At 63.4% G+C, this 228,716-nt stretch carries 207 protein-coding genes, 1 tRNA gene, 1 other RNA gene and 1 riboswitch (2 of these 210 only partly in view); of the genes, 91 read left to right on the forward strand and 118 right to left on the reverse strand.

Features of this window, described 5'->3' with window-relative positions; all coding sequences use genetic code 11:
- A protein-coding gene (proS, locus tag ACWNZ3_RS12975; RefSeq protein ID WP_496900196.1) for a proline--tRNA ligase crosses the window boundary here: on the reverse strand, nt 1–20 show its 5' portion. It extends 1,321 nt beyond the left edge of the window; the window shows 20 of its 1,341 coding nt (coding positions 1–20); its start codon is at nt 18–20; the stop codon falls past the left edge of the window.
- A 196-nt stretch (nt 21–216) separates the two neighbouring features.
- On the reverse strand, nt 217–1,452 hold the full coding sequence (gene pepT / locus ACWNZ3_RS12980; RefSeq protein WP_496900197.1) for a peptidase T: 1,236 nt from the start codon (nt 1,450–1,452) through the stop codon (nt 217–219).
- 180 nt (nt 1,453–1,632) lie between these two features.
- Between pepT and ACWNZ3_RS12985 the strand changes: the two genes are divergently transcribed.
- The 4 genes from ACWNZ3_RS12985 (at nt 1,633) to ACWNZ3_RS13000 (ending at nt 7,287) form a co-directional block, all read left to right on the forward strand.
- The gene (locus ACWNZ3_RS12985; protein WP_269364799.1) at nt 1,633–2,703 is read left to right on the forward strand and encodes an AI-2E family transporter; all 1,071 of its coding nucleotides are present in this window, start codon (nt 1,633–1,635) and stop codon (nt 2,701–2,703) included.
- Nucleotide 2,704: 1 nt separating this feature from the next.
- The gene (locus tag ACWNZ3_RS12990) at nt 2,705–3,385 is read left to right on the forward strand and encodes an HdaA/DnaA family protein (RefSeq protein WP_496900198.1); all 681 of its coding nucleotides are present in this window, start codon (nt 2,705–2,707) and stop codon (nt 3,383–3,385) included.
- Nucleotides 3,386–3,436: 51 nt separating this feature from the next.
- Nucleotides 3,437–5,611: an RNA degradosome polyphosphate kinase gene (locus ACWNZ3_RS12995; RefSeq protein ID WP_496900199.1), complete on the forward strand. Its 2,175-nt coding sequence runs from the start codon at nt 3,437–3,439 to the stop codon at nt 5,609–5,611.
- Nucleotides 5,612–5,718: 107 nt separating this feature from the next.
- The gene (locus tag ACWNZ3_RS13000; protein WP_496900200.1) at nt 5,719–7,287 is read left to right on the forward strand and encodes a Ppx/GppA family phosphatase; all 1,569 of its coding nucleotides are present in this window, start codon (nt 5,719–5,721) and stop codon (nt 7,285–7,287) included.
- Nucleotides 7,288–7,796: 509 nt separating this feature from the next.
- Here the strand turns inward: ACWNZ3_RS13000 and ACWNZ3_RS13005 are convergent.
- The 5 genes from ACWNZ3_RS13005 to ACWNZ3_RS13025 are packed head-to-tail and all read right to left on the reverse strand — an operon-like array spanning nt 7,797 to nt 11,049.
- Nucleotides 7,797–8,168: a hypothetical protein gene (locus ACWNZ3_RS13005; RefSeq protein ID WP_274576962.1), complete on the reverse strand. Its 372-nt coding sequence runs from the start codon at nt 8,166–8,168 to the stop codon at nt 7,797–7,799.
- A gap of 29 nt (nt 8,169–8,197) precedes the next feature.
- Nucleotides 8,198–9,241 carry an endonuclease/exonuclease/phosphatase family protein gene (locus ACWNZ3_RS13010; RefSeq protein ID WP_496900201.1) on the reverse strand — a complete coding sequence of 348 codons (1,044 nt, stop codon included), beginning with the start codon at nt 9,239–9,241 and terminating at the stop codon, nt 8,198–8,200.
- A complete protein-coding gene (locus ACWNZ3_RS13015) occupies nt 9,241–9,921 on the reverse strand; it encodes a molecular chaperone DjiA (RefSeq protein WP_274576960.1) in 681 nt (226 codons plus the stop codon). Before ACWNZ3_RS13015 ends, ACWNZ3_RS13010 begins: the two co-directional genes overlap by 1 nt.
- 31 nt (nt 9,922–9,952) lie before the next feature.
- Nucleotides 9,953–10,441 (reverse strand): GNAT family N-acetyltransferase, encoded by a 489-nt coding sequence (locus tag ACWNZ3_RS13020; RefSeq protein ID WP_496900202.1) that lies wholly within the window; start codon nt 10,439–10,441, stop codon nt 9,953–9,955.
- Complete coding sequence (locus ACWNZ3_RS13025; RefSeq protein WP_496900203.1) at nt 10,438–11,049, reverse strand: VOC family protein; 612 nt, start codon at nt 11,047–11,049, stop codon at nt 10,438–10,440. The genes ACWNZ3_RS13020 and ACWNZ3_RS13025 overlap by 4 nt, the downstream gene beginning before the upstream one ends.
- Nucleotides 11,050–11,322: 273 nt before the next feature.
- On the opposite strand from ACWNZ3_RS13025, the gene ACWNZ3_RS13030 reads away from it, so the two are divergent.
- Nucleotides 11,323–11,847, forward strand: a complete 525-nt coding sequence (locus ACWNZ3_RS13030) for a phage tail protein (RefSeq protein ID WP_496900204.1) — start codon at nt 11,323–11,325, stop codon at nt 11,845–11,847.
- Nucleotides 11,848–11,906: 59 nt separating this feature from the next.
- Here the strand turns inward: ACWNZ3_RS13030 and scpA are convergent, their stop codons facing one another.
- Nucleotides 11,907–14,036, reverse strand: coding sequence for a methylmalonyl-CoA mutase (gene scpA, locus ACWNZ3_RS13035; protein ID WP_274576955.1), 2,130 nt, complete (start codon nt 14,034–14,036; stop codon nt 11,907–11,909).
- A complete protein-coding gene (locus tag ACWNZ3_RS13040) occupies nt 13,999–14,991 on the reverse strand; it encodes a hypothetical protein (RefSeq protein ID WP_496900205.1) in 993 nt (330 codons plus the stop codon). The genes scpA and ACWNZ3_RS13040 overlap by 38 nt, the downstream gene beginning before the upstream one ends.
- Before the next feature lie 99 nt (nt 14,992–15,090).
- On the opposite strand from ACWNZ3_RS13040, the gene ACWNZ3_RS13045 reads away from it, so the two are divergent.
- The gene (locus ACWNZ3_RS13045) at nt 15,091–15,552 is read left to right on the forward strand and encodes a DUF4174 domain-containing protein (RefSeq protein WP_496900206.1); all 462 of its coding nucleotides are present in this window, start codon (nt 15,091–15,093) and stop codon (nt 15,550–15,552) included.
- A gap of 85 nt (nt 15,553–15,637) precedes the next feature.
- Here ACWNZ3_RS13045 and ACWNZ3_RS13050 read toward each other — a convergent pair whose 3' ends face one another.
- From ACWNZ3_RS13050 to ACWNZ3_RS13080, 7 genes are all read right to left on the reverse strand, one after another.
- Nucleotides 15,638–16,414 (reverse strand): hypothetical protein, encoded by a 777-nt coding sequence (locus tag ACWNZ3_RS13050; protein ID WP_496900207.1) that lies wholly within the window; start codon nt 16,412–16,414, stop codon nt 15,638–15,640.
- Between the two features lie 6 nt (nt 16,415–16,420).
- Nucleotides 16,421–18,421: an acetyl-CoA carboxylase biotin carboxylase subunit gene (locus ACWNZ3_RS13055; RefSeq protein WP_496900208.1), complete on the reverse strand. Its 2,001-nt coding sequence runs from the start codon at nt 18,419–18,421 to the stop codon at nt 16,421–16,423.
- 111 nt (nt 18,422–18,532) lie between these two features.
- On the reverse strand, nt 18,533–18,772 hold the full coding sequence (locus tag ACWNZ3_RS13060) for a hypothetical protein (RefSeq protein WP_443069608.1): 240 nt from the start codon (nt 18,770–18,772) through the stop codon (nt 18,533–18,535).
- Nucleotides 18,773–19,100: 328 nt separating this feature from the next.
- Nucleotides 19,101–19,448 carry a hypothetical protein gene (locus ACWNZ3_RS13065; protein WP_269364952.1) on the reverse strand — a complete coding sequence of 116 codons (348 nt, stop codon included), beginning with the start codon at nt 19,446–19,448 and terminating at the stop codon, nt 19,101–19,103.
- Between the two features lie 78 nt (nt 19,449–19,526).
- Nucleotides 19,527–19,673, reverse strand: coding sequence for a hypothetical protein (locus tag ACWNZ3_RS13070; RefSeq protein WP_162841705.1), 147 nt, complete (start codon nt 19,671–19,673; stop codon nt 19,527–19,529).
- Nucleotides 19,674–19,887: 214 nt separating this feature from the next.
- On the reverse strand, nt 19,888–20,268 hold the full coding sequence (locus tag ACWNZ3_RS13075) for a DUF6497 family protein (RefSeq protein WP_274576947.1): 381 nt from the start codon (nt 20,266–20,268) through the stop codon (nt 19,888–19,890).
- Between the two features lie 539 nt (nt 20,269–20,807).
- The gene (locus tag ACWNZ3_RS13080) at nt 20,808–22,340 is read right to left on the reverse strand and encodes an acyl-CoA carboxylase subunit beta (protein ID WP_114275844.1); all 1,533 of its coding nucleotides are present in this window, start codon (nt 22,338–22,340) and stop codon (nt 20,808–20,810) included.
- Between the two features lie 171 nt (nt 22,341–22,511).
- Here ACWNZ3_RS13080 and ACWNZ3_RS13085 point away from each other — a divergent pair, with 171 nt between their 5' ends.
- The 12 genes from ACWNZ3_RS13085 (at nt 22,512) to ACWNZ3_RS13140 (ending at nt 37,341) form a co-directional block, all read left to right on the forward strand.
- The gene (locus ACWNZ3_RS13085) at nt 22,512–23,747 is read left to right on the forward strand and encodes a multidrug effflux MFS transporter (protein WP_496900209.1); all 1,236 of its coding nucleotides are present in this window, start codon (nt 22,512–22,514) and stop codon (nt 23,745–23,747) included.
- A 328-nt stretch (nt 23,748–24,075) separates the two neighbouring features.
- Nucleotides 24,076–25,092: a substrate-binding domain-containing protein gene (locus ACWNZ3_RS13090; protein ID WP_269364759.1), complete on the forward strand. Its 1,017-nt coding sequence runs from the start codon at nt 24,076–24,078 to the stop codon at nt 25,090–25,092.
- Between the two features lie 91 nt (nt 25,093–25,183).
- Complete coding sequence (locus ACWNZ3_RS13095; protein WP_496900210.1) at nt 25,184–26,704, forward strand: sugar ABC transporter ATP-binding protein; 1,521 nt, start codon at nt 25,184–25,186, stop codon at nt 26,702–26,704.
- Nucleotides 26,705–26,730: 26 nt separating this feature from the next.
- Entirely contained in the window at nt 26,731–27,720 is a 990-nt protein-coding gene (locus ACWNZ3_RS13100; RefSeq protein ID WP_496900211.1) for an ABC transporter permease, read from the forward strand.
- A 3-nt stretch (nt 27,721–27,723) separates the two neighbouring features.
- The gene (locus ACWNZ3_RS13105; RefSeq protein WP_269364753.1) at nt 27,724–28,704 is read left to right on the forward strand and encodes a sugar-binding transcriptional regulator; all 981 of its coding nucleotides are present in this window, start codon (nt 27,724–27,726) and stop codon (nt 28,702–28,704) included.
- Nucleotides 28,694–29,689 carry an aldo/keto reductase gene (locus ACWNZ3_RS13110; protein ID WP_496900212.1) on the forward strand — a complete coding sequence of 332 codons (996 nt, stop codon included), beginning with the start codon at nt 28,694–28,696 and terminating at the stop codon, nt 29,687–29,689. The genes ACWNZ3_RS13105 and ACWNZ3_RS13110 overlap by 11 nt, the downstream gene beginning before the upstream one ends.
- Nucleotides 29,690–29,751: 62 nt before the next feature.
- Nucleotides 29,752–31,464: a glycerol-3-phosphate dehydrogenase/oxidase gene (locus tag ACWNZ3_RS13115; protein ID WP_496900213.1), complete on the forward strand. Its 1,713-nt coding sequence runs from the start codon at nt 29,752–29,754 to the stop codon at nt 31,462–31,464.
- Nucleotides 31,464–32,306: a class I fructose-bisphosphate aldolase gene (locus ACWNZ3_RS13120; protein ID WP_269364747.1), complete on the forward strand. Its 843-nt coding sequence runs from the start codon at nt 31,464–31,466 to the stop codon at nt 32,304–32,306. Before ACWNZ3_RS13115 ends, ACWNZ3_RS13120 begins: the two co-directional genes overlap by 1 nt.
- Entirely contained in the window at nt 32,299–33,816 is a 1,518-nt protein-coding gene (locus ACWNZ3_RS13125) for an FGGY-family carbohydrate kinase (protein WP_496900214.1), read from the forward strand. The genes ACWNZ3_RS13120 and ACWNZ3_RS13125 overlap by 8 nt, the downstream gene beginning before the upstream one ends.
- Nucleotides 33,817–33,932: 116 nt before the next feature.
- Entirely contained in the window at nt 33,933–35,552 is a 1,620-nt protein-coding gene (locus ACWNZ3_RS13130) for a GMC family oxidoreductase (protein WP_496900215.1), read from the forward strand.
- Nucleotides 35,549–35,842: a putative quinol monooxygenase gene (locus tag ACWNZ3_RS13135; protein WP_496900216.1), complete on the forward strand. Its 294-nt coding sequence runs from the start codon at nt 35,549–35,551 to the stop codon at nt 35,840–35,842. The genes ACWNZ3_RS13130 and ACWNZ3_RS13135 overlap by 4 nt, the downstream gene beginning before the upstream one ends.
- A 98-nt stretch (nt 35,843–35,940) precedes the next feature.
- Nucleotides 35,941–37,341, forward strand: coding sequence for a helix-turn-helix domain-containing protein (locus ACWNZ3_RS13140; protein WP_496900217.1), 1,401 nt, complete (start codon nt 35,941–35,943; stop codon nt 37,339–37,341).
- Here ACWNZ3_RS13140 and ACWNZ3_RS13145 read toward each other — a convergent pair whose 3' ends face one another.
- The 7 genes from ACWNZ3_RS13145 to ACWNZ3_RS13175 all read right to left on the reverse strand — a co-directional run bounded on the left by ACWNZ3_RS13145 (nt 37,342) and on the right by ACWNZ3_RS13175 (nt 45,221).
- Nucleotides 37,342–37,968, reverse strand: a complete 627-nt coding sequence (locus ACWNZ3_RS13145) for a thermonuclease family protein (RefSeq protein WP_496900218.1) — start codon at nt 37,966–37,968, stop codon at nt 37,342–37,344.
- A gap of 87 nt (nt 37,969–38,055) precedes the next feature.
- Nucleotides 38,056–39,714, reverse strand: coding sequence for a choline dehydrogenase (betA, locus tag ACWNZ3_RS13150; protein ID WP_496900219.1), 1,659 nt, complete (start codon nt 39,712–39,714; stop codon nt 38,056–38,058).
- 284 nt (nt 39,715–39,998) lie between these two features.
- Nucleotides 39,999–41,456, reverse strand: a complete 1,458-nt coding sequence (gene betB / locus ACWNZ3_RS13155) for a betaine-aldehyde dehydrogenase (protein ID WP_496900220.1) — start codon at nt 41,454–41,456, stop codon at nt 39,999–40,001.
- Between the two features lie 59 nt (nt 41,457–41,515).
- Nucleotides 41,516–43,024, reverse strand: coding sequence for a choline-sulfatase (gene betC, locus ACWNZ3_RS13160; protein ID WP_496900221.1), 1,509 nt, complete (start codon nt 43,022–43,024; stop codon nt 41,516–41,518).
- Nucleotides 43,024–43,596 carry a choline-binding transcriptional repressor BetI gene (gene betI, locus ACWNZ3_RS13165; protein WP_269364728.1) on the reverse strand — a complete coding sequence of 191 codons (573 nt, stop codon included), beginning with the start codon at nt 43,594–43,596 and terminating at the stop codon, nt 43,024–43,026. The genes betC and betI overlap by 1 nt, the downstream gene beginning before the upstream one ends.
- An 85-nt stretch (nt 43,597–43,681) precedes the next feature.
- Nucleotides 43,682–44,584, reverse strand: a complete 903-nt coding sequence (locus ACWNZ3_RS13170) for a DMT family transporter (RefSeq protein ID WP_269364726.1) — start codon at nt 44,582–44,584, stop codon at nt 43,682–43,684.
- Between the two features lie 37 nt (nt 44,585–44,621).
- Nucleotides 44,622–45,221: a LysE/ArgO family amino acid transporter gene (locus ACWNZ3_RS13175; RefSeq protein ID WP_496900222.1), complete on the reverse strand. Its 600-nt coding sequence runs from the start codon at nt 45,219–45,221 to the stop codon at nt 44,622–44,624.
- Nucleotides 45,222–45,310: 89 nt separating this feature from the next.
- Between ACWNZ3_RS13175 and ACWNZ3_RS13180 the strand changes: the two genes are divergently transcribed.
- Together ACWNZ3_RS13180 and ACWNZ3_RS13185 are read left to right on the forward strand one after the other, a co-directional pair.
- Entirely contained in the window at nt 45,311–46,195 is an 885-nt protein-coding gene (locus tag ACWNZ3_RS13180; protein ID WP_496900223.1) for a LysR family transcriptional regulator ArgP, read from the forward strand.
- A gap of 103 nt (nt 46,196–46,298) precedes the next feature.
- Nucleotides 46,299–46,541, forward strand: coding sequence for a hypothetical protein (locus ACWNZ3_RS13185; RefSeq protein ID WP_269364720.1), 243 nt, complete (start codon nt 46,299–46,301; stop codon nt 46,539–46,541).
- A gap of 87 nt (nt 46,542–46,628) precedes the next feature.
- Here the strand turns inward: ACWNZ3_RS13185 and ACWNZ3_RS13190 are convergent, their stop codons facing one another.
- Nucleotides 46,629–47,375, reverse strand: a complete 747-nt coding sequence (locus ACWNZ3_RS13190) for a YebC/PmpR family DNA-binding transcriptional regulator (protein WP_496900224.1) — start codon at nt 47,373–47,375, stop codon at nt 46,629–46,631.
- A 252-nt stretch (nt 47,376–47,627) separates the two neighbouring features.
- Here ACWNZ3_RS13190 and ACWNZ3_RS13195 point away from each other — a divergent pair, with 252 nt between their 5' ends.
- Nucleotides 47,628–49,400 (forward strand): SLC13 family permease, encoded by a 1,773-nt coding sequence (locus ACWNZ3_RS13195; protein ID WP_496900225.1) that lies wholly within the window; start codon nt 47,628–47,630, stop codon nt 49,398–49,400.
- Nucleotides 49,401–49,504: 104 nt separating this feature from the next.
- Here the strand turns inward: ACWNZ3_RS13195 and ACWNZ3_RS13200 are convergent, their stop codons facing one another.
- Nucleotides 49,505–51,127, reverse strand: coding sequence for a hypothetical protein (locus ACWNZ3_RS13200; protein WP_496900226.1), 1,623 nt, complete (start codon nt 51,125–51,127; stop codon nt 49,505–49,507).
- 334 nt (nt 51,128–51,461) lie between these two features.
- Here ACWNZ3_RS13200 and ACWNZ3_RS13205 point away from each other — a divergent pair, with 334 nt between their 5' ends.
- Nucleotides 51,462–52,496, forward strand: a complete 1,035-nt coding sequence (locus ACWNZ3_RS13205) for a phosphotransferase family protein (protein ID WP_496900227.1) — start codon at nt 51,462–51,464, stop codon at nt 52,494–52,496.
- 24 nt (nt 52,497–52,520) lie between these two features.
- Here the strand turns inward: ACWNZ3_RS13205 and ACWNZ3_RS13210 are convergent, their stop codons facing one another.
- From ACWNZ3_RS13210 to mgtE, 6 genes are all read right to left on the reverse strand, one after another.
- Complete coding sequence (locus ACWNZ3_RS13210) at nt 52,521–54,293, reverse strand: SLC13 family permease (protein ID WP_496901907.1); 1,773 nt, start codon at nt 54,291–54,293, stop codon at nt 52,521–52,523.
- A gap of 120 nt (nt 54,294–54,413) precedes the next feature.
- Nucleotides 54,414–55,226 (reverse strand): TIGR00282 family metallophosphoesterase, encoded by an 813-nt coding sequence (locus ACWNZ3_RS13215; protein WP_274576904.1) that lies wholly within the window; start codon nt 55,224–55,226, stop codon nt 54,414–54,416.
- Between the two features lie 58 nt (nt 55,227–55,284).
- On the reverse strand, nt 55,285–56,475 hold the full coding sequence (locus ACWNZ3_RS13220) for an Aq_097 family APC-type transporter (RefSeq protein ID WP_496900228.1): 1,191 nt from the start codon (nt 56,473–56,475) through the stop codon (nt 55,285–55,287).
- 187 nt (nt 56,476–56,662) lie between these two features.
- Nucleotides 56,663–57,151: a DUF2127 domain-containing protein gene (locus ACWNZ3_RS13225; RefSeq protein WP_496900229.1), complete on the reverse strand. Its 489-nt coding sequence runs from the start codon at nt 57,149–57,151 to the stop codon at nt 56,663–56,665.
- Nucleotides 57,141–57,704 carry a 5-formyltetrahydrofolate cyclo-ligase gene (locus ACWNZ3_RS13230; protein WP_269366646.1) on the reverse strand — a complete coding sequence of 188 codons (564 nt, stop codon included), beginning with the start codon at nt 57,702–57,704 and terminating at the stop codon, nt 57,141–57,143. The genes ACWNZ3_RS13225 and ACWNZ3_RS13230 overlap by 11 nt, the downstream gene beginning before the upstream one ends.
- A complete protein-coding gene (gene mgtE / locus ACWNZ3_RS13235) occupies nt 57,701–59,104 on the reverse strand; it encodes a magnesium transporter (protein WP_496900230.1) in 1,404 nt (467 codons plus the stop codon). Before mgtE ends, ACWNZ3_RS13230 begins: the two co-directional genes overlap by 4 nt.
- Nucleotides 59,105–59,304: 200 nt before the next feature.
- On the opposite strand from mgtE, the gene guaD reads away from it, so the two are divergent.
- A complete protein-coding gene (gene guaD / locus ACWNZ3_RS13240; RefSeq protein ID WP_496900231.1) occupies nt 59,305–60,609 on the forward strand; it encodes a guanine deaminase in 1,305 nt (434 codons plus the stop codon).
- Nucleotides 60,610–61,197: 588 nt separating this feature from the next.
- On the opposite strand, the gene ACWNZ3_RS13245 is transcribed toward guaD, so the two are convergent.
- The 4 genes from ACWNZ3_RS13245 to ACWNZ3_RS13260 form a co-directional block, all read right to left on the reverse strand.
- Entirely contained in the window at nt 61,198–62,538 is a 1,341-nt protein-coding gene (locus ACWNZ3_RS13245) for an 8-oxoguanine deaminase (protein WP_496900232.1), read from the reverse strand.
- Nucleotides 62,539–62,652: 114 nt separating this feature from the next.
- Nucleotides 62,653–63,453, reverse strand: a complete 801-nt coding sequence (hisN, locus tag ACWNZ3_RS13250) for a histidinol-phosphatase (RefSeq protein ID WP_496900233.1) — start codon at nt 63,451–63,453, stop codon at nt 62,653–62,655.
- A gap of 62 nt (nt 63,454–63,515) precedes the next feature.
- Entirely contained in the window at nt 63,516–63,890 is a 375-nt protein-coding gene (locus tag ACWNZ3_RS13255; protein WP_274576888.1) for a helix-turn-helix domain-containing protein, read from the reverse strand.
- Nucleotides 63,891–64,179: 289 nt separating this feature from the next.
- Nucleotides 64,180–65,055: a LysR family transcriptional regulator gene (locus ACWNZ3_RS13260; protein WP_269366655.1), complete on the reverse strand. Its 876-nt coding sequence runs from the start codon at nt 65,053–65,055 to the stop codon at nt 64,180–64,182.
- 123 nt (nt 65,056–65,178) lie between these two features.
- Between ACWNZ3_RS13260 and ACWNZ3_RS13265 the strand changes: the two genes are divergently transcribed.
- From ACWNZ3_RS13265 to ACWNZ3_RS13275, 3 genes are all read left to right on the forward strand, one after another.
- A complete protein-coding gene (locus ACWNZ3_RS13265; protein WP_496900234.1) occupies nt 65,179–65,409 on the forward strand; it encodes a DUF1127 domain-containing protein in 231 nt (76 codons plus the stop codon).
- 139 nt (nt 65,410–65,548) lie between these two features.
- On the forward strand, nt 65,549–66,325 hold the full coding sequence (locus tag ACWNZ3_RS13270) for a Bax inhibitor-1/YccA family protein (RefSeq protein ID WP_114275877.1): 777 nt from the start codon (nt 65,549–65,551) through the stop codon (nt 66,323–66,325).
- A gap of 68 nt (nt 66,326–66,393) precedes the next feature.
- Entirely contained in the window at nt 66,394–66,702 is a 309-nt protein-coding gene (locus ACWNZ3_RS13275; RefSeq protein WP_496900235.1) for a DUF1272 domain-containing protein, read from the forward strand.
- Nucleotides 66,703–66,709: 7 nt separating this feature from the next.
- On the opposite strand, the gene ACWNZ3_RS13280 is transcribed toward ACWNZ3_RS13275, so the two are convergent.
- From ACWNZ3_RS13280 to gatC, 8 genes are all read right to left on the reverse strand, one after another.
- Nucleotides 66,710–66,856 carry a hypothetical protein gene (locus tag ACWNZ3_RS13280; protein ID WP_162792969.1) on the reverse strand — a complete coding sequence of 49 codons (147 nt, stop codon included), beginning with the start codon at nt 66,854–66,856 and terminating at the stop codon, nt 66,710–66,712.
- A 106-nt stretch (nt 66,857–66,962) separates the two neighbouring features.
- Complete coding sequence (locus ACWNZ3_RS13285; protein ID WP_496900236.1) at nt 66,963–68,072, reverse strand: Hint domain-containing protein; 1,110 nt, start codon at nt 68,070–68,072, stop codon at nt 66,963–66,965.
- Nucleotides 68,073–68,351: 279 nt separating this feature from the next.
- Nucleotides 68,352–68,519: a 50S ribosomal protein L33 gene (gene rpmG / locus ACWNZ3_RS13290; RefSeq protein WP_067289923.1), complete on the reverse strand. Its 168-nt coding sequence runs from the start codon at nt 68,517–68,519 to the stop codon at nt 68,352–68,354.
- Nucleotides 68,520–68,709: 190 nt separating this feature from the next.
- An RNA gene (gene rnpB, locus ACWNZ3_RS13295) (RNase P RNA component class A) lies at nt 68,710–69,131 on the reverse strand.
- A gap of 94 nt (nt 69,132–69,225) precedes the next feature.
- A complete protein-coding gene (locus tag ACWNZ3_RS13300; RefSeq protein WP_274576868.1) occupies nt 69,226–69,867 on the reverse strand; it encodes an N-acetylmuramoyl-L-alanine amidase in 642 nt (213 codons plus the stop codon).
- Between the two features lie 12 nt (nt 69,868–69,879).
- Nucleotides 69,880–70,638: a hypothetical protein gene (locus ACWNZ3_RS13305; RefSeq protein WP_269366670.1), complete on the reverse strand. Its 759-nt coding sequence runs from the start codon at nt 70,636–70,638 to the stop codon at nt 69,880–69,882.
- Between the two features lie 38 nt (nt 70,639–70,676).
- On the reverse strand, nt 70,677–72,164 hold the full coding sequence (gene gatA / locus ACWNZ3_RS13310; protein WP_274576866.1) for an Asp-tRNA(Asn)/Glu-tRNA(Gln) amidotransferase subunit GatA: 1,488 nt from the start codon (nt 72,162–72,164) through the stop codon (nt 70,677–70,679).
- A gap of 78 nt (nt 72,165–72,242) precedes the next feature.
- Nucleotides 72,243–72,530, reverse strand: a complete 288-nt coding sequence (gatC, locus tag ACWNZ3_RS13315; RefSeq protein ID WP_114275882.1) for an Asp-tRNA(Asn)/Glu-tRNA(Gln) amidotransferase subunit GatC — start codon at nt 72,528–72,530, stop codon at nt 72,243–72,245.
- A 161-nt stretch (nt 72,531–72,691) separates the two neighbouring features.
- Here gatC and ACWNZ3_RS13320 point away from each other — a divergent pair, with 161 nt between their 5' ends.
- Nucleotides 72,692–73,384, forward strand: coding sequence for a metal-dependent hydrolase (locus ACWNZ3_RS13320; RefSeq protein ID WP_496900237.1), 693 nt, complete (start codon nt 72,692–72,694; stop codon nt 73,382–73,384).
- On the opposite strand, the gene ACWNZ3_RS13325 is transcribed toward ACWNZ3_RS13320, so the two are convergent.
- The 3 genes from ACWNZ3_RS13325 to ACWNZ3_RS13335 are packed head-to-tail and all read right to left on the reverse strand — an operon-like array spanning nt 73,374 to nt 74,896.
- On the reverse strand, nt 73,374–73,820 hold the full coding sequence (locus ACWNZ3_RS13325; RefSeq protein ID WP_496900238.1) for a hypothetical protein: 447 nt from the start codon (nt 73,818–73,820) through the stop codon (nt 73,374–73,376). The genes ACWNZ3_RS13320 and ACWNZ3_RS13325 overlap by 11 nt on opposite strands.
- Complete coding sequence (locus tag ACWNZ3_RS13330) at nt 73,817–74,437, reverse strand: DUF5671 domain-containing protein (protein ID WP_114275885.1); 621 nt, start codon at nt 74,435–74,437, stop codon at nt 73,817–73,819. The genes ACWNZ3_RS13325 and ACWNZ3_RS13330 overlap by 4 nt, the downstream gene beginning before the upstream one ends.
- Nucleotides 74,438–74,896 carry a nucleoside deaminase gene (locus ACWNZ3_RS13335; RefSeq protein ID WP_496900239.1) on the reverse strand — a complete coding sequence of 153 codons (459 nt, stop codon included), beginning with the start codon at nt 74,894–74,896 and terminating at the stop codon, nt 74,438–74,440. It abuts the gene before it with no gap.
- Nucleotides 74,897–74,958: 62 nt separating this feature from the next.
- Here ACWNZ3_RS13335 and ACWNZ3_RS13340 point away from each other — a divergent pair, with 62 nt between their 5' ends.
- The 6 genes from ACWNZ3_RS13340 (at nt 74,959) to ACWNZ3_RS13365 (ending at nt 80,124) form a co-directional block, all read left to right on the forward strand.
- Nucleotides 74,959–75,789 carry a pseudouridine synthase gene (locus ACWNZ3_RS13340; protein ID WP_496900240.1) on the forward strand — a complete coding sequence of 277 codons (831 nt, stop codon included), beginning with the start codon at nt 74,959–74,961 and terminating at the stop codon, nt 75,787–75,789.
- Between the two features lie 145 nt (nt 75,790–75,934).
- Nucleotides 75,935–76,753, forward strand: coding sequence for a TerC family protein (locus ACWNZ3_RS13345; protein ID WP_496900241.1), 819 nt, complete (start codon nt 75,935–75,937; stop codon nt 76,751–76,753).
- A gap of 44 nt (nt 76,754–76,797) precedes the next feature.
- Nucleotides 76,798–77,028 (forward strand): hypothetical protein, encoded by a 231-nt coding sequence (locus ACWNZ3_RS13350; RefSeq protein WP_274576857.1) that lies wholly within the window; start codon nt 76,798–76,800, stop codon nt 77,026–77,028.
- Nucleotides 77,029–77,030: 2 nt separating this feature from the next.
- On the forward strand, nt 77,031–77,921 hold the full coding sequence (locus ACWNZ3_RS13355; protein ID WP_496900242.1) for a 5-bromo-4-chloroindolyl phosphate hydrolysis family protein: 891 nt from the start codon (nt 77,031–77,033) through the stop codon (nt 77,919–77,921).
- 39 nt (nt 77,922–77,960) lie between these two features.
- Nucleotides 77,961–79,157, forward strand: coding sequence for a toxic anion resistance protein (locus ACWNZ3_RS13360; RefSeq protein ID WP_269366688.1), 1,197 nt, complete (start codon nt 77,961–77,963; stop codon nt 79,155–79,157).
- Between the two features lie 25 nt (nt 79,158–79,182).
- Nucleotides 79,183–80,124, forward strand: a complete 942-nt coding sequence (locus ACWNZ3_RS13365; RefSeq protein WP_496900243.1) for a DUF2927 domain-containing protein — start codon at nt 79,183–79,185, stop codon at nt 80,122–80,124.
- Nucleotides 80,125–80,234: 110 nt separating this feature from the next.
- On the opposite strand, the gene ACWNZ3_RS13370 is transcribed toward ACWNZ3_RS13365, so the two are convergent.
- Nucleotides 80,235–80,861 carry a CGNR zinc finger domain-containing protein gene (locus ACWNZ3_RS13370; RefSeq protein ID WP_496900244.1) on the reverse strand — a complete coding sequence of 209 codons (627 nt, stop codon included), beginning with the start codon at nt 80,859–80,861 and terminating at the stop codon, nt 80,235–80,237.
- 76 nt (nt 80,862–80,937) lie between these two features.
- Between ACWNZ3_RS13370 and ACWNZ3_RS13375 the strand changes: the two genes are divergently transcribed.
- Entirely contained in the window at nt 80,938–81,756 is an 819-nt protein-coding gene (locus tag ACWNZ3_RS13375; RefSeq protein WP_496900245.1) for an alpha/beta fold hydrolase, read from the forward strand.
- 27 nt (nt 81,757–81,783) lie between these two features.
- On the opposite strand, the gene ACWNZ3_RS13380 is transcribed toward ACWNZ3_RS13375, so the two are convergent.
- Nucleotides 81,784–82,497 (reverse strand): SDR family oxidoreductase, encoded by a 714-nt coding sequence (locus ACWNZ3_RS13380; protein ID WP_496900246.1) that lies wholly within the window; start codon nt 82,495–82,497, stop codon nt 81,784–81,786.
- Between the two features lie 425 nt (nt 82,498–82,922).
- Between ACWNZ3_RS13380 and ACWNZ3_RS13385 the strand changes: the two genes are divergently transcribed.
- From ACWNZ3_RS13385 to dtd, 4 genes are all read left to right on the forward strand, one after another.
- Nucleotides 82,923–84,044 (forward strand): SPFH domain-containing protein, encoded by a 1,122-nt coding sequence (locus tag ACWNZ3_RS13385; protein WP_496900247.1) that lies wholly within the window; start codon nt 82,923–82,925, stop codon nt 84,042–84,044.
- Between the two features lie 74 nt (nt 84,045–84,118).
- The gene (locus tag ACWNZ3_RS13390) at nt 84,119–85,225 is read left to right on the forward strand and encodes a TFIIB-type zinc finger domain-containing protein (protein ID WP_496900248.1); all 1,107 of its coding nucleotides are present in this window, start codon (nt 84,119–84,121) and stop codon (nt 85,223–85,225) included.
- Nucleotides 85,222–85,896: a nitroreductase gene (locus ACWNZ3_RS13395; RefSeq protein WP_269366706.1), complete on the forward strand. Its 675-nt coding sequence runs from the start codon at nt 85,222–85,224 to the stop codon at nt 85,894–85,896. The genes ACWNZ3_RS13390 and ACWNZ3_RS13395 overlap by 4 nt, the downstream gene beginning before the upstream one ends.
- Nucleotides 85,896–86,342: a D-aminoacyl-tRNA deacylase gene (gene dtd / locus ACWNZ3_RS13400; RefSeq protein ID WP_496900249.1), complete on the forward strand. Its 447-nt coding sequence runs from the start codon at nt 85,896–85,898 to the stop codon at nt 86,340–86,342. Before ACWNZ3_RS13395 ends, dtd begins: the two co-directional genes overlap by 1 nt.
- Before the next feature lie 253 nt (nt 86,343–86,595).
- Here the strand turns inward: dtd and ACWNZ3_RS13405 are convergent, their stop codons facing one another.
- The 4 genes from ACWNZ3_RS13405 to ACWNZ3_RS13420 all read right to left on the reverse strand — a co-directional run bounded on the left by ACWNZ3_RS13405 (nt 86,596) and on the right by ACWNZ3_RS13420 (nt 95,216).
- Nucleotides 86,596–87,786: an HlyD family type I secretion periplasmic adaptor subunit gene (locus ACWNZ3_RS13405; protein WP_496900250.1), complete on the reverse strand. Its 1,191-nt coding sequence runs from the start codon at nt 87,784–87,786 to the stop codon at nt 86,596–86,598.
- Nucleotides 87,783–90,014 carry an ATP-binding cassette domain-containing protein gene (locus tag ACWNZ3_RS13410; protein ID WP_496900251.1) on the reverse strand — a complete coding sequence of 744 codons (2,232 nt, stop codon included), beginning with the start codon at nt 90,012–90,014 and terminating at the stop codon, nt 87,783–87,785. Before ACWNZ3_RS13410 ends, ACWNZ3_RS13405 begins: the two co-directional genes overlap by 4 nt.
- Nucleotides 90,011–91,333 carry a TolC family protein gene (locus tag ACWNZ3_RS13415; RefSeq protein WP_496900252.1) on the reverse strand — a complete coding sequence of 441 codons (1,323 nt, stop codon included), beginning with the start codon at nt 91,331–91,333 and terminating at the stop codon, nt 90,011–90,013. The genes ACWNZ3_RS13410 and ACWNZ3_RS13415 overlap by 4 nt, the downstream gene beginning before the upstream one ends.
- Nucleotides 91,334–91,409: 76 nt before the next feature.
- Nucleotides 91,410–95,216, reverse strand: a complete 3,807-nt coding sequence (locus ACWNZ3_RS13420; protein WP_496900253.1) for an Ig-like domain-containing protein — start codon at nt 95,214–95,216, stop codon at nt 91,410–91,412.
- Nucleotides 95,217–95,523: 307 nt separating this feature from the next.
- Here ACWNZ3_RS13420 and ACWNZ3_RS13425 point away from each other — a divergent pair, with 307 nt between their 5' ends.
- The 5 genes from ACWNZ3_RS13425 to ACWNZ3_RS13445 all read left to right on the forward strand — a co-directional run bounded on the left by ACWNZ3_RS13425 (nt 95,524) and on the right by ACWNZ3_RS13445 (nt 102,713).
- Complete coding sequence (locus ACWNZ3_RS13425) at nt 95,524–97,518, forward strand: CocE/NonD family hydrolase (protein WP_496900254.1); 1,995 nt, start codon at nt 95,524–95,526, stop codon at nt 97,516–97,518.
- 121 nt (nt 97,519–97,639) lie between these two features.
- Nucleotides 97,640–99,238, forward strand: a complete 1,599-nt coding sequence (locus ACWNZ3_RS13430; RefSeq protein ID WP_269366721.1) for an ABC transporter substrate-binding protein — start codon at nt 97,640–97,642, stop codon at nt 99,236–99,238.
- Nucleotides 99,239–99,254: 16 nt separating this feature from the next.
- Complete coding sequence (locus tag ACWNZ3_RS13435; protein ID WP_496900255.1) at nt 99,255–100,211, forward strand: ABC transporter permease; 957 nt, start codon at nt 99,255–99,257, stop codon at nt 100,209–100,211.
- Nucleotides 100,212–100,263: 52 nt separating this feature from the next.
- Nucleotides 100,264–101,079 (forward strand): ABC transporter permease, encoded by an 816-nt coding sequence (locus ACWNZ3_RS13440; RefSeq protein ID WP_269366725.1) that lies wholly within the window; start codon nt 100,264–100,266, stop codon nt 101,077–101,079.
- Nucleotides 101,076–102,713 carry an ABC transporter ATP-binding protein gene (locus ACWNZ3_RS13445; protein ID WP_496900256.1) on the forward strand — a complete coding sequence of 546 codons (1,638 nt, stop codon included), beginning with the start codon at nt 101,076–101,078 and terminating at the stop codon, nt 102,711–102,713. Before ACWNZ3_RS13440 ends, ACWNZ3_RS13445 begins: the two co-directional genes overlap by 4 nt.
- A gap of 781 nt (nt 102,714–103,494) precedes the next feature.
- Here ACWNZ3_RS13445 and ACWNZ3_RS13450 read toward each other — a convergent pair.
- Both ACWNZ3_RS13450 and ACWNZ3_RS13455 read right to left on the reverse strand, forming a co-directional pair.
- On the reverse strand, nt 103,495–104,328 hold the full coding sequence (locus tag ACWNZ3_RS13450) for a hypothetical protein (protein ID WP_496900257.1): 834 nt from the start codon (nt 104,326–104,328) through the stop codon (nt 103,495–103,497).
- Between the two features lie 6 nt (nt 104,329–104,334).
- Nucleotides 104,335–104,526 carry a hypothetical protein gene (locus tag ACWNZ3_RS13455; protein WP_114275911.1) on the reverse strand — a complete coding sequence of 64 codons (192 nt, stop codon included), beginning with the start codon at nt 104,524–104,526 and terminating at the stop codon, nt 104,335–104,337.
- A gap of 193 nt (nt 104,527–104,719) precedes the next feature.
- Between ACWNZ3_RS13455 and ACWNZ3_RS13460 the strand changes: the two genes are divergently transcribed.
- Entirely contained in the window at nt 104,720–105,556 is an 837-nt protein-coding gene (locus tag ACWNZ3_RS13460) for an alkaline phosphatase family protein (RefSeq protein WP_269366731.1), read from the forward strand.
- A gap of 147 nt (nt 105,557–105,703) precedes the next feature.
- Here ACWNZ3_RS13460 and ACWNZ3_RS13465 read toward each other — a convergent pair whose 3' ends face one another.
- From ACWNZ3_RS13465 to ACWNZ3_RS13535, 15 genes are all read right to left on the reverse strand, one after another.
- On the reverse strand, nt 105,704–106,654 hold the full coding sequence (locus ACWNZ3_RS13465; protein WP_496900258.1) for an alpha/beta hydrolase: 951 nt from the start codon (nt 106,652–106,654) through the stop codon (nt 105,704–105,706).
- Nucleotides 106,651–108,516, reverse strand: a complete 1,866-nt coding sequence (locus ACWNZ3_RS13470) for an acyl-CoA synthetase (protein WP_496900259.1) — start codon at nt 108,514–108,516, stop codon at nt 106,651–106,653. Before ACWNZ3_RS13470 ends, ACWNZ3_RS13465 begins: the two co-directional genes overlap by 4 nt.
- Before the next feature lie 146 nt (nt 108,517–108,662).
- Nucleotides 108,663–110,465, reverse strand: a complete 1,803-nt coding sequence (locus ACWNZ3_RS13475) for an ABC transporter transmembrane domain-containing protein (RefSeq protein WP_496900260.1) — start codon at nt 110,463–110,465, stop codon at nt 108,663–108,665.
- An 89-nt stretch (nt 110,466–110,554) separates the two neighbouring features.
- Nucleotides 110,555–110,628, reverse strand: a tRNA-Gly gene (locus ACWNZ3_RS13480).
- Between the two features lie 105 nt (nt 110,629–110,733).
- Nucleotides 110,734–111,768 carry a pyridoxal-phosphate dependent enzyme gene (locus ACWNZ3_RS13485; protein ID WP_496900261.1) on the reverse strand — a complete coding sequence of 345 codons (1,035 nt, stop codon included), beginning with the start codon at nt 111,766–111,768 and terminating at the stop codon, nt 110,734–110,736.
- A gap of 160 nt (nt 111,769–111,928) precedes the next feature.
- Nucleotides 111,929–112,495 (reverse strand): hypothetical protein, encoded by a 567-nt coding sequence (locus ACWNZ3_RS13490; protein WP_496900262.1) that lies wholly within the window; start codon nt 112,493–112,495, stop codon nt 111,929–111,931.
- The gene (locus ACWNZ3_RS13495; protein WP_496900263.1) at nt 112,495–114,735 is read right to left on the reverse strand and encodes a xanthine dehydrogenase family protein molybdopterin-binding subunit; all 2,241 of its coding nucleotides are present in this window, start codon (nt 114,733–114,735) and stop codon (nt 112,495–112,497) included. The genes ACWNZ3_RS13490 and ACWNZ3_RS13495 overlap by 1 nt, the downstream gene beginning before the upstream one ends.
- A 2-nt stretch (nt 114,736–114,737) precedes the next feature.
- Nucleotides 114,738–115,196: a (2Fe-2S)-binding protein gene (locus ACWNZ3_RS13500; RefSeq protein WP_114275919.1), complete on the reverse strand. Its 459-nt coding sequence runs from the start codon at nt 115,194–115,196 to the stop codon at nt 114,738–114,740.
- A gap of 118 nt (nt 115,197–115,314) precedes the next feature.
- Nucleotides 115,315–116,595, reverse strand: coding sequence for a hypothetical protein (locus ACWNZ3_RS13505; RefSeq protein WP_496900264.1), 1,281 nt, complete (start codon nt 116,593–116,595; stop codon nt 115,315–115,317).
- A gap of 144 nt (nt 116,596–116,739) precedes the next feature.
- Nucleotides 116,740–117,966 (reverse strand): hypothetical protein, encoded by a 1,227-nt coding sequence (locus ACWNZ3_RS13510; protein ID WP_496900265.1) that lies wholly within the window; start codon nt 117,964–117,966, stop codon nt 116,740–116,742.
- 196 nt (nt 117,967–118,162) lie between these two features.
- On the reverse strand, nt 118,163–119,380 hold the full coding sequence (locus ACWNZ3_RS13515) for a hypothetical protein (RefSeq protein ID WP_274577279.1): 1,218 nt from the start codon (nt 119,378–119,380) through the stop codon (nt 118,163–118,165).
- A gap of 140 nt (nt 119,381–119,520) precedes the next feature.
- On the reverse strand, nt 119,521–120,774 hold the full coding sequence (locus ACWNZ3_RS13520) for a hypothetical protein (RefSeq protein WP_496900266.1): 1,254 nt from the start codon (nt 120,772–120,774) through the stop codon (nt 119,521–119,523).
- A gap of 544 nt (nt 120,775–121,318) precedes the next feature.
- Nucleotides 121,319–122,527, reverse strand: coding sequence for a hypothetical protein (locus ACWNZ3_RS13525; protein ID WP_496900267.1), 1,209 nt, complete (start codon nt 122,525–122,527; stop codon nt 121,319–121,321).
- A 400-nt stretch (nt 122,528–122,927) separates the two neighbouring features.
- Nucleotides 122,928–124,040: an S-(hydroxymethyl)glutathione dehydrogenase/class III alcohol dehydrogenase gene (locus ACWNZ3_RS13530; RefSeq protein ID WP_114275969.1), complete on the reverse strand. Its 1,113-nt coding sequence runs from the start codon at nt 124,038–124,040 to the stop codon at nt 122,928–122,930.
- A 106-nt stretch (nt 124,041–124,146) separates the two neighbouring features.
- Nucleotides 124,147–124,599, reverse strand: coding sequence for an Lrp/AsnC family transcriptional regulator (locus tag ACWNZ3_RS13535; RefSeq protein WP_496900268.1), 453 nt, complete (start codon nt 124,597–124,599; stop codon nt 124,147–124,149).
- Between the two features lie 136 nt (nt 124,600–124,735).
- Between ACWNZ3_RS13535 and ACWNZ3_RS13540 the strand changes: the two genes are divergently transcribed.
- A complete protein-coding gene (locus tag ACWNZ3_RS13540) occupies nt 124,736–128,134 on the forward strand; it encodes an indolepyruvate ferredoxin oxidoreductase family protein (protein WP_496900269.1) in 3,399 nt (1,132 codons plus the stop codon).
- 235 nt (nt 128,135–128,369) lie between these two features.
- Here ACWNZ3_RS13540 and xylB read toward each other — a convergent pair whose 3' ends face one another.
- The 4 genes from xylB to xylF all read right to left on the reverse strand — a co-directional run bounded on the left by xylB (nt 128,370) and on the right by xylF (nt 133,028).
- Nucleotides 128,370–129,806: a xylulokinase gene (gene xylB / locus ACWNZ3_RS13545; protein ID WP_496900270.1), complete on the reverse strand. Its 1,437-nt coding sequence runs from the start codon at nt 129,804–129,806 to the stop codon at nt 128,370–128,372.
- Nucleotides 129,806–130,555 (reverse strand): ATP-binding cassette domain-containing protein, encoded by a 750-nt coding sequence (locus ACWNZ3_RS13550; protein WP_496900271.1) that lies wholly within the window; start codon nt 130,553–130,555, stop codon nt 129,806–129,808. The genes xylB and ACWNZ3_RS13550 overlap by 1 nt, the downstream gene beginning before the upstream one ends.
- Complete coding sequence (locus tag ACWNZ3_RS13555; protein ID WP_496900272.1) at nt 130,556–131,857, reverse strand: sugar ABC transporter permease; 1,302 nt, start codon at nt 131,855–131,857, stop codon at nt 130,556–130,558.
- Between the two features lie 139 nt (nt 131,858–131,996).
- A complete protein-coding gene (gene xylF / locus ACWNZ3_RS13560) occupies nt 131,997–133,028 on the reverse strand; it encodes a D-xylose ABC transporter substrate-binding protein (protein WP_114275931.1) in 1,032 nt (343 codons plus the stop codon).
- 208 nt (nt 133,029–133,236) lie between these two features.
- Between xylF and ACWNZ3_RS13565 the strand changes: the two genes are divergently transcribed.
- Nucleotides 133,237–134,502: an ROK family protein gene (locus tag ACWNZ3_RS13565; RefSeq protein WP_496900273.1), complete on the forward strand. Its 1,266-nt coding sequence runs from the start codon at nt 133,237–133,239 to the stop codon at nt 134,500–134,502.
- Nucleotides 134,499–135,983 (forward strand): CRTAC1 family protein, encoded by a 1,485-nt coding sequence (locus ACWNZ3_RS13570; RefSeq protein ID WP_496900274.1) that lies wholly within the window; start codon nt 134,499–134,501, stop codon nt 135,981–135,983. The genes ACWNZ3_RS13565 and ACWNZ3_RS13570 overlap by 4 nt, the downstream gene beginning before the upstream one ends.
- Nucleotides 135,984–136,098: 115 nt before the next feature.
- On the opposite strand, the gene ACWNZ3_RS13575 is transcribed toward ACWNZ3_RS13570, so the two are convergent.
- The 4 genes from ACWNZ3_RS13575 to ACWNZ3_RS13590 form a co-directional block, all read right to left on the reverse strand.
- Nucleotides 136,099–137,418: a cytochrome-c peroxidase gene (locus tag ACWNZ3_RS13575; RefSeq protein ID WP_496900275.1), complete on the reverse strand. Its 1,320-nt coding sequence runs from the start codon at nt 137,416–137,418 to the stop codon at nt 136,099–136,101.
- Between the two features lie 393 nt (nt 137,419–137,811).
- The gene (ggpS, locus tag ACWNZ3_RS13580; protein ID WP_496900276.1) at nt 137,812–139,299 is read right to left on the reverse strand and encodes a glucosylglycerol-phosphate synthase; all 1,488 of its coding nucleotides are present in this window, start codon (nt 139,297–139,299) and stop codon (nt 137,812–137,814) included.
- Entirely contained in the window at nt 139,289–140,053 is a 765-nt protein-coding gene (locus ACWNZ3_RS13585) for an HAD-IIB family hydrolase (RefSeq protein WP_496900277.1), read from the reverse strand. The genes ggpS and ACWNZ3_RS13585 overlap by 11 nt, the downstream gene beginning before the upstream one ends.
- Nucleotides 140,053–141,183 (reverse strand): NAD(P)H-dependent glycerol-3-phosphate dehydrogenase, encoded by a 1,131-nt coding sequence (locus ACWNZ3_RS13590; protein ID WP_269366774.1) that lies wholly within the window; start codon nt 141,181–141,183, stop codon nt 140,053–140,055. The genes ACWNZ3_RS13585 and ACWNZ3_RS13590 overlap by 1 nt, the downstream gene beginning before the upstream one ends.
- Before the next feature lie 419 nt (nt 141,184–141,602).
- Here ACWNZ3_RS13590 and ACWNZ3_RS13595 point away from each other — a divergent pair, with 419 nt between their 5' ends.
- Together ACWNZ3_RS13595 and ACWNZ3_RS13600 are read left to right on the forward strand one after the other, a co-directional pair.
- Nucleotides 141,603–142,496 carry a UTP--glucose-1-phosphate uridylyltransferase gene (locus tag ACWNZ3_RS13595; protein ID WP_496900278.1) on the forward strand — a complete coding sequence of 298 codons (894 nt, stop codon included), beginning with the start codon at nt 141,603–141,605 and terminating at the stop codon, nt 142,494–142,496.
- Nucleotides 142,497–142,530: 34 nt separating this feature from the next.
- On the forward strand, nt 142,531–144,189 hold the full coding sequence (locus ACWNZ3_RS13600) for an alpha-amylase family glycosyl hydrolase (RefSeq protein ID WP_269366780.1): 1,659 nt from the start codon (nt 142,531–142,533) through the stop codon (nt 144,187–144,189).
- Between the two features lie 54 nt (nt 144,190–144,243).
- Here ACWNZ3_RS13600 and ACWNZ3_RS13605 read toward each other — a convergent pair whose 3' ends face one another.
- The 15 genes from ACWNZ3_RS13605 to ACWNZ3_RS13675 all read right to left on the reverse strand — a co-directional run bounded on the left by ACWNZ3_RS13605 (nt 144,244) and on the right by ACWNZ3_RS13675 (nt 158,978).
- Nucleotides 144,244–146,001, reverse strand: a complete 1,758-nt coding sequence (locus tag ACWNZ3_RS13605; RefSeq protein ID WP_496900279.1) for a TRAP transporter permease — start codon at nt 145,999–146,001, stop codon at nt 144,244–144,246.
- Between the two features lie 58 nt (nt 146,002–146,059).
- On the reverse strand, nt 146,060–147,010 hold the full coding sequence (locus ACWNZ3_RS13610; protein WP_269366783.1) for a TAXI family TRAP transporter solute-binding subunit: 951 nt from the start codon (nt 147,008–147,010) through the stop codon (nt 146,060–146,062).
- 80 nt (nt 147,011–147,090) lie between these two features.
- Nucleotides 147,091–147,930: a sulfotransferase gene (locus ACWNZ3_RS13615; RefSeq protein WP_496900280.1), complete on the reverse strand. Its 840-nt coding sequence runs from the start codon at nt 147,928–147,930 to the stop codon at nt 147,091–147,093.
- Nucleotides 147,931–148,087: 157 nt separating this feature from the next.
- The gene (locus tag ACWNZ3_RS13620) at nt 148,088–148,468 is read right to left on the reverse strand and encodes a rhodanese-like domain-containing protein (RefSeq protein WP_496900281.1); all 381 of its coding nucleotides are present in this window, start codon (nt 148,466–148,468) and stop codon (nt 148,088–148,090) included.
- Between the two features lie 472 nt (nt 148,469–148,940).
- The gene (locus tag ACWNZ3_RS13625) at nt 148,941–149,510 is read right to left on the reverse strand and encodes a hypothetical protein (protein ID WP_496900282.1); all 570 of its coding nucleotides are present in this window, start codon (nt 149,508–149,510) and stop codon (nt 148,941–148,943) included.
- Nucleotides 149,511–149,591: 81 nt separating this feature from the next.
- A complete protein-coding gene (locus ACWNZ3_RS13630) occupies nt 149,592–150,218 on the reverse strand; it encodes a (d)CMP kinase (RefSeq protein WP_269361066.1) in 627 nt (208 codons plus the stop codon).
- Nucleotides 150,215–151,567, reverse strand: a complete 1,353-nt coding sequence (gene aroA / locus ACWNZ3_RS13635; RefSeq protein ID WP_496900283.1) for a 3-phosphoshikimate 1-carboxyvinyltransferase — start codon at nt 151,565–151,567, stop codon at nt 150,215–150,217. Before aroA ends, ACWNZ3_RS13630 begins: the two co-directional genes overlap by 4 nt.
- 171 nt (nt 151,568–151,738) lie before the next feature.
- Nucleotides 151,739–152,440 (reverse strand): tRNA (guanosine(46)-N7)-methyltransferase TrmB, encoded by a 702-nt coding sequence (gene trmB, locus ACWNZ3_RS13640; RefSeq protein ID WP_496900284.1) that lies wholly within the window; start codon nt 152,438–152,440, stop codon nt 151,739–151,741.
- A gap of 176 nt (nt 152,441–152,616) precedes the next feature.
- Nucleotides 152,617–153,798 (reverse strand): methionine adenosyltransferase, encoded by a 1,182-nt coding sequence (gene metK, locus ACWNZ3_RS13645; RefSeq protein WP_496900285.1) that lies wholly within the window; start codon nt 153,796–153,798, stop codon nt 152,617–152,619.
- A 4-nt stretch (nt 153,799–153,802) separates the two neighbouring features.
- Nucleotides 153,803–153,853, reverse strand: a riboswitch (SAM-SAH riboswitch).
- 90 nt (nt 153,854–153,943) lie between these two features.
- Nucleotides 153,944–155,446, reverse strand: coding sequence for an apolipoprotein N-acyltransferase (lnt, locus tag ACWNZ3_RS13650; RefSeq protein ID WP_496900286.1), 1,503 nt, complete (start codon nt 155,444–155,446; stop codon nt 153,944–153,946).
- A complete protein-coding gene (locus tag ACWNZ3_RS13655) occupies nt 155,443–156,342 on the reverse strand; it encodes a hemolysin family protein (protein ID WP_274573785.1) in 900 nt (299 codons plus the stop codon). The genes lnt and ACWNZ3_RS13655 overlap by 4 nt, the downstream gene beginning before the upstream one ends.
- 34 nt (nt 156,343–156,376) lie before the next feature.
- Nucleotides 156,377–156,880, reverse strand: coding sequence for an rRNA maturation RNase YbeY (gene ybeY / locus ACWNZ3_RS13660; RefSeq protein ID WP_496900287.1), 504 nt, complete (start codon nt 156,878–156,880; stop codon nt 156,377–156,379).
- Nucleotides 156,881–156,937: 57 nt separating this feature from the next.
- Nucleotides 156,938–157,948 carry a PhoH family protein gene (locus ACWNZ3_RS13665; RefSeq protein ID WP_114275349.1) on the reverse strand — a complete coding sequence of 337 codons (1,011 nt, stop codon included), beginning with the start codon at nt 157,946–157,948 and terminating at the stop codon, nt 156,938–156,940.
- Nucleotides 157,949–158,066: 118 nt separating this feature from the next.
- A complete protein-coding gene (locus tag ACWNZ3_RS13670; protein WP_274573788.1) occupies nt 158,067–158,390 on the reverse strand; it encodes a hypothetical protein in 324 nt (107 codons plus the stop codon).
- Nucleotides 158,391–158,402: 12 nt separating this feature from the next.
- On the reverse strand, nt 158,403–158,978 hold the full coding sequence (locus tag ACWNZ3_RS13675; protein WP_496900288.1) for an OmpA family protein: 576 nt from the start codon (nt 158,976–158,978) through the stop codon (nt 158,403–158,405).
- Between the two features lie 632 nt (nt 158,979–159,610).
- Here ACWNZ3_RS13675 and ACWNZ3_RS13680 point away from each other — a divergent pair.
- Complete coding sequence (locus ACWNZ3_RS13680; protein ID WP_114275351.1) at nt 159,611–159,961, forward strand: hypothetical protein; 351 nt, start codon at nt 159,611–159,613, stop codon at nt 159,959–159,961.
- 43 nt (nt 159,962–160,004) lie between these two features.
- On the opposite strand, the gene miaB is transcribed toward ACWNZ3_RS13680, so the two are convergent.
- Nucleotides 160,005–161,303, reverse strand: coding sequence for a tRNA (N6-isopentenyl adenosine(37)-C2)-methylthiotransferase MiaB (gene miaB / locus ACWNZ3_RS13685; protein WP_269361079.1), 1,299 nt, complete (start codon nt 161,301–161,303; stop codon nt 160,005–160,007).
- Between the two features lie 109 nt (nt 161,304–161,412).
- Between miaB and ACWNZ3_RS13690 the strand changes: the two genes are divergently transcribed.
- On the forward strand, nt 161,413–162,282 hold the full coding sequence (locus tag ACWNZ3_RS13690) for a hypothetical protein (RefSeq protein WP_274573790.1): 870 nt from the start codon (nt 161,413–161,415) through the stop codon (nt 162,280–162,282).
- Nucleotides 162,283–162,694: 412 nt separating this feature from the next.
- On the opposite strand, the gene ACWNZ3_RS13695 is transcribed toward ACWNZ3_RS13690, so the two are convergent.
- Together ACWNZ3_RS13695 and irrA are read right to left on the reverse strand one after the other, a co-directional pair.
- Nucleotides 162,695–163,489 carry a phytanoyl-CoA dioxygenase family protein gene (locus ACWNZ3_RS13695; protein ID WP_269361083.1) on the reverse strand — a complete coding sequence of 265 codons (795 nt, stop codon included), beginning with the start codon at nt 163,487–163,489 and terminating at the stop codon, nt 162,695–162,697.
- A gap of 22 nt (nt 163,490–163,511) precedes the next feature.
- A complete protein-coding gene (gene irrA, locus ACWNZ3_RS13700) occupies nt 163,512–163,931 on the reverse strand; it encodes an iron response transcriptional regulator IrrA (RefSeq protein ID WP_269361085.1) in 420 nt (139 codons plus the stop codon).
- 161 nt (nt 163,932–164,092) lie between these two features.
- On the opposite strand from irrA, the gene fabA reads away from it, so the two are divergent.
- From fabA to ACWNZ3_RS13715, 3 genes are all read left to right on the forward strand, one after another.
- Entirely contained in the window at nt 164,093–164,602 is a 510-nt protein-coding gene (gene fabA, locus ACWNZ3_RS13705; RefSeq protein ID WP_067287173.1) for a bifunctional 3-hydroxydecanoyl-ACP dehydratase/trans-2-decenoyl-ACP isomerase, read from the forward strand.
- Between the two features lie 184 nt (nt 164,603–164,786).
- A complete protein-coding gene (gene fabB / locus ACWNZ3_RS13710; RefSeq protein ID WP_496900289.1) occupies nt 164,787–166,016 on the forward strand; it encodes a beta-ketoacyl-ACP synthase I in 1,230 nt (409 codons plus the stop codon).
- Nucleotides 166,017–166,025: 9 nt separating this feature from the next.
- On the forward strand, nt 166,026–166,817 hold the full coding sequence (locus ACWNZ3_RS13715) for an enoyl-ACP reductase FabI (RefSeq protein WP_274573793.1): 792 nt from the start codon (nt 166,026–166,028) through the stop codon (nt 166,815–166,817).
- Between the two features lie 271 nt (nt 166,818–167,088).
- Here the strand turns inward: ACWNZ3_RS13715 and ACWNZ3_RS13720 are convergent, their stop codons facing one another.
- Nucleotides 167,089–168,204, reverse strand: a complete 1,116-nt coding sequence (locus tag ACWNZ3_RS13720) for a THUMP domain-containing class I SAM-dependent RNA methyltransferase (RefSeq protein WP_496900290.1) — start codon at nt 168,202–168,204, stop codon at nt 167,089–167,091.
- A gap of 146 nt (nt 168,205–168,350) precedes the next feature.
- Between ACWNZ3_RS13720 and ACWNZ3_RS13725 the strand changes: the two genes are divergently transcribed.
- The gene (locus ACWNZ3_RS13725; protein ID WP_496900291.1) at nt 168,351–168,746 is read left to right on the forward strand and encodes a hypothetical protein; all 396 of its coding nucleotides are present in this window, start codon (nt 168,351–168,353) and stop codon (nt 168,744–168,746) included.
- 35 nt (nt 168,747–168,781) lie between these two features.
- On the opposite strand, the gene ACWNZ3_RS13730 is transcribed toward ACWNZ3_RS13725, so the two are convergent.
- Entirely contained in the window at nt 168,782–169,210 is a 429-nt protein-coding gene (locus ACWNZ3_RS13730) for an FKBP-type peptidyl-prolyl cis-trans isomerase (RefSeq protein WP_114275354.1), read from the reverse strand.
- A 189-nt stretch (nt 169,211–169,399) separates the two neighbouring features.
- Between ACWNZ3_RS13730 and ACWNZ3_RS13735 the strand changes: the two genes are divergently transcribed.
- The 9 genes from ACWNZ3_RS13735 (at nt 169,400) to ACWNZ3_RS13775 (ending at nt 178,908) form a co-directional block, all read left to right on the forward strand.
- A complete protein-coding gene (locus ACWNZ3_RS13735; protein WP_496900292.1) occupies nt 169,400–170,086 on the forward strand; it encodes a haloacid dehalogenase type II in 687 nt (228 codons plus the stop codon).
- A complete protein-coding gene (locus ACWNZ3_RS13740; RefSeq protein WP_496900293.1) occupies nt 170,086–170,910 on the forward strand; it encodes an alpha/beta fold hydrolase in 825 nt (274 codons plus the stop codon). Before ACWNZ3_RS13735 ends, ACWNZ3_RS13740 begins: the two co-directional genes overlap by 1 nt.
- On the forward strand, nt 170,907–171,875 hold the full coding sequence (locus ACWNZ3_RS13745; protein WP_496900294.1) for a threonine ammonia-lyase: 969 nt from the start codon (nt 170,907–170,909) through the stop codon (nt 171,873–171,875). The genes ACWNZ3_RS13740 and ACWNZ3_RS13745 overlap by 4 nt, the downstream gene beginning before the upstream one ends.
- A complete protein-coding gene (locus ACWNZ3_RS13750) occupies nt 171,872–173,068 on the forward strand; it encodes an endonuclease/exonuclease/phosphatase family protein (protein WP_496900295.1) in 1,197 nt (398 codons plus the stop codon). Before ACWNZ3_RS13745 ends, ACWNZ3_RS13750 begins: the two co-directional genes overlap by 4 nt.
- Nucleotides 173,068–173,856, forward strand: a complete 789-nt coding sequence (pcaD, locus tag ACWNZ3_RS13755) for a 3-oxoadipate enol-lactonase (protein WP_496900296.1) — start codon at nt 173,068–173,070, stop codon at nt 173,854–173,856. Before ACWNZ3_RS13750 ends, pcaD begins: the two co-directional genes overlap by 1 nt.
- Nucleotides 173,857–173,886: 30 nt before the next feature.
- Entirely contained in the window at nt 173,887–175,212 is a 1,326-nt protein-coding gene (locus ACWNZ3_RS13760; protein ID WP_269361103.1) for a lyase family protein, read from the forward strand.
- Nucleotides 175,213–175,217: 5 nt separating this feature from the next.
- Nucleotides 175,218–176,423, forward strand: a complete 1,206-nt coding sequence (locus ACWNZ3_RS13765; RefSeq protein ID WP_496900297.1) for a TCR/Tet family MFS transporter — start codon at nt 175,218–175,220, stop codon at nt 176,421–176,423.
- A 100-nt stretch (nt 176,424–176,523) separates the two neighbouring features.
- Nucleotides 176,524–177,612, forward strand: a complete 1,089-nt coding sequence (locus ACWNZ3_RS13770) for a zinc-binding dehydrogenase (protein ID WP_269361107.1) — start codon at nt 176,524–176,526, stop codon at nt 177,610–177,612.
- Between the two features lie 54 nt (nt 177,613–177,666).
- Entirely contained in the window at nt 177,667–178,908 is a 1,242-nt protein-coding gene (locus ACWNZ3_RS13775; protein WP_496900298.1) for a mandelate racemase/muconate lactonizing enzyme family protein, read from the forward strand.
- A gap of 96 nt (nt 178,909–179,004) precedes the next feature.
- Here the strand turns inward: ACWNZ3_RS13775 and ACWNZ3_RS13780 are convergent, their stop codons facing one another.
- Nucleotides 179,005–179,550 carry a hypothetical protein gene (locus tag ACWNZ3_RS13780; RefSeq protein ID WP_269361109.1) on the reverse strand — a complete coding sequence of 182 codons (546 nt, stop codon included), beginning with the start codon at nt 179,548–179,550 and terminating at the stop codon, nt 179,005–179,007.
- A gap of 481 nt (nt 179,551–180,031) precedes the next feature.
- Nucleotides 180,032–181,255 carry an acyl-CoA dehydrogenase gene (locus ACWNZ3_RS13785; protein WP_496900299.1) on the reverse strand — a complete coding sequence of 408 codons (1,224 nt, stop codon included), beginning with the start codon at nt 181,253–181,255 and terminating at the stop codon, nt 180,032–180,034.
- Between the two features lie 101 nt (nt 181,256–181,356).
- On the opposite strand from ACWNZ3_RS13785, the gene ACWNZ3_RS13790 reads away from it, so the two are divergent.
- Nucleotides 181,357–182,253 (forward strand): LysR substrate-binding domain-containing protein, encoded by an 897-nt coding sequence (locus ACWNZ3_RS13790; RefSeq protein ID WP_496900300.1) that lies wholly within the window; start codon nt 181,357–181,359, stop codon nt 182,251–182,253.
- Between the two features lie 542 nt (nt 182,254–182,795).
- Nucleotides 182,796–183,143 (forward strand): cupredoxin domain-containing protein, encoded by a 348-nt coding sequence (locus ACWNZ3_RS13795; RefSeq protein WP_269361112.1) that lies wholly within the window; start codon nt 182,796–182,798, stop codon nt 183,141–183,143.
- 56 nt (nt 183,144–183,199) lie between these two features.
- On the opposite strand, the gene ACWNZ3_RS13800 is transcribed toward ACWNZ3_RS13795, so the two are convergent.
- Nucleotides 183,200–183,865 (reverse strand): SOS response-associated peptidase, encoded by a 666-nt coding sequence (locus tag ACWNZ3_RS13800; RefSeq protein WP_269361597.1) that lies wholly within the window; start codon nt 183,863–183,865, stop codon nt 183,200–183,202.
- 152 nt (nt 183,866–184,017) lie between these two features.
- Here ACWNZ3_RS13800 and ACWNZ3_RS13805 point away from each other — a divergent pair, with 152 nt between their 5' ends.
- Complete coding sequence (locus ACWNZ3_RS13805; RefSeq protein ID WP_496900301.1) at nt 184,018–185,271, forward strand: MFS transporter; 1,254 nt, start codon at nt 184,018–184,020, stop codon at nt 185,269–185,271.
- A gap of 131 nt (nt 185,272–185,402) precedes the next feature.
- On the opposite strand, the gene ACWNZ3_RS13810 is transcribed toward ACWNZ3_RS13805, so the two are convergent.
- Nucleotides 185,403–186,959, reverse strand: a complete 1,557-nt coding sequence (locus ACWNZ3_RS13810; RefSeq protein WP_269361115.1) for a bifunctional metallophosphatase/5'-nucleotidase — start codon at nt 186,957–186,959, stop codon at nt 185,403–185,405.
- Between the two features lie 291 nt (nt 186,960–187,250).
- On the opposite strand from ACWNZ3_RS13810, the gene ACWNZ3_RS13815 reads away from it, so the two are divergent.
- From ACWNZ3_RS13815 to arsC, 4 genes are read left to right on the forward strand one after another with little or no spacing between them, the layout of a single operon-like run.
- Nucleotides 187,251–187,601: a DUF952 domain-containing protein gene (locus ACWNZ3_RS13815; RefSeq protein WP_496900302.1), complete on the forward strand. Its 351-nt coding sequence runs from the start codon at nt 187,251–187,253 to the stop codon at nt 187,599–187,601.
- Nucleotides 187,598–188,029, forward strand: coding sequence for a DUF1330 domain-containing protein (locus tag ACWNZ3_RS13820; RefSeq protein WP_496900303.1), 432 nt, complete (start codon nt 187,598–187,600; stop codon nt 188,027–188,029). Before ACWNZ3_RS13815 ends, ACWNZ3_RS13820 begins: the two co-directional genes overlap by 4 nt.
- Nucleotides 188,029–189,069, forward strand: coding sequence for a quinone-dependent dihydroorotate dehydrogenase (locus tag ACWNZ3_RS13825; RefSeq protein ID WP_269361598.1), 1,041 nt, complete (start codon nt 188,029–188,031; stop codon nt 189,067–189,069). The genes ACWNZ3_RS13820 and ACWNZ3_RS13825 overlap by 1 nt, the downstream gene beginning before the upstream one ends.
- Nucleotides 189,066–189,410: an arsenate reductase (glutaredoxin) gene (gene arsC, locus ACWNZ3_RS13830; RefSeq protein ID WP_496900304.1), complete on the forward strand. Its 345-nt coding sequence runs from the start codon at nt 189,066–189,068 to the stop codon at nt 189,408–189,410. The genes ACWNZ3_RS13825 and arsC overlap by 4 nt, the downstream gene beginning before the upstream one ends.
- A gap of 154 nt (nt 189,411–189,564) precedes the next feature.
- On the opposite strand, the gene ACWNZ3_RS13835 is transcribed toward arsC, so the two are convergent.
- The 3 genes from ACWNZ3_RS13835 to ACWNZ3_RS13845 are packed head-to-tail and all read right to left on the reverse strand — an operon-like array spanning nt 189,565 to nt 191,862.
- On the reverse strand, nt 189,565–190,929 hold the full coding sequence (locus tag ACWNZ3_RS13835) for an MATE family efflux transporter (RefSeq protein ID WP_496900305.1): 1,365 nt from the start codon (nt 190,927–190,929) through the stop codon (nt 189,565–189,567).
- 1 nt (nt 190,930) lies between these two features.
- Nucleotides 190,931–191,443, reverse strand: coding sequence for a PaaI family thioesterase (locus ACWNZ3_RS13840; RefSeq protein WP_274573811.1), 513 nt, complete (start codon nt 191,441–191,443; stop codon nt 190,931–190,933).
- The gene (locus ACWNZ3_RS13845) at nt 191,440–191,862 is read right to left on the reverse strand and encodes a PaaI family thioesterase (RefSeq protein ID WP_496900306.1); all 423 of its coding nucleotides are present in this window, start codon (nt 191,860–191,862) and stop codon (nt 191,440–191,442) included. The genes ACWNZ3_RS13840 and ACWNZ3_RS13845 overlap by 4 nt, the downstream gene beginning before the upstream one ends.
- A 106-nt stretch (nt 191,863–191,968) precedes the next feature.
- On the opposite strand from ACWNZ3_RS13845, the gene ACWNZ3_RS13850 reads away from it, so the two are divergent.
- Nucleotides 191,969–192,349 carry a MerR family transcriptional regulator gene (locus ACWNZ3_RS13850; protein WP_114275099.1) on the forward strand — a complete coding sequence of 127 codons (381 nt, stop codon included), beginning with the start codon at nt 191,969–191,971 and terminating at the stop codon, nt 192,347–192,349.
- A gap of 61 nt (nt 192,350–192,410) precedes the next feature.
- Here ACWNZ3_RS13850 and ACWNZ3_RS13855 read toward each other — a convergent pair whose 3' ends face one another.
- Both ACWNZ3_RS13855 and ACWNZ3_RS13860 read right to left on the reverse strand, forming a co-directional pair.
- A complete protein-coding gene (locus tag ACWNZ3_RS13855; protein ID WP_269361127.1) occupies nt 192,411–192,623 on the reverse strand; it encodes a hypothetical protein in 213 nt (70 codons plus the stop codon).
- 96 nt (nt 192,624–192,719) lie between these two features.
- The gene (locus tag ACWNZ3_RS13860) at nt 192,720–193,352 is read right to left on the reverse strand and encodes a helix-turn-helix transcriptional regulator (protein WP_496900307.1); all 633 of its coding nucleotides are present in this window, start codon (nt 193,350–193,352) and stop codon (nt 192,720–192,722) included.
- Between the two features lie 351 nt (nt 193,353–193,703).
- Here ACWNZ3_RS13860 and ACWNZ3_RS13865 point away from each other — a divergent pair, with 351 nt between their 5' ends.
- The 13 genes from ACWNZ3_RS13865 to ACWNZ3_RS13925 all read left to right on the forward strand — a co-directional run bounded on the left by ACWNZ3_RS13865 (nt 193,704) and on the right by ACWNZ3_RS13925 (nt 208,265).
- Nucleotides 193,704–194,105: a MerR family transcriptional regulator gene (locus tag ACWNZ3_RS13865; RefSeq protein ID WP_114275358.1), complete on the forward strand. Its 402-nt coding sequence runs from the start codon at nt 193,704–193,706 to the stop codon at nt 194,103–194,105.
- Between the two features lie 39 nt (nt 194,106–194,144).
- Nucleotides 194,145–195,926: an acyl-CoA dehydrogenase C-terminal domain-containing protein gene (locus ACWNZ3_RS13870; RefSeq protein WP_269361131.1), complete on the forward strand. Its 1,782-nt coding sequence runs from the start codon at nt 194,145–194,147 to the stop codon at nt 195,924–195,926.
- 45 nt (nt 195,927–195,971) lie between these two features.
- A complete protein-coding gene (locus tag ACWNZ3_RS13875) occupies nt 195,972–196,184 on the forward strand; it encodes a hypothetical protein (RefSeq protein ID WP_274573814.1) in 213 nt (70 codons plus the stop codon).
- 37 nt (nt 196,185–196,221) lie between these two features.
- Nucleotides 196,222–197,370, forward strand: a complete 1,149-nt coding sequence (locus ACWNZ3_RS13880; RefSeq protein WP_274574042.1) for an acyl-CoA dehydrogenase family protein — start codon at nt 196,222–196,224, stop codon at nt 197,368–197,370.
- 96 nt (nt 197,371–197,466) lie between these two features.
- Nucleotides 197,467–198,105, forward strand: coding sequence for a glutathione S-transferase family protein (locus tag ACWNZ3_RS13885; RefSeq protein WP_496900308.1), 639 nt, complete (start codon nt 197,467–197,469; stop codon nt 198,103–198,105).
- A 17-nt stretch (nt 198,106–198,122) separates the two neighbouring features.
- Nucleotides 198,123–199,334: an acetyl-CoA C-acetyltransferase gene (locus tag ACWNZ3_RS13890; protein ID WP_496900309.1), complete on the forward strand. Its 1,212-nt coding sequence runs from the start codon at nt 198,123–198,125 to the stop codon at nt 199,332–199,334.
- Between the two features lies 1 nt (nt 199,335).
- Nucleotides 199,336–199,803, forward strand: coding sequence for a cupin domain-containing protein (locus tag ACWNZ3_RS13895; protein ID WP_496900310.1), 468 nt, complete (start codon nt 199,336–199,338; stop codon nt 199,801–199,803).
- Nucleotides 199,800–202,004, forward strand: coding sequence for a 3-hydroxyacyl-CoA dehydrogenase NAD-binding domain-containing protein (locus tag ACWNZ3_RS13900; RefSeq protein ID WP_496900311.1), 2,205 nt, complete (start codon nt 199,800–199,802; stop codon nt 202,002–202,004). Before ACWNZ3_RS13895 ends, ACWNZ3_RS13900 begins: the two co-directional genes overlap by 4 nt.
- Nucleotides 202,005–202,228: 224 nt before the next feature.
- A complete protein-coding gene (locus tag ACWNZ3_RS13905) occupies nt 202,229–203,491 on the forward strand; it encodes an imelysin family protein (RefSeq protein WP_496900312.1) in 1,263 nt (420 codons plus the stop codon).
- Between the two features lie 61 nt (nt 203,492–203,552).
- Complete coding sequence (locus ACWNZ3_RS13910) at nt 203,553–204,560, forward strand: hypothetical protein (RefSeq protein WP_496900313.1); 1,008 nt, start codon at nt 203,553–203,555, stop codon at nt 204,558–204,560.
- 120 nt (nt 204,561–204,680) lie between these two features.
- Nucleotides 204,681–206,168 carry a di-heme oxidoreductase family protein gene (locus ACWNZ3_RS13915; protein WP_496901908.1) on the forward strand — a complete coding sequence of 496 codons (1,488 nt, stop codon included), beginning with the start codon at nt 204,681–204,683 and terminating at the stop codon, nt 206,166–206,168.
- Nucleotides 206,165–207,181, forward strand: a complete 1,017-nt coding sequence (locus ACWNZ3_RS13920; RefSeq protein ID WP_496900314.1) for an imelysin family protein — start codon at nt 206,165–206,167, stop codon at nt 207,179–207,181. Before ACWNZ3_RS13915 ends, ACWNZ3_RS13920 begins: the two co-directional genes overlap by 4 nt.
- 1 nt (nt 207,182) lies before the next feature.
- A complete protein-coding gene (locus ACWNZ3_RS13925) occupies nt 207,183–208,265 on the forward strand; it encodes a DUF1513 domain-containing protein (protein WP_496900315.1) in 1,083 nt (360 codons plus the stop codon).
- A gap of 465 nt (nt 208,266–208,730) precedes the next feature.
- Here ACWNZ3_RS13925 and ACWNZ3_RS13930 read toward each other — a convergent pair whose 3' ends face one another.
- The 3 genes from ACWNZ3_RS13930 to ACWNZ3_RS13940 form a co-directional block, all read right to left on the reverse strand.
- Entirely contained in the window at nt 208,731–209,375 is a 645-nt protein-coding gene (locus ACWNZ3_RS13930) for a Hint domain-containing protein (RefSeq protein ID WP_496900316.1), read from the reverse strand.
- A 233-nt stretch (nt 209,376–209,608) separates the two neighbouring features.
- On the reverse strand, nt 209,609–210,256 hold the full coding sequence (locus ACWNZ3_RS13935; protein WP_496900317.1) for a sulfotransferase family protein: 648 nt from the start codon (nt 210,254–210,256) through the stop codon (nt 209,609–209,611).
- Complete coding sequence (locus tag ACWNZ3_RS13940; protein WP_496900318.1) at nt 210,253–211,194, reverse strand: DMT family transporter; 942 nt, start codon at nt 211,192–211,194, stop codon at nt 210,253–210,255. Before ACWNZ3_RS13940 ends, ACWNZ3_RS13935 begins: the two co-directional genes overlap by 4 nt.
- Before the next feature lie 86 nt (nt 211,195–211,280).
- Here ACWNZ3_RS13940 and ACWNZ3_RS13945 point away from each other — a divergent pair, with 86 nt between their 5' ends.
- Both ACWNZ3_RS13945 and ACWNZ3_RS13950 read left to right on the forward strand, forming a co-directional pair.
- Nucleotides 211,281–212,906 carry an AMP-binding protein gene (locus ACWNZ3_RS13945; RefSeq protein ID WP_496900319.1) on the forward strand — a complete coding sequence of 542 codons (1,626 nt, stop codon included), beginning with the start codon at nt 211,281–211,283 and terminating at the stop codon, nt 212,904–212,906.
- Between the two features lie 139 nt (nt 212,907–213,045).
- Nucleotides 213,046–214,059 carry a hypothetical protein gene (locus tag ACWNZ3_RS13950; protein ID WP_496900320.1) on the forward strand — a complete coding sequence of 338 codons (1,014 nt, stop codon included), beginning with the start codon at nt 213,046–213,048 and terminating at the stop codon, nt 214,057–214,059.
- A 138-nt stretch (nt 214,060–214,197) separates the two neighbouring features.
- On the opposite strand, the gene ACWNZ3_RS13955 is transcribed toward ACWNZ3_RS13950, so the two are convergent.
- From ACWNZ3_RS13955 to ACWNZ3_RS13975, 5 genes are all read right to left on the reverse strand, one after another.
- Complete coding sequence (locus tag ACWNZ3_RS13955; protein ID WP_496900321.1) at nt 214,198–215,553, reverse strand: SPOR domain-containing protein; 1,356 nt, start codon at nt 215,551–215,553, stop codon at nt 214,198–214,200.
- A 111-nt stretch (nt 215,554–215,664) separates the two neighbouring features.
- On the reverse strand, nt 215,665–216,309 hold the full coding sequence (upp, locus tag ACWNZ3_RS13960; RefSeq protein ID WP_496900322.1) for a uracil phosphoribosyltransferase: 645 nt from the start codon (nt 216,307–216,309) through the stop codon (nt 215,665–215,667).
- A gap of 132 nt (nt 216,310–216,441) precedes the next feature.
- Complete coding sequence (locus tag ACWNZ3_RS13965; RefSeq protein ID WP_496900323.1) at nt 216,442–217,629, reverse strand: phosphopentomutase; 1,188 nt, start codon at nt 217,627–217,629, stop codon at nt 216,442–216,444.
- The gene (locus ACWNZ3_RS13970; RefSeq protein ID WP_496900324.1) at nt 217,629–218,933 is read right to left on the reverse strand and encodes a thymidine phosphorylase; all 1,305 of its coding nucleotides are present in this window, start codon (nt 218,931–218,933) and stop codon (nt 217,629–217,631) included. Before ACWNZ3_RS13970 ends, ACWNZ3_RS13965 begins: the two co-directional genes overlap by 1 nt.
- Complete coding sequence (locus tag ACWNZ3_RS13975; RefSeq protein WP_274573832.1) at nt 218,930–219,331, reverse strand: cytidine deaminase; 402 nt, start codon at nt 219,329–219,331, stop codon at nt 218,930–218,932. The genes ACWNZ3_RS13970 and ACWNZ3_RS13975 overlap by 4 nt, the downstream gene beginning before the upstream one ends.
- A 212-nt stretch (nt 219,332–219,543) precedes the next feature.
- Here ACWNZ3_RS13975 and ACWNZ3_RS13980 point away from each other — a divergent pair, with 212 nt between their 5' ends.
- Nucleotides 219,544–221,817 (forward strand): NADP-dependent malic enzyme, encoded by a 2,274-nt coding sequence (locus ACWNZ3_RS13980; RefSeq protein ID WP_274573833.1) that lies wholly within the window; start codon nt 219,544–219,546, stop codon nt 221,815–221,817.
- A gap of 46 nt (nt 221,818–221,863) precedes the next feature.
- Here ACWNZ3_RS13980 and ACWNZ3_RS13985 read toward each other — a convergent pair whose 3' ends face one another.
- Both ACWNZ3_RS13985 and ACWNZ3_RS13990 read right to left on the reverse strand, forming a co-directional pair.
- A complete protein-coding gene (locus ACWNZ3_RS13985; protein WP_114275121.1) occupies nt 221,864–221,974 on the reverse strand; it encodes a malic enzyme in 111 nt (36 codons plus the stop codon).
- A gap of 131 nt (nt 221,975–222,105) precedes the next feature.
- Nucleotides 222,106–222,873: a MipA/OmpV family protein gene (locus ACWNZ3_RS13990; RefSeq protein ID WP_496900325.1), complete on the reverse strand. Its 768-nt coding sequence runs from the start codon at nt 222,871–222,873 to the stop codon at nt 222,106–222,108.
- A 221-nt stretch (nt 222,874–223,094) separates the two neighbouring features.
- On the opposite strand from ACWNZ3_RS13990, the gene ACWNZ3_RS13995 reads away from it, so the two are divergent.
- Nucleotides 223,095–224,987 (forward strand): propionyl-CoA synthetase, encoded by a 1,893-nt coding sequence (locus ACWNZ3_RS13995; RefSeq protein ID WP_496900326.1) that lies wholly within the window; start codon nt 223,095–223,097, stop codon nt 224,985–224,987.
- Between the two features lie 20 nt (nt 224,988–225,007).
- Nucleotides 225,008–226,246, forward strand: coding sequence for an adenylate/guanylate cyclase domain-containing protein (locus ACWNZ3_RS14000; RefSeq protein WP_496900327.1), 1,239 nt, complete (start codon nt 225,008–225,010; stop codon nt 226,244–226,246).
- A 194-nt stretch (nt 226,247–226,440) separates the two neighbouring features.
- On the opposite strand, the gene ACWNZ3_RS14005 is transcribed toward ACWNZ3_RS14000, so the two are convergent.
- The gene (locus ACWNZ3_RS14005; protein ID WP_269361169.1) at nt 226,441–226,638 is read right to left on the reverse strand and encodes a CsbD family protein; all 198 of its coding nucleotides are present in this window, start codon (nt 226,636–226,638) and stop codon (nt 226,441–226,443) included.
- A gap of 197 nt (nt 226,639–226,835) precedes the next feature.
- On the reverse strand, nt 226,836–227,597 hold the full coding sequence (locus ACWNZ3_RS14010; protein WP_205388209.1) for an NAD kinase: 762 nt from the start codon (nt 227,595–227,597) through the stop codon (nt 226,836–226,838).
- A gap of 189 nt (nt 227,598–227,786) precedes the next feature.
- Between ACWNZ3_RS14010 and glyA the strand changes: the two genes are divergently transcribed.
- A protein-coding gene (gene glyA / locus ACWNZ3_RS14015; protein ID WP_114275125.1) for a serine hydroxymethyltransferase crosses the window boundary here: on the forward strand, nt 227,787–228,716 show its 5' portion. Its footprint extends 348 nt past the window's final position; only the first 930 of its 1,278 coding nucleotides appear in the window; the start codon lies at nt 227,787–227,789; the stop codon falls past the right edge of the window.

Below are 228,716 nucleotides of genomic sequence, written 5' to 3' on the forward strand. Positions count from 1 at the left end.
AAATATCGGCTCAGACGCATGGCGGGCTCCTCTTTGGGCGATTGCTGCGGCCTGACTAAGCCATGTCCGCGCCGCCCGCAATCGCGATGCGCGCCTCAGACCCGCCCCGCCGCATTCATTGTTCCCAAAATATACCAGAGCGCGAGACAGCGTCTCGCAAACCGATTTGGCAGCGCCAAATCAATAGAATCGCATGTGGGCCGTGGGCCCACCCCTTCAGGTCACGGCCCGCCGCGCCAGGGCGATGGCCACCTGGGTCGCCAGCGCCATGTCCTGCACCGAAATCCACTCCAGCGGGCCATGAATCTCCTGCATCCCGGTAAAGATGTTCGGGCAAGGCACCCCCATCTCGGTCAGCCGCGACCCGTCGGTGCCGCCCCGGATCGGCACCGATACCGGCGTCAGCCCCACATCGGCCACCGCGGCGCGCACCAGTTCCACCGGCGTCATGTCCTTTTCCAGCCAATAGCGCATGTTGCGGTATTGCGGCGTGATCTCGCAGCTGATCTGCGCGCGCGGCTCCCCCCTGCCCACCACCTCGCAGACCTGGCGCAGCAGCGCGCCCTTTTCCGCCAGACCTTCCAGTTCGAAATCACGGATGATCAGGGTAATCTCCGCCTCCGAAGACCCCCCCTTCACCTCGCTGACATGAATGAACCCTTCGGGGCCCTCGGTGGTATCCGGGGTCATGCGCTGCTGCGGCAGGCACTGGATGATCCGCGCAACCAGATGCAGCGCATTGACCATCTTGCCCTTGGCAAATCCGGGATGGGCAGAGACCCCCACCACCTTCACCACCGCGCCATCCGCCGAAAAGGTCTCGAATTCGATCTCGCCCGGTTTGCCGCCGTCGAAGGTATAGGCGAAATCAGCGCCCAGATCGGCGGGCAGCCGGGGGTCGACGCCGCGCCCGATTTCCTCGTCCGGGGTAAAGGCCAGGCGGATCGGCCCATGCGGAATGTCAGGGTTTTCAAGCAGATGTCTTGCGGCGGTCATGGCAATCGCCACCCCCGCCTTGTCATCCCCGCCCAGCAAGGTGGTGCCGGAGGCGGTCACGATGTCCTCGCCCTGCTTGCCCGCGAGATGCGGCGAAACTTCCGGGTTCAGCTTCAGCTCAGGGGCATCGGCAAAGGTGATGTCGCCACCGTTATAGCCGCGATGGACCACCGGTTTCACCCCGGTGGCATTGAACTGCGGCGCGGTGTCCACATGGGCGCACCAGCCCATTGTGGGGCCCGGGGCGGTGCCCGGCACTGTTGCCAGCACCACGCCGTAATCGGTCAATGTGACATCCTGCGCGCCGATCTGCTGCAGTTCGCTCACCAGCAGGCGCGACATTTCCAGCTGGATCGCCGTGCTGGGCTGACTGGGCGAAGCCGCATCGCTCTGGCTGTCGATGGCCGCATAGCGGACCAGCCGCTGTTCCAGTTCCGCGTCGAATTCGGTCCGCATATGGCCTCCTGCCGGTCTGTTCATGCCTGTTGCGCCAACCCTATGTCCGGCGCGCGGGGGGCTCAACACCCCGCGTGCCGGTCAGGCGGCGCGGATCAAATCGCGCCGTCATCCCCCCGTGACCCTTGAAATAACCGCCTGCATGGGCGAAGTGATAGTCTGTCCTTTGCGGAGAACCCCATGGCCCTTCCGATCCGAGATCAACTGAAATACTGGGGCATCGCCGCCGTGGTCTTCATGGTGGCCCTGTGGTTCCTGGGTCAGGTGCTGGTGCCCTTCCTGCTTGGCGGGGCCATCGCCTATTTCCTTGATCCTGTCGCCGACCGGCTGGAACGTATGGGGCTGAGCCGGGCCCTGTCCACGGCGCTGATCACCTTTGTCGCCATCCTCATCTTTGTGGTGATGGCCCTGCTGGTGGTCCCGACCCTGGTCAGCCAGGCCGCATCGCTGATCGAGACCGCGCCGAGGCTGACGCAGGATTTCACCAATTTCGTCACCACACGCTTCCCCTCGCTGCTGGATGCGGATTCGACGCTGCGCAACTCGCTGACCTCGATCGGCGCAACGATACAGGAGCGCGGCGGTCAATTGCTGGAGACGGCGCTGGCCTCCTTTGCCTCCATCATCAACGTGATCCTGCTGTTCGTGATCGTGCCGGTCGTGTCGGTCTATCTGCTGCTGGACTGGGACCGCATGGTTGCCGCCATCGACCGGCTGCTGCCGCGCGACCATGCGCCGGTGATCCGGCAGCTGGCCCGCGACGTGGACAAAACGCTTGCCTCTTTCATCCGGGGCATGGGCACCGTCTGTCTGATCCTTGGCACCTATTATGCCTTTGCGCTGATGCTGGTGGGCCTGCAATTCGGGCTGGTCGTGGGCTTCATCGCCGGTCTGGTCACCTTCATCCCCTATCTGGGCGCCCTGCTGGGCGGGGCGCTGGCCATCGGGCTGGCGCTGTTCCAGTTCTGGGGCGACTGGGTGTCCATCGGTCTGGTTGCGGGCATCTTTGCCATCGGCCAGGTGATCGAGGGCAATGTACTGACACCCAAGCTGGTGGGCAATTCCGTGGGGCTGCATCCGGTCTGGCTGCTTCTGGCGCTGTCGGTTTTCGGCACGCTCTTCGGCTTTGTCGGGATGCTGGTCGCCGTGCCGCTGGCTGCCGCGCTGGGGGTGCTGGCGCGCTTTGCCATCGACCGCTACAAGCACAGCCTGCTCTATCTCGGCACCGACCCAACGACGATGGACGACTGACATGGCCCGACAATTGGGGTTCGACCTGCCCAGCCGCACCGCACTGGGGCGTGACGCCTTTTTCGCGGCACCGTCCAATGCCATGGCCCTTTCGATGATCGACCAATGGCCCGGCTGGCCCGGCGGCAAGCTGGCTCTCACCGGTCCGGAAGGGGCAGGCAAGACCCATCTGGCCCATGTCTGGGCCGATCAGGCGCAGGCCCGGATCATCCCGGCGCGCAGCCTTGTGGATATGGAGGTGCCTGCGCTGGCCACAGGGCCGCTTGCCGTAGAGGATGTGCCGGATATCGCCGGGAACGGCGCGGCCCAGACAGCGCTGTTCCACCTGCACAACCTGATCCTGGCCGAGGGCCATACGCTGCTGCTGACCGGCACGCCCCCGGTTGCGCAATGGGGGCTGACCCTGCCCGACCTCGTCAGCCGGATGCGCGGTGCCACGGCCGTGGCGCTGGAGGCGCCGGACGACATGCTGCTGACCGCCGTGCTGGTCAAGCTGCTGGCCGACCGGCAATTGACCCCCAAGCCCGATCTGGTCCCCTACCTGCTGTCCCGCATGGACCGGTCCTTTGCCGCCGCAATCGCCCTGGTGCAGCGCCTTGATGCCGCCAGCCTGGCGCAAAAACGCCCGCTTACCCGGCAGTTGGCGGCGCAGGTGCTGGACAAGCCCCCCGCAGCGGGCTGATACTGCCCGCATTGTCGCAACATCGTTACACACCAGCGCCATAAGGCCGCCATGACTCACGCAGATTTCCTAGAAGGGCCTTTCGCGCCCGCCATCGAACTGGCCGACCTCGACATCACGGGGCCGGACCGTTTTTTCAACCGCGAACTCAGCTGGCTGGGGTTCAACTGGCGTGTGCTGGAAGAGGCGGAAAACCCGCGTGTGCCGCTGTTGGAGCGACTGCGGTTCCTGTCGATATCCGCGGGCAACCTCGATGAATTCTATACCGTGCGCGTGGCGGGCCTGCGCGAGCTGGCCCAGGCCGGCAATACGACGCCTGCCGCCGACGGTCTGTCCCCCGCCGAACAACTGGTCCTGATCAACGAGGACGCGCGCAACCTGATGATGAACCAGCAGCGGGTGCTGGTTGAACTGATGGCGGAAATGGATGCGCAGAACATCTTTCTGGAACATCAGTCGGACCTGACCGCGGCCGATCACGAATACCTCAAGGAGATGTTCCTGACGCAGGTCTTTGCGGTGCTGTCGCCGCTGGCCATCGACCCTGCGCATCCCTTTCCCTTCATCCCCAACACCGGCTATGCGCTGGCGCTGCAGCTGGAACGGACCCGCGACAAGCGCCCGCTGCAGGCGCTGCTGCCGATCCCGGCGCAGATCGACCGCTTTGTGCCGCTGCCCGCCCCGGAGGGCACCCTGCGTTACCTGCCGCTTGAGGACCTTCTTGTGCTCAAGATCCCCGACCTGTTTCCGGGCTACAAGCTGAAAAGCCACTTTGAATTCAGGGTCCTGCGGGACAGCGACCTGGAAGTCGAGGACGAGGCCGAGGACCTGGTGCGCGAATTCGAGGTGGCGCTGAAACGCCGCCGCCGGGGTGAGGTTGTCCGCCTGACCCATTCGGTCGGCGCGCCGGAAAAGCTGAAAGCCGTGGTGATGGCCGAGCTTGGCGTTCATGAGCGTGACGTGATCGAGATCGACGGCATGATCGGGCTCGATGACCTGAGCAAGCTGGTCACCGACGCAAGGCCCGACCTGCTCTGGCCCTCCTTTACCCCGCGGGTGCCGGAACGGGTCAGCGACCATGACGGCGACATGTTCGAGGCGATCCGCCAGAAGGACATGCTGCTGCACCACCCCTATGAGACCTTCGACATGGTGATCCGTTTCCTCGCGCAGGCGGCGCGCGATCCGAATGTCGTGGCGATCAAGCAGACGCTCTACCGGACCTCGCGCGACAGCCCGATTGTCGAGGCGCTTTGCGAGGCGGCGGAAGACGGGAAATCCGTGACCGCGCTGGTCGAACTGAAGGCGCGGTTCGACGAGGCCGCCAACATCCGCCAGTCCCGGCGGCTGGAGCGCGCGGGCGCGCATGTGGTCTATGGCTTCCTTGACCTCAAGACACATGCGAAGATTTCCACCGTGGTGCGGCGCGAGGGCAACCAGCTGGTGACCTATACCCATTACGGCACCGGCAATTATCACCCCATCACCGCGCGCATCTATACCGATCTGTCGCTGTTCACCTGCGACCAGAAACTTGGCCGCGACGCCACCAAGGTTTTCAACTTCCTGTCGGGCTACGCACAACCGGAGAAGCTGGACAATCTGGCGATCTCTCCCACCACGCTGAAGCCCCGTCTGCTGGAACTGATTGCGGCGGAGGCGGCCCATGCCGAGGCGGGCAAGCCTGCAGCGATCTGGGCCAAGATGAACTCCATCATTGATGCGGAAGTGATTGACGCGCTTTATGCCGCCAGCCAGGCCGGGGTGAAGATCAGCCTGGTGATCAGGGGCATTTGCGGATTGCGCCCGGGGATCAAGGGGCTGTCCGAGAACATCCGCGTCAAATCCATCGTCGGACGGTTCCTGGAGCATTCGCGCATCGTCTGCTTTGGCAATGGTCACGGCCTGCCCCACAAGAGGGCGCGGGTCTTTATCTCCTCCGCCGACTGGATGGGGCGCAACCTGAACCGCCGGGTCGAAACCTTGGTGGAGATCGAGAACCCGACGGTCAAGGCGCAGATCACCAGCCAGATCCTGGCCGCGAACCTGGCCGATGTGGCGCAAAGCTGGGTGATGGCACCCGATGGCAAATTTACCCGCCCGCCGATTGTGGAGGGGCAGTTCAGCTTCAACTGCCACCGGTTCTTCATGGAAAATCCCTCGCTCTCGGGGCGCGGCTCTGCGGGGGCTTCGGACGTGCCAAAACTGACACATACGGAAGACTGAGGGCGGATGCCGGTCCGCCCGCCCCGATGTTCGGCGGGATCGGACATTGACCCCCGGTGCCACCTGCACCATCTTACGGACAGTTGAGCCGACCGCCAGGAGACCTCATGGCTAACCTTACGGAGACCAACACGCCGGTGCCGGAAACCGGCGTTGCTGATCTGGGCCTGTTTGCAAAACCACTGTTCGAAGACCCCAGCGCGCGCAAACTGTCGCGGGTGGGGGTTGTCGATGTGGGGTCAAACTCCGTCCGGCTGGTGGTTTTTGACGGCGCGGCGCGATCGCCCGCCTATTTCTACAACGAAAAGATCATGTGCGCCCTGGGCGCAGGCATGGCCGAGACCGGGCATCTGTCGCCGGAGGGCCGGGTGCGCGCCCTCTCGGCCATGCGCCGCTTTCGCAAGCTGGCAGACAGCATGGGCCTGAGCGAGTTGACGGTAGTGGCCACGGCAGCGGTGCGCGACGCCAGCGACGGCGCGGCATTCTGCGAAGAAGTGCTGCGCGACACCGGCTTGCGGATCTGGGTCATCGACGGCGAAGAAGAAGCGCGGCTTTCGGCGCAGGGGGTTCTGCTGGGCTGGCCCGGTGCCTATGGCCTGGTCTGTGACATCGGCGGTTCCTCCATGGAACTGGCCGAGATTTCCGGGGGCCGCGTGGGCCGGCGTGTCTCCTCGCAACTGGGACCGCTGAAACTGCGCGACATCAAGGGCGGCGCAAAGGCGCGGAATGCACAGATCAAGGAGGTGATGGAGGGCCTGCAGGAGCGTATGGGCGTCCAGCGGGACCGGTTGTTCCTGGTGGGCGGATCCTGGCGGGCCATCGCGCGCATCGACATGGTGCGCCGGGGCTATCCGCTGCATGTGCTGCACGAATACCGGATGACGCCCCGCGCGGTCAGCGCCACGGTCAAATTCATCAAGCAATCAAACCTGGAGGAGCTGCGCAACGAGGCGGGCGTATCATCGACCCGGATGGCACTGGTGCCCTATGCGGCAGAGGTGCTGAGCCGCCTGGTCAAGACCTTCAAGCCCAAGGATATCGCGATTTCCAGCTATGGGATCCGCGAGGGGATGCTCTATGAACAGATGCCGCAGCGCCTGCGCGACCGGGATCCGCTGATCGAGGCCTGCCGCTTTGCCGAGGCCAAGGATGCCCGCACACCGGGTTTCGGCAAGGTCCTCTTCAACTTCATTCTGCCGCTCTACAAATCCAGTTCGCCGCAGCGCAGGCGCCTGGTCAAGGCCGCCTGCCTGCTGCATGACGTCAGCTGGCGCGCGCATCCCGATTACCGGGCCGAGGTCTGTTTTGACAATGCGACGCGGGCCAACCTGGGGGGGCTGAAGCATTCCGAACGGGTGTTTCTGGGCCTTGCCCTGCTGCACCGCTATTCCAACAAGCGCGAGAACACCCGTTTTGAAGATCTCTACCAGATGATCGACGAGCGGGCCCGCAAGGAGGCCGAGATCCTGGGCAAGGCCATGCGATTCGGGGCGATGCTGTGGATGAACAAGGATGAAGATCGCGGCGAACTGCGTTGGTTTCCCAAGAAAAAGCTGCTGCAGCTCTGGATCACCGAAGACATGATGCCGCTGTTCGGCGAAGTGGCCGAAGCGCGTTTGAATTCGCTCGCCGGATCGTTGGAGGCCTCGGTGGAGTTGAAGACGGCGAAGGGTTAGCACGGGTCGCCCCGGCTTGCCGCCGCGCCCTGCATCCGGTTGTCGCGCCTGTCCAGGCTTTGCGTTTTACGCTGTCGGCATTTGCCGCCTGCACCCTGCACACTGCACCGGCAGACATGTCATGTATGACATGTCATTTTAGACAGGTCTTGTATGACATATCCTGTGTGATCTGCTGCCTCGACCGGTCGGGCGCGCATCCCGCGAATCCCACTGGGCGAAGGGGCGGCACCTCCCCATGTCCCAAGCTGTCGCGAAAGAGGGCAGCCTATAGCGCTTCGGGATATACCTGAATCACTTGTTCGCTGCCTCTCCCTGCGGTCGAACGCGAAAAGTGATGTTGTATGTTTCAAGTTAATCCCGAAACGCTGTAAATCAAGACATGTCATTTTTGACATGTCATGCATGACATGTCGTCCTTTATGGAATGTCGCGCTGAAATCGTCAGGCATCGTTCGGGTTTGCACCCGCCTGACCAGGCGAATTGCCATGGCAGCGAAAGCCCCGCCTCAAAGATCAATCTGCGGTGCAGGCTCCTTCGGCGCCTCCGGCTCTTCCAGCGGCGGCTCGGGCTTGCGCCGGATGATGATATCCCCGTTCGGCAGGATCTCCGGCGCCTCATAGACGCTCCAGTCCTCAACCTCGTCCAGAATCTCGCCCAGTTTCGGCCCCATCTCCTTTGCGAAGCTGCGCAAGGCGGGTCCCATCTGGTCGGCAAGGTCTTCCAGCCCGTCGATTGCGGGGGCCATTTCCTTCATGATGCCTTCCATGAACATCTGCGCGCCCCGTTCCATCAGGGACAGGCCACGCTCCTCTTCCTCCTGCGCCTGAGCGGACAGGGGAAGGCAGATCAACAGGGCAAGACCGGCAAGATGTTTCATGACAGATAATTTAGCACGAATGCGCGCCATTACACCCCCTGCGGCCCATCCTCGAAATCCAGCGTCACGGGAAAATGATCGGAGGCGGTCACAAGGGCGTCGCGCAGCGCGTGATCGCGCCAGCATTCCGGGTCGTCCAGCGGATGCCAGATGCGCCAGCTTGCCCCCCGCGCCCGAAACTCCGGCGTGACCATCACGTAATCCAGCAGGGCCTGCAGGAACCGCTTTTCCTGCCTGATCCAGAACCGCGCCGTGGTCGGGGCCACGCCAAGCTTGCGCAGCAGCGCCTGCCGGGCATGCGGATCAAAGAGCGCACCTGCCGCCCCTTCCTCCCCCATCAGGATTTCGACCGAGGATCTGCCAAAGAGGTTTTCGAAGGAATCCAGCCCCGGTCCGTCGTTGAGATCGCCCAGCAGCATCAGCGGCGTCCCTTCGGCCAGATGCATGTCGATCCGCCGCCGCAGCCAGACCGCCTGCGCCAGTTGCTTGCGCCGGTTGGCCACGCCAAGGCTCAGCACCTGCTGTTCGGTCTTTGCCCCATGCGGCGCTTTCGATTTCAGATGGGCCCCGATCATCTGGAAGGAGAAACCGCCCCGCGTCTCGATCGCCAGTTCCAGCGGCGGCTTGGAAAAGACCACCAGGTCCTCATGCGCATCGATATCCAGGTCGATCCGCAGGGCGGTGTCAAACCGCGGCGCCCCGCCCGCCCCTTCCGGCCCGGCGAATTCGCCCCTGGGATCGTGCCGGGGCGTCAGCATCTCAGGGTCGTAAAGCAGCGCGATTTCCTGTTGGGTGTCGTTGGAGAACCCCATGATCGCATCGGTCGTGCGCAAACCGAACCGGTCGGCAAAATGCTCCAGCGCGGCAATGGTCGAATGCGATTTGCCCTGATCGGGTGCTTCGATGACCATGACCGCATCCGCATCCATCGCGCGGAACACCCGGCCCAGCGCCGCCGTCTGGCTGGCGCGGGTGACGTCATGGCGCGCGGACCAGCCCTCATCGTCGTAAAGCCGGTCTGATGGATCAAAAAGCGCCGAAAACCATTCGACGTTATAGGTCGCGATCCGCATCAGGCAGCGCGGCGCGACAGGGTTTCCCAGGCGCGATTGATGTCGATCAGCCGCTTCTCGGCCATGCGCACCGCCTCTTCGGGCAGGCCCCGTGCGACCAGCGCATCGGGGTGATTCTCGCGCACCAGCCTGCGCCAGGCCGCCCGGGCCTCTTCCTGCGTGGCATTGGGCGAAATGCCCAGCACCGTATGCGGCAGCGGCGATGTATCGGGCACAAACCGCGCCTTCAGCGCCGCGAAATCGTCCTCCGACAGGCCAAAGATCCGGGCCACCTCGTCCAGGAAGGCATCCTCGTTGGGGTGATAGGTGCCATCCGCCATGGCAATGTGAAACAACCCCTCCATGAGGTCGCGCAGCATGTCCGGCTGGTCGCTGAACATGTCGGCGATGCGCCGGGCGTAATCGTCAAATCCCGCCACGTCCTGCCGCGCCAGGTTAAAGACCCTGGCCGCGCCCGCGGTATCCCCTTCGGCAATCTGGAAGACCTCGCGAAAGGCCATGACCTCTTCGCGCGTCACCAGCCCGTCGGCCTTGGCCATCTTGGCCCCCAGCGCGATCACCGCGATGGTAAAGGCCACAGAGCGCTCGGGCGGGCTGCGCAGGCGGTCGAATACCGCCGCCAGCCCCTCGCCGGAGGTCAGGGCAGATAATGCTTCGGTGATGCGGGTCCAGATCGACATGGCCCCATCATAGGGCTGCCAAAGGGGGAAGTCAGGATGCGGAAACGGATTTCTGCATCAAAATGAGGTCAAGCCATTGCCCGGCCTTGAAGCCCACCTGCGGCATGTGGCCGGTCTGGCGGAACCCCCGCCGCGCATGAAAGGCGATTGCGCGCGGATTGGCACCGCTGATCGCGGCCACCATCACGCGATGGCCCAGTGCTGCGGCCCCGGCTTCTGCCCTGTCCATCAGCCTGTCGGCAACACCCCTGCCCTGGGCAGAGGCCCGCAGGATCACGCTGTGCTCGACCGTCATCGCATAGCCCGGCCCGGGCCGGAACGGGCCGAAGGTCACCACCCCTGCGAGCCCCTGCGCATCCTCGGCCAGCCAGAAAGCGCCCTGACGCTGCGCGATCCGCGCGGCCATGGCGGCTTCGGTCCATTCCTCCGTGGTGAAAGTGGCCAGCGTATCGCGGATCATGCCGTTCCACAGCTCTGCCACCTGTGCCGCATCCGTCTCAACCGCCGCCCGGATGATCACGCCAGTATTCTCGCGCCCGAAGCGGTATCAAAGGCGGCCGTCAATCCGGCAGGACCGGCGGCAAAGACAAGGCGCGCGTCGGTCAGCACGGGCGCCAGCATGTCGGCCAGGGCGGTGGCGTCGGGATGGGTGACGGTCAGCCTTTCCAACCGGCAGCCAGAGGGGGCCAGGCGCGCCGCCGGATGGTTGCCCCCCTCCCATTGCATGAGCGCGGGCGCGCAATTGTCGAAGGGCAGGATGCCGGAGGCCGGAACCGCCATGCGCCAGCGCAGATCGCCCCGCTGCAGGCTGACGGGCGCGCCAAACCCCGCTGGCAGCGCGGCAAGGGTCGCCTCCAGATCCTCGCAACGGCAAATCCAGTTGGTCAGCCTGGGCTGCCCGGCAAAGCGGTCAAGATCGAACCAGCGCGGCCGGTCCGGCACCGGGGCGTCGGGATTGACCGCAATCGCCTCAAGGTAAAGCCCGTCCTCAAGGCCGAGAAGCGTGTTATGCGTATGGAAAACAGCATGTTCACCCCCCGGCTGCGGGGTCTGGCCCAGGCTGCGGGCGACATGGTCTGTCGCCTGTTGCAACAATGCACCGGCAACCGCGATGTGATCCAGTTCCATGCGATGCCCGCCTGCTGAAGCCAATGTTAAATACGTATGATCGTTAATTGAATTTGACGTAAGACGCAGCACAGGTCAAACTGAGGCCGCGAGAATTATCATTTTAGAACGTTCATTATTCAAGCTCGCTGATTAAACCCCATTAGGAGGATCCTAGACATGTTCACTTTCAAACGTATGATTTCGGCGCTGGCACCTGTTGCCCTTGCTGCCGGTATAAGCGCCCCGGCTTTGCCCGCTGCGGCACAGGAATTCTGGATCGGCCAGATCGTCATGGGCGGCTGGAACTTTTGCCCGCGGACCACAACCGAGGCAGATGGCCAACTGCTACCGATCTCTCCGAACGCGGCCCTTTTTTCACTTTTCGGCACTATGTATGGCGGCGACGGGCGCACGACATTCGCCCTGCCTGACCTGCGTGGTCGGGTGCCGATGCACACCGGGAACGGCCCTGGCCTGACCCCGCGCTCGCAAGGGCAGAAATTCGGTACGGAAACGGTGACCCTGACCGAGGCACAGATGCCGTCGCACAATCATTTGATGCGTGTCAGCAATCTGACCGGGAACAAGCAACGCCCCGCAAATGACTACATTTCTTTCCCGAATTTTGGCGGTATGACGCCATCCGGAGAACCCCTCAAGATTTTTGCGGATGAGCTTTTGGATAGCACACCCAAGACGCTTGAGACCGACGCGATCACAAACGCGGGCGGGAACCAGGCCCATCCGAACATTCAGCCGGTGCAGGTCATCCGCTATTGTGTCGTGCTTCAGGGCCTCTTTCCGTCCCGGAACTGATCTGACCGCAATTCAGGGTTTTATGGGGCCGTCCGCATCCGCGGGCGGCCCTTTGCGTTTCAGCCGCGCGCTGCCTGGATGAGCTTCAGGATGTCCTGCGCCGCTGCGGGGATATTGGTGCCGGGTCCAAAGATTGCCTTGACCCCCGCGTCATAAAGGAACTGATAATCCTGCTGCGGGATCACGCCGCCGCAGATCACCAGAATATCCTCCGCCCCGGCCTCCTTCAGCGCCTTGACCAGCTGCGGGGCCAATGTCTTGTGACCGGCAGCCTGGCTGCTGATGCCGATCACATGCACGTCGTTGTCCACGGCATCCTGCGCCGCCTCTGCCGGGGTCTGGAACAAGGGGCCCACATCCACGTCGAAACCGATGTCCGCAAAGGCCGTGGCAATCACCTTGGCCCCCCGGTCGTGGCCGTCCTGGCCCATCTTGACCACCAGCATGCGCGGGCGGCGGCCTTCGGCCTGGGCGAAATCCTCGACCGATTTCTGGATGGCGGCAAAGCCTTCGTCGCCCTCATAGGCGGCACCGTAGACACCGGCCAGGGTCTTGACCTCGGCGCGGTGCCGGCCGAATTGTTTTTCCATCGCCATGCTGATTTCCCCCACCGTGGCACGTGCGCGCGCGGCCTCGACCGCGCCCTCCAACAGATTGCCGCCCTCTGCCGCGCGGCGGCTCAATTCATCCAGTGCGGCAGTGCAGGCGGCCTCGTCACGGCTGGCCCGGATGCTTTCCAGACGCCTGATCTGACTGTCCCGCACGGCGACATTGTCCACATCCAGAATGTCGATCGGATCTTCCTTGTCGCGGCGGTACTTGTTGACGCCGACGATCACCTCGTCGCCCCGGTCGATATTGGCCTGCCGCCGGGCTGCGGCCTCCTCGATCCTGAGCTTGGGCATGCCGGAGGCGACAGCCTTGGTCATGCCGCCCATTTCCTCGACCTCTTCGATCAGCTTCCAGGCGGCCTCCGCCAGATCGGCGGTCAGTTTTTCGACGTAGTAGGAGCCCGCCAGCGGGTCCACGACATTGGTCACCCCGGTTTCTTCCTGCAGGATCAGCTGCGTGTTGCGCGCAATGCGGGCGGAATGGTCGGTGGGCAGGCCGATGGCCTCGTCCAGCGAGTTGGTGTGCAGCGACTGGGTGCCGCCCAGCACCGCCGACATCGCCTCATAGGCGGTGCGCACCACGTTGTTGTAGGGGTCCTGTTCGGCCAGGCTGACACCGCTGGTCTGGCAATGGGTGCGCAGCATGGAGGATTTGGCATCCCTGGGCGAGAATTCCGCCATGATCCGGCTCCACAACAGCCGCGCCGCGCGCAGTTTGGCGGCCTCCATGAAGAAGTTCATGCCGATGGCAAAGAAGAACGACAGGCGCGGCGCAAAACGGTCCACGTCCATACCGGCGGCGATGGCGGTGCGCACATATTCGCGCCCGTCGGCGAGGGTAAAGGCCAGCTCCTGCACCAGGTTCGCGCCCGCTTCCTGCATGTGGTAGCCGGAAATCGAGATGGAGTTGAATTTCGGCATCTCGTTGGCGGTGTATTCGATGATATCCGCGATGATCCGCATCGAGGGTTCAGGCGGGTAGATATAGGTGTTGCGGACCATGAACTCCTTGAGGATGTCGTTCTGGATGGTCCCGGACAGTGCCGCGCGGTCCACGCCCTGTTCCTCGCCCGCGACAATGAAACTGGCCAGGATCGGGATCACCGCACCGTTCATCGTCATGCTGACGCTGACCTTGTCCAGCGGGATGCCGTCAAACAGGATCTTCATGTCCTCGACGCTGTCGATGGCCACACCGGCCTTGCCCACATCGCCCTCAACACGGGGATGGTCGCTGTCATAGCCCCGGTGCGTCGCCAGATCGAAGGCCACGGAGACACCCTGCTGCCCCGCTGCCAGGTTGCGCCGGTAGAAGGCGTTGGATTCCTCCGCGGTGGAGAACCCGGCGTATTGGCGGATCGTCCAGGGACGGCCCGCATACATCGTGGCCTTCACCCCGCGCGTGAATGGCGCTTCACCGGGGACGGACCCCAGGTGATCAAGCCCCTTGGTGTCTTCCGCCGTGTAAAGCGGCTCAACGTCGATCCCTTCCAGCGTGCGCCATGTCAGGTCTTCCAGGCTGCGCCCACGCAGTTCCTTTTCAGCTAAAGCGCGCCACTTGTCTTTGCTCATGTTCATGTCCTTTTGTCTCTTGTGCCGGCGGCAGGCTTGGGCCCGCTCTTTTCCGGATTTCATCCTCTGTCAGTGTCGCCAGACCATCCGCACCGGCGGTCAGCCAGTGCAGATCGTCCGAATAATGTTCGCGCAGGACCGCTGCCTGCGCCGTTGTGAAGGGCTGCCAGCGCCCCTGCCCGCGCGGCAGAAGCGTGGGATCACTGCCCTGATCGGCCAGCACGCCGCGCAGATCGTTCAGCGGCAGCGACCGGTTCAGCCAGAGCATCTGCGGCTTGCCGGGCAGGCGCAGATCGACCGCTTCCTGCAGCATCCGTTCCGGGCGGCCCGCGAAATTCTCGAACGGCATGATCCGGATATCCGCCCCCGGCACCGCGCGGGCCAGATCGGTGATCACGTCGCGCCAGCTGCGGGTGCTTTGCGCGATCCGGGCATATTTCGCCGCATCGTGGATCTTGTGCCCCCGCGCCGCCGTCAGAGCCGAGGCGGAGGCCCACCACAGGTCCTGCGCGCGGATCGACAGAACCACCCGCGACACCCGCCCGCCAAAGGCCGCGGCAATCCGCGCCATCCGCTCTCCGACAGCAGGGTAAAGCGTGGCATGGCGAAATCCGTAGGTGCAGGTGCCCAGCATGTTCTCATCGCTGACCAGCAGCTTGGCGATGCCCCGCGCCTCAGCCTTGGCGGTCAGCAGGCGGACCCTGCCATCGGCCCGCTGCGGTGCGCGGGGCGGAATGTTGTGGAACATGCCCGGAAACACCGATTTCCGGGTCCGTCCCGGCCCCCAGAAGCCGATGCCGTTCTCTTCCAGCGTGCGGGCGTGTCCGCGCACGAAATGCTGGAAAGTGGTGGTGCCGGTACGGTGCGCGCCGAGGTGCAGGATGACATCCATGATGCTCTGGCCTATCTTTTGCAAAAAGGCCGCCCGGTCCGGCCACATCACGGGTATACACCCGGTCATGACCTCAAAACCCTTGCAGTGTGCTTAATGCGCGCAGTCCCAAGAATGTGCATCGCATTTGCCCGCCCAATCCCTATATACAGGGTCAGGGGAGAACTTATGAAACGCCTGTTGACGCTTGTTTTTGCTGGAATTTTCGCAACCTCAGCCATCGCGCAATCGCCTGCTGCCGATGAGGACAGCCTGTTGTTTGCACCCGCCGACATGGCGGATTTAAGTGAATTTAGATGGAAAAAGCGCCCCGTGGTGGTCTTTGCCGACAGTGCGGACGACCCTGCTTTCATCGAACAGATGGAATTGCTGCGCGCCCAGCCCGAAGAACTGGCGGTGCGCGACGTCATGGTTCTGACCGACACCGACCCGGAGGCGCGCGCGCCTTTGCGGCTGAAAATGCGGCCACGCGGCTTCATGCTGGTGCTGGTGGGCAAGGATGGCGGGATCAAGCTGCGCAAACCCTTTCCCTGGGACGTGCGCGAGATCACCCGCAGCATCGACAAGATGCCGATGCGCCAGCGCGAAATCCGCGAGCACAAGGAATCCGAGGGCCTCATCCTGCGGTGAACCTTGTGGGATGCGCCCCTCTGCCCTATATTGAGGGGGCAAGAGGAAGGGAGCACGTTTATGGAAAAAGACCCAGACATCCCGTTCACACCGATCCCCGTGACTTGGCGGACCGGCCCGCGTCCGGGCTATTGATCACACGATCGGCGGCAGCACTGCCGCCCTCCGAATAGGCCAGTATCAGTTTGAGGGCATATTTGCCGAAAACGAAGGCCTGTTTCCGCATGCCCACATAATCCGAATAGATCGCGATCCGCCGTTCCGCATCCAGCGTGCGGAAGGTATCGCCGCGCATGTCCTCGGCCAGACCCGAGAGCGATTTGATCAGGCTGTAATAGGCCACGATGGCGTCGATGGTCTGGCGCGGCAGCACGTCGATTTCCGCGATAACGGCGTCATAGACATGGTCATGCTGCTCGCGCGGCAGGAAGGGGATATACCCCTCGTCCTTGCGCATCCGGTCGATCAGCGCGGTCACATATTGCTCTGAACTGTCGGCCTCCCAGAGCGATTCCAGCGTATTGCCGATCTCTGCATAAAGCGCCTTGTGATAGTCGCGCGTCTTTTCGGCCCGCGCGCGGGCCTTGCCGCCCTCTGCAAAGATCGCGGTGGTCAGCCAGCCGGTGGCGATCACCAGACCGGCAATCATCGCCTGCCCCACACGCGGGTCGATCTGCCCCATCAGCGGCAGGGCCAGCCAGATCAGCGCCCCCAGGATCAGCACCACCGGCAGGCCGATGGTCAGAAAGAACTGTGCAATGATCCGCCCGGCCACCCGCGCCTCCTTCCACACCGCCAGCAACACCGCGCAAAGCGCGACACCGGCAAGCAGGATCAGGGGAAGGGTCGGGGCAGCCAGCATGGGGAGTTATTCGAACTCCATGATCACGTCATCCACGGCGAGGCTGTCGCCTTCGCCCGCATTGACCTTGGACACGGTGCCCTTGCGTTCGGCACGCAGGATGTTCTCCATCTTCATCGCCTCGATGGTGCACAGCGCCTGGCCTTCCTGCACCTCGTCTCCCACGGCCACGGACAGTTTGACCACCAGACCGGGCATCGGGCACAGCAGCAGCTTCGAGGTATCGGCGGCCACCTTCTCCGGCATCAGGCGGGCCAGTTCGGCCTGGCGCGGGCTGCGCACATGCACCTTCAGGTCGGCCCCGCGCGTGCGGATGCGGAAGCCGCCCGAAATCTTGCCGACCTTCAGCACCAGCGGCGTGTCACCAACCTTCATCTTGGCCAGTTGATCGCCCGGCGTCCAATTGCCGCTGACACGCAGCTCCTGGCCATCCTCGAAGCGCACCGTCGATCCGGCCTGATCGGCCTGGACCGTGAGGTCAAAGGATTGCCCCTGCACCGCCACGTTCCAGTCGCTGCCCACCTTGCGTTCGTGGTTGTCCATGCGGCCCGACACCCTTGCGCGCCGGATCTCGGCCACCCGGTGCATCGCGGCGGTTGCCGCCGCAATCCGCCTCAGATCGGCCTCGGGCAGGTCCACCCCCTCGAAGCCATCGGGATATTCCTCGGCGATGAAAGCGGTGGTCATGTCGCCCGACACGAATTTGGGATGGTCCATCACGGCGGAGAGGAACGGCAGGTTATGCCCGATCCCCTCGACCTCGAAACTGTCCAGCGCCACGCGCATCCGCTCGATCGCCTCTGCCCGGGTCGGTGCCCAGGTGCAGAGTTTGGCGATCATCGGGTCATAATACATGCTGATCTCGCCACCTTCGTAAACGCCGGTGTCATTGCGCACGATATGGTCGCCCTCGACCACCTCCGCCGGGGGGCGGTAGCGGGTCAGCCGCCCGATGGAGGGCAGGAAGCCGCGATAGGGATCCTCGGCGTAAAGCCGGTTCTCGATGGCCCAGCCGTTGATCTTCACATCGTCCTGCGACATCTCAAGTTTCTGGCCATCTGCCACGCGGATCATCTGTTCCACCAGATCGACCCCGGTGATCAGCTCGGTCACCGGGTGTTCCACCTGCAGGCGGGTGTTCATTTCGAGGAAATAGAAGTTCTTGTCGCCGTCCACGATGAATTCCACCGTGCCGGCGCTGGTATAGCCCACGGCCTGCGCCAGGGCGACGGCCTGTTCGCCCATCGCCTTGCGGGTCACCTCGTCCAGAAACGGGCTCGGGGCCTCTTCGACCACTTTCTGGTTACGGCGCTGGATCGAACATTCACGCTCCGCCAGGTAGATGCCATTGCCATGGGCGTCGCAGAGCACCTGGATTTCGATGTGCCGCGGCTGGGTCACGAATTTCTCGATAAAGATACGGTCATCGCCAAAGGAACTGGCCGCCTCGTTCTTGGAAGACTGGAAGCCCTCGCGCGCCTCTTCATCGTTCCAGGCGATGCGCATCCCCTTGCCGCCGCCCCCGGCAGAGGCCTTGAGCATCACCGGATAGCCGATCTCGTTCGAGATCTTCACCGCCTCATCCGCATCCGCAATCAGGCCCATATAGCCCGGCACCGTGCTGACCCCGGCTTCCTGCGCGATCTTCTTTGAGGTGATCTTGTCCCCCATCTTTTCGATGGCCCCCACCGGCGGGCCGACAAAGGCGACACCGGCAGCACTCAGCGCCTCGGCGAACTTGCTGTTCTCGGACAGGAATCCATAGCCGGGATGCACCGCCTCCGCACCGCTGGACTTCACCGCCGCCATCACCTTGTCGATCACGATATAGGACTGGTTCGCCGGCGCCGGACCGATATGCACCGCCTCATCGGCCATCTGCACATGCAGCGCGTTCGCATCGGCATCGGAATAGATGGCAACGGTGGTGATACCCATCCGGCGCGCGGTCTTGATGACGCGGCAGGCGATCTCGCCCCGGTTGGCGATCAGGATTTTCTTGAACATGCACTGTCCTTCTTGGTCTTGGTGAAAACGCGGAAACCCCGCTGCAGCGGGTGCTGCGCGGGGTCGGTTAAGCGGGGTTCAGCGCCGCAAGGGCGCTGATGGCGTGTCAGATCAGTAGGATTTGCACTTGCCGGGGTTGAGCTGGCAATAGGCCAGGTTCGCGCCTGCGCCGATGGCAGCGCCCTGCAACAGGCTGCCGCTGGTGATGGCTGCGGCACCGGCACCAACTGCACCGCCTGCAAGCGCCTGCTCGCCGATGTTGTCGCCGCAGGCCGCAAGCGCACCGCAGGCGGCAAACGCCAGCACGACCTTGCGGGCCGATTTTGATGTAATGTGAATTTGCTCGAACACTTGCCCGTTCCTTCTTTTCTTGTTTCCGAAGCGTCAACGCGGCGATTGCCTGCCGGTTCCCGCCGGGCTTCGATTATTTTCGCCCCCTGCCCCCCGTCTGGTAGAAACCCGTCTTTGGAAAAAACGGGCAGCAGGGATGTGACCCGCTGCTGCCCAGAGGGGGAAGGGGTATGGTCTAGATGCGAGGCGGGGCAGCTGGTTTGATCTGCGCCATCCTCAGGCCGGACGTTGGCCCAAGCGCGCGGCGCCGAAAAGCCCATACCGCCTGTTGCCGCAACATCGGCCAAGCCCCGCTGAAATTCGCATACCACTGGCAAATTCACGCCGATCACCCGTCGAAGGCTTCGGGAAAGGACGCACGGGCGATTCTCTCGTCAATGACCAGCATCGCTTCGTAATCCGCCGGATCGAAAGGGTCGGTGGCGGGCAGCACCTCGCGCCCGAAGAGCCAGGAAAGCCGCCCCGCATCCAGATTGCCCCGCTCGAAGGGCTCCGGGCCGAAACACTCCCACAGCGCTTTCATGAAAGCGGCATCGGCGCGCCGGTCGGGCGCCTTGCGGTCCGGCCGCCGTTCCCGGCGGGTCAGCGGTGTGACCCCCTTCGGATTTGGGCGGCGGATGGTGAACTGGAAATCGGTGCCGGGCAAACGGCCCGGAAACCCGCGATGTTTCAACATATATGCGGGCATTACACATCCCTCCCGATGACGAGGGTTGTGTTCAGGGCAGGCGCTAACGCCCGCCCTGAGGAAGGCTTACTTGTATTTGCCTGTGTATGTCGGCTCAACCGAGATGGGCTCGGGATCGACGACAACGTATTCTTCGTCGGTCTGGCCGCTTGTGCAGGCAGAAATTGCGGCGATGAAGCCGAAGGCTGCGATGAGTTTGATGCTCTTGGACATCTAAGTCTCCTGTCATTGTTGATGGGGCGCGGCACTGCTACATGCCTCGCACGCCCCGGTTCAGAGGTAAGGGATACCTGGGTATTCCTTGGCCGCAGATTACGGCAAAGGAATGTCCAATGATACGGGGGTCGCGTCAATCGGCAGGTATGTGACTCCAAAGCATCAGAATGCGGCAAGCGCCCGCCCTGAGCCGCTAGATATGGTGGCTGCATCACAAACTCTCCCAAATGCAGAGGTCGTTCTCTATGTGAAATGCCTCGAAAAACTGGGTCACTTCGGGGTCGGCAACGCCGAATTCAGTCTCGCGGTCGGCCAGTGAGATGACGATGACATCGCCGGTCAGATCGTGTTCGCCGATGTAGGGCAGCGCCAGTTCCTGGCACAGGTGCATCATGTCCCGGGCGGCAGTCTGATAGTCGATTTCACCGGTTTCACGGGCAATCGCAGGCGCGATCAGGCGAAAGCGCAGCCAGGTCTGCGGCCCGACCGAATCGACCAGCACCTCCTGCAGGCTCACCGGCTGGCCCGAGGGCACGTCGAGCGCCAGCGCAGGCGTGGCGGCCAGCAACAGGGCCAGAGCAGCGGTCCTCATGGTGCCGTCTCCTCCGCCGTGCCGAAATCGGCGGGCGCAATGATTTCGATCAGTTCCATGTCGCAGGAAACAGCGCGGGTGATGGTGAAGGACTGGTTTTTCCACAGTGTCATAGCGCACGGCCTTCAGCCCAATGTACCGCGCGCCCTGCCCATCGACTGCCCAGGGGAGGCGATTCGACGTTAGTTTCCTGGCAGTTTATGGTTGCCGCGGTAACGCAACGGCTATGTTTCGGGCGAACATCGACCAATCGCCTGCCCAAGGGGTGGGCAGACGATGGGCACGGCGGCCGCAAGCGGCCTTGTTCCGTGCCCCGGGCGCAAAAATCAAGCCACTCAAAAATTGCGGCTACGACTAGGGCGATGGTGAAGAAGGGGTTTTTGAAGGGGGTGGTCATCTTTCACCTGAAATCGAAACGAAATAGTCACTTCCGAGCGAAGCGGGCGCAATTGCGTAGACGTCGAAAACATCAACTGCAGAAATTTCCACGCAGTCCGGCGAAAACCCTGTGTCTGTTTCATCCTTCACCGGATTGCCCCTCACAACGGAATGTTGTCGTGCTTCTTCCAGGGCGTCACGACCTTCTTGTTGCGAAGGCTCGCAAAGGCGCGTGCCACCCGTTTGCGGGTGGAATGGGGCATGATCACCTCGTCGATGAAGCCCCGTTCGGCAGCGACAAAGGGATTGGCAAAGCGGTCTTCGTAATCCTTCGTGTGCTGGGCGATCTTCTCGGGGTCTTTCAGGTCGGCGCGGTGGATGATCTCGGTGGCGCCTTTCGCCCCCATCACCGCAACCTCGGCCGTGGGCCAGGCATAGTTGAAATCGGACCGCAGGTGTTTCGACGCCATCACGTCATAGGCCCCGCCATAGGCCTTGCGGGTGATCACGGTCACCATCGGCACCGTGGCCTGCCCATAGGCAAAGAGCAGCTTGGCCCCGTGTTTGATCACCCCGCCGAATTCCTGCGAAGTGCCGGGCAGGAAACCGGGCACATCCACCAGCGTCAGGATCGGAATTTCGAAGCAATCGCAGAACCGCACAAAACGCGCGGCCTTGCGCGAACTGTCGATGTCCAGACACCCCGCCAGCACCATCGGCTGGTTGGCGACAACGCCCACCGTGCGCCCCTCGATGCGCATGAATCCGGTGATGATGTTCTTGGCGAAATCTTCCTGAATCTCATAGAAATCGCCCTCGTCCCCCAGCTTGTGGATCAATTCCTTCATGTCATAGGGGGTGTTGGCATTGGCTGGCACCAGCGTGTCAAGCGATGCCTCGATCCGGTTCGGATCGTCAAAGAACGGGCGGACGGGGGGTTTTTCGCGGTTGTTGGCGGGCAGGAAATCCACCAGGCGGCGCACCTCTGCCAGCGCCTCCACATCATTGTCGAATGCCGCATCGGCGACGGAGGATTTGCGCGTATGGGTCACGGCACCGCCCAGTTCCTCTGCCGTGACCTGTTCGTTGGTCACCGTCTTCACCACGTCGGGACCGGTCACGAACATATAGGAGGTGTCCTTGACCATGAAGATGAAGTCGGTCATCGCCGGGGAATAGACCGCCCCGCCCGCGCAGGGGCCCATGATGACGCTGATCTGCGGGATCACGCCCGAGGCCTCGATGTTGCGCTGGAACACTTCGGCATAACCGGCAAGGCTGGCGACACCTTCCTGGATCCGCGCGCCGCCGGAATCGTTGATGCCGATGACCGGCGCGCCGTTCTGCACCGCCATGTCCATGATCTTGCAGATCTTCTGCGCATGGGTCTCGGACAGCGAGCCGCCGAAGACGGTGAAATCCTGACTGAAGACATAGACCAGCCGGCCGTTGATCGTGCCCCAGCCGGTGACCACGCCGTCGCCTGCCGGGCGCTGTTTCTCCATCCCGAAATCGGTGCAGCGGTGCGCGACAAACATGTCGAATTCCTCGAAAGACCCCTCGTCCAGAAGCAGATCAATCCGTTCGCGCGCGGTCAGCTTGCCGCGTCCGTGCTGGGCGTCGATCCGGGCCTGACCGCCACCCAGACGGGCATCGGCGCGGCGCTCTTCGAGCTGTTCGAGAATATCTTTCATGGAAGGTCTCCCAATGCTGGTTTGCGCCATAGTATTCTTGTGGCAGGGGAAGAGGAAAGCATCTTTCTGAATATTTGCAAAGTCTATGCATTACCCTGATTGCAAATTGCAAATCAGCAAACCAACGATGAGGCATGGACAATTTACCGCACCCGGACTAATTGCATTTGCATGAAAGACGCTCAGCCCGCTACACCCACGATCCGATTTCTGGACCGTAGCACACCACCAAATGTCCTGACCCTGATCGTGCTGTCCGGCCTGTCCGCGCTGGCCATGAATATTTTCCTGCCCAGCCTGCCCCAGATGGCCGAGCATTTCGGCACCACCTATGCGGTGATGCAGCTTTCGGTGCCGCTCTACCTGCTGTTTTCGGCGGTCTTGCAACTGTTCATCGGCCCGATTTCGGACAACCTGGGCCGCAGACGGGTGATGATCTGGGGCCTGGTGCTGTTCATGCTGGCCACCCTTGGCTGCATTTTCGCCCCCAACGCCATGATTTTCCTGCTATTTCGCATCGCACAGGCGGTGATCGCAACAGCCATGGTCCTGAGCCGGGCGGTGATCCGAGACCTTTACACACAGGATCAATCGGCGTCGATGATCGGCTATGTGACCATGGGCATGGCGCTGGTCCCGATGGTTGCCCCCGCCGTCGGCGGCGCGATCCAGCAGTATTTCGACTGGCATATGACCTTCTGGGTGATGTTCGCCATCGGCGGCGCGGCGCTTGCACTGGTGATTGCCGACATGGGCGAAACCGTGCAGGCCTCCGGCAAATCCATGCTGGCACAGTTCCGCGAATACCCCGAATTGCTCCGCTCTCCCCGCTTCTGGGGCTATGCGCTGGCGGCCGGCTTCTGTTCGGGCGCCTTCTTTGCCTACCTTGGCGGCGCGCCCTTTGTCGGCTCCACCGTCTTCGGGCTGGACCCGTTCTGGCTGGGGATCTATTTCGGCTCTCCGGCTGTCGGCTATTTCCTGGGCAACTTCCTGACCGGCCTTTTCGCCACCCGCTTCGGGGTGAATGCCATGGTGCTCTGGGGATGTATGGCCAATGCCATCGGCGGCTCCGTCTCGCTTCTGATCTTCCTGTCCGGCAATGGCAGCGCGCTGACCTTTTTCGGGATGATGACCCTGGTCGGCCTTGGCAACGGGCTGTGCATCCCCAATGCCACCGCCGGCATGCTGTCGGTCCGGCCCCATCTGGCCGGCACCGCATCGGGCCTGGGCGGCGCGATCATGATTGGCGGCGGATCGGCGCTTGCGGTGCTGGCGGGTGTCTTGCTGACACCCGAAACCGGCGCCTACCCGCTGCTGCTGCTGATGCTGGGAACGGCCATCGCGGGCCTGTTGGCGATCATGGTCGTCATCCGCCGCGAAAAGGCCCTGGGCATTAAACCACGCTGACCAACGCACCCGACTGAAAAGACCGCCACGGATCGCGGAGCGGTTCGGGCCTTGCCATGCCGCGTTCCTCGCGGAAATCGGCACATTTCCCCTTTGATCTTCAGACTTGCGGGCACACCTGCCACGGCGGCCTGCGCGCCGAAATGATCGCCCTCATGGGATTTATTTCAGTAGGTGGGAAAAATTTGATACCATGTTGACCGGCGGCAGATTCGCCCTGATGTTCGGAGGCGCACAAAAAACCATTGCGTGAAATTTCTGTCAGTCCGGCTGTGATCATGGAGGATAGCAGCCGGAGGGCCACGCGATAGAGCTAGGGAGGATGCTCATGAAAATTACGACTCTAAGAGGGTTTATCGCCTCAACCGTGATGGCGACCAGCATTGCGGGCGCGACCACGGCCACCGCCGAAGGGATCATGTGTGAGCCCGGGGAAACATACATCATGAATGTCATGGTATCGGGCCACCCTTACTGGGTGCCAGTCTATCAGGGCTTCAAACAAGCGGCTGCGGCCTTTGGATGTGACACCGTGTTTTCGGGCACGCCCGATTACGACATCACCAAGCAGATCGCCTCGTTTGAACAGGACCTGATCAAATCGCCTGCCGGTATCCTGCTGCACCCGATGCAGTCCGATCCCTTCATCGAGCCGATCAACCGGGCGATCGCCGATGGCACCGAGGTCGTGACCTTTGCCGCGGATTCGCCGAATTCGAACCGCACGGCCTACATCACCTCGGACAACCTGGCCGAAGCCAAATTTGCCGCCGAAGAGATCGTGGCACAGGTCGGTGACAGCGCCGAATATGCCGTGCTGGAAAATCCGGGGCAGTCCAACCACGACCTGCGCGTCACCGCGCTGATCGACTATATGGAGGCCAATTATCCCAACATGAAGCTGGTCGGGCGTCAGGCCACCAACCAGGACAGCAACGCGGCCTATCGTGCAACGGCCTCGATCATCCAGGCAAATCCGAACATCGCGGCGATCTGGATACCTGAGGCCGGATCGGCGGAAGGGGCTGTTGCGGCGAAACTGGAAGCCAAATCGGACATCCTGATCATGCATGCGGATGTGACACCGACAACGCTGGAACACATCCGTGCCGGCAACATCCATATGGCGCTGAACCCGAACCAGGGTGTGCAGGGTTTCATGGGTTTCATGGCAGTGCATCTGGCCAACCGGGCGGAGCTTTTTGATCCGTTCAACGACTGGAAGACCTCGGGCTTCAACCCGGTGCAAATCCCCTTCATGGACAATGGCTTTGCCGTGATCACGCAGGAGAACGCCGACAGCTTTGATCTGAACGTCTATATGGAAGGGCGCGACCCTTCCTGATCTGGCCGGACCAGGCGCCAATGCGCAGCCCGGCATCAAGGTCAGCCGGGCTGCGCAGTTTCAAACACCTTTCGGTCAACCGAGAACTGCCATGCAAGACGATGTGATCCTCAAAATCTCGAACCTCAGCAAGTCCTTTGGCGCTGTCAAAGCCCTGCGTGGCGTCGATTTTGATCTCCGCAAGGGCGAGATCCATGCGGTGGCGGGTGAAAACGGTGCCGGAAAATCCACCTTGATGAACGTGATTGACGGGATCTTGCAACCTGACAGCGGCGAAATCCTTTTGGATGGTGTGCCGGTCACCATTGCGTCCCCGACCGAAGCGCAACGGCTGGGCATCGGTTTTGTCCATCAGGAAATCGCGCTCTGCCCCGATGTCTCCGTGGCAGAGAACATCTTCATGTCGCGGACCAATGTCAGCAGATCCTGGTTGATGAATTATGAAAAGCTGGAGCATGAGGCCGCCGAAGTGTTCCGTCAGCTCAGCGATATCGACGCATCGGTGCTGCTGCGCGACTTGTCGATCTCGAACCAGCAATTGGTGGAGATCGCCAAGGCCCTGACGCTGGAGTGCCGCATTCTGATCCTTGACGAACCCACAGCCGCCCTGACCGAAAACGAGGCGCAGACGCTGTTCCGGATCATGCGGCAACTGGCGGATCAGGGGATTTCGATCATCTATATCTCGCACCGCATGGTCGAGATTTTCGACAATTGCGACCGCGTGACAGTGTTTCGGGACGGCAAGCATATCGTGACCAACGATGTGGCCGACATCACGCCGGGCGATGTGGTCAATGCCATGGTGGGGCGGGTTGTCGACAAGCTCTACCCGGAAAAACAATCCGCCGGGGAAATGTCGGACGAGATCATTCTGGAGGTGAAGAACCTCAATGATGCCCCCCGGATCCGCGATGTCTCCTTTGCCCTGAAACGCGGAGAAATCCTTGGCATCGCCGGGCTGATCGGGGCCGGACGCAGCGAAATCGCCAGGGGCATCTGCCGCCTCGAAGGGGCGGCGACCGGGGAGGTCCGGCTGCTGGGTGAAACACTCGCATTGCGCAATTATCAGGACAGCATCGCCAAGGGCATGGTCTATCTGTCCGAAGACAGAAAGGGCGATGGTGTCTTCCTCGAACTGCCCATCTCCGAAAACATCTCGGCGCTGAACCTCGATCAGGTCGCCAACCGCATTGGCCTGATCAAGGCGTCATCCGAAATCAGGCAGGCCGACGATCTGGGGCGCAAGCTGAACCTGAAATGCGGCTCCCTCACCGATCCGGTCTCGTCGCTCTCCGGCGGCAACCAGCAAAAGGTGGCGCTGGCAAAGATGCTGTCGGTCAATCCGCGCCTGATCTTTCTGGATGAGCCGACCCGCGGGGTCGACGTGGGCGCAAAATCGGAAATTCACCGCATCCTGCGCGATCTGGCGCGCAACGGTGTCGGGATCATCGTGATCTCGTCGGAACTGCCCGAACTGATCGGCCTGTGTGACCGCGTCATGGTCGTGCGCGAAGGCCGGATCAGCGGCGAGGTCGCGGGCCATGAAATGACAGAAGAAAACATCATGCGCCTGGCTTCGGTCATGGATGCACAGGCGGCAGCGTTTTGACAGGTGAGAATGAAATGGAAAGTGCCGTGACCTTGGCTGAACCGAATATGAACAATCCGCAGGGGGTGCCGGTCTGGCGCAAACTGTTGAAGATGCGCGAGACCGGGTTGATCGTGATCATCCTTGGCCTTTTTGTCGTCATGTCATTTGCATCGCCCTACTTTTTGAGCTGGGCCAATATGCGGGCCATGTCGATGGCCTTTGCGGTTGATGGCATTCTGGTCATCGGCATGACCATTCTGCTGATCTCCGGCGGTATCGACCTGTCGGTCGGCTCCGTGACCGCCTTTGCCATGGTGATCGCGGGGTGGTTGTTCCTGAACGGCGTCAACCCCTGGCTCGCCTCGGGGATCGCCATCGCCCTCTGTGCCGGGATCGGTGCCTTTCAGGGCTTTTTCGTCACCAAGGTCGGGCTGCATCATTTCATCGTGTCACTTGCGGTCATGGTGATTGCACGCGGGGCCTGCCTGCTGTTCACCGGCGGGCGTCCCATCGGGCTGTTCACCCTGCCACCGGAGTTCAAGTTCATCGGTCAGGGTTCCATCGGCCCGATCCCCATCGTGATCATCATCTTCCTGGTGTTTGTGATCGCCTTCGATTTCCTGCTGCGGCGCACGACGATGTTCAGGAAGGTCTTTTATACCGGCAGCAACGAAAAGGCGGCAGCCTATTCCGGCATCCGCACCAAGAAGGTCATCTTTCTGACGACAACCCTGTGTTCGACCCTCTGCGGGGTTGCCGGGATCATCTACATGGCGCGGTTCGGGTCGGCGCAACCCACCTTCGGGATCGGCCTTGAACTGACGGTCATCGCCGCGGCGGTGATCGGCGGGGCCAGCCTGAACGGCGGCTCGGGGTCGATCCTGGGGGCCATTCTGGGGGTTATCCTCTTGTCGCTGGTGTCCAGTTCCCTGGCCCTGCTCGATGTGTCGGTCTACTGGCAGGACATCATCCGCGGCTCGATCCTGCTCAGCGCGGTGACGATTGACCATTATCTCAACAAGCGCCGGAGGTAGGTCATGACGGACAAATCAAATGACTTTGAACATGTGCGACAGATTCACACGGTCCTGACCCTGCATTTCCTCGAAGGGCAGAAACAGGCCGAGATCGCGGCGGCGCTCAACCTGTCCACCTCCAAGGTGAACCGGCTGATCACCCAGGGCCGCCAGATGGGGATGGTCAAGATCGACATCGAAAGCCCGTTTCAGGCGCTCATGGATATCGAACGCGCGCTGACCGATGCCACCAGCCTGGATGACGCCATGGTCGCCCCCTTCGTGCAGGGCAGCCCGAAGGCCACGTTGCAGCAGGTTGGCCGCGCCGCCGCCAGCCAGGTGCTCGAAACGCTGCGCGACGGCGATGTCATCGCAATTACCGGCGGCAAGGCGGTCAGCGCGGTTGTCGAAAACCTCGCCCCCGATCACCGGGTCGATGTCACCGTGGTGCCGCTGACGGGCGGCGTGCAGGGCAAGTATTACACCGATGTGAACCATCTCGCGACACGCATGGCCGAACGTCTGGGCGGCAAGACGATGCTGTTGCATGCGCCGCTGTTCGCCGAAAGCCGGGAACAGCGGGACATGCTGATGGAGGTCGCGTCGATCCGCGAGGTCTTTGACCTCGCCCGCCGGGCCAATGTGGCGCTTGTCGGCGTGGGCTCGATCCAGGCGGAAGGGTCAAGCTATTACGACCTCCACCCGGTGCCGGATGCGGACCGCAAGATGCTGGTCGGCATGGGGGTCGTGGGCGAGTTTCTGGCCCATCTCATCCACAGCGACGGGGCGGTGTCGAACTATGCGCTGAACTCGCGTCTCGTCGCACTTGCACCCAGGGAACTGCCCAAATGCGCCCGCGTCATCGGGGTGGCCTCCGGCCATGAAAAGGCCCAGCCGATCACAGCCGCGCTGAACGGCAATTTTTTGAACTCACTGATCCTTGACGAAGAAACCGCCGGATCGGTCCTGAAGGAACTTGAAGGGAAACAGAATGTCGCATGAGATGCTAACGCGGGAGATAGGAGCCTCCGGAATTTCGGCATCCGCCGTTGGACTGGGGACCTGGGCGATTGGCGGCTGGATGTGGGGCGGCACCGACGTTGACCGCTCCATCGCGGCAATTCACGCCTCAATCGACGCAGGCATTTCGCTGATCGACACCGCCCCGGCCTATGGGCAGGGCGTGGCCGAAGAGATTGTCGGCAAGGCGCTGAAAGGCCGCCGGGACAAGGTGGTGCTGGCCACCAAATGCGGCCTTGTCTGGCACAGTCAGCAGGGCAACCATTTCTTCGATTACGAGGGGAAACCGGTTCACCGCTACCTTGGCAAAGACGCGATTATCTACGAGGTCGAGCAAAGCCTGAAACGCCTGCAGGTGGATTGCATTGATCACTACATCACCCATTGGCAGGATCCGACCACCCCCATCGAAGAGACGATGGAGGCGCTGGAGGCGCTCAAGACCCAGGGCAAGATCCGCTCGATCGGGGCCAGCAATACCTCGGTCGCGGATGTCGAGGCCTATATCGCCGCAGGTCAGCTGGATGCGATCCAGGAGGAATATTCGATGGTCAGGCGCGACATCGAAAACCCCCTCTTGCCTGTTTGCCAGAAGGCTGGCGTGGCGGCGCTCAGCTATTCCTCGCTGGCGCTTGGGCTGCTTTCGGGAAAAATGACGCCGGAGCGGGTTTTCTCCGGCGATGACCAGCGCAAGGACAACCCCCGCTTTTCCATGGCCAACCGCAAGAAGGTCGCCGCCTTGATGGAAACCATCAGGCCTATCGGTGCGGCGCATGGGGCGACACCGGCGCAGATCGTGATCGCCTGGACCCTGCAACAACCCGGGATCACCTTTTCGCTGTGCGGCGCGCGTGATGCGCAACAGGCGTCAGAGAATGCCAAAGCCGGTCGCATTCGGCTCTCGGCAGAGGAGGTATCCCTGATTGATCGAAACGCAAAAACCCACCTGAGCGGTCTGGACGCATAGGCCGGCCTTCAAACCAGAACCACTGCACCGCAGGAACGTCGATTTCGGCGAACGGAGAAATAATGTCCGAGCAACGGAAGCAAAACCTGGCACAGCTGACGCGCAAAGCGGCCTTTGACGCGGTTGTCGTCGGCGGCGGTGTGAACGGGATTGGCGTCTACCGGGATCTGTCCTTGCAGGGGCTGCGGGTTCTGCTGATCGAACGGAACGATTTTTGCTCTGGCTGCAGCGCGGCACCGTCCCGGATGATCCACGGCGGCCTGAGGTATCTGGAGAACGGCGAATTCGACCTTGTGCGGGAGTCGCTTTTTGAGCGCGATGCCCTGCTGCGCAACGCGCCGCATATGGTGCGCCCCCTGCCCACGGTCATTCCCATCGCCTCGTGGTTTTCGGGGACGTTGAACGCGGCCGCCCAGTTCCTGGGCCGTGGCGGAAAACCGGCGGCGCGCGGGGCGGTGCCGATCAAACTGGGTCTGGCGCTTTATGACTGGGTCACGCGCAAACGGCGGGTGCTGCCGAAACACAGGTTCCATTCCGGCGCGCAGACACGGCGGTTGTGGCCTGCGCTGACGGATAAATCGCGACGCTCCGCCGTCTATTACGATGCCTGGATCAGCCATCCCGAACGTCTTTGCGTCGAGTTGTTGCGCGACGTCGCAGAGGCCGCCCCCGCTTCGGTTGCCCTGAATTATGCCGAGATCGAACTGAACGGGAATATCTTTCGCCTGCGCGACAGCCTGAGCGGCGCAACCTTCGAGATTTCGCCCAAAGTGGTGGTCAATGCCACCGGTGCCTGGCTGGATGACACCATCGCCGCACTTGTGCAGGGCAAGACCGAACGCCTGGTATCAGGCACCAAGGGTTCTCATCTGATCATCGACAATGCCAGACTTTACGACGCCCTGAACGGCCACATGGCCTATTTCGAAAACACCGATGGCCGTGTCTGCATCGTGTTCCCCTATCAGGGCAAGGTTCTGGCCGGATCGACGGACATCCGGGTGGAGAAAGCCCGGCGCGTGCGCTGCGAAGATGATGAACGCGACTATATCCTCGGTGCGCTGCGGCTGGTGTTTCCGAAGGTGGCGATATCGGCGGATGAGGTGGTGTTCAGCTACAGCGGCATTCGTCCCCTGCCCCACAGCGATCAGGATTTCACCGGACGGATTTCGCGCGGGCATGACATCCGGCGGCTGCCCGGGGCGGTGCCGCAATTCTGCATGGTGGGCGGCAAGTGGACAACCTTCCGGGCTTTCGCCGAGCAGACCGCCGATGCCGTCCTGTCGTCTCTTGTCCGCAACAGGCGCGTCTCCACGCGTGACATGGCCATCGGCGGCGGCAGGCAGTTCCCGGATGATCCCTCCGATCTGTGCAGGCAGTTGCAGGCGCAATATGCCCTGCCCCCAAACCGGGCCGAACAATTGATCGACCGCTACGGGACCCGGGCCGCAGAACTGGCCGGGTTCTGCCAGGCAGAGCAGGACAGGCCGCTTGTCGCCGGATGCACCTATGGCACGGCAGAGATCCTCTGGATCTGCCGCAACGAATTTGTCGAAACCCTGTCAGACATCGTGCTGCGGCGGACGGCACTGGCCATCACCGGGCAGGTTTCGATGGAGATCATTGCAGCGCTTGCCGCGCTTTTCGGGCGCGAGCGGGTGCTGCCGGAGCGTGAAATAAATCGGCAAAGCGACGCGCTGATCGCCGAGCTGGACAGCTATCACGGCGTGACCAGCGCCACGTTGGTTGCAAGAAATGAAAGCAGGAGAATGTAATGCGCATAAGCACCAAAGCCCGAATGAACCGGATGTTTACCAATGGGGGATGTCTGGATGTCGCCGTCGATCACGGTGTGTGTAACGAGCCGAGCTTCCTCGATGGTCTGGAAGATATGGCAAGCGTGATGAACACGCTGATCGCGGCGCGGCCCGATGCGATCCAATGCGCCTATGGTCAGGCCGACCTGCTGCAGTCGCGCCCCGAAAAGGACAAGCCGGCGCTGGTGATGCGGATCGACATGGGAAACCCCTATAACGATCAGCGCCACCGCGTGATGTGGTCGATCCTGCAAAATGCCGATGAGCCGATCCTCGGCGCGCTGGAAATGGATGCAGCGGCGGTTGTCGTGAACCTGTTCATGTTGCCGGACGAGCCGGAACTCTTCCGCCAATGCGTCGCCAATATCGCCCGGGTGCGCGATGCCTGCCAGCGCTACGGCATGCCCCTGATGATCGAACCGCTGGTGATGCTGCCCAACGATCTGCGCGGTGGCTATCAGGTCGACGGCGATGCGGAAAAGATCGTGACGCTGGTGCGGCTGGCCTCGGAAATGGGGGCCGATATCATCAAGGCGGACCCGACCGCCAACCCGCAGGATTTCCATCGGGTGATCGAAGCGGCGCGCGTCCCCGTGCTGGTGCGTGGCGGTGGCAAGGAAGACCTCAAGACCGTCCTGACAAAATCAGCCGCCTTGATGGCGCAGGGCGCGCAGGGCATGGTCTATGGGCGCAACATCTATCAGCATGACAATCCAAAAGCCGTGGTGTCGGCGCTGATGGCGATGATCCACAACAAGGCCGGCGGCGAAGAAGCTTGGGATATCTACAACCGTGGCTGATACCGAAAGATATCTTCTGGGTCTGGATGCGGGCAATACGGTGATCAAGGCCGTGTTGTTCGACCTTGACGGGCGGCAGGTGGCGCGCTGTGCATTGGATGGCAGATCCGCAACCCCGGAACCGGGGCATGTCGAACGAGACCTGACCGAGCTTTGGGCAAACGCGCGGCAGGCGATTGCAGGCTGCCTGCAAAAGGCAGGTGTCGATGCGCGCCAGGTGCTGGCCGTCGGCTGTGCCGGGCATGGCAACGGGCTTTACATGCTTGACCGCGCGGGTGCGCCGCTTGTCGGCATCCAGTCGCTGGATACGCGCGCCGCCGGGCTGGCCGCCGAACTGGATGCAGAAAACGGCGATGCGCTGCACGCGATTTGCCTGCAAAAGCCATGGCCGTCACAGACCCCCACCCTGCTGGCCTGGATCAAACGCCACCGCCCGGCGCTTTACGATGCATGCGATACGGTGCTTCTGTGCAAGGATTTCATCACCTACAAACTGACAGGTGAGCGGGTCAGCGAGGTGTCGGACATGTCCGGATGCGGCCTGACCGCCATGCCGGGGTGCACCTATGATGACAGGCTGTTGCAGCTTTACGGACTGGCAGATGCCCGCGCGAAACTGCCCCGGTTGATCGACCCGGCGGAGATCGCGGGGCACATCACCCCCGAGGCCGCCGCGGCCACCGGGCTTGCGCCCGGCACCCCGGTCATCGGGGGCTATTTCGACGTGATCTCCAGCGCCATGGGATCGGGTGTTGTGGGCGCCGGGCAAGCCTCGATCATCGCCGGAACATGGGGCATCAACCAGGTTTTCTCTGACACACCGGTCAAGGACCCGAAGGTCTTCATGGTCTCGGGCTTTGGCAAGGGGCGCTTTGCCAATATCGAATCCAGTGCCACCTCGGCGGCCAACCTGGAATGGTACGTGCGCGAATTCGTCGAGCGCGGCAAACACCACGACGATCCGTTCGGCTTTTGCAATGACCGGATAAGCCAGGTGCAGCCCCGCGCCGATGACCCGTTTTTCCACCCGTTTCTTTATGGTTCCGCGCAGGGCGCCACCTGCCGCGCCGGGTTCTACGGGCTGGCCGGGTGGCATGGCGAGGGGCACATGTTGCGCGCCCTGTTCGAGGGGATCATGTTCGAACATCGCCGACACATATCGGTGTTGAAGATGGCCGGGGTCTCCTTCGACAGTGCCGTCCTCTCCGGCGGCGGGTCGCGCAGCCCGCATTGGCCGCAGATGTTCGCCGACTGCCTGGGCGTGCCGATCACGGTGGCGGAAACCCAGGAGACCGGCGCGCTGGGAGCGGCGATCGGGGCGGCCCTCGCCCTGGGCGAAGTAGATTCCTACGAAGAGGGTCTGGCCCGCATGGTACGCGCCCGGACCACCTTTGAGCCGGATGCGGATATGCATGATCACTACGGCCAGAGATATGCGCGCTACCTGTCTTTGATCGACGCGATGCGCGGCTTCTGGGAGAGCGTGCCATTTGGCAAACCTCAAGTATAAGCTGACAGCAACCGGCGGTTTTTCGACGCGAATGCCCCGGGCACCCGCCTGACATTGCGACGGGCTGAACGATCAACACGCCAGGAACCGAACTCAGACAGGAAAGGTCCACCCCCATGCGCAAATCCGAAACCCTCGATGGTGACTATGACTATATCATTGTCGGTGCAGGCACGGCGGGTTGTGTGCTGGCCAACCGCCTGAGCGCGAACCCGAAGGTAAGGGTGCTCTTGCTGGAAGCGGGGGGATCGGACCGGTATCATTGGGTGCAGATACCGGTTGGATACCTCTATTGCATCGGCAACCCGCGCACCGACTGGATGATGAAGACAGCCCCCGAACCGGGCCTGAACGGTCGCGCGCTGGTCTATCCGCGCGGCAAGGTCCTGGGCGGCTGCACCTCGATCAACGGCATGATCTACATGCGGGGCCAGGCGGCCGATTATGATCACTGGCGGCAGTTGGGCAATACCGGCTGGGGCTGGGACGATGTCCTGCCTTATTTCCTGAAATCCGAGGACCATCATGGCGGCAAGACAGCCCTGCATGGCGCGGGCGGCGAATGGAAGGTCTCACGCCAGCGGCTGAAATGGGACATCCTGAAGGCCGTGCAGACCGGCGCGCAGGAATTCGGGATCATGCCCCGCGATGATTTCAACGACGGCAACAACGAGGGCAGCGGTTTCTTCGAGGTGAACCAGAAAAACGGGCGGCGCTGGAACACCGCGCGCGGTTTTCTGCGCCCGGCGATGAAACGCCCCAATCTGCGGGTGTTGACGCAGGCAGAAACCGAACGGCTGATCCTGGACGGAAAACAGGTTGCCGGCGTGCGGTTCCGCCACAAGGGCGCGGTTTTCGAGGCAAATGCCAGGGCCGAAGTCCTGTTGACCGCGGGCGCCATCAATTCGCCGAAGATCCTTGAATTGTCGGGGATCGGGCGCGGCGCGCTGCTGGCGGACCTCGGCATCGAGGTGCGGCATGAAAGCAAGGGGGTGGGTGAAAACCTGCAGGACCACCTTCAGATCCGGACAGTCTTTGGCGTCGAGAATGCCAGTACCCTCAACACGATGGCAAACAATGTGTTTGGCAAGATCAGGATGGCGGCGCAATATGCCGCACTTCGGTCCGGCCCGATGTCGATGGCGCCCAGCCAGTTCGGCATGTTCACCAAATCGGACCCGTCGCTCGAAACCCCGGACCTGGAATATCATGTCCAGCCCCTGTCCACCGACAGGCTGGGTGACCCGCTGCATCCGTTTCCGGCCATCACCGTATCGGTGTGCAACCTGCGCCCGGAAAGCACGGGCTCCTGTCATGTCACGGCCGGCGGCGCGGGCGTGCAGCCGGACATCCGGCTCAACTATCTGTCCGCCGAGAAGGACCGGCAGATCGCGGTAAAATCCGTGAAACAGGTGCGCCAGCTGATGAGCGCCAAGGCATTGGCCCCCTTTCACCCCATGGAGATCCTGCCCGGCCCCGGCGTCCGGTCCGACGACGATCTGATCAAGGGCGCGGGCGATATTGCGACCACCATCTTCCACCCCGTCGGCACCTGTAAGATGGGATCAGATGACAGGGCTGTCGTGGATTGCGAGCTGAAGGTTCGTGGCCTGAGCGGGCTGCGTGTGGTGGATGCGTCGATCATGCCGAAAATCACCTCGGGCAACACCGCATCACCGGTCGTCATGATCGCGGAGAAAGCCGCCGACATGATACAAATGGAGGCCAGGCGATGACCGCGATTGTCGTCATTGCCCGTATCCTGCCGCGACACGGTCAGTTCGACCACGTCCTTGCCGCGGTCGAAAAGCTGGCCGAAGAGAGCCGCCGCGAAACAGGGTGCGACCGGTACGAAGTCTACCTGTCCGCCGCCTCGGGGCAGGATATTCTGATCCATGAAATCTGGCGGTCCGCGGCCGATCTGAAGGCCCATGGGCAGACGCCGCATGTGGCGCTGTTCAAATCTGCGATCAGCAGCTGCGCCGAGGTCGAAGTTGATAAGTTCCCTCAGGCTCAGCGCCTCTGAGACCCCCTTGGGGTGCGATGACGCTCAACTACCGTTCTTGCGAAATTAAGTTTGCAAAGCTACCCTGGACAGAATTGCAAATTTGCAAAGGGCGGATGATGGCAGTCAAGAAACTCTATGCCGGGGCCAAGCTGCGCGAGCTGCGCACCAAGATGGGCCTGACGCAAAAGGATTTTTCCGCGCGGCTGGGCATTTCGCTGCCCTATCTCAACCAGATGGAAAACAACAACCGCCCGCTGAGCACGACGGTTGTCCTGGCTTTGGCGGCGGAATTCGGGCTGGATGTGACCGAACTCAGCGCTGGCGATGGCGAGCGGCTGGTCACCGACATGCGCGAGGCGCTGAGCGATCCTGTCTTTGGCGGCAACACGCCACCGGTGGCCGACCTTCGGCTGACCGCCTCGAACGCCCCGGCCCTGGCGCGCGCCTTTCTGGAACTGCACCAGCATTACCGTCAGGCCCATGAAAGGCTCGCCTCGCTCGACGAGGCACTGGGCCGCGAAGACGCCCGCGCCGCCCCCTCGCCCTGGGAGGAAGTGCGCGATTTCTTTCACTACTGCGACAATTACATCGACGCGGTGGACCGTGCCGCCGAACATTTCGCATCGCAGCCCGGCGGGCCGCGCAACACCCGCGTCGCAGCGGTCTCTGCCCTGTCCAACGCAGGCGTCAGCGTCATCTTTGCCGACACCGACGCGCTGCGCCACTTTGACCCGGCGGAACGGGTGCTGACCCTGTCTGACCGCAGTGCGCCCGAAACCCAGACCTTTCAACTGCTGCTGCAGGTCGCCCTGACCCGTCAGAACAAGCTGCTGGAAGCCACCCTTGATCTCGCCCGGTTCCAGCCCGGCGCCGCCCGAGACATCGCCAAGATCGGGCTGGCCAATTATTTTGCCGGTGCGGTGCTGATGCCCTACAACGCCTTTCTGACCAAGGCGCAGGAATGCCGTCACGATCTGGAAGTCCTGGCCAGCCATTTCGGGGCCTCCATCGAACAGGTCGCCCACCGGCTGTCCACGCTGCAGCGGCCGGGCGCCAAGGGCATTCCCTTTTTCTTTGTCCGTGTCGATCAGGCCGGCACGATCACCAAACGCCACTCCGCCACGCGGTTGCAATTTGCGCGGTTCGGCGGGGCCTGCCCGCTGTGGAATGTGCATCGCGCCTTTGAAACCCCGGGCCGCTTCCTGCGGCAACTGGCCGAGACCCCCGATGGCGTGCGCTATATCTCCCTTGCGCGGGACATCTCGAAACCGGCGGGCCGCTTTGGCGCGCCGGTGCGGCGCTATGCCATCGCGCTGGGGTGCGAGGTGCGCCATGCGGATGCACTGGTTTATGCCGACGGGCTGGATGTCACCCGGCATTCCGCCTTTGAGCCGATCGGCATTTCCTGCCGCATCTGCGAGCGCAAGAATTGCCACCAGCGCGCCGTGCCCCCGCTGGAACGGCATCTGGTGGTGGACCCTGACCGGCGCGACCTGCTGCCCTACCGGATCGAATGATCAGCGCCGCGCGGGCCGCCAGCCCGAGGCGCGCGCCTGCGCTTCGGAACAGAACCAGCGCTCGCCCTGCTCCGGCCTGATCCCGGTTCGGTCGTAGAATGCCTGCCCCGGCATATGATAGATCCTGTCGCCCGCCGCATTGATGTTGCCCTTGATGCGGCAGTCCGGATCGCTGGCCACCCGCCCCCTGATCCGGGTCAGCCGGTAGCGCGCGGGCGAATCCAGGGCAAAGCCGTGAATCCCCCGCTCCGCGACAAAGGCCGCCTTCTCGTCCAGATCGTAATCGTATGAATATCTGCGATAGGCATAGGCCAACCCGACGCTGACCAGGGTTTTTCCCATATCCTCACCTGCCACGAAACAGCGCGCCACGATGCGGCCATAGCGGTCCCGGTCCAGCGGCGTGCAGCGCGCCGCCTGGCCCTCGAAAAGGTCGCGCACCTGCTGCGTGACCCAATCGCCGCAGCCCCAGTTCTGGCCCGACAATGTGGTGCAGGGTTGATCACGCTCCGGCGCATCAATGCCGAAGATCCGGATGCGCGTGCCCCCCACATCAACCGTATCGCCATCAATGACGCGCAGTGTTCCGCTGACCTCTGCCGCCAGCACAGCTGTCGCCAGGCCCATCGCCAGCACAAACCATGAACAAAGTCTTAACATCTGGTTAACGTGGCAGGATTTCCCCGCCCCGGCAACGGCTGTTGTTAAGAATGATTAACGCTGCGCAGTTTGCCAGTCCGGATGGATCCAAGGCACATCATTCGCCCGCGCCAGCGGCTCCCGGCCCAGCAACAGATCAGAGACCTTTTCCCCCACCATGATCGACGGCCCGTTGAGATTGCCATTGGTGATCCGCGGAAACACCGAACTGTCCGCCACGCGCAGCCCCTCCACCCCGATCACCCGGGCTTCCGGGTCCACCACAGCCAGCGGATCATCGGCGCTTCCCATCCGGCAGGTGCCGCAGGGGTGGTAGGCGCTCTCCGCATGGTCGCGGATGAACCCGTCCAGTTCCGCATCCGATTGCAGCGCAGCGCCGGGCTGGATCTCGTGCTTGACGTAAGGCCTGAAGGCCTCCTGCGCAAATATTTCCCGCGTAAGCCGGATGCAGGTCCGGAAATCCTCCCAGTCCTCGGGATGGGACATGTAGTTGAAGCGGATCACCGGATCAGCCGCCGGATCGGCCGACCGCAGGCTGACCGAGCCGCGCGATTTCGACCGCATCGGGCCGGTATGGGCCTGAAAACCATGCCCTTCCGCCGCCGCCTGACCGTCATAGCGCACCGCAATGGGCAGGAAATGATACTGGATGTCCGGATAGGGCACACCTGCGCGGGACCGCACAAAAGCCGCGCTTTCAAACTGGTTCGACGCGCCCATGCCGGTCTTGGTAAACAGCCACTGCGCCCCGATCAGCCCCTTGGAAACCAGATTCCAGTGCTTGTACAAGGTGATCGGCTGGCTCGACGCCATCTGGATGTAAAGCTCCAGGTGATCCTGCAGGTTCTGCCCCACGCCGGGGCGGTCGGCGACCACCGCGATCCCATGCCCGGCCAGATGCGCGGCAGGACCGATCCCCGACAGCATCAACAGCTTGGGCGAATTCAGCGAGGAAGCGGCCAGCACCACCTCGCGTTCGGCCCCGATCACCTCCACCCGGCCCCGGCGCACAACCTCGACCCCCGTGGCGCGCCCGTCCTCGATCACCACGCGCTGCGCCAGGGCACGGATCAGCTGCACATTCCCGGTCTTCTGCGCGGGCCGCAGATAGGCATTCGCCGCCGACCAGCGCCGCCCGCCCCAGACGGTCTGTTCCATCGGGCCAAAGCCTTCCTGCTTTTCCCCGTTGTAATCGTCGGTCACCTCGTAACCGGCCTGCTCGCCCGCCCGCACAAAGGCTTCGAACAGCGGGTTCTTGCGCGGGCCGCGGCTGACATGCAGCGGCCCGTCGGTGCCGCGCCAGGCGGGGTCGCCGCCATGACCATTGTCATGCCAGCTTTCCATGCGCTTGTAGTAGGGCAGCACATCCGCATAGGACCAGCCGCGCGCACCTGCCTCTTCCCAATGGTCGAAATCCATCGCATGCCCGCGCACATAGACCATGCCGTTGATCGACGACGACCCGCCGATCACCTTGCCCCGCGGGCAGGCCAGCCGCCGTCCGCCCAGATGCGGCTCCGGCTCGGAGGTATAGCCCCAGTCATAGGTCTTCATGTTCATCGGATAGCTCAGCGCCGCAGGCATCTGGATGAACGGCCCCGCGTCCGAACCGCCATGTTCGATCACGATCACCTTGCGCCCGGCCTCCGCCAGGCGATAGGCCATCGCGCATCCCGCCGACCCGGCCCCCACAATCACAAATTCAGCCCGCATTTGTCCCACCTTTCGTGATTCCGCGCAGGGTCAAGGATCGCGGCACGCGACCGGGCTTGCCCGGCTTGTCCTTGACGCTGCGGGGAATCGCATCGTCAAAATTGTGCAGGTGACTTGAGGATCAGATTGATCCCTCAAGCACCTCTCAGCAGATTTCAAATCCCTCCCGGCACACGCCGCGGCTGATCCAATGGGCTCAGCCCGCAACAGGCACCAGGAATGTCATGCGCGTCAGCGCATCCCACAATGTCATGCGCGTCAGCGCGCAATTGGATCACGCCCCTTCAGAAGGGCGCTTCCACATCGTCCATGCGCACAAAGACCGACTTGAGCTGACTGTAATATTCAATCGCCGCCCTGGAGTTCTCGCGCCCCACACCGGAATTCTTCGACCCGCCAAAGGGCGCTTCCACCGGCGCATCGTTATAGCTGTTGATGAAACAGGTGCCCGCCTGGAACCCGGCGGCCACCCGGTGCGCACGCGCCAGGTCGCGGGTAAAGACACCGGCGGCCAGGCCGAACTCCGTGTCATTGGCCCGCGCCATCACGTCGTCCTCATCCTCGAAATCCAGCACCGCCATGACCGGGCCGAAAATCTCCTCGCGGGCAATGGCCATATCGTCACGCACATCGGCAAAGACCGTGGGCTGCAGATAGAACCCTTCCCGGTCGATCCGCTTGCCGCCGGTGACAAGGCGCGCGCCCTCGGCCTGACCTTTCTCGATATAGCCCAGCACGATGTTCATCTGCCGCTCCGACACCATCGGGCCAAAGCTGGTCGCAGGGTCCATCGGATCGCCGATCACCGCATTGCCCAGCCGCTCGGACAGGCGGGCCAGGAATTTCTCCTTGATGGCGCGGTGCACAAAGACCCTTGTGCCGTTGGAGCAGACCTGGCCGGAGCTGTAGAAATTGCCCAGGATGGCCCCGCCCACGGCGTTCTCGATATCCGCATCCTCGAAGATGATCAGCGGCGACTTGCCGCCCAGCTCCATGGTGACATGTTTGATCCCCGCCGCCGCAGCCGCATAAACCTTGCGCCCCGTGGGCACCGATCCGGTCAGCGACACCTTGTCCACGCGCGGGTCGGTCACCAGCGCGCCGCCGACCTCGCCCATGCCCTGCACCACGTTGTAAAGACCTGCGGGCAGGCCGGCCTCATGCAGGATCTCGGCCACCTTCAGCGCGCAGAGCGGTGTTGTCTCGGAGGGTTTGAAGATCATCGCATTGCCGCAGGCCAGCGCCGGCGCCCCCTTCCAGCAGGCGATCTGCGTGGGATAGTTCCAGGCGCCGATCCCGACGCAGAGCCCGAGCGGCTCGCGCCGGGTATAGGCCCAGTTCCCGCCCAGCTGGATATGCTCGCCGGTCAGGGTTGCGGCCATGCCGCCGAAATATTCCAGCGCATCCGCGCCCGAGGTCGCATCGGCGACCGATGTTTCCTGATAGGGTTTGCCGGTGTCCCAGGTTTCCAGAACGCTCAGATCGTGGTTCCGCGCGCGCATCATGTCGGCGGCGCGGCGCAGGATGCGGCCCCGTTCCGTGCCCGTCATCGCGGCCCAGCCGACCTGTGCTGCGCGCGCGGCCCCGATCGCCTGTTCGATGATCGCCGGCGTTGCCGCATGGACCGTCGCGATCTTTTTGCCGGTGGCGGGATAGATCACGTCGATGATCGTGCCCGCGGTGTCTTCGACATAGGCGCCATTGATGAAATGGCTGGCGGGAGGTTGCGTATCATAGGGCATGGCGCGTCTTTCGGAAACGGAGTGCAGGTGTATTTGAGGAACAATGAAACCATTGGCGGTCATTCGCCGCGCGGGAACCGTTTGCTTTCCTCAAGGATGTTCAGGTCCATATGGTTGCGCATGTATTGCTCGGAGGCATTGCGCAGCGGCTGATAGTCCCAGGGGTAATAGCCGCCCTCGCGCAGCGCCTCATAAACCACCCAGCGGCGGGCCTGGCTCTTGCGGACATCGGCGTCAAAGGCTTCGAGATCCCAGCGGCCCGCAGCCTCGATGCGGAAATTCTCCAGCGTTTCGGCATGGGCGGGGTCTTCGGTGAGGTTGGCAAGCTCATGCGGGTCGGCATCCAGATCGAACAGCTGCTCGGGGTCGATGGCGCAATTGGTGTATTTCCAGCGCCCCTGCCGCAGGGCCACCATGGGCGATTGCGTCGCCTCGGCAGCATATTCCATCGCGACCGGGTCGGTGCGTGCGACCCCCTGCCCCATCGGCACCAGCGAGGTGCCGGTGGTCCAGGGCATGACCTCTTCCATGCTGACGCCGGCAAGGTCGCAGAGCGTCGGGCAGATGTCGATGTTGCTGACCGGTGTGGTCTGCAGGCCGGGCGCCATCTGCGGTGCCGCGATCATCAGGGGCACCCGCGACGAGCCTTCGAAGAAGGACATCTTGAACCACAATCCGCGTTCGCCCAGCATGTCGCCGTGGTCGGAGACGAAGACCACGATGGCCTCTTGCCGGGTGTCTTCCAGCGTTTGCAGGATCTCGCCGATCTTGTCGTCGAGATAGCTGATATTGGCGAAATAGGCGCGGCGCGAGCGGCGGATGTCCTCTTCGGTGATGTCGAATTCGCGCCAGTTATTGGCATCGAAAATGCGCTGCGAATGCGGGTCGTGGTGTGCGTAATCCATCGCCGGGACCTGCGGTTGCAGATGTTCGCAATCCTCATAGAGGTCCCAGTATTTGCGCCGCGCCACATAGGGGTCATGCGGGTGGGTGAAACTCGCCGTCAGGCACCAGGGACGGTCATCACCGCCGCGCGCGTATTCATAGATCTGGCGCACGGCGTTATAGGCGACCTCGTCGTCGTATTCCATCTGGTTGGAGGTTTCCGCCACCCCTGCCCCGGTGACCGATCCCATGTTGTGATACCACCAGTCGATCCGCTCGCCGGGTTTGCGATAATCCGGTGTCCAGCCGAAATCGGCGGGGTAGATGTCGGTGGTCAGGCGCCGCTCGAACCCGTGCAGCTGGTCGGGCCCGACAAAGTGCATCTTGCCCGACAGGCAGGTCTGGTAGCCCGCGCGGCGCAGGTGGTGCGCATAGGTCGGGATCGAGGAGGCGAATTCGGCGGCATTGTCATAGATGCCCGTGGCGCTTGGCAATTGCCCCGACATGAAGGCTGCCCGCCCCGGCGCACAGAGCGGTGACGCGGTATAGGCATTGCGGAACCGGGTGGCGCGCGCCGCGAGCCGCTTGAGGTTGGGCGCATGGAGCCAGTCGGCCGGACCATCGGGAAACAGCGTACCGTTCAGCTGGTCGACCATCAGGATGAGGATATTCGGTCTGGTCATCATTGCGCCCCCAAAAGCAGTTCAAGTGTGGAAAGTGCACTGTTGCGTGCAATGTCGGGGTGCCCGCGCCGGGACAGGGCGGCGCGCAGGTAGAGCCCGTCGATCAGCGCCGCGATGGTGTCGGCATCTGCCTGCGGCTGCGCGCTGATCCCGCGCAGCGCATGGCTCAGGTTCGAGCGCAACCGCCGCTGATAGATGCGCAGCAGGCGCCGGGTTTCGGGATGGGTGCGCGATGCGGCGTAAAGGGTCATCCAGGCAGAGACCGTATCGGGGGCAAAGCAGGTCTCGTCGAAGCTGGCCTCGATGATGGCCACAGCGCGGTCCTTGCCGCTTTGGGCCCTGGACAGCCGCTTGTGCACCTCTGACTTATATTCCGTCAGGATATGGCGCATTGCCGCGAGGAAAATCTGGTCCTTGCCGCCAAAATAGTGATGCGCCAGCGCCGTGGACATGCCTGCGCGGCGGGCGATCTGGCCCACGGTGACATCCAGCGAATGCGCGGCACCGATCTCGGCGATGGTGGCCTCGACCAGGGCAGAGCGGCGGATGGGCTCCATTCCGACTTTGGGCATGCGGATTCGACCTTTCGGTTGCTACTGCTCCTTCCTAATGAAATGTTTATTGATCCGTCAATCAATAACCTGCGGCAGGCGGCGATCAGACCTTGGTCTGGAAGTTGGCCGGGGTGACCGGGCGGTTCAGCATCGCTTCGCGCCAGGTGATGAACGTGACGGATGCAAGGATGACGAAACCGCCCAGCACGACCCAGATGTCCACCGGCTCGGCAAAAGCCACGGCACCAAGTGCCGTGGCCCAGACCAGTTGCAGGAAGGTGACCGGCTGCGTGACCATGACCGGGGCCGCGGCAAAGGCCAGTGTCATCGTGTAATGCCCCGCGGTTGCAAAAACCGCGACAGTGGCCAGCAGCATCAGCTCCTTGCCCGTGGGTGCGATCCAGACAGGCAGGGCAAAGGGGGCCAGACCGATGGTCACGAAGATCGACATCATTCCGACCACAACCGCCGGACGCACCTCGTCCGCCAGCACCTTGGCCAGAAGATAGGACCCGGCAAAGACCACCGCCGCCGCCAGCATGGCCAGATGGCCGGGGCTGACCTCGCGAAAGCCGGGGCGCAGGATGATGGCCGCGCCTGCAAGGCCCATCATGACCGCGATGATTCGTCTCGCGGCCAGCTTTTCCCCCAGGAAGATGGCCGCGCCGACGGTCACATAGATCGGTGCGAGATAGTTGAGCGCCGTCAGTTCGGCGATGGAGATCCGGGGCATCGCAAAGAACCACAGGATCACCCCCAGCGCGTGGCACAGGCCACGCAGGCCGAACAAGGACCACTGCCGTCTGGTCAGGCGCGCACGCTGCAGCGCCCCGATGGCGGGCAGCAGGAACACCAGCCCGAAGCCATAGCGGATGAAGGCCGCCTCTGCCGAGGGCAGGCGCGGCCCCATGTATTTGACCAGCGCCGTCACGGCGAGAAAACAGAAGCCGGTGACAAGCATCCAGAAGATGCCGACCAGCGGGCGATGGGAGGAAGGATCTGTCATGGCGCGACCATGACCGCGCCGCCAGGCAAGGGCAAGATCACATCAGCAGCAACTTTGCGGCAATCGCCCACATCGTCACGGCAATCACCGCATCCAGAACCTGCCAGCTGTAGGGGCTGGCAAAAAGCGGGCTCAGCAGACGCGCGCCATAGCCCAGGCTGAAGAAGAAACAGAAGCTGGCAACCACTGCGCCGCTGCCAAAGGCCAGCCGGTCGGGATATTGCGCCGAGATCGAGCCAAGCAGGACCACGGTATCAAGATAGACATGCGGGTTCAGCCAGGTCAGCGCCAGCAGCGTCAGCAGCGTGTTGCGCAGGCTTGCCTGCGCGCCGCCCGCGACCGCCAGCGCGGCCCCGCCCCGCCAGGCCGACACTGCGTTGCGCGCGCCGTACCAGATCAGAAAGGCAGCACCACCATAGCGCATCAGCGGTTCGAACCATGGCACCTGTTCCGCCAATGCGCCAAAGCCCGCGACTCCGGCGGCGATCAGCGCCGCATCGGACAGCGCACAGGTCAGGCAGACCCAGAACACATGGGCACGCCGCAACCCCTGCCGCAGGACAAAGGCATTCTGCGCCCCGATTGCCAGAATCAGCGTCAGGCTCAGGGCAAAGCCGGGCAGGAAGGAGGTGAGCATCGGAACTCCAGCACTTGTTGCGCCGCTTGACTATGGGACGGGTGGTGATTACGCAAATTAATCCGGATCCGATGAATTAAGGACAGCTAATGTCACTCGATACGCACCAGCTTGCCGCGCTTGCCGCCGTGCTGCGGCTGGGCAGTTTCGACGCGGCGGCCGCGGCACTGCGGGTCACCCCCTCCGCGGTGTCGCAACGGATCAAGGCGCTGGAGGAACGTATCGGAACCACCCTTGTCCACCGCGCCCAGCCCTGCACGGGCACGCCTTTGGGCAAACGGCTGGCCAAACATGCCGAAGACGTGGCCCTGCTTGAGGCGAATGCATTGGCGGGGCTGACGGATCGGAGGGCCGCCGCGCCCCGGGTATCGCTTGCGGTGCCTGCGGACAGCCTGGCGACCTGGCTGATCCCGGCGCTGGCGCAGGTTGGGGACATGTGTTTCGACCTGGTTCTGGATGATCAGGACACATCTGACGACTGGCTGCGCCGGGGGGAAGTCAGCGCCGCCGTCACCGGGCATGCCCGCGCGGCACCGGGATGCGATGTTCACGCCCTGGGTCATCTGCGCTATGTCGCGACCGCCAGCCCGGCCTTTATGGAGCGCCATTTTGACGGGATCTTCTCCCTGCCTGCTCTGGCGCAGGCACCGATGCTGGTGTTCAACCCCAAGGACCGGCTGCAACACCGCTGGGCCGAAGCGCGAGGGGCCGCGCGGTTTCATCCGCCGATCCATCACCTGCCCTCCAGCCACGGATTTGTCGATGCGGCGCTTTGCGGCCTGGGCTGGGGCATGAATCCGCTCAGCCTGGTGCAGGAGCATCTGCGGGGCGGCACGCTTGTCACATTGGTGCCGGATGCGCCGCTGGATGTCCCTCTCTACTGGCAGGTCACGCGGGCGCTGGCGCCGGCGCTGAGGCGGCTGACCACAGCGGTCCGAAAAACTGCACAAGACCGCTTGAACCTTCGGGCCTAAAAGCCCATGTCATAAAAAGTACACAAGTGAGTGATCCGGCTATGAAACTTCTGGCGCATCCCACCCGTGCCTCTAGATAACACGCAGCACCAAAGGACACGCCATGCTGGATAACCAACAAAAAATAGCAGTCAGCGCCGAGCAACTTGAAGTGATCGAATCCGCGCTGCACACGCAATCCAAAATCCTGAACGTACAGGCCGAAGCAGGTGGCAGCGCCGCCCGGCAACGCTTGAACGAGGTCAAAAGGCTGCTGGCACTTCTGTCTCAGCAAAAGCCTACCGACGCGCCAAAACGCTGCACGCGCGGTGCGCTCGGCTGGCTGAGGACGCGCAGCCTCGGGTAAACTGCGCCCTGATCGCATGAAAAAACCGCCCCCGGCCGGGGGCGGTTTTTTGTTGGCGGCAAGAGGTGTCAGCGCTGCGAAAGCCGCTCAGCCGTTCAGCGCTTCCATGACCTCGTCGGAGGCCTCGAAATTCGTGGTGACCCGCTGCACGTCGTCATCGTCCTCCAGCGCGTCCACAAGCTTCATCAGCTTTTCCATGTTCTCCAGATCCATCTCGGTGGTGGTGATCGGCCGCCAGACCAGTTTGGTCGATTCAGATTCGCCCAGTTCCGCCTCAAGCGCGGTGGCCACCTCGTTCAGGTCCGTATCCGCGCACCAGATGGTGTGGCCCTCCTCCGAGCTTTCCACATCTTCCGCCCCGGCCTCGATCGCGGCCATCATGACAGTATCCGCATCGCCCACGGACGCAGGGTAAGTCACCGCGCCCTTGCGGTCGAACATGAAGCCGACCGATCCGGTCTCGCCCAGGTTGCCGCCGTTCTTGGTGAAGGTTGAACGCACGTTGGAAGCTGTCCGGTTGCGGTTGTCGGTCATCGCCTCGACAATTACCGCCACACCATTGGGGCCATAGCCCTCATAGCGGATCTCTTCGTAATCCTCGCCATCCTGCACCGTGGATTTCTTGATCGCGCGGTCGATCACATCCTTGGGCACGGAAACCGCCTTGGCCTCCTTGACCGCCAGACGCAGGCGCGGGTTCTTGTCGGGGTCCGGGTCGCCCATCTTGGCCGCGACCGTGATTTCCTTGGACATCTTGGAAAACACCTTGGCGCGCACCGAGTCCTGCCGGTTCTTGCGGTGCTGAATGTTTGCCCATTTGGAATGGCCTGCCATGGAAACCTCTTGTTCAGTGATAGCTGGTGTTGCGCCTCTATAAATGAGCGCTTGGGACCAAACAAGCCACAGCGCCGCTTGAGGCTGCCTTTCGCGGCGGGCGCCTTTGCGCGGTGGCGGCGCCCGCAGCACGCGGTGCTGCGCGGCAGCGACAAAAGGCAATCATATCAAGCGCCTCTGCACATCCGTGGGCCAGCCGGAGCGGCACAATGTAAGCTTCCCCCCCTGATCCATCCAAGCTACACCTGTGTCATGAGCACAGATCAGATCATTCTCTTCACCCTTTTCGGCGTGGTTTTCGGGCTGCTGCTGTGGGGACGGTTCCGCTATGACCTCGTGGCCTTTGCCGCCCTGATGGCGGGGGTCGTGCTGGGGGTGGTGCCCAGCGAAAACGCCTTTGACGGCTTTGGCCACCCCGCCACGCTGGTGGTGGCATTGGTGCTGGTGGTCTCTGCGGGGCTGGTGCGGTCGGGTGCAGTTTTTCTGATCACCCGCACGCTGGTGGATGCCTCGCGCAGCCTGGGTGCACATATCACGCTGATGGGGGCCATCGGCGGCGTGCTGTCGGCCTTCATGAACAATGTCGCGGCCCTGGCCCTGCTGATGCCGGTGGACATCCAGACCGCGCGCAAGGCGGGCCGGCAGCCGGGGCTCAGCCTGATGCCGCTGAGTTTCGCCACCATCCTGGGCGGCATGGCCACGCTGATCGGCACACCGCCCAACATCATCATCGCCAGCATCCGGCAGGAATCGCTGGGTGCCCCGTTCAAGATGTTCGACTTTGCCCCGGTCGGCGGGATCGCGGCCATTGCCGGGCTGATCTTTGTCGCGCTGATCGGCTGGCGGCTGATCCCCACCCGCGAGGATGCGACGCTGGATGCCGAAGACATCTCGCAATACATCGCCGAACTGACCATCCCCGAGAACAACAAGCAGATCGGCAAGCGGCTGTCCGAACTCTTCGAGACGGCAGAGAAATCCGATGTTGCCATCCTCGGCCTCATCCGCGACGGCAAGCGCCGCTATGGCCAGTCGCGCAATGTCGCGCTGATGGCGGGGGATGCGCTGGTGCTGGAGGCTGCGCCGGATGCGCTGGACGAATTCCGCACCACCCTTGACCTCGCCCTGGCCGACGAAAGCCGCGAAGAACGGCTGAAAGCGGGCGGCGAAGGGGTCGAGGTGATCGAGGTCGTGGTGCCGGAAAACTCCCGCCTGACCGGGCGCACCGCACAGGCGGTGGGTCTGGCCTGGCGGCAGCGCACGATCCTGCTGGGCATATCGCGCAAGGGACGCAAGATTACCTCGTCACTGCGCACCACGGAGATCCAGCCCGGCGACATCCTGTTGCTGCTGGTCCCGCGTGAGACGGCAGCCCATGTCACCGACTGGCTGGGGGTCCTGCCGCTGGCGGACCGGGGTCTGACCGTCACCGACAACGCCAAGGTCTGGCTGGCCATCGGCTTGTTCGGCGGGGCGGTGGCGGCGGCCAGCGTCGGGCTGATCTATCTGCCCATCGCGCTGGGGATCGTGGTGGTCGCCTATGTGCTGACCCGGATCGTGCCCCTGGCAGAGCTCTATACCCATATCGAATGGCCCGTGGTCGTGCTGCTGGGGTCGATGATCCCGCTCGGCGCGGCGCTGGAAACCTCCGGCGGGACAGAGCTGATCGCGAATGCGCTGGTCAGCCTGACCGAAGGCCTGGCCCCCTGGATCGTGCTGACCGTTCTGATGGTGGTCACGATGTCGCTGTCGGACGTGCTGAACAACACCGCCACCACCATTGTGGCGGCCCCGGTGGGCATCCAGATGGCGCAATCGCTGAATGTCTCGCCCGATCCTTTCCTGATGGCGGTGGCCGTCGCGGCATCGTCCGCATTCCTGACCCCGATCGGCCACAAGAACAACACGCTGATCCTTGGTCCCGGCGGCTATTCCTTTGGCGACTACTGGCGCATGGGGCTGCCGCTGGAGATCATCGTGGTTGCCGTGTCAATCCCCGCGATCCTGTTTTTCTGGCCGCTCTGAGCGCCGGGACCACCCGGCACCCCGCGCCACATTCAACCTGATTGCCACAACACAAAAGGCGCGCGGTTTCCCGCGCGCCTCTGGTTCAGAAGGGTGATGGAGGATCAGACCTCCATCAGATCCTCTTCTTCCTCGATCTCTTCGATCTCTTCCTCGTCGTCCAGCTCGACCGTCATCAGGCCCATCACATCCGCAACCGTGATTTCGCTGTCATCGGCCCCGTCTGCGGGATCAAAGTCAGGATCGTCGCTGGCGCTGACACCCAGGACTTCGCCATCGCCGGTATCGGAGTTGACCACCAGACGCATGCCCGACAGGTCGATGTCATCGAAGGTGACGGGACCGTCATCCGACCACAGGGTAAAGTTGGTCTGAGTGACGACACCCTGCGTGCTGTCCGCAACCTGGCCGAACTGCAGACCCACATCATAGGGCTGCTCCACACCGGCACCGTTCGGCAGGGTGGTGACGCTGTCCGCTTCGGCCTGAACATCGGTCAGTTCGTAGCCTGGCGCGTTCTCGTCCGGGAAGAAGTTCAGCGAGTCGAGTTCGCTGTCGTCGGTCAGGTTGAAGAACAGACCGTCGATGTCCAGCGGCTCGCCGTCATAATTGGCCTGGCTGATTTTGACGAACAACTGGCCTTGCAGGTCCTGCGTGACCTCGATGTCGATCTCGCCCTCATCGCCCATAGTGTAGTGATGGGTGATCTTGCCGTCATCCGGCTCTTCCGTACCCTTGGTGCCACAGGACCCTTTGCCGGTGCCGTCAGAACCTTTGCCGGTTCCATCGGAACCCTTACCGGTACCGTCAGAGCCTTTGCCCGTTCCATCGGAACCCTTACCGGTGCCATCGGAACCTTTGCCCGTTCCATTGGAACCCTTGCCGGTTCCATCGGAACCCTTGCCGGTACCGTCAGAGCCTTTGCCGGTGCCATCGGAACCCCAGGGCCAGCCTTTGCCGGAACCGTCAGACCCTTTGCCAGTGCCGTCAGAGCCCTTGCCGCTGCCATCGGAACATTTGCCGGTGCCGTCAGAGCCCCAGGACCACCACTTGCCAGAACCATCCGAGCCCTTGCCGGTGCCATCCGACCCCTTGCCGGTGCCGTCGGAACCCTTGCCGGTGCCGTCGTGATGATCGAACCATTTGCCGAACTTGCCGCCAAAATGCGATTTGTCGAAATGGTCGGACAGGTGGTTGTCGTACCATTGGGCGAATTTCGAACCCTCGATGCCGCCATTGTGGTAGGAATGGCCACCGCAGGCCTCGCCGCCGGAGCCTTTGCCGGTGCCATCCGACCCCTTGCCGGTGCCTTTGCCGGTGCCGTCTGAGCCTTTGCCGCTGCCTTTGCCGGTGCCGTCTGAGCCTTTGCCGCTGCCTTTGCCGGTGCCGTCTGAGCCTTTGCCGCTGCCGTCTGAGCCTTTGCCGCTGCCTTTGCCGGTGCCGTCGGAGCCTTTGCCGCTGCCGTCGGAGCCTTTGCCGGTGCCGTCCGACCCCTTGCCGGTGCCTTTGCCGGTGCCGTCGGAGCCTTTGCCGCTGCCGTTGAACCAGTCGAAACCTTTGCCGGAGCCGTCAGAGCCCTTGCCGGTCCCATCGGAGCCTTTTCCGGTCCCGTCGGACCCATGGCCCCAGGTATGGCCAAAGAACTTGTTGGTATGGCTATGCGTGTTCCACGACGCCTTTACCGGCGTTTTCCCCCACGAGCCAAAGCTCGAAAATCTGAATGTCATATCTACTTCCCTCTTAAGAACAACTGGTCAACGCTCAAGGGCGTGCCAGAAGGGTCTGGCGCGCGGATGGAGTCCTGATCGTCAAGCGATGGTCTTGGTTACCTCAGGGCACTTGAATCGAACAAACATTTTGACGAATTTTGCCTTATTTATATGGTTTTGCCGCCTCAATCAGAAACAGTTCAGACGCATCTCCCAACATTGTTTTGCGAACCCGGCCAATGGGATTCATCCTTCCGCGAATCATCTGCATCCCCGGCCCGGGAAAGGCCATATTGTCGCCATGAAGCTGGTCTAACCGCTGTGACAAAGCGCAGATGCACAGGAAGACCCGATGACCGAAGACGCCAAGACCACCACGCGCGAGCATATTGTCAGCACCGCCGAGACCTTCTTTGGCCGCCCGGTCGAGGATGTGACGGCACCGGGCGGTGAAAGCCGGTCCAGCTTCCGTTTGCGGATCGGCGGGCGCAGCGTGATTGCCACATTACGCCCCAACTTCCGCCGCACCCACCTTGAGGCTCATGTCCTGCAATCGCTGAACGCACATTGCGACGACCTGCCGGTCTGCCTTGGGGTCGTGGGCGAGGTGATGTTCCAGTCCGACGTGGGCGCGCGCCGGCTGAACACCCTGATCCCGACGCTTGACAGCACCCGCCAGCTCGACCTTGCCGCAGAGGCGGTCGCGGCCCTGTTCCGCATCCACGCCGCGGCCCGCAAGACCGACCTGCACGAGATCATGCCGCATCTGGGCGCGACGGATGCCTGGGTCGAGAACTTCATCGGCGGGATCGACCAGTTGCAAGAGCTGACCGGCGGCATCCCCGACAGCTTTGACCGCAATGCTGCCTGCGCGGCGGTTGCCATCACCGGCCATCAGTTCGTCAAATGGGACTGCCGGTCCGGCAATGCGGCCTTGGGCGATGACGACCGCCTGCGCTGGTTCGATTTCGAATATGCCGGGATGCGCCACGGCGCCGAGGATTTCGCCTGGCTGATCGGAGACGAAGCCTGGCCCATCGCGCCGGACCAGATGGTCGATGTGATGATCGACAGCTTCGACGCCTCCTGTGGCATCCCGCTGGAAGACTACATGCATTACCTGGCGATCTACACGACGTTCCATGCCATCCAGCGGCTGAACCTTGTCACGCGCGAGGCCGGCAGGCGCGGCTGGGCCAGCAAGCATCACATCCGCAAATATGACGACGCAGGCCGCAACCCCGCCTTTGCCGTGCATATCGCCGAGGTCGGGGCCTATTTCTCGGATCAGACCACCCTGACCGCGCCGCTGACGCAGAATTTCATCACCGCGCGCGACGGCTTTGCCGAAATCCTGGCCGAGCGGTTGGAAAAGCGCAGCGCCTGACCCCAGGACGTCCGGCGCGCCCGGTCAGAAAAAGACCGGGATCGCCAGGCTCGCCATGACCGACATCAGCAGGTTGAGCGGGACACCGATGCGCAGGAAGTCGGTAAAGCGATAGCCGCCGGGACCATAGACCAGCGTGTTGGTCTGATACCCGATGGGCGTGGCAAAGGCACAGGATGCCGCGATCATCACCGCGACCACCAATGGGCGCGGGTCCATCCCCAGTGCCGTTGCCAGCGAAATCGCAATCGGTGTCATGATCACCGCCACCGCATTGTTCGAGACCACCTCGGTCAGGATGGTGGTCAGCAGGAAAACGGCAAAGAGCACGGCGCCGGGCGGCAGGGTTCCCAGCGTCGGCGCAATGGCATCCACCAGCAGGGCGATGGCACCGGAGTTCTGCAACCCGGCACCCACCGCAAGCATGGCGAAGATCAGCGCCAGCAGCCGCCCGTCGATAAAGGAAAACGCCTCTTCCGCGTCGATGCAGCCGGTGACAAGCACCAGCGCCACGGCGATTACCGCCAGCAACAGAATGGGGGCGACGTTCAGCGCCGCCAACACCACGATCCCGACCAGCGCGCCGATGGCAATCGGCGCATGGCCGCGCCGGAACGCCCGGGCAGAGGGATGGCTGACGTCGACCATCTCCATGTCGGCGGCCAGACGCTGGATGTCCGCAGGCGCGCCTTCCAGCAGCAGGGTATCGCCCACCTTGACGATCAGATCGTCCAGCTGCCGTCCGATGTTCTGGTTCCGTCGGTGCACGGCCAGCGGATAGACCCCGTAGCGGCGGCGCAGACGCATGGAGCCCAGCGAGCGCCCCACCATCCGGCAGCCCGGCGTGATCAGCACTTCCACCGTGCGCGTCTCCACCGCCGAGAGCTGATCGACGCGCTTGAGTTCCTTGTTGTTCTGCAGGCTCAGCAGTTCCGTCATCTCGGTGCGCAGCACCACCCGGTCACCGACCTGCAGTTCAACCCCCTGCAACGCGCGGCGCAGCGACTGGTCGCCCCGGATCACGTCGATCAGGCGCACACCTTCGCGTTTGAACAGGTTCACGTCCAGAACCTCGCGGCCGATCAGGTTGCTTTCGGGCGGGATCACGGCCTCGGTGAAGAACTTCATCCTGGACCGGTCACTCAGCATGGTGGCCATGCTGTCGCGCTCCGGCAGCAGCCTGCGCCCCAGCAGGCCCATGTAGACCAGCCCGGTGAAACAGACCACCAGCCCGATCGGCAGGATCTCGAAGATGCCGAAGGGTTCAAGCCCCTGCGACCGCGCCACACCATCCACCAGCAGGTTGGTCGATGTCCCGATCAGGGTCAGCGACCCGCCCATGATCGCCGCATAGCTGAGCGGGATCAGCAGCTTTGATGCCTTGGTGCCCAGGGTCTTGCTGAGCTGCACCACAACCGGGATCATCACCACCACCACGGGCGTGTTGTTCATGATCGCCGAGGCCCCCATCACCGACAGGATCACCCCGATCACCGCCGTCTTGGGATGGCTCCGGGCATAGCGTTCGGCAGTCTGCGTCAGCACGTCCAGCGCCCCGGTGCGCACCAGCGCGCCCATCACGATGAACATCCCGGCAATGGTCCAGGGCGCGGCGTTGGACAGCACGGCCTGCGCCTCTTCGTAGGGCAGGACGCCGATGGCCAGCAGGGTTGCGGCACCGGCAATGGCCACCACCTCTGTCGGGAGGGATTCGCGCAGGAACAGCACGAACATGATGGCAACGACGACAAGCGTCAGAACCGCGCTTTCGGTCTGGGAAAAACTCAGGAAGTTCAGCAAGGTGTTTCAACTTCTTCTTAGGTCAGCGCACACATTGATCCATCCGGCCGCGCCCTGCAAGCGGCACGGGTGCCGCAGGCCGCCGCCGGGGCGGCAAAAACAGCATGTCGCCTGATGTCAGGGCGTGTTCTCCTGCAACACGCCGCCCGTGCGCACCGGAACGATACGGGTCGCCCGGCCGCTGCGGTCGTCGGTCTCCAGATAGACGCCGGAGAGGCTGGCCTCGCCATTCGCCGGGGTGAAACGCTCCTTCGGCATGCCGGTGATAAAACGGCGCAGGGGTTCGGCCTTTTCCATGCCGATCACGGAATGATAATCGCCGCACATGCCCGCATCGGTCAGATAACCCGTGCCCCCCGGCAGGATCATCGCATCCGAGGTCGGCACATGGGTATGGGTGCCCACCACCAGCGATGCCCGCCCGTCGCACCAATGGCCCATCGCCATCTTCTCGCTGGTCGCCTCGCAATGCATGTCCACGATGATCGCCTGTGCCAGCCCGCCCAGCGGATGGGTCTTCAGCACCGGCTCCAGCGCCGAGAACGGATCGTCATAGGGACGTTTCATAAAGACCTGGCCCAGCGCCTGCGTCACCAGAACCTTCTTGCCGTTCTGCGCCGTGAACAGCCGCGCGCCCTTGCCCGGCGCGGATTTGGAAAAGTTCAGCGGCCGGATGATGCGCGGCTCCTGCTCGATAAAGCTGAGCATGTCCTTCTGGTCAAAGGCATGATCGCCCAGCGTCAGGCAATCCGCCCCCGCCTCCAGCAGGGTTTTGGCATGCGGGGCGGACAACCCCATGCCGGAGGTGGCGTTTTCGCCATTCACCACGATGAAATCGAGCTTCCATTCGCGCCGCAGACGGGCAAGGTTTTCAGTGATGGCACGGCGCCCCGCGCGGCCCATCACATCGCCGAGAAAGAGTATTTTCATATGCTCAGCGATAGGCCCCCGCGCGGATGAGGGCAAGAGGGGCCTTGCGGCGCGGTGCCTAAACCTCGACCGCCTGCCCAAAGACGGCAACAGCAAATGCCAGCAGCGCCAGGGCGGCAAACCAGATCGCCCTGCCCCGCGCGCCCTGCCGCTGCGCTGCCAGGGCCGCAATGGCCGCCTGAAGCGCGTAATAGACGGCAAAGGCGCGCGAGGCATAGCTGATGATCTGGAACACATCCGTCACCCAAGTCAGCCCCAGCCCCACCACGGTCAGGATCACATATCCCACCCGCGGCCGGATGCGATGGCCCGACAGTTCCGCCATCAGCCCCCCTGACCCGCTGGTATCGGCCACCGCTGCGCTGAACTGCGCGGCCAGTGCCGCGGCAACCAGCAACAATGGCAAAACCGGCGTGATGACCCCCATCATCTCCACAATCGCGGTCTCGCTGAACTGCAAGTCATCGCGTGCGAAAGTGTAGGTGATCAGGACAATATAGGTCATGTAGATCGCCGCCGAGAGCCATTGCGCCCATTTCATCGACCGCACCCGCGTGTCGGTATCATAGGTCGCCCCCAGATAGCGCGAAGTCTCGAACCCCTGCACAGTCACGATCAGCCCGAAGCCCAGCGTCAGCGCCGCCCAGCCGGAGATCTGCGGATCAAGAAACACCAGCGCGCCCTGCCCGGACTTTTCGGCAAAGAAGAACCCCAGCCCAACCAGCAACCCCGCGATGATGGCCAGTTTGACGCTGACAGAAAGGTATTCCATCGCCTCAAGCGATTTGAACCCGCGCGCCCATCCCACCCCGGCAATGACAAGGTAGATGGCGCTGGTCACGATCCGGGCAAAGATCACGTCATCAAAAGGCGTCAGGCTGACCGCAAAGGCCCCGAAAAGGTTGAGGTAATAGGCCACCGACACGATATAGGCAAAGCTGAGCGCCCAGGACGCCAATGTCTCGACCCCCTGGGGCCAGGATACCGCACCGGCCTCGATCGCGCGCATGTTATACCGGATCGCACCGCCCAGAAGGTAACTGCCAAGGCAAAGCGCCAGCATCACCGCAGGGGCAAGGGCTCCGTATTGATTGTCCAGAATCGGGCCAAGGACAAGAAAACCGCTGCCGATGATGGAGGCCAGCGGCGTGGTCATCGCCCGCCAGGTGGCAGAAGCCCGCAGGCCGGGCCACCACAGGACAACCCCGAAGATCGCGACGGCGGCAAGGATGGCAAGGTTCAGGATCATGTCGCGGGGCCATTCATCAAGGAAAGCCGCAGCCTTGGCGGGCGAGGCTGCCGGTTTGGCCTAGAACGATGGCCAGGGTGTTGCAAGCCTGCACGGAACGTCCGTCTAACGCAGAAGGCTGCCGTCACGACGCGGCGCGCCCTGACCCCGAAACGCCCCCGCCCTGCCTGTGCCGCAGGGCACAGCGTCAACCCGCCTGACGGGCCCGCCATTCCCGCAGGGTCAGATAAATCACCACCACGTCGATCAGCGTGAGCACCGGCAGCACGATGCCGCCCACGTGAACCCATTCGGCGCCCTGATACAGGATGAACCCGACCAGCGTGGCAATCGCCGCCGGATAGGCCCAGATCACCCCGGCCAGAAGCGCCACCACGACACTCAGGTGCAGCGCCCCATGCATCAGGAAATAGATCGCATAGAACGTCATCTCGTCGGGCGGAAAAACATGCGCCAGCGCAATCACATGCCGCGCCAGCCAGTCGTTGGGGTCCGCCGCCAGTTCGGCCCCCACAAGCCATTGCGCAACCTCCGGCAAGTGGCGCGCCAAACCCAGGACAATGGCGATGCCTGCCGCGATCTGGACCGCACCCAGCACGCCCTTGCCCAACAGGGTGATCACAAAAATCACATGTCCGACCCGGTCCGCGCCGGTCCGTTCCACTTCAGTCAGCAACCTCGATCACCCCGGCCTCTGTCACAATCAGGTCCAGCGGCTGGTCCGTCGGCTCCAGCGGCAGGTCATCCACCTCCTGCCCCGCAAAGGCAAAGCCGATGGCCAGCGTCGGACGCTTGCCGCGCAGCATTTCAAGCGTACGGTCATAGAAACCACCGCCATAGCCCAGACGCCCGCCCCTGCGGTTGAAGGCCAGAAGCGGCACGATCAGCAGTTCCGGTTCGAAAAACTCCGGCTCTGCCGGGATCAGCGCACCAAAGACCCCCGGCACCATCTCCGCCCCCGGCTGCCAGCGCGCGAATTGCAACGGTGTTCCCGCCGCCCTGATCACCGGCACGCCGACCGGCCCATGTGCGGCCGCTTCCGCCATCGCCGGAGTCGGATCAATCTCGGTGCGGATCGGCATGAACCCCGACACCGGCACACCGCGATAGCCCGCCAGCACTTCGCTGAGGTATCCCGCCTGCGCGGCAGTCGCCGCGTCGAACAGCGGCTTGCGCCGGGCAAAGGCCGCCTTGCGCGCTGCCGTCTTGATTTCAGCCAGATCGCTCATAGCAATACCGCCGCCGCCAGCCCCAGAAAGGCAAAGAAACCCACCACATCCGTCACTGTCGTCACAAAGGCCCCCGATGCCAGCGCCGGGTCCACCCCGACCTTTTCAAGCAGGATCGGAATGCCCGTGCCCGCCAGCCCCGCAATCACCATATTGATCACCATCGCCGCGGCAATCACATAGCCCAGCGCGGGCGAGCCGAACCAGACAATGCCCACCACGCCCATGACAGCGGCAAAGATCACGCCGTTGACCAGCCCCACCAGACACTCGCGCCGGATCACCCGCCAGACGTTCGACCCGGTCAAATCCTTGGTCGCGATGGCCCGCACCGCCACCGTCAGGCTTTGGGTGCCCGCGTTGCCCCCCATGGAGGCGACAATGGGCATCAGCACCGCCAGCGCCACGATCTGGGCAATCGCCGCCTCGAACTGCGAAATTACCATGGAGGCCGCAATCGCCGTCACCAGGTTGACCGCCAGCCAGGGCAGCCGCTGCTTTGTGGTCTCCACAACCCTGTCGCTCAGCGACCCCTCGCCGACACCGGCCAGGCGCAGGATGTCCTCCTCGTGCTCCTCGTCCAGCACCGCCATCGCATCGTCGATGGTGATCACCCCGATCAGCCGCCCCTCGTCATCCACCACCGGGGCCGAAATCAGGTGATACTGGTTGAAGGCATAGGCCACATCGCCTTCGTCGCGCATCGCCGGGATCACCTGAAAGGTCTCTTCCAGCAGGTCGGTCAGCGGCGTGACCCGCTTCGACCGCATCAGCTTGCCCAACGTGATATTGCCCACCGGGTGCAGGCGCGGGTCCACCATGATGATGTGATAGAACTGGTCCGGCAGGTCTTCCTCCGGCGTGTTGCGCAAATGGTCGATCGCCTCGCCCACGGTCCAGTGCTCGGGCGCCATCACGACCTCGCGCTGCATCAACCGGCCCGCGGAATATTCCGGATAGCTCAGCGATTGCTGGACCGCCGCACGCTCCGTATCCTCCAGCGCGCCCAGGATCGCCTCCTGCTGCGCATCCTCCAGGTCTTCGATCAGGTCGACCACATCGTCGCTGTCCAGATCGCGCACCGCCTGCGTCAGGACCTGTGGCGTCAGCACCGCAATCACATCCTCGCGGATGCTCTCGTCCAGCTCCGACAGGATATCCCCGTCGAATTCCATCCCGTACAGCCGGATCAGCCGGCTCCGGTCAAAGGCGTTGATCTGCTCCAGAAGGTCGGCAATATCCGCCGCGTGCAGCGGCTCCATCAGCTCGATCAGCTTCTCGCGGTCGTCGATGTCCACCGCATAAAGAACCGCGGCAACCGTCTTGGGCTCCAGCGCGTAATCCGAGCGTTCCGCCTCCTCTTCGGGGGCGTCTTCTTCCAATTCGACCTGATCAGACATCGCTGTGACTCCCCTTGTCTCGGGCGACCATATGCAAGCCGCACATGGGACACAATGCTTGGCCGTCGTGCCGCGCGCACCACGCGCCTGGCGTTTCGGAAGATAGCTGAATCACGTGTTCGTGGCCGCTCCCTTCGGTCGAAGGCGAAAAGTGATAGGGGATGTTTCAAACCTGTCCCGAAACGCTGTAATGTGCCGACATGACAAGCAAAACGCTCCTGACCGGTCCCCTGCTGCGCTATGCCGGCGACCCCTTCCGCGCGCCCTGGCAAGAGGTGATCGGGATCGACACCGATGGCGCTGTCCTGCTGCAGGACGGCCATATCGCATCGCTCGGCACCCGTGCTGCGCTGATCGCCGCCCACCCGCAGGCGAAACACGTCCGCTACAGCGACAATCACCTGATCTGCCCCGGCTTTGTCGATGCCCATGTCCATTACCCGCAGACCGCGATCATCGCATCCTGGGGCAAACGGCTGATCGACTGGCTGAACGATTACACCTTCCCCGAGGAAATGCGCCTTTCCGATCCCGCCTATGCCGCCCGGATCGCGGCCCGTTACCTCGATCTGACCCTGGCCCATGGCACCACCACCCTGGCCAGCTATTGCACCATCCACCCCCACAGCGTCGACGCCCTGTTCGACGCCGCCGCCACGCGGGGGCAGCGCATTGTCGCGGGCAAGACCTGCATGGACCGCAACGCCCCCGAAGGGCTGCGCGACACCGCGCAATCGGCCTATGACGACAGCAAGGCCCTGATCGACCGCTGGCACGGCCGGGGCCGCGCGACCTATGCCATCACGCCCCGGTTTTCCCCGACCTCGACGCCGGAACAGCTCGCCGCCCTGGGCGCGCTCTGGCGCGCCTACCCCGATTGCCTGATGCAGACCCACCTCAGCGAACAGACCGACGAAATCGCCTGGGTCGAAGACCTGCACCCCCAGGCCCGCGACTACCTGGATACCTATGAAACCCAGGGGCTGATCGGCGAACGCGCGGTCTTTGGCCATGCCATCCACCTCAAACCGCGCGAAATCGACCGGATCGCGGAATCCGGTGCCGCGCTGGTCCATTGCCCCACGTCGAACACCTTCATCGGATCGGGGCTCTTCGACATGGCGGGGCTCACCCGCCAGGCCATCCCGGTGGGGCTGGCCACCGATACCGGCGGCGGCTCCTCCTTCTCGATGCTGCGCACCATGGCGGCCGCCTATGAGATCGGCCAGCTGCGCGGCACGCCGCTGCACGCGGCCCAGCTGATCTGGCTTGCCACCGCAGGTTCCGCCCGCAGCCTGCATCTGCAGGACCGGATCGGCAGCCTCCAGCCTGGAAACGAGGCCGACCTCACCGTGCTCGACCTGGCCTCGACCCCGGCCATCGCCCAGCGCGCGGCCATGGCCGGGGACATCTGGGAAAGCCTCTTTGCCACGATCATGATGGGCGACGACCGCGCCATTGCCGATGTCTGGGTGGCGGGCCGGCAATGGCGCAAACCCGACTGAGCTTCATTGTTCCCTAGGTCGTGTTGACATTCATTGTCGCCCACCCGCGCGAGACGGATTTTGCCGCTGGCGCCCTGATGTGAGCGCAGCAATGTGATCATTGGAAGCGAACATCCGGGATGTCAGAGGCAAAATCCGCCGCGCCCCGCAGGGGTTTCGCCAAAATTGCCCATTTCTGCGTTACAGCGTCCCGCCTTTACTATAAGGCAAATCACTTCGCCAATGTCCCGAGAGCGCGTAGCGCGGCAGGGTATTGGCGCTTCAATTTCAAGGCGGGGCGCGCAAAGAGAGCTTGAAATAGCTGGCTATTCCGCGCTCTCTTGCCTGGAACTGAGCAATTTTGGACTGAAACGGGTGGGCGACAATGAATGTCAACACGACCTAGAGCGCCCGACCTTAGACCTGAGACATGAATACCCTGCCGCGCCTGCGGCGCTCTCGGGACATTCATGTCGCTGGATGCTTCAGGTTAAAGGTCGGACACTTTAAATACACACCAAAGCCCAAAGCCCGCGCGGCGGCTGAAATAGCGGGCTCAGGCCCGCAACAGGCACCCATAATCGCATGCGGCGCAGGCGCGCCGCCGGATCACATCTCCGCCTGCAACCCGCGCGCCAATGCGTTCTGCCGGGCAATCGCTTCCGCCAGGTCAAACCGCACCATCTGCCCGTCCCGCACCACTGGCTGACCCTCCACCAACAGGTCCCGCACGGTTGTCGGCCCCGCCAGCAGCAGCGCCGCCGGGTCCCAGCTGCCCGCCGCTTCTATCCCGCTGACGTCCCAGATCGCCACATCGGCGCGTTTGCCCACCGCCAGCCGCCCGCATTCCGGGCGGCCCAGCACATCGGCCCCGCCTCGCGTCGCAATCTCCAGCGCCTCGCGCGCCGACATGGCATCGGCCCCCGAGACCACCCGTTGCAACAACATGCATTGGCGCGCCTCGGCCACCAGATTGCCCGCATCATTGCTGGCCGATCCATCCACACCCAGCCCCACGCGCAGACCGCCATCGCGCATCGCGCGCACCGGCGCCACACCCGATCCCAACCGGCAGTTGGAGCAGGGGCAATGGGCCACACCGGTCCCGGTCCCGGCAAAAAGCGCAATCTCCGCCGCGTCGAGCTTCACGCAATGCGCATGCCAGACATCGGGCCCGACCCAGCCCAGATCCTGCGCATATTGTCCCGGACGGCAGCCGAACATCTCCTGCGAATAGGCAATGTCTTCTTCGTTTTCCGCCAGATGCGTGTGCAGCATCACCCCCTTGTCGCGCGCCAGAAATGCGGTCTGCCGCATCAGGTCCCGGCTGACCGAGAAGGGAGAACAGGGGGCAAGCCCCACCCGGCACATCGACGCCTCGGAGGCATCATGGAAGGCATCGACCACCCGGATGCAATCCTCCAGGATCGCCACCTCCCGCTCGACCAGCATATCCGGCGGCAGGCCGCCCGCGCTTTCGCCAATGCTCATCGACCCCCGGGTCGGCTGAAACCGCAGGCCCACGACGCGCGCGGCTTCAATGGTGTCTTCCAGCCGCGCGCCGTTGGGGTAAAGATAGAGGTGATCGGCGCTCAGCGTGCAGCCCGACAGCGCCAGTTCCGCCAGCCCCACCTGCGCCGAGGTGAACATGTGATCCGGCGTGAACCGCGCCCAGATCGGGTAGAGTGTCTTCAGCCAGCCGAACAGCAACGCATCCTGCGCCCCCGGCACGGCCCGCGTCAGGCTCTGGAACAGATGGTGATGCGTATTCACCAGCCCCGGGGTTACAACACATCCCGCAGCCTCGATCACCTCGCCAGCACTCTGCAGGCCGCTGCCGATTTCCACAATCGCACCATCCCGCAGGCGCAGGTCGGCCCCCGACAGCTCGCGGCGGCTGTCATCCATCGTCAGAATATGGTCGGCATTGCGGATCAGGATTTCGGGCATGGTCTGTGTTTCTCCACGCCCGTCTCAGAATGCATTCACCTGTCGGTGGAAAACGGGCCCAGAACCGACAGGCTCCCGTTAGCAGGTGCCGGCACGGGCGGTCAAGAATGCCGCTCAATACCCCTGCAGGATCGCCAGCGCCTGGGCATGGATCCGGGCATTCGCCGCCGCAACCGCGCGCCCCCCCTCGTGGACAGGCCCGCCGCGCCAGTCGGTGACGATGCCGCCTGCGGCCTGCACAACGGCAATCGGCGCCTGGATGTCATAGGCGGCAAGCCCCGCCTCGATCACCAGATCGACCTGACCCGCCGCCAGCAAGGCATAGGCATAGCAATCCATCCCGTAGCGGGTCAGCATCGCCCCGGAGGCCACCGCATGAAACCCCGCGCGGTCAATCTCCTCGCCCACTTCGGGAAAGGTCGTGAAAACGATCGCCTGCGACAGGTCCCGCGCCGCCCGGGTGGCCAGCACTTGCCGCCCCCGCGGCCCCGTCATCGCGGCCCCATCCGGCGCGCCCTCGAACCGCTCGCCGATATAGGGCTGGTCGATGATGCCATAGAACGGGCCCTGCCCGTCGCTGACCGCAATCAGCACCCCCCATGTCGGGGTGCCGCTGATAAAGCCGCGTGTGCCGTCGATCGGATCCAGCACCCAGGTCAGGCCGGACCGCCCCTGTTGCACCCCGTATTCCTCGCCCAGGATACCGTCATCGGGCCGTTCCCGCGCCAGGATCTCACGCATGGCGCGTTCGGCAGCCTTGTCCGCCACCGTCACCGGGTCATACCCGGCATCAAGCTTGTTTTCCGCAACCAGGGCCATGCCCCGGAAATGGGGCAGGATCACATCACGCGCCGCATCTGCAAGCAGATGCGCAACGCGCCGCACATCGGGATCGAATGAAATCTTCGTAGTCATACCGCGTCAGTGCCAGCTTGTGCCCGCCCGCGCAAGCCTGCGGTCGCGGCAAGGCTGGCCCTTCAGGCGACGTCGCTCAGGACACGGGCAAGATCGAAAAGGCGGCGCCGCTGGTTTGCCGGAATGGCATAGTAGGATCGGATCAGGTCCATCGCCTCCTTGTCGCCCAGCAGATCATATGGCACGTCACCTATCGGAGCGGACCCGGAGGTTTCCGGTTGTTCGAGACCCTCGAAGAAAAAGGCCACCTGAACCTCCAGCGCATCGGCAATTTCCCACAATCGGGATGCGCTGACGCGGTTCGCGCCGGTCTCGTACTTTTGAATTTGCTGAAACTTGATCCCAACCATAGCTGCCAGCTTCTGTTGGGTCATCCCCGTCAGCCAGCGTCGCTGACGAATTCGTTTGCCGACGTGCACGTCTACTCTATGTGCCATGCAGATTAGATCCTAACTTACACACTTAACAACACTGAAATACGCGCTTGCGGCTACGGCGCCGGCCGCGCGTTACCTGGGCGTTCCGACAGCGGTCCACCCCAAGCACTTTACGAAATCTTCTCTTCACAGCAAAGATATTCACCACATTATTGACAGCTTGGCAGCTAACATCATGAATTCAACAAAGAAAAGATAACATAAATGTGGTGTTTCTGACACATTTTCGGTCTTCACAAGGCTTACGCCACGTAAAGCAGGCGGGAAATGCCCCCCCGCCGCCCCGCAGTCAGGCCGCGATTGACCGCTTGTTCTGCCCCTGGCTGAAGGCGCTGCGCAACAGCGCGACCAATGTCTGATGCGACTCGGACCTGTTCTGCTCCGCCCCGTAGAGGTTGATGTGCTGTGTCGGCAATTTCGGCAGCACCCCGCCATGATCCAACACCTCCAGGTGGGGCGGCTTGGTGCCGTCGATCATGGCATGAATGGCCAGATCGGCACTGACCGCCGCCTCGACCGCGCGATCGCTTTCCGTGTCCACGGCCATCTCCCAGGGAATCTGCGCCGCATCCAGCGCGCTCAGCACACTGGGACGGAAGGTGCAGTACCGGCAGAAGGCCAGCCGCAAGGGCCGTTGCCGCCATGCCGCCCCGCCCGCAGCGCCGATCCACTCCAGGCTCTTGGTCACCAGGGTCTCGCCGCCCCTGTCGATTTCGGTCTCGGTGGTCAGGATCAGATCGCATTCGCCCTTGGCAAACTGGGCCTTGAGCGTTCTGGTGTGGGAGGCTTCAAGCTGCACGCGCACCCTTGGGAAATCGGCGTGAAACTGCTTCAGCACCTGGGGCACCATCGGGTACACGATGTCATGCGGCACGCCCAGCGTGATCTCTCCCTCGAAAGCCTGATCCGTCAGCCGTTCGATGACCTCGTCGTTCAGGGCCACCATGCGGCGCGCATAGACCAGCAGCTGCTCACCAGAGGCTGTCAGGGCAATGGTCCGCCCGCTCCGGTCCAGCAGGGACAGGCCCAGCATTTCCTCCAGCCGCTTGAGCTGCATTGAGACGGCCGATTGCGTCAGATGCAGAAAACCCGCCGCGCGGGTCACTCCGCCACTGTCAGCCACCGCCATGAACGACCGCAGGGTCGTGATGTCCAGATTTCTCATATATCACCAATCTTGATGCATTGCCTAACAAACAATCGTTTTCATCATACGTCATGCCACCCTAGATATCAAGCATCCCGATGAAACCCGGAGTTTCATCACAAATTTCGAAGGATAAATGAAATGGCACAGCTTTTCGACAGCGCCTCGGGCCGGGGCCGCGCACTCAAGACCCGGCGGATTTCACTCTGGGGCCGGTTCCAGCACCTCAGGGCCATTGCCCGCAGCAGACAGAGCCTGCGTCAGCTTGACAGCCACCAGCTGCAGGACATCGGCCTGAATGCCACCGAGGCCGAAAGGGAGGCGCGGCGGTTGCCCTGGGACGCGCCGGGACATTGGATGTCCGGTCGCTAAGAGCCGCCGATCACATGAAAAAGACCGCCCCGGCGCGCGCTATTACCTCTTGAAAAACAAAGGCGCAGTCCCGATATTCACCGGGATACCGTCCGCATCCCGCGTGGTAAGCAACACTTAGCCAATTGGAGGTCCATTCATGGCCGACGTGAATACAATCCGGACAGCTGCCGGAACCCGCGCCGCCGCAATCGACGAGGGGCTGCGCGCCCATATGAACAAGGTCTACGGCACAATGTCCGTGGGCATGCTGATCACCTTTGCCGCCGCATGGGCGATTTCGGGCCTGGCGGTCACCACCGACCCCTCGGGTGCGGCCGCGCAGATCGGGACGGATAAATACCTGACCGACATCGGCTATGCGCTTTATGCCTCGCCGCTGAAATGGGTTGTGATGTTCGCACCCCTGGCCTTTGTCTTTGGCTTCAGCGCGATGATCAACAAGATGTCCGCCGCCACGGCGCAGACGGTTTTCTATGCTTTCGCGGCCGTGATGGGCATCTCGATCAGCTCGATCTTCCTGGTCTTCACCGGCTATTCCATCGCGCAGGTGTTCCTGATCACCGCCATCGCCTTTGCCGGGCTGTCGCTCTGGGGCTACACCACCAAGAAGGACATCTCCGGTTGGGGCAGCTTCCTGATCATGGGTGTGATCGGCCTGATCGTGGCCTCCATCGTGAACATCTTCCTCGCCTCCTCGGCGCTGATGTTCGCCATCTCTGCGATCGGCGTCCTGATCTTTGCAGGCCTGACCGCCTATGACACCCAGAAGATCAAGACCGAGTATCTGGCACATGCGCATCACGGTGACACCGAATGGCTGGGCAAGGCCGCCATCATGGGCGCGCTGAGCCTCTACCTCGACTTCATCAACATGTTCATGATGCTGCTGCAATTGTTCGGCAACCGCGAATAAGCCGTGCATCCTTGATGTGACATGGGCCAATCCTGAAAGGGATTGGCCCTTTTTCGTTGGAGCGACCCTTGCTTGAAATCAGACCCAATTGCGAGATGTGCGACCGCGACCTGCCCCCGGATGCGGCAGAGGCGCGGATCTGCAGCTATGAATGCACCTTCTGCGCAGATTGCGTCGAGACCGTGCTGGGCAATATCTGCCCGAATTGTACGGGCGGTTTTGTGCCACGCCCGATCCGGCCCCGACAGGCGCGGCGACCGGGTGTCAGCCTGACCCACCAGCCGCCCGGCACGGAGCGGCGCAGCCTGAAGTACGGGCTGGATGACATCGCCGCCATTGTCGCCGCGACGCGGGGCATTCCGCCCGAAGACAGGTAAGGCGCGCTCAGAAAGGCTCGTAGCCGACGCTGGTAAAGCCCACACTGTCGGAATAGGTGCCACCAAAGACCGGCGCAGGCGGCGGGCCGCCAAGTTTGCCGGTACAGGCAGAGAGCAGACCCACGAGGGTCAGGGCAGCAATCATCTTGGACATGTCGTGTTCCTTGGCAGCTTGGGACCTGCCGACTATTGCCGCTTGGCCGATCCGGCGCAAGGGCGGCCTGCCCTGCCCCTGTTCCGCGCGCCACCCGCCTCCCGAATCAAAGACAGGGCCGCACCGCATCCCGATCTGCCTGCCGTTGCCCCGCATCAAGCGGGATCTCCCCCGTCAGCGGCATGTTGTTCTTCCTGTGCCGGTAGGCCAGCCTGCGCGCGCGCCGCCCGGGCGCCATGGGACGGCAGGCGGGAAGATCGCTTTGCTGTAGGATGACTTCCGGCAGGATCGCGGACAGTTCCGCCCTTTCCGCCTCCGACATCGACCGCAGCGCCTGCGGCCCGGCATAAAGGCTCTCGCAGGGGGCTCCGTTGGCCATGAGGATATCATGCCGGTCCAGCAGCACATGATAATAGGTCACAGCGCCCGGCGCCACGGCCGGGGCGACGCCATTCAGGCCAACCAGCTGCTTGGCCGCAACCAGGACTTCCGGCGCGCCGAACATGCGCGCCGCGATCTTCGAGCGCACAAGGATGCTGTGCTGGGGCGATACCAGCAGGTCCCGCTGCGGGCAGCCGGGCCCCAATGTGCCGGCGGCAATCTGAACGGGCCGGAGCCTGGGACAAGCCCTGAGCAGCTGCGCGGGCAGCCGTCTGGCACCGATCCAGCGGATTTCCTGTACGCCGCAATCCAGCGCGCGAACCCGGTCGCCCACCTGCAACTCCTCCACCGGGATCTGCCGGCCATCCTCGGCCTCGATCAGCGTCCCGGCGGTGAAACATACCACCTCGATGTCGTTATCCACGGTGGAAATGACCGCCGCATCATGGCCCGCCACCGATTGTATCACCCCGGTGGTGATGGCCTGGACGTTCATGTCGCCATAGCTGTCGTTCGGGATCGCGAAGTAACGGACATCGGGGCCGTTCGACAGGGTCAGGAAAACGAAGCTGAGGTTGCTTTCGCTGCCCGGCCCGAAACTCTCGGATGATCCGTCACCCAGCAGGACCGACCCCGCGCTGTCCGGCTCTTCGATCAGGTCGATGGTGTAGGCGACCCCGCCAATGGTGACCAGATCACCGACGTCGAACTCCCCATCGTCAAGATCGGTCGATGTCATGTTGTCCACGACGCCAAGCAGATTGCCGTTTTCAAGAGAATATGTCGTGCCCGACGCGATGCCGGTCACTTCGAGAAGATCGTGAATTGTCGCCATCGCTGCCCTCCCCCGTCCCGCACCTGACGGGCGGGCCATCCCAGATGCGGACCGGCCCGTTGCCCCTATGCTGGCTTGCCTCAGCCATAGGGCGGCAATCTTTCGATGAGATTAACGGGGCCTGTGTCATCCGGAAGGTATCATCCAGCAGGCGTCAGCCGCCGCAATGCGCAGGCTGGCAGCGCCGCCCCGGGGGGAAGGCCGGGCACGGAAAACCGCGCCCTGAAACGCAAAAAGCCGCGCGAAACGCGCGGCCTTGCAAAGTCAGTCAGCCCGATCTTACTTGATCTTGCCTTCTTTGTAATCGACGTGCTTGCGCGCAACGGGGTCGTACTTCTTGATGACCATCTTTTCGGTCATGGTACGCGCGTTCTTCTTGGTGACATAGAAGTGGCCTGTGCCCGCGGACGAGTTCAGACGGATCTTGATCGTGGTTGGCTTCGCCATCTTGCTTCTCCTGCTGCCGACCGCACCGGGGGTCTGGCGTGAATTCTGAACCCCGGCTTTTACCCGGATGCGCCTCCGAGTCAACAGCAAAAGACGCAAGAATTTCAATCCGGGGGCCGCGTTTTCAAGCGGCCGGAAAATTGCAATTTTCCGGTCCGGATTTTTCCAAAAATCCGGACAGCAGAGGAAAACGCGCGGAAGGCCTGTAAGCCGGATTTTGTCACGGGGGGTTATCCCCCGTGGATGACCATTCCTCTGACCCTGCGATTGCCCGCAGGGCTACAGCTGCCAACCCGGACCTGCTGGGGCAAAAGCGGCCCCGCCCCGGCCCGAAGGCCGGTGGCGCGCGGTCCCTATTTGGCATTGCTCCCGGTGGGGCTTGCCATGCCGCCCCTGTTGCCAGCGGCGCGGTGGGCCCTTACCCCACCTTTTCACCCTTACCCCGCCGTGGTTTCGGTTTCCCGACCTGTGGCGTGGCGGTATCATTTCTGTGGCGCTTTCCGTCGGGTTGCCCCGCCCGGGTGTTACCCGGCACCGTCTCTTTTTGGAGTCCGGACTTTCCTCCCCGTGGATCCGGCAAGCGGATCACGAAGCGGCCATCCAGCCTTCCGCGCGAGCTTTGGCATAGGCGCTGAACGCGGACCGCGTCAATGGGCAGACCGGCGCGCGGAAGCATTTCCGGCATAAAGACGTGCGGCCTGAAGGGTCAGAGCGGCGGCAGCGCCAGATCGGCAGGGCAAAGCGGCCCGCGCCGCCAGGGTCCGTGGCGCAGGCGGGTTGCAGCCAGAAGGGTCTCAAACGGCACATCCGCGGTAAAGCCCGCCGCCCGCGCCGCGGCACGGAACCCGGATTCGGTCACGGTTTGTGCCGCAGTCGCCGGTGTGGCCAGCGCCAGCCCCTGCCGTGCCAGCCGCGCCCAGTCGAAATGCGGGCCGGGGTCAGACTTGCGCCCCGGCGCAATGTCGGAATGCCCCAGAACTCCGGCGGCGGGGATGTCCCAACGGGCCATGAGCCTTTTCAGCAGGGTCTCAAGCGCTCCCATCTGCGGCTCTGAAAACGGATGGCATCCGCGATTGTCCAGCTCGATCCCGATGGAGCGCGAGTTGATGTCGGCCTGCCCGGCCCATTCCCCCGCCCCGGCATGCCAGGCGCGCATCTCGTCGGCCACCAATTGCAGGGTCCGGCCGTGGTTCGAAATCAGGTAATGGGCGGAAACTTCGGCCTGCGGGTCGCAGAGGCGCGTCAATGCCGCCTCGGCATTTTCCATCGCGGTATAGTGGATCACGATCAGCCGGGGCGTCAGCCCGTTGCGGCGCGGGCCGAAGTTCGGTGAGGACAGGCTGTCCACCCGGCTGCAGCCCTAGCCGGCCTTTGCGGCCCGGCGGAACGGGGTCGGGTCCCAGTCACAGGCAAAGCCGTCGCCATCGGGGTCCATGCCCTTGCGGTCCTTTTCCGGCCCTCCCGCCTCAAGAAAGGCGATCTGCGCCCGGTCGGGATGCGAATACTCGCCACAGGCGCGGGCGTATTTGGCGGCCTTGTTCAGGCCGATGCGGCGATAGACCTGGGTGCCGCGCTCGTGGTCCGACTGCAGCGCATAGGCCACGATGTTCGGCCCGGATTCGGCCCGGTCCGGCAGCGCTTCGGGCTGGACGACCTGGTATTGCGCGCGGTTCGCAGCGATGCGCGCGGCGTCGTCACCGATGCTGCGCTGGCCGGAAACCGCGTCGAAATTGTTCTCGTTCGAGATGCCTGCGCTGTTGATGACAGCGGGCGCCGGGTTGGACGGGCTGGCATTCACGGGTTCCACGCCGGAATTGGTCGCGGCATCATTGCCCAGACCGTTGCTGGCACCGGGGCGGGTTGCCGCCAGCACGCGGGAGGTTTCGGCCGCCGTCGCTTCGGCGGAACCTTCGGCAGGGGCTGACAGCGGGGCCTCGGTCACCGAGGCGGGGGCCGGCACGGCGGAGGTGCTTTCGGCGGCAAGTGCCGCGTCGCGGGCCTGCCTCTGGGCGCGGGCACTGTCATCAAAGCCGACACCGCGACCGGAATCAGGGACCGCCGGCTGACATGCAGCCAGCATCACGCCAGCGGCGAGAGTGATAAAAGATCTTGAAATCATGGGTCCTGCTTTGTCTTTCAGACTTGTTGGCAAGGCTTCTACCACCATTTGTCCGGCTTGGCCACAAACCCGGCGCTGCGCTCAAGCGCATAGGCGGAAGACAGCAAATCGGCCTCTTCCCAGGGCCGCCCGATCAGCTGCAGGCCCAGCGGCAGACCCTTGCGGTCCTGCCCCGTGGGCACCGCGATCCCCGGCAGACCGGCCAGGTTCACCGTCACCGTGAAGACGTCGTTGAGGTACATCGCCACCGGATCCGCATCCGTCATCTCGCCCAGACCGAAGGCGGCGGAAGGCGTCGCAGGTGTCAGGATACAGTCGATGCCATCCGCAAAGACCTGTTCGAAGTCGCGCTTGATCAGGGTGCGCACCTTGCGGGCACGGTTGTAATAGGCGTCATAGAATCCGGCCGATAGCACATAGGTGCCGATCATCACCCGGCGCTGCACTTCCGGCCCGAAGCCTTCGGCGCGGGTCTTTTCATACATCTCGGTGATGCCGTCGCCCTGGTCCAGCCCGGCGCGGTGTCCATAGCGGACACCATCGTAACGCGCGAGGTTGCTGGAGGCTTCGGCGGGTGCAATCACGTAATAGGCAGGCAGCGCATATTTCGTATGCGGCAGCGAGATGTCAACGATCTCGGCACCTGCGTCCTTCATCATCGCAATGCCGTCGGACCAGAGGTTTTCGATCTCTTCGGGCATGCCATCCATGCGGTATTCCCGCGGGATGCCGATCTTCTTGCCGCGGATGTCGCCGGTCAGCGCCGCCTCGAAATCGGGCACCGGCAGATCGGCAGAGGTGGAATCCTTGGGATCATGGCCACACATCGCCTCAAGCATGATCGCCGCGTCGCGCACGGATTTCGTCATCGGACCAGCCTGATCGAGGCTGGAGGCAAAGGCCACGATGCCCCAGCGCGAACAGCGCCCGTAGGTCGGCTTGATCCCCACCGTGCCGGTAAAGGCCGCAGGCTGGCGGATCGACCCGCCGGTGTCGGTGCCGGTGGCCGCAAGGCAGAGGTCCGCCGCAACAGCCGCCGCCGACCCGCCGGAGGAGCCGCCCGGCGTCAGTGCCGTATCGTCATTGCCGCGCCGCCAGGGGTTGACCGCATTGCCGTAGACAGAGGTCTCATTGGACGAGCCCATGGCGAATTCATCCATGTTGAGCTTGCCCAGCATGACGGCGCCCGCGTCAAACAGGTTCTGGCTGACCGTGCTTTCGTATTGCGGCAGGAACCCCTGCAGGATGCGCGAGCCCGCCTGCGACGGCACGCCCTTGGTGCAGAACAGATCCTTGATCCCGATGGGCAGGCCACACATGGCGGGGGCATCGCCCGCTTTCAGGCGCGCATCCGCAGCTTCGGCCTGCGCCATGGCAATCTCGGGCGTGTGATGGACAAAGGCATTCAGCGCCCCCGCCCCTTCAATCGCCGTCAGACAGGCCTCTGTCAGGGCCTTCGACGTGGTTTCACCCGCGCGCAGGGCATCGCGTGCCCCGGCCAGTCCCAGTTTGTTCAGATTACTCATATGTCTGTCCTGATCTCAAAAATGGGCTCCGCCCGTTCGTGGCTGAAACGCTCCCCCGGAGCGTTTCCCGGACGCCGCTCACTCCACCACCTTCGGCACGGCAAAGAACCCTTCGCGCGCATCGGGCGCGTTTTTCAGCACGTCGTCCTGCAGATCGCCGTCCGTGACCACATCGGCGCGCCGTGTCAGGCGCTGCGGGGTGACCGAGGTCATCGGCTCGACCCCTTCCACATCAACTTCGCTCAATTGTTCGATAAAGCCGAGGATGCCGTTGAAGTCCTGCGCCAGCGCGGGCAGCGCTTCGGGATCGACCTTGATCCGGGCCAGTTTCGCCACGCGTGCGGCGGTGCTCTCGTCAATTGACATGAACGCTCTCCATCTCTTTGCGGCTCATGTACCCTTGCTGCCCTTCCCTCGCAAGGGCGCGGCCCGCCCATCTGCGGCATCGGGTCAAAAATACCTCCCCAAATCCATTTGGCGCGCTAGTCTTGCTGACAAAGCAGACATGAAGACAAAAGGAGAATTGCATGAACATCCTATGGTTGGGCCACGGGTCCTTTCGCATCGAGATCGAAGATCAGGTGATCCTGATCGACCCCTGGCTGACCGGCAATCCCATGATCGAAGAAGCGCAGTATGACGCGGCGCTTGCCGGTGTGACCCAGATCCTGGTGACCCACGGGCACGGCGACCATACCGGCGACCTCGACATGGTGAGCAAGCGGACACAGGCGCCGATGGCCGGGATTTACGAGCTGATGGGCTGGTTCGCGGAAAAAGGCATCGAAAACACCACCGGCTTCGGCAAGGGCGGAACCATCAGCTGCGGCAAGGTTGCCGTCAGCATGGTGCCTGCATCCCATTCATCCTCGGTCGCGACCGACAGCGGGCCGGTCTACATGGGGTCCGAAACCGGCTTCATCCTCAAGGGCGAAGGCCATGTCATCTATTTCTCGGGCGATACCGGCATCATGGCGGACATGGACTGGATCGGGGATTACTACAAACCCGACATCGGCATCCTGTCGGCGGGGGGCCATTTCACCATGGGCATGGCCGAAACCGCCTATGCCGCCAAACGCTACTTCGATTTCAAGACGGTCATCCCCTGCCACTACCGCACCTTCCCCCTGCTGGAGCAGGATGCAGCGGCGCTGGCCAAAGGCCTGCCCGGTGTCGATGTGATCGAGCCGCAGGTGATGCAGGCGATTACTCTGTAGTCCACTTCAGCGTGGCATCCGGCGCTTCGGCGCCGGTGCCCTGCCCATAGATGACACAGCCCTCGTCCCCCTCAAACACCAATTGGGAATAGCGCCGGTCGGATGCCTCCCGCAGGGCCTCCGTCTGGAAGGTCGCGCAGACCTTGAACGCCTGCGGCCCAAGGCGGGTAAAGCGGTAGGGCGCGCCGCTGGCCGGGTCGGTCAGTTCGGGTGCCTGCTCAAAGCCCGAGCAATAGCGCGGCGCGTTGCTGCCCTCGCTGTCCTCTTCCCGTTCCAGCAGACAGCGATGATAATCCCCCAGCGTCCGCAGGTCGGCGGCGCGTTCGTTGTCATAACGCTCCATCCGGGCATATCCCGGACCGCCGGCTACCATGAACCCCGCGATCAGCCCGCCACCGACCATCGCCAGCAGGACAACAAGCAACAGCCGGTTCACGCCGCATCCCCTTTGCGGATGTCAGCAAGGTAGAACAGAAAGATCAGCCCGGCGATGACAGCGACAACCAGCGCCTTGAGGAAGAACTGCAAGGTGAAATCACCGCTGAGAAAGGCATAGATCACCGCCACGCCATCACCCAGCAGGGCCGCCGCCGACAAGAGCAGCGTCAGATACATCAGCCAACGCCGGATCGCGGAACGGTAAAGCGCCGGATCATCGGCCAGCTTGCCCCGCTCGCGCAGCGTCAGCCAAAGATAGACCGGTGTTGTCACGATCAGCACCGCCATCGACCAGCGAATGCGACCGGGCCAGCGGTAGCTGTCGGTATCAAGCCAGAGGTCGATCAGCGCATGGAACAATTGCACAAGATAGACCGCGCCAAAGATCATCACCCCGAAGGTCAGCGCATAGATGAAGAAATCGCGCGCCGAGACCGTCGCCTGCGGGCGCGGCACCGGCGGGGAAAACCGGGTCTCGGCCCAGGCATCCAGCGCATCCGCCACTTCCGAAGGGCTCCACCCGCTGTCGGTCAGCGCCTGCGAAATCTCCGCCCGGGTCTTGCCCGATGACAGCGCATCGCGCACGAAACGCGACAATTGCTTGTTCACGGCCATTCAGTTCCCTTCCCTTTTTTGCGCGAAAAACGCCTTGAGCAATGCTTCGGCGGCAGTGGCATCAATGCCGTCATAGACCTCCGGCACATGATGGCACTGCGCATGGGCAAAGACCCGCGCGCCCTGCGCGACACCGCCCGACTTGGGGTCGGATGCACCATAGTACAACCGCGCAATCCGTGCCGATGCAAGGGCCGCGGCACACATCGCGCAGGGTTCCAGCGTGACATAGAGGTCATGACCCACCAGCCGCTCCGACCCGAGCTGCGCACAGGCCGCACGGATTGCCAGAACCTCGGCATGGGCGGTCGGATCATGCAATTCGCGGGTGCGGTTGCCGGCCTGCGCCACGACCTGCCCCGCCCGATCCACGACCACGGCACCCACAGGCACCTCGCCCCGCGCAGCGGCGGCGCGCGCCTCCGTCAATGCCAGATCCATGAAAGAGCGAAACGTCATGACCCACCTTGGCTGCAAAAGCCGCTCTTTCGCAAGCGACGCAAACCCGCTAAGCGGAAGCGATGAACACGTCAACGCCATCCGAACCGCCCAAGGGCGACCGCATCGCCAAGGTGCTTGCCCGCGCAGGCGTCGCCTCGCGCCGTGAAGCCGAACGCATGATCGAGGCCGGCCGGGTCAGCGTGAACGGCGCGCAGATCATGTCCCCCGCCCTGAACGTCACCGCCAGCGACCAGATCACGGTGGATGGCAAGGATGTCTCGGCCCCCGAACCGCCGCGCATGTGGCTCTATCACAAGCCCGTCGGGCTGGTCAGCACCGACCGGGACGAGAAAGACCGCCAGACCATCTATGACGCCCTGCCCGAGGACATGCCGCGGGTGATGTCGGTGGGCCGGCTCGACATCAACTCCGAAGGGCTGCTGCTGTTGACCAATGACGGCGGCATCAAGCGCAAGCTGGAGCTGCCCAGCACCGGCTGGCTGCGCAAGTACCGGGTCCGGGTGAACGGACGCCCGGAAGACAAGACGCTGGAACCGCTGCGCCGCGGGCTGACCATCGACGGCGAACGCTTTCAACCGATGACGGTGACCATTGACCGCCAGCAGGGCGCCAATGCCTGGCTGACCGTGGGCCTGCGCGAAGGCAGGAACCGCGAAATCCGCCGCGCGATGGAGGCAGTGGGCCTGGCCGTGAACCGCCTGATCCGGGTCAGCTATGGCCCGTTTCAGCTGGGCGAGCTGAAAGCCGGAGAGGTCGAGGAGATCCGCCGCAAGATCGTGCGCGATCAACTGGGGCTGGAACTGGCGGATGACAGCGGCACGGCGGCGAAAAAGCCAAGAACCCTGCAGCGCCCGCAGCGGAAGAAACCGAACCGTCCACCGAAGCGCTGACCGATTTTTTTGAAAAAATCGGACCAGACTTTTTGAAAAGTCTGCCCGCGTCCTGCAACCCGACGGCGAAAATTCCCCGTCACAGGCAATTCACATCCCGCCGCTAAATCCCTAAGACAGCATCGAAACCAAAGCGGGGGACGCCATGACCGACCTTTTGACCATCGAGAACCTGGGCAATCTGCTGGTGCTGTGCTTCCTGCAGGCCGTTCTTGGCTTTGACAACCTTCTCTACATCTCCATCGAAAGCCAGCGCGCCCCCGTCGCCCAGCAGGCGGCCGTCCGCAAATGGGGCATCGTGATCGCCGTGGCCCTGCGCATCGTGCTGCTCTTTGCTATGATACGCCTGATCGACGCCATGGCCGAACCCTTCTTCGTGCTGAACTGGGAGGGCGTGCTGACCGGCGGGGTCAATTTTGCCACGCTGGTCTTTGTCATCGGCGGTGTCTTCATCATCTATACTGCCGTCAAGGAAATCAGCCATATGCTGGCGATCGAACATCTGGGCACGGACCTGGATGCGAAATCCGGCAAATCGGCGGTGCAGGTCGTGATGCTGATCGTCTTCATGAACCTGATTTTCTCTTTTGATTCCGTGCTTTCGGCACTGGCGATCACCGATGTCTTCATCGTTCTGGCCACCGCGATCATCCTGTCCGGCCTGGCAATGCTGCTGCTGGCGGACCGGGTCACCGCCTTTCTGGAAACCAACCGCATGTACGAGGTCCTGGGCCTGTTCATCCTGCTGATCGTGGGCATTGTCCTGCTGGGTGAATCCGGCCAGGCCGCCGCCCATGCCATGCATGACCCCGACCTCGCCCTGCGCTTCTTCGGATATGAGGTCGTGCCGATGTCGAAAACGACCTTCTATTTCTCGGTCATGGTCCTGGTGGCGGTCGAAGTGATCCAGTCCGGCTATACCCGCAAGCTCAACGCCGAACGCCGCACCGCGGCGCGGCACTAGCAAGGTCCGGGGAAACAGCCTATGTTCGTCGCAGTGAGGTCGGTATGGGCAGATTGTTTCTTTTCGCGCTCGCTGTGGGCGTTATCATTGCCATTGTTGTCATTCTGGCATCAATCTGGAGCAATACAGTGGATCAGGGCCGCCGCGCCCTCCGGCCTTTCTTTGGCCCGACAGAGGATGGTATGATGGCCCCCAACGGTTTGCAGAAAGTCGCCTATGTCGCGCTGATCGCCCTGCTGCTCGGCACCGCCTCCGGCCTGCTGGGGGGGCTCTGACCATGGCAAAACGCTTTGGCGGCAAATACAGCCCCGACGATGCGCCGGGCAATGCCGCGGCCCCGACACCGCGTGCAAGGGTCACCGTCGATCCCGTGGGCGGGCGTGCCAACATCCTGTTCGTGCCTCCTGTGGTGCTGCTGGCCACAAGCTTTGGCGGCGGGGCAAGTGGCCTGACCCTGGGCATGATCGGCGCGGGCGTACTGGCGCTGGGGGCCTGGCTGCTGCGCGAAGGGCTGCGCGCCGAGGCCGCCTTTGCCGAACGCAAGGTCGCGCGCCGTCCGGCCCTGCCGCGCAAGATCTTTGCCGCGGCCGCCGCCGGCCTGGGCACCGCGCTGGCCGTTGCCGCGCACCAAAGCGGCCTGTCGGACATTCTGGCGCCCTTGCTCTTTGGCCTTTGCGCCACCGCGCTGCACCTGGCCGCCTTTGGCATCGACCCGCTGAAATCCAAGGGGATGGAAGGCATCGACACCTTCCAGCAGGACCGCGTGGCCCGGGTGGTGGACGAGGCCGAAAAGACGCTGGCACAGATGACCGACGCCATCGCCCGCGCCGGCGACCGCCGGGCAGAAGCGCAGCTGACCCAGTTTCAGGACGCCGCGCGCACCCTGATCCGCACCGTCGAGGAAGACCCGCGCGACCTGACCGCGGCGCGCAAGTACCTCAGCGTCTATCTGCACGGTGCCCGGGATGCGACCGTGAAATTCGCCGATATCTACGCCCGGACCCGGGACAGCCAGGCACGCGACGACTACCTCGCGCTGCTCACCGACCTGGAACAGAACTTCGCCGCCCGGACCGAGAAATCGCTGCTCGACGACCGCAGCGACCTGACTGTCGAAATTGATGTGCTGCGTGAGCGGCTGTCGCGTGAAGGGGTCCGGCTCAAATGACCTGCGCCCTTCATCCAACCCTTCAAGGAAGCCCTGTATATGTCTGATTCTGTTCGTGAAAAAGCAACTCAATCCCGCAGCATGGTCGAAGAGGTAACCGCCCTCGTCCTGCCCGAACCCGCCGATGCCAACGCGGTAGTCTCGCTGGAAAAGGCAGACAAGCCCCTGGGCGACGAGATCAGATCCCGCATGGCGGAAATCGACATGAGCGACACCCAGTCGATCGTCTCCTTCGGCTCCGCCGCGCAGGCGGAACTGCAAGAGATCAGCCAGGCGATGCTGGCCGATGTGCGCAACAAGGACGTGGGCCCCGCAGGCGACAGCCTGCGCAGCATCGTCAGCACGATCCGGGGCTTTTCGGTCTCTGAACTGGATGTGCGCCGCGACCGCAGCTGGTGGGAAAAACTGCTGGGCCGCGCCGCCCCCTTTGCCAAGTTCACCGCCCAGTTCGAAAAGGTGCAGAGCCAGATCGACCGCATCACCGACAATCTGCTGAGCCATGAGCACACCCTGCTCAAGGACATCAAATCGCTGGACATGCTTTATGAAAAGACGCTCCAGTTCTATGACGAACTGGCGCTTTACATCGCCGCGGGCGAGGCAAAGCTGGCCGAGCTCGACAGCACCGTGATCCCGGCCAAGGAAGCGGAGGTGAAAGCCGCCGCCGAGGACGATCAGGTGATGGTCGCCCAGGAGCTGCGCGACATGCGCGCCGCCCGCGACGACCTTGAGCGCCGGGTCCACGACCTGAAACTGACCCGCCAGGTGACCATGCAGTCGCTGCCCTCCATCCGGCTGGTGCAGGAGAACGACAAAAGCCTGGTGACCAAGATCAACTCGACCCTCGTCAACACCGTGCCGCTGTGGGAAACCCAGCTGGCACAGGCGGTGACCATCCAGCGCTCTGCCGAGGCCGCGGAAGCGGTCCGCGAGGCCAATGACCTGACCAATGAACTGCTGACCTCCAACGCCAGGAACCTGCGCGAATCCAACAAGGTCATCCGCGAGGAAATGGAACGCGGCGTCTTCGACATCGAAGCGGTCAAACAGGCCAACGCCGACCTGATCGGCACCATCGAGGAATCGCTGCAGATCGCCGACGAGGGCAAGGCCCGCCGCGCCGCCGCAGAGGTGGAGCTCAAGGAAATGGAAGCCCGGCTGCGCGACACGCTGGCCTCTGCCAAGGCGACCAAGACCGGCCTCGGCGACAGCGCCTCCACCAGCGTGCCGGGATAGAACCACGGTGCGGCGGCGAACCGAAATGCTGAAATGGGGTCTGGCGGGCGCATTGTCCGCCAGCCTGTTGGCTTGCGATGTCGCCGCCCCGGTCGAACCCTCGCTGAAACCACAGTCGCGCCCCGCGCAGGCTGCCGCCGCCGTCCCGCCCCAGGTCGCGCAGCCGACCTCACAGAAAAGTGCGGCGCTGCGCAGCTATCTCAACCAGGTGCAGGTGGCACAGCTCAGCCAGGGATTGCTGCGCCAGGATGGCGGCGGCCTCGACACGCCCTATACCGCCTCCGTGCTGGCGCGGAACTTTGAACAGATCGCGTTTTTCAACGAATATGACGGCGCCTTTACCGGCCGTGGCGGGGCCAGCCCCCTGCGCCGCTGGGCGGGCCCCGTGCGGATGGAAGTGATCTTTGGCGACAGCGTGCCACCCTCCCAGCGCAAGACCGACACGGAAGATGTCCGCAGCTACGCCCGGCGTCTGGCGCAGGTCACCGGCCATCCGGTCTCCACCGGCGGGCGGCCCAACTTTCTGGTTGTCATCGCGTCGGAAGACGACCGCGCCGCGACCCTGGCCTCGATCTCCAGGCTTTTGCCCGGCATTTCGGCCAACAGCCTGCGCGCCCTGCGCGACATGCGCCGCGACACCTATTGCGCTGTCGCCGCCTATGCCGCAGGCCCCTCGGCCAATACCTATACGGCGGCGGTCGCGGTGATCCGCTCGGAAAACCCCGATCTGTTGCGGCTCAGCTGCATTCACGAGGAACTGGCCCAGGGCATGGGGCTGGCCAACGACAGCCCCGCCGCGCGCCCGTCGATCTTCAACGATGACGATGAATTTGCCCTGCTGACCCGTCATGACGAGCTGCTGCTGAAGATGCTCTACGATCCGCGCCTGCAGATCGGCATGAACGCGGCAGAGGCCCAACCCATCGTGCGCGAAATCGCCGAGGAACTGGCAGGCGGGCCGGTCTAGGGACATTCCGGCCAGGGACACTGCCCTTCCCTTGATGCGGGCCCGCGCCCAAAACACCCCGCCCGTCGCACCAAAGGCGCGCCACAGAAAATCTGGCGCGCCAATGACAGCTAGGCGTGGCGCGCTTTCTGCCGCTTGTAGTATCGCGCCGACTTCGCGCGGCTCCCGCATGCTGCCATGCTGCACCACCGGCGCGCGCGTCCACGTCCGCGATCAATGAACAGCCAGGAACACCGATCACAGCTTCTCATCCGGGGCAGATCATCGCTTCGCAGCAGATCCTCGGTTGCAAGGGCGATCCGTTTCAACGGAAGCGCCATGTCGGTCTCGATGACGGGCGCACGCCAGGCATAGCTCTGGGTTCCCTTTTCGAGCCGCGCGTCAAGCAGCGCGTCGCGAAGGACCTGCATCACCTGGCGGCGCTCTGGTTCCGGCCATATCTCCCCCGCCTGTTCCGCCATCAGGCAGGCATGCAGGGCTTCACGAAACGCCACCACCGCCGCCAAGGCCGCACCGGCCTCTGCCGGATCATTCAGACCGAGGTTCCGCAAACCTGCCGCCTCGCCCGGGAAAAGCACTTCCGCAGCAACCGCCCAGTTCAGATACGCGCCATAATCCGTCAGCCGCTCGACACTGCGTTCCTTGCTTCGGCCAGCCACCGTGTTGACGAAATCAAGAACCGGATGACCTCCGACCAAATCGTCCTTTGTCCACGCGTTCTGATCCCATTCGCTCATTCCTCACCATAAAATATAAACTTGACGGTGTGAATAGCTTTGCTATCTCACCTACAAATCATATTAAAAGGTAAGAGTGGGGGGCGCGATAGCTGGCTGGCATCTGGATGAACGTTACGAAACCTCGGCCGGTACGGTCGCAGCGGGCCAGGCAGGCGACGGACCGGACCTGGTTCTTGCCCACGGCTGGCCCTGGTCCTCCTTTGCCTGGCATCGTGTGATCCCGGCGCTGGCACAGGACTTTCGCCTGCATTGGTATGACATGCCGGGCTATGGGAAAAGCGCGGATCAGCGGACATCGCTCGACGTGCAGGGCGAGGTCTTTGTCGAAATGATGGATCATTGGGGGCTGTCCCGCCCCCGCGTGGTCGCACATGATTTCGGCGGTGCGACAACGCTGCGGGCGCATCTGCTGCAGGGATGCGACTTTGAACGCTACATGCTGATGAACGTCGTTGCGATGCGCCCCTGGGGATCGGCGTTTTTCGATCACATGGGCCAACATGCCGATGCCTTCCAGGGATTGCCCGCCCATATCCATCGCGCAATCGTGCAGGCCTATATCGAGGGCGCCCTTGTCACCGGGATTGCCGCAGAAGACCTTGAGAATCTTGTTGCCCCCTGGTTGACCGAAGACGGGTCATCCAGCTTTTATCGCCAGTTCGCCCAGGCCGATGAAAAATACACCGCAGAGGTCGAACCGCATTTCGGCAAGCTCCGATGCCCGGCAAAGATCATTTGGGGTGACGCAGACCCCTGGATTCCCCTGGCGCGCGGCAAGGCCCTGCACAGGCTGATGCCCGGGGCGGCATTTGCCACGATGCCGGGCATTGGCCATCTGCCACAACTCGAAGCGCCGGAAGCGGTTGTCGATCAAATCAGAAAGTTCTTCTGACCAATGCCGCTCAGACGCGATGCCGGGTTATTGGATCACCAATGAACTTATGGCGACCTTGCGCGGCTGGTTCAGTATGAAGAGGATCGCCTTGACGACCTCGCGACTGCATAGGGTGTGGTCCGGTGCCAATGCGTCCCAATCCGGGTCCAGGGGCGACTTGTCGTCAAAATCTCCCGGAAAGACCGACGTCACCCGGACGTTCGTATGCTCAAGCTCCTGCGCCAGACCGTGAACAAACCCTGCCTGCGCTGATTTTGCAGCCGCAAAAGGAACCGATGCCCCGTCAAGCGGCCGATTGGGCAGGCCATTGGTCGACACCACGGTATGGATATCTGCATGTTCTCTTGCCCTCAGCAGCGGCAACAGGTGACACGTCAGGATCAGCGCCCCGATCGCGGCCGAGGCGATGCAGGCCTGAATGTCGATGTCCGAGACCTCCCCCATCGGCCCCGACAGCCACATGGCACCATTGTGAATGAGCCCGTCCAGATCCTTGTGCTCTGCCGCCAGTCGCGCCCCGGCCTCTGTCGCGCTGTCGCTGCTTGCCAGGTCACACCCCATCGTGACGACCTGTTGGCCTGTCTCCTCAAGGATGGCGCTGGCAACATCCTGAAGGGCCGCGCTGCTGCGCGCCAGCAGGACAAGCCGCGCACCGGACCGGGCCATTTCAATTGCCAATGCAGCACCCAGCCCGCGACTTGCACCGGTGATGGCAAATTTCCGATTTGAGAGGTTCATGTTCTTCACCTTGTTCACGCATCTGCGGGTTCGATTGATGTCACCCTAAAAGTTCAAGCTAACTTGAGGGCAAGCATTAATATGCCCGGCAACTATTTCCGCCTTGCCAACGCGCCTGCGGGCGACGGTCCACCATCCCTGACAGCCCCGTCCATTTTCCTTGTCCAAGGGGATCGTTTTGCGGTGGGACGGAACACTTTCTTAACGCAACAGGCCGCCCGGCGCATTCACATCTGCACGCAACAGGCGATTGCGCATCTGCCCGTGCACGCATCCTGTACACCCCGTGCAGGGGGTACACCCCGATTCGCCCAACAAAACAGGGCTGTTGACCATTCTGCCAGGGGGCGGGACCGCCGCGCACCTTGATAACCCCTGCCCCGCGCCATATCCTTGTGCTGACATCCACTCCAAGGGCTGACATCATGGGCATTCTCGACTTCCTCTCAGGGCAATTCATCGACGTCATCCACTGGACCGACGACACCCGCGACACCATGGTCTGGCGGTTCGAGCGGGAGGGCCATGAGATCAAGTATGGCGCCAAGCTGACAGTCCGCGAGGGACAGGCAGCCGTCTTTGTCCACGAGGGCCAGCTGGCCGATGTGTTCACCCCCGGTCTCTATATGCTCGAAACCAACAACATGCCGATCATGACCAGCCTTCAGCACTGGGATCACGGCTTCAAAAGCCCATTCAAATCAGAGATTTACTTTGTAAACACCACCCGTTTCAACGACCTGAAATGGGGCACCAAGAACCCGATCATCCTGCGCGATCCCGAATTCGGCCCGGTCCGCCTGCGCGCCTTCGGCACCTATTCGGTGCGGGTCAGCGACCCGGCCAGGTTCCTGACCGAGATTGTCGGCACCGATGGTGAGTTCACCATGGACGAGATCAGCTTCCAGATCCGCAACATCATCGTGCAGGAATTCTCCCGCACCATCGCCCAGTCCAAGATTCCCGTGCTGGACATGGCCGCCAATACCCGCGAGCTGGGCAAGCTGGTCAGCACCGAAATCTCGGCCACCGTCGCCGAATACGGGCTGACCATCCCCGAGCTCTACATCGAAAACATCTCCCTCCCCCCCGCCGTGGAAGAGGTCATGGACAAGCGCTCCTCCATGGGCGTGATCGGCGATCTGAACCGCTATACGCAGTTCCAGGCGGCCGAGGCATTGGGCCGCGAGGGCGGCGCAAGCGATGCAATGCAGGCGGGTCTGGGCGCGGGTCTGGGCATGCAGATCGGCCAGCAGGCCGCAGCCAGCGCAGGACCATGGGGCACCCGCCCCGCCGGCACAGCGGCACCGGCAGGCATGGCCCCGCCCCCGCCGCCACCGGTGGAACATGTCTGGCACATCGCCGAAGGCGGCGAGACCAGCGGCCCCTACTCCAAGGCGCGCCTGGGGCGCATGGTGACCGAAGGCAAGCTGACCCGCGAAACACATGTCTGGACCCCCGGTCAGGACGGCTGGCGGCGGGCCGAGGATGTGACCGAACTGGCGCAATTGTTCACGGTTCTGCCGCCACCCCCGCCCGCGCCCTGAACCGCACCGAAGCCTGAGGAAGGCGGGAAATTCTCCGTCCCTCTTACCCACGATCACACCGCGCCGGAGCCCGCATGGAAGACGACCCGATATCAGCCCCCGAGGCCGAACACCGCTTTCCCTGTGACAGCTGCGGGTCCGACCTGCGCTATGACCCCGGCGCCGGACAGCTGATCTGCGATCACTGCGGCAACGAACAGCCCCTGGGCGGGGGCGGCGCAAAGGTCAGGCCGATTGCCGAACTGGACCTCGAAGCCGGATTTGCCGCGGCGCTGGGTGCGGGCGAGATGCAGGAAACCCGCGTCACCAATTGCTCGAACTGTGCCGCACAGGTCGAATTCGAAGGGCCGGACCACGCCACCGAATGCCCCTTCTGCGCCACCCCCGTGGTGGTGGACACCGGCGTCACCCGCCAGATCAAGCCCCGCGGCGTGCTGCCCTTTGCGCTGGACGAGGCAACGGCCCGCGACGCCATGTCGGCCTGGCTGGGCCGGCTGTGGTTTGCCCCTGGCGGATTGCAGGAATACGCCCGCAAGGGCCGCCGGATGCAGGGCATCTATGTGCCCTACTGGACCTATGACGCCGATACGAAATCCTCCTACAAGGGTGAGCGCGGCACGGTCTATTACGAGACACACACCGTCATGCGCGATGGCAAAAGGGTGCAGGAACAGGTCGCCAAGGTGCGTTGGCAGCCTGCCTCGGGCCGGGTGAAACGGTTCTTCGACGATGTGCTGGTGCTGGCCTCCACCTCGCTTCCCAAGCGCTATACCGATGCGCTGGAGCCCTGGGATCTGGCCGCGCTGGAGCCCTATGCGCCGGAATACCTGGCCGGCTTCCGGGCCGAAGCCTATGCGGTATCGCTGCAGGACGGTTTCGTGCAGGCGCGTGACCATATGGACCGGGTGATCGAACGCGATGTGCGCTTTGACATCGGCGGTGACAGGCAGCGCATCCACGGGATCGAGACCCAGCTTGGCAACCTGACCTTCAAGCACATCCTGCTGCCGGTCTGGCTGGCGGCCTACAAGTACCGGGGCAAGACCTATCGCTTCGTGGTGAACGGCCGCACCGGCCGGGTGCAGGGCGAACGGCCCTATTCGGCGATCAAGATCGCGATTGCGGTTGTTCTTGGCCTGATCGCCGCGGCAATCATCGGATATCTGGCAGCACAGCAATGACCCAATATGACACTTTGACCGCCATCCTGCGGGCCCGCTATTCCTGCCGCGCCTTCCGCCCCGATCCGGTGCCGGATGAGACCATCGAACAGATCGTCACCGCTGCGCGGCACGTGCCGTCCTGGTGCAATGCCCAGCCCTGGCAGGTCAGCGTGACGCGCGGTGCGGCGACCGACCGCTTTCGCGACGCGCTGAGCAGGGCGGCAGCCGAAGGTACACCACCCGCGCCCGATCTTGACTGGCCCAAGGGCTATTCCGGCGCCTATGCCGAACGCCGCCGCACCTGCGGGTTCCAACTTTATGACGCGCTGGGAATCGAGAAATCGGACCGCAAGGCGCGGATGGCACAGATGCTGCGCAACTATGCGCTGTTCGATGCGCCCCATGTGGCGATCATCCATTCCCCGGATGAACTGGGGGCCTATGGGGCGATGGACACCGGCGGCTTTGTCACCGCCTTTACCCTGGCGGCAACGGCGCTGGGTGTGGCCACCATCCCGCAGGCCGCCATCGCGGCCTATGCGCCCTTGGTCAAGGAGCTGCTGGGGATCGGTGCCGACCGTCTGGTGCTCTGCGCGATTTCCTTCGGCTATGCGGATGAGGATGCGCCCGCGAACCGGTTCCGCACCGAACGGGCCACGCCCGCCGATATCATCGACTGGCAGGACTGATGCGCGCGCTGTTGCAACGGGTGAGCCAGGCCTCCGTTTCCGTGGGTGGCGCGACAGTCGGTGAGATCGAGGCGGGTCTGCTGATCCTGGTCTGCGCCATGCCGGAGGATACCGAAGCCAGCGCCGAAGCGCTGGCGCTGAAAATCTCCAAGCTGCGGCTGTTCAAGGACGCGGCGGGCAAGATGAACCTCAGCCTGCTCCAGACCGGCGGGGCGGCACTGGTGGTCAGCCAGTTCACCCTTGCCGCGGATACCTCGCGGGGGACGCGGCCCGGATTTTCCTATGCTGCCAAACCTGATCAGGCCCGCGCGCTATATGAGCATTTCGTGGGCTGCTTTCAGGGTCTGGGCATCACGACGCAGACCGGCGCATTCGGGGCGGATATGTCGGTGGCACTGGTGAATGACGGGCCGGTGACGATCTGGCTGGACACGCAGGCGCCTTGATCGGGCGGGGCCTGGAAGCTCTGCGGATATTGAGATGAGGATACTTCATCGGCTCTCGGCGTGATGCCAGCGGGCCGCCGTTCTGTGCCGGGCAGAGGGGCTGTAGCTGTAGGATGACATCACCCATTTGCAAAAGAAGACATGTCAAAAATGACATGTCATCATTTGTTGGCTGTGTCGAAACGGCAAAGCGAGGTGTCCCGTAATCCGCTGTCGCAGCACAGATCGTCTGCCGTACAGATGCGGCCCAATCCTACGGCTCGCGGAAAGCCTCGCGCGACTTGTACAAAGGTTTCAGCAGATATTGCAGCACGGTCTTTTCGCCGGTATGCAATTCCACGCTGGCCTGCATCCCCGGCCTGATCTGCAAGGACGCCTGCCGTTCCGTCAGATGCGCGGTATCGACCTCGACCGTGACCTTGTAATGCGGGTTACCGTCGGGATCGCGGGAGCGTTCATCCTTGAAGGTATCGGCCGAAATCAGCTTCACCCGCCCCTTCAGCGTGCCGTAAATCGTGTAGTCATAGGCGCTCAGCTTGACCGTCGCCTCCTGCCCCGGACGCACGCCAGCGATGTTCTCTGGCTTCACCCGCGCCTCGACAAACAATTCCTCATCCAGCGGGATGATCTGCAGTATCTCCTCGCCGGGGCGCACCACGCCGCCGATGGTGGTCACGCTGAGGTTGTTGACGATCCCGCGCATCGGGCTGACCAGAATGGTGCGGTTCAACTGGTCCGTGCTGGCCTTGAGGTTCTGGCGCAGGGTGCTGAGTTCCTTGAGCACATCGGAATATTCCTGCGCCCGGTCCAGCTCCGATTGGGTCACGATCTCATCATATTTGATGCGGGCGTCCGCATGGACCTTGCGGGCACGGGTGGCCTCGATCATCGACACGATCTTGCGCTCCAGCAGATCATCCATCAATTGCCGTTCCTTGGTGGCTTCGGCCAGAACCCGCTTTGCCCCCTCGGTCCGGGAAACAAAGTCGGATTGCCGCGCCTGCAAGAGCGCGCGTTCAGAGGCCACGATATCGGGCGTGCGCGCGGCCAGTGCCTCCGGCACGGTGAAATCGAACTGGCCCGCCAGTTCCGCCTCCAGCCGCAGGCGGCGGATCTCGAAGGCCGAGATCTGGTCGCGCAGATCATCGACGGAGGATTTGAACTGTGTCCCATGCAGGCGCGCCAGCACATCGCCCTTTTCCACCACGTCCCCCTCACCCACTGCCAGTTCGGCCAGGATGCCGCCCTCAAGGTTCTGGATGATCTGGGGGCGCGAAGAAGAAATCATCGACCCTTCCGCGCGCACGATCTCATCGACCCAGGCAAAGGCCGCCCAGATCACGAACACCAGCACCGCCGCACCACACAGCCAGATCACCGCAGAAGGTCCGCGCATCTCGCGGCCCAGCTGCGCCTCAAGCTGGGTGGGGTTCACCAAGGTCATGCGGCATGCCCCTTACTCTTGCTGGCGATATGGTGCAGCACCTTGTCCTTGGGGCCGTCGATGGTCATTCGCCCCGCCTGAAGCACCATGGTGCGGTTGGTCAGCGCCAGGATCGGCGCGCGGTGTGTCGCGATGATGGCCGTGCGACCCGCCATCCAGCCCTGCAACCGGGCCACCAGCGTGGCCTCAAGGGTCTGGTCCAGGGCCGCGGTCGGCTCGTCCAGCAGGCATATTTTCGGATCCTGCAGCCACAGCCGCGCCCATCCGATGGACTGGCGCTGCCCGATGCTCAGCCCTGCGCCATTGTCCTTGATTTCAAGGTCCAGCCCCTTGGGATGCGCCTGCACGAAGGGGCCAAGCCCCGCAAATTCCAGCGCCTTCATCAGGCGGGTATCGTCGCGCTCCAGCATGGTCAGGTTCAGGTTGTCGCGCAGGCTGCCTGCGAACAGCCGCACATCCTGCCCCAGATAGCCGATCAGTCGCCGCAGATCGCGCGGTTCGATCTGGCTCATTTCCGTGCCGTCGATCATCACCCGGCCGGTTGCCGGCGCATAAAGCCCGCTCATCAGTTTCAGCAAGGAGGACTTGCCGGAGCCATTGGCCCCCAGCACGGCCACCTTCTGCCCTGGCAGGATCGCCAGACCTTTTATGTCCACGATCGGCGCGCCGTCGTCCTCGTAGCGGAAGGTCACATCGCGAAATTCGAAATGCCCTTTCAGCGTCTCACGCCGCAGATAGCTGCGGGTCTCATCGGCATCCTGCGGCGCCTGGGCCACCGCCTCCAGCCCGTCGAGGGCGGATTTCACATTGCCCCAGCGCGCCATCGTCCCGGCAAGCTGGGTCAGCGGCGCCAGCGTGCGCCCGGTGAGGATGCCCACGGCAATGATCGAACCCACGGTGAATTCACCGGCAAAGACCAGATAGGTCCCCATGATCACCGCCGTGACATAGGTGGCCTGCTGCACCCCCTGGCTCCAGAAGGTCAGCATCGAGGCCAGCTTGCGCTGCTCGGAGGATTTCATCGCCGACAGCGTGTTCAGCTCGGACCACAGCCGCATCACGCGATCCTCGCCGCGCTGGGTCTTGAGCGTATCCAGCTCGAATATCGTCTCATGCAGCAGGCGCGAGGATTTCGCCGATGCGCCCTGGGTTTCCTGGGTCAGCCGGATCATCCGCTTTTGCAGGAAGAACCCCGGCACCACCATCAGGATGCCCCCCAGCACCAGCACCCAGACAACATTGCCCGCGATGCTGGCCACGAGGAACAGGAACACAAAGATGAACGGCAGATCCGCCAGCGTGCCTACGGTCGAGGCGGTGAAGAATTCCCGCACCGATCCGAATTCCCGCATGGCCGAGAAGACCTGGTTCGGGGCCTGCCCCCGGTTGTCCGACCGCATGCCCAGGATGCGCCCCATCAGGATCTGCAGCACCCCCAGTTCGATCTGGCGTCCCGCCCCGTCCATCAGCCGGGCGCGGGCGATCTTGATGAAAGCCTCCATCAGCAGGGCAAGGCCCGCCCCTGCGGCCAGCACCCAGAGCGTCGCTTCGGATTGATGCGGGATCACCCGGTCATAGACCTGCAGGGAAAACAGGGCCACCGCCACCGCGAGCAGGTTCGCCACGAAGGAACCCACCGCGACCTCCGCCATCTGGCGGCGAAAGCGTTCGAACTGGCCCCAGAACCAATGGGCGGGTTTTGCATCCGTCCTGTGGGTCTCCGCCACTTTTTTCAGCGGCGCTTCGGCGCGCACGATCATGCCCGCAAAGAAGGGCTGGAATTCGGCAATGGGCACCTGCGCGCGGTTGTCCGTGCAGGTCTGGTCAAAGACGATCAGATCGCCACGCGACTGCCCCAGCACCAGCAGAACCTGTCCCGATGTCATATAGGCCAGCGCGGGCCAGAGTGCGGGCGTGACGCTTTCCACCTTGGCGACCTGTGCCAGCAGGCCCAGAGATTTCAACCCATGGCTGATCGCCGCGGCCTCTGCCGATGGCCCCGCGCCTTCGCGTGTCACGCTGCCGATGCTCTCGAAGAGGTCCCGCGCAACGGCGTCGACCCCCAGCAATCCGGCATAGGTCGTGGCCAGCCGCGCACGGGCCGCGATACGGTCCTCGAACCGGTTGGCATTCTGGGCGCGGGCCACGGGAGCAACGGGATTTGTAGGGGCAATGCGACCCTGGTTGCCATTGGTGATGGTCAGGGTAAAGGCGCGCTTGTCGGTCAAATCTGATCCCCGTCTGCCAGCACGCCCAGAAGTCTGGCCATATCCAGCCGCAGCCGCACCACCTCGTATTTCAGGCTGACCTCGGCCTGCTGCTGGCGGGCGAATGTCTCGTATACGCCGACCACATCCATGACCTGCCGCTGGCCCGCATCATATTGCTGTTGAAAGAGATCAAGGTTCCCCCTGGCCTGCGCCGTGAGGCGGGCAGCCTCCGTGGCCTGGCGCGATTTCGCTGCAATCTGGCTTTCCAGTTTTCGCAAGCTGCGGGCGGAATCCTCCTGCGCCTGGGCGACCCGTCGGGCGGCGGTTTCCTTGGCGGCCTCGATGGCCCTGAGCGTGGCCCCGGTGCCAAAACCGATCAGGCTGTCGGTGGTCACCCGCAGACCGGCATTGGTGCTGTCCCCGACGGTGCCCCCGGCAGAAAGCCCCGGCAGCTGGCCCGCGCGTTCCACCTTGGCCCTTGCGATGCTGCGGGTTTTCTCCGCCTCGGCCAGCACCACAGGCAGCGGCTGGGCCGTACCGGCACTGACTGCAAGCTCCGGGACACCGCGCAGGTCGGAAACCGGCTGGATCGCCATTGCGTTCAATTCCGCCAGGGATGTCCGCGCAAGTTCCGCATTGGCGGTCTGGGTGGCGCGGATCTCGGCCAGTTTCTGGCGCAGGATATTGAGGTCGGACATGTCCGATACGCCGCCGCGCACCCGCTCGCCCATCACATATTCGAAATGCCCCATATCGCGCAGCGCGGCCTCTGACAGCACCGCTTTCTCGCGCGCTTCGGCGGCGGTGACATAAAGCGTCAGCCCGGTGTGAACGCGGTCGTTGGTATCCACCGCAAGAGTCACGGCCGCGACCTCGACATCGGCAATGGCGAATTCGCGCTCGCCCTTCTTGCGGCCATTGTCGAACAGGACCTGATCCACCACCAGGTTGGCCACCACCGACCCCAGCGAGGTCAAGCTGATGTCGGGCCCGATGCGCGGCAGCCAGTTCTTGCTTGCCGCCTCGGAGCGCAGGCGGGCGGCGCGCAGCTCCGCCTCCGCCGTGCGGGAATTGGCGGCCAGAACCGCCTTTGCCACCTGGTCGAAACTGCTGCCCGGCGGCAGGGCAGAGCGGCGCGCGGCCAAGCCCTGGATAATCTGGCTTTCGGCGTTCACTACCTCGCTGTGGGTCTTCCGGCCCGGTGCCAGCGGATCGGCGAACCTGGTGCGCGAAACGATGTTGTCCGCCACCCAGCCATTTCCCATGTCGGAAAGACAGCCCGACAGGGTGGCTGCAATCGCGCAGGCCCCGAAAGCCCCTTTTACACCGTATGTCATGCCCTGCCCTCAATAGCCGGTTCGTTCCGGGGGCGCGGGTCATTTGCCGCCCGCGCCTCCCTGGTCGTGTGTCGGCTCAGATCACCACTGTCACATCGTCGTCGATGTAAAGCGTGCCCTCCTCGCCCAAGGTATAGATGTCATAGCTCTGACCGTCGCGGATGGTGGACCCGGTACGCACCGCACCGGTGACCGTCACCGTATCATCGGCACCGCCGTCGATCTGCAATTCGTTGGTGTTGGAGGACAGGTCCAGCAGCGTCGCCTCGTTGATCGTCAGATTGCCTTCCTCGGCAAAGCTCAGATCAATGGTTTCGATGTTGTAATCGCCCAGCACATCCGAATTCAGCGCAACCTCGGAGTTCACGGATTCGTCGTCCAGCACCACGTAGGTGCCGGATGTATTGCCCGCATCATCGGTGGCGGTGATCACCAGATGCGACCCGTCCGGGACCTGGGTGCCGAACTGGAAGTTGGTCTCGTTGATCTGCGGGATATCCACGGATGTGGCGTCGACCTCGGTCACCGTGCCGTTGTTGTTGACCTGGTGGACCTCGATCATGTCGTCATTGATCTCCGTCGAAATGCCCCGGATGCCGTCGCCGTCGCGGGTGTAGGAGGCGATGACCGGACCCTCGGGCGCATCGGTGTCGATGGCCAGGGTGTCCGACAGGGTTGCCACGTTGCCGACAGCATCGGTCGCGGTGACCACGATTGCCGCATCATAGGTGCCCGGACGGATCGCGCCCGGCGGAATGGTCAGGGACCAGTTGCCGGCCGCATCGACGGTTGCGCTGTGGTTCGCCCCGTCGAAGTTGACCACGACGGTTGAACCCGCCTCGACCTGACCACCCAGGTCAATGCCGGTGGCGGCCTCGGCAGCAGAGGCCACGTTGTCGGCCCCGCCTCCGGTTTCGGTCATGTTCAGCGGGACAACTTCGGTGTCGACGCGGATGCTGTCGGTCACGGTTGCGGTATTGCCCGCGGCATCCGTGGCCTGCACCGAGACATCGGCATCATAGGTGCCCTGGGCGATCTGGCTGGCGGCATAATCGGCGATCCAGTTGCCATTGGCATCGACCACCGCGTTCACCGCCACGCCGTTCAGGGTGACCACAACGGAGGTGGAGCCGACCTCGGTTGTGCCGGTGATCTGCACACCGCCCCCGTCGGTGCGTTCCAGCCCGTTGATCACCCCGTCGCCTTCGACGATCTCGGCATTGATGCTCAGGTTGTCCACCCGGGTGTCGACGGCCACGCTGTCCACGGCCTCCAGCACGTTGCCCGCGCTGTCGGTGGTGGTGGCGTGGATATCGGCGGTATAGACGCCGGGCGCGACTTCACCTGCGGCAAAGTTCGCGGTCCAGTTGCCTGCCGCATCGGTGGTCACGGTATGGCTGACGCCCGCCATGGTCACGGTCACCAGCGCGCCGGGGTTCGAGGTGCCGTTCAGCACGACGCCGTCGCTGGCCTCTGCCGCGTTCACCACATCGTCGCCTTCGACAGGTGCAGAAGAGATCGTGAGGATGCCTGCATCCCGGTCGATCTCCACGTCCTGCGTGATGGTCTCCACATTGCCTGCCGCATCGGTGGCGACGGCAGTCATGACCGCGGTTTGCGCGCCACCCGGAATTTCGGAGGAAGCGAAGGTGACTGTCCAGGTCCCGTCCGCCGCAACCGTCGCGGCATGGGTGGCAGAGCCAAGCGTGACAAGAACGGTCGAGCCCGGCTCAGTGGTGCCGGTCATGACAAGATCCTGCAAGGCTTCTTCGATGTTGATCACGCCATCCGCGCCGCCGGTTGTCCCGGTAAAGCCAAAGTCGCGCACCAGCGTGTCGATCTCGACCTCGCCGCTGGCGGTGGAGGTATTGCCGAAGCTGTCCGTCGCCACGGCGGTCACAGTCGCGCTTACCTCGCCGGTGGGGATTTCACCCGCCGCGAAATCGCAGGTCCAGTTGCCATCCGCATCGACTGTCGCCTGATGGGTGCCGGTGCCGAAGGTGACCATGACAGTCGATCCGGGCTGCGCGGTGCCGGTCAGGGTGACTCCGTCCTGGCGTTCCTCTGCGTTGACGGTGCCGTCGCCTTCGACATTATCGGTGTCGATGGTGACATCCGTCACGGTATCGACCACCAGAACATCCGAAACGCTGGTGCTGTTGCCATAGGCGTCGGTTGTGACGATCTGAACATCCGTGCTGTATTCACCGGACTGCAGCGTGCCTGCCGCCCAGGTGACCGACCATGTGCCATCTGCAGAGACCGTGGTGCTTTGCGCGATGCCCGCGATTGTCACCACGACGGAGGCGCCCGCCTCCCCCGTGCCGGTCAGCGTGACGCCATCGGCAAAGCTGGTGGCGTTGAAGAAATCGTCAACCGACTGGGTGCCGCTGGTGACCGTGATGCCGGGGGCGATCGTGTCGATCTGCACCTCGCCCGTGGCCGAGGTCGCATTGCCATAGGTATCTGTCGCCACTGCCGTAATGGTCGCCATCAGCTCGCCCGTGGGCACCTCGCCCGCGACAAAGACTGCGCTCCAGGTGCCTTCGGCGGTGGCGGTCACGGTCTGGGTGCCAGTGCCGAATGTGACCACCACAGTGGCCCCTGCATCTGCGGTGCCGGTGACAGTCACACCGTCTTCATGCTCTTCGGCGTTCACCACGCCGTCACCGCCGATGATATCGGTGTCGATGGTGACGTTGACGACAGTATCCACGACCAGCACATCGGTGATGGTATTGGTGTTGCCGAATGCGTCAGAGGTCCAGACGGTCACATCGGTGGTATATTCGCCCGCCTCCAGCGTGCCGCTTTCCCAGGTGACGGACCAGGTGCCATCCTCGGCCACGGTCGTCGCCTGCTCAATGCCTGCGATGGTCACGACCACGGCCGCGCCAGCCTCGCCGGTGCCGGTTATGGTCACCCCGTCATCAAAGCCTTCGGCGTTGAAATAATCATCCACCGACTGGGTGCCCGATGTCACCTCGATCTGCGGCGGGGTTGTGTCGATCACATATTCCGGCCCGTCCAGGACCGTGCTTTCGCCCTCGGTGGTGACGGTAACCTCGGCTTCATAGGTGCCGTCGGGCGGAAAATTCTCGTCTTCGAAGACCGCTTCGAAAACGCCGTCTTCGTCGATGACCGTTTCGACCTGCTGGTCCCCAAGGGTGACGATGACGGTACTGCCCGGTTCACCACCACCGGTGATCACCACCTGATGCGGCGCTGAATCGTCGCCGCCAATGTCGCTGGAACTGTCCGCGTCATCCACATAGGGTGCCGCCGGACCGGTGCCGCCGCCGGTGCCGCCTGTGCCGTCCGTACCTTCGCCCGCAGTGTTACCCCCGTTGGAGCTGCCGCCACCAAGACCGCCAAGCACTGCCGCGCCGCCGACGGCTGCTGCCGCAGCGCCCGCGCCACCGCCCAGCAATCCGCCGCCCAGAAGCGGTGCCGCGAACATCGACACTTCATCGTCGGCTGCTGCCGCATTGGCCGCCACTTCGGTGCGGCCCAGATAGATCAGATCATCTGAGGGGCTCCACTTGCCCCATTCTTCCGTCGGCCCGTATTGCGCGTAAAGCTCACCGCTGCCCGCGTCGACCAGCGAGACTTCGTTCAGATAGCCGTCTGCCGAGATGAACAACCGGTTCGCCGCACCCGATGCGTTGAAGTAATTCTCGATCATGATGACCCGGCCATCGGCCAGCGTCAGCACCAGATCATTGCCCGCGCGTTGCTGCCCGGCCAGATCGGTCTGCCTGAGATTTAGGGAAATTTCCTGACCTGCTCCGGCCTGGATGACATGACTTTTCGCCTCTGAGGCGACAACACCACGTTGCAATCCGCCCGCGTTATCGCGGACGACGAAATCTATCGTCTTCATAGCACCACCACTCTACCTCAAAGTCCTCGTTCTATGCGGGACTTCTGTAATTGATTTTATGCGTGCCAGCCGTTCTATCGCCCGTGCACGTTTTTGATGTCCCCGGGATACTCCGAAAACCCTTTTGAAACTAGTGCCTTTTTCTCGCCTTAGTTCATTTTCAACCACAAGGTGAGAGGCTTGTGGCACAATTCCGGTCGGTCAGAGGCGCGATTGCCAATAAGTCATAGGACATATCGCAGGTGCAAAAAATGATGGCATTCTCGCAACAGTTGACAATTTCCCGGGCGCGGCAAATGTCTGACGCATGGAGATTCCTCAAAACAGCCTGCGCGACATCACCGAAGACCCCGACCTTGGCATCACACTTTCCGACGGCTGCCGCCTCTCCGCCCGGATGTGGCGACCCGCAGATGCCGATGCCGACCCGGTGCCGGTCATCCTGGAATATCTGCCCTACCGTAAACGCGATGGCACTTGTGCGCGCGATGCGCTGACGCATCCGTGGTTTGCGCAGCGCGGATATGCCTGCCTGCGCGTGGACATGCGCGGCAATGGCGACAGCCAGGGCGTGATGGAGGATGAATATACCGCCCAGGAACAGGCCGACGCGGTCGAGGTCATCAACTGGGTCGCGGCGCAGCCCTGGTGCAACGGCAATGTCGGCATGATGGGCATCAGCTGGGGCGGTTTCAACGGATTGCAGGTGGCCGCCCTGGGCCCCGATCCGCTCAAGGCCGTGATCACCCTGTGCTCCACCGTGGACCGTTTTGCCGACGACATTCATTACAAGGGCGGCTGCCTGCTGAACGAAAACCTCGGCTGGGGGGCGACCATGTGGTCCTATTCCTCGCGCGCGCCGGACCCGGCCCTGCGTGAGGACTGGCGCGAGATGTGGCTGGAACGGCTTGAGGCGGAACCCTTCCTGCCGTCGGTCTGGCTGCGCCACCAGCGGCGTGACGCCTATTGGCGCCATGGTTCGGTGATCGAGGATTACCCCGCGATCAAGGCGAAGGTGCTGGCCATCGGCGGCTGGGGCGACGGCTACAAGAACGCCGTGCCGCAACTGGTGGAGGCCTTGCCGGGGGCCAAGGGTATCGTCGGCCCCTGGGTTCACAAATATCCGCATTTCGCGATCCCCGAACCGCGCATCGGTTTTCTGCAAGAGGCGCTGCGCTGGTGGGATCGCTGGCTCAAGAACATCGACACCGGGGTGGAAGACGACCCCGACTACCGCGCCTATCTGATGGACGGGGTGCGCCCCGCCACCTGGTATGAACACCGTCCCGGCCGCTGGATCGCGGAACCAACGGGTGCCGCGTCTCATCTGCCCACCACCACCCTGCATCTGACCGACGGCGGGCTGACGGACGCCGCCGCGCCGCTGGCGGCCACCGTTTCCTCACCGCCCCATTGCGGGGCGGATGCGGGTGAATACTGCGCCATCTGGCTGGGCCCGGAACTGCCCGGCGACCAGCGCGGCGACGATGCGCTTTCCACCACCTTCGACAGCGCCCCGCTGGAGGCGGATATGGATATCGTCGGCGCGCCTCATGTCAGACTGACCCTGGCCAGCGACCAGCCGCAGGCGCAGATCGCGGTGCGGCTGAACCACATCCACCCGGATGGCGCGGCAACCCGTATCACCTATGGGGTGCTGAACCTCAGCCACCGCGACGATGCAGAGGCGGTCACCCCGATGACCCCCGGCACGCCGGTGGAGATCACCCTGGACCTCGACCACATCGCCTACCGCGTGCCGGCAGGTCACCGGCTGCGGCTGTCGATATCGGATGCCTACTGGCCGCTGATCTGGCCCAGCCCCGCCCCCACCCGTCTGAGCCTGAGCGCAGGCCGCATCGACCTGCCCCAGCGCCCGGCAAAGGGCGGGGACGAACATCTGTTCGAGCCCCCGGCCGCCGCCGACCCCTGGCAAACCGAAGAACTGCGCCCCGAAGCCCACATCAGGCGGCGCGAGGTCGATATGACGACGGGCGACATCACCCTGTTCATCGAGGATGACTTCGGCGCGGTGCGTGACGCGGACCATGGCCTGATCAACGGATCGGTTGCGCGTGAGGCCTGGACCATCAACCCCGATGACCCCCTGTCAGCCCGCGGCCAATGCCACTGGACCGATGAACTGGTGCGCGATGACATTTCGCTGCGGACAGAGGCCACCTGCATGATGACCAGCAGCGCAACGGCATTTCATCTCAATGCCCGCCTCGAAGCCTACGAAAACGACGAACTGATCTATGCAAGAGACATCGAAGACAACATCCCGCGCGATCACATGTAGCAAAGGCGTCACGAAAACCGCGCTATTAATCCTTGCGACAAGCTGAGAAATGCGCAAACTTGACTCATCAATCAATAAAACGGGCGGACAAGCGCCCGATTCCAAAGGGGAGTATCAAATTATGAACGAACAACTGAAACATATGACCGGTCAGGTCGCCAAGGGCCTGATGACGCGCCGCGAATTCATCGGCCGCGCTGCGGCTCTCGGCGTGACCGCGGCTGTTGCCAACACGATGCTGGCTGAGCGTGCCCAGGCCCAGGAAACTCCCAAGCGTGGTGGCATGATCCGCATCGGTTCCTCAGGTGGTGAATCGACCAACACCCAGGACCCGGCCCTGACCGCTTCGGAAGTGCCGCTGAACAACCTCTACGCCTGGGGCGAAACCCTTGTCGAAGTCAGCCCCGACGGTACGCTTGAGCCGCGCCTGTCCGAAAGTTTCGAGGCCTCTGCCGACGCCAAGACCTGGACCTTCAAGATCCGCAAGGGCATCCCCTTCTCCAACGGCAAGGACATGACCCCCGACGACGTGCTGAAGACACTTCAGCGCCATTCGAACGAAGACAGCCAGTCCGGTGCCCTGGGCATCGTCAAGGGCATCGCCGACATGAAGGTCGATGGCGACTACGTGGTGCTGGAGCTGGAGGAAGCCAACGCCGACCTGCCTTACCTGATGTCCGACTATCACCTGATCATTCAGCCGAACGGCGGCATGGACGATCCCGGCGCCGCCATCGGGACAGGTGCCTATACGCTTGAAATCGACGAGCCGGGCGTGCGCCACGCCTTCAAGCGCCGCGATGACTATTGGGACAGCGAGAACCGTGGCTTTGCGGACGAATTCGAACAGCTTGTGCTGAACGATGCAACCGCACGCACCGCGGCGCTGCAATCGGGACAGGTTCATCTGATCAACCGCGTCGATCCAAAGGTTGCCGCCCTTCTGGCACGCGCACCGAACCTTGAGGTGCGCAACGTCTCCGGCCCCGGCCATTACGTTTTCATCGCCCATATCGACACCCCGCCTTTCGACAACAATGACCTGCGGCTGGCGCTGAAATATGCCATCAACCGCGAGGAAATGGTGGACAAGATCCTGCGCGGCTACGGCACGGTGGGTAACGATATGCCGATCAACAAGGCCTATCCGCTGTTCGACGAAAGTATTCCCCAGCGCGAACATTCCATCGAGAAGGCCAAGGAACATTATGCGGCTTCCGGCCATGACGGCAGCCCGATCATCCTGCGGGTATCCGACGGGGCCTTCCCCGGTGCGGTTGACGCCGCAGCCCTGTTCCAGCAGTCGGCGCAGGCCGCTGGCATTCCCTTGGAAATCAAGCGCGAACCCAATGACGGCTACTGGTCCGAAGTCTGGAACGTGCAGCCCTTCTGCGCCTCCTACTGGGGCGGACGTCCGGTGCAGGACCAGATGTATTCCACCGCATATCTGTCCACCGCAGACTGGAACGACACGCGCTGGAAACGGCCCGAGTTCGACGCCATGCTGAAAGAGGCCAAGGCCGAGCTGGACACCGCCAAGCGTAAGGAACTCTATTCCAAGATGGGCCGGATGCTGCGCGATGAAGGCGGGTTGATCCTGCCGATGTTCAACGACTTCATCAACGGCGTCAGCAATGATGTCGGTGGCTGGATCGACGATCCCTACGGTGAGATGATGTCGAACCAGGCCGCTATCAAATGCTGGTTGAAGAACGCCTGATCGGGGCGTAGCGGAGATGCACCCGATCCTGAAACTCATTGCCCAGCGCCTTGCGCTGGGCATCCTGCTGCTTTTTGCGGCCTCAATCCTGATCTTCGCCGGCACGTCGATCCTGCCCGGCGATGTCGCCCAATCCATTCTGGGGCAATCGGCCACCCCCCAGGCGCTGGCCAACCTGCGCGAACAACTGGGGATGAACGATCCCGCCCTGACCCGCTATTTCTCCTGGCTTGGAGGGTTCCTGCAAGGCGATCTCGGCACCGCGCTGACCAATGGCCGCGACATCGCCGAAAGCCTTGGCGGACGCCTCAAGAACACGCTGTTCCTCGCCTTCTGGGCCGCTGTCATCTCGGTGCCGCTGGCGATTTTCCTGGGGCTGCTTGCTGTACGCTACAAGGACCGCTGGCCGGACAAGCTGATCTCGGCGGTGACGCTGACCACCATTTCGATCCCGGAATTCATGATCGGCTATGTCCTGATCTACTGGATTTCGATCCGGCTGGGCTGGTTTTCCTCTGTCGCGATCATCAACGACGGCATGACGCTGGGCCAGAAACTGAACGCCATTGCGATCCCCGTCATGGTGCTGACCCTGGTGGTGCTGGCCCATATGATGCGCATGACCCGCGCCGCGATCCTGAACGTGATGCAATCGGCCTATATCGAAACCGCCGAGTTGAAGGGCATGCGGATGCTGACGATCATCCGCAAACACGCTTTCCCCAATGCCATTGCACCCATCGTGAATGTGGTGATGCTGAACCTCGCCTACCTGGTGGTTGGCGTCGTGGTGGTGGAGGTCGTCTTTGCCTATCCGGGCATGGGGCAATACCTCGTGGATCACGTCTCCAAACGTGACGTGCCAGTGGTGCAGGCCTGCGGGCTGATCTTTGCGGCTGTCTATATCGGGCTGAACCTGATTGCCGACATCGTGTCGATCCTGGCCAATCCAAGGCTGAGGCATCCAAAGTGAAAACGGCGCAGAAGAAGCGCCTGACGGCGCACCAAGCTACGGAACAGGCTATATGAAAAATATTCCCATATCCGCCATGATCGGCCTGTTCTTCACCGGCCTCTATTTCCTCATGGCCATCTTCGCCCCGCTGATCGCCCCCTACGGCATGGCCGAAACCGTCGGCGACGTCTGGGAAGCGCCCTCGTCGCAGTTCCTGCTGGGCACAGACAGCATCGGGCGCGACCTGCTGACGCGCCTGATCTATGGCGGGCGCACCACGATCTTCATCGCCACGATGGCCACCATCCTCAGCTTTGTCACCGGCTCGGTCCTGGGTTTCTTTGCCGCCGTCTCGGGCGGCTGGATTGACCAGACGATCTCGCGCCTTGTGGACCTGATCATGTCGATCCCCTCGCTGATCTTCGCGCTGGTGGTGCTCTCGGTCATGCCGACCACCACCACGATCCTCATCGTGTTGATGGGGCTGCTTGATTCCACCCGCGTCTACCGGCTGGCCCGCGCCGTGGCGGTGGACATCACGGTGATGGATTATGTCGAGGCCGCCCGCCTGCGCGGCGAAAAAATCGGCTGGATCATCTTCCGCGAGACGCTGCCGAATGCCCTGTCGCCGCTGGTAGCTGAAATGGGCCTGCGCTTCATCTTTGCGGTGCTCTTCATCTCGACCCTCAGCTTCCTCGGCCTTGGCGTACAGCCGCCGCTGGCGGACTGGGGCGGCATCGTGAAGGAAAACAAGGAAGGCATCAACTATGGCATCCAGGCGGCCCTCTATCCGGCCTATGCCATCGCCACCCTGTGCATTTCCATCAACCTGGTGGCGGACTGGATCCTGAACCGTACCACATCACTGAAAGGGGGCAGAGGATGAGCGATCCCCTCCTCAAGGTACGCGGCCTCAAAATCGGCGCGACCATCTATCCGCCCGGCGAGCGGCCCCGCGACATCGAAATCGTGCATGGCGTGGATTTCGAACTGGAGGCCGGCAAGGTCCTGGGCCTGATCGGTGAATCCGGGGCCGGCAAATCCACCATCGGCCTGGCCGCCATGGCCTATGGCCGGGGCGGTGTGGAGCTGACCGGTGGCGAAGTCTGGGTCAATGGCCGCGACATCCTGCAGACCGGTGTCGGCGACGTGCGCCGCCTGCGCGGCGGCGAGGTCACCTATGTCTCGCAATCCGCCGCCGCCTCCTTCAACCCGGCCAAAAAGATCATGGAACAGGTGACAGAGGCCGCGATCCGCCAGGGCAAGTTTTCCCGCAAGGAGGCCGAAAGCCGCGCGGTGGAACTGTTCGGCAAGCTGGGCCTGCCCGACCCCGAAACCATCGGCAACCGCTATCCGCATCAGGTTTCGGGCGGTCAGCTGCAACGCTGCATGACAGCGCTTGCGCTTTGCCCCGAACCCGACCTCGTGGTGTTTGACGAACCCACCACCGCGCTGGATGTGACCACCCAGATCGACGTGCTGGCCGCCATCAAGGAAGCGATCCGCGACACCGGCGTTGCCGCGCTTTATATCACCCACGACCTTGCCGTCGTGGCGCAGGTCAGCGACCACATCATGGTGCTGCAACAGGGCGCGATGGTCGAATATGGCACCACGGACCAGATCATCAACAATCCGCAGGAAGAATACACCCAGGCGCTGGTCTCTGTCCGGTCGATCCAGCACGAGGAAAAGCAACCCACCGACAATCCGCTGCTGCGGGTGGAGAACATCACCGCGCGCTACAGGGGCACCGATTTCGACGTGCTCAAGAACGTGAACGTGGAGCTGCACCCCGGTCAGACCCTCGCCATCGTCGGCGAAAGCGGTTCGGGCAAATCAACGCTCGCGCGGGTGATCACCGGCCTGCTGCCGCCCAATGAGGGGCAGATCGTGTTTGACGGGCGCAACCTGTCGCCCGCGCTGGCGCAACGCAGCTACGAGGACCTGCGCGAGCTGCAGATGATTTACCAGATGGCCGACACCGCGATGAACCCCCGCCAGACCGTGGGCACGATCATCGGACGGCCGCTGGAGTTCTATTTCGGCCTCAAGGGCAAAGCCAGGCAGGAGCGCATCCAGGAACTGCTGGACGAGATCGAACTTGGCGACGGCTTTCAGGACCGCTATCCGGCAGAACTTTCAGGCGGGCAGAAACAACGTGTCTGCATCGCCCGCGCACTGGCGGCCAAGCCCAAGCTGATCATCTGCGACGAAGTAACCTCGGCGCTCGACCCGCTGGTGGCCGACGGCATCCTGAAACTGCTGCTCAAACTGCAAAAGATCGAAGACGTTTCCTATCTCTTCATCACCCACGATCTGGCTACGGTAAAAGCCATCGCCGACAGTATCGCGGTGATGTACCAGGGCGCTGTCGTGCGCTACGGCCCGAAATCGCAGGTATTGGCCCCGCCTTTCGATGCCTATACCGAACTCCTGCTCAGCTCGGTGCCCGAGATGAAACTGGGCTGGCTGGAGCAGGTCATTGAAACCCGCCGCATGGAAAGCGCCGGGAATTAGGTCGCGTTTTTCCCCGAAAAAACGCGACCAGTGCGACCAAGCGTCTTTTCAAAGAAAAGGCGCGGGAAGGCACCCGGTCAAGTTCAACCCCAGCGCGGCCAAGCGTTTTTCCCCGAAAAAACGCGACCAGTGCGACCAAGCGTCTTTTCAAAGAAAAGGCGCGGGGAGGCACCCGGTCAAGTTCAACCCCAGCGCAGCCAAGCGTTTTTCCCCGAAAAAACGCGACCAGTGCGACCAAGCGACTTTTCAAGGAAAAGACACGGGGAGGCACCCGGCAGGTCCGGGCCGCCTTGCTCCGCTTTGCCCTGCCCCTACCTGTCGCATGCCATCCGAAAGCGACACAAACCTACGGATTTTCTGATTCCTGCCGGAAGGCCGTGCCCAGCAATCCCGCCTCGAATGCCAAGCATTTCCGACCCAACCGGACCTTAGGTGAAGGGCACGCGAGGGTTCGTTATGCGGACTTTGCTGACATGCGCAAAGCCGCGCATTGACGGGCCGTGGTGCGGCGACCCGACCTTGGTGACTGGCACTTAATGGCAGCCAAGCACATCCTACGTAACGATGTGGCATTACAGCCGCCAAATCGCCGTGCCAGGGGACGGCCCGGCGATGCGCGGTGGCCTGCGGCCTTGATTCCGCGCTCTGGAAAGCGGAAAGGACTCTTTCCCGCCGTTCGCTGCAATTTCCGCGGATGACCGCTTCGCCCCTGCGCCTGACGTAGCACAGCGATCCGGGTCAGCAATGTGACGCAAAAGTCGGTTTTACTTGGCAACTGACATTACCCCGCGCAGCGCGCAGCATAGGTCTCGATCAGCCGCCGCGCCGCCCGGTCCTGCGCATCCTCAGCCGGGGTGCCGTCCAGCGTCCAGACCTCCAGCGCCTCGACCAGCGGGCCGATCCCTTCACAGGGCTGCTCATAATAGAGTTCCATTTGCACCCGGTACTGCAGGATCGTGCGCCGCTGGGCCTGCGCGCGGGAGGAGACGGCGACCTCATCCGTCATCGCATAGGCCGCGCCCAGCTGTTTCCGCGCTGCCGCAAGGTCGAAGGCATCGCCCTCCGCCCCCAGGATACGGCCCTTGAACAGCGCAAGTTCAACCCGGTCGGATGCGCTGCGCGCGCTGCTTTCCAGCGTTTCCGCAATTTGCAAGGCATCCTTTGTCCGGCCCTGAAGCAACAGTTGATCGGCAAGGATCTGCGCCTCCGAGGGTTGAAAGAAACCCGGCTGCTGCTGCCAATATGCGAAAGTCTGACTGCCCAGCCGCTGCCGCAACCCTGCATTCGCCGCCTCGAAACTGCCGGCCCCCGAAATTCCATCTGCCTCGTTCAGCGCATAGGCCTTTTCGTTCAGCTTCTGGATTTCACGCAGATTGCTTTCGATTGCGCTGATCGTGACGCGGTCCTGCCCCTTAAAGCGCAGGTAGACTTCGTCGTAAAACGTGTAGCAGGCCAGCACGAAGGCCAGCGGCAGGCCGGAGAGTTTGACCCAATCCTGCCAGCTGTTGTCACTGTACCACCGTTTGTCGCGGCGGGCCTCATCTGCGGAACGCTCGAACGCGCTGAGCCGGGCGCGCAGCCGGTCGTTTTCTGCGCGCAGGTCATGATCCGGCACTGGCGCTTACCAATGTTCTGATTTTGCGTGCCCGCAACGGGCACAGTCAAATCCACCGGGAGGATCGACATAGCTGGGGCATCCGCAGCCCGATGCGGTGCATTTGCCGGTGCCCATTGTCGGTGCATCCTCGCCGGTGCCGCCTGTCCGTTTCAGCGGCAGTGTTTCGGCATCTGTCTCCAAGGTCCAATGTTTCATGAAAAACCCCCTGATTCCAATTCCGCGATGCTATCACAGGTTGGATTTTCGCCAAAGCGGGCAAGCAAGGCATGCCGGGTCAGCAAAGCACCCCTATGCCGGGCACCGCGATCACGCGGTTGTTTGACCACGGGTTACCCGTTGCACCGCACCCGCGCCTGCGATCATATGACCGCAACCAGGGAGGCCCGACATGGACAAGAAACTGCTGCTGATCATCCTTGACGGGGTGCCATACCGCAACTGGCGTCGCCTGTTCGGCAACCTCGAAGGCTGGGTGCAATCCGGCGATGCCCGCGTCTGGAAAATCCGGGCGGTGCTGCCCTCGATTTCGGCCTCCTGCTATGCCTCGATCCACACCGGCGTGGCGCCGGCCGCGCATGGTTGCACCGGGAACGGCAATGTCTTCCGGCTGGGGCATAAAGACGTGTTCAGCCAGGTCCGCGCAGGCGGCGGCGTGACGGGCGCTGTGGCGCATTCCTTCTGGTCGGAGTTCTTCAACCGCCACCCCTTCGACTATGTGCGTGACATCGAATACGACGAGCCCGACAGCGACACGATCAACCACGGGCGGTTCCACACGATGACCGGCTATGGGCAGGTCAACCAGATGACCCCCTCCGACGTGGATCTCTTTGCCACGCTCACCAATCTGTGCCTGCGGTTCGGGCTGAACTACGGCATGCTGCACACCTGTACCCTGGACAGCATGGGGCACCGGTTCTTCCACGATTGCCAGGAGATGGACCACGCCTGCGCCGTGATGGACGAGATGCTGGCCCCCTTCATCTCCAAATGGATGGCGGCAGGATATGAGATCATCGTGACCGCAGATCACGGTCAGGACGAGCGCGGCCACCACGGCGGGCGGGGCGAGCTGCAACAGGATGCGGCGCTTTATTATTTCGGCCCCGCCGAGGGCCCCCGCGCGGATACCGTGATCGACCAGTTGCAACTGGCCCCCACGATCCTGCACCGCCTCGGCGCGCCGGTCGCGGATACGATGAAGGCGGCGTCCTTTCTGAAGTGACACGCCGGGTCCGGGCGTTTTCAGAAACGCCGATCCGCTTTCTTCAAAGAAAGCGATGCCAAGGGCTCAACGCCACGCGCCTTGCCACCCCCGGAGTTTTCAAAAACTCCGGCCCGTTCTTTTCAAAAAGAACGGAATCCGAACACCTCACGTCTGCGCGTCTGCATAGGGCCAGTCGCCCCGTCCCAAAGCCGCGATCCCCTCCACCACCTTGTCAAAGAATGCCGCCGCACGGGAGGACATGGCGCGGGCGCGCAGGCAGCCATGTACCATGCCGGGCTCATTGAACCAGACCGCCTGCCCGCCAGCGCCGCGTATCGCGTCGCGATATGCCCCGCCGTCGCTGGCAAGCGGATCACATTCCGCCGTGATCAGCACGCTCGGCGGCAGGCCGGTGAAATCCGTGTCACTCAGCGGGGCAAATCGGGGATCATCTGCCGGCGGCTCCCCTTCCCCGACGCGGACCTTGAGGTAGAACGCCAGATCCGCAGCCGTAAGCTGTGGCGCATTTGCATGCTCCACATAAGACCCCTGCCCCCGGTCACCGCCCAAACCGGGATAGATCAGCAGCTGACCCCTGATCCGGCCCGGCAGCAACTGACGCGCCTGATGCGTCACCGCAGCGGCAAGGTTGCCGCCTGCGCTGTCGCCCGCCATGACCAAAGGACCGGGGTGAACCTTCGCGATGGCTTCGAATGCGGCACAGGCATCGTTGAAACAGCCCGGAAAGACCACCTCGGGCGCCAGCCCGTAATCGACCGAGATCACCCGGTATCCCGTACGGTCACAGATCGCGGCGCAGATGTCGTCGTGGCTGTCCAGCCCGCCCACAACAAAACCGCCACCGTGGTAATAGACCACCGTGACATCCGTCGCCGTCTTCTCGTAGATCCGGCAGGGCACCGCGCCATAGGGGATGTCCCGCACAACGATCCCTGCGGGCCGTCCCTGATCAAAGAGGCGGCACATCCGGTCATAGACCTGCCGCTGTTCCCCGGTCGTCATCTCGACGGCATCCGGCGGATAGGCGGCATCAAGCCGCGCGATATAGGCCCAGGTCTCGGCGTCGATCAGCTGGTCATAATCCGGGGCGTTCACGCCTCCTCCCATGGCCGGGTAAAGCTGTCGAGCACGGCCCCGACGTCCTGCTGCGCGGCACCGTTCATGGAAATCCTGGCGACCAGGCCGCGTTTCTTGTCGTCGACCACATGATCCACCCGCGCGGCACTGCCCGCCGCCGTCAGCGCGGCATCATAGACACGGGTGATCGCATCCTTGCGCAGATCGGGTTTGAAAATCTTGCCCACCGCCGTTTTCGGCAGTTCCTTCATGATGGTGACATGTTTGGGCTGGGCCGCACGTTCGTGGACCTTCTCGCTGCAATAGACCAGCAATTCCTCTTCCGTGACCTCTGCCCCTTCGACCAGTTCCACATAGGCGCAGGGGATTTCACCCGCATGGGCATCCGGCTGTCCGATGGCCCCGGCAAAGGCGACGGCATCATGTCCCAGAAGCGCCTCTTCGATCTCGGCCGGGTCGATGTTGTGCCCGCCGCGAATGATCAGGTCCTTGGAGCGGCCGGTGATCCACAGGTAGCCGTCCGCATCCATCCGGCCCAGGTCACCGGTGCGCAGGAACTTGTCCTTGTAGTACAGATCCTTGTTCTTGTCCGCTTCGGTATAGGTATTGCCGACATAGACACCGGGGTTCGACACGCAGATTTCCCCCACCTCGTCGATGCCCAGTTCCTTGCCGTTGCTGACGATCTTGATCTCGGTATAGGGGAAGGGAATCCCGATCGAGCCCACCTTTTTCAGCCCGTCCACCGGGTTGCCCGAAATCAGGCAGGTTGCCTCGGTCATGCCGTAGCCTTCGACAATCGTCATGCCGGTTGTCTTCTCGAACCGGCGGAACAATTCCAGCGGCAGCGGGGCAGAGCCGGAGAACGCCGTCTTCACGCTGGAAATATCCGCATTGACCGGGCGCTGCATGGTGGCGGCAAGGGCCGTCGGAACAGAGACCACAAAGGTGACCTTCCAGCGTTCCACCAGCTTCCACAGGTTGTCGAACACGCCCTCGCCGCGATAGCCCTGCGGCGTCGGGAAAACGATATGCGCGCCCGACGACAACGCCCCCAGCAGCATCACCTGGCAGGCCATGACATGGAACAGCGGCAGCGGGCAGAGCATCACGTCTTCTGCGGTCAGCAGCAGTTCGGAGCCGATCCAGCCGTTGTAGATGGTGCCGGAATAGAGGTGCTGTGCGACTTTCGGCATGCCGGTGGTGCCGCCGGTATGGAAATAGAAGGCCACGCGGTCTTCCTGCACGTCCTCAAAGGTCAGCTCCTTGGGTTGCTTGCTGATTTCGGCGTTGAAGTTCAGGTACTTCGCCTGATTTCCCACCAGCCCCTTGGGCCGGATCAGCGGCACGATCCAGGATTTCGGCGGCGTCAGGTAGCGCACAAGGTCCACCTCAAGCACCGTATGAACGCCGGGGGCAAGCTTGACGGCTTCGGCTGTCTTTTCGGCCACGTCGGTCTTGGGGAAAGGCCGCAGGGTGACCACCACCGATGCCCCGGTCTCACGCAGGATCGAGCCGATCTGTTCGGCGTCCAGCAGCGGGTTGATGGGGTTGGCGATGCCCGCCACGCCGCCCCCCAGCAGGGTCAGAACGGTTTCATTGCAATTGGGCAGGACATAGGCCACGACATCCTTCGGGCCGATGCCCAGAGACCGGAACAGGTTGGCCGTCTGGCTGACCTTGTCCTTGAGCTGGGTCCAGGTAAAGGTCTCGGCCTTGTCCTTGGGGCCGGAAAAGATCTGGTAACTGATGGCCTTGTGGTTCGGAAACTTTGCCGTTGTCCGGCTGATCAGACCATAAAGCGTTTTTGGCAAATCACGCTCTGCCCAGGGCATTTCGCCTTCGATCTTCTTGCGGTCTTCGATACCACTGTATCCCATGAACAATCCTCCCCAAATGCCGGTTTCCGGCTGAATTTTTCCTGGGTCAAAGGATGCGATGAAACCGGGTAATTCGCAAGGCAATGTCCACCCGCACCACGGTCAAATGACGCAGCGGCAGGATTCCGGGCCGGAATTTCGCGCCCCTATTCGGCAGCGATGCCATCGGTGAATTGCAACCGTGCCAGCCGGGCATAGAGGCCCCCCCTGGCCACCAGGGCATCATGGGTGCCTGTCGCCACCACGCGCCCCGCTTCCAGAACGACAATGCGGTCCGCCTTTTTCACGGTCGCCAGACGGTGCGCCACGATCAATGTGGTACGGTCCCGGCTCAGGTGGTCCACCGCCTGTTGTACCGCACGCTCGCTTTCGGCATCCAATGCGCTGGTTGCCTCGTCCAGCAGCAGCACCGGCGCGTCGCGCAGGATCGCGCGGGCGATGGCAATGCGCTGCTTCTGCCCGCCGGACAGCATGACGCCACGCTCGCCCAGATAGCTGTCATAACCATCTGGCAGCGCCGCGATGAAATCATGCGCGGCAGCGGCCCTTGCGGCGGCCTCCACTTCCGCATCGCTGGCTTCGGGTCTGCCAAAGCGAATGTTTTCCGAGGCCGAGGCGGCAAAGATCACCGGGTCCTGCGGCACCAGCGCGATGGCCTTGCGGAAGGCATCCCGCGCCACTTCGCGCAGGTCCACCCCATCCAGCGTGATGCGGCCGGACGAAGGATCATAGAACCGCAGGATCAGCTGGATGATCGTGGTCTTTCCCGCTCCGGAGGGGCCGACGAAAGCCACCGTTTCGCCCGGCTGAATGTCCAGCGTCACCCCATCCAGCGCCGCAGTGCCGGGTCGCGCGGGGTATGAGAAATGCACATCCTCGAACAGGATCCGCCCGCGTACCGGGTCCGGCAAAACACCCGCTTCCACCGGGTCCTGCACGCTGTCCTCGGCTTGCAGCAGTTCGACAAGCCGTTCCGTCGCGCCCGCCGCGCGCTGCAACTCGCCCCAGATTTCCGACAGCGCCGCAACGCCGCCCGCAACCATCACCGCATAGATCACGAATTGCACCAGTGCGCCGGGGGTCATATTGCCCTCGCGCACATCATTGGCACCGATCCACAGCACCCCGACCACGCCGGAGAAAACCAGGAAAATCACGATCACCGTCATCGCGGCGCGGGTCTTGATCCGGCGGCGGGCGGCGTCGAACGACCCTTCGGTCATGCGGGCAAAGGCATCGCGCGTCACGGTTTCATGGGTAAAGGCCTGTACCGTCTGCACCGCGCCCAGGCTTTCTGAGGCATTGCCGGAAGACGCCGCGATCCAGTCCTGGTTCTCGCGGCTGATGACGCGCAACCGGCGGCCCAGCACCAGGATCGGGATGACCACCGCAGGCACGATCAGCAGCACCAGCCCGGTCAGCTTGGCCGAGGTCAGCAGCATCAGCGCAAGCCCCCCCGTGAAGATCAGGATGTTGCGCAGGGCGATGGAAACGGAGGAGCCGATGACGCTGAGGATCAGGGTGGTATCGGTGGTGATCCGGCTCAGCACCTCGCCGGTCATGATCCGTTCATAAAACGCAGGGCTCATGGAAATGACCCTGTCAAAGACCGCGCGCCGGATATCGGCAACCACACGTTCGCCCAGCCGCGTCACCAGCGCATAGCGCAGCCCGGTGCCGACAGCCAAGAGCGCCGCAATCCCCAGGGCAGCCAGAAAGTAACGGTCCAGCAGTTCGGTTTCGGCAGACCGGAAGTTGTCCACCACCCGGCGCACCGCCAGCGGCAGGGTCAGCGACACCATCGCCGTCAGCATCAGCGCCAGCACCGCCAGGGCCATCAGCCCGCGATAGGGCAGCATGAAAGGTAAAAGCGCCCGAAGCGCGCCGATCCGCCGCGACTTTTCACGTTCTTCGGTCTGGGTCGGTGCGGGAACGGGTGCGCGTGCCATGGTTCGTCCTTTTTAGTCGTGACGTGTCATGGCGCGGCAGCACGCAGGGGTCAAGCGCCACCGATGTCGCAGTTGAACTTTGGAAGGGCTGGAGCGGGCGGCGGGAATCGAACCCGCATCATCAGCTTGGAAGGCTGAGGTCTTACCATTACACAACGCCCGCGCAGGGATTGAGTTAAGTCATCCGATCCGGAGCGTCAAGAAGGGCAATGCCGGCTTTCGACCCGCAGGCAGATATATCCGCCCCGCGCGGCGCACCCCGTCCCGGTCAGCTTTCCGGGCCCTCGCTGAGGATACACAGCACATTTGCCTTTGGCGTGATGCCCAGCGCGCGCTTGCCCTCCGCCCCAAGGGCCAGCAGGGCGGCAATGCCCGCAGCCCCCGAAGGGGTCGAGGCCAGACCGGCGACCATCGCGGTTCCCGCGCCTACCTGCGCCTCCTGCTCGGTGATCAGCGCAAAGGCATCCGCATCGCGCGCCAGCCCCTTCAGGGCGATCAGCGAGGGGCTCTTGCAATCCAGCCTGCCCATGTTGCTGGCGGGCCCCGGGCTGGTCACCGCCCTGCCCGCCGCAACCGAGCCATAAAGCGCCCGGGCCACTGCCGGTTCGACCACGACGATCCGCGGGTCATCCCCCCAATGCGCCCGTGCACAGGCGGCACAGGCCCCCGCCAGCCCGCCGACCCCGGCCTGCAGAAAGATATGGCTGGGCACCCGGGGCATCTGGCGCACCGCCTCGGCCATCAGCGCGAGGTAACCTTCCATCACCGCCAGCGGATCTTCGGTATATCCCGCCCAGGCCGTATCCGACAAAAGATGCCAGCCTTTCGCCGCCGCCTCCTGCTCCGCTGCGGCCATGGCCTCCTCATAGGTCGCCCCCGCGCGGCGCACCTCGGCCCCTTGCGCTTTCAGCCGCCCGGCAAAGGCATCCGCCACCGTTTCGGCAATATAGATGACCGAAGATGCACCGAATGCCGCCGCACCCGCCGCCACCGACAATCCGTGATTGCCCGCACTTGCGGTGACATAGGTCCGGCCGCGCGCAGCCTTGCCGTGGCGGGCGATGACATGGGCGGCCCCCAGCGCCTTGAAGCTGCCAAGCCCCATGCGCCCGCGTTCATCCTTGACCCAGACCTGCGCCACACCCGCCTCCACCGCGATGGCCTCGGCCTCCACCAGCGGGGTTTCGGCGGCAACCGGACAGCGCGCCAGCAGCGCCTCTACCCCGGCCGCATCAGCAACGGGGAATGGGATGTCATCCAGAGCGGAAACAGCGACCGGGCGTGCAACGTTCAAAATATCCATAAAGCGTCCGACCTTATATCTGAATCATCCCGTGACACGCATGTCCCGGGAGCGCCGCAGGCGCGGCAGGGTATTCGTGTCTCAAGTTCAAGGTCGGGCGCCTGGGTTACCGGATACGGCGATGCAGGCCACGTCAGGTGCTGCCCGGCAACTGCATATGTCAATCACAGGGCGCACCGGCGGCCCCCCAGATCTCCACATCGGCGGCGATATTCTCGGGCGTGCCGTCAGGGGCAGAGCGGCCCGCGCCGGGGGCATAGCCCCAGGCCACGAAAGGCGAGCTTCGCAGGTGTTCGGCAAGCTCGGCAATATCGTCGCCGTCATTGGTCTCCGGATCGCGCATCTGCGCGCAGATCTCGGCGCTGGACCTGCCCAGCCAGGCCAGCTCGACCGGGGGCAGACGCCAGGCATCACTGATATGGGGCGGCGCATGGGGCACGGTATTGGCCCTGCCCGTGGTCACATGACAGGCCCGGCAGGGCGTGCTCAGCGCGCCGATCCGGGTCTCGTCCGCCAGAATCCCCATGCCGTGAACGGTATCTGCCCCATAGCCCAAACCGTTCCACATCGGTTGACCGCTTTCGCCCACATGGCAATTGGTGCAGCGCGGATGCGAGACCTTTTCAAAGATCCGGTCCCAGGCGGCAAGGCCCGCTTCCCGGCTCTCCGTGGTTTCCTGTGCGGCCAGCGGGGCTGCCAGCAACAGCGCTGCAATCAAGAGGCGCATCAGACAAAATCCACATGTTTGGCAAAGGGCAATTCGCGGATCCGCTTGCCGGTCGCGGCAAAGATCGCATTGCCCAGCGCGGGTGCGGCAGGTGGCACGCCCGGTTCACCGATGCCGCGGATCCTGTCGCCGTTTTCCAGACCGCGCACCATGATCTGAGGTGTCTGGTGCAGGCGCATCCCCTCGAACACATGGAAATTGTCCTGCTGGGCCACGCCCCCAGCATAGGTCAGCTCGCAGTTCATCGCATGGCCCAGCCCCCAGATCACCCCACCCGAAAGCTGCGCCTCGAAGTTCACCGGGTCCAGCACCCGGCCCACATCGGCGGCGACAAAAACCTTGTCGATGCGGATGCCGCGATCCGTCTCGGTGACTTCCACCACCTCGGCCACCGGCACCCCGAAGGACAGGGTAAAGGCGACCCCGCGCCCCCGCCCCGGGCCAAGGTCGCTGCCCCAGCCCGACATCTCGGCCACCGCTTCAAGCACCTTGCGCGAGGTGTCGTGCCAGCACAGGCGCAGCCGTTCCTCCAGCGGGTCGGCCCCGGCGGCGTGGCACAGCTCATCCAGAAAGCTCTCATGCAGGAAGCCATTGCCGGAGGCGCCGACGGACCGCCAGGAACTGACCGGCACCATCGGCGGCACCCGGTAGCCGGTGACCCGGTAATCCGGGATCGCATAGGGCTGGTCCCAGGCTCCGGCGACAATCGCCACATCCGGCCCGATGGCGGGCTGCCCCAGACGGCCCAGCGAGGAGGCGGTCACGGAAGGCGCCGCAATGCCCAGATCATAGGCTGCCACCTGACCGTCCGACACCGCCCCCCGCGCGCGGCTGATCGCCAGCGGACGGGGAAAATCATGGGTCATGTCCTCTTCCCGGCTCCAGACCATCTTGATCGGGGTATCGGGCATCTCCAGCGCAATCTCGACCGCCTGCCGGATGTAATCGTCTTCCAGCCGCCGCCCGAAGCTGCCGCCGGACATCAGCACATGCACATGGACGTTTTCAGCCTCAAGCCCGGCCACGGCAGCGGCCCCCTCCTGCACGAAACGCGGGATCTGGGTGCCGGTCCAGATGTCCAGCCGCCCCTCCGTCAGTTTCACGACCACGGACATCGGCTCCAGCGGGGCATGGGCCAGATAGGGGATGCGGTACTCGGCTTCTAGCACATCCGCCCCCTTGAGCGCCGCTTCCACATCGCCCTCGTCCTTGAACCGGCTGTCCTGCCGGTCCTCGATGAAAGAGGCGGCAACATCGGCAAACTGCGCGGCCGTATCGCCGATATAGGGCGCTTCGCCCCAGTCCGCCTTGACCGCATCCGCCGCCTGAAAGGCGCGCCAGGTGTTGTCCGCAACCACGGCAAAGCCCCCGGTGATCGGCATGATGGCCTGAACCCCCCGCATCACCTCTGCCTCGGTCGCATCATAGCCCAGAATGCCGCCCCCAAGCGCCGGGTTGGTGCGGGTGGTGGCATGCACCATGCCCTCCATCACCAGGTCGATGCCATAGATCTGCGTGCCGGTGGATTTGGCGATGATGTCGGTGCGCAGATGATCCCGCCCCAGCATCCGCCATTCCGACGGGTCGCGCAGGGTGACATCCTGCACCGGGTCAATCTCTGCCGCCGTGGCGGCCAGATCGGCATAGGCCAGCCGCATCCCGTCAGGCAGCACCACCGCGCCGCTTTCGGTGCGCAGCTGATCGCGGTCCAGGCCGGTTTGCTGCGCCGCCGCCGCCAGCAGCGTCGCGCGCGCGACCGCACCGGCATGGCGCAGACGGTCGTACATGTCCGGCACCGTCGAGGATCCGCCGGTGAGCTGCAGCCCCAGAAGCTTGCCCACCACATCCGCCGCCCCGCGCCCGGTGCGCGCCATCATGCTGTCGGATGTCGCGGCAATCGGCATGCCTTCCGCGGCCACAACCCCGTTGTAATAGGCGGCCGAGGGCATGCCCGGATCAATCCGCACATCCGCCAGTTCCACATCCAGCTCTTCCGCCAGCAGATGCGCCTGGATCGAATAGGCGCCCTGCCCCACATCGGCACGCGGGGTGATCAGCGTCACGCCCTGGGCATCCACCTTGACGTAGGGGTTGAAGGCCACCTCACCCGGTTTCAGCTCTGCCAGCAGCGGGTTCTTCACGTCCCGCTTGTACATGTAGGTGCCAAAGGCGACCCCGCCCAGCACCGCGACCGACCCCACCAGAAAGCTGCGGCGCGCGATGGTTTTCACCCGTCCCATGCTCAGACCCCCTGCAGCTTGGCGGCGGCGGTCTTCACGGCGGCGCGGATGCGCGGATAGGTCCCGCAGCGACAGAGGTTCCCGCTCATCGCCGCGTCGATCTGTTCGTCGGTCGGCTCCGGGTTGAGATCGAGAAAGGACGCCGCCTGCATGATCTGCCCCGACTGGCAGTAACCGCATTGGGCCACCTGATGGTCCACCCAGGCCTGCTGTACCGCATGCAGCGCCTGCGGGGTTCCAAGCCCCTCGATCGTGGTCACTTCGCCATCCACATCTGCCGCCGCCAGCTGACAGGACCGCACGGCGACCCCGTCCACATGCACGGTACAGGCCCCGCATTGCGCGATCCCGCAGCCATACTTCGGGCCGGTGATGCCCAACTCGTCACGCAATACCCACAAAAGCGGCATGTCGTCTTCGACCTCCACCTCGTGATCGGTTCCGTTGACGCGCAGTCGCATGGTCAGCCTCCAACTGGTCTTGTGGGGGAAGCTTAGCGCCAAAAACCGGCAGGTAAAGCAGGAGAAGACCGCCGGGCCATTGACCCGGCGGCAGCTTCAGACCGTCAGGAAATCCCCTTCAGCGCGTGGCTTCCAAAGCCTCAAGCGCAGCCAGTCTGCTGACCAATGTCCTGATCTCAGATTCCTGGCGCGCATTCTGCCGCGTCAGGGCCGCGATCTGGTCTTCCTGCTCCAGCGTGTACAGCGTCAGTTCCTCGATTTTCTTCAGATGCGCCATCTGCATCTCGGTCATGTCCACACCATTTGCCCTGATCTCAGCCTCCGAAGGGATGTCCGGCAAATGCCTGTTCGTGCCGATGAAATCCCTGACCTCGGCCAGCGACCGCAGGGGGTAATCCGCGCCAAAGACGTAATCGGGCACATTCAGCGTGGTGTTGTTCACCACCAGCCGTCCCGTCACCACAACCGCGTCAGGGGCAGAATTGATGCCCAGTTTCAGCAGATTGTTGTTGGCGGCATTGTCGATCTTCAGCGGCGTGTTGCCCCCCGCGATGCCGACGTTCAGACGACCTGAATCCTGCTGGTTGCGGAATTCCCATGTGCTGGGGGTGGTGCCGTTCTGCTTGAGGCGGAACGCGGAATCGGAGCCGCTACCCGCCGCTTCGAAAAGCGCGAAGGCATCCGTATTGGACGCATTGGACCGGATGTGCAGCAATTCCTCGGGCGCATCGGTGCCAAGACCCACAAATCCGGTTTCGTCGAGATGGAAAGACCCGGATGGCGCCGTCCGGTCAATGCGGAATGGGGTGGTCCCGGCGGTCAGATCGCTGACGCTGAAAGCGGTTTGCCCGACGATCCGCCAGGCCTGTGGCGGCAAAAGCCCATTGCCGGTCTGTTCCAGCCGCAAGCCGGGGCCGATGGCCCCGGAGGCATGCAGCCGGTCCTGCGGAAACATCGTGCCCAGCCCGATGCCGCCGCCATTGTCGATCCAAAACGCATTTTCCGGCGCGCCACCCTCAATGCTGAAGGGGATTGTGTCAGCACTCAGATCCTCGATCGAAAAGCGTTCGATCCCGCCATTGTAATCGTCGTTCGGCCTGATCCGCCAATCGCGCCCGGGGTAATGCCCAGTCCCTGCTACCGACTGGTTTACCATGTCAATCCAGGCCTGCTTTGGTGTGTCGATGGTAAGCGGCCTGTCATAACTGGTGGGCTCGTCCTCGCCGCATCTCAGCCCCAGACAAAGGTTGCCGATGCTGGCGCTGCCCGCAACCGTAAGGTCCGCTGTCTGTACGTCTCCGTCAGCGATACGGACACCGTTGTTGAAGATGTCCTGCGCCGAAGCGGTCAGTGCGGGGGTCAGCGACAAAGCGACAGTGATAAAAAGCCGGATCAACATGGGACAGTCTCCCGAAACGGAAATGGCGCAGGCAATGGCCGGGGTGCTGGCGCAAAATGACTTATGTTAAAATCCCGCCTCCCCTCAGACGGCTGGCAATAGTTAACAGGACGGGGGCCCGTCCTGTCAAACCTCATGGCGCGCCTATTGCGCCGCAAGCGCCTCCAGCGCCGCTTCCAACCGGGCGATACGGTCCTCCTGCATCGCAATGCGCGCGTCCTGGGTTGAAATGCGGTCCTCTTGTGCAAGCGTGTAAAGCGTCAGCTCCTCGATCTTTTTCAGGTGGAGCATCTGCATTTGGGTCATGTCGACACCGGTCGCAGCAATCTCAGCAGCCGATGGCACATCCGGCAGGTGGCTGTTGGCGTCGATAAACGCCTGCACTTCGGCCAGTGGGCGCAGAGGATAATCGGCGTCGAATACGTAATCCGGCACGTTCAGTTGCGTGTTGTTCACGACCAGCGTACCGGTGATGTTCACCTCGCCCGGAAGGCCGTTGCGCCCCAGCCGCAACAGGTTGTTGTTGGCGGCACTGTCGATCTTCAGCGGCGTATTGCCGCCCGCAATGCCGACGTTCAGACGGCCGGAATCCTGCTGGTTGCGGAATTCCCATGTGGTTGGGGTCACCCCGTTCTGGCGCAGGCGGAAAGCCGCGTCAGAGCCTGCGCCATTGGCATCGAACAATGCAAAGGCGTCGGTGTTGATGGCGTTGGAACGGATGTGCAACCGTTCCTCGGGCGAACCTGTGCCGAGGCCGATATTGCCATCTCTGTCGACCACCAGCGAGCTGACCGGCGCGCCGGCCCTGACGTGAAACGGTATCGTGCCGCCGGTGGTATCGCTCAGGAAAAAGGACGTTTCGTTTCCGCCCAAATCCCAAACCCGGGGCGCAAGGATCACAGAACCTTGTTCAAAACGCTGGATCGCCGTGTTCTGACTGAAAATGTGCAGTTCCTGTTGCGGCAGAGCGGTCCCGAAACCGATCCTTGGCTCGCCACCTACCGATGAGACGTAAAGACTGTTGGGATGAGTGTTGGCTTCGATCCGGAACGGCGTTGTGTTGTTGGTCTGGTCGCGAACGACGAAATTGTTCGACCCGTCAACATTGGTCTGCAGACTCCAGTCGGCAAACCCACCGGAGACGCTGGTGTCATCGAACAGGATCTCCGGTTGGGTGCTTTTGATCTTGATGTCTTCATTGTTGAAAACCTCACCATCCACGCATGAGACAGCGCCGACGCATAGATTGCGTTGGACGATCAGATCGTCGGCAATCACCTGATCGGCGCTGGCCGGACAGGCCATGAAAGCGAGGCCCAGAAAGGCCCCAAGACACGAGACGGATTGTGGTACGAATATCTTGATTGGCATCTGTCAGTCTTCCTGTGAAAATACGAAAGGCGTGGAATAGGGTTGTCCCAATCATCGGCCGGGACATACAGCGACCATGCCAACAGGCAATGATCCTGCCAACATCTTATTTCAGAAGGCCCGCAGCGCCTGCGCGCCTTCGAAAGTCGTGTTTCGCATCCACGGGCCCCGCGCCGGTGCGGTGACCGCATGGACCTTATCTGAGGCTGTCGATCTGAGCCTGAAGGAGGGCGATCGAGCGCTCTTGCGCAGCCAGACGCATGTCCTGCCCCGCGCGGGCCTGTTCCAGTTCCAGGGTATAAAGCGTCAGTTCCTCGACCTTCTTCAGCAGCGTCATCTGCATCGCAGTCATATCGACACCTTTCGCAGCAATTTCCGCCGCCGATGGTACATCCGGCAGGTGGGAGTTTTCGTCAATGAACGCCTGCACCTCGGAGAGCGGGCGCAGCGCGTAATCATGTGCAAAGACGTAGTCGGGGACATTCAACTGGGTGTTGTTCACCACCAGCGTGCCGGTGATATTGACCTCTCCGGGTTTGCCGTTCCGGCCGAGACGGATCAGGTTGTTGTTTGCGGCATTGTCGATTTTCAGCGGCGTGTTGCCACCGGCAATACCGACATTCAAGCGACCGGAATCCTGCTGATTGCGGAATTCCCATGTGGTGGGGATGAGGCCGTTCTGGCGCAGGCGGAAGGCGGCGTCCGATCCAGCCCCATTGGCATCGAATAGCGCGAATGCATCGGTGTTACTGGCGTTCGTGACAATATGTAGCTTTTCTTGGGGGGCGTCTGTGCCCAGCCCAATTTTTTCCCCGTTGATGACGAACGACAATTGGTTGTTTCCACCGGGAACGATCAGGAAAGGTGTGGAGTCTGCAGTCACATCGTAGATCTGAAAACCGGCATTTAGAGAAACCGGATCACCGATCTGCCAGGCTTGTCCGATTGAGGTGCTTTGCAGCCGAAGCGATGGCGAGGAACTGTCCGAAACAATGTGCATATCTGCCTGTGGGATGGAGGTGCCCAAACCGATATCGCCATCCGCTGCCACAAACAGGCTGCTGGTCGGCGCATCGCCCTCGACCACGAATGGCGTGGTGTTCGCCGTCAGGTTCCTGAGAATGAATCTTTCCAGCCCGGTCGATCCTGTTTCATTCGCTTCGAGCGCCCAGTCGGCTGTTGGGAATCCGGAGCTGGTGGAGTTATCTTCAAACACGACCCGCGTGTTGTTGCCTTTGATCACTACGCTATCATAAAGGCCTGCGAATGTTTCGTCAGTTGCGCAACCAAGACCCACGCAAAGGTTGTCGCGGATGGTTGGGCTCGTGCTGCTCAGCACTTCGGCGTGCAGCGGCGCGGCAACAATCAGCAGGTTGAAAAGAAAAGGTGTCAGTAGGAAGTTTCTGTTCAGCATGGTTTTTCCTTCGATAAATTTTTCGAACGTCTCGGTGCAAATCGCTTGACGGCAGTCTCTCGGGTGCCTGCTCCGTCGACTAAATAAAGGAGCAAATCCGGCGTTCTGTAAAACAACCACCAGTAGAGACACTAATCCACCTATTCCGACAGCAGCGCTTCGATCCTGGCCAGTCTTGTCGTCAACGCAGCGATCGTTGCTGTCTGTTCAGAGATCTCCTTCTGCTGCTCCAGCGTATAGAGCGTCAGTTCCTCGATCTTTTTCAGATGCACCATCTGCATAGCGGTCAGGTCCACGCCATTCGCCTTGATTTCGGCCTCTGAGGGGACATCCGGCAGGTGGGAGTTTTCGTCAATGAACGCCTGCACCTCGGAGAGCGGGCGCAGCGCGTAATCATGTGCAAAGACGTAGTCGGGGACATTCAACTGGGTGTTGTTGACCACCAGCGTGCCGGTGATGTTCACCTCTCCGGGCAGTCCGTTGCGCCCCAGCCGCAACAGGTTGTTGTTGGCGGCATTGTCGATCTTCAGCGGCGTGTTGCCGCCAGCGATGCCCACGTTCAGACGGCCGGAATCCTGCTGGTTGCGGAATTCCCATGTGGTTGGGGTCACGCCGTTCTGGCGCAGCCGGAATGCCGCGTCAGAACCTGCGCCATTGGCATCGAACAATGCGAAAGCGTCGGTGTTGGTGGCGTCGGAACGGATGTGCAGCAGTTCCCCGGGCGTATCGGTGCCAAGCCCGACAAAGCCATCGGTGTCAATGTAGAGCCGACTGGAATTGTCCGTCAGGTCGCGGATTTCGAAGGTGTCGGCGGCGGTCAGTTCCCAGGAATGCGCGCTGCCGCCACTCCTGGTCATGCGGATCGCGGCTTCGTTTCCTGTATCGACAAGATGCACCTTGGCCTGCGGGATCGAGGTGCCGAGGCCCAGATTGCCCGACGTGGCAAGCCAGAAGGCATCGTTCGGCACTGCGCCTGCAATGGTAAAGGGCGTGGTGGCTGCCGAGTTATCCTCGACCGAGAAACGGTCAATCCCGCCGCTGTTGGGATCGTTGACGCGCAAGGTCCAGTCGCGGTTGGGCACGGATGCACCCGACGTATCGACAAACTCGATGGAATTGTTGGTATATCTTAACCGCAGCGCGGTCTCATTGGGAATAACCTCGCCGGGATTGCAGCTGTTGCCCATGCAGACCTTGCCGTCAAGGACGGTCAGGTCTTCGACATAGAGGCTGCCTTCGGACGGGTTTCCAACCTGCCCGACTGCGAGCGGCACCTGGATCACCAGATCGCCTTCGATGTTGACATCATTGGGGTGGGTGGTCTGAGCCAGAACAGGTGCCGCAAACAGGCAGAACATGGTGCAGAAGGACGGGGCAGGTAATTTAATCGGCATCATAGCCTCCTGGGCACCTGGTGGCCCCGGCCCGGCCAGGGAACATGGTGCAAAAAAGTTTATCAAAATGAGGACACAGCAAGGCGCCCGGTGCAGCAAGTTAGCGCCCGGCATTGCCTTGCGTCAATTGTTTCGGTGGCGCGGGTCAAACCGCGCTGCTGCACCCGGGCCGTCTGGGTCCGGTCAGGACGGGCATGAGGGACTTCCATCTGGGCCGGTTTGCCCTCTTGCAGGCGGCGCGTTTGCAGGCGGCTCTTGCGTTCTGCCGGGGCTTGCAGAGCGTCCGTTCTCAACCTTCTTCAGCAGCGTCATCTGCGTTGCGGCCTTGGCAATGCCCCTGGGTGCGATCCCGCCATCGGACAACAGCGTCGGCAACTGGCTGTTGGCGTCGACAGGGACCGCAGGCATGCCCGGGGGCACAGGCGCAATCCTAAACGCAAGAAGCGGCACCCATTTTCATTTCTGGCCCCGGATCATGGGCCGAAATTCAAATGGATGCCGCGTGGGTCCTTTCACAGGACCGGTTGGCTGTCAGCCGTCGTCCTTATTCGGTCAGCAGCGCCTCGACCCGGGCCAGACGATCACGCAGATCGCTGTTCTCCTGTTTCTGCGCCGTGATCGCATCTTCCTGCTGCAGGGTGTAGAGTGTCAGTTCCTCGACCTTTTTCAGCAGGGCCATCTGCATGCCGGTCATGTCCACGCCGCCAGCCGCGATGTCCTTTTCAGAGGGCACTTCCGGCAGGTGGCTGTTCTGATCAATGAATGCCTTCACCTCTGACAGGGGCCGCAGCACGTAGTCATCCTTGAACACATAGTCCGGCACGGAAAGCGCGACATCGTTGACCAGCAGACGCCCGGTAATCCGGACCACATCGGTTTCATTGTTCGAGCCAAGACGCAGCAGGTTGTTGTCGGCCTGATCGTCGATCTTGAGCGGTGTGTTCCCGCCCGCAATGCCGATATTCAGACGGCCCGAGTCCTGCTGGTTGCGGAATTCCCAGGTTGTCGGGATCAGGCCGTTCTGGCGCAGCCGGAAGGCCGCATCGGAGCCGCTGCCATTGGCATCGAACAGGGCAAATGCATCAGTATCCGGCGCGTTCGAGCGGATATGAAGCTGCTCCTCCGGTGCCGCAACACCGAAACCGACCCTGCCAGTTTCCGTGATGATCAGGCTGTCATTGGGCGCATCCGCTTCAATGACATAGGGAATCTTGGTGTGGGTCACATCCACAATCAGAAAGTTGCTTTCATTGGCAACCACATCCCAGATCTGGGCTCCCGGCCCACCGGCGGTCTGCTCAAGCCGGATGCCGGGGCTGTCGGTGGCCGTCAGGTGCAGATCCCGCATCGGGAATTGCGTGCCCAGACCGACATGGCCGGTGTCATCAAGGATAAAGCCGTTGCCCGGCGCTCCCGCCATGATGCGGAAGGGTTGCTGGCCCCCGGTGACATCCGTGATGGCAAAATAGCTGTCGCCGGTCGGATCATTGTCGTTGATATTGATGCGCCAGTCGTTCAGGGGCGCGGGCGACACCGAGGTATCGTTGAACAGAATACTGACATCTGTGCCTGCCAGTGTCAGTTCGTCATCGGGCGATTCAAAATCGTCGTCACATCCCCCCCCGATACAAAGGCCGACACCCAGAAGGGCCCCCAGGTCAAGATCAATATCAATGATCTGAGCCTGTGCCGGAACACTTGTCATCGTAATGGGCAGAATCGCCGCGATCAGGGATTTCCTAAAATTGGTCATTTCACTTCTCCAAACCAGTACCCCTATGGTTGTAGGCGGAGAATCCGAATAAATTTTGACGAGATTTCTCAATATTACGGATTGGACCCGTTCTATTAACTGAATCTTAATTAAATTTACGTAGCCAACAAAATCAGGCACTTCCGGGGGCTGAATCTCGGAAATCACGGGGAACCGGTGGGAAAAGCGCCCAAAATGTGCCGCTCGCCTGCAAGTTGTAGGCGAAAGGATTAACATTACTGAATTTTCGCAGGCCGCATACAGCGCCACACTCGCACCGGAACACAAGGCCGTTCAGACCTTGGAGTCGTTCAGACCCTGTTTTGCTTCGCTCTACGGGTTGCGAAACAAAACAGGTCTTTCGGCAGCTTTATAGCATATGTGACGATAAAGTCATCCGTTAAAATTCAACTACCGCGCGAATGGACTTTCCTTCATGCATCAACTCGAAGCCGTAGTTGATCTCATCCAGGGTCAATTTATGCGTAATCATCGGGTCGATCTCGATTTTTCCGGACATGTACCAATCGACGATCTGCGGCACATCGGTCCGGCCCTTTGCACCGCCAAAGGCCGTGCCGCGCCAGACCCGCCCGGTCACCAGCTGGAAGGGACGGGTGGAAATTTCGGCCCCGGCAGCAGCCACACCGATGATGATGCTTTCGCCCCATCCCTTGTGTGCAGCTTCCAGCGCGGTACGCATCACCTTGGTGTTGCCCGTCGCATCAAAGGAGTAATCCGCCCCGCCGCCGGTCAGTTCGACCAGATGCGCGACCATGTCACCCTCTACATTGTTGGGATTGACGAAGTCGGTCATGCCGAAATACTTCGCGATCTCGGCCTTGTCGTCGTTCAGGTCAACGCCGACGATCTGGTCCGCACCCGCCAGCCGCAGCCCCTGGATCACGTTCAGCCCGATGCCGCCAAGGCCAAAGACCACGCAGCGCGCCCCGATCTCGACCTTGGCGGTGTTGATAACCGCCCCGATCCCCGTTGTCACGCCGCAGCCGATATAGCAGATCTTGTCAAAAGGCGCATCCTTGCGCACCTTGGCCAATGCGATTTCCGGCACCACCGTGTGATTGGCAAAGGTGGAACAGCCCATGTAGTGATGGATGGGCGTGCCATCCAGCATGGAGAACCGCGTGGTCCCGTCCGGCAAAAGCCCCTGCCCCTGTGTCACGCGGATCGCCTGGCAGAGGTTGGTCTTGCCTGACAGGCAATATTCGCACTGCCGGCACTCCGGCGTATAAAGCGGGATCACATGATCGCCCGGTTCCAGCGTCGTCACACCTTCGCCGACTTCCAGCACGATACCGGCACCCTCATGGCCCAGGATCGCGGGAAAGATGCCTTCGGGATCGTCGCCCGAACGGGTGAATTCATCGGTGTGGCAAAGCCCGGTCGCCTTGATCTCGACCAAGACCTCGCCCTTCTTTGGCCCTTCGAGGTTCACTTCCATGATCTCTAACGGTTTACCTGCCTCAACGGCGACGGCTGCACGGGTCTTCATCATGGGGAGTCCTCCGGTTTTGAATTTCTGGCAAAAGGCCCAAGCTGGGCCGCGATGTCAAGCGGCGCGCGCCTGTCGGGCAAGAAATACCAGCCGGTGACAGGGCTCAGCCGCCCAGCGGCGCATTCGACTTGATCCGCCGCAGCACGACATTGGTCTGCGCCGAGTTGACGGCGGGCTGCACGAAGAGGAAATCTTCGAGGAAGGTATTGTAGGCGTCGATGTCCCGGCACAGCACCCGCAGGTGATAATCCGCCTGCCCTGTGGTGGCAAAACACTCCGTCACTTCCTCGCGCAGCTGCACCGCCGCGATGAAGCGCGCCAGCGCCTGGGTGTCGTGGCGGGTCAGATGCACATGCACGATCGCCTCGAACCCAAGGCCCATCGCAACCGGATTCACCATCGCGCCATAGCGTTCGATCACCCCTGCCTCTTCCAGCGCCCTGACCCGCCGCCAGCAGGCCGAGGCAGAGATATTCAACTTTTCCGCCAGCTGTGCGTTGGACTGACGGGCGTCCTGCTGCAGCAGGCGCACAAGTTTGCGATCAATGGCTTCCATCTACCTTCCTGAATTATCTGTTCACCAGAGGGCGTACTGATGAATTATTCACCCGGATATCACAAGGGACGAAGCGAGAATAGACAACAAATACCGGCAAAACTGCGCTAAACTGACCTTTCAGGAGGCATTTCACATGACCAAGCAGGACCAGAATTTTTCCACCTATGCGCTGGACGACCGCTACGCGCTGCCGCGCGGGCGCGTCTTCATGACCGGCACGCAGGCACTGGTGCGCATCATGCTGGACCAATCACGGCGCGATCAGGCGGCGGGGCTGAACACCGCCGGTTTCGTCTCGGGCTATCGCGGCTCCCCGCTGGGTGGTCTGGATCAGGAGATGTGGCGCAACAAGTCGCGCCTGGACGCGGGCCGCATCAAATTCCTGCCTGCGGTGAACGAAGACCTTGGTGCAACCGCCGTTCTGGGCGCGCAGCAGGCCCATTTGGACCCCCATGCGGAGGTCGAGGGCGTCTTTTCCATGTGGTACGGCAAGGGACCGGGCGTGGACCGCTCGGGCGATGCGCTGAAACACGGCAACGCCTATGGCTCCGCCCCCAAGGGTGGCGTGCTGGTGGTGGCGGGTGACGATCACGGCTGCGTCTCTTCCTCCATGCCGCATCAATCCGACGTGGCCTTCATGGCCTGGTTCATGCCCACGCTGAACCCGGCCAGCGTTGCCGAATATCAGACCTTCGGCGAATACGGCTTTGCCCTGTCGCGCTTCACCGGCACCTGGGTCGGGTTCAAGGCGATTTCCGAAACGGTGGAATCCGGTGCCTCCGTCGATCTGGCCCCGGACCGCGAATTCCTCCAGCCCGATTATACCGCGCCACAGGGCGGGCTGCATGTGCGGCTGGGCGATCTGCCCTCGCCGCTGATCGAAACCCGCCTGCACGACAAACTTGAGGCGGTCGAGGCCTTTGTCGAGGCCAACCCCATCGACCGGCGCATCTACGACCTGCCCGACGCCTCCTTCGGCATCGTGACCACCGGCAAGGGGCATCTTGACCTGATGGAGGCGCTGCGCCTGCTGGGCCTGACCGAGGACCGCTGCCGCGCGCTTGGCATCGACATCTACAAGGTCGGCATGGTCTGGCCGCTGGCCCGGCGCGATGCGCTGGCCTTTGTCCGCTCCAAGCGCGAAGTGCTGGTGATCGAGGAAAAGCGCGGCATCATCGAAAGCCAGTTCAAGGAAGCGTTTTACGACTGGCCCGGCTCCAAGCCCGCGCGCATGGTCGGCAAGCACGACGAGAACCTGGAGGAACTGGTACCCTGGACCGGCGAGCTGTCGCCGCTGAAACTGGTGCCGATCCTCGCCGCGCGGCTGCATGCCTTCTTCCCCGGCGAGGGTCTGCAGGACAAGGCCCGCGCGCTGACCGACATGCCGCCCACCCTGCTCAACGTGCCCGGCGCCACCCGCACGCCCTATTTCTGCTCGGGCTGCCCGCATAACACCTCGACCAGGCTGCCCGAAGGCTCCACCGCCAATTCCGGCATCGGCTGCCACGTCATGGCCTCCTGGATGGACCGCGACACCGCCGGTTTTGCCCAGATGGGCGGCGAAGGCGTGCCCTGGATCGCCACCTCGATGTTCAACGGCGGCAAGCATGTCTTCCAGAACCTTGGTGAAGGCACCTGGTATCACTCCGGTTCGCTGGCGATCCGGCAGGCCGTGGCCGCCAAGACCAATATCACCTACAAGATCCTCTATAACGACGCCGTCGCCATGACCGGCGGCCAGCCGGTGGACGGCCCGGTCTCTGTCAGCGGCATTGCGCAGGCGGCGCGGGCCGAGGGGGTCACCCGCATCGCCATTGTCTCTGACATGCCGGAAAAGTTCACGCAGGGCGACTTTCCCAGGGGGACCACCTTTGACCACCGCCGCGACCTGGACACGGTACAGCGCGAGCTGCGCGACATTCCGGGCGTCACCGTCCTGATCTACGAACAGATGTGCGCCACCGAGAAACGCCGCAAGCGCAAGCGCGGCACGCTTGAGGATCCGCCGAAGTTCGTGATGATCAACGATCTGGTCTGCGAAGGTTGCGGCGATTGTTCGCTGGAATCCAACTGCCTGAGCGTGGAACCGAAAAAGACCGAATTCGGCACCAAGCGCCAGATCAACCTGAGCACCTGCAACAAGGATTATTCCTGCCTCAACGGCTTCTGCCCCTCTTTCGTGACCATCGAAGGCGCCACCCGCCGCCGCAAATCCGGTGCCGGTTTCGACGTGGCCGAAATGGCCGCCGCCCTGCCCGACCCCGAGATGCCGCACCTCGACGACCCCTATGACCTGCTGGTCACCGGTGTCGGCGGCACCGGCGTGGTGACCGTGGGCGCGCTGATCTCCATGGCGGCGCATCTGGAGGGCAAGGGCGCCTCCGTGCTCGACTTCACCGGTTTCGCGCAGAAATTCGGCACCGTGCTGGGCTATGTGCGGCTCGCCAACCGGCCCGATGATGTGCATCAGGTCCGGATCGAGGAAGGCCACGCCGACGCGGTGATCGGCTGCGACATGGTGGTAAGCTCCGCACCCAAGGCCTCGGCCCATTACCGCAGGGGTACACGGATCGTGCTGAACCGGGCGGAAATGCCCACCGGCGACCTGGTGCTGAACCGCGATGCCGATCTGGCGATGGACAGGCGCGAGGCGGTCATCGCGGGCGTTGTCGGTGCCGGGAACCTCTCTGCCTTCGATGCCAATGCCATGGCCGAACGGCTGATGGGCGACGCCGTCTTTGCCAATGTGATGATGCTGGGCTTTGCCTGGCAGAAGGGTCTGGTGCCGGTCTCGCTCACCGCGCTTTATCAGGCGATCGAGCTGAACGGCGTGGCCCCCGACCGCAACAAGGACGCCTTTGCCTATGGCCGCGTCATGGCGGCGGACCCGGGCAAGCTGGCCCTGCCCCAACCGACCCCGCCGGATGAGACGGTTCAGGGCCTGATCGACCGGCGCATGGATTTCCTGACCGATTACCAGGACACCGCCTATGCCCGCCGCTACGCTGAGACACTGGCCCGTTTCGCCAATACCGGCGCGACCGATGCCATGCAGCGCGCGGCAGCGAAATCGCTGTTCAAGCTGATGGCCTACAAGGACGAATACGAGGTCGCCCGCCTGCACAGTCAGACCGGATTTGCGGCGCGCATCGCCGAGGAGTTCGAGGGCGATTACAAGGTCAGATACCACCTCGCCCCGCCGATCTGGCCCACCGGCCGTGACACCCGTGGCCGCCCCTTCAAGAAGAGCTTTGGCCCCTGGATGGGGTCTGCCTTCCGCCTGCTGGCCCGGATGAAACGCCTGCGCGGCAGCTGGGCGGATGTGTTTTCCTACGGGGCGGACCGGCGGCTGGAAGTGGCGCTGATCGGCTGGTACGCGGATCTGCTGGACCAGGTGGCCCGCAGCGCATTGCCAGAGGAGGACAAACTGGCCCTGCTCGCCGCACCGATGGAAATCCGCGGCTACGGTCCGGTCAAGGAAAAGGCGGCTGAAAAGATCCGCGCCGAGGTGAAGGCGCTGCTGTCGGCGTAACGTTTTCTTCAAAGAAAACGGCCCGGAGTTTTCAATAACTCCGGCACGCGGCAAGGCACAATCAGGGAAACGACAGCCGAAAGCGCCGGACCCAGGCACAAGTGCTGCCGCCAGCCTTACGTTTTCTTCAAAGAAAACGGCCCGGAGTTTTCAAAAACTCCGGCGCGCGGCAAGGCACGGCAAGCGCTCAAAGGGTCATCACCCCCGGCGCGCGGGCCGGATCAGGCCGCAGCTCTCAGTCCAGATCCCGGATCACCGCATAGGCCGCCCGGTAACGCGCATGGCCATCGGCCATCGCATCGCTCAGGGCCGGGTCAGGTGCCATGCTGCGCGCGATCGGGGGTTTGGCGGCAATCTCCGCCCCGGCTCCGGTCGCGGCCATCTGACCCAGCCGCGCCGCACCCATGGCCGCACCGAAATCGCCCGCCTGCGGCACCTCCAGCGGAAAGCCCAGGGTGCTGGCCAGCATCGACAACCAATGATCCGACCGTGCCCCGCCCCCCAGCGCCAGCGCGCTTTCGATCCGTGTGCCGGTTGCCCCCAGGGCGAGGTTGCAATCGGCAAAGGCATAGCTGACCCCCTGCAATACCGCACGGGCCGCCGCGCGGGCATCGGTGGCGTGATCCAGATGCAGGAACTGCCCCCGGATCGCCGCATCATTATGCGGTGTGCGCTCGCCGCCCAGATAGGGCAGGAACAGCGTCCGGTCCGGAGCCTGCACATTTCCCAGATCGCGGGTCAGATCGGCCGCCGATTGCCCGGTCAGCCGCGCCAGCCATTCCAGGGCATCGGTGGCCGCAAGGATCACCCCCATCTGGTGCCAGGTGTCCGGCACCGCATGGCAGAAGGTATGCACCGCCGTCTCCGGGTCGGGGCGATAGCCGTCATTGGCGGCAAAGAGCACACCCGAGGTGCCCAGCGACAAAAAGGCGGTGCCATCGCGCACCACCCCTGCCCCGATGGCCGCTGCCGCATTGTCCCCGGCACCGCCCGCCACCACCGCGCGCGGCAGGCCCAGCTCTGCCGCCAGATCGGCACGCAGCCGGCCCGAAACCTCCGACCCTTCGACCAGCGCCGGCATCTGCGCGCGGCCAAGATGGCACGCCGCCAGCAGCTCATCGGACCAGTCCCGCGTGCCGGTGTTCAGCCAGGCGGTTCCGGCGGCGTCGGACATTTCCGACACATGTTCGCCGGTCAGGAACAGGCGCAGGTAATCCTTGGGCAACAGCACTTTGGCGATCCTGTCAAAAACCGACCGCTCGTTCTCGCGCACCCATTCAACCTTGGGCGCGGTAAAGCCGGGAAAGACGATGTTGCCGGTGATCTCGCGGAACTGCGGCCGGGCATCCATCGCGGCGGCCTGCACATGGCTGCGGGTGTCGTTCCACAGCATGCAGGGCCGCAGCGGTGCGTCATCGGCACCGATCAGCGTGGCCCCATGCATATGCCCCGACAGGCCGATGCCCGCGACGCCCGAACAATCATGCGCCGCCGCCAGGGCGCCCAGCGCCTGCACCGCCGCGTCACACCAGCTTTGCGGGTCCTGCTCGGACCAGCCTGTGCCGGGGCGCTGCACGCTCAACGGCACCGCATGTTCCGCCAGCACCTCATGCGCGTCATTTATCAGGATCGCCTTCAGCGAGGATGTTCCCAGATCAAGGCCGATGAACATCAGGCGGCCTCGCGCGGGTTCTTGCCCAGGATGATCATCGACAGGATGTCATCCTCCGTCACATCCTCGACCCTTTCGGTGCCGACCATCTGGCCGTTCTTCATCACCGCCACGCGGTCGCACAGCTCCATCATCTCGCGGGTGTCATGGCTGATCAGGAAAATGCCCAGCCCCTGTTTCTTCAGCTCCTGGATCAGTTCGGCCACCATCGCGGTCTCATGCACCCCCAGCGCCGCCGTAGGTTCATCCATGATCAGGATCCTGGCGTTGAAATAGACCGCGCGGGCAATCGCCACCGACTGGCGCTGCCCGCCCGACAGGGCCGACACCGGCTCTTTCAGCTTCTTGAAGTTGGGGTTGAGCCGCGCCATGATCTTGCGCGTCTCCGCCTCCATCCGGTCGTCATCGACAAAGCCGAGCCCGGTGATCAACTCGCGTCCCAGAAACAGGTTGCAGGCGGCATCCAGATTATCGGCCAGCGCAAGCGTCTGGTAGATCGTCTCGATGTTGTAGTCGCGGGCGTCGCGGGGCGAATGGATCGTGGCACGTTTGCCCTCGATCCAGATCTCGCCGGAATCCATCTTGTAGGCCCCCGACAGCATCTTGATCAGGGTCGATTTTCCGGCCCCGTTATGGCCCAGCAGCCCCACCACCTCGCCTGCGTGCAGGTTGATGCTGACATTGTCCACCGCCTGCACCCCGCCAAAGGCGATGGAGACGTTCTTCATTTCGACCAAAGGTGTCGTCATTTACTTGGCCCCCATTCTCTTGCGATACTGAATGTCGATAAAGACCGCAAAGACCAGCACCGCACCCACCACGATGTTCTGCAAGGGCGCGTCGACCCCCACCATCGCCATGCCCGATTGCAGCGACTGCATGATCAGCGCGCCCAGGATCGCGCCATAGATCGTGCCGATCCCCCCCGACAGCGCGGTGCCGCCGATAACTGCCGCCGCGATCACGCGCAATTCGTCCAGCGTGCCAAGGTCGTTGGAATGGTTTGCCAGCCGCGAGGACGCGACGATGGCGGAAATGGCGCAGAGCACGCCCATCAGGGCAAAGATCTTGACCGTGAGGAACCGCGTATTGATCCCCGACAGCTCCGCCGCATCCGGGTTGCCGCCGGTGGCAAAGATATAGCGGCCAAAGCGGGTGCGCCGCGCAATCACGGTCATCACAACCGCGATGCCCAGCAGCAGCAGCACCGAAATCGGCAGCCCGTAGACCGGGTTGCAGCCCTCGGCCACCTCGCAGCCGTATTTCGCCGGGTCGCGCGCCACCACCCGCTCCGGCACGCCGTAATTGGTCAGGATCGCGATGAACCCCGCAATGGCAGCGGTGGCGATCACCGCCAGCGTCACCTCGGCCCAAAGCGGCTTGACCGGAAAGTCATGCGCCACCTTCACCCAGCGGGCGTTGAAGATCAGGATCACGGTGGCCGCGATGGCGATGACACCCAGCCCCCAGCTCAGCGGTCCGCCAAGGGTTCCGTTGATACCGCCGAAGGTCATGAAGGTACTGTCCAGCGGCCCGATGGTCTGGCCCGCCGTCTGATACCAGCCCACGTTGCGCCAGATCAGGAAACCGCCCAGCGTCACGATAAAGGCGGGAATGCCCTGGTATCCGATCAGCCAGCCATTGAAGGCCCCGATCATCCCGCCAAAGATCACACCCACGGTGATGGCGATCCACGGGATCGCCCAATGGCCGATCTCCAGCCCGAGGCCCGGCAACCAGCGCACCTGCGTCATCGCCATCAGCGCCGAACAGGCCGCGAGGATCGCGCCGACGCTCAGGTCGATGTGGCGCGTGACGATGACAAAGACCATCCCCGTCGCCATGATCGCGACCGAAGCCGTCTGGATCGTCAGGTTGAAGATGTTGCGCGGCGTCAGGAAACGCCCGTCAGTCAATACGTTGAATACCAGCGCCACCAGAATGAAAGCCCCGATCATGCCCAGCAAACGGGTGTCGATCTCAAGCGAGTTCAGAAAGCTGCGTTTGGGGGCTGTCGGGCTTGGCCGGGTGTCGGTCGTGGAATCGGTCATGTCTATGGCCTTCGCATATGGCGCGACGGGCCCCTGCAGGGCCGTGCGGCGCGGTGCGGAATCAGGGGGTGTGCATCAGCTGCGCGGCGCGCGGCTGAATGATATCTCGGGGGCGGCGAGGGCCGCCCCCGGATCACGGTCAGTTACAGGGTGCAGGACCGTCGGTCACGCCCTGGCACAGGGCCTCCTGGGTGATCCAGCCCGCGTCGGTCACGACGGTCAGGTTGTCGGCGGTCACCGGCACCGGGGCCAGGAACTTTGCCGTCAGCACGGTGCCGCCCGGCGATGTCCATTCCTGCGCGCCCTCGACGGCAGACATTTCGGTGCCGCCGGCCAAGGCCACAGCGATTTCACCCGCAGCCTTGCCCAGCTCGCGCGCGTCCTTCCAGACGGAAACGGTCTGTGTTCCCTTGGCGACGCGGTTCAGCGCGGCGTGGTCGCCGTCCTGACCGGAAACCGGGATGCCTTCCATGCCCTGCGCGGTCAGCGCTGCGACAACGCCACCGGCGGTGCCGTCGTTGGAGGCGACAACCGCATCGACGTTGTTGTCGTTCGCAGTCAGTATCTGCTCCATGTTGCGTTGCGCGTTGGCAGGCAGCCAGCCGTCCGTATAGGCTTCATCGACGATGGTGATCTTGCCCGCGTCGATGGCCTCCTGCAGCACTTCCTGCTGGCCGCCACGCAGGAAATCCGCGTTCGGATCGGTGGGCGAGCCCTTGATCATCACGTAATTGCCTTCCGGCTGCGCCTCGAACACGGCACGGGCCTGCATCCGGCCCACTTCCACGTTGTCGAAGGTCAGATAGAAGGCCCGGCTGTCTTCGATCAGGCGGTCATAGCCGACAACCGGAATCCCCTCGGCCGCGGCGGCATCCACGGCGGGGCCGATCGCGGCACTGTCCTGCGCCAGAATGATCAGCGCATCGACGCCCTGGGCGATCAGGCTTTCCACGTCCGACAATTGCTTGGCCGAGGATGATTGCGCATCGGCGGAGACATAGGTCGCGCCGGCAGCTTCCAGAGCGCCCTTGATTGCGGCCTCATCGGTTTTCCAGCGCTCTTCCTGGAAATTCGACCAGCTCACGCCGACCGTCATGCTGTGACTATCCGCCCAGGCGAATGATGTGAAACCTGCGACCGCAACGCCAGCCGCGAGCATTTTTTTGAACATGTCGTCCTCCCTTATGATTCCCCCTGTCGCGCAGGAGGCGAGTCAGTTGACCCTGAGAATAAGGTCGCTCAATTTATTTTAGCTGTCAAAATAATAATTCTCAAAACGCTCTTATATTCACAGATTTTCCTTCCCAAACGCCAAAGTCTTCGCCAAAATCATGAGAAGCGGCCCATTGACGGGTTATTTATGTTTAGAGACTGAATTTATGGACGGCCATAGTACTGATCTCGCAGAGAGCCCGCTGCAAGGATGCGGGCCGCAACTGAGCAAAGGGCGGGCAGCTAACACCCCGCTGCGTGTCCAGATTTTCGATTATGTACGCGCATCCGGTTCCGCTGCAAGGGCCGACATCACCCGCGCGCTTGATATCAGCGCAGGCTCGGCCACCACCCTCACGGCAGACCTGATTGCGGCGGGATTGCTGCGCGAGGTCACCGGCATGACGCGGGAGGCCGGGCGCGGCCGCCCCCCCGTCGCGCTGCAGGTCGTGCCCGACGCGGCCCATGTCATCGGGATCAAGCTGTCCTACAACCGGCACACCGCGGTGCTGACCGATTTTGCGGGCAATATCCTGGCGGATACCGCGCTGCCCACCACCCAGGCCGTTCACTCCATGTCGCAGCTGATGGAAGAGATCGGCGCGCTGATCGACCGGATACTTGCCGAGAGCGGCAAGGCCCTTGCCGACATCCGCGCCGTCGGCATCGGCATGCCCGGCATCGTCGAATTCGATACCGGCACCATCGCATGGTCGGCCCTGCTGTCGGAACGCGACCAGAACCTGCGCGCGGCTTTTGCAACGCGCTTCGACATGCCGGTCTATATCGACAATGACGCCAATATGCTGACCCTTGCGGAACTCTGGTTCGGCGAAGGACGGCAGAAAAGCGATTTCGCGGTGGTGACCATCGAAAACGGCGTCGGCATGGGGCTGGTGCTGAACAACCGCCTCTATCGCGGCGCGCGGGGCATGGGCCTGGAACTGGGCCACACCAAGGTGCAGCTTGACGGCGCGCTCTGCCGCTGCGGCCAGCGCGGCTGTCTTGAGGCTTATCTGGCCGATTATGCGCTGGCGCGCGAGGCCGCAACCGCCCTCGGCCCCGGCACCGACACACCGCAAAGCAGCCAGATGCTGCTTGAAACCCTGTTCCAGAATGCCAAGGCCGGGAACCGCGCCGCGCGCACCATCTTTGAACGCGCCGGGCGGTATTTGTCTGTCGGCCTGTCAAATGTCGTGCAATTGTTCGATCCTGAGCTGATCATCCTCTCGGGGGAGCGGATGCAATACGACTACCTTTATGCCACCGAAGTGCTGACGGAGATGCAGGAGCTGACCCTGTCAGAGGGCCGCGCCCCCTGCGAAGTGGCGATCCACGCCTGGGGCGATCTGGTCTGGGCGCGGGGCGCCACCGCGCTGGCGCTGGCGGCACTGACCGACACGCTGATCGGCGGAGAAGGGGAGACAACATGAAACGCGCGCTCCTGCTCGCCTGCCTCCTCGGCACCACGGCCCAGGCCGGCCCGCTGTTCGAGGACATGTCCGGCGCCCTGCCCGCGCACAGCTATACCGGCGGTTGGGAACATTTTGTCGGCGGCGGCGTCGCGGTTTTCGATTGCGACGGCGACAGCCTGCCCGACATCTTTGCCGCAGGCGGAGAGGCCTCTGCCACCCTGATCCGCAACCGGGGTGATTTCCGGTTTGAAGCCGCCCCCCTGCCCCCGCTGACCGGCGTCACCGGGGCCTATCCCATCGACATGGATGCTGACGGGCGGATGGACCTTTTCGTTCTGCGCGCGGGACAGAACATCGCCCTGCGCGGCGGTGCCGATTGCAGCTTTACGGATGCCACCACGCAATGGGGCATCCCAGCCGATACACGGTGGAGCACGGCTTTCACCGCATGGTGGGAGGCCGGTGACAGCCGCCCGACCCTGGCCATCGGCAACTATGTGGACCGCAACGACCCCGATGGCCCTTTCGAGGCCTGCGATGAAAACACCATTCTGCGCCCCGTCGCGGGCGGATATGAAGCCGCGCCGCTCTCGCCGGGCTTCTGCCCCCTGTCGATGCTGGCAGCACGGGATGCACGGGGCCGCCAGACGCTGCGCATCTCCAACGACCGGCACTATTACGTCAAGGGCGGCCATGAACAGATGTGGGACATCGCGGAGCGCCGTTTCCTGGGGCCGGAGGACGGCTGGCAGAACGTGGCGCTCTGGGGCATGGGGATCGCCTCGCGCGATCTTACCGGGGATGGCGCGGACGAGGTGATGCTGACCTCCATGGGCGACCAGCTGTTGCAGATCGCCCAGCCCGACGGCACCTATTCCGCCGCCCCCTATGCCATCGGCACCTATGCCCAGCGGCCCCATACCGGCGGTGACGGACGCCCCTCCACCGGATGGCACGCCGAATTCGGCGATGTGGACAATGACGGCCGCGCCGACCTGTTCATTGCCAAGGGCAACGTGGACCAGATGCCGGGCCTGGCCACCCGCGACCCCAACAACCTGCTGATGCAACAAGCCGACGGCACTTTCACCGAAAGCGCGGCAGAGGCCGGGGTGGCCACCGTCAAACGGTCACGCGGCGCGGCGCTGGCGGATTTCGATGGCGACGGGCGGCTTGACCTGATGGTGCTGAACCGCCGCGCCCCGCTTGAGATCTATCGCAACGTGACCCCCGAGACGGGCCATTGGCTTGGCATTACGCTGAAGCAGAAGGATGGCAACCGCGATGCCATAGGCGCCGTGATCGACCTGCGCAGCGGTCCGCTGCGGCAATCCCTGCAACAGGTGATCGGCGGCGGTCACGCGGGCGGTCAGATGCTGCCGCGTCATTTCGGATTGGGCGCGGCGGAGAGTGCGAAAGTCACGGTCACCTGGCCCGATGGCAGCAGCACGGCACATGACCTCAGCGCGGGCATGACCCACCTCATCGAAAAGCCCTAGCAAGGTATCCCGCCCCGCGCGCGCGGCGTTAACCAAACAAAAATGTTTTCTAACAATGTGTTGACTTCCCCGCGAGGAACCCTCCGGCCACTTGTTACCCTGGTGCCAGGTCCCGCTACTTCTGCACCGGCAATCCGCTGGGCACGGTTTCGGGGATGCCCAGCCGCCCGTCGATTGCCACCGGGTCGGTCAGCGTATCCAGAAAGGCGACAATTGCAGCGATATCTTCCGGGGAAAGCTGCACCGATGGCACCCGGACCGCCGCCAGAATCGCGGCAAGCTGATCAGGGTCATGCATCACGGTGAAATCCTCGGCCTCGAAACGCGGCAGCACGGCCTGCCCTTCGTCATATCCCGCCAGCCCCGCCGCCGGGTCCGCATGGGCGGCGACAAAGGCCCGCAGATCACCATGCCCGCCTGCGTGACCATAGGGCGCCGTCAGCGCCACATTGCGCAGCGACGGCGTGCGAAAGGCATAAAGGTCCGCCGGATCCCCGGTCACCCGAAAGCGGCCCTCGTCGCGGTCGTTGTCCTCGAAACTGGCGGATTTGCCGGGGCCGATCTGCGGCGCGCCCATGGCGTGAAAATCATGATCGGTCAGGAAGGGGCCGCTGTGGCAACCGGCACATCCCGCTGCGCCATAGAACAGCTCCATCCCGGCCTGTGCCGCGTCCTCAAACGCCGCCTCACCGCGCAGGACCGCATCGAAGGGCGCGCTATCGGACCGCCACTCATGCTCCATGAATGCGGCAAGCGCGTTGGAAATATCCGTGAAGGCGATGTCATCCGGGCCGTTCACATGCGGATAGACCGCCGCGAAACGCTCGGCATAGGCGGGCAGTGCCGCGACCCGGCGCGCGATCAGGTCCCAGGCGCCGCCGGGCCCGGTGATCACCCCCTGCCGCACCGCACGTGCGACGTCGTTCTCGCGATGCGATCCGGCCATCTCGTCCCGGCTGAGGACCGGAAACATCGTCTGCGCCGACAGGGCAGAGTTGAAGCCGGTCACCATGTCGGCGTCCATCGGCGTGCGCAGCCCGCCGGGCCAGTCCGGATCGGCCTCAAGCCTGCCGTCGTGAAACAGGGAGGTGAACTGGTAAGCGCCGAGGTTGAACAGCCCCGGCGCGTTGCGCGGAATACGCTCTTCCGGCAGGTTGTCCGGGTCGGCCCTGCGCTCGGGCCCCATCCCGATACCGCCATCCCCCAGAGACAGGGACACCCCGTCACTGGTGCCGAAATCCGGGTGGTGGCAGCTTGCGCAGGAAATGCTGCGGTTCCCCGAGAGGATCGGATCGTAGAACAGCAACTGCCCCAGCCGCGCCTCTTCCAGGTCGACGGGGCGGTAATCGCTGTCGGTCACCGGATCAGGCAGACCCTGCGCCATCACGATGGCAGGCCAGCAGGCCAGCCCGACAAGGATCTTTCGCAATGACATTATCCGTTTCATGCCCGCCACCATAGCCGATGCATGGACTTAGAAAAGGGGGCAGGCGGATTTGGCGTCATGTCAGATGCGTAAACCGCCCGACCCGGCGAGTGGCCAAGCGGTCATTCGTGAGAAGTGCCGCGAAGGGCGGGAGCGCACCCAACCTGTGCGCTAGGCTCTGGACCCATTGCCAAAGCAAAGCTTTGGCAGCGCCCGAACCGCCCCCACGGGGCGGGCGCTTCGCTTCCGCCCCTCGGTTCGGGCGCGACCTGTTTCGGATGTTGGACATGGCAACAAAGTCCGCTCACCTGCCCTCGCCCCATACCGCGCCAAAGGTCCGGTCTCGTTCGGAACCACTTGACACGCCCCCCTGACATGACCCGGAAAATTCGACACGAAGTGTCAAGAATTCACGGCATGCGACAGGTCGAACTGGTGCTTGTGCTCCTCCGCCCAGGCATCCAGCGTATAGCGGAACACCGCCTTGCGCAGTTCGACCATCCGCGCGCGGCGTTCCTCCTCGGGCATCTCCAGCGCGGTAAGGATCGCATTGTCCATGGACCGGTGCGAAAACGGATTGGTGATCACCGCCGAATGCAGTTCCACCGCCGCACCGGCAAATTCCGACAGGACAAGAACCCCGTCCCCGTCGCTGCGCGCCGCGACAAATTCCTTGCAGACCAGGTTCATCCCGTCCACCAGCGGCGTGATCCAGGCCACATCCGCCGCCATGTAGTAGGACAACAGCTGCTCGAACGGAATCGCCCGCGAGATCAGCGCGATGGGTTGCCATTCCAGCGTGCCGAAGCGGCCGTTGATCCGGCCTGCGGTTTCCTCGATCCCGGTCTGGGTGCGCGCATAGGCCGACATTTTCCGGTCGGCGCTGACCGAGACATGCATCAGCCTGATCTTGCCGCGCAGGTCCGGGTTGTCTTCCAGCACCCGCTCGAAACTTTCCAGCTGGTCCACGCCACCCTTGGTGTAATCGGTGCGCCCGACCGAGAGGATCAGCCGCTCATCCCCCATGCCCTCGCGAATCTCGCGGGCTTTCTGCTTCAGTTCCGGCTCCTCCGACCGCCCCGAGATATAGGCGGCGCTGACCCCGACAGAGGCGGAGCTGATCGCGATCTTGCGCCCGTCCTGGGTGATCGAGGTCGGCACCCGCCGCTCGCTCAGCGCGGTGCCGTCCGACACCAGCTCGGGGGCGACATGGCCGATGGTGATATCGTCCAGATCGAAGAGCGAATTGGCAACCGCCACGAAATTAGAGGCATAGCGCGGGATGTGAAAACCGATGATGTCGCATTTCAGCAGGCTGTCCACGATCTCGCGCCGCCAGGGCAGCACGTTGAACATATCCGCCGCCGGAAACGGCGTGTGGTGGAAAAAGCTGATCGTCACATCCGAGCGCAACTGCCGCAGATAGCCCGGCACAAGCCAGAGGTTGTAATCATGCACCCAGACCCGCGCGCCCTTGCCCGCCTCGCGCGCGGCGGCTTCGGCGAAGGCCCAGTTCACCTCGCGGAAGGTGGGCCAGTCGACGGGATCGTAATTGAACTTTTCCTTGAAGCTGTGAAGGATCGGCCAGAAGGCCTCCTTCGAGGAGACATGGTAAAAGCTTTTGACCTGGGCCTCTGTCAGCGGCAGGCGGGACACGTTGTAGGTGCCGTGATTGTCGTTGATCTCCACCACTTTCTCGAAACCGGGGTTGGCCGGGTCTTCTGCCAGTTTCCAGGCGATCCAGGTGGCATGTTCGGCGGTGCCGAAAAAGCTTTTGAGCGTGGGCACAATGCCATTCGGGCTCTTGTTCTCGCGCAGGACCGTCTTGCCGTTTTCCTCGACTTCTTCGTAGGGCTGGCGGTGGTACACGATGACCAGATCAGATGACATCAGTCAGTATTTCCTTTGCATCGGGATGAAGATCAAAAGCGATCATGGCCTCGACGATCCCGGCTGCGCCGATGCCCTTGGCGTGGTGTATCCGGGGCAGATCCGGCAGCGCCTCGATCAGCCTTGCCTCTGACCCGCCGACAGCGACGGCGGGTGTGCCCGCCACCAGCATCGACAGATCGTTCAGCGTGTCACCGGCGGCCAGAACCCGTTCGGGCGGCAGCGACAGGTGGTCCAGCAGCCGCAACAGCGACGGCCCCTTGCTGACCCCGCGCGGCAACACGTCCAGATAGCGGTTGTCCGAAATCAGGACATCATGGCCCATGCCGTCAATCACCTCCGCCGCGCGCGGATCGTAGCTTTCGGGATCATAATCGAAACTGACCCGATAGCGAAAGGCGGTCTTCTGCTCGGTCAGCCCGGGGAAGGATTTCAGCGCCGCGCGCACCGCATCGCCGCTGTCGTTCCATTGCGCGGCGATTTCGCGTTCCAGCGTGTCGATCGGCGTGATCCCCTTTTGCGGATGCACCCGGGCGATGCTGGTGCCCACGTCGCAGACCGCATATTCGGGCCAGGGCAGCTCATTGGAGGAACACATCTTGTGGATGAATTCCGGGTCCCGGCCGCTGACGAAGACCAGACCAACCGTGTCCCGGTTGTCTTCGATCCAGCGATAGAGCGCGCGGCGGTCGGCCTGGGTGCCACCCAGAAAGGTGCCGTCCAGATCGGTGGCCAGTACAAATGGTTTGTCCATCAGGCCACCCCCCCGTCGAGACGGGTCATGGATTTATGCGCCGGGTTGTTCAGGGTCAGGTCCATCGCCCGCGGCTCTGCCGAGATCGGCTGGGTCCAGAGCTCTGCAAATGCCGCGTTCAGATCCCGCCCCTCGTGCAGGATGCCGAACACCGTCTCGCAGATCGGCATTGCCACCCGGACCCGTTTCGCCAGATCAATGACGGAGCGGGCATTCGCCTCGCCCTCGACCACCACCGGCGCGCCGTCGAAACACTGATCGCGCGGGATGCCCTGACCCAACTGCACCCCCAGCGACATGTTGCGCGAGGTCTGGCTGGAGCAGGTCAGGGTCAGATCGCCGGTCCCGGCCAGGCCGGTGACCGTCTCGCGCCTGCCGCCCAGCGCCTCTGCCAGCACCTTCATCTCGTCAAGGCCCCGCGTGATCAGCGCGGCGCGGGTGTTCTCGGCAAATCCCGCACCCGTCATCATGCCGCAGCCGATGGCGACCACGTTCTTCACCGCGCCGCCGATTTCGACCCCGACCAGATCGTCGGAGATATAGGTCTTGAAAAAGCCCGTGCTCATCGACAGGGCCAGCCGCGCGGCGGGGCTGTGCGAGGGCTCAAGCCGGTCCTTGTGGCTGAATTCAAAGGCGACGGTGGCCGCCGTCGGATGGCCCAGCGCTGTTTCGCGCGCAAAGGTGGGACCGGAAATGGTGCCCACGGGCACATGCGGCATCTCTTCCGAGACGACCTGGGACATCAGATAGCCTGTCGTGGGTTCGATCCCCTTGGTGCAGATCGCCACCGGCGTGCCATGTTTGACCAGACCGGAAATGCGCGATGCCATGGCACGCACCGCGCCGGAGGGCACCACCAGCAGCACCGCATCCGCGCCGTTCAGCGCAACCTCCAGATCGTCCGTGGCGGTCAGGGACGGGGGCAATGCGATTTCGGGCAGATACTTTGCATTCACATGAGAGCTGTTGATCGACTGAACAGTCGCCCGGTCGCGCGCATAAAGCTGCACCGCCCTGCCCGCCTTTGCCGCAACGCTGGCCAGCGCCGTCCCCCATGCGCCACCACCGATCACCGCAATCCGGGCATAGGGTTGTTCCTGGGTCGGCAGCATCTTGATTTCTGCTGTCATATCTTGAACTCCTCTTGTGCCAATACATTGACCCGGCCCCTGGCCGGGACCGATCCATGCATCCGCTCTTCATGCTCAGCTACTGACCTAACGGGATGTTGTGTCAGTTCAATGCGCGACGCCGAGAAAGCCGGAATTCGCCCTGATCCCGTCCGAATTTCGCACATTTTTTAGGCAATCCGCGGAATGACGCGCAATCCTTGCTCATCCCCTGCGCGGGTGCCGCAGCGCACCACCGCAGGTTTAATATATTGAAATATTGTGATTTTCCGACCCGGAAAGCCGATATCCGCCATCCCCGAGCCGTGGCGCTCGGCGGTTCTGCGCATTTATCAAGCAGGCGCGCGGCCCGGTTTTTTTGACTTTCTGCACCTGCAGCCTTACCTCTTTCCGAGTGTTGGAAACAGGAGTGAAACGAAATGACAAAGACAGTGCGCACAGCGATTTTTCCGGTTGCCGGCATGGGCACCCGTTTTCTGCCTGCAACAAAGGCGGTTCCGAAAGAGCTGTTGCCTGTTCTCGACACGCCATTGATCCAATATGTGATCGACGAAGCCCGCGATGCCGGGATCGAACGGATGATCTTTGTCAATCACCCCTCCAAATCCGCCATCGAACATTACGTGATGCATGACATCGCCCTGGGCGAGACCTTGTGCCAGCGCGGAAAGAACAAACTGGCCCAGCAGCTGCATGATGCCGCCCTGGACGAAAGCAAGCATGACATCGTCTTTGTCCACCAGCACCAGCCCCTCGGCCTTGGCCATGCAATCCTCTGTGCTGCCGAACACGCGCTGCCGGGGGCTGTCGCCGTGCTGCTGCCGGACGATCTGATCCTCAGCGGCAAGGGCTGCCTGAGCCAGATGATCGAGGCCTACAAGACCGCGCCGGTCGACCATATGCTTGCCACCCTCGAAGTGCCGCGCGAAACGGTTTCGAGCTATGGCGTGCTGTCGATTGCCAAGCATGACAATGCGCTGGCCTATTGCGACGGGCTGGTCGAAAAGCCGGATGCCGATCTGGCCCCCTCCACCACCGCCGTGGTCGGCCGCTACATTCTTGACGGCGGCATCTTTGACACCCTGCGCCGCCAGAAACCGGGTGCGGGCGGGGAAATCCAGCTGACCGATGCGATTGCCGCCGATATCGGCACCAAAAGTGTGGCGGGCTATCGCTTTATCGGCAAACGGTTCGATTGCGGGTCAAAGGACGGCATGCTGAGCGCGCAATTGTTCCTGGCCCAGCAGGACGCCCAGTTCGCCCATGTGATCGGCGATTTCCTGAGCGCGAACCAGCAGATGAGCGTCGCCTGACCGCAAGCGCCAGGAAAGGCCTGTAACAGCAGACATGACAGAACCAGAATCCCCCGATCCCGACTGGTGGCGCGGCAGCGTCATCTACCAGATCTATCCGCGCAGCTTTCAGGACAGCAATGCGGACGGCATCGGCGATCTTCAGGGGATCGTGCAGCGCATCGGCTATGTGGCGAGCCTGGGCGTGGATGCGATCTGGATCTCGCCCTTCTACCGCTCGCCGATGAAGGATTTCGGCTATGACGTCAGCGATTACTGCGACGTCGATCCGATCTTTGGCAGCCTGGCGGATTTCGATGATGTGATCGCGGCGGCGCATGATGCCGGGATCAGGGTGATCATCGACCTGGTGCTGTCCCATACCTCTGAACAACACGCCTGGTTTGCCAACAGCCGCGCCTCGCGGGATGGGTCGCTGGCGGATTGGTACGTCTGGTCAGACCCGAAACCGGATGGCACCGCCCCGAACAACTGGCTGTCGATCTTTGGCGGCTCGGCCTGGCACTGGGACCCGCGGCGCGAACAATATTACCTGCACAACTTTCTGGCCTCGCAGCCCGATCTCAACCTGCACAATCCGCATGTGCAATCGGCCCTGCTGGAAGTCATGCGCTTCTGGCTCAACCGCGGGGTGGACGGGTTCCGCTTTGACACCGTGAACTTCCTGTTCGCGGACAAGGACCTGCGCGACAATCCCGCGCTGGAGAAGGAGCAGCGCAGCGACATCCTGACGCCTTCCGTGAACCCCTATAATTACCAGGATCACGTCAATTCGAAGAACCGCCCCGAAACGCTGGACTTCATTGCGCGCATCCGGGCCTTGCTGGACGAATACGACGCGGTCACATCGCTTGGCGAAATCGGGGATGCCACCAAGGGCCTGCAACTGCTGGGAGAATACACCAGGGGCGCGGACCGGCTGCACATGTGCTATGCCTTTGAATTCCTCGCGGCGGAACCGCTGAACGCCTCGCGCGTGGCGGAGGTGCTTTATGCGGTCAACCAGGTCGCCCGCGACGGCTGGCCTGCCTGGGCGTTTTCCAACCATGACGTGATGCGCCATGCCAGCCGCTGGGGCCTGTCCCCCGCCGCGCAGCGGCTTTATGCGACGCTGCTGATGTGTTTGCCGGGGGCTGCCTGCCTTTATCAGGGAGAGGAACTGGGGCTGGAGGAGGACGATATCTCTTTCGAAGACCTGCAAGACCCTTATGGGCGTGAATTCTGGCCCGAGTACAAGGGCCGCGACGGCTGCCGCACGCCGATGGTCTGGGATCAGACCGAAAGCAATGCAGGTTTTTCCAGCGGTGTGCCCTGGTTGCCGCTGAGCAATGAGAACCGCCACCGCGCGGTTCATGCGCAGGAGGCGGAGCCGGGGGCGATCCTGCATCATTACCGCAATGCCATCGCCTTTCGCGGCAAGCACGCGGCGCTCAAGGTCGGGCGGCAGGAGGGCGTCTATGTCTTTACCGATGTGCTGCATTTCCAGCGGGTGACGGAGGAGGAGACGATTTTCTGCGCCTTCAACATGTCCGACACCCCGTCGATGCACAGCCTGCCGTCGGGGACATGGAAGACCATCGGCCGCAAGATCGGCAGCGCCAGCCCCTCGCCGGACGGGCGGCTGCATCTTGGTCCCTGGCAGGTCTGCCTGGCAAAGAAGATCAGCGAAGCGGCCCAAAGCGCCCCGCCTTGAACGTGAATCGCCGATACCGGATGTATCAGGTGAAAGGCAGGACGCCGTGAACCGTCAGAGCGCCAGCCGGGCAAAGATGATTGCCGCGCCGGCGGCAAAGAGCCCCGCGCGGATGGCGATGCCACGCGGCGAGATCAGCGCCGATGACATCAGCGCCAGCCCGGCCCCCACCTGCACCAGCGCGACGCCTGCCATCAGTGGCGCGCTGCCCAATGCGATCAGGTCGGGATTGGCGATCATCGCCAGCGGAATGACATAGAGCCCAAAGCCCAGCGACATCGCGGTCACCGCCACCTTGAGCCAGTTTTCCCCGATCATGCCCGCCGCGATGAACACCGCGCCGCAGACCGGGGGCGTGATGGTGGACAAGAGGGCAAACCAGAAGACGAAGAGATGCGCCTGCAGCGGCACCAGCCCCAGTTCGATCAGGGCGGGGCCCGCGACCGACACGCAGATCACATAGGCCGCTGTCGTCGGCACCTCCATCCCCAGCACCAGACAGGCAACTGCCGTCAGCAGCAGCGCGGGCCAGAGCATGCCCCCCGATCCAGAGAGGATCAGCGAGGTGATCTTGACCCCAAGGCCCGTGATCGAGAGCACGCCGATGATGATCGAGGCACAGATGATGATGGCCGCGATCATCGAGACCTGCCTTGCCGCGTTGAGCATGGCGCTTTCGATCCGCCCGCTGATCCCGCGCCAGGTGCCGATGCCCTGCGCGTTGAAGAAGAGCAGAGCAAAGGCCGCAAGGATTGCCATGGTCGCGGCATATTGCGGCGTCACCTTGATCCAGAACATGCCCCAGAGCAGCACGGTGAAAGGCACCGCAAAGAAGGCCGATGTGATCAGCACATCGCGCAGGGCGGGGCGGTCTTCCGCCCGGATGCCCGACAGGTTGCCGCGCGACGCATAGGCGTTCACACCGACCCAGACCGCCCAGAAGTACAGCAGCGCAGGCAGCACCGCCGCCGCCATGATCGCGGTGTAGGGCACGCCTGTCAGCTCCACCATCACAAAGGCCCCTGCCCCCATCAGCGGCGGCATGATCTGCCCGCCGGAGGAGGCGACCGCTTCCACCGCTGCGGCAAGGCGCTTGGGGTAGCCAAGGCGCGTCATCGCGGGCAATGTGATCGCCCCGGTGGAGGCGACATTGGCCGAGGCCGAGCCGGAGATGGAGCCGAAGAGCGCCGAGGAGAGGACCGATACCTTGGCCGCACCGCCCTTGAGCCGTCCGGCAGCGGCGGCGGCCAGGTTCATGAAGCCCTGCCCCGCCTCACCCGCATTCAGCGCCGCACCAAAGATGACAAAGATCGCCACCACGCTGACGGAGACGCCCGTCAGGCTGCCCCAGATGCCGCCTTCGGCAATGGTCAGGGTGCCCAGAAAACTGGGCAGGGGTGTGCCGGAATGGCCGAATTCGCCCGGAATATACTGCCCATACAAGCCGTAGAGCAGCGCCAGCAGCGCGACCAGGGGCAAGGGCCAGCCGATGGCCCGGCGCGCGGCCTCAAGCACCACCACCAGCAGGGTCACGGCGATGCCGGTCTGGAACGGCCCTTCGAGGAAACCGTATTGGTCTGACAGCATGTTGTGCGACAGGGCCACCCAAAGGCTCGCCCCGATGCCCAGCACCGCCAGAACCGCCCCGCTGCCCCACATCAGCCGCGACTGCCCCGCCCCCAGCAGGATCCAGGGCAGCGCCAGCGCCAGGTGCAGCGGGCGGCTGACCAGATTGGGCACCAGCCCCGAAAAGATCAGGCCAAGGTGAAAGACGACCAGCACAAGGGCCGCAAGAAAGGCGATAAGACGCATCAGGGAGCCTTCGACAGCGGAAATTCGGCGCACCGGGGATCCGGCGCGCCCGGGGGCTTTACATCTGCGCGTCGCTCAGGGTCCAGCCCATTTCCTTGTAATAGCGCACGGCGCCGGGGTGCAGCTTGCTGGTGATCGTTTCCATCAGCCCCTCGTCCACCGCGTTCCACCAGGGCGCGGAGGCGCCCATCGCGTCACGCTGTTCCCAGAACGTCCTGGTCAAGGCATAGGCGGTGTCATCGCTCATCTTGGTGGTGGCAAAGGCGACAACCGGCAGCGATGTGGTGACGATATCGCTGTCCTGCCCGGCATAGGTGCCTGCCGGGATCACCAGCCTTGTCCGCTTGGTTTCCGCGATCTGCGCGTCGCTCAGCGACAGGACGGTGACACCGGTGGTTGCCGCCGCCTCGACCACATTGGGTGCCGGATAGGAGCCGGCGGTGACAAAACCGTCGATCTGCCCGTTCTTGAGCGCGGCAACCGCGTTGGACAATTCCGCATCGGCCAGGTTCACCTTGCCTTCCAGACCAAAGAGCCCGAGATATTTCTCGCCCTCGGTCGCACCGAAAGACCCCTTGCCCAGCAGGATGGTCTTGCCCTCCATCCCGGCAAAATCGGTGACGCCGCTGGCGTCCGACATCACGAAATGCATGGTCAGCGAGGGGATCGGGAAGAGCGCGCGGATCTCGTCAAAGGCGGGATCGCCCTTGCCCTCGAACATCGCCTTGCCCTGCTGGGCAAGCCCGACCAGCGCAGGCGGCGTGGTAAAGACATAATCGCCGCCCCGCGCCCGTACTTCCATGACGTTCTGGACCGAGCCCTGGCTTTCCTCGACGGTCACGATCACGCCGCCATCGGTGCCTTCCTTCATCGCCTCGGCTATCTGCACGCCCATCTGATAATAGGACGATCCGGTCTTTGCGGATTTATAGGTCACACGCTCCTGCGCCGTGGCAAGGCCTGCGGTCACAACCAGCGCGAGGCTGGCCAGAACAGGTGTCAGTTTCATGGTAAATTCCTCCCTCGGAAATATCTGCGGCCACTGTTCCATTCTCCGCGCCGCGCTTCAAGCCGCGAGGTTGGATTTGATCAGTCCAGGACCTCTGCCAGCGTATAGCCAAAGGTCGCGGCCCGCGCGCCGCAGATGTCCCAGACCCGGCGCGCGGCATCCGCATCCATCTCGATCACGCCGGCACGCCCGGCATCCACCGCAAGCGGCGGCGCAGCGGCGGGTGCCGCGCGGTAGAGGAACGCGGAGAGGGCGGCAGCGGTCGTGTCGGGATGATCAAGCGTATCTTCGAAACGGACCACATGCATGTCGGGATCACCATCGAATGTGCGTGCCATCAGATCGGCCTGATGCAACCAGCTGAAGGCATTGTGGATATGGGTGCTGTCCGTGTCGATCAGCGCAGGGTCGCGCCCGGCATGGACATAGGCCGCAGGCAGGGCCGCCCGGCCCATCGGATTGTTCATGCGCGAGGTCATATGGGTGCGCCGCAGGCTGGCGCGCACCGGATGGCGCACCAGATGCAGGCATTGCGCCTGTGGGAAGGCCGCCCTGGCCAGATCACAGATCAGCGTGGTTTCGGGCAGTTTCCATCCCCAGTATCCGCTTTCCGCCTGCCCCGCGCGCGCCAGCACCTCAGCCGCCGTTTCATGCAGTTGCGTGATATAACCAGCCCGCCGCGCGGCATCGGGCGGCGCCTCGCCCGACATCACCTCGATCGCGATGGCATAGATCGTCTTGACCCATTCCACGGAATCAAAGCTCTTGTTGATTTCCGAGCCGAGGAAAACGCCCTGCCCCTGGACAAATTCCGACAAAAGCCGGGTGCCGCCGCCGCCGCGACCCAGCAGGATGACAGGGCGGCTTTCGCCCATCAGCTGGCCACCGGGGCCCCTGATGGCGGATGAACTGTTGGTCATATGCGGCATCCCTGTCCTGCGACTGCCCCTGTTTAGCGTCAGGCAGGTCAGTCGGAAAGGCCCCGGGCGGGGCCGTTCCGTTCTGTTGCCGACAGGCCGCGCAAGCGGCGGCGGGTGGCGTGATCCCTGGCAGGGCCGTCCGCCGCAGGACCGCTTGTCAGCCTTCTTCGGTGGGGCCGCCCGCCTCTTTCCAGCCGGGGAAGCCGCCGATGTTCGTCACATTGGTATAGCCCATGTTCTGCAGCGTCTTTCCCGCCAGTGCCGCCTGGCCGCCCGCCCCGCAGATCAGATAGATTTCGCCGTCCTGCTTCAGCGCCGGATTGTAGAATTGTTCCATCGCGGGATCGGCACGAAATTCGATCATACCGCGCGGAATGCGATGCGCGCCCTTGATCGTACCGCTTTTGGCAATGTCGGCGCTGTCGCGCACATCGACAAAGACACCGCCCCCCGCCGCATGTCTGTCAATCGCATCGGCCACCGCCATCTTCGGCACGGTTTCATTGGCTTCGTCCAGGTAGTCTTTTGCAGTTTTCATGATCGCTCTCCTTCAATGGGTCCTTTCGGGAACTAGGTCGTGTTGACATTCATTGTCGCCCACCCGTTTCAGTCCAAAATTGCTCAGTTCCAGGCAAGAGAGCGCAGGAATAGCCAGCTATTTCAAGCTCTCTTTGCGCGCCCCGCCTTGAAATTGAAGCGCCAATACCCTGACGCGCTACGCGCTCTCGGGACATTGGCGAGGTGATTTGCCTTAAAATAAAGGCGGGACGCTGGAACGCAGAAATGGGCAATTTTGGCGAAACCCCTGCGGGGCGCGGCGGATTTTGCCTCTGCCATCCCGGATGTTCGCTTCCAATGATCGCATTGCTGCGCTCACATCAGGGCGCCAGCGGCAAAATCCGTCTCGCGCGGGTGGGCGACAATGAATGTCAACACGACCTAGCCTGCCCGCGCAACGAGACCACCATCGCGACAGCGGTTATTTGCAAAGAATAATACGCCCGCCGGGGTCAAAGCTCCTGACCCTTTTTGCGCAATTCCTCCAGCAGCCCGCGATAGATCTCGCTGCTGTCGCCGCCGCCGAATATTGCCGCCCCGCCGGAATAGGCGGTGCCATAGGTCCGCGCCACGGTGATCGTCTGGACCAGACCCGACAGGAACTGATCCTTTTCAAGCGGCGACAGCGGATGAATGAAGACCCCCCAGAGCCGCCCGTGCGCAACCGCATAGCGCGCATCAAGGGCCGCGTCGAAATTCGCCTGCATCAGGCGCAGCAGATCCGCCTGTGTCAGGCCTTGCACGCTGGCGATGGGCACCATGGCGCGCATCCGGTCGGCCCGCACATCCGTGATCACGATCACCGGAATATCCTCAAGGGTGAATTCCATCGCAGGTCCCTGCACCCGCATGTCCGGGTCCAGCGCCCGGATGATCCCGGCCATCCGCGCCAATGTCATCGGCGCTTCGCCCTGCTGGTCCTGCGGGGCTTCGGGCAGATCAGGCGACGCGGTCTGCGCCAGCGCGGCACCGGAGGTGAGCAGGGTCAGAACAACAAGGCTTCGGGCAATGATGCGGAACATGGCAATCTCCTCTGCCCCATCCTGCGCCGGAACAGCGTGAAATACACGTCACCTCTGAGTGAGCCGCGCCGAAAGGCCTGTTCAGGCAGAGCCCGCCATCTTTGCCTTGATCAGGGAAACGGCAGCTTCGACCGCCACCGCGATCTCCATCTCCGATGTGTCGATCTGCACCGCATCCTTGGCCGGTTTCAGCGGCGCATCCGCGCGGCCCATGTCGCGCGCATCGCGGGCCTGAACATCGGCCAGGACCTCTTCGAAGGTGGTCTCGATCCCCTTGCCCTGCAGCTCGGCAAAGCGTCTGCGGGCACGGACATCCGCATGGGCGGTGACAAAGAGCTTCACCTGCGCATCCGGGCAGATCACTGTCCCGATGTCGCGCCCGTCCAGCACCGCGCCACCTGCGCGGGTGGCAAAACTGCGCTGGAAGTCGACCAGGGCGGCGCGCACTTCCGGCACCGCGGCGACCCGGCTTGCCGCCTGCGCAACCTCGGGCGACCGCAGGCGGTCGTCTTCCAGATCACCGGGCACAAGCGCCTCTGCCGCGGCCTGTGCGGCCTGTCCGTCCAGCACCTTTGCCCCCACCGCCCGGTACAACAGCCCCGTATCGAGATGGGCAAAACCGAAATGCCGCGCCACAGCCTTGGAAATCGTCCCCTTGCCCGAGGCTGCGGGCCCGTCGATGGCCACCGTGAAACCGCTCAGTCTCATCCGTTGCTCCGGCTGATCTGCGCGCCCAGACCCTGCATCAGCGGTTCGAAGATCGGGAAGGAGGTGGCGATCGGCCCTGCGTCATCCACCTGCACCGGGGATTGCGTTGCCATGCCGAGGATCAGGAACGACATGGCGATCCGGTGATCGAGCTGGCTGGCGCAGACCGCCCCGCCCGGCACCTTGCCATGCCCCCGGCCCGTGACAATCCACCAGTCGGGCCCTTCCTCCACCTCGATGCCATTGGCGCGCAGACCCTTGGCCATGGCGTCGATCCGGTCGCTTTCCTTGACCCGCAATTCCTTGACCCCGCGCATTTCCGTGCGGCCTTCGGCAAAGGCCGCAACCACCGACAGCACGGGATATTCGTCGATCATGCTGGCCGCACGTTCGGGCGGCACCGCGATGCCTTTCAGATCGGGGGAGAAACGTGCGCGCAGGTCGGCCACCGGCTCGCCCCCCTCTTCGCGTTCGTTCTCATAGGTCAGATCGGCCCCCATCTCGCGCAGCGTGGCAAACAGCCCCGCCCGCGTCGGGTTCAGCCCGATCCCCGGCACCAGCACATCCGACCCCGGCACGATCAACGCCGCACAGACCGGGAAGGCCGCCGAAGACGGATCGCGCGGCACCTCGATGTGCTGCGGCTTCAGCTCCGGCTGGCCGGTCAGGGTGATCACCCGGCCCTGCGCCGTCTCCTCCACCGTGACCTCGGCGCCAAAGCCCGCCAGCATCCGTTCGGTATGATCGCGGGTCGCCTCCGCCTCGATCACCACGGTCTGCCCCGGCGCGTTCAACCCTGCCAGCAGCACTGCCGATTTCACCTGCGCCGACGGCACCGGCACCTCGTAGCGCACCGGAACAGGTTCCACCGCGCCGACCAGCGTCATCGGCAGCCGCCCGCCCGCGCGCCCCACCGCCTGACAGCCGAACAATGCCAGCGGGTCGGTCACCCGCGCCATCGGGCGGCCGTTCAGACTGGCATCCCCGGTAAACGTCGCCACGATGGGCGAGGTCGCCATTGCCCCCATGATCAGCCGCACCCCGGTGCCGGAATTGCCGCAGTCGATGACATTCCCCGGCTCGGCAAAACCGCCCACACCAACACCATGCACCGACCATTTGCCGCCGCCCAGCTGCGTCACCTCGGCCCCGAAGGCCCGCATGGCGCGTGCCGTGTCCAGCACATCCTGCCCTTCCAGCAGGCCGGTGATCGTGGTCTCGCCCACCGCCATCGCCCCCAGGATCAGGGATCGGTGCGAAATCGACTTGTCGCCGGGCACCTCCGCCGTGCCGGTCAGCGGCCCGCAGGCCTGCGAAGTCATCGGAATTGGGTCACCATGGGCTGACATCTGAAGGTCCTTACCTGTTTCCGGGCGGTTTTAACCCAGCCTCCCGGCAGCGTCCATGCCAGCCTGCCCCCTTCATTGTTCCAAAAATATACCAGAGCGCGAGACAGCGTCTCGCACCGATTTGGCAGCGCCAAATCAATGAAATCGCTTGCGGGCCGCAGGCCCGCGCAATCAGGTCCGGCGGAAGGTCAGGTAATGCGGCCTGCGGCCCTCGCGCAGGGCCTTCTGCTCGTACCGCGTGGACAGCCAGTCCTCCCAGGGCGCGCGCCAGTCTTCCGGCCCCTCGGCCAGCCATTCAAAGCCGAATTTCGGCACTTCCTCCAGGGTCTGGCGCACGTAATCCTCGATGTCCGTCGCCACCCGGAAAATCGCCCCGGGCTTCAGCACCCGCGCCAGCGGCACCAGATGTTCTTCGGTCACAAAGCGGCGGCGGTGGTGGCGTGCCTTGGGCCAGGGGTCGGGATAGAGCAGAAACGCCCGCGCAACCGAGGCCTCCGGCAGCACATCGAAGAGATCGCGGGCGTCACCGGGATGTACCGCCAGGTTCGAAACCCCGGCGCGCCGGATCTTGCCCAGCAACATGGCAACCCCGTTGATATAGGGTTCGCAGCCGATGATCCCGACATCGGGGTTCGCCGCGGCCTGATGCACCAGATGTTCGCCGCCACCAAATCCGATCTCAAGCCAGACCGGCCTGTCGCCGAAGAGGCCCGGCAAATCCAGCGGTGCGCGCGCGGGGTTTTCCTCCCAGCTCACCGCACCGGGCGACAGCGCGCCCAGATCTTCATCCAGGTAGGCTTTCTGCGACTTTTTCAGGGCCTTGCCCTTGAGGCGGCCATAGAAATTCCTGCGGGGTCTGACGGGATCATTCATGCCCCGCGCTTTAGCGCCCTGCGGGGCCTGCTGCAAGCCGCCGTTGCACGGCGATCACCCCGGCTCCCGCGGCTTTCAGGCTGCCCCGAAACGAAAGCGGCCCCCCGGGGGGCCGCCTGATCGGATGCGCGCCGCCCGGTTCCTCACAATGAACCCGGCGGCCTGTGGTCTGCGGCTCAGACAGCTGCCCTGAGCTTGTCTGCCAGATCGGTGCGCTCCCAGCTGAAGCCGCCATCGGCCTCCGGCGCACGACCGAAGTGGCCATAGGCAGAGGTACGGGCGTAGATCGGCTTGTTCAGCTCCAGTTGCTGGCGAATGCCGCGGGGCGTCAGGCTCATCGCGTTGCGAATCGCCTTTTCAACCGCCGCATCCTCGACCTCGCCGGTGCCGTGGGTGTCGCAATAGATCGACAGCGGCTCGCTCACGCCGATGGCATAGGAAAGCTGGATGGTGCATTTGCTGGCCATGCCGGAGGCCACGACGTTCTTGGCCAGGTAGCGCGCGGCATAGGCGGCGGAACGGTCCACCTTGGTCGGATCCTTGCCCGAGAAGGCGCCGCCGCCATGCGGCGCGGCACCGCCATAGGTGTCCACGATGATCTTGCGGCCGGTCAGGCCCGCGTCCCCGTCGGGGCCGCCGATCACAAAGACACCGGTCGGATTGACGTGCCAGACGGTGTCGTCGGTCACCCAGCCCTCGGGCAGAACCTCAAGGATATAGGGTTCCACGATGGCGCGGATGTCATCGCTCGACTGGCTTTCGGATTCGTGCTGGGTGGACAGAACGATGGAGCTGACACCAACCGGCTTGCCGCCTTCGTAACGCACGGAAAGCTGGCTCTTGGCGTCGGGGCGCAGGGTCGGCTCGGTGCCGTCCTTGCGCACCTCGGCCAGTCGGCGCAGGATCGCATGGGCATAATGGATCGGTGCCGGCATCAGCTCGGGCGTCTCGTCGGTGGCGAAACCGAACATGATGCCCTGATCGCCGGCACCCTCGTCCTTGTTCTCGGCCGCATTCACCCCCTGGGCGATATGCGCGGATTGTTCGTGCAGCAGATTGGTGATTTCGCAGGTCTCGTGGTGGAACTTGTCCTGCTCATAGCCGATGTCCTTGATACAGGCGCGTGCGATATTCTCGATCCGGCCCATGTATTCGCTCAGCTTGGCCTTGTCGGACAGCCCGACCTCACCGCCGATCACGACGCGGTTTGTCGTCGCAAAGGTCTCTGCCGCGACGCGAGCCTCGGGTTCTTCGCTGAGAAATGCGTCGAGAACCGCGTCGGAAATGCGGTCACAGACCTTGTCGGGGTGACCCTCGGAAACGGATTCCGAGGTGAAAATATAGTTCTGTCGGGACATGTCGTGCTCCAAATAAAAATCAAGACGCCACGTCAGGAAGCCGTTGTGGCGCGATTGGGTTGGCTTATCCGGCCTTCAAAGAGGCGTCAATCGCTTAGGGGATTCAACCTGAAATCGGCGTAAGAGTGATGCGCCAAACGCAAAATCATGCCCGGTTCCGACGCAACGCGCACCCGCCGAAGAACGCCAGCGCGATGGTCACAAGCAGGGCAAGCGGCAGATCGCCGCTGCGCGCATAGGGTGTTACCGCCCCCGGCGCGGGCAGGGCCGCGTCGATGTAGCCGGCGGTATTCAGCGGCAGGCTGGCGGTGATCCGGCCATGGGCGTCGATCATCGCGGAGATACCGGTATTGGCCACGCGGGCAAGCGGCAGGCCCTGTTCGATGGCCCGCATCCGGGCCTGGGCCAGATGCTGGCGCGGACCGGCACCGCGCCCGAACCAGGCGTCATTGGTGATCTGGATCAGGAAATCCGGCCGTTCCGGCGCGGCATTCACGTCATGGGCAAAGACGGCCTCGTAGCAGATCAGCGGCAGCGCATGGCCCAGCGGCCCGAAATCCAGCAGCCGCGCCCCCGGCCCTGCCGAATAGCCGTGGCCCTGGTTTGCCGCCAACCCGTAGATGCCGAAATGGGCCAGCAGATCGCCCAGCGGCATGTATTCCCCGAAGGGCACCAGGTGGTGTTTGTCATAGGTCTGTGTGACCGCGCCGCTTTGGTCCAGGGTGATCATCGCGTTGAAATACCGCAGCCCGTCGCTGCGCTGCACCCCCAGCGCCACCGGGGCATCGCCCCCGGCGCGGGCGATCTCCTCCAGGGCGGTCCCGGCCCATTCAAGGCTCCAGGGGATCGCGGTTTCCGACCAGAGCACGAGGTCGGGCGCGGTCTGCTGGGGCGGGGCGGCTGTGAAGGCAAGTTGCCGCTGAAAGAAGACAGGGATCTTTTCCGGGTCCCATTTCTCCTTTTGCGGCGCATTGGGCTGGACCAGCCGCACCGTATGGCCCGAGAGCGGGGCATCGCTACGCATCACCGGCAGCAGCAGCGCCAGCAGCGTGGCCAGCACCACCGTTTCGCGCAGGATGCGCCAGCGCAGGGCGCGCGGCGGGCCTGTCAGCGCACTGGCCGCCCAGACCGCCACCGCGATCAGGATCGCGTTCAGCCCGTGTGGCCCGATCCAGGCCAGAGCCTGTCCCGCCATCACCCCCACGCCGGACTGCGCCGGGCTGGCCCAGGGGAAGCCGGTAAAGATATAGGCACGCAGCAGTTCCGCCGCAGTCCAGCAGGGGATCAGCGCCCAGGGGCCTGCCCGCGACAACCGGCGCGCGCCCCAGAATGCCACGCCCCAGAACAGCGCCATGCCCGCCGCCATGAAGACAAGCGCAAAGGGGGCCATCCAGCCGTGGCGCGCCACATCCACCATGAAGGGCGACACGATCCATTGCAGCGCATGCATGAAATAGCCCAGCCCGAAGGCCCAGCCGGTAACGCCTGCCTGACGGGCCGTGACGCGGCCCTGAAACAGCCAGACCGCGCCGATCATGCCCAAAAGCATCAGCGGCGGCAGATCATAGGGTTGCTGGCCGAATGCACCCCCTGCCCCGAACACTGCCGCCAGAAGATATGCCTGCCACGCCGTCAGGCGCTGGGTCATCCCGAGGCTCCGGTGGTGCGCACGCGCAGGCGTTTGATCCGGCGCGGATCGGCGTCGATCACCTCGAACTCCGGCCCGTCCGGGTGCAGCACAACCTCGCCCCGTGCAGGCACCCGCCCCGACAGCATGAAGACGAGACCGCCCAGCGTGTCGATCTCTTCCTTGTCCACATCGTCGTGGTCGGTCAGGGAATGTCCGATCTCGGCCTCGAAATCCTCAAGCGGGGTCTTGGCAAGGGCCAGATAGGTGCCCGGTTTTTCCTTGGTCCAGTATTTGCCTTCGTCGACGTCGTGCTCGTCCTCGATCTCGCCGATGACCTGTTCGATCAGGTCCTCGATGGTCACCAGACCGTCCACACCGCCGTATTCGTCGATCACCAGCGCCATGTGCCGGCGTTCCGCCTGCATCTTGGTCAGCAGGACACCGATGGTCATGCTCGGCGGCACGAACAGCAAGGGACGCACCATGGCGGCCAGATCGAAATCATGGGCTTCGCCGTTGAACCCGTATTGCAGTGCCAGGTCCTTGAGATGTGCCATGCCGACGGGGGTGTCGAGCGTGCCGTCATAGACCGGCAGCCGGGTCAGGCCGCTTTCCTTGAACACTTCCACCAGCTCATCCATGGTGGCGGTGACCGGCACCGCGATGATATCGGCTGTGGGGACCGACACGTCATCGACCCGCATCCGCCGCAGGTTCATCATGCCGCGCGCGCTGACACGGTCCACGGGGGGCAGCGTCAGTTCGCTTTCATCATCTGAATCGGAGGGGCTGAGCGCCCCGATCACACGAGAGAAAAAGCCGCCCTGTCGGGCATTGCTGTCGTCGATTTCGTCCAAATTGTCTTCGGCCAGCGCGCTACGCGCTGCACTAGAAGATCCGTCTGTATCGCCCATTGGGTCCTGTCTTAGTATGCGGGCAAATGCCCCTTCAGTTCCTATATGGGTCATTCAGACCCATTTTGCCAAGTATTTTGACTTCCAGCCCCTCCATGAGGGCCGCATCGGCGTCGGTTTCGTGATCATAGCCGAGAAGATGCAACACTCCGTGAACCACCAGATGCGTGACATGGTCGGAGACCGGCTTTCCGGCGGCATGCGCCTCGCGTGTGCAGGTGTCAAAACTGATCGCGATGTCGCCCAGTTCGCACAGCCCGTCAAGGCCAGGTTCCGGCGCCTGCGGATTGCCGCCGGGCTGGTCGGCCGCGCGCTCCTCCGCAGGCCAGCTCAGCACGTTTGTGGGGGTCGGCTTGGCGCGGAAATCTCCGTTCAGCACCGCGATACGCGCATCGTCACAGGCCAGCAGCGTGACTTCGCAATTGTCAGGCTCCAGCGCCAGTTCGGTCAGCGTGGCGCGGATTGCCGTTTCGGCAAGCTCCGCCAGCCCCAGTGCCTCCCAGCGCGGGTCCTCGATCACGATCGACAGGTCATCCACGGCGCACCGCCCGGTGCCCGTCAGTGCCGGTCAGGAAATTGCCCCGATTCCGTTGCATCACCCGGTGCCTGTATCCGCCTCGTAGGCTTCGATGATGGCGGCGACCAGCGGATGGCGCACCACGTCCTTCGAGGTGAAATAGTTGAAGCTGATCTTGGGAATGGTCTTGAGCAGCCGTTCCGCATCCGCCAGCCCCGAGGCGACACCGCGCGGCAGGTCGATCTGGGTGCGGTCGCCGGTGATCACCATGCGCGACCCTTCGCCGAGGCGGGTCAGGAACATCTTCATCTGCATCGAGGTGGCGTTCTGCGCCTCGTCCAGCACGACAAAGGCATTCGACAGCGTCCGCCCGCGCATGAAGGCGAGCGGCGCGATCTCGATCCGCTTTTCCTCCAGCAGTTTGGCCAGCTGCTTGCCCGGCAGGAAATCGTTCAGCGCGTCATAAAGCGGCTGCATGTAGGGGTCGACCTTGTCCTTCATGTCGCCGGGCAGATAGCCCAGTTTCTCGCCCGCCTCGACCGCCGGGCGCGACAGGATGATGCGATCCACATGTCCGCCGATGAACATGCTGACGCCCACCGCGACGGCCAGGTAGGTCTTGCCGGTGCCTGCCGGACCGATGCCAAAGGCCAGCTCATTGTCGAACAGCGATTTGACATAGGCCTTCTGCGCCGCCGTGCGCGGCTCGACCCGTTTCTTGCGGGTCTGGATCTCGACCGTTTCGCCGATCTGCATTTCGATCTGGTCACCCTGCCGCACCCCGGTGCCCGCATCGGACCCGCCCATGCGCAGGGCGCTGTCGATGTCCGCAGGTTCCACCGAACGCCCGCCTTCGAGCCGGGCATAAAGCGCGTTCAGCAGGCTGGCGGCGCGGTCGGCCGCATCGGCCTCCCCCAGCACGCTCAGGTGATTGCCCCGGCGGACGATCTGCACCTCCAGCGCCTTTTCAATGGCGGCAAGATGCGCGTCATAGGCACCGCAGAGGTCGATCAGCAGGCGGTTGTCGGGAAATTCAAGCACACGGTCCACCGGGATATCCGGCGCTGTGGTCAGGTCGCTTGGGGTCAAGGGATGCTCCTTGGTTGGGTCATGAAGCTGAACTTAGGGGAGTCGTTTAATGCAAGCATAGAAAAAGGGCCGGCGTGTGCAACACGCCGGCCCCGATATTGCGACAATTGAGGTCAAATCAGTTCGGGTCCCAGATTTTGGAGCCACCTTTGAAGTCACCCACGGTATGGTTGGGCGGTGCGACGCCGGAACAGACCGGCTTGCCATATTTGTCCAGACGCTGTGACAGGTATCCTTCGACACCATCGTCGATGATCCAGTGGTCACATCCGTTCGGGTCGACCCAGATGCCTGCCTGAAGCTGGCTCAGGTGTTTCTTGTCGATGCCCCGGTCCACGGATTTATCCGACGGATAGCCGCGGCCCAGGCCACCTTCGTAATCGGCGCAGGCTGACAGGCCAAAGGCACAGGCGGTCACCATAAGAATTTTAGTTTTGATCACGTGACTGTCCCCTTAGCGAATGCAGATGATTTCGACGCGGCGGTTCTTGGCCATGCCTGCGGCGGAGTTGTTGGGCGCCGCAGGCAGACGCTCGCCATAGCCGCGCACATCCGCAATCCGTGCCCCGGCCTGGGATGCGATTGCAGCAACCGCATTGGCACGGTTGTAGCTCAGACGCATGTTATAGGCATCCGAAGCGCGGCTGTCGGTATGTCCGGTGATGATATAGCTGACGGCACCGGTGGTCTGGAAGAAGTTCAGCAACCGTGCCCGGCCCGCGCTGTGAATGCGATAGCTGTCTGTGGCAAAGAACTGGTCGGTCTCCATCACGCCGCAGACGTTGCCCCGGTGGCAGACCGGAATACCCTGACGGCTGACATGCGGCGACATGTACCCTTCGGCACCATCATCCATCACCCAATGTTCACAGCCATCGGGATCAACCCAGATGGTCGGGACATAAACCCCTTTGTCGCGTCCCGATTGCGACCGTGTCTGCGCGTCGGCAGCTGACGCTTGCAAGGCGATTGCCGCCACCAGCGACAGGCTCGCCACGGTGCGGATCGCTTTGGAGATAATATTCACCACAGCATTTTCCTTTTTATTCCCCCACGATAGGGCCGTCCGTCCCAGGTTCGGAACAGCCCCGCATATTCGGCAAGGTTAGGTAAATTTTGCCAAGCTGTGAAGCATGTATCACAGATTTCCGCCCTGTTTGTGCCGCGCAATCAATGAAATAGCGGTTTTCTTTCACGAATGACTTGAATTGCGCGGGTTAAACCAGCTTTGCGGTGCCGGATCGGTGACAGAATGGCGCAATCGCAAGACAGCCTTGCCGCAAAACGAATCTCGCCAGTGCAATGTGCCGCCTTGGCGCGATTCACCCTGTCCGGCAGCGTCGGCGTGGTCGGTGCTATTTCGTGTTTCTCCGGGCAGATTTAGGGCAAAGTGGTGACGTGCAATTTCCCGATAAATACAAGTTGGAGTAGTGCCCCCACACTATTGATCACGACCCCGGCACAATACCCGTAGTCACATCAGGATTGTCCACTTTGCGCCCGATTTCCTTGAAGAATTAGCTTGAAATGCCCCAGTTCTGCCTTAATCGTTGTTCCATTCCGTTCATGTCGCGACGGCCAGGCTGCTAACTGGCGTCATCACATTCGACCAAAACGGGCTGCAATGCCGAGCGTATCGGCCTTAACACCGGGGTGTGGGAAATGATCAAGAAAATTGTACTGGCCGCCGCCGTGGCCGCCATGGCCGTACCGGCCGCTGCGGACCACAAGAGACACACGACCTACAGCTATCACTACGGCGATTACGGGCCATCCGGCAACCGCATCGTGGTCAGCTGCTGGCGCGGCCCCTGGCAAGAGGTGATCTGGGACCGCCCGAACGCCGTCTTCGTCGATACGCTGGTCTCTGTCGGCTACGATTATTCGACAGCCGATGCCATCGCCACGCGGATCTGCCGCGACCCGAACCTTGTGGGGCGCCCCGGTGCGCTGAAAGCCACGATGGAGCGGATCTGGGCCGATCCCGGTTCGCACCGCCGCCACAATTACTGAAAATTGAACCCGGGGCCCGACCTTCGGGTCAGGCTCTGCGGGCTCAGATCTGGACGCCGCCGAGCGAATTCGTCTTGGCGTCCAGCACCCTGACGCGCGCAATCTCGCCCACCCCGGCAGAGCCATCCTGAACATGGACGGAATGCAGGTATTGCGATTTGCCGATCATCTGGCCGGGGTTGCGCCCCGGTTTCTCGATCAGCACATCCAGCTCGCGCCCGACCATGCTTTCCTGAATGTCACGCTGATGCGTGGTGATCAGCGCCTGCAGCCGTTGCAGCCTTTCGTCCGCCACCGCCGGGTCCACGCCCGGACGCTCTGCCGCCGGGGTGCCGGGGCGCGACGAATATTTGAATGAATAGGCATAGCCGTAGCGGACCTGCCGGACCAGCTCCATCGTCGCCTCGAAATCGGCGTCGGTTTCTTCGGGGAAGCCCACGATGAAATCGCCTGACAGCACGATGTCGGGCCGCGCTTCGCGGATGCGTTCGATCAGCCGCAGATAGCTTTCCGCCGTGTGGCTGCGGTTCATGCGTTTGAGGATGCGGTCGCTGCCCGATTGCACCGGCAGATGCAGATAGGGCATCAGCTTGTCCACTTCACCATGCGCCGCGATCAGGTCGTCGCCCATGTCGTTGGGATGGCTGGTGGTGTAGCGGATACGTTCCAGCCCGTCGATGCAGGCCAGTTCCCGGATCAGCCCCGCCAGGGTCATGCCGCCGTGGTAGGCGTTCACATTCTGACCCAGCAGGGTCACCTCGCGCACGCCCCGCTCCACCAGGTCGCGGGCCTCTTCCAGCACCCGGGTCGCGGGGCGCGAGACTTCGGCGCCGCGGGTATAGGGCACCACGCAGAAGGCGCAGAACTTGTCACAGCCTTCCTGCACCGTCAGGAAAGCCGCCGGTGCGCGCCGCGCCTTGGGGCGGCCCTTCAGGTGGTCGAATTTGTCCTCCGCCGGGAAATCGGTGTCGAGCGCCGGTTTGCCCGCACGCACCCGCGCCTCCATCTCGGGCAGACGGTGGTAGGTCTGCGGGCCGACAACCAGGTCAACGGCCGGCTGGCGGCGCATGATCTCTTCGCCCTCGGCCTGGGCGACACAGCCCGCCACGCCGATCTTCAGATCCGGGTTCAGATCCTTCAGCGGCTTCAGGCGCCCCAGTTCCGAATAGACCTTTTCCGCCGCCTTTTCACGGATGTGGCAGGTGTTCAGCAGGATCATATCCGCATCTTCGGGCGTCTTCGTCTCCACATAGCCCTGCCCGCCCAGCGCCTCGGCCATGCGTTCGCTGTCATAGACATTCATCTGACAGCCGTAGGTCTTGATAAAGAGCTTCTTGGTCATCGGTCCGGTCCTGATGCGGGGGAGATTGCCGTCTAACAGGGCGCGGCAAGGCTTGCAATGCACCGGGAATTAACCGATTCTCCTGCATAAAACCATCCAGAGCGCAGATATGCAGTACCCCGGCCTGACCGCCATGATCAAAGACAATACCGCGAAACTGGCCAAGGGGCCGGTGGCGCTGATCATGGTCGAAGACGATGTGGAGGTGGCCACGACCCTGCGCCACCACCAGCAGGCCGGATTTACCAGCGTCGTCGCCCTGATGCCCGAGAGCTTCGATCTGCCCCGCGACCTGCAGGACACCGTGCTGCGGGTGGATTACAACATGAGCCTGGAAGGCGCGATGGAAACCGCCGTGAACACCGTCATCGACGCGGTGCCGGGCCAATGGCTGTATTATTGTTTCAACGCCGAATACCTGTTCCACCCCTTTTGCGAGACCCGCAATGTGATCGAGATGCTGGCGTTCCACAGCGAGGAACGCCGCGATGCGATGCTGACCTATGTCGTCGATCTATATGCCGAAGACCTGAAGCAATACCCGGACGCCGTATCGCTGGATCAGGCGCATATGGACCGCTCGGGCTATTACGCCCTGGCCCGCCCGGATGAGGACAACCACGGCCACCCCAAGGAACGGCAGCTTGATTTCTTTGGCGGTCTGCGCTGGCGCTATGAGGAACATGTGCCCGCCGTGCGCCGCAAGATCGACCGCATCGCGTTGTTCCGGGCCAAAAAGGGGCTGCGCCTGCGCTGGGACCACACATTCAACGATGAAGAATACAATACCTATGCCTGCCCCTGGCATCACAACATCACGGCGGCCATCTGTTCGTTCCGCACTGCCAAGGCCCTGAAAAGCAATCCCGGCAGCAAGTTCGAGATCGAGACCTTCAAATGGCACAACTCGGCCCCGTTCGAATGGCACTCGCGTCAGCTGCTTGACCTGGGCCTGATGGAACCGGGTCAGTGGTTCTGAGGAGATGCGATGTGTTTCCGGCAAGCATCGTGGCATGAAAATTTCGCCACAAGCGTCGCAAAGCTGACCTTGACCGCGACTTGGAGCAAGGGCCGCTGAGCGGGACATTGCTGCCATCGATTACTGGCACCCAGGCCCGGAACAAGCCGAAGGCGCCGGGCCATCGCCTGCCCGTGCCCCGGGTAGGCGATTTGGTGAGGCTGGGTGTTCCCTCGATGGAGTTCATCACGGTTGAGAAATTAAGTGGCATTTACACAAGTCGGCATCGCCCACCCCGGGCAGGCGCTGGCCCGGCTTGCGCTTCGCGTCACGCAGGGCTCAAACCCGCAATTTGCCGCATCGCTCATAAAAGTCAGCACCGCGCATCACGGTCAAATTCCTGACCGGATCAGAGTGCCAGAACAAACCTTTGTCACGCCCCCCAAAGCACCGGAAACCAGTCTTCGCGCAGTTTTTGCCCCGGCACCATGTCATGCCCCGGAAACGGCGGCGAGGTCGGGCCGGGCCGTTCCACATAGCGCGCATCGTCGCCCACAAGCCGCAGCGAAAAAGCCCGCCTGCGCGCCGCGCTGGTGTTGCCGCGCGCCCCGTGCAGGATGCCATAGTTGAAAGCCACCGCATCGCCCGGCGCCATCTCCCATTCGCGGATATCCATGCCTTCGGCATCAGGGTCCGGCACGGGCATATAGGGTTCGGGGTCAAAAAACGCATCCCCCTTGACCCAGCGGGTCGGCAGCACCGGCTTTTCCCACAGGTGCGACCCTGCGACGCAGCGCAGCGATGCCTCGCGCACCGGATCAAGCGGTGACCAGAAGCTGACCGTCTGCTGCCCTTCGACAAAGTAATACGGCCCGTCCTGATGCCAGGGCGTGGCCATGGAGGTGCCGGGTTCCTTGACCAGAACATGATCGTGGAACACCTGCGCCGTGGCGCTTTGCATCAGCTCCGCCGCCACCCGGGCCGCGTCGGAGCCGCGGATCACATCCTCGAATTCGGGAATGCGCTGCCAGTTGCAATAATCGTCAAAGAAACGCCCGGTCTCGCCCGGTTTGTCATTGTTCGACGCATAGGGTCCGGGCTCGGCCATATTGCGTTCGACGCCGGCGCGCAGGGTGTCCACATGATCTGCAAACAACCCCTTGATCAGCACGACACCGTCGCGCTGATAGGTCTCGATCAGATCTTCGGAAAGCAGCGGATGGGTCATGGCCAGATAACCCTGAACGCGGTCAGGCCTTGCGCCGCAGGCGGATCACCACATCAACGGAGGCAATCTCGGCCCCTTCGGGGGCATCCGGCAGGTTCGAGATGATCAGCTGATCCGAGGGCGCGTCGGTCAGCTTGCCATCATCTTCCCAGTAGAAATGCGGGTGGTCATGGGTGTTGGTGTCGAAATAGCTTTTGGAGCCGTCAACGGTGACTTCCTGCAAAAGCCCCGCTTCGCAGAAGGCGCGCAGCGTGTTGTAGACAGTGGCAAGCGATACCGCATCGCCCTGCCCCTTTGCCGCCTCGAACAGGCTTTCGGCGGTGACATGGCGGTGCTTGCCGTCCCCCACCAGCAGACGCGCAAGTATGGCACGCTGACGCGTCGGGCGCACGCCCGCCTGCTCCAGCCATCTTGTTCCATTGTCCTGATGTGTCTGCGCCATCCCGGCCCCAATTGTCTGTTCCTCCTTCTGTACTAAGCACTTCGGGCGGGATTTTCAATTGATATTCGGAAATCGGGCAATAGGCTCGGGACCCTTGCAGCGCGCAATATCGCAATGCTAGACGGGACAGACTGGAATGACCCGAGCAGGAGAGCCGCCGCATGGCCGACTACCCCACGAGTTTCGACAAGGACGCACTGCTGAAATGCGCCGCCGGAGAATTGTTCGGCCCCGGCAATGCGCAATTGCCCGCGCCGCCGATGCTGATGATGGACCGGATTACCGATGTTTCCGGCGATGGCGGTGCCCATGGCAAGGGCCATATCACGGCCGAATTCGACATCACCCCGGATCTTTGGTTCTTCGAGTGCCATTTTCCCGGCAACCCGATCATGCCGGGCTGTCTGGGCCTTGACGGCCTGTGGCAGCTGACCGGCTTCAACCTGGGCTGGCGCGGCTGGCAGGGGCGCGGCTATGCGCTGGGTGTGGGTGAGGTCAAGCTCAAGGGCATGGTGCGCCCCGACCGCAAGATGCTGACCTACAAGATCGACTTCACCAAGGCGATCCAGACCCGCCGCCTGACCATGGGCGTGGCCGACGGCATCGTCGAGGCCGACGGCGAAGTGATCTATGAAGTCAAGGACATGAAGGTCGCGCTGAGCGAAAGCTGAGCCGCGCCGCCGCCCTGCCCCCTGCCGCTTGTGCGGCGGGGATGACAGGAAATACCGGCACGCGGCAAAGGGCCAGGGAAGGCGCCGGGCGCGCGCCCGCGATCACATCCGGCCCGCCCAATCCGGTTGCGTGTCACGACAGACCTGTCCTAAACAGAACAAAGACCATCAAAGGAGTGCGCCCATGCGCCGCGTCGTCGTCACAGGTTTGGGGATCGTCTCATCCATCGGAAACAACGCCGAAGAAGTGCTTGCCGCTCTCAAGGCGGGCACATCGGGGATCGTTGCAAGCGAGGAAATGGCCGAACACGGCTTTCGCAGCCGCATCGCCGGGACGCTCAAGATCGACGTGACCGACCACATCGACAAACGCACCCTGCGCTTCATGGGGCCGGGTGCGGCCTATGCCCATATTGCCATGGGCCAGGCGATTGCCGACGCGGGCCTGGATGAAGCCACCATCAGCAACCCGCGCACCGGTCTGATCGCGGGCTCCGGCGGGCCCTCGACCTCGGCCATGCTCACCGCGCACAACGTGGTCCGGGATACCGGCGCGACCAAGCGCATCGGCCCGTTTGCCGTGCCCAAATGCATGTCCTCGACGATCAGCGCAAACCTCAGCACCGCCTACAAGATCAAGGGCATCAACTATTCCATCACCTCGGCCTGCTCCACCTCACTGCATTGCATCGGATCGGCGGCAGAGCAGATCATGATGGGCAAGCAGGACGTGATGTTCGCCGGCGGCGGCGAAGAGCTGGACTGGACCCTGTCCTGCCTGTTTGACGCCATGGGCGCCATGAGCAGCAAATACAACGACACGCCCGAAAAGGCCTCCCGCGCCTTTGACGCCAGCCGCGACGGTTTCGTGATCACCGGCGGCGGCGGCATCGTGGTGCTGGAAGACCTGGAGCACGCGAAAGCCCGCGGCGCGAAGATCTACGCCGAGGTCACCGGCTTTGCCGCCACCTCGGACGGGCATGACATGGTCGCCCCCTCCGGCGAAGGCGGCCAGCGCGCCATGGAACTGGCGCTGGCCACCCTGCCCGAAGGCCGCAAGGTCAGCTATATCAATGCCCATGGCACCTCGACCCCCGTCGGCGATGTGGGCGAGATCGAAGCCGTGCGCCGCGTCTTTGGCCAGGGCAAGACCCCGCCGGTCAGCTCCACCAAGTCGATGACCGGCCACGGACAAGGCTCCGCCGGCGCGATGGAGGCGATCTTCTGCCTGCTGATGCTGGAACATGATTTCATCACCCCGTCGATCAACGTCGAATCGCTGGACCCCGCGCTGGACCCTGCCGAAATCGCGACCAGGCGGGTGGATAATGCAGGTCTGGATTCGGTCATGACCAACTCCTTCGGATTTGGCGGCACCAACGGGTCGATGATCCTGTCGAAGTTTCAGGGATAGGACCGGATCATGTCGGATATGCTCAAGGGAAAACGCGGCCTCATCATGGGGGTCGCCAACGAACGCTCCATCGCATGGGGCATCGCAAAGGCGATGGCTGAGGCAGGCGCGGAACTGGCCTTTACCTATCAGGGCGAAGCCTTTGGCAGCCGGCTGAAGCCGCTTGCGGAAAGCATCGGCGCGGATTTCATGGTTGATGTGGATGTCACTGACGACGCCTCGCTCGACCGCGCATTCGACAATCTGGAGGCGCGCTGGCCGACCATCGACTTTGTGGTCCATGCGATTGCCTTTTCGGACAAATCCGAACTGACGGGCCGGTTCCTGAACACCAGCCGCGCCAATTTCAAGCATTCACTCGACATTTCCGCCTATAGCCTCATCGAGGTGGCCCGCCGCGCCCATCCGCTGATGGTCGAGAATGGCGGCACCCTGCTGACCCTGACCTACCAGGGGTCGAACAAGGTGGTGCCGAACTATAACGTCATGGGGGTGGCAAAGGCCGCGCTGGAAAGCGCGACGCGTTATCTCGCCAATGATCTGGGCCCCGATGGCATCCGGGTGAACGCCATCTCGCCCGGCCCGATGAAGACATTGGCCGGTGCCGCGATCGGCGGGGCGCGCAAGACCTACAAACACACCGACATGAACGCGCCTCTGCGCGCCAATGCGACGCTGGAGGCCGTGGGCGGCACGGCGGTCTACCTGGCCTCCGATGCGGGCGCCTGCACCACCGGTGAGATCATCCATGTCGATGGCGGCTTTCACGTTCTGGGGATGCCACAGGCCGAGAACCTCTGAACCTGGGCGCGCACCACGGAAGGGTCGCGCCGCTTGCCCTGCCTCAGATACGCCAGTGCAAAGCCACTGCACGCGCTGAAACCAAAGCGGCGCGCAAGCCGGACCTGAGACGTATTGATTGACGGAAACATAGCCCGCTTACCAGACTTTCACGCGCCTTGCGCCGAAGGTCCGGTTTGGACCCGAACTGCATGGCGCGATATGTGGATCCCCTGAAGTTCTGACCGTCGAAAGAGGCAAGGCGTGGCCTTATCCAGACCTCCCCCCCGCCTCAGCGCAGCACCGGTGTCTGCCAGAGCCAGATCTTCATGCCGCCATGGGCCACCGGCGCGCCCTGCGGCTGCCAGGGCAGCCCTGTCGCCTTGGCCAGCGGCGGCTCGCTGGTGACCAGCCCGACACGCCAGCCCCTGAACCGGCTCAGCAGCGTCTGACCCAAAGTCCCGTAAAGCGGATAGAGCAGTTTCTTGTTGCCGATCCGCGCGCCATAGGGCGGGTTCACGATCACAAGGCCGGGGGGGCCCTCGGGCGGCATCACCTCGCCCGCCCCATGGCAGGTAAAGCTGATCCACTCCGCCACGCCTGCGCGCGCGGCATTGGCGCTGCTCATCCTTATGGCCCCCGCATCGCGGTCCGATCCGAAGAAGCGGTTTTCGGGCGGCGTGCCCGGCGCAGTGCTGCGCATCTCTTCCCAGCGCGCCGGATCGAAACTGGCAAGGTTCTCAAAGGTGAAGCTCCGGCTGCGCCCCGGGTTCAGACCCGCCGCGATCTCCGCCGCCTCGATCAGAAAGGTGCCGGAACCGCACATCGGGTCCAGCACCGGCCCGGTGCCGTCATAGCCGCATTGCCGCAGGAAAAGCGCGGCCAGGTTCTCGCGCATCGGCGCCTTGCCCACCGCTTCCTTGTGGCCGCGCTTGTGCAAGGCCTCTCCGCTGGTGTCGAGGCTGATGGTCACCGTGTTGTCGTGGATCCGCACCTTGATGACCAGCTCGGCCTCTGCCGAGACCGTGATGCCGTGGCTTTCGCGCAGCGCCGTCTCGATCCGCTGGGTCGCAGCGCCCGCATGATAGATTTTCGAGGCCTTGCAGGTCACCTGCACCTTCACCGGCACATCCGCACGCAGCACCTCGCCCCAGGGGAACTTGCGCGCGCGTTTGTCCAGCTGCGCCAGATGAAAGGCCATGAACTGCCCGATGCGCACCAGCACCCGCGTGGCCCCGCGCAATTCAAGGTTCGCGCGCCAGACCTCGGGCCAGCCGCCGCTGATCGTCACGCCGCCCGGACCGGGTGCGGGCGCGGCAAAGCCTTTCTCGACGACTTCCTCAAGCAGGACGGTCTCCAGCCCCGGGGCGCAGACAAGGAAGATTTCAAAGGTGCTATCGCTGTTCATGCCCCTCCATAGGCCCAAGGACCGACATCTGCGAGGGGGGATCGGACTTTTCGAAAAGTCCGGCCCGGAAAATTCGAATTTTCCGTCCGCGTCAGAAATCAAAGGCGCGCCCTGTTTTTGCCGAATTCGGCTCGTAGAGGGCGGGCATGGACTTCTTCGAGACATACCGCCACGAGGTGCTGCAATCGCGCCGGGACCGGTCGCGCCGCGCGCTGTTCTGGTCCCGCATCCTGGGGATCGTGCTGATGCTGACCATCGCCGCCATCCTGCGGGCGGAGCCGGACCTGCGCCGGGCGCTGACCACTGCGGGCAGCGATGCGATCCTGGCCATTATGGGGCGCGATGCCGCGGCCACGCCGCAGGCCAGCCCGGCTGTGCTGCCGCAGGGCGCAGAGAACAACGCGGTTCAGGTCAGCACCCGCCCCCGCGACCGGGTCAAGGTGAACCGGCCCACCGCCGGCGCAACAGGCCTTGCGCTGGATCCGGCGGCAATGGCGAATGAAACAGGGGCGCAGCTTCAGACCCTGAAACCGCGCCCCTGAATTCCGGTTGCGGGGTCCGGCCCCGCCTGCAAGCCTCAGCCGATGCTGACAACTTCGATGTCGAACTGCAGGTCCTTGCCTGCCAGCGGGTGATTGGCATCCAGCGTCACGGTTGCTTCGTCCACATCCACCACGGTCACCGGCAGGGCCTGCCCATCCGGGGTCTGCATCTGCAACTGCGTGCCGATTTCAAGCGGGATGTCCGCCGGGATACCTTCGCGCGGGACAGCCTGGCGCATTTCGGGGTTCACCGCGCCATAGGCTTCGGTGCTGGGCACTTTGACCACTTTCTTTTCGCCCACGGCCATGCCCGGCAGGGCACCGTCGAGGCCCGGAATGATCTGGCCGGAGCCGACTTCGAATTCCAGCGGGTCGCGCCCTTCGGAACTGTCGAATGTGGTGCCGTCCAGCAGCGTGCCGGTGTAGTGAATAGCAACTTTATCGCCTGATTTAACCTCAGTCATGAAGATCTCCAATCTGTTCGGGAATGTATAAAAGGCCGCGTATCTGCGCGGGTGCTTCGGATTCGCGCTACCCTTTCAAAGCATGGCACGGGTGTAAACCCCCCGCGCCCGGGGCGCGCAAAGCGCCATTTCGGGTCTTTCAAGCCCGGACGCACCGTGACAATCTGCCCCCAAGCAAGGAGGCCGCGCATGCCCATCACCACCTGCGTTTTCGACGCCTATGGCACGCTGTTCGATGTCGCCGCCGCCGCGCGTCAGGCCGCATCGGAACCGGCATTTACCGCGATTCGGGACGACTGGCCGGTGCTGGCAGAGCATTGGCGCAGCAAGCAATTGCAATATTCCTGGCTGCGCGCCATCACCGGGGCGCATGAGGATTTCTGGATTGTCACCCAGAACGGATTGGACTGGGCGCTGGAAAAAACCGGCCAGGCGGGCGATCCCGCACTGCGCGAAAGGCTGCTGGCGCTTTACTGGGAATTGCAGGCCTATCCGGAAGTCCCTGCGATGCTTGCCGCATTGAAACAGGGTGGGATGAACACCGCGATCCTCTCCAACGGATCCCCCGCGATGCTGCAGGGCGCGGTCGACAGCGCCGGGATCGGCGATCTGCTGGATGTCTCGCTCTCGGTGGAAAGTGTCGGCATCTTCAAGCCCGACGCCTCGGTCTATGATCTGGTGGGCAAACATTTCGGCTGCGCGCGCGACGAGGTGCTGTTTGTTTCCTCCAACGGCTGGGACGCGGCGGCGGCAACCGGCTATGGCTTTGTCACCGCCTGGGTCAACCGTGGCGGAGAGCCGCTGGACCGCCTGCCCTGGACCCCTGTGCACCGGCTGCAAGACCTGACCGGCATCCCGGCACTGGCGGGCCTGTGATGGGGAAATTCACCACGTCCGACGGGTTGTCCCTGCATTACACCGACGAAGGCGAGGGCCTGCCGATCCTCTGCCTTGCGGGGCTCACCCGTACCGGTGCCGATTTCGACTATGTCGCCCCGCACCTGGCGGGCAACCGGCTGATCAGGCTGGATTATCGCGGGCGCGGGCAATCCGGTTTCGATCCCGACTGGCAGAATTACACCCTGCCCGTCGAATGCCGCGACGTGCTGGAACTGCTGGCGCATCTGGGTCTCGACAAGGTGGCGATCCTGGGCACCTCGCGCGGCGGGCTGAATGCCATGGGGCTGGCAGCAGGGGCAAAGGACCGCCTGCTGGGCGTGGCGCTGAACGATGTGGGCCCCTTCATCGACCCGGCGGGGCTGGATTTCATCATGGGTTACATCGGGCGCAACCCGGCGGCAAAAACCCATGCGGAAGCCGCCGCCGCCATGGCCCGCGCCTTTCCCGAATTCGAAGGGGTGCCCGAAAGCCGCTGGCTGGAAGAGGCGCAAAAACACTATGTGCAGGACGCCGAAGGGCTGAAGATCACCTATGATCCGCAGATGCGCAAAGCGGTGGAGGCCGCGATGGGCCAGCCCGCGCCCGACCTCTGGCCCTTCTTCGATGCCATGGCGGGCCTGCCGTTGGCATGCATCCGGGGTGCCGCGTCAAACCTGCTGAGCGCCGAGACCCTGGCCGAAATGCAAAAACGCCGTCCCGACATGATCACCGCCGTGGTGCCGGGGCGCGGCCATGTTCCCTTTCTGGATGAACCGGAGGCGATTGCCGCCCTGAAAGAATGGATAGGAAAACTGTCATGAACATCGAGATGATCCGCGCCGCTGCCCAGCGCCTGAAGGGCCAGGCGCGGCGCACCCCGCTGCTGTCATCGCCCTTTCTGGACGAGATCGCGGGCCGCCGTCTCTGGGTGAAGCCGGAATGCCTGCAGCACACCGGCAGCTTCAAGTTTCGCGGCGCCTACAACGCGCTGGCGGCGATGGATGCACAGGTGCGCAAGCGCGGTGTCATCGCCTTTTCCTCGGGCAACCACGCGCAGGGTGTGGCGCTGGCGGCGCGCATGCATGGCGTGCCCGCCGTCATCATCATGCCCGCCGACAGCCCCGCGCTGAAACTGGCGAACACCGCCGCCCTGGGGGCCGAGGTCATCACCTATGACCGCGCCACCGAAGACCGCGACGAGATCGGCGAAAGGCTCAGCGCGGAGCGTGGTCTGACGCTGGTCAAACCCTTCGACGAACCGCAGGTGATCGCGGGGCAAGGCACCTGCGGGCTTGAGATTGCACAGCAGGCGGCGGAACAGGGGATCGAGACCGCCGATGTCATTGTCTGTTGCGGCGGCGGCGGCCTGACCAGCGGCATCGCACTGGCGCTGGAGGCCGAAGCGCCGGGGCTGCGGGTGCGCCCGGCAGAACCTGCGGGGTTTGACGATGTGTCGCGGTCACTCGTCTCCGGGCGGATCGAGCGCAACGCGCAGGGTTCGGGCAACATCTGTGACGCGATCCTCACGCCGCAGCCGGGCAACATCACCTTCCCTATTCTCAGCCGCCTTTGCGGCCCCGGCCTTGTGGTGACCGAGGAGGAGGCGCTGGCGGCGATGGGTCAGGCCTTCAACCGGCTCAAGCTGGTGGCAGAACCCGGTGCTGCCGTGGCACTGGCTGCCGCGCTCTACCGCGCCGATCAGATCGCGGGGGAGGACGTGATTGTCACCATTTCCGGCGGCAATGTGGACCCCGCCATGTTTGCCCGGGCGCTCGCCACCCTATGACCGCTTTCACGATCGCCAGTTTCAACGTCAAGAACCTGATCGGGCCGGACAAGGAATATTACCGGTTCCAGTCCTACACGCCCGAGGAATACGCCTGGAAAGAGGATTGGCTGGCCGACCAGATCGCCACGCTGAATGCCGATGTGATCGGCTTTCAGGAGATCTTTGAAGAGGACCCCCTGCGCGCCACCATCGCCCGCGCCGACCGTTATGGCATGGACAGCAATGCCGCCAGCCTGCCGGGCGCGGACAAGCGCTATCGCCACCGGGCGATTTTCGACCGGCTGGCTTACCGCGATTACGGCAATGCCGCGCTGGCCTTTGCGCCCAATGTGCATGACGGCGCGCCGGGCCAGCGCCGCCCCGGTGTGGCGGTGCTGTCGCGCCTGGGGTTTGCCGAAGAGCCGCAGATCATTCAGGTGCTGGACCGGCCCTTGCAGATCCCCTTTCAGACCTTCGGCGGCGACGAGGGCGGGCATTTCACCATCCACAAGCTGAGCCGTCCGATCCTGAAGGTGCGGGTGCCGGTGGCAGGGCGGGTCATCACCGTTTTCAACTGCCACCTGAAATCGAAACTGGGCGAATACATCCGCCCGGAGGGGGCCGAATTCGCGCCGGAGGCCGACCTGACGCAGTATGATCCCATTGGCCGCGCGCTGGGTGCGGCCCGTGCCGCGATGCGCCGCATGGCCGAGGCCTGGGTGCTGCGCGGTGCCATCGTTCAGGAGCTGCGCGCAGGCAACCCGGTGATCGTGCTGGGGGATTTCAACGATGGCGAACATGCCGTCAGCACCGAGATCATCACCGGCGAAGTCCCCTTCAGGAACTATGCCTGGATGCTGCGCCATGATGCGCAGCATCGCGGCGACCGTTATACCGAAGCCGAAAGCGTTCAGATCACCGAAGACATCGAAGCGCTGCGGCTGCATCCGGCGGAAAAGCTCTTTGTGCGCAAATCCCTGCGCGACATGGTCTATACGGCGGCCTTCGGCGGCAATTACGAGAGTATTGACCAAATCATGCTGTCGCGGCATTTCCTGCCGGACTGGAAGGGGCATATCGGCGAAATGACCTATTTCAGCGTGTTGAATGACCACCTGACCGATGGCAGCCACCCCGAGGCACCCTATAACAAGCTTGCCTCGGATCATGGGCAGATCATGGCCACCATAGAACTGAACGGAGACCCCTGATGAAGATTTTCGATACCGGCGACGTGCGCCTGCATTACCGTGTGGACGGCCCCGAAGACGGCGCGCCGGTGGTCTTTGCCAATTCGCTGGGCACCGACATGCGGCTTTGGGATCCGATTCTGCCGATGCTGCCTGAAGGGCTGCGGATCATCCGCTATGACAAGCGCGGGCATGGGCTGTCTTCCTGCCCGCCTGCGCCCTATTCGATGGGTGCGCTGATCACGGATGTCGAACGGCTGTTGGATTTCCTCGGCGTCCGGCAATGCGTCTTTGTGGGCCTCTCCATCGGCGGCATGATCGGCCAGGGGCTGGCGACCAAGCGGCTGGACCTGGTCCGCGCCATGGTGCTGAGCAACACCGCCGCCAAGATCGGCAACCCGGATATGTGGGCCGAACGCATCGCCACCGTGGAGAAAGACGGCATCGAAAGCCTGGCCGATGCGGTGATGGAACGCTGGTTCGCCGCCGATTTCCGCGCCCGGCCGGAACTAGAACTCTGGCGCAACATGCTGGTGCGCGGCGAGGATGCCGGATACGCGGGCTGTTGCGCCGCGATTTCCGGCACCGATTTCTACACGCCCACCGCCTCCCTGCGCCTGCCGCTGCTGGGCATCGCAGGCTCCGAGGACGGCTCCACCCCGCCCGATCTGGTGCGCGAAACCATTGATCTTGTCCCCGGCTCGAAATTCCACCTGATCCGCAAGGCAGGCCACCTGCCCTGCGTGGAACAGCCCCGGGAATATGCCGGCGTGCTCAGTGATTTTCTGAAAGGGGTCGGACATGTCTGACACATCCACTCTGCCGGAGGGCCGGTTCTGATGGCGGCCTCGGTTTTCGATTCACCGCTTTTCGCACAATTGTTCAACCCCGGCGAGACCGGTCGGTTGTTCACCGACAGCGCGGCGCTGCGCGCGATGCTGCTGGTCGAAGGGGCGCTGGCCAAGGTTCAGGGCGCGCAGGGTGTGATCCCCGAAATCTCTGCCGCCGCGATCCACCGCGCATCGCTGGAAATTGCCGTGGATCCGGGGGCGCTGGGGGCCAGCACCGGGCAGAACGGCGTGCCGGTGCCGGGTCTCGTGGCGGCCTTCAGGGCCGAGATGAATGCACCGGAACATGCGCAATACGTCCATTGGGGGGCCACCAGTCAGGACATCGTCGATACCGGGCTGATGCTGCGTCTGCGGCAGGCCCTGGCGCTGGCCGAAGCGGATCTGCGCCATATCCTCAAGGCGCTGGGGCAGAAAGCGGCGGAACATGCGCATCAGCCGATGCCCGCCCGCACCTATGGCCAATACGCCACGCCCACCACATGGGGCGCCGTGCTGGCCCAGTTCGGAACGCCGCTGCTGGACGCGCTGGCCGGGCTGGATCACCTGTGCAAGACCTCGCTCTGGGTGTCGCTCTCCGGCGCCTCCGGCACCGCCTCGGCACTGGGCCATGACGCGGCAGCGACACGCGCCGGTCTGGCAAAGGCCCTGGGCCTGCATGACCCGCAGCGGTCCTGGCACACCGACCGCACACCGATCCTGCGCATCGCGGACTGGCAGGGTCAGGTCATGGCAGCGCTTGCGCATATGGGCCAGACCCTGATCGCCTTGTCAGGCAGCGACACGCAGGAAATCTCGCTCGGCTCCGGCGGGGCCTCCTCGACCATGCCGCAAAAGCAGAACCCGGTGGCCCCCTCGGCCATGGTGGCGCTGGGGCATCAGTTCACCGGCCTGCGCAGCAGCCTGCAATCCGCCGCCGCCCACCAGCACCAGCGTGACGGCGCCGCATGGTTCGCCGAATGGATGGCAGTGCCGCAGCTGTCGCTGTCGCTGGCCGCCGCGCTCGGACATGCCAGGGAATTGGCCGACGGATTCGTCCCCCGCCCGGTCCGGATGCAATCCAACCTCGAAAGCGGGCTGGGCCTGATCCACGCCGAGGCCCTCAGCTTTGCCCTGGCCGAGATCATGCCGCGTCCCGAGGCACAGAAGGTCACCAAGGCGCTTTGCCTCGACGCGCTGGACAAACGCACCTCGCTGGAAACACTGGCGCTCGCCGATTACCCCCAGCTTGACCGCGCGGTCTTTGCCCCCGGCTCCGGCACCGGCGACGCCAGCAGGCAGGCGGAGCGCTTTGCCGCACGGACGCAGTCGCTCTGACGCGGATGCGGCCCGCCGTCGTCTTCATCATGCTGACCGTGATGATCGATGCCATCGGCATCGGTCTGATGGTCCCGGTGATGCCGGATCTGATCCGCGAAGTACGCGGCGGCACATTGGGCGAAGCGGCGCTTTGGGGCGGCCTGCTGGCCACCAGCTTTGCGGTGATGCAGTTTCTCTGCGGCCCCGCGCTAGGCAGCCTTTCCGACCGCTTTGGCCGGCGGCCCGTCCTGCTGATATCGCTTCTGGTCATGGCAGCCGATTACGTGGTCATGGCGCTGGCGGGCAGCATCTGGCTGCTGCTGGCAGGCCGGATCGTCGGTGGCATCACCGCCGCCACCCAGAGCACCGCAACCGCCTATATGGCCGATGTTTCCGTCCCCGGCGAGCGCACCCGCAACTTTGGCCTGATCGGGGCCAGCTTTGGCGCGGGATTTGTGCTGGGGCCGCTGATCGGCGGCGTGCTGGCCGAATACGGCACCCGCGCGCCGTTCTGGGCCGCGGCGGGGCTTGCCAGCGGCAATGTCCTGCTGGGCTGGGTGGTGCTGCGTGAAACCGTCCGCCCGGAGAACCGCCGTGCCTTCGCTTGGCGGCGCGCGAACCCGCTGGGCGTGGTGCGCCACCTGGGCCGCCTGCCCGGCCTGCGGCAATTGCTGCTGGTCTATTTCCTCTATCACGTGGCCTTTGCGGTCTATCCTTCGGTCTGGTCCTACTTCGGCCAGGAGCGTTTCGGCTGGACACCCGCCGTCATCGGCCTGTCACTGGGTGTCTTCGACGCGGTGATGGCGCTGGTGCAGGGCGGCGCGATCCGGCTGGCGCTGCACTGGTTGGGGGAGCGCGGCACCGTCGTGCTGGGTCAGGTCTTTGCCATTGCCGCCTATGGCACGCTGGGGATCATCTCTTCCGGGCCGCTGGCATTGGCCCTGACACCGCTGGCGGCACTTGCCGGGGTGATCCCGCCTGCCCTGCAGGGCATCATGTCACAACGGGTCGCCGCCAATGCCCAGGGCGAATTGCAGGGCGCGCTGACCTCTGCCGCCTCGCTGGCGATGATCCTCTCCCCCCTGGCCATGACCTGGACCTTCGCCACTTTCGCCCAGCGCGACACCGCACATTATCTGCCCGGCGCGCCCTTCCTGGTGGCCATGTGCCTCTCTGTTGCGGCGCTCTTGCTGTTCATCCGTCCCGCTGTGCGAACCGACGCAGCGTAAAGCGACACTCCCTGCCGCTTCCACGGTTGCACCGCACCGCGGTTCCGGGTCAGGCTGCCGCCCAGAGACCACGCCACTTGCCCCGGAAAGGATTTTACCCGTGCAAATGATCAAAGCCGCCGTCGCCCATGAATTCGGTGCTCCCCTCGTGATCGAAGAGGTGCAGCTGCGCGCGCCCGAGGGCAGCGAAGTCGAAGTGACGCTGGATGCGGTCGCGATCTGCCACTCCGACATTTCCTATGCCGAAGGGGCCTGGGGCGGCACATTGCCTGCGGTCTATGGCCACGAGGCTGCGGGCCGCGTATCGGCGGTTGGGGCCAATGTGCGGGGTCTTGAGGCGGGCGACAGCGTTGTCGTCACCCTGATCCGCGCCTGCGGCGCCTGCCCCAGCTGCGCCAGCGGCAGCCCGACGGTCTGCGAAACCCCCTATGACGGTGACAAGGGACCGCTGAAGACGGCAGACGGCGGCACGCTGCATCAGGCCATGGCCTCGGGCGCATTTGCCGAAAAGGTCGTGGTCGAACAATCCCAGGTGGTCAAGGTCAGCCCTGACATCCCCAAGGAAGCCGCCGCCCTGATCGCCTGCGGCGTGATCACCGGGGTTGGTGCCGTGGTCAATGCGGCAGGTCTGCGCGCCGGTCAGGACGTTGTGGTGATCGGTGCAGGCGGCGTGGGGCTGAACGCCATCCAGGGCGCACGCATCGCAGGCGCGCGGCGCATCGTCGCCGTGGACATGAGCGAAGAGAAACTGGCCGTGGCAAAGGAATTCGGTGCCACCGACGGCGTGCTGGCCAGCGGGCCCAAGCCCTGGCGCGCGGCGCAAAAGGCGATGGGCCGCGGCGCTGACGCGGTCATCGTCACCGTGGGCGCGATCCCGGCCTATGACGCGGCACCACGCTATCTGGCGGGCGGTGGCAAGGTGATCATGGTGGGCATGCCCCATTCCGGCGCAATGTCCTCTTACGAACCGGTGACCATGGCCTTCATGGGACAGGGCATGGTCGGCTCCAAGATGGGCGATGTGGTGATCCAGCGCGACATCCCCTGGATGGTGGACCTCTACCTTCAGGGGCGTCTGAAACTGGACGAGCTGATCTCCGGGCGCTGGTCGCTGGAGCAGATCAACGAGGCGATTGCCGATACCAAGGGTGGTGCCGCGCGGCGGAACGTGATCCTGTTCGACAGGTAACGCCCGGGTGGCCTGCCCCCCGGGGTACGTCGGACATAAAGAAGGATTGAAGGCATGAAGCTGGCCGATCTGGACATCATCGTGACCGCGCCCCCGGCCCCGGGCTGGGGCGGGCGCTACTGGATCCTGGTGAAGGTGACGACGGATACCGGCATCACCGGCTGGGGCGAATGCTATGCCGCCTCTGTCGGTCCGGAGGCCATGCGCGCGGTGATCAAGGATGTCTTCGAGCGTCACATGGCCGGAGAGAACCCCGAAAACATCGAGCTGATGTTCCGGCGGGTCTATTCCAGCGGTTTCACCCAGCGGCCCGACCTGACGGTCATGGGGGCCTTTTCGGGGCTGGAGATCGCCTGCTGGGACATCCTGGGCAAGGACCGCGACCGCCCGGTGCATGCGCTGATCGGCGGGCGGATGAACGACAGGGTCCGCGCCTATACCTATCTCTACCCCCTGCCCCAGCACAGCCTGGCCGATTTCTGGACCTCACCCGGGATGGCGGCTGAAGCCGCCGCCGATTGTGTCGCGCGCGGCTATACGGCGGTGAAGTTCGACCCCGCCGGGCCCTATACCCTGCGCGGCGGCCATATGCCCGCGATGAGCGACATCAGCCAGTCCGTCGCATTCTGCGCCGCGATCCGCGCGGCAGTGGGCGACGAGGCGGATCTGCTTTTCGGCACCCATGGCCAGTTCACCACCGCAGGCGCGATCCGGCTGGGCCAGGCCATCGCGCCCTATTCCCCGCTTTGGTACGAAGAACCGGTGCCGCCCGACAATGTCGCTCAGATGGCGCAGGTGGCCGGTGCCGTCGGCATTCCCATCGCCACGGGCGAAAGGCTGACGACAAAGGCCGAATTCGCGCCCATCCTGCGGGCCGGGGCGGCGGCGATCCTGCAACCTGCCCTTGGCCGGTCCGGCGGCATCTGGGAGACCAGGAAAATCGCCGCCATGGCAGAGGTCTATAACGCCCAGATGGCGCCGCATCTCTATGCAGGGCCGGTGGAATGGGCGGCCAACATCCAGTTCGCCGTCTCCATCCCCAACCTGCTGATGGCCGAAACCATCGAAACCCCGTTTCATGACGCGTTGATCAAGGGCAGTATCAGGGTGGAAGACGGCTTTATCCCCGCGCCCACTGCCGCCGGCCTCGGCATCGAGGTGGACGAGGAACTGGCCCGCGCCCATCCCTACACCGGCACCGGCCTGCATCTGGAAATGCAGGAAGCGCCCTGCGACTATGTGAATGGCAATAATTTCGAAGGGGGCGCACCCGCCCCGCGCGACCAAAGCGTCTGACGAGTTACCTGAAGCATCAGAGATTTCGTGACGCGTTGAAATCCCTGATTTCGGGCAGCGTCAGGTGATTGTGGTTTTTCGCATGACGCAACGGGATCAGAGTTCCGCTTCCGGCCCGGTTGGCTGCAAGGCCCCAACAGCCGCGAAATGCGCATGCCTGAGCGCCTCGGTATCGCCGGCAGAGCTGCGCGGCGCGACCTGGCTGAGCACCTGAACCAGCACACCATTCAGCGCGGCATAGCTGTGCAACACGGTTGTCGCCTTCTTCGGCCCCGCAAGGCGATAGGTCAAAGTGCCAAAAGGCGCGCCATTGATCGACCGGCTGTCCAGATCGACAAATTCGAAGTCCTGCCCCACAGCCCCGGCGCGGGCATTGATCATCTCGATGATCCGCGCCTCGATCGCCTGCTGGGTGGCGGCAATCGTGCCGTCCTTTTCGGCCAGAACCTTGGAAATGAAGCCATCAGGATGCAGCCAATAGCTGATCCCCATGCTCTGCCCCTTGTCGATGCGCATGAAATCTTCGCCCGCGCAGAAGTTCAGCCCCGGCCCGGCGCGGCTGCAAGCCGGATGGCCATCAGCCGCAAGGACCGGCTGGACACAAACGGAAAGAAGACAGGCGGCAAAAAAATTTCGAAACATGGGAACTCCTGTTGCGCTTTGCGCGTTGAAGCTAACCCGCGAGCGTTTTCAAAAGCAAAACACGACTGCAATATTCCGTTCACAATCCGGTTTGTTGCCCAAATATGGTGCAAAAATGCCCCGGCGGCACTCTCCGTAGTTGGGAATCCTCAACAAAACAGCGCCCGGCGGGGCCGGAGGCTGCGCCATGCCAGCGGGCATGGGATCATTCTCTTTTTGGCAGGAAATATCCGGAGGGGGAGTTTGAGGGGGAGGAACGCCCCCTCAATCCGGTGCCTTGCAGCGTCCCGCCTTTGACCTGATACACCCCGTATCGCCGATGTCCCGAGAGCGCGAAGCGCGGCAGGGTATCGGCGATTCGAGTTTAAGGCGGGGCGCTTTGGCGCCCGGCCTTGAAGCTGTGACACGAACTTCCTGCCGCGCCTGCGGCGCTTTCGGGACATTCGTGTCACACGTTGCGTCAGATATAAGGTCGGGCGCTTTAAAAGAACGCCTGCAAGCCGGTCTGCGCACGGCCCAGGATCAGGGCATGCACGTCATGGGTGCCTTCGTAGGTGTTCACGGTCTCCAGGTTCATCATGTGACGGATCACCTGGAATTCGCCGGAAATGCCGTTGCCGCCGTGCATGTCACGGGCGTGACGCGCGACATCCAGCGCCTTGCCGCAATTGTTGCGCTTGACGATGGAGACCATCTCGGGCGCCGCATTGGCCTGATCCATCAGACGGCCCACCTGCAGCGAGCCCTGCAGGCCCAGCGAGATTTCGGTCATCATGTCGGCCAGTTTCTTCTGGAACAATTGCGTCTGCGCCAGGGGCTTGCCGAACTGCTTGCGGTCCAGCCCGTATTGGCGTGCCGCGTGCCAGCAGAATTCCGCCGCCCCCATGGCACCCCAGGAAATACCGTAACGCGCACGGTTCAGGCAGCCGAACGGCCCCTTGAGCCCCTGCACATGCGGCAGCAGCGCCTCTTCGCTCACTTCCACACCGTCCATGACGATCTCACCGGTGATCGAGGCGCGCAGCGACAGTTTGTTGCCGACCTTGGGCGCGCTCAGCCCCTTCATGCCCTTCTCAAGCACGAAGCCGCGGATCTTGCCGTCGTGTTCGTCGGATTTCGCCCAGACGACAAAGACATCGGCGATGGGCGCGTTGGAGATCCACATCTTGGAACCGGTCAGCTTGTAGCCGTTGGCGGTCTTGACCGCGCGGGTCTTCATCCCGGCGGGGTCGGAACCGGCATCCGGTTCGGTCAGGCCGAAACAGCCGATCCATTCACCGGTGCAGAGCTTGGGCAGGTATTTCTTGCGCTGCGCCTCTGACCCATAGGCATAGATCGGATACATCACCAGGCTGGATTGCACGGACATCATCGACCGATAGCCGGAATCCACCCGTTCCACCTCACGCGCGACCAGCCCGTAAGAGACATAGCCGCTGCCCAGCCCACCGTATTCCTCGGGGATGGTGATGCCCAGCAGGCCCATCTCGCCCATTTCGCGGAAGATTTCCGGATCGGTTTCCTCGTTGGCAAAGGCGTCGATGACGCGGGGCTGCAGTTTTTCCTGGGCATAGGCATGCGCGGAATCGCGGATCATCCGCTCGTCTTCGGTCAGCTGGCTGTCCAGACGGAACGGATCGGTCCAGTCAAAGGTGCCCAGATCGGGGGCATCCTTGGCGCGCAGGATTGGGGCTTCGGCGTTCATGGCAGTTCCTCCATTGGGGGGTGCGGTTGCGCGCAGTATTGCAAAAACGGCCCTGAATGACTATCGCTGCTTTGTCCTGCATATATGAGAAAAAGTCATAGATGATCGCCCCCCGCCGCTTCCTGCCGTCGATCTCTGCCCTGCTTGCCTTCGAGGCGGTGGCCCGGCTGGGCGCGGCCACCCGCGCGGCAGAGGAACTGTCGCTGACGCAATCCTCGATCAGCCGGCAGCTCAAGACGCTGGAAGCGCAACTTGGCGTCGAACTGCTGACCCGGCAGGGCCGGCAGCTTGTCCTGACCGAAGCCGGACAAACCTATGTCCGCCACGTCCGTGACATCCTGCACCGTCTGGCGCAGGCCAGCGTGGCGGCGCGGACCAACCCCCTGGGCGGCGCGCTGAACCTGTCGATCCTGCCCGCATTCGGAATGCATTGGCTGGCCCCCCGCCTGCGCGATTTCGCCCGCAGCCATCCGGAAGTCACCGTGAACCTCTCCACCCGGCTGAAACCCTATGCGATCGAGGACAGCACCTTTGACGCCGCGATCCATTTCGGGCGCGAGGACTGGCCCGGCGTCAGCTACCTGCCGCTGATGCCCGAAACCGTGGTGCCCGTCTGCGCCCCCGACCTGATGCAGGCGCCGGTGCATGACGCGGCAGAGATTCTGAACCACCCCCTGCTGCATCTGGAGACGCGGCCAAAGGGCTGGGCGCGCTGGCTGGCCGCCCTGGGCGTTGAAGCGGAGCCGCCCGCGGGCATGGTCTTTGATCAGTTTTCCACCATGGCGCAGGCGGCGATCCATGGGCTGGGCGTGGCGCTGCTGCCAACCTTCTTTGCCGACCCCTATCTGCGCGACGGGCAGTTGATCCTGGCCTCCGACCAGACCACCCAGAGCATCGGCAGCTACTATCTGGTCTGGCCCCGGGACCGCGACACCGGCGCGGCGCTTGGCTCCTTCATCACCTGGCTCGCGGCCCAGGCCGGACAGGCCGAGGATTGAAGCGCTCCGCCTTTACCTGAAACCTTCGTCATCCCCGCTTGAAATCATGGATTTCAGGCGACCACAGGTCATTCAGACTGGCGTCCGAGCCATAGGCTTTACGCTTTACGCTTTACGCGTTACACTTTCGACTTTTGCCGCCTGCTCCCTGCTCCCCTCACTTGCAGACATGTCATGCAAGACCTGTCATTTTTGACATGTCTTACATGACATGTCGTCCGTAGCGGAACGGCGCGCAGAGGCGTTTCGCGTGACGCGTTGAAATCGCTGATTTCAAGCAACGTTGCGTGAGTCAGGCTTTGCGCGGGACGGTTTGGGAGCGGGACGCCGGTCAGGGTCTTATCGCGCCCTGTCTTGAACCTGCATCGCCAATACCCTGCCGCGCTACGCGCTCTCAGAACAGTGGCGATGTGATCTGCATCGGGTCAAAGGTGGGACGCTGCAACAGGGGCACAAAGCGGCAATTCGCCAAATTTATGCCGCATTTACCTTCTAAGCAAATTTATCCGTAACCGGGTGGGGCCGTTACAAGGAGCACTTCGATGCTTACATCATTCTGCAAAGGCGCCTGCGCAATTGCCGCTGCCAGCACGCTTTGGGCCGGTGCGGCCCAGGCCGACAACCAATCCGTGCTGATCGTGGAAGGGTCCTATTTCCCTTCGACCATCTACGCAAAGCCCGGTGACAATGTCATTTTCACCAACCAGAGCGGCCAGGTTCAGCACCTCTCCGGCCCCGAGGATACATGGACATCCGGCCCGATCGAAGTGGATGCGACCTATCGCCTGAACCTGACCCATGCGACCCCCCTGACCTTCACCAACGGTGAAGACGGCGAAGGCCTGATGGAAGGCGAGATTTCATATGATCCCGCCCCGCTGAACGACTGAGATCAAAGACGACCCCGCAAAGGGCCGCGTGACAGTGACGCGGCCCTTTTCTGCGTTCAGATTTCTTCGATCAGTTCCGGCCCTTCGGCGCGATTGGAATTGACGGCACGGTCCACCCGATGCCAGGTCAGCAGATCATCGGCTGCGGGCACCATCAGGGTTGCCGCCCCCTTGCCCGCCTCGCCAAGCCAGAGCGGCCAGTCCGCCGCCTCGATGATGACCGGCATGCGGTGATGGATCGCCCGCATCGGATCATTTGCGGCGCAGGTCACCACCGCACATGTCCGCAGCCCCTCATCAGTCTCCGCGCGCCAGTCCTGCCAGATCGCGGCCAGGGCCAGGGGCGCCCCGTCGCGCCGGGTGATGTACCAGGGGTCACGCCCCCCTTCCGCATCCTTGGTCCATTCATAGAACCCTGACGCCACGACAAGCCCCCGCCGTTCCCGCGCCGCCGCGCCAAAGGCAGGCTTTTCGGCAATCGTCTCGGCCCGGGCGTTGATCAGCAAGGGACCATCGCCCGGTTTCTTGTACCATCGGGGGATGAACCCCCAGCGCATCGCGCCCAGCCTTCGCGGCCCACCGCCACTGCCAGTGACAATATGGACCTGGTTCGTCGGGCAGACATTATACTGCGGCACCTTCGGCAGGTTGTTGGCCGGCGTCGCCGCAAAGAGCCGCACCATGGCATCATGGGGCAAGGTCACTGCAATCCGTCCGCACATCTGCTGTCCTTTCCGGCCGTCACCGGCCTTGAGCCTGTCCTGCGCCCCGAAAACCTGCAAAAGCGGCGGTGCCCGGATAATCGCAGACCCCACCTGTAAAAGGCGGCGCATATCTGGCAAGCTTCGGGCAATTGGCCATAGGATATCAAGTGATGATCAGACAATTCCTGCCCGTCAGCGCGCTTCTGCTTGGCTCCGCCTTCCTGCTCTTTGCAGGCGGAATCAACGGGTTGATCCTGCCCGTGCGCGGCACGATCGAAGGGTTCTCGGCCATTTCGCTGGGGCTGTTGGGCACCGGCTGGGCCGTGGGATATGTGTCGGGCTGCATCATGACGCCGCCGCTGGTGGCGCGGGTGGGCCACATCCGGGCCTTTGGCGCGATGGCCGCGATTGCGGCGATTTCCATGCTGTCCAGCGCCATCCAGATCACCCCCTGGGCCTGGATCGTGCTGCGCGGCGTCTGCGGTTTCTGCTTTGCCGGGGCGGCGATGATCGTGGAAAGCTGGCTGAGCGAGCAATCCACCCCGGACACCCGTGGCCGCATTTTCGGGGTCTACACAATGGTCAACCTCGCGGCGAGCACGGCAGGATCACTGATGCTGACGGTGGGGGACCCCTCGGGCTTCCTGTTCTTTGCCCTGGCGGCGATCTTCTATTGCATGGCGCTGGTGCCGACCGCGCTCAGTTCCTCCTCCTCCCCCGCGCCGCTGGTCACCGTAAAGCTCAACCTCGCGGCGCTGTGGCGCAATTCGCCCGTCGCGGTCTTTGCGGTCTTCTGGGTCGGTGTCTCCAACGCCGCCTTCGGCACCCTGGCGGCGGTCTATGCGCAGAACGTGGGGCTGGTCCTGGCGGCGGTGTCCTTTTTCATCTCGATCCCGATCCTCGCGGGGGCCATCATCCAGATGCCCGTGGGGCTGATGTCCGACAGGATGGACCGCCGCAAGGTGCTGGTCGGCGTGGCGGCGCTGGCGCTGGTGGCCGACCTTGGGTTTATCCTGCTGGCCCCGCAGGGGCGGATGATGAACCTGACATTGGCCGCGCTGCTGGGCGGCTCGATCTATGCGATGTATCCGGTGATCGTGGCCCATGCCAATGACCACGCCGAACCCGGCACGGCGATCCAGATCTCGGGCGGGCTGCTGCTGACCTTCGGCATCGGCTCGATCATCGGGCCGACGGTGGCGGGCCTTGCCATGGCCGAGATCGGGATCCGCGCATTGTTCATGACCACGGCGGTCTCGCACGGGGTAGTGATCCTTTACACGCTCTGGCGGATCTCCAAGCGCGAGGCGGTGGCCGATGCGGAGAAGTCCAGCTTTCAGCCCCTCAACGCGGGCCGCACCTCTGCCCTGCAGACGGCCGAGGCCGCGCAGCAACCGTCGGAACCGGCACAGGCCGCGCGCTGACCCCGCCGTTCGGGCGGTGACGATTTTTTTGAAAAAATCGGCCCGGACTTTTCGAAAAGTCCGGCACCCGGTGGCAAAGGAAAAGGCGCGGCCGGGACCGGTCGCGCCTTTCCGTACTCAGGGCATATGCCTTACTTTACCGTGATGCGCCCGTCGGTATAGGGCTTGTAGGGCGCATTCGCCGCCAGGTAGTCGGCGGTCACATCGGCCAGATCGGGGCCGAAGTCATAGGCGTTCATTGCCGACTTGAACATGTCATAGCCGTCGCCGCCGTTGCGCACATAGTTGTTGGAAACCACGCCATAGGTCTTGCCCATGTCCAGCGGTTCCCCCCCGACCATCACGTCGCTGACCCGGCTGCCCGGTTCGGCACTGGCATCAAAGGCAAAGGTGATGCCCGCAACCTGCGGGAAACGGCCCGCGCCTTCCTCGACCTGGCTGACACCGTTTTCAAGCGCCGCCTTCAGGGTTTCACCACTCACCTGGAAGGTGGACAGGGTGTTCTGGAACGGCAGGACCGTCAGAACCTCGCCCATGGTCACATCGCCCGCGTCGATGGAGGCACGGATGCCGCCGCCGTTCTGGATCGCCACGTCAATGCCCTGATCGGCCACCCGCGCCAGCATGGCGTCGGCAATCAGGTTGCCCATGGTGCATTCCTGGGACCGGCAGACCTCGCGGTCGCCGCCGATGGCTTCATCCGTATGGGCAACGACCTTGCTGCGGATCTCCTCCAGCGGTGCCGCCGCTTCGCTGATGCGCGCGACAGTGCCCTCGTCCTCGGTCACCGCGGCATCCATGATCAGCGGCTCGCCGCTGGCCTCGGTCACATTGCCTTCATCGTCGAAAGTCACGTTCAGCTCGCCCAGGAACTTGCCATAGGCATAGGCCTGCACAATGGCGGTATTGCCCACCATGGTCGGATAGGGCCCCTCGGCACGGTCATTGGTGTTGCTCAGCAGCGTGTTGGAATGGCCGCCGACAATCACGTCCACGCCGGTAGTTTCAGCGGCAACGCGCTGGTCCACGCCGTAGCCGGAGTGCGACAGCACGATGATCTTGTTCACGCCCTCGGCGGTCAGCTTGTCCACCTCGCCCTGCACCGCAGCAACGGGGTCGGAAAAGGTGATGTTCTCACCGGGGCTTGCCAGCTCATCCGTATCTTCCGGCGTCAGCCCGATCAGGCCCAGCTTTTCACCGCCCCTTTCGATGATGGTGGATTTCGGCAGCTTGCCCGCAAGCAGCGGCTCTGCCGAGACATCGGCGTTGGACATCAGGATCGGAAAGTCGATCGTGTCCATGAAGCCTTTCAGAACCTCGGGCCCGTCGTCGAATTCGTGGTTGCCCACGGTCATCGCGTCATAGCCCATCTTGTTCATCATCTCGGCCGCCAGCGCGCCCTTGTAATAGGTATAGAACAGCGTCCCCTGAAACTGGTCGCCGCCATCCACCAGGATCGAGTTGTTGGACCGCGCACGGGCCTCGGTGATCGCTGTCATCAGCCGGGCGGAACCGCCAAAGCAGTCGCCTGCGGTATTGTCTTCGGCACCACAGGGACCGTCATATTTGCTGATCGGCTCGAACCGCGCGTGAAAGTCATTGGTGTGAAGAATGGTAAGCTGATAGTCGGCGGCAGCCGCACCGGCCGTCAGGCCCAGCGCTGCAACGCTTGTCAAGAATCGTTTCATTGCTTTTCCCCAGTTGGAACAGATGGCAGCATGGTGGCCTGCGCCCATGCGACTGTCAAAGCGCTTGTGCGCGGCATGCCGTTGGGTCAAGCGCCGCCGGCGGCAATGCCCTGCTCTGTTCCCGATGAAGCGCGGGCTTCGGGGTCCGGACCGGATATTTTGGCAAAAAGAAGAGAAAACCGGACTTCTTTATGCCCCAAATACTCAAATCCGACCGCAGGGGCACATCCAGGCGGTTGCGAGGGTCCGACCCGGCTTGACCCGCGTTGACTGCCGGGGCATGACTGCCTCATGTTGATTTTCAAGATATTTCTGGCCGACCAATGGACCACATTGCGCCAGGCCGGCAGCACCGATGGGGCGCCTATCGACATCGCCGATGGCTATGTGCATTTCTCGACCGCCGCACAGGTCGAAGAGACGGCAGCGAAGTATTTCGCCGGGGCCGAAGGGCTGATGCTGGTCGCGGTGGATGCGACAGCCGCAGGTGAGGCGCTGAAATGGGAACCCTCGCGCGGCGGGGCGCTGTTTCCGCATCTCTACCGCCGCATGACCATGGAGGATGTAGTCTGGGCGCAGCCGCTGCCGGTCCTCGACGGGCGCCACCAGTTCCCCGCAGGTCTGGAGGAAGCCGGCCAATGAGCGATTTCATCGACCCGGACCGCGCCCAGTTCGACGCCTTCAAGGCGCTGGACCGCGATGCGCCGCTCAACATGCTCAACCTCGTGGCCTTCAACGATCTGGCGAATTACCCCGGCGATCACGAGCTGGCCCGGGACGGGCTGACCGGGGCGCAGGCCTATGCGCTATACGGCAGGCATTCGGCCCCGGTTCTGGCGCGCGTGGGGGGCAGCATCCTGTGGCGGGGCCAGTTCGACATGACCCTCATCGGCCCCCAGGATGAAAGCTGGGATGCGATGTTCATCGCGGCCTACCCCAATGCCCATGCCTTTCTGGCGATGGTCTCGGACCCCGAATATCAGCGCGCGGTCATCCACCGGCAGGCCGCTGTCCGCAGTTCGCGGCTGATCCGCAGCACCCCGCTTGCCACCCGGGATGGCTTTGCATGATGTCGCTGATCGAGCGTCTGGGGCTCGGCGCGCTGCATCGGCTTGACCCGGAAGTGGCCCATGGGCTTGCCCTGCGGGCCCTGCGCTGCAACCTGGCCCCCAGCCCCGGTCCGGTCACCACGCCACGGCTGCAAACCACCCTTGCCGACATGTACCTGCCCAACCCTGTCGGGCTGGCGGCAGGCTTCGACAAGAACGGCACCGCCGTCGCCCCGCTGTCACGCGCCGGGTTCGGCTTTATCGAAATCGGGGCCGCCACCCCCCTGCCGCAGCCCGGCAACCCGCGCCCCCGCCTGTTCCGGCTGAGCGAGGACGCCGCCGCCATCAACCGCTTCGGCTTCAACAACGAAGGCGCCGATGCCATCTGTGGCAGGCTTGCGCGGCGCGGCGCTGGCATTCCGGTTGGCCTGAACCTCGGCGCGAACAAGACCAGCACGGACCGCGCGGATGATTTTGCCCGGGTCATGATCGCGGCCCGCAACCATGTCGATTTTGCCACCGTCAACGTCTCCTCTCCCAATACCGAAAAGCTGCGCGACCTGCAGGGCAAGGCCGCGCTTGCGGCCCTTCTGGACGGGGTAATGGAGGTGCGCGGCGCGACGCCTGTCTTCCTCAAGATCGCGCCGGACCTGTCGGAGGCGGAAATCGCCGATGTGGCCGAGGTGGCAAATGCCGCGGGCATCTCGGCGATCATCGCAACCAACACCACATTGGGCCGCGACGGGTTGCGCTCGGCCCATGCGCAGCAGGCGGGCGGCCTGTCGGGCGCGCCGCTGTTCGAAAAATCGACCCGTGTACTGGCCCGGCTCTCCACCCTCACCGATATCCCGCTGATCGGGGTCGGCGGTGTCGGCTCGGCCGAACAGGCCTATGCCAAGATCTGTGCAGGTGCCAGCGCGGTGCAGCTTTACACCGCCCTGGTCTACGGCGGCATTGGCCTGGTCGGCGAAATCGCCCGCGGCCTTGACGCCCTGCTGGCCCGCGACGGGTTTGACCAGGTGGCCGATGCCGTTGGCAGCCGCAGAGGAGACTGGCTATGATCACCATCTGGCACAACCCGCGCTGCTCCAAATCCCGCCAGACCCTGGCGCTGATCGAGCAGAGCGGCGCCGAGGTCACCATCCGCCGCTACCTTGAGGACGCACCGACCGAGGCCGAGATCGACGCGGCCCGCAGGGCGCTGGGGCTGTCCTCCCTGCGCGACATGCTGCGCAAGGGAGAGAAGAGCTACAAGGAGCTTGGCCTGAACAGCGAGACGCCGGAAGCGGCGCTGCTGTCGGCCATGGCGCAGAACCCGGTCCTGATCGAGCGGCCCATCGTATTTGCAGGCAACCGCGCGGTGATCGGTCGCCCGCCCGAGGCCGTGCAGGACCTGCTCTGACACGCGCTGCGGAATTTTGCAAAATTCCGGCGGCGATTTTTTCAAAAATCGCCTACAGCGTCCCGCCTTTTAGCTGATACACGCCATATCGCCGATGTCCCGAGAGCGCGCAGCGCGGCAGGGTATCGGCGATTCAAATTCAAGGCGGGGCGCTCTAAGCTGCCGCCCGTTCAAGCGCGGGATAGCGCAGCCCAAGGGTCACGGCCCGCGCCACGAAGGCAATCAGCATCGCTGCCCAGAGACCATGATTGCCGATGGCAGGCAGCAGCAGGGTCACCGCCCCCACGTAGATGCCGAAACTGATCGCCATCATGTTGCGCATGTCCCGCGACCGCGTGGCCCCGATAAAAACCCCGTCCAGCATGAAGGCCCCGCAGGCGATCAGGGGCAGGACAACGACATAGGGCAAAAAGACCCGCGCCATCTGTTGCACCTCCGGTGCCTTGACCATCAGGTCGATGATCTGCGGCCCGGCCAGCGCAAAAACCACCATGACCAGCGCCGAAGTGGCAAAGGCCCAACCCATGCTCAGCATCGCGCTGCGGCGCAGGACAGCGCGCTGCCGCGCGCCCATGGCCTTGCCCACCAAAGCCTCCGCCGAAAAGGCGAAACCGTCCAGCCCGTAAGAGGTGATCATCAGGAAATGCAGCAGCACCTGATTGGCCGCCAGCGTCACATCGCCCAACCCGGCCCCAAGAAACATGAAAGAGACAAACATCGCCTCCAGCAGCAGCGACCGGATCAGGATATCGGTGTTCAGCCGCACCATCTGAACCCATTTCAGCCGGTTGAAAACCTGCAGCCAGTTGCGCCAGCCCGGTCCCCGGAAGGCCGCGCGGCAGAACCACAGACCAAGCATCGCCCCGGTCCATTCCGCGATGAAAGTGGCAAGGGCCACGCCCTGCACACCCCATTCCAGCCCCAGCACGAACCACAGGTCCAGACCGATGTTCAGCCCGTTCATCACCAGCTGGATCACCAGCACCGCCCGGGTGCGCTCCTGCGCGATCAGCCATCCGGTGATGGCATAAAGCGCGATGGCCGCCGGGGCCGACCAGATGCGGATGGCCATATAGGACCGCGCAAGGCCCTCGACCTCCTCGGTGCCCGGAGAGACCAGAAAGGCCGCCCAGAACAGCGGCAGCTGCAGGGCCACCACGATCAGACCGGCCCCAAGGCCCACCAGCAACCCGCGCGTCAGCAGGGCGGCCACCTCGGCCTCGTCACCGTTGCCGGTTGCCTGCGCGGTCAATCCGGTGGTCCCCATGCGCAGGAACCCGAAGACCCAGTAGAAAGCGGAAAGGATAATCGCGCCCAGCCCCACCGCCCCCACCGGCGCGGCCAGCCCGATCTGTCCCACCACCCCGGTATCCACCGCCCCCAGCAGGGGCACGGTGGCGTTGGAGATGACGATGGGCAGCGCGATGTTCAGCACGCGCCGATGTGTGACCACATCGCGGGGCGCCAGCGCACCGGCCTTGATCGCGCGCACCTCGCCGTCGGAAATCGGATCTGTCACGTCACCCCTTGCGCTGCGGCATCACGAAATGGCCTGTCGCCTGGGCGAACATCCGTTCCCGGTTGTCCTGCCAGCCCTCGACGTGGACACTGGCATAGCGCCGCCCCGACCGGTTGATCCGGGCGCGGGCATAGGCATCGCGCGGCAGGCCGGAGCGCAGGTAGTCGACGGTGAAATCAATGGTCTTTGGCAGGCGCGGCAGATGCACATGGCTCAGATCGCTGACATCCAGCGCGCCGCTTTCCATATCCTCCCAGATAAAGGCCCAGCTCAGCGTGATGATCGCCGTGACCTCCAGAAACGCCGCTGTGGCACCGCCATGCAGCGCGGGCAGGATCGGATTGCCGATCAGATCGTCCTTGTAGGGCATGATCCCCGTCAGCTCATCGCCCCGGCGTTCAAAGGTGATGCCCATGAACTGCACATAGGGCACCCCCTCGACCAGGGCGCGCAAGACGGCATCGCGGCGCTGTTTGACGATCTGAACCGGTTCAGGTGCGGGACGCCGGGTCATTTGCGCCCCTCCACCGTGAAGGTCCCTGTGGCCATGGCCACGGGCGTCGCGCGGTCCTCGTCATGGGCGGTGGCCCGCACAAAGGCCACGGAGCGGGTGACATGGTAACAGGTGGCTTCGGTGGTGATCGTCTGCCCGGGCGTGGCGGCCCGCAGGTATTCGATGCGCAGATCAATGGTTGCGGTGCCCGCCGGATTGCTGGGATGGCTCATCACCGCAGCGCCGCAGGCCGTATCCATCAGCGCCGACACGGCGCCGCCGTGCACAACGCCTGTCTTGGGGTCACCGATCAGCCTCTCGGCATAGGGCATGGAGATGATCGCGGTCCCCAATTCCAGAGATTGCAACTCCATCCCAAGCGCGCGCGCATGCGGCAGGGCGCGGATGAACTGGTTGGCTTGTTTCAATTTGTCCGTCATCGGCCCCTCTTTCGGGCACCGTTATCGGCTGGTGACACGCAAAGGACAAGACCACCTGTTGCGCTTGGCACGGCATCATCCTAGCTTGCGCTGCGGGAGATTGATGATGGCCGAAGAAAGACTGACCTTCAAACAGATGTGTGCACGGTTCGACGTCACACCACGCACGCTGCGTTACTATGAATACATCGAACTGCTGCAGCCGGAACGCGAAGGGCGGTCACGCTTTTACAGCCCCAGGGAATGCGCGCGGATGAAACTGATCCTGCGCGGCCGCAAGTTCGGTTTTTCCCTGGAGGGCATCCGGCAGTGGCTGCTGATTTACGAAAAGGAAGGAACCGAGGCGCAGATGCGCGCCTGGGTGACGGCCTCGGAGCGGCAGCTCAAGGAACTGGCAGAGCAGCGCGCGCAACTGGATGAGGCCATGGCCGAATTGCAGCGCCTGCACGATGACACCGTCGGAGAGCTGGAAAAGCGAAGCGCTTAGGGTGAGGACCCATTAATCAAAGGTTTTCGACCCCTTGATCCGCGGCTCAGTCCCCGTCGGATCAGGTTTTGACCCCTTCATCCTGCAGGCGGTCGGCGGGCGCGATGACTTTTGCGATTCGGTCCATCTCTGCGGCGATCACAATCAATTCCGACACCAGCCCGCTGGAATGGGATGACGCCAGGTCGTACGCAGCGTCTTCTACCAGCTTGGCCGCTTCCAACAGACGTTCACGGGGATCACATGTGGGAAGGGATTTCGCGGAATCGTTCATTTAGGAGCCTTTCGCAGTGCATGCTGCATGTGCAGCATAGCGCATGGACGGGTCAGATAGCCGTGGCAAACGCGCGGGTCACGTCACGCGAATGCGCTACACGATATCAAGTTCTTTAATTTGCAAAAGTCCCGACCCGAGCCCTTTTATGGCTGCGGTCGTGCGATCGTTAACATCCAATTTGTCAAATAGTCTGCGGCCTATGGTGTCAACCGTATGCCTTGAAATGCCCAGAATTTCGGCAATCACGCTGTTGCTTTTGCCCCGCGCCATCCAGCGCAGGATTTCCAGCTCCCTGGGGGAAAGATCGATGTTGCGCAGCGTGTCCTCTATCAGTTCGCAGAACCGGAGATGTGCGATCTGTGCCACGCATTGCATCTCGAAGGTGTTTTCGGGCCGGACCGTGACAACCGATTTTCCAAACCCGAGCCCGAAATAGGCGTTGCGCCCCTTCGGACCAAACACCGGAAGCGCGATCCCGTCGCCAAAGTCGGATGCCTTCCGCCGGCGTATGAAATCTGCTTCCTGTTCGGTCAGATTGGCGAGTTTCTCGATCTCGGACCACAGGAACGGCCGGGACAATCTGGCCGCAAGTCCGGGTATCGGGTCGATGACCTGCAGATTCGAGTCGATGTATTCGCAGATCCATTCTTCGGGGAATCCATCCTCGACAAAGCCCGATCGCCCCCCCGGCAGTTCCTCGGCGTTGTCCAGATGATAGCTGACCATCTCTATGCCACAATTGTGGAAAAACGCGACAATGGTCCGCCAGAGGCTCGCGGCATCCGATGCAGCCGCGCAGTCCTTTACGAAACTCCTGACCGTTGTCTGGGACATAGATCCTCGCGATCCTCGCGCTATTCTACAAGATTTTGCGACATAAGTAGATTGAAAACTGTCGTCAAACCCCAATTTAACAGGGGCAAAGGCAGTTGCCTGGCATTGCAGCGGCTTGCCGCCTGTCCGGAAACAAAAGTGACGTGACGTATGACTTACGTAAACGTCAACCTCTGTTGTAAGAGACTTTCTGTATCCCCAGATCAAAATCAACGTGATGGTTTTCTGATGAGAGCAGAGATGATGACAACAGATACGCTGACCATTCGCCAGATGTGCGACACCTATGATGTCACCCCGCGCACTCTGCGTTTTTACGAGGCCAAGGAACTGCTTTTCCCGATCCGGGAAGGCCAGAAGCGCCTGTTCACCAAGCGGGACCGCGCGCGGCTGAAGCTGATCCTGCGCGGCAAGCGCTTCGGCTTCTCGCTGGAGGAAATCCGCCAGTTGCTGGACCTCTATCACATGGGCGACCAGCAGCAGACCCAGATCGCGCGGACCTATGAGATCGCGCGCGCCCGGCTCGCTGACATGGAAGCGCAGCGCGATGAGCTGAACGAGGCCATCGACGACCTGAAAGATCAGTTGAAATGGGGGGAAAAGATGATTGCCTCCATGACCCAGTCCCGCAAGGCCGCCGAATAGGCGCCCTGCCCCACCGACACGCGTTTTAGGGAGAAACCCATGCCAAGCTACACCCCCCCCGTCAAAGACCTGCAATTCGTCCTGCATGATGTGCTGAACGTGACCGGCAGCAGCATCCCCGGCTATGATGAGCTGGAAGCCGATTTCACCTCTGCCATCCTCGAAGAAGCGGGCAAGCTGACCTCCGGCGTTCTGGCCCCGCTGAACGTGGTGGGCGACAAGGAAGGCTGCCGGCTGGAAAACGGCGTCGTCTATACGCCCAAGGGCTTCAAGGAAGCCTTCGAGCAGGTCAAGGAAGGCGGCTGGCCGGGTCTGGACATGCCGGAACAATACGGCGGGCAGAACATGCCCTATGTCGTGGGCACCGCAGTGGGCGAGATGTTCTCCTCTGCGAACCAGGCTTTCACCATGTATCAGGGTCTGACCCATGGTGCCGCCTCTGCCATTCTGGCGCATGGCACGGACGCGCAGAAAGACACCTATCTGCCGAAAATGGTCGCCTGCGACTGGACCGGCACGATGAACCTGACCGAACCGCATTGCGGCACCGACCTGGGCCTGATGCGCACCAAGGCGGCCCCGCAGGACGATGGCTCCTACAAGATCACCGGCCAGAAGATCTTCATCTCTTCCGGTGAACACGACATGGCCGAGAACATCATCCACCTGGTGCTGGCCAAGATCGAAGGCGGCCCGGAGGGGATCAAGGGCGTGTCGCTTTTCATCGTGCCGAAATTCATGGTGAACGAGGACGGTTCTCTGGGTGAGCGCAACGGCGTCGCCGTCGGCTCCATCGAGGAAAAGATGGGCATCCACGGCAATTCCACCTGCGTGATGAACTATGACGGCGCCACCGGTTTCCTGCTGGGCGAGGAACACAAGGGCATGCGCGCCATGTTCACCATGATGAACGAGGCCCGTGTGGGCGTGGGCATGCAGGGGCTGGCACAGGCCGAGGTCGCCTATCAGAATGCGCTGGAATACGCCAAGGACCGCCTGCAGGGCCGCGCGGTGACAGGTGCGCAAGCCCCCGACAAACCCGCCGATCCGCTGATCGTGCATCCCGACATCCGCCGCAGCCTGATGGATCAGAAAAGCTTTGCCGAGGGCGCGCGCGCCTTCATCCTCTGGGGCGCCACCATGATCGACGCGGCGCACCGCGCGGGCGACAAGGACGCGGACGGCCTCGTCTCGCTGCTGACGCCGGTGATCAAGGGCTTCCTGACCGATCAGGGTTACGACATGACCGTGAAGGCACAGCAGGTCTATGGCGGGCATGGCTATATCGAGGAATGGGGCATGTCGCAGTTCACCCGCGATGCCCGGATCGCGATGATCTATGAGGGGGCCAACGGCGTGCAGGCGCTTGACCTCGTGGGCCGCAAGCTGGCGCAGGACGGTGGCAAGCACGTCATGGCTTTCTTCGACATGGTGAAAGGTTTCATCAAGGAGAACGCCGGTCAGGACGCGGAATATGATGCGGGTTTCCTCGATCCGCTCAAGGCGGCCAGCAAGGACCTGCAACAGGCGGGCATGTACTTCATGCAGAACGGCATGAAGAACCCCAACAACGCGCTCGCCGGCTCCAATGATTTCATGCACATGTTCGGGCATGTCTGCCTCGGGCTGATGTGGGCGAAAATGGGCTTGGCAGCCAAGAAGGCGCTTGCGGAGGGCAAGGGTGACGCTTCATTCTACGAGACGAAACTGGCCACCGGGCGCTACTACATGGCGCGGCAACTGCCTGCCACGGCGCTGCACCTGACCCGCATCCAGTCCGGCGCGGATACGGTGATGGCACTGGAGGCCGCGAACTTCTGAACCCCGGTTTCGCCGCGAAACCTTGATTATTAACAAGAGGTTAAGATGCCGAAACGCTTCCGCCTGACCCGCCGCTTTCCTGTCGCCATGACGGAGGACGGGTACAGGCGGCTGAAGAAATTCAGCAACGAGGCGGGGCTTGACGAGGGCGAGGCGCTTTCATTCCTGTTCGAGAACTTCGGCAGCGTGATCAACGAGGAAAACCTGATCGCGCGGCTGAGGCTCTTCAACGCCGAACTCGACGACCGCAAGCGCTGAGCCGACAAGACAGACCTGGGGAGGGATCATGAACGACATGAGCACGACATCATCCAACTGGATGACGGACGAACACAGGATGATCGCGGATATGGCCGCGTCCTTCATCACCACCGAATGGGCCCCGAAGTTCGAGAAGTGGCGCAAGCAGGGCGAGATGGACCGCGAGACCTGGGCGCAGGCAGGCGAACTGGGCCTGCTCTGCCCCTCCATCCCCGAGGAATACGGCGGCGCGGGGGGCGACTTCGGCCATGAGGCGGCGATCCTGATCGAAAGCGCCCGGGCCAATCTGGCCAGCTGGGGCAATGGCATCCACTCCGGCATCGTGGCGCATTACATCCTGGCCTATGGCACCGAAGAGCAAAAGAAACGCTGGCTGCCCAGGATGGTCTCGGGCGAGATGGTGGGCGCGCTGGCAATGACCGAACCCTCCGCCGGGTCCGACGTGCAGCGGATCAAGACCAAGGCGATCCGCGACGGCAACGCCTATCGGCTGTCGGGGCAAAAGACCTTCATCACCAATGGCCAACATGCCAATCTGATCATCGTCGCGGCCAAGACGGACCCGAAGGAAGGTTCCAAAGGGGTCTCGCTGGTGGTGCTTGAAACCGAGGGCGCAGCGGGGTTCCAGCGCGGCCGCAACCTGGAAAAGATCGGCAAACATGCCTCGGATACCTCCGAACTCTTCTTCGACAACGTGGAAATCCCACCCGAGAACATCCTCGGCCAGGAAGAGGGCAAGGGCTTTTACCAGATGATGCAGCAGCTTCCGCAGGAACGGCTGATCATCGGCTGCGAGGCTGTGGGGTCGATGGAGGGGGCCGTCGATCTGACGATCAGATACTGCAAGGAGCGCGAAGCCTTTGGCGGGCCGCTGACCCAGTTCCAGAACACGCGGTTCAAACTGGCGGAATGCAAGACCAAGGCCGCCGTGGGGCGGGCCTTTCTTGACACCTGCATCGCGGAACACCTGCGCGGTGAACTGACCGTGGACCGCGCGGCGATGGCGAAATACTGGCTGACCGACACCCAGGGCGAGGTGCTGGACGAATGCCTGCAACTGCATGGCGGCTACGGCTTCATGCAGGAATACGCGATTGGCGAAATGTGGACCGACGCCCGCATCCAGCGCATCTATGGCGGCACCAACGAAATCATGAAGGAGCTGATCGCGCGGGCGCTCTGACGCACGGGCACCTGCTCTTTTTGGTCATAAATATTCCCACGGGGGTCCGGGGGTGTGAAACCCCCGGTCCGGCCCCGGAAACAGGAGAGACAGCAGATGACGATCAAACTCCATTGCTTTGGCGAATCGGGCCACAGCTACAAGGCCGCGCTGGCGCTGGAACTGTCCGGCCTCGACTGGGAACCGGTCAAGGTGGACTTCTTTGGCGGCCAGGGCCGCTCGCCCGAATTCCGCAATGACCTCAACATCATGGGCGAGGCGCCGGTGATGATCGACGGCGATGTCCGGCTGACCCAATCCGGCGTGATCCAGGATTACATCTCCGAGAAAACCGGCAAGTTCGGTGGCCGCGACGCGGCAGAACGGCGCGAGATCCTGCGCTGGGTGCTGTGGGACAACCACAAGCTCAGCTCGCAAGCCGGGATGACCCGCTTCCTGATGAACTTCCTGCCCGAGGACAAGCGGCCGACAGAAGTCATCGGTTTCATGCTTGGCCGTCTCAAGGCTGCTTATGCGGTGCTTGACGCACATCTGGCGGGCCGCGACTGGATCGTGGGCGACGGCGTGTCCAATGCCGACCTGACCTGCTGCGGCTACCTCTATTACCCCGAGCCCTTCGGCTTTGACCGCTCTGCCTGGCCCAACATCGACGCGTGGCTGACGCGTCTGTCCGAACAACCGGGCTGGAAAGCCCCCTACGACCTGATGCCCGGCAGCCCCGCTGACCGCGCCTGAGAAAGGAAGATACCACCATGACCGAAGCCTATATCTATGACGCCCTGCGCACCCCCCGTGGCAAGGGCCGCAAGGACGGCGCGCTGCATGAGGTCACGGCGCTGCGCCTGTCCTCCCAGACGCTGAACGCCGTCAAGGAGCGCAACAACCTCGATGGCCATGCCGTGGAGGACGTGATCTGGGGCAATGTGACCCAGGTGATGGAACAGGGCGGCTGTCTGGCACGCTCTGCCGTGCTGGCATCCGACCTGGATGAGCGTATTCCCGGCCTCGCCATCAACCGGTTCTGCGCCAGCGGGATGGAGGCGGTGAATCTGGCCGCCAACCAGATCAGAGGCGGTGCCGGCATGGGCTATATCGCGGGCGGTGTCGAAATGATGGGCCGTGTGGCGATGGGCAGCGACGGGGCGGCGATTGCCGTCGATCCTTCCATCGCGATGGAGGGCTATTTTGTCCCGCAGGGCATTTCCGCCGACATCATCGCCACCGAATACGGGTTCTCCCGCGATGACGCCGACCAGCTGGCGATTGCCAGCCAGCAGCGCGCGGCAAAGGCCTGGAAAGAGGGGCGTTTCGACAATTCCGTCATCACCATCCGCGACCAGAACGGGCTGACCATCCTGGACCGCGACGAATACATGCGCCCGGAAACCGACATGCAGAGCCTCGGCAGCCTGAACCCCGCGTTCCAGGCCATGGGCGAGGTCATGCCCGGTTTCGACAAGGTCGCGATGCTGAAATATCCGCATCTGGAAAAGATCAACCACATCCACCATGCCGGGAATTCTTCGGGCATCGTGGACGGTGCGGCGGCCGTGCTGATCGGCAATAAGGAATTCGGCGAGAAATACGGGCTGAAGCCCCGCGCCCGCATCCGCGCCACCGCCAAGATCGGCACCGACCCCACCATCATGCTGACCGGCCCGGTTCCGGTGACCGAAAAGATCCTCAAGGACAACGGCATGACCATCGGCGACATCGACCTTTTCGAGGTGAACGAGGCCTTCGCCTCGGTCGTGCTGCGCTTCATGCAGGCCTTTGACGTGGATCACGACAAGGTCAACGTGAACGGCGGGGCCATCGCCATGGGTCACCCGCTGGGGGCCACCGGCGCGATGATCATCGGCACCCTGCTGGACGAGCTGGAGCGCAGCGACAAGCAGGTGGGTCTGGCCACGCTCTGCATTGCCTCCGGCATGGGCGCCGCCACCATCATCGAGCGGGTGTGACATGATCTTGCGCGCAGGCAGTGTTCCCGGGACCGAAGCCCAGTCGGGCTATCCCGACCCCTTCAACCTGGGGCGGGGGTTCCTCAGCTATCTCAACTTCGGCGATGCCGGCGGGCTGACCCAGTTCGGCGTCGCGCTGGAGACCCTGCTTCCGGGCAAGCAATCCTCGCAGATGCACTGGCACGAGAAGGAAGACGAATTCCTGTACCTGCTGTCCGGTGCGCTGACCGTGGTCGAGGACTGCAAGGAAACCGCGCTGCAACCGGGCGACGCCTGCTGCTGGAAGGCGGGCGACCGCACCGCGCATTGCCTGCGCAACCACAGCGATGAACCCGCAACCTATCTGATTGTCGGCACCCGTGCCGAAGACGACATCTGCCATTATCCCGATCTGGACCTGCTGGCGACGCCGCAGGGTTTCACCCATCTCGATGGCACCCCATACCCCAAAAAGGGAGAGACCAAATGACCGATTTCACCATGAAGACCGACGCCGACGGCGTTGCCATCATCACCTGGGACGTGCCCGGCAAATCCATGAACGTGATGTCCATCGACGGGCTGAGCGAGTTGGACGCGCTGATCGACGACGCCCTGGCCGACGACGCCGTGAAGGGCATCGTGATCACCTCCGGCAAGGAGGGGTCCTTTGCCGGCGGCATGGACCTGAACCTGCTGGCCAAGATGAAACAGGACGCGGGCGATGACCCGGCGAAGGGCCTGTTCGAGGGCACGATGAAAATGCATGCCCTGCTGCGCAAGATCGAACGCGCGGGCATGGACCCCAAGAAGCTGACCGGCGGCAAGCCCATTGCCGCCGCCCTGCCCGGCACGGCTGCGGGCATCGGGCTGGAGCTGCCGCTGGCCACCCACCGCATCTTTGCCGCCAACAACCCCAAGGCGCGCATCGGCCTGCCGGAAATCATGGTCGGCATCTTCCCCGGTGCCGGCGGCACTACCCGTGTCTCGCGCAAGCTGGGCGCGATGGCCGCCTCCCCCTTCCTGCTGGAAGGCAAGATGGTCGCCCCCGAGGCTGCCGTGAAGGCGGGCCTGATCGACGAGGTCGCCGATGACCCGGTGGCCGCGGCCAGGGAATGGGTGCTGAATGCCAAGGACGCCGATCTGGTCAAACCCTGGGATGCCAAGGGGTACAAGATGCCCGGCGGCGCGCCCTATCACCCGGCGGGTTTCATGACCTTCGTGGGCGCTTCCGCGATGGTCAATGCCAATACCAAGGGCGTCTATCCCGCCGCCAAGGCGCTGCTGTCGGCGGTTTACGAGGGCGCGCTGGTCGATTTCGATACCGCGCTGAAGATCGAGGCGCGCTGGTTCACTTCCGTTCTGATGAACCCTTCGTCCTCGGCCATGATCCGGTCGCTGTTCCTGAACAAGGAAGCGCTGGAGAAAGGTGCTGTGCGCCCCGAGGGCGTTGCGGACCAGCGGGTGAAGAAGCTGGGCGTGCTGGGTGCGGGCATGATGGGTGCGGGCATCGCGCTGGTCTCTGCCCAGGCGGGGATCGAGGTGGTGCTGATCGACCGCGATCAGGAAGCCGCCGACAAGGGCAAGGGTTATGCCGCCGCCTATTTCGACAAGGGCATCGCGCGCCGCAAATCCACGCCGGAGAAGAAGGAAGCCGCCCTTGCCCTGATCACCGCCACACCGGATCTGGAGCAGCTCAAGGGTTGTGACCTGATCATTGAAGCGGTGTTCGAGGACCCATCGGTGAAGGCCGAAATGACCCGGAAGGTCGAGGCCGTGATCCCGGAGGATTGCATCTTTGCCTCCAACACCTCGACCCTGCCGATCACCGGGCTGGCCCAGGCATCGAGCCGCCCTGAGCAGTTCATCGGCATCCACTTCTTCAGCCCCGTCGAACGCATGGCGCTGGTGGAGATCATCAAGGGCGAGAAGACCGGCGACCGTGCGGTGGCCAAATCGCTCGACTATGTGCGCCAGATCCGCAAGACCCCGATCGTGGTCAACGACGCGCGGTTCTTCTATGCCAACCGCTGCATCATCCCCTATGGCGGCGAGGCGAACCGCATGATCACCGAGGGCGTGGCCCCCGTGCTGATCGACAACGCCGCGCAATTGCTGGGCTTCCCCGTGGGGCCGGTGCAGCTGGGCGATGAAACTTCTGTCGATCTGGCGACCAAGATCATGCGCGCCACCAAGGCGGCCATGGGCAACGAATACCCCGCCTCCGAGGCCGACGACCTGATCGTCTGGATGGAAGACCTGGGCCGTCTGGGCCGCAAGGCCAAGGCGGGCTATTTCGACTATGACGAAAAGGGCAAGCGCCTGGGCTATTGGAAGGGCATCCACGACAAATACCCGTTGGCCGAGGAACAGCCTGACTTGCAGGAAATCCAGGACCGGCTGATGTTCGTGCAGGTGCTGGAAGCCGTGCGCGCGCTGGAGGAAGGCGTGCTGATGGACATCCGCGAGGGTGACGTGGGCGCGATCCTGGGCTGGGGCTTTGCCCCCTGGTCGGGCGGGCCTTTCTCCTGGCTGGACATGATCGGCACACCCTATGCGGCGGAACGCTGCGACCAGCTGGAAGCCAAGTTCGGCCCCCGCTTCAAATGCCCCGACCTGCTGCGCGAGATGGCCGAGAAGAACCAGACCTTCTATGGCCGCTTCGGGCCAAAGGCTGAGGCGGCGGCCTGACCGCCCTTCGTATCTGATCGGAAAGGGGCGCTTCGGCGCCCTTTTTCATGTCCTGCCAAAAGGCTGCGACAATGCATCGTGCGGCATCCGGCCGCTTTATCCTAGTTTTTTCGTCGGATACTATTTCCTTATCAATTCGCTCGGGTATAAAAGGGGCCAGCCAGCCCTTACCAACCTGCCGTCAACAGGTGGACGGCAGACCCAGATACCAAAAGGACATTCCGATGAAACGTTCCACACTTCTTTCCACCGCTGCTTTGCTGATCTGCGCCACTCCGGCCCTGGCTGTCGAGAAGGCCGAGGTGATCGAGACCTATGCCGATATCGCAGCGGCGAAATACGCGGACAGTTTGACCACCGCCCAGCGCCTGCAGGAGGCTGTTGCCAGCTTTCTGGACGCCCCCTCGGCGATGGGCCTGACCCGGGCGCGGCAGGCCTGGCTGGCGGCGCGGGTGCCCTATCAGCAATCCGAGGTCTACCGTTTCGGCAATGCCATCGTCGACGACTGGGAAGGCAAGGTGAATGCCTGGCCGCTGGATGAAGGGCTGATTGACTACGTCGATGCCAGCTATGGCGGGCCATCCGACGAAAACGGGCTGGCCGCACTGAACGTCATCGCGAACCCGACCTTCACCCTGTCCGGGACCGAGGTGGATGCCAGCACCATCACCCCCGAACTGCTGGGCGAAACCCTGCACGAGGCCGACGGGATCGAGGCCAATGTGGCCACCGGTTACCACGCCATCGAATTCCTGCTTTGGGGTCAGGACCTGAACGGCCATGACGCGGGTGCCGGCAACCGCCCCTGGACCGATTATGCGATGGGCGAGGATTGCACCAATGGCAATTGCGACCGCCGCGCCGAATATCTGGTTGCCGCCACCGACCTGCTGGTCTCGGATCTGGAGTGGATGGCCGCACAATGGGCCGATGGCGGCGCCGCCAGGACCGCGCTGCTGGAAGACGAGAACGCAGGGCTTGCCGCGATGCTGACCGGCATGGGCTCGCTGTCTTATGGCGAGCAGGCGGGCGAGCGGATGCGCCTTGGCCTGATGCTGAACGACCCCGAAGAAGAGCATGACTGCTTTTCCGACAACACCCACAACAGCCATTACTACGACGGGCTTGGCGTGCAGAGCACCTATCTGGGTGAATATGTCAGTGTTGACGGCACGCTGGTCTCCGGCCCCTCGCTCTCCGATCTGGTCGCAGAGACCGACCCGGCGCTGGACACAGAAATGCGCGAAAAGCTGAGCACAACGATGCTGGCGCTGGGGCGGATCAAGACCGCGGCCGAAGCCGGTTTTGCCTATGACCAGATGCTGGAGCGCGGCAATGCAGGCGGCGAGGCGCTGATCATGGGCGGGGTCAACGGGCTGATCGACCAGACCCGCACGATCGAACGCGTGGTCAAGGTTCTGGGGCTCGATCAGGTCGCCTTTGAAGGTTCCGACAGTCTGGACAATCCCAACGCCGTCTTCCAATAAGCAAACCGGATCAGCCAGCCTTACTGCCAGCCAGGTCTCAAATTCTCACAGGACAATAACAATGAAGAAACAGACACACCTTGCGGGGCTTTGCGGCCTCGCGATGCTTTGTGGCCATGCGGCACAGGCTCAGGACGCAGGTTTCACCTGGGAAGCCGAAATCGAAATCGGCGTTGACAGTACGGTCAGCTCGGATGATCCGACGGCGGAATTCAGCGATCTCTACCTCAGCATCGAGGCCGCGTTCGAGGCGGCGATCACCGACCGCATCACCGCCTTCGGCGGGCTGACGCTGGAATCCGTCACAGACCCTACCGACGACCGCAGCTTCGATGACCTGGGGCTTTACGTCAATGAACTGGGCCTGCGCTTCGCCTTTGGTGAAACGCTGGTCTCCGTCGGCAAGCTGAGCCCGGTTTTCGGCGTGACCTGGGACGATGCACCGGGCTATTACGGCACCTCGCTCTCGGGCGATTACGAGCTGGCCGAGATGATCGGCCTGACCGTCGATACGCCCCTTGGCGCGGATGGCACCCTGTCCCTTGCGGTGTTTTATGCCGACAACAGTGTTCTGAGCGACAGCATCGGCAACCGGCGCGGGCGCAATTCGGTGGCGGCGGGCGGCGTCGGCAACACCGGCAAGCTGAACAACATCGCACTGCAATTCAGCCGGGAATTTGGCGCCACCACCGCATGGGTCGGCGCACGCCACCTGGCAGCGGGCACGGGCGATGTCTCGGATGAAAACGGTGTTGTGGCCGGGCTGGCCCATGATTTCGGCAATGGCTGGGACATGATCGGCGAAATGGCCCATTTCAGTGGCGCGGGCGGCACGGCTGCGGATGCAACCTACAGCACCCTCGGCGCGACATATGTGCTGGACCAATGGTCATTCTCGGGCACGGGGACGGTGGTGAACACCAGCGGCGCAGGCCGTGACAAGATGCTCGCCCTTGGGATAGACCGGCAGATAACCGACAACAGCGAGATCAACTTTGGCCTGGCCCGCTTTGACGTGGGCGGCGTAAAATCGACAGCGGTCGGCCTGGCGGCTGTCGTATCGTTCTAAGAAGGAGCCGTCATGACAGCCAGCCAAAAGCCTGCCGCCACAGCGCGACGGGACCGGCCCGCCAGCATGTCACACCGGAAAGTTAAAATCTCCTGCGCCCTGGTGCCGCTGATCCTGGTGATGGGATCGGCGGCGCTGGCGCAGGAGGCGCCGGTGCTGGATGACAACCATCTGAATGTGATCCCCCGCACCGCCGCGGAGGCCGCGCGCATCGCGGCGGTACTGGCGCCGCCCGCCGATTTCACATCCCCCGAACAATTCGAACAGCTTTCTGCCGGGGCCGCCACCGTGCGGGCGCGCAAGTCGGCGGATGCCTTTTCCCAGCCCTCCGGCAACATCAGTTTCGAGGATGAGCTGACCTTCAAGGTGGGCAACGGCCTGTTTCGCAAGCTCTGGGTCTCTGCCCCCTCCTCCACGCTGGCCTCTGACGGGCTGGGGCCGCTTTACAACGCGCGCTCCTGCCAGCGCTGCCACATCAAGGACGGGCGTGGCCATCCGCCCGAGGCGCAGGACGACAATGCGATCTCCATGTTCCTGCGGGTGTCGATCCCCGGAGACGAGAGCGACGCCATCGACGAGATCGAAGGCTATATCGCCAGCCGCCCCGACCCCACCTATGGCACGCAGTTGCAGGATTTTGCCGTGCAGGGGCATGCCGCTGAATACCGCCTTGATATCACGTACAAAGAGGAACCTGTCACGCTGGCTGACGGGACCGAGGTATCGCTCAGGCATCCCACCTACGGGGCGGCCGATCTGGGCTATGGCCCGCTGCATCCCGACGCCATGCTGAGCCCGCGCGTCGCGCCGCAGATGATCGGCATGGGCCTGCTCGAAGCGATCCCCGCCGCCGATATCCTTGCCCTGGCGGACCCGGATGATGCGGACGGCGACGGCATTTCGGGACGGGCCAATATCGTCTGGTCCAAGGCGCTGGACCGGCCCATGCTGGGGCGCTTCGGCCTGAAGGCGGGCAACCCTTCGGTGCTGGAACAATCGGCCGGGGCCTTTGCCGGGGACATCGGCATATCGAACCCCCTGTTCACGGCGGGTTCTGGTGAATGCACCGATCTGCAGGCCGATTGCCTGGCCGCGATCCATGGTGACGGCGATGCGCGCGGCACCGAGATCGACGCCGAGGGGCTGGATCTGGTGACCTTCTACAGCCGCAACCTGGGCGTGCCGGAGCGCCGCAACCCGGGCGATCCGCAGGTGTTGCAGGGCAAGAAGGTGTTTTATGAGACCGGCTGCACCTCCTGCCACCAGCCCAAATTCGTGACCAACCGGCTTGCAGACCAGCCGGAGCAGTCTTTCCAGCTGATCTGGCCCTATACCGATCTGTTGCTGCATGACATGGGCCCCGGTCTGGCGGACAACCGCCCCGAGGCGCGGGCCAGCGGAACGGAGTGGCGGACGCCGCCGCTTTGGGGTATCGGTCTGACGGAACAGGTCAGTGGCCACAGCTATTTCCTGCACGACGGGCGGGCCCGGTCCCTGCTGGAGGCGATCCTTTGGCATGGCGGCGAGGCGCAGGCCCAGCGCGATGCGGTCATCGACCTGCCGACTGCCGAGCGCGAGGCGCTGATCACCTATCTGGAGAGCCTATGACCAGATTTTTCCTGAGCCTGCTTGTTGCATTGATGCCCTTTGCCGCTGTGGCACAGGATGCCACGGCCAAGATCACCGATGTGGTCACGCATCACATCCTGCCGCGGTTTGACGCGCTGTCAGAGAATGCCGGGCGGCTGGCCGAGGTGGCCGGGAACGACTGCGCGCCCACTTCGCGGGCACTGCGCGACGCTTATGGCGTGGCGTTTGACAGCTGGGTCAGCGCCAGCCACCTGCGTTTCGGCCCGACCGAAGTTGGCGACCGGGCCTTTGCGCTGGCCTTCTGGCCCGACAGCCGGGGCGCGACCCCGCGTGCGCTGGCCGGTCTGATGGCAGAACGCGATGCGATCATCGACAGCGCCGAGGGCTTTGCACAGGTTTCCATCGCGGCACGGGGGTTCTACGGGCTGGAATACCTGCTTTATGATCCGGAGCTGACCGGTGCTGCCGATCCCGCCTACCTGTGCGGCCTGATCCGCGCGGTCACCGCCGATATCGCCGCAACGGCCGGGACCATCCGCGCGGAATGGCACGAGAGCTATGCGCCCGGGATGCTGAACCCCGGCCCGAATGGCACCTACCGCAGCGAAGACGAGGTGTTGCAGCAGCTTTTCACCGCGCTGACCACGGGGCTTGAGTTCACCGCAGAGACGCGTCTGGGCCGCCCCCTGGGCACCTTTGACCGCCCTCGGCCCAGGCGGGCGGAGGCCTGGCGCTCTGATCGGTCGGCGCGCCATGTGGGCCTGAGCCTTACCGCCCTGCGCGATCTGGCGGAACGTCTGGCCGCCGGTCACCCGCAGGTTGCTTCCGGGCTGGATCACGCCTTTGCCAAGGCCGTTGATCAACTGGAGACTTTGGACGATCCGGTGTTTGCCGGGGTGGCCCAGCCGCAAAGCCGGTTGAAGGTGGAAGTGCTCCAGCAGGATGTCGAAGCCATCCGCGCCCTCGCCCGCAGCGCACTGGGGCCGACGCTGGGTGTGGCCGCGGGCTTCAACTCGCTGGATGGCGACTGAGATGTCCGGGGCCCCGCAGCGCGGACGCCGACAGTTTCTGGGCGGGCTGATTGCCGCCGGGGTGCTGCCAGTCCCCAGCTGGGCCGATGCGGGATCCCCCGCCTATCTGGCCGCAGGCGCGCGGGCGGACGGGACCTATCTGCTGTGCGGTATCGCGGCGGACCTGTCGGTGCTGTTCGAAATTCCCCTGCCTGCCCGTGGCCATGCCGCAGCCGCCCATCCGACGCGACCGCAGGCGGTGGCCTTTGCCCGCAGGCCCGGCACCTTCGCGGTGGTGATCGACTGTGCGACGGGGCGGCAACAGGCCCGGCTGACCTGCCCCGAAGGGCGGCATTTCTATGGCCATGGGGTGTTTTCGGCGGGGGGCGAATGGCTGTTCACCACCGAGAATGACTTTGAGGCCGGCGCAGGGCGCATCGGCATCTGGGACGTTGCCGCAGGCTACAGGCGCCGCGGCGAGATCAGCAGCGGCGGGATCGGCCCGCATGACATCAAGCGGCTGCCGGGGACGGATATTCTGGTGGTGGCGAATGGTGGCATCGACACCCACCCCGACACCGGAAGGACCAAGCTGAACATCCCCACGATGGCCCCGAACCTGAGCTATATCGACCAGGGCAAGATCGTCGAGCAGGCCGCCCTGCCCCATGCACAGCACAAGAATTCGATCCGGCATCTTGCGGTTGGCCCAGGCGGCGATGTCGTCTTTGGCATGCAATGGCAGGGCGAAGAGCCGGTGGAAGCGCTGGTGGGCAGGCACCGGAGGGGCGGGCAGATTGCCCTCTTCGACGCCCCGCCCGAGGCGGTGCGCGAGATGGAGGGCTATATCGGCAGCATCGCCATTTCGCCGGACGGCGCCCGGGTTGCCGTCACCTCGCCCCGTGGCAACCGGGTGCAGATCTTTGACACGGGCACCATGGCCCTGTCGCAGGTCATCTCCCTGAACGACGTCTGTGGCGTGGCCCCGGCGGAGGGTGGTTTTACCGTGACCACAGGTGCCGGAGAGCTGCGGTGCCTGCGCGGGTCGGGCGAGGCCAGGGCAAAAGCCGATCTGATGTGGGACAATCACCTGATCCCGGTCTAGAGCCCCTGACGAAACACCTGAAAGACCATGTTCCACTTAGCCCGTTGAAGTCTCTGATTTCAGGCAGCGTTACGTGAGTAAGGTTTTCGCATCACGCCGTGAGACATCACGCGAAACGCCTTGGCGCATCATTCCGCAAGGGACGACATGTCATACATGACATGTCAAAAATGACAGGTCTTGTATGACATGTCTGCAATTGCTTGGAGCAGGGAGCAGACGGCAAATGTGGAAAGCGCAAAGCGCAACGCGCATAGCCTGTGGTTTCAACGATGGCCTGAGTGACCTGAGGTTCAGGCACCGGCTGGAATTTGGGTTGCCCGGGGCCATTCTTGCCTCCCGGAATATGCCCGCCCCCGTGACATGCAAAAGGGGCCGCGGCTCTCACCTCGCGGCCCCTTTGCTGACATGGGGATGTCTGCTAGTCTCTCCGCGGCCCCCTCCAGATGGGCCGCGCCGGTCAGATCAACAGGGTGCGGCAGAACAATCGCCACGACCGCCTGTGGCCAGCATCCGGTCTTCCATGGTCAGGCATCCGGCCAGAAACGCCGCATCGCTCAGCCCCAGAACGTCATAGACGGGGGCGGTGCCGTCCAGCAGATTGTCCAGCACCATCCGCGCCACCGGGCAATGGATCAAGGCACCACCTTCGGCATAGATGACCTGTTCATCGGCAAAGGAGATCACCACCAGCTCCACCATTTCCTGCGGTGCCGCACGGTGGATGCCGCGCACCCCTACCAGCGCCTGCGCCGGGACAAGGGCAAAGGGATCGCCATAGATATCGGCGGCCGCATCGCTTTCCACCAGCACCCCCTGATCGGCCAGCAGGGTCAGTTCGGCACGGTTGTCCAGCGCACCGGCAGGCACGATGACCGGCCAGAGGGCCGGGTTCGTATCGGGGGCGTCGATCCACATCATGACGCGGCGCAGATCGGTGATCTGCTGCATGCCGTGGTCAAAGGTCAGGACGGAATCGCCAACCGCCAACGCTTCGACAGCGCGCCAGCCCAGGTTTGACGCCACCCGCGTGCCCGCCATCAGACCGTTTGTCAGTGTCGCAAGACCGCCGTCATAGGCGCCCGTCATCTCGGGCGTTCGGCGGTTCATCTCTTTTGTCTTCCATCCAAGCATTTCATCCATCCCCATGGTGACGCGCCGTGGCAGGGCGCTGGTGCAGTTGATGGCACCAAGTGGGGTGATTCCCATGTCCGGTACGGGACCGGAAAGCGGCGGAAATCTGGCATTGTCCCCGGTTCCGGCGACAATACCGCTGATTTCGGGGGAATTGAGTGGCGCAAAGATGGCAATCCTGCGGAATAGGTGACCACCGCCAGCGCGGTTCAGGGAAACCGGTAGCCGAAGCGCGCGATGTCCCCGGCGCAGCAGCGCGCGACGATCTCGCGCAGGTCCGGGGTGTAGAGGCTTTGACAGGTTTCCGTCCGCGCGGATGTGTTGACATGCGGCAGCTCCAGCCGAAAGCCCAGATGATCCCATAGCGGTGCTGCATCCGCCTCCAGATGCTCCAGCCGGATATAGGCGCTGCAGCGTTCCACGCCGGTCACATCGCGCATGTAACGGGCGGCGGGCCAGTCCTGCAGGCTGGACTGAAGTGCCGCGTCGGAGAGGAAACCTGCGAAATCCGTCGATTTTGCCAGATGCACGGCGGGGTGGTCGAATGCCTGCTCGCGCAGCCAGTGGTAATAGCTGACCACGCGGTCCCAGGGGTTGCGCACCAGGGTAAAGGTGAACATTTCCGCGATCTCCCCGGGGGTGATCAGCCCGTCGATATCCGCAAGCGTGCTGTGTTTCCACAAACGGCCCGCCGCCTGCACCCCTTTCAGACGCCGCCGCCGCTTTGCCGCCTTGGGCGTGTCGCCCAGCATGATGTCGTCTTTCATCGCCCGCGCCTCCAGCGCCAGCGCCATGGAGGTGCCGCCCGTCTTGGGGCTGTGGACAAAGATATAGGACCGTCCCCGGCTGATGATCACGGGGCTTCACCCGCAGGCGCGCGCCCCGCCGGTACCGGCGTGTCGGAGCGCAGGGCGATGATGCTGCCCGCACAGGCAATCAGCGCCATGCCCGCCAGCGCCAGCGGCGGCACCGCCTGCCCCCAGAGCATCCAGGCCCAGAAACTGGCAAAGACCAGCAGCGAATATTCAAAGACCGCGACATGGCTTGCCTCGCCGATCAGGTAGCCGCGCACGATCAGCGCAATGCCGATCAGCGAGCCGACCGCCTGCACCGCGAACCAGAACAGCATCGGTGCGTCCAGCGGCCCCCAGGACCGCAGGACAAAACCCGCATGCCCCTCGGGCGCGCCGGTGCCGGGGATGAGCGCCATGCCGATCAGGCCGAATATCCCCAGGACACCAAAGAAGCCGGCGCTGAGCGTCAGCGTGCTTTCGCCTTCGCACCAGGCGCGGGTGGCCACGGCGCCCACGGCATAAAGCAAGCCCGCAAGGATCGGCGCGAAGGCCACCCAGTCGAGCGCCGAAGGATCGGGGCGGATCACCAGAAGCGCCCCGGCAAAGCCGATGCCCACGGCGCACCAGCGGTAAGGGCCGACCTGCTTGCCCTGGAACAGGACCGAGATCAGCACCACAAAGAGCGGCGAGGTGAACAACCCGGCCACCACCACCCCGATGGGCAGCACCGACAGGCAGCCGAAGTAGATCAGCATTGCGCCGCCCTGAAACAGGCTGCGCCCGAGCACCGCCCAGGGCCGTTTCGGCCGCAGGCTGCCAAAGCCTAGGGCAACCACCGCCCCAAGTATGGCAACCGCCATCAGCGACCGGACAAAGTGGAATTGCCAGAGCGAGCCGCGCTCGGAGATAAAGGGGACGAAATTATCCGTCAGACCCAATGTCGCCATGCCGCCCAAGACCGAAACTGCCGCCAAACCCGGCCTGATGCTCTGATTGCTCACCCGATACCCCTTTTTTTCACCTTTCCAAAGTCGCCCTCGCACCGCAATACTCAATCCGCCGAAGCGTAGCAGCAGGGAGGATGCAAATGGGTTGGATGCAGGACGAAACGGGGCTTGAAAAATGCCCTGCCAATTATGTGCCGTTGACCCCCCTGTCGCATCTGCAGCGCGCGGCCGATGTTTTTGCCAGCCGCCTGGCCGTGGTCTATGGCGATCACCGGGTGACCTATGCGCAGTATCACGCGCGCTGCTCGCGTCTGGCCTCGGCCCTTGCCGCGCGCGGCATCCGTCCCGGTGACGTGGTGGCAACACTGCTGCCCAATACCCCGGCACAGGCAGAGGCGCATTTCGGCGTGCCCGCCTGCGGCGCGGTGTTGAACACGATCAACACGCGGCTGGATCTGGGCACGGTGAGCTATATCCTGGCCCATGGCGGCGCAAAGCTGGCGCTGGTGGATACGGAGTTCGTGCCGCTGGTGGAGGCCGCGCGGGAGCAATTGCCGCAGAGCGACCTGCAGATCATCGAAGTGACCGATGTGTCGGCGGGCCCCGCGACCGGGCGGCATCCGGTTTATGAGGATTTCCTGGCCCAGGGCGATGCGGATTTCGCCTGGCAGATGCCGCAGGATGAATGGGAAAGCCTCGCGCTGAACTATACCTCCGGCACCACCGGGCGGCCCAAGGGGGTCGTCTATCATCACCGCGGCGCCTATCTGATGACCATGGGCACGGTGATTTCCTGGCGCATGGTGCTGCATCCGATCTACATGCAGATCGTTCCGCTGTTTCACTGCAACGGCTGGAACCACACCTGGATGATGCCCCTGATCGGCGGCACGCTGGTCTGCAGCCGCGACATCACCGCCAAGGCCATTTATGACGCCATCGCGGATGAGGGCGTGACCCATTTTGGCGGCGCGCCCATCGTGTTGAACATGATCGTCAATGCGAAAGCCGAAGACCGCCGCGACTTTGACCACGAGGTCGAGGTCTTTACCGCCGGTGCGCCGCCCGCCCCCGCGACCCTGTCCAAGATCGAGAAGCTGGGCTTCAATGTCACCCAGGTTTACGGGCTGACCGAAACCTATGGCCATGTGACCGAATGCCTGTGGCGGGCCGAGGATTGGGAGGCACTGGATCAATCCGCCCGTGCCGCGATCAAGGCCCGGCAGGGGGTTGCCATGCCGATGATGGAGCATATCACGGTGATGGACCCGCAGATGGCCCAGATCCCGAGGGATGGCAGCACCCAGGGCGAGATCATGATCCGGGGCAATTCGGTGATGAAGGGATATCTGAAGAACCCGCAGGCCACGAAAGAGGCGCTGGCCGGCGGCTATTTCCACTCCGGTGACCTGGCTGTGCAACATGATGACGGCTACATCCAGATCGCGGACCGCGCCAAGGACATCATCATCTCGGGCGGCGAGAACATTTCGAGCGTCGAGGTCGAAGGCGTGTTGATGGGCCACCCGGACGTGAACCTTGCCGCCGTGGTGGCACAGCCGCATGAGAAATGGGGCGAGGTGCCTTGCGCCTTTGTGGAACTGAAACCGGGTGCGGTGGAAGATGCCGAGGCGCTGATCGCCTATGCCCGCGAGACGCTGGCGGGGTTCAAGACGCCAAAGCGGGTGGTCTTTCAGGAGCTGCCAAAGACATCGACCGGCAAGATTCAGAAGTTTGAACTGCGCAAGGCCGCAGCCGCGCTTTGACGCGCTCACGGCCGGTTGCGGTGGTTGCCTGCATGATGACAACCGGGGGGTGCGGCGGAACGGCAATGCCGCTGGGCCATTGCCGCCGCCACCTTCGGTGTTAAACTAGGCAAAAAACAAGAGGCAGACCCGCACCCCCATGACCGCGCTCACCAAATATGCCCGGCTCGAGGCAACCGCGCTGTGGCGCGCCACGCCCGAGGCGCAGCGTCAGGAGGTGATCGTGTCGGTTGGCGATGCGACGCTGGTGATCTCCAACCTCAACGACCGGCCCCTGACCCATTGGTCGCTTGCCGCGGTGGAACGGGCCAACCCGAACGAAACCCCGGCGATCTATCACCCGGATGGCGACCCCGGTGAAACGGTGGAGATCGCGGAAAACGAAACCGAGATGATCGAAGCGATCGAGACCCTGCGCCGTGCGATCACCCGCGCGCGCCCCAGGCCGGGGCGGCTGCGGCTGGTGGGCATGGTTGTTTCCTTTGTCGTGGTTGCCGCACTTGTCCTGTTCTGGCTGCCCGGTGCCATGCAGGATCACACCCTGCGCGTCGTGCCGGGCGTGAAACGCACGCAGATCGGGCTTGCCCTGCTCAGCCGGATCGAACGTGTCTCCGGCCCCGCCTGTGCAGAGACCGCAGGGCGCGCCGCGCTTTCGCTTCTGGCAAACCGGCTGTCGGCGGGGAAACTGGCGGTCCTGCCGGATATGACCCGCGAGAGCCTGCATCTGCCCGGTGGCTTGATCCTGCTGGACCGCTCGGTGATCGAGGATTTCGAAGAACCCGATGTTGCCGCCGGTTTTGTCATCACGGAAATGGCTCGTCGGGCGGACAGTGACCCGCTGCGCGATCTGCTGCGGGCGGTGGGCCTGCGGGAAAATTTTCGCCTGCTGACCACCGGCGACGTCGCCCCGCAGGCGCTGGACCGCTATGCCGAACAGCTGCTGGCCACCCCACCGGCGGCGGTGGACCTTACGGCTCAGCTGGACCTCTTTGCCAAAGCCAAGGTGCGCAGCACCCCCTATGCCTATGCCCGCGACATCAGCGGTGAAACCACCCTGCCCCTGATCGAGGGCGACCCGATGGCAGGCAAGCTGACCGCCCCGCTGATGTCCGACGCCAACTGGCTGCGCCTGCAAAGCATCTGCGGCGGCTGAGGCCTGGCTTTCTCCTTTACCGGACCTGATGGGCAAAGACGGATTTCCGCCCCGCCGCCGGACGGTCTTTGGGCAGAGAAATGGCCAGCCGGATATTCTCCGACTGGCCAGGGCGAGCTGCTGAAAAGTTGAAACGCGTTAGTTACGCGCGAAAGCGTCGCTGTAACCGGCCCCCTTCAGGCGGCGCATCGCATTCTGGATCGCCTGCGCCGAATGGAACGGTCCGGCCTGCACGGTCATATAGGTCTTGCCGTTCCTGCTGTGTTTGCCGATGCGGGCCGCCATGCCCATGCGGGCGATGTTCTGTGCCGCTCTCTGCGCATTGGCAGGGTTGCCAAAGGTCCCGATCTGCACAAAGTGCTTGTCGGCCAGGGCCCGTGAGGGGGTCGCGGCGGCGGCCTGCGGCTGCGCCGCCTTGGGCGCGGAGCGCGAGGAATAGACAGGCTGGCGCTTTGCCGGGGTCCGCGCGCTTGCCGGATGATTGCGGATGATCCGCTTGGTCAGCTGGCCGTTGCGCTGCACGATTGTGACTTCACCCAGTTCCCGGCGCTGCGTCGCGATATCGAGATAGGGATAGACCAGTGGCACAGAGGCCGTCAGATCCCGCCCGGTGGCCTGGTTGATCAGGCGGCGCGGGACGGTCTGTGTCCAGATCAGCAACATGTCGCTGCGTCCGGCAAGGCTCTGCTCTGCCCGGCGCGGGTTCAACCGGCCATCTTCCCAGACGGTCTTGTAACCCGGGGGCACGCGCACGTTGTCATAGGTGTTGAGGCGGTTCTGCGCCACATGTTTGGGCACGATGCGTGTATGCGCCGTGACCTCGGACGCGGTGACAGCATAGCTCCGCGTCCCGCCGGCCGCATATCCCGGTGCGATGATCGGTTCCGCCTGGGGTCCGCAACGGACCGGGGTGCTGGCAGAGCCGCGCAGGTATTGCTGGGACAGGGGCGATGCCCCCCGGCAGGCCGTGGCGACCTCTGCGCTGCGCCGCACCTGGGGCGCGGGTGCGGGCGCGGGAACCGGGGCGGCGATGATGACCGGCGCAGGTTTGATCCGGGGCTGTGGCTTGGGCGCCGGAGCGGTCTGGCGGACAACAACGGGGGCCGCCTGACGTTTGCGCTTGGGCGCCGCCACCTTGCGCGGTTTGGGGGCCGGTGCCGCCGCTGCGGGTGCATTGTTGAGGGTGATCTGAACAGGCGCTTCCGCCGGTTGGGCCGGTGCTGCCGCCGCCGATGCGACCTGCCCCGACAGGCTGGGCTTGAACCCGCAGATCGTCTTGCGGGACCGGGTCACGCGTGGAATCCAGGACACATTGCCATCAATACCGGCACGGATGAAGACGCAGCCCCGACTGTCAACGTATTGCTTGCCCTTGTAGGAAGCAGGCGGAAACTCCGCCGGTTGCTGTTCCTGAATCTGGGCATCGACCTGCAGGGCCGCCAATCCGCCGGAAGCGGCAATAATGGCTATGGCAATCAGTCTTGTAAGCTTCATCTCGTGCCCCCACACAATCCGAATGAGAATATCGGCCAAGGATGCCCCAGCCTGTTCGCGGTGTCCAGCGCGCAAGCCGCTTTATCCAGCTGTTTCCGGGCGGTGATTGATCTACTTCGTGCCAAACATCCGGTCGCCGGCATCGCCCAGCCCCGGCACGATGTATCCCACGTCGTTCAGCGCCTCGTCCACGGCTGCGGTGACGATGGGCACATCGGGATGGGCCTCCCGCATCCGCGCGATTCCCTCAGGTGCTGCCAGAAGACACAGAAAGCGGATGCTGGTGGCACCCGCCTGTTTCAACAGGTCAATCGCCGCCGCCGAGGAATTGCCCGTGGCCAGCATCGGATCGACCGCAATCACCAGCCGGTCGTCCAGCCCCTCCGGCACCTTGAAATAATACTGCACGGGTTGCAGCGTTTCCTCGTCCCGGTAGAGGCCGACAAATCCGACCCGCGCCGAGGGGATCAGCTCAAGCACACCGTCCAGCAACCCGTTGCCCGCCCGCAGGATGGAGATCAGCGCCAGTTTCTTGCCGTCAAGCGTGGGCGCGTCCATCTCCTGCATGGGCGTGTTGATCTTCTTGGTGGTCATCGGCAAGCCGCGCGTGACCTCATAGGCCAGCAGCTGGCTGATCTCCCGCAGGAGCTGCCGGAACACCGCCGTCGGCGTGTCGCGGTCGCGCATGATGGTCAGCTTGTGCTGAACCAGCGGATGGTTCACCACGGTCAGATGGTCGTCGGTCAATGGGGGCATGGGCAGCACTTTCCTTTTGCTCCGTTGTCGCGCGAAACCGAAGATTTCGCAAGCAGCGCCCCCTGCTCTTTTTGGCCTTAAATATACCCGGGGGAATCGGCTTTGCCGATGGGGGCAGCGCCCCCCGCCCCCCTATCCGCCCGTGCCGACGCCGAGGTGGCGCGCGACCAGTGCCGCGACATCCCGAAAACCGATCAGCCCCAGCGGCCCTGCAGTGTCGCCCGCCACCAGCACCGGCACCCGCTCGCGGGTGTGATCTGTGCCAACCCAGGTCGGATCATTGCCGTGATCGGCGGTCAGCACCATGATGTCACCGGGTTGCAGCCGCCCCAGCAGCTTGCCGATCTCGGTGTCGAACCATTCCAGATGCCGGGCATAGCCCGCGACGTCACGGCGGTGACCATAAAGGCTGTCGAACTCCACGAAATTGGCGAAGGTCAGGCTGCCCGGCTCGGCCTCTTCCACCAGGTCGCCCAGGTGGCGCATCAGCTGGGCATCGGTGCCCTTGCGGACCTCGTCGATGCCCTGCATCGAAAAGATGTCCCCGATCTTGCCCACCGCATAGACCTTTTGTCCGGCGTCCTGCACCCAGTTGGTCAGCACCGGCGCGGGCGGCATGATCGCGAAATCGCGGCGGTTCGCGGTGCGGGTGAAGCCTTCGTCCGCGCTGCCGGTAAAAGGCCGGGCGATCACCCTGCCCACCTTCATCCCATGCAGGCGCGGCGCGATGGCCTTGCACAGCGTCAGCAGACGGTCCAGCCCGAAGCACTCCTCATGGGCCGCGACCTGGAACACGGAATCGGCGGAGGTATAGCAGATCGGCCAGCCGGTCTCGCAATGCTGCGCGCCCAGATCCGCGATGATCGTGGTGCCGGAGGCATGGCAATTGCCCAGGATGCCTGTCGTCCCCGCTGCCTCGGCCACGAAATCGGCGAGGTCATCGGGAAAGGCGGGGCGCTTGTCCGGGAAATAATGCCAGTCCCAGGGCACCGGCAGGCCCGCCAGTTCCCAATGGCCCGAGGGGGTGTCCTTGCCCCGCGAGACCTCGGTCGCGGCACCGAAGGTGGCGTTGCCCGCACCCGGCGGCACCGTCTCACCCTCGGCCAGCGCCATAGCCTCAACAAGGCCCAGTGCCATCAGGTTGGGCAGCCGCAGCGGGCCGCTGCGCCCCTCCTCCGCGCGCCCCCGCGCGCAGGCCTGCATGATATGGCCCAGCGTATTGGCGCCCGTGTCCGGCACATCACCGTTGAAATAGCTCTCCGCGTCCGGCGCGCCGCCGATCCCGACGGAATCCATCACCACCAGAAAGGCGCGCGGCATCATCCGACCCTTTCGATGATGAGGTCCGGCAGCTTGGGCCGCGATGGCCCCAGCGTGATCGCCGCCACCACCGCCGCTGCCGCCCGGTCCGCCTGATCCGAGCGTGCCGCATGGACCACGGCGAGGGGTTGCCCCTTGCTGATCTTCGCGCCAAGCCGTACCACCTCCGACAGGCCGACGGCGGGGTTGACGTGATCGCTTTCCACCTCGCGTCCGCCGCCAAGCTGCACCACGGCAAGGCCCAGCGCCTCGCCATCAATGGCGCGCACATAGCCGCCCGAGGGGGCCTTGACCTCGCGGATGATGCTGGCCTCGGGCAGGAAGCGCTGCCAGCTGTCGACAAATCCGACCGGCCCGCCCATGGCGCTGATCATCCTGCCGAAACGCTCGGCGGCGGCACCGTTGCGGATCGCCTTGGCAATGGCATCGGCCCCGTCCTGCACATCGGCCATCAACCCGCTGTTGGCCAGCAGGACACCCCCCAGGGCTGCCGCCACATCCACGATGGGGCCACGGCCCGTGCCGGTCAGAACGCGCATCACCTCAGCCACCTCCAGCGCGTTGCCGAGGCTGGGCACCAGCGGCTGGCTCATGTCGCTGATCACCGCCGTGGTCCGGCATTTCGCCGCATTGGCCGTCTTGGTCAGTGCCTCGGCCAGGGCCTGCGCCGCGGCAAGGTCCTTCATGAAGGCCCCGCTGCCGACCTTGACGTCCAGAACCAGCCCGTCGACCCCGGCTGCCAGTTTCTTGGACAGGATGGAGGCGGTGATCAGGTCCAGCGATTCCACCGTGGCCGAGACATCGCGCACCGCATAAAGGCGTTTGTCTGCCGGGGCGATATCCGCTGTCGCCCCGACAATGGCGCAGCCGGCCTGCGCCACGATCTGCCGGAACCGCTGTTCATCGGGCTGGGTGCCGACGCCGGGTATCGCCTCCAGTTTGTCGAGCGTGCCGCCGGTATGGCCCAGCCCGCGCCCCGAGATCATCGGCACAAAGGCCCCGCAGGCCGCAAGCGCCGGGGCCAGCAGCAGCGACACACAATCGCCCACGCCGCCGGTCGAGTGTTTATCAAGCACCGGACCATCCAGATCCCAGGACAGCACCCGGCCGGAATCGCGCATCGCCAGGGTCAGCGCCACCCTTCCCACATCCGAAAGCCCGTTCAGGCAGACCGCCATGGCAAAGGCCCCGGCCTGTGCATCGCTGACCTGCCCATCGGCGAGCGCCCGGGCAAACCATCCCAGTTCGTCGCGCGTGGGGGTCTGACGTTGTCTCAGCTTTGCCAGGATGGCACGGGCATTCATCCCTGCCCCTCCATATAGGCGGCGGTGAAACTGCCGGGCAGCAGATCGGCAATTGTGGTGCCCTGTTCGACACCTGCAAGCGTGGCCATGGTCACGGGCACCTCACCAGCGCCGAATTCCGCCAGTTTCTGGCGACAGCCGCCGCAGGGCGTGACCGGCATCGGGCTGTCGGCAACCACATATGCCTCTTTCAGCTCTGTCTCTCCGGCGGCGACCATGGCGGCAATCGCCCCCGCCTCGGCGCAGGTGCCTTCAGGATAGGCGACATTCTCCACGTTGCAGCCGACATAAATTGCGCCGGATGCGCTGCGCAGGGCCGCCCCGACCTTGAAGCCCGAATAGGGCGCATGCGCGTTCTCGCGCACCTCGACCGCTGCCTGCCGCAAATCTGAACTCATGATCACCCCCTGTCACGCATTGTATAAAAACCCTCGCAGAAAGTATCAAAGGACAAAACCCCTGTTCCCGCCCGCCAAGCGGAACAACCGTCCCGGAAAAGCAAACACGGCTTTGCAATGGGGCTTTGCCAAAGCAACTGGCATATGACATTCTGGCGCATGAAAACCAGATAGTTTAACATTAAACAAAATCTCAACAGGAGCACCAGCGCATGTCCGACACCTCCAACCAGCGACAAGCCGCGCTTGACTATCATGCCCTTCCAAAGCCCGGAAAGCTTGAGATCAGGGCAACCAAGCCGCTGGCGAACGGGCGCGATCTGTCGCGCGCCTATTCTCCCGGGGTGGCCGAGGCATGCCTTGAAATCAAGGCCGACCCCTCAACCGCAGCGCTCTATACCGCGCGCGCCAACCTGGTGGCCGTTGTCACCAACGGGACGGCGGTACTGGGATTGGGCAATATCGGTGCGCTGGCGTCGAAACCGGTGATGGAGGGCAAGGCGGTCCTGTTCAAGAAGTTCGCCAACATCGACTGTTTCGACATCGAACTGGATCAGAGCGACCCTGAAAAGCTGGCCGATATCGTCTGCGCGCTGGAACCGTCCTTTGGGGCGATCAACCTTGAGGACATCAAGGCACCGGATTGCTTTACCGTTGAACGAATTTGCCGCGAGCGGATGAACATCCCCGTCTTTCACGACGACCAGCATGGCACGGCCATCGTGGTCGGCGCGGCGGCAAAGAATGCGCTGCATGTCGCGGGCAAGAAATTCGAAGACATCAAGATCGTTTCCACCGGCGGCGGGGCGGCTGGCATTGCCTGTCTCAACATGTTGCTGAAACTGGGGGTGAAGCGCGAAAACGTCTGGCTCTGCGACATTCACGGCGTGGTCTACAAGGGCCGTGAGGAGGACATGAACCCGATCAAATCCGAATTCGCGCAGGACACCAAGCTGCGCACGCTGGATGACGTGATCCCCGATGCCGACATGTTCCTGGGCCTGTCCGGCCCCGGTGTGCTGTCGCCGGAGATGGTGGCCAAGATGGCCAGCCGGCCGATCATCTTTGCGCTGGCCAACCCGACACCGGAGATCCTGCCCGAAGTCGCGCGCGCGGTGGCGCCGGATGCGATCATTGCCACAGGCCGGTCTGATTTTCCCAATCAGGTCAACAACGTGCTCTGTTTCCCCTTCATTTTCCGGGGCGCGCTGGATGTGGGCGCCAGCACCATCAACGACGCGATGCAGCTTGCCTGTATCGACGGGATTGCCGCCCTTGCCCGCGCCACCACCAGCGCCGAAGCCGCTGCCGCCTATCAGGGCGAGCAGATGACCTTCGGGCCGGAATACCTGATCCCCAAACCCTTTGACCCGCGCCTGATCGGCGTTGTCTCCTCTGCCGTGGCGCGGGCGGCGATGGAAACCGGCGTCGCGGCGCGGCCGATCGAGGATCTGGAGGCCTACAAGCGCAAGCTGGACGGGTCGGTGTTCAAATCCGCCCTTGTGATGCGCCCTGTGTTCGAGGCCGCCCGCGCCTCTCCGCGCCGGCTGGTCTTTGCCGAGGGCGAGGACGAGCGGGTGCTGCGCGCGGCGCAGGCGATCATCGAGGAAACGGTGGAAACGCCGATTCTGATCGGCCGTCCCGAGGTCATCGAAAAGCGCATCGAACAGGCGGGGCTGAACCTGCGTCTGGGCGAGAACTTCGATCTGGTGAACCCGGAGAACGATCCGCGCTATCGTGACTATTGGGAAACCTATCATCACCTGATGGCGCGGCGCGGCGTGTCGCCCGACATCGCCAAGGCCATCATGCGCACCAATACCACCGCCATCGGCGCGGTCATGGTGCATCGGGGCGAGGCCGACAGCCTGATCTGCGGCACCTTCGGGGAATTCCGCTGGCATCTGAACTATGTCGAACAGGTGCTGGGCCGCGACGGTTTGCGCCCGCATGGGGCGCTCAGCATGATGATCCTTGAGGATGGGCCGCTGTTCATCGCCGACACCCATGTCCACCTGCACCCCAGCCCCGAACAGATCGTCGAGGTGGCGCGCGGTGCGGCACGGCATGTGCGCCGTTTCGGGATCGAACCCAAGATCGCCTTCTGCTCGCAATCGCAGTTCGGCAATCAGGGTGACGGCACCGGGGGACGCCTGCGCGCCGCCATCGGGATACTGGACGCGGCAGGCGACGATTTCTGCTATGAAGGCGAGATGAACATCGACACGGCGCTGGATCCGGCGCTGCGTGAACGGTTGTTGCCCGGAAACCGGATGAGCGGGGCGGCAAACGTGCTGATCTTTGCCCATGCGGATGCGGCGTCAGGCGTGCGCAACATCCTGAAAATGAAGGGCGGCGGGCTGGAAGTGGGGCCGATCCTGATGGGCATGGGCAACCGTGCACATATCGTGTCGCCCTCGATCACCCCGCGCGGATTGCTGAACGTGGGGGCCATCGCCGGCACGCCGGTCACGCATTACGGATAAGGCCTGCGGGCCGCTCCGGCCTGCGCCGGGGCGGCCCTGATCCGCCTTACTTGCGGGGTGCGGCGGGTTTGATATCTGCCACGGTCGCGGCGGCCTTTGGTGCCGGTTTGGCAGCTTTGAGGGATTTCTTCTTCTTGTTGGCGATCTTGTCACCCATTGTCGTGAACCTTGTCATGACGCGGGTCCGGCGGGATGCCGACCCTGATGGTCACTTTGTCCAAAGCAAAATGCCGGGCTGTCGCATATTCGACAGCCCGGCATATTTGCGACATCAATTTTCAGGGTGGCTCAGAACCGCCAGTCAAAGACCCGGCTGACCCCGAAACGCAGGGTCCATTGATCGTCTGAACCTGCTGCCGTGATCGGGCTGTCGGCGGCAGAATTCTGCAACCGTTCATAGGCCAGGGCCCCCTCCAGCGCCCAGCGGTCATCCAGCGCATAGATCGCCTCGACCGTGACACCGGCGCCCAGCACACCGCCCTCTGCGGCGAAGGGTGCAAAGGCGGATGCCCCCGACTGGGCCGGGGTCACCCCGAAATAGGTCTGGGCATATTCGGTGTTGCCGAAGTTGACGCGCGGCCCCGCCATGATGGTCAGGCGCTCATTCGGGCGAAAGATCAGATCGCCGCCCAATGCGCCGGTGACACCATGGTGCCCGCCAAAGCCGTGACGGACCTCGCCAAAGACCTGCCAGTTGGTTTCGCGGTAGATCAGGCCCAGGCCCAGTTCAACCGCGGCGTCAATGTCGCCCAGACCGGCCAGCTCGGGGTTGTCCGCCACATCGCGCGAGCCGACGTATTTGAACGCGCCGCGCAGGGCAAAGCCGTTGTCCGGAATGGCGCGCGCGCCGTTGCCCGTATTCACCGGGCCCCATGTCAACGCGCCAAAGGTGAAACCGATGTCGGGCCCGATTGTAAAATCATCCGCACCGGGATAGGAGGGTGCCGCCGAAACCCCGCCGCGCAGGGCGAAGTTGAAGGATCGTTCCTGTGCCGTTGCGGGCATGGCCGTCAGGGTGGCGGCCGCAAGGCCGAAGGCAAGCGTCGATGCGCGCATGAAAATCATCTCCGTCAATGGAAGCAATATTTACTCTTGCTCCGACCTAGCACGCGGGCCGGGAAAGAACAGCCGCAATCCGGTCACATAGGTGTAAACTCATGCGCGGCATCGGGACAGATACGGAAAATTTCTTTGCATTTCTGGCGCATCGGGGCCGAAGGCCCTTGTTCGGGCGGCCTGCCCTCGCGTAACCAATTGCAAACGGGGAGGACGAAGACATGGGCTACCACGCACTCTACGAGGCCTGGAAACAGGACCCGGAAAGTTTCTGGCTTGACGCCGCCACGGCCATTGACTGGGTGGAACCACCGAAGAAGGCGCTCTTTGACCGCGGCGCCGACATGTACGAATGGTACGCCGATGCGCAGGTCAACGGCTGTTACAACGCCGTGGACCGCCATGTGGAAAACGGCCGCGCGGATCAGCTCGCCATTATCCATGACAGCCCGATCACCGGGACCAAGCAAAAGATCACCTTCGCCGAATTGCAGACCCGTGTGGCCAAGCTTGCCGGGGCGCTGCAGGCGCAGGGCGTGACCAAGGGTGATCGGGTGATCATCTATATGCCCATGGTGCCCGAAGCGCTGGACGCCATGCTGGCCTGTGCGCGTATCGGTGCGGTGCATTCGGTGGTCTTTGGCGGGTTTGCCGCCAACGAACTGGCGGTGCGCATCGACGATTGCACGCCCAAGGCGATTCTCGCTGCCTCCTGCGGACTGGAGCCGGGGCGCGTCGTCGCATACAAACCCCTGCTGGACGGCGCCATCGAGATGGCCCGGCACAAGCCCGAGGTCTGCCTGATCCTGCAGCGCGAACAGCACCTTTGCGATCTGACCCCGGGCCGCGATCTGGACTGGGCGGAGGTCTGTGACGCGGCCACCCCTGCCGGTTGCGTGCCGGTGGCGGGCAACCATCCGGCCTATATCCTTTATACCTCCGGCACCACCGGCGCGCCCAAGGGCGTCGTGCGCCATACCGCGGGCCATCTGGTCGCGCTGAACTGGACGATGAAGAACATCTACAACGTCGATCCCGGCGATGTGTTCTGGGCCGCATCCGATGTGGGCTGGGTCGTGGGCCACAGCTATATCTGCTATGGTCCGCTGGTGCACGGCAACACAACCGTGGTCTTCGAAGGCAAACCCATCGGCACGCCGGATGCAGGCACCTTCTGGCGCATCATCGCGGAGCATAACGTGCGCTCCTTCTTTACCGCCCCCACCGCGATCCGCGCCGTCAGGCGCGAGGACCCCGAGGGCGACTTCATCCGGAAATACGACCTGTCCTGCCTGCGCGCGCTCTACCTCGCGGGGGAGCGGGCCGACCCCGACACGATCATCTGGGCGCAGGAGAAACTGGGCAAGCCGGTCTATGACCATTGGTGGCAAACCGAAACCGGCTATACCATCGCGGGCAACCCCGCCGGGCTGGAGGCGCTGCCGGTCAAGATCGGATCGCCGACGGTGCCGATGCCCGGTTACGACGTGCAGATCCTGGATGAGGCAGGCCAGCCGCAGAAACCCGGCGCGCTGGGGGCCATCGCCATCAGGCTGCCCCTGCCCCCCGGCACCCTGCCGACCCTGTGGAATGCCGAAGACCGGTTCCGCAAAAGCTATATGACCACCTTCCCCGGCTATTATGAAACCGGCGATGCAGGCATGATGGACGAGGACGGATACCTTTACATCATGGCGCGCACCGATGACGTGATCAACGTCGCGGGGCACCGCCTGTCCACCGGCGCCATGGAAGAGGTTCTTGCCGGACATCCGGATGTGGCCGAATGCGCCGTGGTCGGCGTTGGCGACGCGCTCAAGGGGCAGGCACCGATCGGCTTTGTCTGCCTGTCCAAGGGCGTGAACCGACCCCACGCCGAGATCGCGGCCGAATGCGTGAAACGCATTCGCGATCAGATCGGCCCGGTGGCCGCCTTCAAACAGGCGCTTGTGGTGGACCGCCTGCCAAAGACCCGGTCGGGCAAGATCCTGCGCGCCACCATGGTCAAGATCGCCGACAATCAGGATTTCAAAATGCCCGCGACCATCGACGATCCGGCAATTCTGGACGAAATCCGGACAGCGCTGCAAACTATAGGCTATGCTCAGGGATAGGTAATCTTCGGAGGATCACCTTGGAAACATCTAGAGCCACCGATTTTGAATTCGCGGCAGCGCTGTCGGATCTGACCAATTGGCTGATCCGGCAGGGTCTGGAAAACACACCTGTCGAGACCTGGCTCGAAGCCTGCTGCGAGAAACTGGTCGCGGCAGGTATCCCCCTGCAACGGGTCAACCTTTCGCTTCGGGCGCATCATCCGGAAATCGGCGCTGTGGCTTTTCGCTGGTTCCGGAGCGGGACCTATGAACGCTTTGACTACCAACGCTCCGCCACCACACCCGACGAATACCTGCAAAGCCCGTTATACTACCTGCTGACCCACGATATTTCCGAACTGCGGCAGAAACTGACGGACCCTGAACCGGCGATGAATTTTCCGATCTTCGACGAGTTGAGGGCGCGCGGCGGGACGGAATATTACGCCGCCAAGCGCTTTTTCCTCAGGGCTGACCATGACTCTCCGGTCAATCCCCGCAACGCGGGCGAAGAGGGCATGACCATATCCATGACCACCGATGCCCCCGGCGGGTTCACCACGGCGCAGCTGGATGCGGTCCGAAACCTGCTGCCCGCCCTGTGCCTGACGCTGAAAAGCGGTGCCAACCGTCTGATGGCCGAAGATATCACCGCCGCCTACCTTGGGCGCGACGCCAGCGCGCGGGTGCTGTCGGGTGCCATCACCCGCGGATCCTCCGAAACGATTTCGGCGGTGATCTGGTATTTCGATCTGCAAGGCTTCACCAAGATGTCCGAAACCCTGCCGGGCACCGCCATCATTGATCTTCTGAACGATTACTTCGCGCTCGCGGTCGAGGTGGTCGAACGCAATGGCGGCAATGTGCTGAAATTCATGGGCGACGGGATGCTGGCGATTTTCGATCTGGTTGAGGTCCCTAATGCGCGGCACGTGGCACTTGATGCCGCCCTTGAGCTGCGCGCGGCTTTTGCCAGGCTGAACGAAGAACGCGCAAGGAACGGCCTGACGACAACCGGCTTCACCCTCGCCCTGCATGCGGGAGACGTTCTTTATGGCAATATCGGGGGCAAGACACGGCTGGATTTCACGGTGATCGGACCGGCGGTGAATACCACCGCGCGTATCCTGGGCATGACCGGCCCGCTGGATCAGACGATTGTCATCTCTTCCGCCGTGGCAAAACCGATTAGGGAGACCCGGCCAGAGCTGGTGTCCCTGGGCCAATACCGGCTGCGGGGCGTCACCGAGCGGCAGGAATTGTTCACGCTTGATTAAAGTTTTCAGTTTTCGTTGAAGCGAAACATCGCCAATGTCCCGAGAGCGCCGAAGGCGCGGCAGGGTATTGGCGATACAACATAAACTGGAAACGCTACAGGGCGCACCGGATTAAGACACCCGGGAGCACAGGGACCACGACATGCAAAGGGCGGCCGCTTGGACCGCCCTTGTACAATCTTTGTTGGCCTGTCTCAGACCCGCGCGGCGAATTCATTCACCTGACGCTCGGCCTCTTCCTTGGCCACGCCATAGCGCTCCTGAATCTTGCCAACCAGCTTTTCGCGGTCGCCTTCGGCCTCTGTCACCTCATCGTCGGTGAGTTCGCCCCATTCGGATTTGATCGAGCCGGTCATCTGTTTCCAATTGCCTTTGATCTGGTCCCAATTCATGTCTGCTCTCCTTTGATTGCTTCTTTCCGCTTTGGCACCTCCTGTGCCCTGCGGGTTCATTGAAGCAACGCGACCCCGCCTGTCTTTGTTCCCGGAAATCCGGGTTGCCGCCTGCCTGGCGTCCAGCAGATAAGCGAATTTTCGCGCCCGCGCAGAACCCTGTGTGCCGGGAGAAGGTATGACCCTGATGCCGTGCTTCAGGTGAATTGTTCCGAAATCAGCCGTTCTTCCAATCCGTGCCCCGGATCGAAAAGGATCGTATGTTTGACGGAAGGTTCCGAGGCAATCTCGACGGTCACGACATCGCGGTAGGACGTGCCATCCGCATCGGCCATCACCGGCCGCTTTTCCGGTTCCAGCACGTCAAACCGCACCTTGGCCGCTTTCGGCAACAGCGCGCCGCGCCAGCGCCGGGGCCGGAAGGCCGCCATCGCCGTCAGTGCCAGAACATCCGACCCGATCGGCAGAATCGGCCCGTGGGCGGAATAATTATACGCGGTGGAGCCGGCAGGCGTCGCGACCAGAGCACCATCACAGACCAGTTCATGCATCCGCAGCCGCCCATCCACCGAGATCTGCAGTTTTGCCGCCTGTGGCCCCGCCCGCAGCAGGGAGACTTCGTTGATGGCCAGCGCCGTGGCCATGTTTCCGTTGATCTGGGTGGCCTGCATGACAAGCGGGTTGATCACGGCGGTTTCCGCCGCGCGCAGCCGCTCGATCAGGTCGCTTTCACTGTATTCGTTCATCAGAAAGCCGATGGTCCCGCGATTCATCCCGTAGACCGGCAGATCCAGCGCCTGGGTCTCATGCAGGGTGGCCAGCATGAATCCGTCGCCGCCCAGCGCCACGATAATCTCCGCCTCCTCCGACGCGACATTGCCGTAGCGCCCCGTCAGGACAGCCTTGGCGGTCTGCGCAACCTCGGCGCGGCTGGCCACAAACGAGATTTTCATGGACATGTCCGAGACATCTCAAAGATCATGGCGAAGGTTTCCGATGCTGCCCGTATTCCCCCGAACCAAGCACATATTGCCAATCGCTGCCAGTGCTGCCGCGCATATTGGCATTTGCGTCGTTTTACAGCCTTTCAGACCAGCGTCCTTTCCGCTACGAAACGACGAAATTTCCGGCCTCAAAGGAGCCCTCGCATGAAAGATTTCTTCACCGCCTCGCTGGCCCAGACAGACCCCGAACTTCTGGCCTCCATCACCGGCGAGCTCGGCCGCCAGCGCCACGAGATCGAATTGATCGCGTCGGAGAACATTGTCTCTGCCGCTGTGCTCGAAGCGCAGGGCTCCGTGATGACCAACAAATACGCCGAAGGCTATCCGGGCCGGCGCTATTACGGTGGCTGCGAATGGGTCGATGTGGCCGAGAATCTGGCCATCGAACGGGCTTGCAAGCTGTTTGACTGCGGTTTTGCCAACGTCCAGCCGAACTCCGGCTCCCAGGCGAATCAGGGGGTTTTCCAGGCACTGCTGCAGCCGGGTGACACGATCCTGGGCATGTCGCTGGACGCTGGCGGCCACCTGACCCATGGGGCCGCGCCGAACCAGTCCGGCAAATGGTTCAACGCCATCCAGTACGGCGTGCGCAAGCAGGACAACCTGCTGGACTACGACCAGGTGCAGGAACTGGCGACCGAGCATCAGCCCAAGATGATCATCGCAGGTGGTTCCGCCATCCCGCGCCAGATCGACTTTGCCCGGATGCGCGAGATTGCCGATTCCGTCGGTGCCTACCTGCATGTGGATATGGCGCATTTTGCCGGTCTCGTAGCCGCTGGCGAACATCCCTCGCCCTTCCCCCATGCCCATGTGGCCACCACCACCACCCACAAGACCCTGCGCGGGCCGCGCGGCGGCATGATCCTGACCAATGACGAGGCGCTGGCGAAAAAGTTCAACTCCGCCATCTTCCCCGGCATCCAGGGCGGCCCGCTGATGCATGTGATCGCCGGCAAGGCCGTCGCCTTTGGTGAGGCGCTGCGCCCGGAGTTCAAGACCTATATCCAGCAGGTCGTGAAGAACGCCCAGGCGCTGAGCGATCAGCTGATCAAGGGCGGGCTGGACACGGTC

It is taken from the genome of Sulfitobacter sp. IGS-18, from assembly GCF_059628195.1.

Coding starts and splice junctions, on each gene's coding strand:
- pepT (WP_496900197.1), bottom strand. CDS start 1,452: ATGCGGACCGAATTCGACGCGGAACTGGAACAGCGGCTGGTCCGCTAT.
- ACWNZ3_RS13495 (WP_496900263.1), bottom strand. CDS start 114,735: ATGGGACGGGTGAAAACCATCGCGCGCCGCAGCTTTCTGGTGGGGTCG.
- ACWNZ3_RS13025 (WP_496900203.1), bottom strand. CDS start 11,049: ATGGAACTGGATCACATCGCGGTTGCCGGTGCATTGTTGCAACAGGCG.
- gatC (WP_114275882.1), bottom strand. CDS start 72,530: ATGTCAATTGACGAGAGCACCGCCGCACGCGTGGCGAAACTGGCCCGG.
- ACWNZ3_RS13740 (WP_496900293.1), top strand. CDS start 170,086: ATGGGGAAATTCACCACGTCCGACGGGTTGTCCCTGCATTACACCGAC.
- ACWNZ3_RS13815 (WP_496900302.1), top strand. CDS start 187,251: ATGTTGATTTTCAAGATATTTCTGGCCGACCAATGGACCACATTGCGC.
- ACWNZ3_RS13915 (WP_496901908.1), top strand. CDS start 204,681: ATGGGATCGGCGGCGCTGGCGCAGGAGGCGCCGGTGCTGGATGACAAC.
- ACWNZ3_RS13750 (WP_496900295.1), top strand. CDS start 171,872: ATGACCGCTTTCACGATCGCCAGTTTCAACGTCAAGAACCTGATCGGG.
- ACWNZ3_RS13360 (WP_269366688.1), top strand. CDS start 77,961: ATGTCTGATTCTGTTCGTGAAAAAGCAACTCAATCCCGCAGCATGGTC.
- ACWNZ3_RS13895 (WP_496900310.1), top strand. CDS start 199,336: ATGATCTTGCGCGCAGGCAGTGTTCCCGGGACCGAAGCCCAGTCGGGC.
- ACWNZ3_RS13690 (WP_274573790.1), top strand. CDS start 161,413: ATGCAGTACCCCGGCCTGACCGCCATGATCAAAGACAATACCGCGAAA.
- ACWNZ3_RS13800 (WP_269361597.1), bottom strand. CDS start 183,865: ATGTGCGGACGGATTGCAGTGACCTTGCCCCATGATGCCATGGTGCGG.
- ACWNZ3_RS13350 (WP_274576857.1), top strand. CDS start 76,798: ATGGGCAGATTGTTTCTTTTCGCGCTCGCTGTGGGCGTTATCATTGCC.
- ACWNZ3_RS13355 (WP_496900242.1), top strand. CDS start 77,031: ATGGCAAAACGCTTTGGCGGCAAATACAGCCCCGACGATGCGCCGGGC.
- ACWNZ3_RS13985 (WP_114275121.1), bottom strand. CDS start 221,974: ATGGGTGACAAGATCGCCAACAAGAAGAAGAAATCCCTCAAAGCTGCC.
- ACWNZ3_RS13370 (WP_496900244.1), bottom strand. CDS start 80,861: ATGAGCGAATGGGATCAGAACGCGTGGACAAAGGACGATTTGGTCGGA.
- ACWNZ3_RS13525 (WP_496900267.1), bottom strand. CDS start 122,527: ATGACCAATTTTAGGAAATCCCTGATCGCGGCGATTCTGCCCATTACG.
- ACWNZ3_RS13515 (WP_274577279.1), bottom strand. CDS start 119,380: ATGCTGAACAGAAACTTCCTACTGACACCTTTTCTTTTCAACCTGCTG.
- ACWNZ3_RS13130 (WP_496900215.1), top strand. CDS start 33,933: ATGCGCAAATCCGAAACCCTCGATGGTGACTATGACTATATCATTGTC.
- ACWNZ3_RS13930 (WP_496900316.1), bottom strand. CDS start 209,375: ATGAACCGCCGAACGCCCGAGATGACGGGCGCCTATGACGGCGGTCTT.
- ACWNZ3_RS12985 (WP_269364799.1), top strand. CDS start 1,633: ATGGCCCTTCCGATCCGAGATCAACTGAAATACTGGGGCATCGCCGCC.
- ACWNZ3_RS13505 (WP_496900264.1), bottom strand. CDS start 116,595: ATGTTGATCCGGCTTTTTATCACTGTCGCTTTGTCGCTGACCCCCGCA.
- ACWNZ3_RS13305 (WP_269366670.1), bottom strand. CDS start 70,638: ATGATTTCAAGATCTTTTATCACTCTCGCCGCTGGCGTGATGCTGGCT.
- fabA (WP_067287173.1), top strand. CDS start 164,093: ATGGCCGACTACCCCACGAGTTTCGACAAGGACGCACTGCTGAAATGC.
- ACWNZ3_RS13990 (WP_496900325.1), bottom strand. CDS start 222,873: ATGCGCGCATCGACGCTTGCCTTCGGCCTTGCGGCCGCCACCCTGACG.
- ACWNZ3_RS12990 (WP_496900198.1), top strand. CDS start 2,705: ATGGCCCGACAATTGGGGTTCGACCTGCCCAGCCGCACCGCACTGGGG.
- xylF (WP_114275931.1), bottom strand. CDS start 133,028: ATGTTCAAAAAAATGCTCGCGGCTGGCGTTGCGGTCGCAGGTTTCACA.
- ACWNZ3_RS13880 (WP_274574042.1), top strand. CDS start 196,222: ATGAGCACGACATCATCCAACTGGATGACGGACGAACACAGGATGATC.
- dtd (WP_496900249.1), top strand. CDS start 85,896: ATGCGCGCGCTGTTGCAACGGGTGAGCCAGGCCTCCGTTTCCGTGGGT.
- ACWNZ3_RS13455 (WP_114275911.1), bottom strand. CDS start 104,526: ATGAAACATTGGACCTTGGAGACAGATGCCGAAACACTGCCGCTGAAA.
- betB (WP_496900220.1), bottom strand. CDS start 41,456: ATGCCCTATGATACGCAACCTCCCGCCAGCCATTTCATCAATGGCGCC.
- ACWNZ3_RS13045 (WP_496900206.1), top strand. CDS start 15,091: ATGAAACGCCTGTTGACGCTTGTTTTTGCTGGAATTTTCGCAACCTCA.
- ACWNZ3_RS13110 (WP_496900212.1), top strand. CDS start 28,694: ATGTCGCATGAGATGCTAACGCGGGAGATAGGAGCCTCCGGAATTTCG.
- ACWNZ3_RS13440 (WP_269366725.1), top strand. CDS start 100,264: ATGAAAAATATTCCCATATCCGCCATGATCGGCCTGTTCTTCACCGGC.
- ACWNZ3_RS13200 (WP_496900226.1), bottom strand. CDS start 51,127: ATGACATTCAGATTTTCGAGCTTTGGCTCGTGGGGGAAAACGCCGGTA.
- arsC (WP_496900304.1), top strand. CDS start 189,066: ATGATCACCATCTGGCACAACCCGCGCTGCTCCAAATCCCGCCAGACC.
- ACWNZ3_RS13080 (WP_114275844.1), bottom strand. CDS start 22,340: ATGAAAGATATTCTCGAACAGCTCGAAGAGCGCCGCGCCGATGCCCGT.
- ACWNZ3_RS13000 (WP_496900200.1), top strand. CDS start 5,719: ATGGCTAACCTTACGGAGACCAACACGCCGGTGCCGGAAACCGGCGTT.
- ACWNZ3_RS13695 (WP_269361083.1), bottom strand. CDS start 163,489: ATGACCCATCCGCTGCTTTCCGAAGATCTGATCGAGACCTATCAGCGC.
- ACWNZ3_RS13900 (WP_496900311.1), top strand. CDS start 199,800: ATGACCGATTTCACCATGAAGACCGACGCCGACGGCGTTGCCATCATC.
- ACWNZ3_RS13925 (WP_496900315.1), top strand. CDS start 207,183: ATGTCCGGGGCCCCGCAGCGCGGACGCCGACAGTTTCTGGGCGGGCTG.
- ACWNZ3_RS13430 (WP_269366721.1), top strand. CDS start 97,640: ATGAACGAACAACTGAAACATATGACCGGTCAGGTCGCCAAGGGCCTG.
- ACWNZ3_RS13190 (WP_496900224.1), bottom strand. CDS start 47,375: ATGGCAGGCCATTCCAAATGGGCAAACATTCAGCACCGCAAGAACCGG.
- ACWNZ3_RS13140 (WP_496900217.1), top strand. CDS start 35,941: ATGGCAGTCAAGAAACTCTATGCCGGGGCCAAGCTGCGCGAGCTGCGC.
- ACWNZ3_RS13435 (WP_496900255.1), top strand. CDS start 99,255: ATGCACCCGATCCTGAAACTCATTGCCCAGCGCCTTGCGCTGGGCATC.
- ACWNZ3_RS13395 (WP_269366706.1), top strand. CDS start 85,222: ATGACCCAATATGACACTTTGACCGCCATCCTGCGGGCCCGCTATTCC.
- guaD (WP_496900231.1), top strand. CDS start 59,305: ATGACAAGCAAAACGCTCCTGACCGGTCCCCTGCTGCGCTATGCCGGC.
- ACWNZ3_RS13785 (WP_496900299.1), bottom strand. CDS start 181,255: ATGAACGCCGAAGCCCCAATCCTGCGCGCCAAGGATGCCCCCGATCTG.
- rpmG (WP_067289923.1), bottom strand. CDS start 68,519: ATGGCGAAGCCAACCACGATCAAGATCCGTCTGAACTCGTCCGCGGGC.
- ACWNZ3_RS13955 (WP_496900321.1), bottom strand. CDS start 215,553: ATGAAGCTTACAAGACTGATTGCCATAGCCATTATTGCCGCTTCCGGC.
- betC (WP_496900221.1), bottom strand. CDS start 43,024: ATGACCAGACCGAATATCCTCATCCTGATGGTCGACCAGCTGAACGGT.
- ACWNZ3_RS13145 (WP_496900218.1), bottom strand. CDS start 37,968: ATGGGCCTGGCGACAGCTGTGCTGGCGGCAGAGGTCAGCGGAACACTG.
- ACWNZ3_RS13620 (WP_496900281.1), bottom strand. CDS start 148,468: ATGAAAACTGCAAAAGACTACCTGGACGAAGCCAATGAAACCGTGCCG.
- ACWNZ3_RS13050 (WP_496900207.1), bottom strand. CDS start 16,414: ATGCTGGCTGCCCCGACCCTTCCCCTGATCCTGCTTGCCGGTGTCGCG.
- ACWNZ3_RS13135 (WP_496900216.1), top strand. CDS start 35,549: ATGACCGCGATTGTCGTCATTGCCCGTATCCTGCCGCGACACGGTCAG.
- ACWNZ3_RS13320 (WP_496900237.1), top strand. CDS start 72,692: ATGAACATCCTATGGTTGGGCCACGGGTCCTTTCGCATCGAGATCGAA.
- ACWNZ3_RS13870 (WP_269361131.1), top strand. CDS start 194,145: ATGCCAAGCTACACCCCCCCCGTCAAAGACCTGCAATTCGTCCTGCAT.
- pcaD (WP_496900296.1), top strand. CDS start 173,068: ATGAAGATTTTCGATACCGGCGACGTGCGCCTGCATTACCGTGTGGAC.
- ACWNZ3_RS13745 (WP_496900294.1), top strand. CDS start 170,907: ATGAACATCGAGATGATCCGCGCCGCTGCCCAGCGCCTGAAGGGCCAG.
- ACWNZ3_RS13945 (WP_496900319.1), top strand. CDS start 211,281: ATGGGTTGGATGCAGGACGAAACGGGGCTTGAAAAATGCCCTGCCAAT.
- ACWNZ3_RS13070 (WP_162841705.1), bottom strand. CDS start 19,673: ATGTCCAAGAGCATCAAACTCATCGCAGCCTTCGGCTTCATCGCCGCA.
- ACWNZ3_RS13380 (WP_496900246.1), bottom strand. CDS start 82,497: ATGAACCTCTCAAATCGGAAATTTGCCATCACCGGTGCAAGTCGCGGG.
- ACWNZ3_RS13975 (WP_274573832.1), bottom strand. CDS start 219,331: ATGAGTTCAGATTTGCGGCAGGCAGCGGTCGAGGTGCGCGAGAACGCG.
- ACWNZ3_RS13605 (WP_496900279.1), bottom strand. CDS start 146,001: ATGCGTCTTATCGCCTTTCTTGCGGCCCTTGTGCTGGTCGTCTTTCAC.
- ACWNZ3_RS13185 (WP_269364720.1), top strand. CDS start 46,299: ATGCTGGATAACCAACAAAAAATAGCAGTCAGCGCCGAGCAACTTGAA.
- ACWNZ3_RS13860 (WP_496900307.1), bottom strand. CDS start 193,352: ATGGTCAGCTATCATCTGGACAACGCCGAGGAACTGCCGGGGGGGCGA.
- ACWNZ3_RS13090 (WP_269364759.1), top strand. CDS start 24,076: ATGAAAATTACGACTCTAAGAGGGTTTATCGCCTCAACCGTGATGGCG.
- ACWNZ3_RS13810 (WP_269361115.1), bottom strand. CDS start 186,959: ATGAAACGATTCTTGACAAGCGTTGCAGCGCTGGGCCTGACGGCCGGT.
- ACWNZ3_RS13040 (WP_496900205.1), bottom strand. CDS start 14,991: ATGACCGGGTGTATACCCGTGATGTGGCCGGACCGGGCGGCCTTTTTG.
- ACWNZ3_RS13840 (WP_274573811.1), bottom strand. CDS start 191,443: ATGACCCGGCGTCCCGCACCTGAACCGGTTCAGATCGTCAAACAGCGC.
- ACWNZ3_RS13030 (WP_496900204.1), top strand. CDS start 11,323: ATGGGCGGCTGGAACTTTTGCCCGCGGACCACAACCGAGGCAGATGGC.
- ACWNZ3_RS13010 (WP_496900201.1), bottom strand. CDS start 9,241: ATGCGGATCGCGACCTATAACGTCGAATGGTTTTCGGCGCTTTTTGAT.
- ACWNZ3_RS13405 (WP_496900250.1), bottom strand. CDS start 87,786: ATGACCTTGGTGAACCCCACCCAGCTTGAGGCGCAGCTGGGCCGCGAG.
- ACWNZ3_RS13535 (WP_496900268.1), bottom strand. CDS start 124,599: ATGGAAGCCATTGATCGCAAACTTGTGCGCCTGCTGCAGCAGGACGCC.
- ACWNZ3_RS13385 (WP_496900247.1), top strand. CDS start 82,923: ATGGGCATTCTCGACTTCCTCTCAGGGCAATTCATCGACGTCATCCAC.
- ACWNZ3_RS13115 (WP_496900213.1), top strand. CDS start 29,752: ATGTCCGAGCAACGGAAGCAAAACCTGGCACAGCTGACGCGCAAAGCG.
- ACWNZ3_RS13885 (WP_496900308.1), top strand. CDS start 197,467: ATGACGATCAAACTCCATTGCTTTGGCGAATCGGGCCACAGCTACAAG.
- ACWNZ3_RS13970 (WP_496900324.1), bottom strand. CDS start 218,933: ATGAATGCCCGTGCCATCCTGGCAAAGCTGAGACAACGTCAGACCCCC.
- ACWNZ3_RS13735 (WP_496900292.1), top strand. CDS start 169,400: ATGCCCATCACCACCTGCGTTTTCGACGCCTATGGCACGCTGTTCGAT.
- ACWNZ3_RS13920 (WP_496900314.1), top strand. CDS start 206,165: ATGACCAGATTTTTCCTGAGCCTGCTTGTTGCATTGATGCCCTTTGCC.
- ACWNZ3_RS13725 (WP_496900291.1), top strand. CDS start 168,351: ATGGACTTCTTCGAGACATACCGCCACGAGGTGCTGCAATCGCGCCGG.
- scpA (WP_274576955.1), bottom strand. CDS start 14,036: ATGAACATGAGCAAAGACAAGTGGCGCGCTTTAGCTGAAAAGGAACTG.
- ACWNZ3_RS13565 (WP_496900273.1), top strand. CDS start 133,237: ATGGACGGCCATAGTACTGATCTCGCAGAGAGCCCGCTGCAAGGATGC.
- irrA (WP_269361085.1), bottom strand. CDS start 163,931: ATGGCGCAGACACATCAGGACAATGGAACAAGATGGCTGGAGCAGGCG.
- ACWNZ3_RS13255 (WP_274576888.1), bottom strand. CDS start 63,890: ATGGCACATAGAGTAGACGTGCACGTCGGCAAACGAATTCGTCAGCGA.
- ACWNZ3_RS14010 (WP_205388209.1), bottom strand. CDS start 227,597: ATGTCCATGAAAATCTCGTTTGTGGCCAGCCGCGCCGAGGTTGCGCAG.
- ACWNZ3_RS14005 (WP_269361169.1), bottom strand. CDS start 226,638: ATGAATTGGGACCAGATCAAAGGCAATTGGAAACAGATGACCGGCTCG.
- mgtE (WP_496900230.1), bottom strand. CDS start 59,104: ATGTCTGATCAGGTCGAATTGGAAGAAGACGCCCCCGAAGAGGAGGCG.
- upp (WP_496900322.1), bottom strand. CDS start 216,309: ATGCCCCCATTGACCGACGACCATCTGACCGTGGTGAACCATCCGCTG.
- ACWNZ3_RS13215 (WP_274576904.1), bottom strand. CDS start 55,226: ATGAAAATACTCTTTCTCGGCGATGTGATGGGCCGCGCGGGGCGCCGT.
- ACWNZ3_RS13805 (WP_496900301.1), top strand. CDS start 184,018: ATGATCAGACAATTCCTGCCCGTCAGCGCGCTTCTGCTTGGCTCCGCC.
- ACWNZ3_RS13540 (WP_496900269.1), top strand. CDS start 124,736: ATGACCAAGCAGGACCAGAATTTTTCCACCTATGCGCTGGACGACCGC.
- ACWNZ3_RS13715 (WP_274573793.1), top strand. CDS start 166,026: ATGTCGGATATGCTCAAGGGAAAACGCGGCCTCATCATGGGGGTCGCC.
- ACWNZ3_RS13780 (WP_269361109.1), bottom strand. CDS start 179,550: ATGTTTCGAAATTTTTTTGCCGCCTGTCTTCTTTCCGTTTGTGTCCAG.
- ACWNZ3_RS13270 (WP_114275877.1), top strand. CDS start 65,549: ATGGCCGACGTGAATACAATCCGGACAGCTGCCGGAACCCGCGCCGCC.
- ACWNZ3_RS13965 (WP_496900323.1), bottom strand. CDS start 217,629: ATGCCGCGCGCCTTTCTGGTGGTGATGGATTCCGTCGGGATCGGCGGC.
- ACWNZ3_RS13105 (WP_269364753.1), top strand. CDS start 27,724: ATGACGGACAAATCAAATGACTTTGAACATGTGCGACAGATTCACACG.
- ACWNZ3_RS13345 (WP_496900241.1), top strand. CDS start 75,935: ATGACCGACCTTTTGACCATCGAGAACCTGGGCAATCTGCTGGTGCTG.
- ACWNZ3_RS13510 (WP_496900265.1), bottom strand. CDS start 117,966: ATGCCAATCAAGATATTCGTACCACAATCCGTCTCGTGTCTTGGGGCC.
- ACWNZ3_RS13120 (WP_269364747.1), top strand. CDS start 31,464: ATGCGCATAAGCACCAAAGCCCGAATGAACCGGATGTTTACCAATGGG.
- ACWNZ3_RS12995 (WP_496900199.1), top strand. CDS start 3,437: ATGACTCACGCAGATTTCCTAGAAGGGCCTTTCGCGCCCGCCATCGAA.
- ACWNZ3_RS13655 (WP_274573785.1), bottom strand. CDS start 156,342: ATGGGCGATACAGACGGATCTTCTAGTGCAGCGCGTAGCGCGCTGGCC.
- fabB (WP_496900289.1), top strand. CDS start 164,787: ATGCGCCGCGTCGTCGTCACAGGTTTGGGGATCGTCTCATCCATCGGA.
- ACWNZ3_RS13765 (WP_496900297.1), top strand. CDS start 175,218: ATGCGGCCCGCCGTCGTCTTCATCATGCTGACCGTGATGATCGATGCC.
- ACWNZ3_RS13460 (WP_269366731.1), top strand. CDS start 104,720: ATGGACAAGAAACTGCTGCTGATCATCCTTGACGGGGTGCCATACCGC.
- ACWNZ3_RS13865 (WP_114275358.1), top strand. CDS start 193,704: ATGACAACAGATACGCTGACCATTCGCCAGATGTGCGACACCTATGAT.
- ACWNZ3_RS13055 (WP_496900208.1), bottom strand. CDS start 18,421: ATGTTCAAGAAAATCCTGATCGCCAACCGGGGCGAGATCGCCTGCCGC.
- ACWNZ3_RS13015 (WP_274576960.1), bottom strand. CDS start 9,921: ATGTCGATCTGGACCCGCATCACCGAAGCATTATCTGCCCTGACCTCC.
- ACWNZ3_RS13795 (WP_269361112.1), top strand. CDS start 182,796: ATGCTTACATCATTCTGCAAAGGCGCCTGCGCAATTGCCGCTGCCAGC.
- betA (WP_496900219.1), bottom strand. CDS start 39,714: ATGCGGGCTGAATTTGTGATTGTGGGGGCCGGGTCGGCGGGATGCGCG.
- metK (WP_496900285.1), bottom strand. CDS start 153,798: ATGTCCCGACAGAACTATATTTTCACCTCGGAATCCGTTTCCGAGGGT.
- ACWNZ3_RS13425 (WP_496900254.1), top strand. CDS start 95,524: ATGGAGATTCCTCAAAACAGCCTGCGCGACATCACCGAAGACCCCGAC.
- gatA (WP_274576866.1), bottom strand. CDS start 72,164: ATGAGTAATCTGAACAAACTGGGACTGGCCGGGGCACGCGATGCCCTG.
- ACWNZ3_RS13390 (WP_496900248.1), top strand. CDS start 84,119: ATGGAAGACGACCCGATATCAGCCCCCGAGGCCGAACACCGCTTTCCC.
- ACWNZ3_RS13170 (WP_269364726.1), bottom strand. CDS start 44,584: ATGACAGATCCTTCCTCCCATCGCCCGCTGGTCGGCATCTTCTGGATG.
- ACWNZ3_RS13600 (WP_269366780.1), top strand. CDS start 142,531: ATGACAGAACCAGAATCCCCCGATCCCGACTGGTGGCGCGGCAGCGTC.
- ACWNZ3_RS13490 (WP_496900262.1), bottom strand. CDS start 112,495: ATGCGCCTCTTGATTGCAGCGCTGTTGCTGGCAGCCCCGCTGGCCGCA.
- ACWNZ3_RS13180 (WP_496900223.1), top strand. CDS start 45,311: ATGTCACTCGATACGCACCAGCTTGCCGCGCTTGCCGCCGTGCTGCGG.
- ACWNZ3_RS13530 (WP_114275969.1), bottom strand. CDS start 124,040: ATGAAGACCCGTGCAGCCGTCGCCGTTGAGGCAGGTAAACCGTTAGAG.
- ACWNZ3_RS13520 (WP_496900266.1), bottom strand. CDS start 120,774: ATGCCGATTAAATTACCTGCCCCGTCCTTCTGCACCATGTTCTGCCTG.
- ACWNZ3_RS13330 (WP_114275885.1), bottom strand. CDS start 74,437: ATGGCCGTGAACAAGCAATTGTCGCGTTTCGTGCGCGATGCGCTGTCA.
- ACWNZ3_RS13905 (WP_496900312.1), top strand. CDS start 202,229: ATGAAACGTTCCACACTTCTTTCCACCGCTGCTTTGCTGATCTGCGCC.
- ACWNZ3_RS13230 (WP_269366646.1), bottom strand. CDS start 57,704: ATGAGCGATCTGGCTGAAATCAAGACGGCAGCGCGCAAGGCGGCCTTT.
- ACWNZ3_RS13570 (WP_496900274.1), top strand. CDS start 134,499: ATGAAACGCGCGCTCCTGCTCGCCTGCCTCCTCGGCACCACGGCCCAG.
- ACWNZ3_RS13205 (WP_496900227.1), top strand. CDS start 51,462: ATGACCGAAGACGCCAAGACCACCACGCGCGAGCATATTGTCAGCACC.
- ACWNZ3_RS13475 (WP_496900260.1), bottom strand. CDS start 110,465: ATGGCACGCGCACCCGTTCCCGCACCGACCCAGACCGAAGAACGTGAA.
- trmB (WP_496900284.1), bottom strand. CDS start 152,440: ATGAATGATCCCGTCAGACCCCGCAGGAATTTCTATGGCCGCCTCAAG.
- miaB (WP_269361079.1), bottom strand. CDS start 161,303: ATGACCAAGAAGCTCTTTATCAAGACCTACGGCTGTCAGATGAATGTC.
- ACWNZ3_RS13340 (WP_496900240.1), top strand. CDS start 74,959: ATGAACACGTCAACGCCATCCGAACCGCCCAAGGGCGACCGCATCGCC.
- ACWNZ3_RS13850 (WP_114275099.1), top strand. CDS start 191,969: ATGGCCGAAGAAAGACTGACCTTCAAACAGATGTGTGCACGGTTCGAC.
- ACWNZ3_RS13095 (WP_496900210.1), top strand. CDS start 25,184: ATGCAAGACGATGTGATCCTCAAAATCTCGAACCTCAGCAAGTCCTTT.
- ACWNZ3_RS13875 (WP_274573814.1), top strand. CDS start 195,972: ATGCCGAAACGCTTCCGCCTGACCCGCCGCTTTCCTGTCGCCATGACG.
- ACWNZ3_RS13980 (WP_274573833.1), top strand. CDS start 219,544: ATGTCCGACACCTCCAACCAGCGACAAGCCGCGCTTGACTATCATGCC.
- ACWNZ3_RS13790 (WP_496900300.1), top strand. CDS start 181,357: ATGATCGCCCCCCGCCGCTTCCTGCCGTCGATCTCTGCCCTGCTTGCC.
- ACWNZ3_RS13265 (WP_496900234.1), top strand. CDS start 65,179: ATGGCACAGCTTTTCGACAGCGCCTCGGGCCGGGGCCGCGCACTCAAG.
- ACWNZ3_RS13730 (WP_114275354.1), bottom strand. CDS start 169,210: ATGACTGAGGTTAAATCAGGCGATAAAGTTGCTATTCACTACACCGGC.
- ACWNZ3_RS13615 (WP_496900280.1), bottom strand. CDS start 147,930: ATGACCAACAGTTCATCCGCCATCAGGGGCCCCGGTGGCCAGCTGATG.
- ACWNZ3_RS13195 (WP_496900225.1), top strand. CDS start 47,628: ATGAGCACAGATCAGATCATTCTCTTCACCCTTTTCGGCGTGGTTTTC.
- ACWNZ3_RS13420 (WP_496900253.1), bottom strand. CDS start 95,216: ATGAAGACGATAGATTTCGTCGTCCGCGATAACGCGGGCGGATTGCAA.
- ACWNZ3_RS13175 (WP_496900222.1), bottom strand. CDS start 45,221: ATGCTCACCTCCTTCCTGCCCGGCTTTGCCCTGAGCCTGACGCTGATT.
- betI (WP_269364728.1), bottom strand. CDS start 43,596: ATGCCCAAAGTCGGAATGGAGCCCATCCGCCGCTCTGCCCTGGTCGAG.
- ACWNZ3_RS13845 (WP_496900306.1), bottom strand. CDS start 191,862: ATGACGGACAAATTGAAACAAGCCAACCAGTTCATCCGCGCCCTGCCG.
- ACWNZ3_RS13470 (WP_496900259.1), bottom strand. CDS start 108,516: ATGGGATACAGTGGTATCGAAGACCGCAAGAAGATCGAAGGCGAAATG.
- ACWNZ3_RS13260 (WP_269366655.1), bottom strand. CDS start 65,055: ATGAGAAATCTGGACATCACGACCCTGCGGTCGTTCATGGCGGTGGCT.
- ACWNZ3_RS13630 (WP_269361066.1), bottom strand. CDS start 150,218: ATGAGACTGAGCGGTTTCACGGTGGCCATCGACGGGCCCGCAGCCTCG.
- ACWNZ3_RS13590 (WP_269366774.1), bottom strand. CDS start 141,183: ATGACAGCAGAAATCAAGATGCTGCCGACCCAGGAACAACCCTATGCC.
- ACWNZ3_RS13775 (WP_496900298.1), top strand. CDS start 177,667: ATGAAGCTGGCCGATCTGGACATCATCGTGACCGCGCCCCCGGCCCCG.
- ACWNZ3_RS13220 (WP_496900228.1), bottom strand. CDS start 56,475: ATGATCCTGAACCTTGCCATCCTTGCCGCCGTCGCGATCTTCGGGGTT.
- ACWNZ3_RS13825 (WP_269361598.1), top strand. CDS start 188,029: ATGTCGCTGATCGAGCGTCTGGGGCTCGGCGCGCTGCATCGGCTTGAC.
- ACWNZ3_RS13610 (WP_269366783.1), bottom strand. CDS start 147,010: ATGAAACTGACACCTGTTCTGGCCAGCCTCGCGCTGGTTGTGACCGCA.
- ACWNZ3_RS13910 (WP_496900313.1), top strand. CDS start 203,553: ATGAAGAAACAGACACACCTTGCGGGGCTTTGCGGCCTCGCGATGCTT.
- ACWNZ3_RS13720 (WP_496900290.1), bottom strand. CDS start 168,204: ATGAACAGCGATAGCACCTTTGAAATCTTCCTTGTCTGCGCCCCGGGG.
- ACWNZ3_RS13285 (WP_496900236.1), bottom strand. CDS start 68,072: ATGGCGACAATTCACGATCTTCTCGAAGTGACCGGCATCGCGTCGGGC.
- ACWNZ3_RS13550 (WP_496900271.1), bottom strand. CDS start 130,555: ATGACGACACCTTTGGTCGAAATGAAGAACGTCTCCATCGCCTTTGGC.
- ACWNZ3_RS13335 (WP_496900239.1), bottom strand. CDS start 74,896: ATGACGTTTCGCTCTTTCATGGATCTGGCATTGACGGAGGCGCGCGCC.
- ACWNZ3_RS13625 (WP_496900282.1), bottom strand. CDS start 149,510: ATGTTCCGCATCATTGCCCGAAGCCTTGTTGTTCTGACCCTGCTCACC.
- ACWNZ3_RS13575 (WP_496900275.1), bottom strand. CDS start 137,418: ATGTCATTGCGAAAGATCCTTGTCGGGCTGGCCTGCTGGCCTGCCATC.
- ACWNZ3_RS13680 (WP_114275351.1), top strand. CDS start 159,611: ATGATCAAGAAAATTGTACTGGCCGCCGCCGTGGCCGCCATGGCCGTA.
- ACWNZ3_RS13075 (WP_274576947.1), bottom strand. CDS start 20,268: ATGAGGACCGCTGCTCTGGCCCTGTTGCTGGCCGCCACGCCTGCGCTG.
- ACWNZ3_RS13280 (WP_162792969.1), bottom strand. CDS start 66,856: ATGTCCAAGATGATTGCTGCCCTGACCCTCGTGGGTCTGCTCTCTGCC.
- ACWNZ3_RS13890 (WP_496900309.1), top strand. CDS start 198,123: ATGACCGAAGCCTATATCTATGACGCCCTGCGCACCCCCCGTGGCAAG.
- ACWNZ3_RS13595 (WP_496900278.1), top strand. CDS start 141,603: ATGACAAAGACAGTGCGCACAGCGATTTTTCCGGTTGCCGGCATGGGC.
- lnt (WP_496900286.1), bottom strand. CDS start 155,446: ATGACCCAGCGCCTGACGGCGTGGCAGGCATATCTTCTGGCGGCAGTG.
- ACWNZ3_RS13005 (WP_274576962.1), bottom strand. CDS start 8,168: ATGAAACATCTTGCCGGTCTTGCCCTGTTGATCTGCCTTCCCCTGTCC.
- ACWNZ3_RS13760 (WP_269361103.1), top strand. CDS start 173,887: ATGGCGGCCTCGGTTTTCGATTCACCGCTTTTCGCACAATTGTTCAAC.
- ACWNZ3_RS13855 (WP_269361127.1), bottom strand. CDS start 192,623: ATGAACGATTCCGCGAAATCCCTTCCCACATGTGATCCCCGTGAACGT.
- ACWNZ3_RS13485 (WP_496900261.1), bottom strand. CDS start 111,768: ATGGATATTTTGAACGTTGCACGCCCGGTCGCTGTTTCCGCTCTGGAT.
- ACWNZ3_RS13085 (WP_496900209.1), top strand. CDS start 22,512: ATGAAAGACGCTCAGCCCGCTACACCCACGATCCGATTTCTGGACCGT.
- xylB (WP_496900270.1), bottom strand. CDS start 129,806: ATGTTCATCGGCCTTGATCTGGGAACATCCTCGCTGAAGGCGATCCTG.
- aroA (WP_496900283.1), bottom strand. CDS start 151,567: ATGTCAGCCCATGGTGACCCAATTCCGATGACTTCGCAGGCCTGCGGG.
- ACWNZ3_RS13245 (WP_496900232.1), bottom strand. CDS start 62,538: ATGCCCGAAATCCTGATCCGCAATGCCGACCATATTCTGACGATGGAT.
- ACWNZ3_RS13500 (WP_114275919.1), bottom strand. CDS start 115,196: ATGCGACTGCGCGTCAACGGAACCGATCACGAGGTGGAGGTCGAAGAC.
- ACWNZ3_RS13555 (WP_496900272.1), bottom strand. CDS start 131,857: ATGACCGATTCCACGACCGACACCCGGCCAAGCCCGACAGCCCCCAAA.
- ACWNZ3_RS13415 (WP_496900252.1), bottom strand. CDS start 91,333: ATGACATACGGTGTAAAAGGGGCTTTCGGGGCCTGCGCGATTGCAGCC.
- ACWNZ3_RS13820 (WP_496900303.1), top strand. CDS start 187,598: ATGAGCGATTTCATCGACCCGGACCGCGCCCAGTTCGACGCCTTCAAG.
- ggpS (WP_496900276.1), bottom strand. CDS start 139,299: ATGTCATCTGATCTGGTCATCGTGTACCACCGCCAGCCCTACGAAGAA.
- ACWNZ3_RS13365 (WP_496900243.1), top strand. CDS start 79,183: ATGCTGAAATGGGGTCTGGCGGGCGCATTGTCCGCCAGCCTGTTGGCT.
- ACWNZ3_RS13995 (WP_496900326.1), top strand. CDS start 223,095: ATGGGCTACCACGCACTCTACGAGGCCTGGAAACAGGACCCGGAAAGT.
- ACWNZ3_RS13445 (WP_496900256.1), top strand. CDS start 101,076: ATGAGCGATCCCCTCCTCAAGGTACGCGGCCTCAAAATCGGCGCGACC.
- ACWNZ3_RS13065 (WP_269364952.1), bottom strand. CDS start 19,448: ATGTTGAAACATCGCGGGTTTCCGGGCCGTTTGCCCGGCACCGATTTC.
- hisN (WP_496900233.1), bottom strand. CDS start 63,453: ATGACTACGAAGATTTCATTCGATCCCGATGTGCGGCGCGTTGCGCAT.
- ACWNZ3_RS13585 (WP_496900277.1), bottom strand. CDS start 140,053: ATGGACAAACCATTTGTACTGGCCACCGATCTGGACGGCACCTTTCTG.
- ACWNZ3_RS13950 (WP_496900320.1), top strand. CDS start 213,046: ATGACCGCGCTCACCAAATATGCCCGGCTCGAGGCAACCGCGCTGTGG.